The sequence below is a fragment of the Fodinicola acaciae genome, from assembly GCF_010993745.1.
GTDB classification, from domain to species: Bacteria; Actinomycetota; Actinomycetes; order Mycobacteriales; family HKI-0501; genus Fodinicola; species Fodinicola acaciae.
In genome coordinates, this window is record NZ_WOTN01000002.1 from 113,729 (window position 1) to 337,657 (window position 223,929).

Genomic DNA, 223,929 nt, shown 5'->3' on the forward strand with positions numbered 1-223,929 from the left:
GGTGTTCGGCTATCGACTTGATTTGATGGTCATCTGCGGAAATCTCGATGCGTTCTGACATGATCTGATCGAAAAGAGCAGGAGTTCCGAACGTGCGAACGCCAAGATGACGGGCGAGCATGCGTAGTCCGACATCGTCGGACCAGAGAGGGACGTCGCGGTCTTTGGCGAGCTGGATCGGAGCGAGCCATGCGCCGTCCAGCTGAATGTCGAAGTCGGGAAAGTCGGGAAGTTGATCCACGGCCACGATTGTTGTTGCGCCTGCGGCCGTATCGATTCGGGGTCGAACGATCGAAGACCTCGGCTGACACGCGCGGTGGCGTCGGTACATACTGCCACGCTTGATTGTCGGCATCTCATTCGAGCCGGCCCGCAGAGCCAGTCAGCGAACGCGCATCGATAGTGGCTCTCCAGACATCGTTTCGCGACACAAGCGGGAAAAGCAACGATTCGAATTGCCCCTTCAGGTCCTCAAGAGCAATGATTTCCTCTGAGAGATACAGGGCTACTTGCCTCCATTACAACGGGGCCACCGATAGCGAGAGAAGCCGCATCCTGTTCAATCGAGTGAAGTTCATCGCCATTTGTCGCGGCCACCAGTCCACCACCCTGGCGTTGAGCCACAAGAAGTGCGTACGATCTGCTGCGCCCCAGAATTCCTAATGGCAGGTCACCTCTGGAGATCTGCCGTACGACTGCGCGCTGCTCGGCAGATGGATCGCCGGACTGCTCGACGCCTGCCTGGTCGTCGGCGATCGCGCGGTCGATCACCGCCGCGTGCAGCGCGTCTTTGCTTGGGAAATGCGTATAAAGGGAGCCCACGGCGATATCGCAGTGGTCCGCGACCTCGCTCATCGTGGTCTTCGCGTAGCCGCGCTCAGCGAACAACCGTTCAGCGGCATCAAGGATGGCCGCCGCCGTCTGACGCCTGCGCCGAGTGCGTCGATCTTCTTGAATGATCATGTCAAGTTTGAGTGCTAATTCGGATTTGCTGGCGTTGTAAAGGCTCCGACGAATGTGACGAAACGGCCAGGGAATGTCCGATTTCGGAGCTGTTTCGTGACATTCGACGCCGCGACATCGCGACCTGCGTGACAACGGAGTCTTCGCCGGCCTACCGGGCGTGATCAGCGAGAATGGTGATCATGTCAGCTCGCGGGACGGACCCGGCCCGGTCCGACTTCGGTCGGCCAAGGACCCAGGTGTGCGATTGGCCGGGGATGCGGTCGGAATACAACTGGTTGCCGCCGGCCGGCTCCGTGACGCGTACGAAGCCACACCAGGTCGGCGTGTCGTTCACCGCGCACCGTGGCGCCGTCTTCGGGTTGCCGGGCCGGTCGTCGACGGCCGACATCCGCGCCGGAGCCGTGTTCGTGACCGGCTCGGAGGAGATCATCTGGACGGAGATAGGCGAGACCGCCGAGGCGTTGGAGATCTATCCGAGCGATGTGCTGCTTCGGTCGATGGGCGGAAGCGGCGACGCGATCGCGCCGGCGATGGCGGCCGACGACGCCACGGTGCTGGCCGCCGCGTCGATCCTGCGTCGTGCGCATCTGACCGGTACGCCGATGAGCGACATGGCGGCGAGCACCGTCGCGCACCGGTTGGCCGGCCACCTGCTCGAGCGGTACGCCGGCATACGGCAGGACCGGCAGCGGGTGGGGCGGCTGGACGCCAAGACCGTCGACCGGGTCGCGGAGTACGTCGACGCGCGACTCGGTGGCCAGTTGACGTTGGACGCACTCGCGGCGGTGGCCGCGCTCAGTCCGTACCACTTCGCCCGCGGGTTCAAGGCCACGACGGGGATGGCGCCGCACCAGTTCGTCACCGCGCGGCGGGTCGATCGGGCCAGGGCGCTGCTGCTGGGCTCGTCGATGAGTGTCGCGGAGATCGCGCACGAGGTCGGCCTGTCCAACGTCCGGCATTTCCGCCAGCTGTTTCGCCGGCAGTTGGGTGTGCTGCCGGGAGAACTCCGCAAGATTCGACCCTCCCCGGTTGGGCCGGCCGTGTGATCGTGGCCGGGTGAGTATCAATCCCTTTCTGATCGTCGACGGCGGCGTCTCGCTGTCCGGACGCGTATATCGCGAGTCCGACGACCTGTTCGTCCGGCAGCCGGCCGTGATCGTCACCGGGTCCTGGTTGACCGTCAAGGAGCAGATGGCCGACCGGTATGCCAGGGCGCTCGCCGCGCGTGGTTTCACCGCCTTCACGTTCGACTTCGCCGGGTTCGGCGAGAGCGCAGGCGAGCCGCGGCAGGCCGAGATGCCGACGCGCAAGATCGCGGACATCAAAGCCGTCGCCGCGTACGTGTCGACTCTCTCGTTCGTGCACCCGAGGAAGGTCGGACATCTGGCGGTGTGCGCGAGCGCGCAGTACGGCCTGGCCGCCATCGCCGCCGGCGCGCCGATCTCTTCGTTCGTGAGCGTCGCCGGTTGGTTCCACGATCTGGAGTCGGTCGCGCCGTTCTACGGTGGCGCCGAGGGAGTCGCGGGCCGTCTCGACCGCGGCCGGGCGGCTCTGGAGGACTATCGGCAGACCGGCGCGGTGCGGATGGTTCCCGCGTACGACGCTGGCAACGACCGAGCCGCGATGGCGCTTCCCATGGATTACTACGCGAACTCCGAGCGCGGCGCGGTGCCGGCTTGGACCAACGAGATGGCCGAGTTCAGCTGGCTGCACTGGCTGACCTTCGACGGGCTCAGCTCGGCGCCTCTGGTCGCCACGCCGAGCCTGTTCGTCCACAGCGATGACTGTGTGCTTCCCGAAAACGTCCGTGGCGTCGCCAAGAACCTCGACGGTCCGGTGCAGCTCGCCTGGACGACGGGCAGTCAGATCGACTTCTACGACCAACCGGCCCAGGTCGACTTCGCCACCGAGGCCGCCTCCATCCACTTCACAAGGACACTCACCCCATGAACGACGGAGCTGTGCTCACCCGCCTGCTGCACGCCATCGACAGCGTCGACTGGCCGACGGTCCGGGCGTGTTTCACCGACAAGGTCCACATCGACTACACCTCCCTGTTCGGCGGCGAGCCGGAAACCCTCGCCGCGGACGAGCTCGTCGAACGGTGGCGCGGACTTCTGCCGGGATTCGACGCCACACAACACCTGACCGGGCCGGTGCTCGTCGACGCGGATGGTCGGCTCGACACCCATGTCCGCTCTTTCCACGTGCTGGATGGCGACATCTGGGCCGTACACGGCCATTACTCCGGTCAGCTCCGCGACGGCCGGATCGCCTCGCTCACCTTGACCCTCTTCTACCAGGAGGGTAACCGGTCGCTGCCCGTCACGGCCGGCGAGCGAGCGAAAACCTCGCCCCGCCGGTAGCGGACTCGACAGCCACCGGATCGAGCCCGATCGCGCTCATGCCCGTCCGATCGTCTCCGCGAGGGTCAAACCCGCGCGGAGACGACCAGTGCTCCACCGGAAGATCCGCCGGACGAGCGGCTGAACGTTCGGCTCCTACAGCGGCTTGCAACCAGCCACATCCATGGACAGCCGGTGCCCAAGATCTCGTACGTCACTCCGAAACGCAACCGGTATTGATGGGCCGTCAAAGGTCCGGTAATGATCGCTTTGTCGAGCATCTGGCTGGACGCCCGCTCCGTCATTGGACAACCCGTGCCGCAGTTGCTTCGGTTGTCACTGAATCGGATCGGGCAAGCCCTCTGCCAACCGTTTGCGCAACAGGTTTCGAGTGCGTCTGGCCGACTGAGCTAAGGCGGCGAAGTACTGCTCCGTACCAACGAGTTTAACTGAGTACCAGTTTGTCCAGGTGAACCGGGGTCTACAGCCCAGGGTGGCACGCTCGGGCGTACCAATGCGTACCAATGCGTACCAATGCGTATCAGCTGGTTATAGAACCTCTGGGCACACTTCGGGCTCACCTTCGGTCCCACATATAGGGCCTGCAGGCGTCCCTGAAGCGAGCTGGTGCGTCCTATGACCACCTCGTCAGGTCAGGGCGACCGCGATTGGCCCGCCGGCGCGGAAGCAGCGGTTGATATCGGCTACCACGACTACCCATTGTGAGGCCGCAGCCTCGGACTTCCTCACTGTTCGTGACGGCAGCGGTTACTGCTGGGGCATGCCGAGCGGCCGGATCAAGACACGGTCGATGGCTGTCGGGTTCACCTGCAGGTGAACGCCGAGGGTGAGCATCGAGCCTGCGAGAACCCCGCCGAGGGCGGCGAGGTTCGGTCAAGGCTGGGCCGCAGGAGCAACTCCCGGAACCACCTGTCGGTAAGGCCGTCAGCGATCACGGTGTGCCGGCGCGGGCCTCACCTTCGGAAGGTCGACCGACCTCCAGCGTGGGAGGGACGCCGCGTCGGATTATGAGCGCAACGGGTGAAACCGCCGACCTTCCGATTTTCAGCCGAAAGGAATGCTGTTCAACCCATGTCAATCTGTACTGCTCAGTCCATGTTGTGCGACGTTCGTCGGAGTTGCCGTTTCAGCCAGTACCGCTGAGTATCATGCTGTCTCGGAGCGTCTGGGCACGTTCTGGGCACGTTTCTAGCCTGGCGTCAGGAGGGAGCGGGGCCCGGCTGGCCGCAGCGGCGGTCCGCGTCCCGAGATGCACTCCACCGTTGCAGGTCCTCATCGCGGGCGGGCTTGCTTGGCGAGGGCGCGTTGAGCCATCACACGCGCTCCGGACATTCGCATCTGGGCGAACTGCTCACTCACCCCATACGTGGCAGCCACCTGAGCGTTGTTCTTCCCGTCGAACGCTGCCCGCCTCGCCGCCGCATCAGAGATCAGCAGCTGCCCCGAGAGGAACTTGGCCTCATTCTCCCGTGCCTGGTCGAAACGCCGGCAGCCGTCCTCGGTCAGCAGCATTTCAGCGAATTCGTGCTCGAGCAGATGATGGCCCATTTCGTGTGCCAGGCTGGCGCGACGCCTGGTCACGGGATGGGCGGTGTTCTCGATGATGAGCCGGCTACTTCCCATTGGAATGAGCGCAGCGGACCACATGGTCGAGCGCACCGACGTGAAATGGTGGATAGCGGCTTGCGCGCGGGGGCCGTCCTCGAGTTCCTCGAGCGGATACACCGGGATGCCGTGCTCGTCAGCTAGACGATACGGATCCAGCGGTTCCAGTACGCACAACTCGAGCCCGGCTCGTTCCTCCTCGGCCACGATCCGCATCGCGGCCTGAGTCCACCGCGCACCCACTGCTCAGTCTGCCCTTCTCGCTCGGTCGGCCCTGAAGCGTCGCGCCGCCGAGCCGATCAACTCCTCCAAGTGCTCAACGTCCTCCGGCTCTAGATCCGGGCGCGCTCGCAGCAATGGAGCCAGCTGGGCTACCAAGTCCGGTGGTTCGGCCGTCCGTCTTTGCAGTTCCTCGTCGTCAACCATGAACTTCTCGGCCGGCACCTCAAGCCAACGCACCATCGTCGCGAACGCGTCGACATCCGGGTTCTTCCCGTTCGCCAGCCGCGACATGGTCGACGGGCTGACGTCGAGGAGCTTCGCCAGCTGACGCCACGACAACCGCTTGGCCTCCCTGGCTGCGTCCAGTGCCCCGTGGAGGGCGATCACGTCGATGCTCGCATTGGCCACCTCGGGCTCCTGTTCTTCGCGGGTCCTGTCACCTGTCGCTCATTGTTCGACATAGCGAGCATTCATGCTATCCTCCGTTTAATGCTCGACATCTCGAACATTGAGAGAAGATAGGCACACCTTACATCGGAAGATGCTGTCCAGACCCTGACACATGGAGGGACTCCACAATGCCCATCACCAGTGAGCGTGACGCCACCGACCAGCACGGACGGCCCCCGACCCGGATCACCGTCACCGTTAACGGCGACCCGGTAATTCTGACCGACAGGCGGATGACCGGAACGCAGATCAAGGCTGCGGCCGTCGAGCAAGGAGCCGACCTCCAGCAGGACTTCCAACTGTCGGTCAAGCGTGGCCACCACTACGACGTCGTCGGCAACGACGAAGTCATCACCGTTCACGAGGGCGAGGAGTTCATCGCCGTCGCCACGGACGAGAACTCATGACCGAGCCGAGCGACGCAGTCGTGACAGCCGTCGCCGCCGTCCAGGCCCACTTCGCCGGGAAACCGGTCGAGGTCCTCCCGGACGGCGCCGGCGGCGCCACGGTCATCGTTGACCACGTCGACCTCGGAGACCGCTTCATCCCCAGCACGACCTGGCTCGGCTTCCACATCAGCGCCGCCTACCCCCACGCCGACGTCTATCCGCACTACATCGGACGCGTCGTCCCGGCAGACGGTCAGCCCCTCGGTGATGCGGTACAGCCGGTGGACTGGTGCGGACGGCAGGCCCTGCAGCTGTCGCGCCGCTCCAACCGGTGGAACCCGGCGATCGACAACGCCGCCCTCAAAGCAGAGAAAGTGATCACGTGGTTCACCACGAAGTGAAGCCGCCCTCGCCAGGGTGGAGCCTCACCCTTCCGCCCCGGCTTTGGGCTGAACTCCAAGGGCACCTGTTCCGACCCGACGACGATGAACACGGTGCCGTCATCCTCGCCGACCGAGCCGAAGGGCCTCGCGGTCCCCGGCTGCTTGCTCGAGAACTCATCCTTGCCGTCGACGGCATCGACTACGTCGAGGGCACTACCGGGTACCGCGCCCTCAAGGCGGAGTTCGTACGCGACGTGGCGCTGCGCGCTCGTGACGAGAAGCTCGCCTACCTCCCGGTCCACAACCACTTCGGCACCACGACGGTCGAGTTCTCCCGCGTTGACCTCGCCAGCCATGAACGCGGTTACCCAGCCCTTCGCAAGATCACCGGGCAGGTCGTTGGCGGGTTGGTCTTCACGCCGCAGGCAGCAGCCGGGGACCTCTGGCTCCCAGACGGGACGCGCGCCCGGTTGACCGAGGTCATCATCCCCAGCGGAAACCTGATCCGCCTCACCCCTGCGACAGCCTCGGCTGCGTCCAGCGACACCCGCCACGATCGGCAGGCCCGGCTGTTTGGGGACCGTGGCCAGCAAGCATTCGGGCGGATGCGAGTCGCGGTCATCGGACTCGGCGGCGTCGGCAGCCTTATCGTCGAACTGCTCGCGAGGCTCGGCGTTGACCATCTTGTCCTGATCGACCGCGACATCGTCGACGGGACAAACCTGCCGCGGCTCGTCGCGGCGGAACTGGACGACATCGGCAAGCTCAAGACCGACCTCGCCGCCCGCAACGCCCGACGCGTCAATCCCGCGGCTGCTCTGACCGTTGTGCCCGAGCACGTCCAGCATCCCGACGCCCGGCAGGCCATCGCGGCTTGCGACTGGATCTTCCTCGCCGCTGACACCAACGCCGCCCGGCACTGGGTCGATCAGACCGTTCACCGATACCTCATCCCTGCGACGCAGGCGGGCGTCAAGATTCCGGTCGACGCATCCGGGAGGATCGGCCGGATCCACGTCGCCGTTCGCCAGCTGATCCCGGGAAACGGCTGCATGTGGTGCAACGGCCTGATCGACCCGACCGAACTGGCGCTGGACATGCTGCCAGACAACGTCCAGCAGCAAGCCCGCTACCTCAACGAAGTCCCCGCACCCAGCGTGATCGCTCTCAACAGCCTCGCCGCCGGCGAAGCCGTCAACCACTTCATGCTCGCTGTCACCAATCTTCACACTGACGACGGGGAGCACTCCCTGCTGCACTTCCCGCGCAGCGGGCAGCGGATCCATCAGCGTGCTCGACAGAATCTCGACTGCCACATCTGCTCTCGCACTAGTCGCCTGGCCTGAAGGAGCCATCGTTCGGCGTACGATCTACGGTGGAGGGAGCATGCTTGATGGGTGAGGCTAGAGATTCAACGCTCTCCGGGAAGGTTCTGGAGTTCAACCCCATTGTCAACGGGGTCGACTTTCTCGATAGCGCGATCTCCAATCTCGCCGATTCCCAAGATCCGCGAAACTTGAAGTACGCAGTCCTGCATCTGCAAGCTGCGATCGAGATTTTGGTGAAGGTGCGGTTGCAGCGCGAAGGGATCAAACACGTCTTCGATGATCCCTACAGCGTCGACCTGAACAAGTTCAGGCAGGGCGATTTCCGCAGTGTGAGCCTCAGCGCGGCGCTCAAACGCCTCGACCGGGTTGCCGGGATACAGCTGGCGGACAAAGAGCGTGGTGCCCTGAATTTTCTGAGCAAAGAGCGGAACAAACTTCAACACTTTGGTTCGACCAGCAATCATGAGGTTGTTGCCACTCGCGCTGCCGCGGCACTGGATGTGTTGTCTCAGTTCATCCAGCGACATCTCACGCCGGACGCACCGGAGCAGGAGGTCGCCCACCTAGATAGAGCTGAAGGGCTTATCCGTGGGGCTCTGACCTCGATTGCTGCCGTTAGCTGGGCGCGGTTGACTCGAATCGGTCCCGAATTGGATGCATGGTCGGGCATCGTGATTCATTGCCCGGATTGCCTTCAAATGGCGTGGACGTTCCTGCCTCATGAGGGGTCCTCACGTTGCCACTTCTGCGGTCGCGACTGGAGCCAAGAGGATCAGCTGGCGACGGCCGTCGAGTACGTCGAGAACGTTCTTGGCGAATCCAGACATGTCGCGGTCAAGGACGGCGGCGGCTTGCCGATCGCAACGTGTCCAGAGTGTGAGTTCGCGGCCCTTGTAATGGTGGCCACCCGCAACGATCCCAACACCTACCTCACCGCTGCCTGTTTCTACTGCGGGTTCTCCACTAATAAGCGCCTCGGATCATGTGGACGCTGCGGAACACCGACGCTGGATCCCGACGATGGAATCTGTCCTAACTGCCTGAATGACCTCGTCGCTCGGGATTGATCCGACAGACGGACGGCTTGCGCCATCGCACGTCAAACCTCAAAGCCCACGCAGCAAAATCCGACTACCGGTGAGACGAACTCTACGACTACTACGCCGACATGGGCTGTGTCTGGATCGTCACACCTTCGCCACCGCACACGTGATCAACGGTGAGCCGTAGATCGGGAGGGTCGATCACGTGCGCACATTTTGGCCGTCCTCCGAGCCCTCCGAGGTGCCCTAGTGCTTGGGGATGATTGGCTGGCTGGGAATGAGTTTCAAGATGCCGACCACCGCCAAAAGAAATCGTCGCGCCTCTCGTTCGTCCGGTTAGGCTGGAACGGTGAAAGGTCGGCTTGCTGAAAACACCAGGTGTGCGGTGCGGTGGTCGCGGGACCATTTACCCGACTGGCCGATCAAGCCCTAGCTCGACCAGCACGACTGGAGGGCTTCGTGAACGTCGCAAGCTTCACACTTATCGCTGGCCCGCTGGCGGTGGCGCTGGCATCGTCCGGATTTCAGAAATACCTGGCGTGGGTTGCTCGGCACAACGGGACTGCGCGATGGTCTCGCGACGACTATTTGTTCTGGCACGACTGGGTCGGCGGAGGCATTATCACTGCACTCGTGCTGTTGTGGCGAGAGGCTGGCGACGGCAGCGTGACCCAGAATCAGATCCTTGATTTAGCGTTCATGGGTTTCGGGGTAGCAGGCTTGATTCACGCGGTGAAGTCGTGGGGATATGAATCGACAGCGCCGCACAGGCTCCGTGCTTGGCGCGGCATCATTCTTCCGAACGTAGCCGCGATCGTTGTCACGTCTGTATCCGTGCTTGTTGGTCTACATGCCCTTATCTGATTGGTGGATGTAGTGACTCCTCGACTTCTCTTCGACCGGTACGGTATGGCGGCGTACATCGCAGTCGTCTGTGCCGGAGGTGTCTATCTCCTTGGCCAGGAGGTCGGATTTGCCCCCGCGTTAGCGAGCATTGGCACGGTCTGTATTGCAGCGCTGACGGCGACCCTACTAGGGCTAAGTTCCACTCGTCGAGGTCTCGCGAAGGCGATGAGCCATGCCGTCATCCGTTACGCGGAGCTGAGCCAGCCAGATCGATTCGAAGTTCCGGTGGGACTCGTTGTTGGATTAATGGAGCTCCCACTCAGAGAGCAGCTAACGGTTGTCAGATCGACAGTGAGGAGGTTCGAGAGCAGGACACCACGCCTCAACCGGCGACAGGTTGCCGCCGCGCAGCAGCTCCTCGAGGGGCATCGTGGCACTGACGAGGAGCGCGTTCGCGCCCTCGTTCGGCTCCTTGCGACTGGGATTCGACCGCCAATGGTTTGAGTAGCGGTCCGTCAGGAGGCACAGGCGCCGGAGCTGCAGAAGTCCGTCGCGAATGAAATACAGAGATGCTCAGATCGGGCCATGGCCGACTAGTCGACGTGCAAGAGGATGAATCGATGAATGCAGGTGACGAGGCACGTCCTGACGGGCGGACGCCCTCAGCGGATGTGCTCGCTCTTCGCATGGCGACGCGTTCGCTCCGGCTTCATCTAGATACATTGCCTATTGACTACCATCTCGATGTATCAGCCGATCGCTTTCTGGTGGGCCTTACGTTTATGTTCGCACGGCAGCGCTATGACTGCGCGGATTCCATGATTGGGGCTGGGTTGGGGGGACGGTCATGGGATCGATGGCACGGAGTCTATTCGTGGACGGTCTGCGTTGGCTATGGATCGGCGAACAACCTGAACGGAGTCGCGCCTTGCTTGGAAACCTCCTCCAGGAGCGAAACCGTATCTGTGTCCTCCTCGAGGAGGCTGATGCAAGCTGCCCGATCCTCAATCGTTGGCTGATGCCATTGCCTGACCTCGCGGACTTGACTGGCCAATCGATGAGTTGGCTCGACGTTGCGCCAATACCGGATGAGAATGAGCTGTTAGAAGATTTTCTCCAAGGGAGTCCATCCGATGAATCATTAGTGTGGCCAGGGCGCCCACAAGAACCGCTGCTTCGGCGAGTTCGGATGCTGCTTGATGTGCCGGGCTTACGCGGCGCCGTGATGGTTCTCGCACACGCTGGTCATGGAAATTACCTCGGTTTGCAGAGCAGCCTCACCGCCGACGGCACGCCAGGCCATGACCTGCGGCCCGACCATGAGGCACTATTCATGCATGTCTCGGCGATTGGTGTCATAGCAACCTTGCTAGGAACTGTGACTGTGGCGCCGGAGCAGTGGCCAGCGGACGTACCGAAGGAGACCTTCTTGCAAACGGCCATCGACTGTACCGAGGAAGTCGCCTCGGTCGCAACTCGGATACACCGGCTAAATCCGTCCAAGCGGACGCAAGGACAAGCTAGAAAGAGTCGAGTTCCCGTCACGCGACCTCTAGGGATCATCCGTGGTGCGGCTATCGTCGCTCAAGAAGACATATTGCCAGACGTAAATACAGCCGACGACGTAGCATCAGCTGCGGAGGCGTACTTTTCATTGGCGCGAAGCATGCCTATCAGACCGCACGACTATGGCGAGCCATCGCTTCATGCAATCCTCGCCTTCGGGGGCGCACATTCCAGTCTTCAGACGGTGATGTCGACCTATAATAGGCCCGGCTCTGCCGTGATTGCGGTCTTTGCTGCAAGAATGCTCTTGGAAGAAGCAGCTCGCCTCGTGTGGCGGATCTCAATTCCCAATGAGGCGGCATTCGAAGCCCGGGCCAAACAGTTCTTCGATGAGTATCGTGCTCGAAGAAAGAGGACAGTCAACACTCTGGTGGGGAGCGGGATTAGGAGGGCTGATGCCGAAAACATTCTGGCGCTACCTGAGAACGTCAAAATTGTGACGCCCACCGACGAGATCGCGAAGAACAGGACGCCGTTGCCGTCCATATCCAGCATGCTACGGGCGATGGGAGCCCCGTACCCTGAGCCCGGGTGGCTGCAAGTGGCGTACACACTGCTAAGTCAGACGACACACAGCACTCCGGTCGGGCTCTTGCACGCCGTGCGAGTACGTGGAGGGCTCTTGGAGGGCAACGAACTCAGCGTTGAGATGCTCGGCCTTACTCTCGACGTTGCATGCCTGGGCAGCGCCGTTCTTATCGGTCACGCCGCGGTTTTGATCACTGACGTCAGTGATCAGGCGCTTCAGTTTCGCAAGCGGTTGCTCGGTGAGGCCGCGAAGGTCCACAACGAAGCACGCTTGGTCCACGGTCTAGATTAGGGCCGCACGTCAGACCTGCATCAGTTGGACGGTGTTGCTGCGAGACATGCGACGCTGACCGGAGATCACGACGCCGTGATCGACGGACGGGCAGGTCGTGATAGATCGAAGATCCGGCAGCCGTAGTGATCATTGAATGGGTGGCTAATCCCCAACAGTCAGAGCAGATGACTGGCGCCAAGGTTCGACCTTAAGGGTCGCGGCAGGCGGTGGTGGAAAGCGCGTGTGTGTCGAATCCGCGCCGGAGCAATGCGAGGTTGCCTTGTTGGCGATCGCCGACGATAATTTACTCCGAGTCGGAGGCATAGAGGTGTTGAGGGTCTGGACTAAGTAGTCGGTCCGCTAATGTGGACCATATCGCACCGATAAGCTTCGGATTGGCGTGAGAAGCTTCGACAATTCCAAGGACTCATTGAGCGATTTCCCGCTAGAGTCATAGAGCGGGCTACCCGATAGCCTATTGCATAACGCCTTAGTCCGTTACTGTTGATGGTGGCGACCGGGATGACTTTGATGATGGCCGGCGTCCTCGGTGGGATCGGCGTCGCGCTGATCGCATCGAGCCTGTGGGGGAGCTGGCGGCGACATGGCTTGTACCGCCCGCGCCAGTCGCGGACGAGACGTGCGTCCATTTGGTGACCTGTACGGGCGGCTGGTGTCATAACGTCCAGCTATCGGCGCCTCCGGTGCGGGTGCGTCGAGCCAGTGCCCGTCAACGACGACCCAGCAGAGGCTGTTCCGGGCGCCGACGACGGCCAGCCGTCGCAAGATCGCTCCGGCCACGGCCAGGCGGTCGCCGCCGCGCTCAGGCCCGACAGTATCGGCCGGCGTCCCGCTCGGCTCAAGGCCGCGCCTAGCCCCTCACCGTCCGCCGCGTCTGTCGACGCTGACTCCCGCATCCCATCGGTCGGCGCGAACGGGGTGAAAGGCGGCCGGGTGACAGGCGGCGCATGGAAGGCATACGCACCCTTTCCCAACTCGACCGTCGCGGCCATCCATGAGGCGAGAGCCGGTGTCATAGGGTTCGCGTCAATGAGTTGCCTGACATGTGTCTTCGATCGGGGGATCGGCATGAGTCGTCGTACGGCCGTCATCGCTATCGCCGTTGCGTGCCTGCTCGGAGTGGTCGTCATTGTCTGCCTCGCTGTCCTGCCTGGATGGCTCTACCCCTCCCTAACCACGGCAGAGCTGCATGCTGTTACGGGGGCGTCTGATCGTATCCAGCTCCAGCAGACGCAGGCGCAACTGCAAAACGGCGTCCGCGCCAGTCTCCTTCAGACTTTCGCGGGTCTGTTGGTGGTGATCGGCGCCGCTGCTACCTGGTGGCAGGTACGGGTGAACAGGGAAGGGCAGATCACCGAACGTTTCACCCGGGCCATCGAACACGTTGGCAGCGACAACATGGATATCAGAATTGGCGGCATTTACGCGCTAGAGCGCATCGCCCGGAATTCGTCCAATGATCGCCGCACGGTCCAATTCATCCTGGGCGCGTTTATTCGCAATCATGCGCCATGGCACGTCGGCATGGTGAACGGCCCTGTCCATCCCACTGTCGAGGTAGATGAGCGTCCTTGGTTGCAGTTTCGAGCGGCTGACCTGCAGGCCGCGGCGATCGTGCTGGCTCGAGCGATGTTCGCGGTCAATCGCATGTCGACGGCGGAGCCGGGAGGTGCCGAACTGTACCTGTCACGCGTCGATCTACGTGGGCTCCAGGTCAGCCACGGCCACTTCACTGATGTCCATTTCCGATACGCGAATCTGGCCCGATCCTGGCTACGTGGCTGCCGGTTCGACCGAAGCGACTTTACCCGGGCCGATCTGCGCAGGACCTGGCTGGAAGGCGCTTCGTTCGCGAAAGCCGATCTGACCGGCGCCTACCTTGCGGGAGCGAACCTGCGAAACGCCGATCTTCGTGCGGCGACAGTGTGCGGCACCGACTTCAGTGGCTGCGATCTGACCGGAGCCGAGCTGATCGACGCCCACGCCGATGCGGCAACGCGCTGGCCCACCGAGTTCGACGCGGAGCGACTCGCGGCGGCAGGAGTCCATGTCCGAAGCTGACCCTGCTCCCGGGCGCTTCCTGTGAGGTTACGACGCAACAGTCAATCGACGGGGCGGCTGTACAAGCTGCGCGCCTTCCTGTCCTGGGCCCGTCGCCACGGCCACCTGCCGAAACTAACCATCACCCACCAACGCGCCGCCCGCGCGACTGCGAGCAACACCGTGTCCGACGACCAACGGTGGACGCTGGCCCGCGACCTGCTGCACGGGGACGGCCACCAGGTCGACGATCGCGTCGCTGGTCTCCTGGTGCTGCTGTTTGGTCAACGACCGCACCAGATCACCCGGTTAACCGTGGACCACCTGACCCTGGGCCAGCCGGCCACGCTCACCCTCGGCGCGAGTCCGATCGAGATCCCCGAACCGTTCGCCGGCCACCTGCGCCGGCTCGTCGACCAACGGCACAACCGCACCACCGCTGGCGGCACCGACCCCGGGCCGTGGCTGTTCCCCGGCGTCTGGCCCGGACGCCCGATCCTGCCCCTGACGATGACCACGCGTCTGCAACGTCTGGGGATCCAGCCGTCCGACTATCGCGCCTCCGCCCTGTTGCACCTGGCCGGAACACTCCCGCCAGCGGTGACCGCCGACCTGCTGGGGTTGACGCCTCTCACAGCGCACCGATGGTCGGTCCTGGCCGGCCGACCCTGGGCGACGTACGTCGCCGACCGTCTCGACCAGCAGCACAACTGAACCGGCGGGACCGGCGGTGGAGTGATGGTCAGGTCGTCGCGTTGAGGGACGCCTGCACACGGGTAGTGAGGTCGGTCTTGTCGAGGATGAAGCTGGCCTCGTACACGGTTTCCTGGGCGGCCTCGTCGGGATCGGGATCCAGCGCGTAGAAGGCGAGGATGTAGGCGCGGGCCGTGTTGCGCCACTGCCGCCGCTGCGCATCGAGCGGAGCGGTGTCTTGACCATATAGTTGCGCTTGTTGAAGGTCTTCCTCAGCGGCGAGACGTTCGCTGTCGGCTTGATCGCCTTGGGACTCCAGCCAGTGCCGCAGGGGCGAATCGCCGTACTGCGCGGCCCGCAGCGCATCCAGCGTTTCCTGAGCGCCGGCGATCGGAACGACGCTCAGCACGTGGGCTGCCAGGTCGTCGGCGACCTGGCGCTGAGCGGCGGGACCGGCGGCGGTGATCCGGTCGGCCAACGCGCGATCGCCCATCCGCAATCGACTCACCACGACGGACCCATTCCTCTCTTCTGCGCCGGGAACACCGCAGGATAGCCCGGCGGCGGTGACGCCACCGCGCTGGCCGGCCGCACGCCGGCCTGACGCATCGCCAATTGGCACTGGTAACAAATCTTGAATCCGGCGGCAATCGACTCCAGCCGGTACCCGCGGAGCGGGTGTTGCTCGTCCTCACCGGCCGGCGGCGGAAGCTTCGCCAGATCGGTGAAGGCGATCATCCGCCGCTCAGCGTCCAACGAGACGTCATCCGGCAGCGTAGCCCGGACCTCGCTGGTCAAATACTTCTTTATCTGCCGCGGAATGTAACCGTCTCCAGACATCGACACGACCTCCAACCGCGGCGGCCGATCCCCGCCAGGGCGGAACGATTCCCGGTTCGCCGCAATGTCCACCGCAATGTCCACCGCCACCCCGAACGCGACACACGGCCGCGACGGCCACCGGCCCGACCGGGTCGGGCCCGGCTGCGGCATCAAGTCCTCAAACCAGGCCGCCTTCCGCTCCAGATAGGCCGCCCACTGCCGGCCTAACTCCTCGAGCCCGTCGGACCCATCACCACCCCCGTCCACACCAGCAGCATGCCAGCAGATTGCCCGCATAGCTGCCCGTTGGACACCGCAAGAAGGGTTAGTGGGGACTCGCGCTATTTGGCGGCCGGGTATATGGCCCGGATCGTCGCGACGGCGACAGCGGTGCCGACGAGCTGCGCGAGAACGTAGGCCGGCGCGGAGGTTGGCGCGATGCCCGCGAAGGTGTCGCTGAAGATGCGGCCGACAGTGATGGCGGGGTTAGCGAAGCTCGTGGAGCTGGTGAAGAAGTACGCGGCACCGATGTAGGCGCCGACCGCAGCCGGAGCGTACTGGCCGCGGCCGGTACGGGTGAGGGAAAAGATCACCAGGAGCAGGCCGGCGGTGGCGACGACTTCGGAGATGCCGTGCGGCAAAGTGGCCCGGCTGGTGATGCTGATGCTGACCGGTCTACCGCCGAACATGACGTTGGCCAGCACCGCGCCGGTGAAACATCCCAAGACCTGGGCGGGGAAGTACGCGGCTGCGTAGCGCCAGGACAGCTGACCGAGCAGGGCGGCGGCGAGCGAGACGGCTGGGTTGAAATGCGCGCCGCTGATCGGCGCGAACATCAGGATCAGCGCGTACAGGCCGGCGCCGGTGGCGGCGGCGTTTTCGGCCAACTGCAACCCGATGTCGTTCGGGGAGAGGTGTTGGGCGGCGATGCCGGAGCCGACCACGACGGCGGTGAGCAGCAGGCTGCCGAGGAATTCGGCCGCGACCGCCCGCGCCATCGGTCGCCGGGTCGAACCGGCTGGGGGTCGGATCGCCCCGGCGGGCAGGTCGGTGACGGCCATGACTGGGTCGGTCATGACCGGACCGGGACGTCCAGGTCGGCCAGCAGACTGCGGACGCGGCGCTCGATCTCATCGCAGATCGGCCGTACATCCTCGATGCCCTGGCCGGCCGGATCATCCAGCTCCCAGTCCAGATAGCGTTTGCCCGGAAACACCGGACAGGCATCGCCACAGCCCATCGTGACCACCACGTCGGCGGCCCGGACGATTTCGTCGGTCCAGGGTTTCGGGAATTCGGCGGTGATATCGATGCCGCGTTCGCGCATCGCCTCGACGGCGACCGGATTGATCTGCTGGCCGGGTTCGGAACCACCCGACCAAGCGACGGCGCCCTCGCCGGCGTAATGAGTGAAAAAGCCGAGCGCCATTTGGCTACGGCCAGCGTTGTGGACGCACAAGAACAACACGACCGGCCGCCCGTCGGTGGTTCGCTGCTCGACGCGGGCCAGGGCATGCAGGCGTTGCCGGGCAAAACGTTCCGCCAGCAGCGGCAGAAAATTCGGGACCGTGGTACGGGTGGCGAACTGGTCGTAGCTGGTGCACAGGAACCGTTCGATGGTCTCGGCGGCGAAGGTGCCGGCAAACTCCTCGCCAAGCCGACGCGCGGCGGTACGCAGTGCGAGATTTTGGTCGATGCTCAGATCACCGCGATCGAAGGTATGACTCATCATGGGCTCCTGGGTAGTTGGACGACGGGCACCAGCCGATCGATCCGGGCGGTGAGATCACTCAGCGCCAACTCGAACGCGTCCTGAGTGCCGGCGCCGGCGGGATCTGGAACCGACCAGTGCAGCCGATCGCTGGGTACGGCCAGGAGCGAGTCAAGCTGTTCATGCGCCGCGTCGCAGACCGCGACCACCAAATCATCGGCGCGGACGACCGCGCCGACGTGCCGGGTACGTACGGTCAGGGACAGTCCATGTGCGGCAGCCACGTCCAGCGCCCGCGGATCCACCCGCTCAGCCGGGTCGATGCCCGCCGAGGCGACCGGCACCCGACTGCGGCCCTTCCACAGCGCCGCCGCCAACGGTGAGCGAGCGGAGTTGCGGGTGCATACGAACACCACCCGCGGCGCCGTCCGCCCTCCAGTCGGGCCGAACGCGCCCAGGTTGATCAGGGTGTCCAAGTTCAGCCGCAGGTAGGTACGCCGCTGGTCGCCTTCGGAGCGGCACCGGGCCACGAGACCGGCCTGCTCGAGCAACTTGAGATGGTGCGCCAGCAGGTTGCTTGGCAACTCCAGGGCGCGGCTGATCTCGGTCGGCGACGCGTCCCCGACCAGCAGCCGGTCGACGATCGCCAGCCGGGCCGGCTCGCCCAGCGCCGCGTGCGCCCGCGCCCGCTCCACCACCGTCTGAGACCACTCAATAGACATTGACTCAATAATCATTGAGGTGATGTCCCGCGTCAATGGTTCTATCTGGTCGAGTTGCTTGGCACGAGGGGTTGGTGGGTCGGTCAGCGCGTCGGGCTGAGGGTGAGCTGCTCGTGGTGGAAGTCGAAGTGCTGGACACCGAAGCGGTAGAGGTCGGCGGTGGTCATGTAGTCGCGGAAGAACGGATCCCACCGGGTGGGGTAATGCATGCCTCGGGCCAGATCCTCCGCGGTTTCGCGGTCCAGGCGGCGGTGGGACGCGCGGATCGTACGGTCGAACAGGCCGGTCATCCAGCGCCGGGGCAGGATGCTACCGGCCAGCCAGGAGCCGGCGAAGTTCACCGCGTCGAACGGAACCGTGCCGGCGTCCAGCAGCCACGCGAACCGGCGACTGACGCGGTCCGGGAACCGGCTGAAGACCTGGATAAGCATCAGCAGGGCGGGCAGGATCAGGAAGCCGAGCAGCATGTGGAACAACAGCTGCCGGTTGGTCCACCGAGTGCCGTCCGACCGGCGGCGCAGCTCATCGCGACCGGCGCCGTCCGTCAGCCGGTGGAACGTCGCGCATGCCCGATCCATCTCAGCGTGAACGCTGATCCTGTCCACCCTTTACAGTTTCGGCCGCTGACGCGATGCGCACCAGACCACGCCCTGACAGCAGCCGGTCGTGGAGCTGGTCGGGATGGTCGCGCCCACGATCGCCGCGCCGTCCGGAGTGGTGGCAGGTTTGGTCGCTCGGATGATGGCCGAATGCATCCTGTCGGCGACCTGGTGGGTCGGGGTGATCTCGATATCGGTGAAGCCGGCGTCGGCCAAGCCGCGGCGATACTCGTCGAAAGTCAGTGCGCCGGCGATACAGCCGACGTAGGAGTCGCGGGTCGCCCGTTCCTGGGCTGACAGCGTGTTCTCGGCGACCACGTCAGCGACACCGTCCGGCCGCCGGATACAAGGACCCGGAAGGTTTCGGCGAACACGGCGGGCTTGTCCACGGACAGGTTGATCACGCAGTTGGAGATCACCACGTCGATGGTGTGCGCCGGCAGCGGGATCGCCTCGATCGTGCCCTTCAGGAACTCCACGTTGCTCGCCCCGGCTCTCGCCGCGTTCGCCACCGCCAGGGCCAGCATCTCGTCGGTCATGTCCAACCCGTACGCCTTGCCGGTCGGCCCGACCCGGCGCGCCGACAAGAGCACGTCGATCCCGCCGCCAGAGCCCAGGTCCAGCACCCGCTCACCCTCGCGCAGTTCGGCCACGGCGGTCGGGTTCCCGCAGCCCAGCGACGCGGCCACCGCCTCGGCGGGCAACGCGTCCCGGTCACCGGCTCCGTACGACGAGGCGCCGAAGTTCTCCTCCACCTGCGCCGGCTACGGGCCACAACACCCACCACCTCCGGCGTTGCCATCGGCGCTGGCCTCGGTATTGGCAACGGTGTTGGCCGCGGTGACGGCGGTCGCGGCGGCGGCGGCAAGCTGGGTCGCCAGGGTGTACTTGACCCGGTAGCCGGTCATGGCGGCCTCGGTGCCGAGTGCGATCAGCAGATGGGACTTGCCGGTGCCGGAGTCCCCGATCAGACACAGCGGCTGTGCCCTCTGGACCCATTCGCACTCGGCGAGGGTGTGGATCACGGCGGGATCGACGTTGGGGTTGGCGTCGAAGTCGAAGGCCGCAGGGACTTCTCGCGAGGGAAACTTGGCGGCCTTGATCCGGCGTTCGGACCGGCGTCGGGCGCGATCGTCGCACTCGGCAAGCAATAGTTCGGCGAGGAACCCGCGGTAGACATCTGCTCACGCCCTGCCCGGTCGGCGTAGTCGGTGAAGGAGTTGCGGATGGTGGGCATTCGCGGCATCCGGCACGCTTGGTCGATCGTGGCGTCGGCTGCTTCTTCGGTCATTCCACGGCGCTTGGTGGTCACGGTGCGGTTCCTTCGTTCGGGGTGTCACGTCGGCTGGCCAACAGCTGGTCGTACTTCTCCACGCTCGGCAGCGGCCGAGTGTCGGCCGGGATGTGGGCGCGGAGTCGGCGCTCGGTCAGCGATCACACGGCAGGATCTCGCCTTCTCCGCGTGCCCGGTCGCCGCTCATCAGGGACTGGTGGTCCGCTGACGTGGTCGTGTGGAAGGTGCCGGTGCAGCATCAGGACCTCAATGAGGGCACGGGTGCCGTGGGCGTCACCGTCGCCTTGCAGGCCGCGGCCCACCAGGCGTCGTGAACGGGCGTGAACCGCTCGGACGCCCTGGCCTGCTCCAGCGCTTTCGCGCCGGGTAGCGCGCCCGGTTTGCGGAGGAGGACCTCGAGATAGTGGTCCAGGTCGACCTGGGTCGAGCCCTTGGTCATGAGCCGTTCGTGGCGGGCGATCTCGGTCCTGCCGTCGAACACGACCAGGTTGCTGGCGTTCAGGAGCACCCGGGCTTGACGGCCGACCATGCGCGCGGGCACGGAGTGCTTGTTCATCCGGACCGTGACCTGGGCGTATCGGTCCACGCGCGGGGTGAACCAGCGGCCGGTCTCGAACGGCTCGGTCGGAAGGGCGCGAGGAGTGGCTGCTCGGTGGCGAAGTGTTCCCGACCGTGCGGGCGCGGGACCCGATCCGCCGGGCATCGTCGGCTTCGTCCCAGGCGTCAACCATAGCGTTGAGCTCGTCCAGGGAGTCGACCTCGGGGATAGGGACGAGGTGGTTGCGTCGGAACCAGCCGACCTGCCCCTCGACGCTGCCCGTCTCGTGCGCACCTTGGATTCCGGGCTGGCAATAGAAGGCTTCGATGCCGTAATGGGAACGGACGGCGGTCCACCTGTCGGCCTCGACCCGCTGGCGGGAGAACCCGATCACGCTCGCGACGGCGGCCTTGAGGTTGTCGTAGCGGATCTTCCCGGTCGGCACCCCGCCGAGCACGTTGAAGGCGTGGACGTGACCCTCGAAGAAGGCTTCCTGCCCAGCCGAGGCGCTGACCCTGTGCACGGCCTTGCCCGAGTAGGAGAACCGAAGGCTGAATAGCGCGCAGGTTACGAGCTCGCCGCGCAGGTGGATGGCGACGTCGCCGAAGTCAACCTCGTCCTCGCGGCCCGGGAGGTGCTCTTGTGGGATGAACGCGTTGGCAGGTTCCCGTCCGACCTCGACGCGAATCTCACGGCGTCGGGTGGCGACGTACTCGCGGACCATCCAGTACGACACCACCCCGGCCCGTCATGTTCGTCAAGCAGTCGATCGAAGATCCGCTTCGCCGTGTGTCGCTGCTTCCGCGGCGCGTCGAGGTCCGAGCGCAGCCGGTCGTCGATCACCATTCGGTACGCGTCAAGCCGTGAGTCGCGTTTGGGCGGTTGCTTTCTCTCCCTCGGCCATGCAGATTCCAGCGCCGCTGTCACGGTTCGGAAGCCGACGCCGTGCTTGCGCTGCAGCGCGCGGTTGGACATCCCAGATCGGGCATCCCGTCGGATCGCCGCGTACAGGTCGACCCGGGAACGCGGCTGCGTCATCGGTGGCACTCCTGACATGAGCACGCCGTGGGCACGACTTTCGGCACCGGGCCACCGCCGGGGAACGGTGACCGCATGCGACCACAGCCCGGAATCACTGGCCCTACCGAGGTGCCTGATCATGTGCCGCGCAGGGGGTGACGAAGACGTTGGTGACGAGCACGCCCAGGATGAGGCCTGTGATGCCGCCGACGACATCAACCTCGACACCACCTGTCCGCCCCGTGTCCCTGGCGCGACGAAGATCTGCTTGCGCGGTGCCTAATCGGTCTTCCCGCAGCACCTCGCGGGCCCCTCAGTGTTCGCTGCTGAAGAACCGTAGCAACAACGGGCCGACGGTCTGTGGGTCGACGACGTGATCCGGCCCCTCGAGGGTCTCCCGTTGAGCGTGGGGTAGTAGGTCTGCGAGCTCGTCGGCCGCGCGGTCGAAGAAGTCCGAGGGCAGGCCTGCCATGTAGGGGACCGTGATCGGTCCTCCGGTGGTGACCAGGACCGGTTGGGTGACCGTTGCCAGTCGATCGGCCGGCAATTGGTAGCGGTTGAGGAAGACGCTGTCGTGGACCAGCGTGGGCGCGAGGGCGACCGAATCCGCCCAATGCGCCGTCTGCTTGCCTGCCGTTTTCCTGGCCGCGATGTTGTCGTCGGAGGCGCCGGTCATGCGCATGAACAGTTCGAGAACCTCCTCGTCTCGCCCGGCGTCGAAGGCGCGTCGGGTGTCTGCGATGTACTCCTCGAATCGCGGGCGTATGTCGTCCCCGACCGCGTAGGGCACCTCCCACACGGCGATCGTGTCGATGGCTGACCCTGCCGCGGCGGCTTCCAGCGCCAGCGCGCCACCTGAGGACGCCCCGAACAGGTGTGCCGAGCCGCCCGCCTCCGCGATCAACGCATCCAGGTCTTCGATCTCCCTTTCCACGGCGTAGGGCTCGGTGAAGCCGCTCGCGCCGCGTCCCCGACGGGCATAGTTGTAAACCGTGAAGTGCTCGGCGAGAGCAGGTACCAAGCGAGCGTTCTCGGCTCCGTCGTCCAGTCCGCCGCCTACCAGGACGACAGCCGGGCCGCTTCCCTTCCGGTCGTAGGCGATGGTGGTGCCATCGTTTGATGTCACGCGAAAGGCCATCTCGTTCATTTCACATCTCCGTTCGAGAGGTTTGTCTCAGTGCCTGAGCAGCGTGCCGACGACGGCCTCGGTGCGCGACCACCGCGCCCTTGCGATCACGGCCGCCACGACGAGACAGGCGAGCGGCAGCCAAGGGCTCTGCTCGAGCACGAACTGATCAGTGATGACAGCACCGGTCAGCAATGCCGCCAACCCGAGACTGGCCAGGCCCGCCAGAGCCGGGATCAGAAGTCCAACCCCTCCCGCGACCTCCAGCGCTCCGACCAGGTATCGCAGCCACTGGCCAGCCCCGATGTCGGCGAACATGTCCACCATGACCGGGTCGCCGGCGAGCTTCGAGATTCCGCCGCCGGCGATTGTCGCCGCCAGCACGACTTGCAGAATCCAGACGCCGATGCTGCTCGCCCGCACGGGCGTGTGCGCAACGGATTCCGAGTTGTTCTTGGGGATGGTGCTCATGCGTCTCTCCTTGTCGTGTCCGGGCCTGGTACCGGTGATGGCGTTGGCCGAGTGGGCCGGGTTGTCGGAGTTGATGTCGACCAAGTGCTCGCGGCAGCGGGATCTATTTCTTCTTGCGGTAGAGGACCATGGTGATGGGACCGAAGACCGCGACGAGAAGTACGGACCACACGAGCACCCAGCCGATTTCCCCGGCGGGCACCGAGCCGTTCATCAGGCCGCGTACCACGGTCGCCAGGCGGGTGATCGGGTTGACCTCGACGACCGCCTGCATCCACCCGGGCATCGTCTTCGGGTCCACGAAGATGTTGCTCACGAACGTCAGTGGGAACATCACCATCATGCTGATCCCCGCCACCGAGTTCGGCGTGCGCAGGATCAGGCTGAGCATCGTCCACAGCCACGACAGGCAGAACGAGAACACCAGCAGCAGCACCACCGAGAGCACCACGCCGACGGCGCCACCCTCCGGCCGGAACCCTAGGACCAGGCCGAGCATGATGACGATCGCCGACCCGATCGAGTAGCGCACCAGATCGCCGAGCAGGGCGCCGACCAGCGGGGACGGTCGCCACACCGGGAGCGACCTGAACCTGTCGAAAACGCCTTTCTGAATGTCGGTGTTCAGCGTAATGCCAGTGTTCATGGTGATCATGACGTTCGCCTGCACCAGGATGCCCGGCAATAGGAACTGCAGGTATTCCCGCGTCGACCCGGCGAGCGCGCCGCCGAACAGGTAGGTGAACATCAACGTGAACATGATCGGGAACATGGTCACGTCGACGAGTTGCTCGGGCACGTGCTTGATCTTCAGGAGGGCGCGCCAGCCGAACGTCAACGAGGTGCTCACCGGACCGGGTCGGGGCGGGCGCTCACCGGCCACGAGCACACCGCGCAGCGCGTCCTCGGTGACCGGCGCGGACGCCTGCTCCGCGGACGTGGCACTCATGCGGCATCCTCCTCGGGTGTCTCCTCGGCGGCGTGACCGGTCAGGGCGAGAAACACCTCGTCCAGGCTCGGCTGACCGAGTGCGAACTCGGTGACGTCGATGCCGCCGCGGGATAGCTCGGCCAGGGCGCGGGCGACCCGCTCGGGGTCGGAGATCCGCGCGGACAGCGCGACCGGGTCGGCGGACGGCTCGGCCGGCACCTCCAGCGCGGCGGCGAGGACCCGCTCTGCCTCGGCCCGCTGCTCGGGCGCACGTAGCCGTACGTGCAGCGAGCCGGCGCCAACCGATGCCTTGAGCTGGCCGCTGGAGCCCTCGGCGATGACCTTCCCGCGGTCGATCACCGCGATGCGGTCGGCCAGCTGGTCGGCCTCGTCGAGGTACTGCGTGGTCAACAACACGGTGGTGCCTTCGGCGACCAAACCCCTGACGATCTCCCACACCTGGTTCCTGCTGCGCGGGTCGAGCCCGGTGGTCGGCTCGTCGAGGAAGATCAGTTCCGGGGGGACGACCAGGCTCGCTGCGATGTCGATGCGCCGGCGCATCCCGCCGGAGTACTTCTTCACCTGCCGGTCGGCCGCCTCGGCAAGACCGAACGCGTCGAGCAGGTCGGCCGCTCGCCGCCTGCCCCGCGGGCGCGAGTAGCCGAGCAGCCTGGCGAGCAGCAACAGGTTCTCCACCCCGGTGAGATCCTCATCGACCGACGCGAACTGCCCGGTAAGGCTCACCCGGGTCCGTACCGAACGCGCATCACGCACGACGTCGTAGCCGAGCACTTGCGCCTCTCCGGCGTCGGGGCGCAGGAGCGTGGCGAGCATGCGGATCGTGGTGGTCTTGCCCGCCCCGTTCGGGCCGAGCACGCCGTACACGCCACCGGCGCTCACGGCTAGATCCACACCGGCGACCGCGTGGGTCTTGCCGAAGCTCTTCTTCAACCCTCTCGTCTCGATCGCGAACTTTCCCATAGGTTCGATTCCTTCTTTCGGTGTTGCGAACGGACTGGGTGAGCTAGTCAAGTTTGATTACTTAACCAGAATGCACGAGGAGGAACGTCTAGTCAAGTTTGATTAGAGGTGCATCTTGAGGGGATCGGGGACCGTTCGCCACGAACCCGGATCATCGGCCATGGTGTAAGCGCCCTCAGACAGTCGTTTGCTCAGGCTCTTCGCCCACTCCAGTTCGGTGCGTGCCTGTCCCGCCCAAAGTTCGGCCTGATCGCGGACGTGCTCGGGGGCGTCCCTATTGGGGTGCTCCCGCCACTTGGCCTGCTCTACGAGCTCCGCTTCCAGGCGCCCGACCCGCTCGTTAACCTGCGCGATGGCATCTGTCCTGGTCAGCATGGGCAACATGGCAATGGACGCGTTAAGCATGTCCGGGTCGTGGGTGCGCCGCAGACCGTCGCGGACCAGTTCGACCATCTCGTCACGTCCCCGAGCTGTCGCGCGGTACAGAACGCGCTCCGGCCCGGAGTTGCCCGGCTCGGCGTGCTCGGTGAGGAGGCCATCGGCCGCCGCCTTCTTCAGCGCGTGATAAACCGAGCCGGGCTTGATCTTGGCCCAACTCTCCGCACCCCAGCTCTGCAGTTCGGACCGCACCTGGTAGCCATGCGCGCCGCCGGAGAGGTGCACGATACCGAGTACCAGGAGCTTCGTCGCCGACATGCGCCCACCTCCGCTCAATCTGCTCGGACTCGCTCCGCTTGCGCGCCCGCCAGGGTGGTGTCAACTCCCACCAACACTAGTGGTGCGTGTTTGAAGTTGTTTTACGGACAGCTTTCGCCAGGACTTGTCGGCGGTTTCGTCCACACGAACGGCTCGGCTCGCGGGTTCCAGCCGTTGATGAAGGCCCGGCTCGTGGTTGTGAGTTCTTGGACGCTGTGGAACGTGTCGCGCCGGATGGCCGGGCGCTCGATGATGCCAAACCACACCTCCACCAGGTTCATCCACGAGGCCGAGGTCGGAGTGAAATGAACCTTGATCCTGGGGTTTTCGGTCAGCCAGTCACGGACCTCCTGCTTCTTGTGAGTGGCGTAGTTGTCCATGACCAGGTGCAGTTGGCGGCCTGGGTAGGCGCGGGCCACATGCTTGAGAAACGCCAGGAACTCCTGGTGACGGTGCCGCGGCTTGCGCAGGCCGGTGACCTTGCCGGTCGCGATCTCCAATGCCGCAAACAGGGTTGTCGTGCCGTGGCGCACGTAGTCGTGGGTCTGCCGCTCGGGCATCCCGATCTGCATCGGCAGCGTGGGTGCGGTCCGGTCCAACGCCTGGATCTGCGACTTCTCATCAACGCAGAGCACGATCGCCTTCCGCGGCGGCTCCAGATACAGCCCGACGATGTCGGTGACCTTGGCGACCAGCTCGGGGTCGGTGGAGAACTTGAACGGCGCCGACTGCCTGGCTCGGCATACCGGGATCGCGACCTGGAGACCATGGGTCGCGAAGCCGAGCCAGGCTTTCCTGTGGACAAAGGAGTCCTGTCTATGTCGACGATGGCCGTGATCGCGACTGGCCCGATCGGTATGGCGTTGGTCGCGGCTGCCGAGGACGCGAATGTCGACGTGACGCTTTGTGGAGTCCGGCCGGCCGAGCGGCTGATGCTGGAGCTCGATGGTCGAGCGCGCAGGATCGAGTGCCGGGTGGTTCCGGATCCGGAATACGCGACGCCTGTCGACTGGGTGCTGCAGACGCAGCCGGCGGTGGATCGTCGGTGGATGAGCCGGTTGTGCCAGGACTCCACCGCGGTCGTCGGCATCGGCACCTGGGCCGGCCGGCGACGTCCGCGTCCCACCGGAAACGGCCATCGGTACGTTCCGGCGATCGCGCACATCGATGCCGAACAGATCGCTCCTGGCTACGTCGTGCACCGGTCGGGACGCGAGCTCGCGCTTCCGGCCGGCAGCGTGGCGCGGGACCTCGCCGCCGTGTTCGCGCCGTCCTGGCTCCAGGTGTGCGAGGAGGCTGACTTTCTCACCGCCTCCTGGAAAAACCTGCTCGACCGAGTCGCCAGCGAACCGATCTCGGCGATCGCCTGCCGGCGGATGGGGATCATGCGTGATCCGCACGTGCGTACGCTCGCGACGAGGCTGCTGACCGAGGCGGTCGCGGTCGGGATCGCCGAAGGCGCGCGGCTGACGACCGAGGACGTCGACGCCGCGCTCGCCGCGTTCGAGCACTTCCAGGAGTTCGACGGCACGACGATGTTGTCCGACCGGTTCGCCGGCCGTCCGCTGGATTTCGAGGCGGCCACCGGGATGATCGTCCGGCTCGGCCGCGTACACGGCATCCCCACGCAGGTCAACCAGGGAATCTACGCGCTGTTGGGCGCGATCAGCCCACAGCAAACCGACCACAGGCAGGAGGACGATGGTGATCGCGATACGAGCGAGGAGCTTTCCTACATTCCACGCGCGTCCCGTCGACCGTGGGACGGAGCCGGCTCGACGTGACCGGAGTAGTCGAGGGGCGGACCACCTGGGGCGAGGCCGCGTCGAGCCGGCACCTGCGTATCGGAACACCACGACGCCGGACGGCTTCGCGGTGCCGGCACGGCGATGACGGCGTTCCGACGCCGTCCAACGATAGTCGGACGGGCCTGACATCGCGCTGACAGCACGGATTCCTGGAGAGGTGAGGACTTTGACGGATCGACAGGACCTGAGCGGCCGCAGCGCACTGGTGACCGAAGGCGGACGTGGGGCCAGGTGGAGTGATCGCCGCGGCGTTGGCCCGGGCCGGTGCCGCGGTCATGGCTGGCGACATCGACGAGGACGTAGCGAAGGCGACAGCCGCGGCGATCGCCAACGCAGGCGGCAAAGCCGGCTATGCCGTACTGGACGTGACCGACAAGCAGGGTTGGCACGTGGCGGTCGCCGCCACGATCGCCGAGACGGGCGGCTTCGACATTCTGGTCAACAACGCCGGCGTCGAGGTCACTGGTTTGCTGGTGGACTTGGACCCCGCGGACCTACAAGCGATGTTCGACGTCAACGTGCTCGGCGAGGCTAGGCCTCAAGCATGCATTTCGTGCGATGCGGCCGGGTGGTCTGGTGGGTAACGGCGGCGTGGTGATCAATGTCGCCTCGGTGTCGGCGACTGTGGATTTTCCCGGCGTCGCCGCCTGCTCGGCAGCCAAAGCCGCGGTCGATCGGCTCACCCGGTCCGCCGCGCTGGAGTCGGGAAAGCTCGGCTACGGCGTACGAGTGAACTGCGTCCACCCCGGATTCATCCCGACCACGGCATACCGGCGGTCCTCCGAGGATGCGATGGGGACCGGAGATTTCGCGAGCGTCTACGATGCCACGGGTAACGCCGCGGACAACGCGCCGACCGACAGCTTCGACGACACGTCCCAGATCGGCACGACCGTGGTCTACCTGGCTTCGGACGCGGCTCGCCTGGTGACCGGTGCGGTGCTGCCGGTCGACGGTGGCTTGCAGACCTGAGCTGGGGTTGGCGGCGGCCAGGTGACCGGCCCCCGCGAACCTCCGTCATCCGATGGCGTCGTCCGGTCCTACCGGATAGCCGGCGATGTCGAGCAGCGACTTGAACAGAGTGTCGCCGAGAAACGCGGCGTTGCGTGGGTCGGTGAGCGTGGTCGGTACGGTCCTGATGTCGCAGCCGGGCGCGAGCGGGACGCCGTCGAACCGGTCCTTGAGCCAGACGGCCGCACCAGGCAGGCCGGCGATCGCCGCGAGGACGTGTTCGTTGCTGGCGCTGTCGCGCCGGTAGACGATCTGGTCACCTGCGGCGCATCGGCCGGCGACCAGGTCGTCGACCGGTGCGATCGGCAGGACCTCGTCACCGACGGTGTGGAACAGGTAGGTCGGCGCGTCAGTCCTGATGTCGGACGGCATCGTGTTCAACGCGAGGTATTTCTGCGGGATCGGTTGGTGCAGCGGATCCGGCACGGTGAAATAGGTGTCGATGTTGGCGTACGGGTTTTGTATGACGTTGTTCTGCAGGCACTGGTTTTTGGTCTTGTCGAAAGCCGACTTGCCGGCGGCGGTGGTGTGTTGGTCGACGTACTGGTCCAGCTCCGGATAGGCCTGACGGAGGCCTTCGATGCCGGTGACCGCGATGCCGGCCCACACCGTCCTGTTGATCTTGTTGTAGACGGCCTGGATGTCCGGTGGCACGCCTCCTGCCGCGACGCCGACGATGTTGAGCTCGGGTGCGTAGCCGGACGACAGGGTCGAGGTCCATTCGGCGGCGTGTGCGCCGCCGGAATAGCCAAGCACGCCGACCTTCGTACGCGGACCGTTCAACCCCATGGCGCCAAAACTCTCGGTCGCGCGGATCGCGTCGAGAGTGGCCTGTCCCGACATCCGGCCGGCGAGATACTCACCGGTGGGGCCGAGATGGTCGGGGACGGTGACGGCCCATCCCTGCCGCAGTCCGGCGGCGATCATGACGAGCTCGATCTGCACCGGCACGCCGCTCCAGTTGAGGTTCTGCTGCAGTTGGTATGACGGAGCGCAGGAGGCCGGGATGCTGTCCTCGAACGAGTCGTACGCCAACAGGGGACGGCTCGGATCCGGGCCGGCCTGATAGGGAAGCATCGCCGTGGTGATCGCCACGACAGGATTTCCGGTCGCGTCGTTGGTCCGGTAGCGCAGCTGCCATGCGGTGATCTTCACCGGGATCAGCGAGCCGGCGGCGATGGTCACCGGCCGCGCGTCCAACACCGTACCAGGCGCAAGCGCGGCAATGTCGTCCGGCGAGGTCACCGGCGCGGCGGTCGTCGGCGTTGCCGCGAACAGACCGCCGAGCATGAGGGTCAACCCGGCCGCGATCGTGCCGAAACGTTGTCGTTGAGGCGGTCGCGGCGGCTCGAGCTGTGGTCGTGTCATCGCTGACTCTCCTGACTTCCTCCGAAGGACGGCGGGGACGTTGGACGGAATGAACTAGTACATACGCACCAGTTCTGAAGTGGGACCAACGTACGACTCTCGATAAGGTGTGTCAATGCCGTCAGCAGGGACCGACAACAACGCGGACACGGCCGTCCACGGCGACGCCAGCAGTGGGAGAGTGCCGACCCAGCGCCGCAGCGTGGAACGGCGGGAGGCGTTGTTGCGCGCCGCGCTGCTCCTGCTCGCCGAAGGGGGTCCGCGCGCCGTGACGCACCGCGCGGTCGCGGCGCGAGCGGGTCTGCCGCTGGCTGCGACGACGTACTATTTCGACTCCATCGCCGCGCTCACTGTCGAAGCGTTGCGGCTGCACAGCACCGAACGCGTCGCCGAGCTGCGCGCGCTGGCCGACGACGCCGCGCAACGCGCGACCAGCCGGCAGGATCTCGCCAGGCGGATCGTCGACTCGTTGCTCAGTCGGGACACGGTGGCGATCGTCGCGCAGTTCGAGGTCTACCTGGAGGCGGCCCGCAACCCGAAGCTGCGGCCGGCCGTCGCCGAGTCGTTGGAGGCATTCGAGGCACTGGCGGCGTCGTTGCTCGCCAGCGCCGGTGCGCGCGAGCCTGCCGACGCGGCGGCCGCGTTCGTGGCACTCGTCAATGGATTCGCATTGCACAGAGTGGCTCGCGATGCCACGCCGCGCGCCGACGCCGAGGCCCTCATGAACGCGATGCGCGCACTGTTGATCGCACAGCTGATGCCGGTCACTCAGCTCGACCGCTGGAACAGCGTTCTCGACAAACCGTTCTGACCGCTACGGAAACGCGTGACGCGAAAATCCGGCGGCCGGTGGCCCGGCCGCCGGACATCCTCATCTCAGGTGTGCCAGGCGCCGGACTCCGCGCAGTCGTCCGGCCAGTTGTTCACTTCGGTGCAGACCTTGACGAATATGTACGGATGCGTGTTTCGTCGAAGTTGTATGTCTCCGGCGCGCCGGCATATCCGTTGTAGTTCCAGTGCTGGGGATGCCAGTCGCCGTTGGGGTAGCGCCACTGGAAAGTCGAGGTAGTAGAGGTTGGCCATCCGTTTTCCGGGATGTGTTCCGGAGGCGAGTCCGATCGCCAGCCGGGCCGGTTTTCCGCTGGCCGGCTGCCAGATCGACAGGGCTGGCTCGTCGACCGGTGGCTGCACGGCAGCGATGAGAGCACAGTCGATGCGGTATTGGCGAACGGCATGACCTCGCTCATGGGGTTGTGGACGGAAGTGCGTGCCCATCTGGAATGGATCCGCGACTACAACGGATCCGCAGCCAGGCCAGTCAGCTTCTATGGGATCGACCTGTCGGGCTCGAACAGCTCGCTGCTGCCGAGCCTGGATGCCGTGGCCGCGTTCCTCGCCGAGGCCGACCCGGAACGTGAGCTGGATCCGCTGATTCGGGAAACCGCCGCTCGCTTCGCAGCGGCCTCACCGTTTTCCATCGCCTCGGTCGCCACCTCGTACGGCAACCTCGCACCTGAACGTCAGGACGCGTTGACCGCGGCTCTGGCCAGGCTCACCCACCGTCTGACCGGCCACCGGTTGGAATATGTGCGGCGGACTTCCGCGGAGGCGTACGAGCATGCGCTGCGCGCGATCCATCTGGCCGCGGTCCTGGACGTCAATGCGCAGGCGATGCTTGGACAAGACCTCCAGGCGGTGCTCGCCAACCGCGACGCCGCCATCGCCGACAACGTCGAGTGGATCCTGCGTCGGCAGGACCGGATCCTGTTGGCCGCGCACAACGGCCACGTCCAGCGATGGCCGACCGTCGCGGCCCCCGGCAGGCCGCCGGCGAGCTCGATGGGAATGCACCTGGCCGACCGCTTGGGAAAGGATTACGTGGTTATCGGCATGACCACCGGAGGCGGCCTGACCTTCAATCTCGGACCGGGTTTCTTCAAGGGTGAACTGCTCGCCGAACAGGGTCCGCCGGAGCCCGACAGCCTCGACGCGCTCATGGACGCCAGCTGCGACCGACCGTTCGCCGTCGACCTCAGACAACTGTCACCAGAGGACACCGCGGCGGTCGGTGCCATCAGGCGCCACCGTCACGGCATCTACTATCCGGAGGTGGATCCTCTGGACGCTTTCGATCTGATCGTCCATTTTCCGGAGACCACGGCTGCGCATCTCGACCACGGCGCGGTCGCCAGCTCACCGCCAGAGGTACGGAGGCCTTCGAACAGAGCATGTGAGTCTGGCCGGGCCGAACCTGATGGGTCGTGCGGAAATGAGGAATAGAGATGTCCGTATTCGATTACATCCACAGATTGCTGTTGGGCCTGTTAGGACTGGTCGGAGGAGTCGGGTCGATTCCGTGGTTCGCGCTCAACCTGCTCAACGGCCTTTCCATCAACGCGTACCGACCGTCGCTCACTTGGCTCGCGTACCCGCTCGGCCTGGCCGTGCCGGCGGTCTGGATCGTACTGTTCGTACTCGCGCTACGGAAGCGGAAGGGCCCTCACCGGTGGGGATGGCTAGCCGCATGTTGGGCCGCGTTTGCTGTAGTGACCCTCTTGCTGGGATCCGTTGCGCTGTCCCTGGGGTCCGACCCCGCAGGTGCGTAGCAGGACTGACCCTCGTGGAGATCAACATCGCGCCTCACCAGGCCTGTTCAGCGCCCGGTGTCCAGCCGCACAGCCGCGAAGGCCGTTGTCGCGGCGCGGCATTCACACCAGCAGCTCGCCTCGGATGGTGATCACCGCGTGGCCTCCGACACGCACGCGATCGCCGTTCACGAGTACGTCCAGTTCGCCTGGCCGTATAACCTTCGATGTTCGGCATACGTGCGTGTCTTCAGGGGATCAGAACGACACGTCCGCGTACGCCGCCTCGTTCCATTTGTGTGTGCGCTTGCGCGGCGTCGGCGAGGGGCAGGGTGTGGGCGACTCGTGGCGTGAGCGCCGCTGAGTCGACCAGGGCCGACAGTTCGGCAAGTCTGGCACCGTCGGCCACTACCTCCTGGACCACCACACGAGTGCCGCGAATCGGGGGTGGCGCGAATGGTGCCACGAGGGCAACGAAAGTGCCGCCGCCACGAAGGGCGTCGTGTGCCCGGATACCGAGTACCGCGGCGTCGATGACGGCGTCGACGCCTCCGTGTGCCAGGCGGCGGACCGCCAGGCCAAGCTGCTCGGTGGACGTGATCACGTCGCTGGCGCCAAGGGTTCGCACCAGATCTTCGTCACCAGGCCGTACGACCGCGATCGTCCGCAGGCCCTTGAGGGCGGCGAGCTCCAGTACGAAGCCACCGACACCGCCGGCGGCGCCGGTGACGAGCAGGGTTTGACCGCGCGACAATCCAGTCAGATTGACGGCGCGGTCTGCGGTTAGTCCATTCAAGGGCAGTGTCGCGGCTGCCGTGATCGAAACCGACTGTGGAGCAGCCGCGATTGCGGATTCGTCGAGCACCACGTGTTCAGCGTGCGAACCGGGTGCGAAGAGCAGATCGCGCAGTCCGACAACCGCGTCGCCTACGCAGAACCGGACAACCTCGGGCCCGGCAGCGTCGATGTGGCCGGCGACGTCCCATCCCATACCTATGCGTGGAGCCGGAGCCATCAATCCCGCCTCGGTAAGGCGGCCCGCGCGGGCGGACAAATCGATGGGATTGACCGACGATGCCGCCACCCGGATTCGGACCTGCCCCTGCGCAGGCTCCGGCACAGGAGTGTCAACAAGCTCAAGAACCTCCGGGCCACCGAACCGGTGGACAATAATTGACCGCATGGGCCGACGTTAGGAACTGCCGGCCTGCCCGACAAGAAGGCACTCGCAGGTGCCTATCGTACGCAGGAGAGCCGATGGCAACCAACACAGCAGCCGAGCGCCGCGATTCCGAACGCCGCGCATACAACGCGAACCTCGCCGATTGCCCCGGCCACGAACTGCTCGCGATCCTCAGTAACAAGTGGGTCACTCTGGCCTTGAGCGCACTTGCTGATGGGCCGCGCCGGCACAGTGAGCTGTCCCAGATCATTGCCGGAGCCAGCCAAAAGATGCTCTCCCAAACACTTCGACAGCTTGAGCGCGACGGACTCCTCACCCGGACGGTCACAGCCTCGGTACCGGCGCGCGTCGACTATGCCCTGACTCCGCTGGGGGAGAGTCTCTTGCCCATCCAACGCGCCATCAAAGCGTGGGCGGAAACGCATGTCGAAGACGTCCACAACGCGCGCATCAACTACGACGACCAGCGTTGACGGCGACTGCCACATCAGCCTCGACAGCCCCTCATACCAGTCGCGTCCCTGCTGCCCGTGGGCGACCTGAATGACTACATGACCTCAAGTCGGAACGTCTTGTTAGGTCTGGCACGTATGACGATGCCCGACTGCAGGCGCGGCATCGGACGCACCGACGAACGCGCGTGCGGTGGCTGTTGCGTGCCGTTGATAGTGATCGTTTACCCGGTGGCTTCAGTGGTTTGGCTTTCTGGCGCAGTCTCATAGTGTGTTTCGCCATGGGGTCGGTCGTGGTTGTAGTAGTCCTGCCATTCCTTGAGGCGGGCGTTGAAGATGTTGACGTCGTCGATGACGGCGCCGTCGAGCAGCCGATAGATTTCTCGCCGTCGATGCGGTGGTTGCGCTTGACTCTCCCGTTCAGCCGGGTGTGCGGGGATTGAAGTAACGGTGCTCGATGTCTTTGTCGAGCACGTGCCAGTGGAAGGCCGACTGGAATTCGGCATCGCTGTCGGTTTGGGTGGTCTGGACCGCGAAGGACAGCTGAGAGCTCACAGTCCAAGAGCTGGATCGCGGTTTTCTGATTGTTCTTGGGCAGGGTTCGACGAACTTGACGTCGATCTGGACGTGGCGGCTGGGGCGTTGCCTCTCGTAGCATCTCCATCGGCGGTCGTGGCGCTCGTAGCACTGAGAGGCAGCAGCCGTCCCATGTCCCGGCGGTGCAGGATGCGCGAGACGCCGGATTTTGCAGATCGTGAGATCGTGGTAGCGCTGCAGATACATCACGATCTTGTCGGGGCCAAGTGGTGGTGCTTGCGCAGGTGGATGATCTTCTCCACCATCCCGTCGCGGGTGGGCGTTCGGGCAGGTCCGTGGCCTGCAGATCGGTTCCGCAAGCCATCGACACCCTCAGCCTGATGGAAGCGCAGCCAGTTGTAGTACGTCGGCCGACTAATCCCCGAAGCAACGGCAGGCCATCGCCACACTCCGGTCGCTTCCTCGGCATGACGAAGTACCGCCAGGCGCTGACGCGCGGATCGAACCAACAGTCCACCCGCGGCGCCCGCCAACACGGCCCGGCGCGTCAGTCCAGCACTCATGCCCCTCCCGGTAGCACGGACCGCCTTCACGGCGCCCTCAGCTGACCGTCACCGGCTGATCCGCAACGTCGGGGCGGGCGAACCCTTCATCGGTGTGGGCTTTTGCCAATCGAAGCGCGCTCCCGGTGGGTAGTGAAGTGGTACGAACGCCGAGCCGTCGTCCGACACCGAGACGAAAGACGCCGCCGCCTTGAAGTCCGGCGGCGTGCCGTGCCCCTGGAAGCCGTCCGCTCTGAACTCCCCTGACGGTAGCCGGTCCAGCGCGAAAAACAGCTGCGTCGGAAATTGTGCGGTGAACGTTCGGCCCTGATCGGAGCTGCGCACCATCGGAGATCCGCTGATGCCGTTGGTCGAGGACAGAGCCAGCAGATCGCCGTTCGGGAGCAACTGGACCCAACCCAGGCTCTTCATCGACGGCGTACTCCACTGCTGCCAGAAGGCGCCTCCGTCAGCGGTGCGGTAGATCACCGTACGGCCGCTGCGTTGGTCAGTGAACACCGCATATCCGACGACTCCGTCGACGCTTGCCAACGATGACCAGCCGGCGCCCTTTCCGGCCGGTGCGAAGTCCTTCCACGAGCGGCCTCGATCACGGCTGACAGCCGTGGTGCCTGGCGACCATCCGGGCGACAGCCAGAGCGACCCGTCGCCGGCTTCGGTCACGTGACCGTCGCCTGGCGCGAGCGGCTGGTGCGCGAGTGGATGCAATCGTCCGGTCGCCGGATCGATCGTGACGAGCCGGTGGGCCGCTTCCTTGTACGTGTAGAAGGTCGCCGGCACCACGGCCCAGCCGGAGGGGACCGTCTCGATGGCGGTGTCCATCTGCTGGTTTACCGGCTGCCAGCTGCGACCGGCGTCTTGGGTGATGCACCCCGTTAGGACGACCGTGTCCGGGTCCAGCGCGATGTCCCCGCCGTACTCCTCCCGCACCTTTGCGAAGTCCGGCATTCGAGACGCGTCCCAGTGCCGCCCGTTGTCCCAGGTCCGCGCCAGCACCAGATCTTTGCTGTCGGTGCAGTTGCCGAGCACCAGGTAGCTGATCGCCTTGCTCACCGGCAACACCCTGCACACCTCGGTGGCGCCGAGCAGACCGACAGCCGGGGCCGTACCCAGTGGTACGACGACGATCGCGGCGAGAGCGGCTGCGACCGCGGCAGCCAGCGCGGCCAACCACCCGCGTACGCGCTTGCGGCGGCCCTGCGCGGCGATGACGGAGAAGTCAGGTTGCACCATCTGCTCATCGAGATAGTCGCGCGCGCCGGTGGCATCGAGCTGGTTCACTTGTCGTCCTCCTTCACGCTAAGGATGTCCGCCAGTGCCGTACGGCCGCGGGACAGCCGCGCTTTCACCGTGCCGACCGGGGCGCCGAGTGCCGCACTGATCTCGTCGATGGACAGATCAGCGAGATAGAACAGCCCGACGGCCTCCCGCAGGACCGGCGACAGCTGTTTCATCGCGGCCAGCAGTGCGACCCGGTCGACATTGGGCGCACCCGCGGGATCCGGTCTGCTGCGTCTCAGGAAGCGGTCGAGCCAGGCCCGCCGGCGGTGCCGGGTGCGCGCCAGATTGAGCGCGGACGTACGCAGCCACGCCTCCGGATCATCGGCGGCCAGCACCTTGCGCGGCGCGGCGACGGCCTTCGCGAAGATCTCCTGGACGACGTCCTGCGCTTCTTCCAGGTCGCCGGTCAGGGCGTACGCGCTGCGGACCAGCCGCCGATAGCAGCCCTTGTAGAGCTCCGCGATCGCCGCCTCCGACCCGACGGCCGCGCTGCCGGTGTGCACCGGGCTCACCACAGCTCCCATCCCCGTACCCGTTCTCTCGACCAGAACCATGCCGGACAGACAACTGTGCCGGGAGAAAGGTTGCGTCAGACCTGCCGGCGGCACGCGGGCGCTCGACCTGGCGACGGCTCCTGACCCGGCTGCCGCACGCGGTCTTGGTGCGGATCCCAAGTAGGCTGGCTCGTGGCAGTAGGTTGGTCGGAGGTCAGTCCCTCAACGACCTTAGCGGGGCAGCAAAAGTGGTCGACCGGAACCGCCTCACAAAGACCGGCCGCGCACTAATGAAGCACGGTGACCGGAAAGGGAATGCGTTTCCGAGGTCGACCGGAAACACCGCGCGTCGAAACGAGCAGGGGCAGGCAGTCGTTGACTCTATTCTCAATGACCCAAACGGACGAACAGAGGTTCTCGATAAGGTGATCAATATCTACGACTCGACGGGACGTGGCGTCCGCTTCACTAGGGACGGCAAGTTCGTGGGATTCTTGAAGCCACGTTAATGGACGGTTGTAGTCTCATACTGCCGAGCGACGTATCCGAACGGGACGGTCTGGGCCTCGAACCTCTTTCGCCGACGAAGTGGCACTGTCGGACACGAGAGCGCCATCCGCGCGCCTGCGACTACTATTGGTGACGACGCCCAACGGGTTGACATCGCGTACGCCACGTTTCGTGAGGTCAGCTCTTGCGCGATATCAACCGCGAAGCGCCGCACCTGGTTGCGACTTGTGTCGCCAACGCGGCCAACACAGACGGCGGCATGCCATTCGCGTGAGAGTCGTCTCGGTGCCATCGCCGGTAGCACTGCACCAACGGAGCGGTTGCCATGAAACCGCTGGGCACACTCTGGGCACACATCGCCTTGGAAATGCGAGACCAGCTCCTTATTCCACCGCCGCTGGGAATCTCTTCGACGCAATGAAACCGCAGGTCAACGGTCACATCTGCGAAATGGGAAATAGCTGCGAATACCGGCGAAGCAACGCGGAGGCGGTGCATTACGAGTGCGTCGCTCTGGCCGACTGAGCTAAGGCGGCGAAGTACTGCTCCGTGTCAACGAGTCTAACTGAGTACCAGTTTGTCCAGGTGATCCAGGAAGGGAGCGCCGCCGACTGTACGAAACGTGCCATCGAGGTGTGGCAGACCAAGCCGGTCACCAAGACGCCGACCTGGCACACCCGTCCCGACGAGATACGCAAGCTGGACCAGATCCGCGACGCGTCCTACTGCCCGGGGACCATCACCTTCGACGTGTCCGCGGCGATGGCGGCACAGGGCAGCGTGACGCTCGAGATTCGCGTGCCGGCCGATGTCGAGCGCGCCCCCGACTACGGACGCACGCTCGGTTGGAACGGCCACAGCCTCTCCGTGAGCTATGACTCGCCACCATCGATTCTGCCGCAATACCAGTACAACGCCGGCTTTCCATGCGACACGGCGGCGCCGTACCGACGAGTCGGCTACTTCTCCAGCTTGCTGCAGGCACGAGCGACCGACCCTGACGTGTACGACGCGCACATCCTCACGTATGAATTCGCCGTCTGGCCGCGCACCGATCCTGGTTCGCGCCTGACATTGACCACCGACCACGGCTCGGTCGACCTCGCGAGCAGCGTCGACATCCCTGACGGCCACCTGGCCGATGAAGGCGCCTACTCGTGGCAGGTACGCGTCAACGACGGCGCGGAGACATCCGCCTGGTCACCGACCTGCTCGTTCGTTGTCGACACGACAAATCCGAGCCCACCCATCGGCACGTACGACGCCGACAACCACTTCACCTTCGACGGCCACGGCGACCAGGACATCCGCGGCTTCGAGTACAGCTGGCGCGAGTTTGTCCGGATCCGGCTGCGAGTACAAGCAATACGCGATCCTCGTGTGCCCCGAACCGTTCAACGGCCCAAACAAAATCCTCGCGCCAACCCTGCCCCCGCCCGACACAGGCCTGCTTGTCCTCCTGGTCCGCGCCATAGACGAAGCAGGCAACACCTCATCCGACGTGCGCGTGGATCTCGACAGCCGACACTATGGTGAGCGTGAAGCGTCCACATGAGGTCGACTGGCCGCGGGTGCGCGCCTGGCGTTGGTACGCGGTCGGGTTTTCCTTTTTGTCGACCGGGATGTGGGGGCTCGCCGGCTGGCTCGCCCTGGCGTACACGCAGGGAGTCGCTGGCGCGACCGACAACGTACCCACGACCTATCCGTGGTATGTCGAGGCGGTCGGTGCGATCGCGGTCGCGGTCAGCGGCGTCGCGGCCTGGGCCTGGTTACGCGGCCGCGATCTGGTCAGGAAGCCGTCTCGGATGCTTCCGCTCGTCGGCTCGTACGCCTGGCGGATGGGCCTGGTCCTGTTGGCGTATCCCGTCGCGATCCTGCCGATGATCGGCTTGGTCGCGCTGGTCGGCGTGGCCTTTCCCGACTATGGCGGCGGGGTCGACGGCGACAGCCAGGGCGCGATCGTGCTGATGGGCTGGCTGGCAGCGCGGTTCGCGATCGCGGGCGGCGCCGGGGTTGCCGCGATGGTCGCCGGCACGGTCGTTCCCGTCAACGTCGTGGCGGTCCGGGCGGCGATCACCCGGCAGAAGGACCTCATGCCGCAGAGCCTGCTGGCGATCTCGTTCGACATCGTCGCCTTGCTGGTGGCGGTGATCGTCGTTCCTGATCTACTGCCGCGCGGCCTCCTGGACGGCCTCGTCACGCTTGCCCTGGTCCTCGTACTCGCGGCGGTGCTCGTCGGCGCGATGTGGCTGGGGCTGCGCGCCGGATCACGGCCGTGGTACGGCGACGCGAGACCAACGGGACGACCGATGGCGATGCCGCTCCGACAGGGATGGCCGATGCTCGCCGTACGCCTGGTCGCGGCCGCGTTTTTCCTTGTCTTCATGGCGTTTCAGGTGCTTCAGGCCTTCGGTCTACGTGGTTTGTAGTCCGGCACGGGCCTGACGATGTGCCGGCCACTGACCGTGTGATCGTCGTCATAATCGGAGATCGAAACGATCGATACCATCTCCGTATGCCGGTGCCGAAGGGGGCGTCTCTGGACCCCGCGCGTACGAGGGAGGCGATGCTGACGGCCGCGACCGCGTTGCTGTACGAGCGCGGCTTGGACGGCGTCGGCGTCGCCGACCTGTGTGCCGCGACCGGCGCGTCACGGGAGACGCTCTATCGGCATTTCGGGTCGAAGGATGGCCTGATCGAAGCCGTTCTGACCGCGCGAAGCGATCGGGTCATCCGGTGGTTGTGGTACGCGGCGGACGCTGCGTCCGACGACCCGGCGGCCCGGTTGGCCGCGATCTTCGACGCGCTCGGCCGCTGGTATGTCGAAGACGGCTTTCGCGGCTGCGCGATTCTCAACGCCGCCACCCAGCATCATGAGGCTCCGGTCCGCAAGGTCGCGGCCCGCCATCTCGGGCGTTACCTGGAGTTGCTAACCGACCTCGCCGCACGCGCCGGGGTGGCCGATCCCGACGGTGTGGCGCTGCAGCTCCTGATGATCGTCGAAGGCGCGACGATCGTCGCCGATCACTACGACACGACCGGCGCCACCGCGGCCACCGCGAAGCGTGCGGCACTCACGCTGCTGGCGTCGGCGGACAGGACAAGCAAATGACACAGATCCACGGTTTCGTGGCGGCTGGATTCGATGGAGTGGCCGAGGCGTTCCGGCGTAACTTCGACGAACACGGCGAGGTCGGCGCGAGCATCGCGGCGTACTGGCGTGGACAGCAGGTCGTCGACCTGTGGGGTGGTCAGGCCGATCCGGATGCCGGGCTCGCCTGGCAGCAGGACACCCTGCAGCTGATTTTCTCAGGCACCAAAGGACTGCTCGCCGCCTGCGTCCTGCTGCTGGTGGAGCGCGGCCAGGTCGACCTCGCCGCGCCGCTGGCTCGCTATTGGCCGGAGTTCGGGAAGCCGGCGGTCACCGTCGGGGACGTATTGTCACATCAGAGCCGGCTCCCCGGCGTGCCCGGCGGCGTCACGACGAGCGACCTGCTCGACGGGTCGGCGATGGCCAAGCACCTGGCGGCACAGGAGCCGGAGACGGATCCGCGGGCCGGCTTCATGTACCACGCGCTGACGTACGGGTGGCTCGTCGGCGAGCTCATCCGCCGGGTCGACGGTCGTGACGCTGGCCGCTTCTTCGCCGACGAGTTCGCGCGACCGCTGCGACTGGACATCTGGATCGGGTTGCCCGACGAACTGCACCACAGGTCATCGCGGACGATCGCCGGCCCAGGTGTGCTGGCGCCGCCGGAGCCGGACGACCCGCTGCACCGACTTGTCCGCAACCCGCTGCTGGCCGCCGACGCGCCCGACCTGTGGAACAGTGCCGCATTCCGGCGAGCCGGAATGCCGGCGGTCGGCGCGTACGCGACAGCTCGGGCGATGGCCCGGTTCTACGGCTGCCTCGCGGCCGGCGGCTCCTGCGACGGCATCCGCGTACTCGCCGAGTCCACGATCGCGCTCGGCCGCCAGGAAATCCGCCGCGGTGTCGAACCGACCTGGCGTGCACCTATGGCGTACGCGGCCGGGTTCGAGCTGTGGACTCCGGCGGCGCACCTTGGCCCACCGCGCGACGCCTTCGGCCATGCCGGTGCCGGTGGCTCAAGGCACGGCGCCTGGCCCGCGCTCGGCGTCGGCTTCTCGTACGCCATGAACCAGCTGCGCGCCGACACTCCAGATCCGCGTCCACTGGTCCTGCTGGACGCACTGCACTCGGCCATATGCTAGGCCTGTCTCCATATTCCGCGGGGCGATAGCCGAGCCGCTGTCACATCTTTCTCGGGCAGACGACGTTTGGATCTCGACTCTCATCCCCCCGGAATATGGAGACAGGCCCTAGGCCGGTCCGCCCGATCGACCGGCGATTCGCTCGGAAGCGGTGAAATCAGAACGAGTCGCCGAAGGCCCAGTGTTCGATCAGCTGTCCGTCGCGTACTCGGACCATGTCCATGGCGTTGATCCGAAACCGCCGGCCGGTCGGTGGCCGGCCGAAGAAGTCACCGGTGTGCGTGCCGCTGATCGTGTAGCGGTTGCACACCCATTCGCCGGTTTCGACGCTGTTCTCCAGGGTGATCTGCCAATCCGGGACGCCGGCGACGATGCGTTCCCATTTCGTCCGCCAGTCCTGCCGGGTGAATACCTCACCCTGGTCGATCGAGGTCTCGGCGACGTACTGGAGCGAGGTGTCCAGGTCTCCTCGCGCCCGGCCGGCGATGATCGCGTCGACCACCTCGCCGGGAGTGAGAGGACTGCTCATCTGGACTCTCCTTCGAATAAATCGGGGACTGTCCCCGCTTTGGTTCGGGTAGCATACGGGGAGCATCCCCGTTTTGGCTAGAGGGGTGGTGTGATGCCGCGTCGCGACGCGCAACGCAACTACGAACGGCTGCTGACCGAAGGGGAGGTCGCCTTTGACCGGGACGGTGTGGGTGCCTCGCTCGACGACATCGCGAAAGCGGCGTCGGTCGGTAACGCGACCCTCTACCGGCACTTTCCCAGCCGAGCGGCCATCCTGGAGGCGATCTACGGCGAGCGGGTGAGAACCTTGCCCGCGGTGGCCGCGTCGCTGGTCACGGACGGCGACCCGGGCGCTGCCCTGGTGACCTGGTTGCGGACGGTCATCTCGCTCCTCAACGGCAGCCGCGGGCTCCGCGAGGCATTCGAAGCCGCGACGATGGCTGACTCCGAGCTTCGGCACATCGAATGGCCCCAGATCGTACGCGCCGCCGCCAAACCGCTGCTGGCCAACGCGCAGGCCGCCGGCGTCATCCGACCGGACCTGACCACAGCAGAACTGATCACGTTGCTCACCGCCATCGCCAAAGCCGCCACCCCCGCCGACGCCGAGCGCTGCCTCACCCTGCTGATCGACGGCCTCGGCGCCTAGATTCTGGCGCGAGTCCCCGGCCCGCGCACTCTCGCTGTTCGGACTGCACTCGCGTGGCAGACTTTGCCCGGCTTTGAAACTAGGGAGAGGGCGGGGGCAGAGCCGCGGTCAATACCGCTGCGCGGCGCCGTGCATGACGGTGTCCGGCGGTCGCAGCGTACCGGTAGTACTTGAGAGCGATCGCTGGCTGTGTTTCTTCGATCCGTGCGGCGATACGAGCTGCTGCTCTGGTGTCGGCGGTAAACCGACCAGGCTGGTTTTCCCTTGCCAACGCCGTCAATAGTTGCCTGGAGAGTGCTTGTATTGTCGCGTTTTCTGCGAGTCGCTGGCTCACCTCCTCGGCAATGAGCTGATAGGCCCGACCTAACCGATGGACTGCGATCGCGAACAGTGCGAGGCTGAAGACGAGACCTAGCACAACGAGACCAATACGTTGCCAAGCCTCCGAAAACTCTCTTGCGGCGACAACGGTCAGGACGACGAGCGGCAGGCTGATAGCCGCCCGGACCGTCGCTTCTCCACGGAGGCGCTGGTAGGTGCGGAACGCGTCTGGAGTCTTGCAGAAGAGCAGTGGAAGCGTCATGGGGATCCCGGCTTGCACGACCGTTTCCACTATTGGTTCCAAGTTAATCAGACGAATGACGACTGTACGTCGCATTCTTATCGGCACCTCCGGTCGCACCAATGCGTCCAGATTCGCGGCCGCCGAAGGCGGATCGGCAGCTCCAGGCTGCGGCGTCTGCGGCCCGGCTGTCGGCCGATGTGGTGCAGCGCTCGCCAATGCGCTGGCCAGGTACGTGCTAATCCGCGCCCTCAGAGTCCGGTGGCCAATGGATGAGAAAGACAGCAGCTCAAACGGCAACGTGCTGACAACTTGTCGGAGGCTGCGGGCGTGACCTGGCCGCGTGGCCATCCAAGACGCAAGAAGGACGGCAGAGGCGGAGGTAATGGCCTCAGACATGATTCCGAGAAGGTAGGCACCCAGCAGGATAACGACGATAACGACCGGTTTCCCTGCCCAGTCACCCAGCCTGTACAAATCGGCGATCAAACCGCTGGCCGGTACGTAAGGCGGAAGGGCTCTGTGCCACAGTAACCACGCCGTAGTTAGCCAAATAGCCCCGGCCGGGAAGGGCGCTCGCGCACCTCGCAAGCCGGACAGCAGTTGCTCCAACATGTGGAAATTCAACCAGGTTTGCGGTCGTTAGCCGATGTCCTGGACACATAACGGTGTCGTATCAGAGTCCAAGAGATCTATAGTTCGATCCAATTTATCACTTTTGTTGACATCCGTCACCTATTTCGCCGACCTGCCACATCGACGCTGCTCATGGCAAGGTGCGACTGGCGAGCTGCATCGCGTGCGATGTGCAATCCAGTCCACGGACGCGGAGACTGGCTCCTACCACATGTGGGACGGGCGCGAGCGACGGAAATTCCCGGTGTCCGGCGCCCGATCGCCCGTCTGTGCAGCACCGGGATTGCAGCCGCTATCAGGATAACCGTCCGCTGAGTGTCGTCAAGTGATTTGGTTCTCGCCCTTTTCCGGAAATGAAGAGCAAGACATGCTCGTCTCCGGAAAACAGAAGCTACACCTCGTCACGCGCGCCGCGGGACGCTGCATCCGCGTTGGGGCGGCGGCGCCCTGGGACTTGTGAGTCAGAACGTGTTGGTGCGGCGGCGCGAAACGTCGTGCCCACCCGCGTCCGAAGCCCGCCTGCGCAAGATCTGCCGCGCTTTCTGCCGCAGGATCACCCGCCAGCCACCTCACCGCACCGGCATCGCCGGTGTTTCCCCACCTCAACTGAGTTTTCTGCCGCCGGCCGGTACGGCCAGGTTGGTGCAAGCCGGCGGTCAGCCGTTCTCGCGATCGTGATGGCGGAGCGAGTGTTCAACAGGGTCCGCGATCGCGCCGCTCCAGCGCGGAGCGGGTCGCGTCTCGTGAGGGGAGACATGAAAGGTTTCGAGTGGTGCAGGAGTACGGGCACACTGTTGGCGACCGCGGCGGTGGCGATCGGATTCGCCAGTCCGGTGGCCGCCGCCGGCTACCAGGATCAGCTGCCGCCGTCGCCAGGCGCGTCGTGCCAGCCGCAGTCGACGCTGGGCGGTACGCACCTGACGGCGAGCCAGGTCGCGCGGTATGCGCTGAGCGCCGGATTCGACAAATCGCACGCGGTGACCGCGGTCGCGGTCGCGCTGGCCGAGAGCGGCGGATGGACCAGGGCGGTGCTGCTGAACACCGACTGCACCCGCGACCGCGGGCTCTGGCAGATCAACAGCTACTGGCATCCGGAAGTCACCGACGCGATGGCGTTCGACCCGGCGAAAAACGCCGCCGCGGCATACCGGATATCCGGCCAAGGGTCGGCCTGGACGCAGTGGTCGACCTACAACAACGGAGCCTACAAGGCACATCTCGATGAGGCGCAGGCCGCAGTCTACGGCCAGACGACCAGGAAATTCGACCCGAAGGCGGTCCCGTCCGGGACGTTGTTGCGTGAACCGTCCGGTGCGATCGCGGTGTCGGTGGGTGGCGCTCCGGCGGTGTTCGCCAGCAATGCCGAAATCAAGGCACTGGGATACGGCGGCGACACCGTCTACCCGGTTTCTCGCGGGTTCTTCGGAAAAATGCCGGGTACGCCGCGCGAAACGACACTGATCCGGAACAGCGCGTACGCGACGGCGCTGGTCGTGGACGGGTGGAAGGTTCCGTTCGTCAGCAACGCCGAGATCGCCGCCTCCGGATACAAAGGCCGCCCGGTGATCGCCACGCCGGCGCGTTTCTTCAATGCGATTCACACCGGTCTTGCCAACGGCGCGCTGATCCGTAACTCGCGCAGTGTGGCGGCGGTTGTGGTCGGTACGGGCAAGGTCGTTTTCAACAGCAATGCCGAAATCGACGCGTCGGGTTACCGAGGCCGCCCGGTCGTACGGGTGCCGGACCGGGTTTTCGACTCACATCGCTCGACGATCCCGGACGGTTCGCTGGTCAGCAATTCCCAGCACGCGGTCGCATTGGTGGTCGGCGGTGCGCGGGTGGTGTTCCTCAACAACGCGGAAATCGCGCACACCGGCTACAAGGGTCGCCCGATCGTACGCGTCCCTGACCGTGCCTTTGCCGGCCTCGCCCGGCCGATGCGCAACGGGACTCTGGTCAGGACACCGCCCAGCTCGCACGTCTGGGAAATCGTGAACGGCCACAAGGTGCTCGTCACCCGGCACAGCGGCCCCGTCTCCACCATCCCCACCCGCGTCCTCAACGGCATTCCTACCGAACAAGGAAAATCATGAAGATCCAGAGTGGACTGATCGCGATAAGCGCGATGGCCGGGATCGGTTTGGCCGTTCCTGCCCAGGCCTTCAGCGCGCCGGCCATCGTACGACCGGCCAGCGCGGTCAATGGCAAGATCACCCGGTCCGAGGTGCTGACCCGCTCCAAGTCGTGGATCGACGAAAAGGTCCCGTACAGTCAGGACAACAACAGCCCGCACGTGAACAAGTACGGCTCCTACCGCCGCGACTGCTCCGGATTCGTCTCGATGTCCTGGCACCTGAGCTATTCACGGACGACCGCCGACCTGCCCGACGTGATGCATCCGATCGCGCGCAAGGATCTCAAACCCGGCGACGCGCTTCTGCTTCCGCACACTCACATCGCATTGTTCGTCGGCTGGGCCGACGGCGCGCACACCCAGCCGGTCGTACGTGAGGAATACGACTATGGTCACGTCGCCGAGCAACGGGTCTGGGCAGCCGCCAAGGCGGGCAACTACACGCCCGAGCGGTACGACAACATCGTCGACGATGCCGTCCGCACGTTTGATCCGAAGGCCGTTCCGTCCGGGACGCTGTTGCGGGAGCCCTCGGGTGCGATCGCGGTGTCGGTGGGCGGCGCTCCAGCCGTGTTCGCCAACAATGCGGAAATCACGGCGCTGGGATACGCCGGCAGTCCGATCTACCCGGTGGCTCGCGGATTTTTCGCGAAAATGCCGAGTACGCCGCGCGAAACGACGTTGATGCGCAACAGCAGATACGCGACCGCGCTGGTCGTTGACGGTTGGAAAGTCCCGTTCGCCAGCAACGCCGAGATTGCCGCGTCCGGCTACAAAGGCCAACCGGTGATCGCCACTCCAGCCCGTTTCTTCGACACCGTTCACACCGGTCTGCCGGACCGTGCGCTGATCCGCAATTCGGGTAATGTGGCGGCGGTCGTGGTCGGTACGGGCAAGGTCGTTTTCAACAGCAACGCCGAAATCGACGCGTCCGGCTATCGGAGGCACCCCGTGGTACGCGTACCGGACCGGATTTTCGACTCTCACCCCACGAGCATCCCGAGTGGGTCGCTGGTCGGCAATTCCCACCATGCCGCGGCCGTGGTCATCGGGGCCGGCAAGTACGTCTTCGCCAGCAACGCCGACCTGGCCAGCGCCGGTTATCGGGGCCATACCGTGGTAGAAATCCCGGACCGCTCGTTCACCAATCTCAGCACCGGAGTGCCGGACGGTTCGCTGGTACGCAATTCGGCGGGTGCCGTCGCGGTGGTGGTCGGTGGGGCTCGGGTGGTGTTCGAAAATCACGCCGAAATCGTGCACACGGGTTATTCGGCCAAGCCCATCATCCGTATTCCGGATCACGCTTTCGCCGCCCTGGCCCGGCCGATGCGGGACGGCACGCTGGTGAAATCACCGGCGAACTCGACGATCTGGGAAATCGTACACGGCCACCGGGTCGCGGAAGCCGGAAAGCACGGGACGGTCTACACCATCCCCACTCGCGTCCTCGACGGAATCCCACGCAAGTAACGGAAACCGACAGGCGCGCCGCGACCGCGGCGCGCCTGTGCCGTATCAGGACAGGGACCTGGTGCTCAGCCGGTTGTCGTGGCCTGGCCCGAGGTTCAACACGGTGGCCCACACATGCGCGGCGCCGTCGGCTGGTACGTCCAGCAGGGCATGGAAGCCGTGTGCGCTGCCGTACGCGGGGAACTCGCGCGCGACATCGGGCCGCTTGACGCTGGCGGTCACCCGGTAGACCTTGGCGCCGACGGTGATCCGCAGTGCGACCGGGCCGGTGGTGTCCGGGTCGATCGCCCATCCGGCGACCTCGACCTGCCGTGCGTGGTTCACCAGCACAGCAGACTCGAAGTTGCCGGTTGGGTCGAAGCCGCACGGATCGCCCGGCGCGACCGGGCGCTTCGCCGAAGGTGGAGGTGGGGCAAGGTCGCCGCCGCTCTCGATCTGCCACCCGCCCGGCTTGCCGGGCGGCTCGGAACAGGCATCGTGCGGCACGGCCGCCATTGCTGGCGTACCCGTCCCGATCGTCGCGGCAACCGCGACACAGGCCAAAAATCGTTTACCGACGCCAGAAAGTCGCATTGGCAGGCCTCTCCCCAGGAATGCGTGCATACGGTACGGCATGCTGTCAACATGACGACCGACCACGCGACGCATGACACTCGCCGGACGGTCGAGTTCGCCACCAACACCGTCGTACGCCCGCACGAAACGGGGTGAGCCGGTGGCAGACGTGCCGTTCGCGACCTGGCTGCGGACCACCCGGCAGGCGGCCGGGCTGAGCCAGGCGCAGCTCGCCGACCGTTGCGGGCTGAGCGTCCGCGCGATCCGCGATCTTGAGCGCGGCCGGGTCCGTACGCCCCAGCAGGCGACCGAGAAGCGGTTGGTCGAGGCGCTGGAGGGCGAGCTGTCGATCACCATCGCCGGGCCGCTGGAGGTGCGCAAAGGCGACACGCCGATCGCCGTCACCTCGCCCCGCCGGCGCGCTCTGCTCGGCTATCTCTGCCTGTACGCCAACCAGACGGTGCCGGTGGACAAGCTGCTGGAGACGGTCTGGCCGGATCGCGACGTCCCGGCCGTCGAGCCGCTCCACCAGGAGATCTCCCGGCTGCGGCGGTTGCTGCGGGGCCAGCGGAGCGTCCGCATCGACCACACTCCAGGTGGATATCGGCTGGTCGCCGAGCCGGAAGCGATCGACCTGCCGCGGTTGCGAGCGCGGCTGCGGGAAGCCGGTGCGCTGGCCGAGCAGCGGCACCTCACCAGGGCGTACGCGATCTGGGACGCCGTGTTCTGTCGCCCGCCCGGTCAGCTGCTCGCCGATCTGCCGCAGTTCGCCTCTGACCCGGCCGTCCAGGCGGTCGCAGCGGAGCTGGCGCGCGCGGCGATCGCGTTCGGCTCGACCGCGACCACGCTCGGGCGGGCCGACCGGGCCGTCGACCCGCTGCTCGCGGCGCTGCGTACGGATCCGTTGGACGAAAGTGTCTGCGCGGCGGCGATGCGGACGCTTGCCGCCGCTGGACGGCCGGCAGCCGCGTTGGACCTCTACCGGCAGACCCGCCGCGGCCTGTCCGCCGAACTGGGCATCGAACCCAGCGCCGACCTGCAGCGGACCTACGAGGAGCTGCTGGCGGCGACCGGCGCGGAGCCGGCTCCGGGCACCGGTGCGCCGGCGCAGTTGCCGGCCGACGTGCCCGACTTCGTCGGCCGGGCCAGCGAAGTCGACCGGATCCGACAGCATCTCGCCGCGGCCGGCGGTGCGGCCCCGGCGCTCGCGGTCGTCACGGCGGCCGGCGGTTTCGGGAAGACGGCGCTGGCCGTACACGTGGCGCACCGGATCCGCGACCGCTATCCCGACGGGCAGCTGTTCATCCAGCTGCGCGGCGCGAGCGGCCAGCCGGTCGAGCCGGCCGACGCACTCGCCTCGCTGCTCTACTCGCTGGGTGCTCGCGACATCCCCACTGGCCTGGACGACCGCGTACGCCTCTTCCGCACGCTTCTCGACGGTCGTCAGATGCTGCTGGTCCTCGATGACGCCGGCGACACCGCGCAGGTGCGCCCGCTGGTCCCCGGCTCGCCGAGCTGCGCCGTTTTGGTCACCAGCCGGCGAAACCTGGCTGGCCTGCCGGGTGCCGAGTCGATCGGGCTGCGTCCGCTGGAGCCCACCGAGGCGGTCGACCTGCTCGCCCGCATCACCGGTGTCGGCCGGGTCGCCGTCGAGCCGGACGCGGCCACCTCGCTCGCGGCGGCTTGCGGCGGCCTGCCGCTGGCCGTACGGATAGCCGGTGGCCGCCTCGCCGCCCGGCCGAGCTGGCCGCTGGCCACCTTCGCCGGCCGGCTCGCCGACTCCAGCCGGCGGCTGGACGAGCTGCGCCTCGGTGACCTCGCCGTACGCGCGTCGCTGCAGCTCGGCTACGAAGCTCTGCCGGCGGACCAGGCGATGGCCTTCCGGGCCTTCGGGTCATGGCCGGACAACGACATTCCGCTCGAGTTCGCCGCCGCGCTGCTGGCGATGCCGGTCTCGCCGGCCGAGGATCTGCTCGAGGCGCTCGTCGATGTCCATCTGCTCGACTGCCCCGAGCCGGGCCGCTACCGGATCCACGATCTCCTGCACACGTACGCCGCCGAACGGCGCGCCGAAGACGACTCCGCCAGCGTGCGGGAAGAAGCCGTCGTGCGGGTGATGGCGTTCAGCAGCAGTACGGTCGAGCACGCCCTCGCGGTCATCTATCCGAACCGGACCCCGGAACGGCCGGAGGACCACCGCGACAGCCCGCACCAGCTGAGGTTCGACGCCTACGCCGACGCTCGTGGCTGGCTGGATCGCAGCTTCGACACCCTCGTCCTGCTGGTTCGCCATCAGGCGGCCGAGCGTGGGCCGGGAGCCGACACCGCCGGGTTTCTGGCTCTGTTGCTCACCCGCTATTGCCAGCTGCGCGGCGACTGGCGCGCGTACGAGCAGATCGCCCGCCTCGGCCTGGCGCTGGCGACCTACACCGGCGACGAGCGCCTCGCCGCCCGCATCCGCATCGGGCTCGCCGGGTGCCTGGACAACCAGTACCGCAGCACGGAGGCCGCACCTCTGCACCACAGCGCGCTCGCGTACTTTCGCGGCAGCGGCGATCGGCTGAGCGAGGCTCGCGTGCTGATCAACCTCGGCAGCTCGTACGGGCGCCAGCAGCGCTACACCGAGGCGGAGGCGCACTTTTCCGCCTGCCTGCGGCTGGCGACCGAGCTGGGCGACCGGCAGCTGCGGATCCGCGTACTGATCAACTTCGCCGAGACGCTGAACCACACCGGTGACTATCCGGCCGCCCGCCGGCACGCCGAGCTGGCTGTGGATCTCTGCGAGGAGTCCGACGAGCACGTCGGCCGGGCCAACGCCATGAGCACGCTGGGCGAGACGCTCACGCGACTGGGTGACCACACCGCGGCTGCCCGTACGCTAGCGCAGGCGCTGGAGCTCGCCAGGCAAACCGGCGACCGTGGTTGCGAAGCCGAGACCAGCACCCGGATGGCCGCGCTGTCCCGACAGCTCGGCGACTACCGCACGGCGATCGGGCACGCCCAATGGTCACTGGGCATCTACGACCAGAACGAAGACCTCTTCGGGCGGGCCGAAACGCTCAACGAACTCGGCCGGATTTTCCAGCAGGACGGCCAAACCGACAACGCCGTACGGAACTGGCGGGCCGCCGCGGCGATTTTCGCCGACCTCGGCGCACCAGAGGCCGCCGCCGTCGCCGGACTCCTGGAGCCGCTGACCGCCCGATAGCGGCACCGCGACCGGCAGATCCGCGGAAAACTGCCGGATGCTCCAGGCATGGTCCTCATCCGTGCTGGTCAACGCCGGGGTGTCAAAGGCGGACGGACGGCAATGCCGAGGCAAGTCGTCGTACGCCGCGTCGCCCCAAGGTGGACACCTAGGCCCTAGCCGGTCAGCTTGCTGTGGGAGATCGAGATGAGCCTTCAACGCACTGAGCAACGCCGCCTCGGCTGCTGGACGCGCGGAAGCGTCAAAAGCGGCCTGTATTCCGTTCAGAAGACCGACACGTACCAGACTTACGCGATCACGCTGAGCCGGCCGGCGGAGGGCTCCGCGGTCGTCCAGGTCTCGTGCCCGAAGTGCCGCCGTCAGGTCGACGTTTCCGTTGCGTGCCAGCGGGAGACGCGCGGTGGGCAACTCGGCAGGATGGCGGTCGGCGTCGCCGGGCTGATCATCTTCGGTCTGGCTCTCGCCACGAACATCTCCATCGGCTGGGACACTCCCAGCTGGACCCTCCCCGGCGTACCGCTCGGATTTCTGCTTGCGCTATGCGGATTCGGCTTCGGGGCGGCGTACGACGGCATATCTGTCGACAGGAAGAGTTTCCACAAGATCTTTCCGGCGAAGACCAGTCAGCCCAGGCAGAAGCAGCGCCCCGAGGTCCGCCGACTGACCGGTGCGCGTCGGGGGATCGGGCTCGTGATGGCCTGCGTCGGGATCCTCGCACTGGTGGCGGTGATCCCGCTCCTGGTCCTCACGTTCATCGGTGTCGGCAATCCGACGCTGCTGAAACTGGCGCTGGGAGAAACGTTTTTGGCCTCGGTGCTGCTGATCGGCGGCGCTGGCGTCGACGGTCAAACGGCGTTTGCCGCGGTCGTCTGCGCGCTAGCCGTCCTCGTCGTCACCATCCCGCTTTTCCTTGTCGGCCTGACCGCCGTCGGCTGGGGCGGGATCCTGCTCGTACTGCTCCTGTTCGTCGTCGCGCAGACGTTGTCGGCGATTTCCCGGCGTCGACAGCAAGACTAAAGCTTGAGTTTTAACCTCTGGGTTGGTGAGTGGTTCCGCGCCACTGGACGCCCGACGGCTGGCAACCTGAGGATCCCCGGCCGGCCTACCCTGCTCCGAGAGCCGCCATCCGGGTCATTGTCCGGCAGTGCAGCGACTGGGTGATGTCTTTCCAGCCATCGGCGGCGCGGACCGGCGCGGAAGGTGGCGAAGGGGTCCACTATATAGGACCCCCACAGGCGCGTGTAACGTTAAATGTCTGTCTTGTGAGCCAAACAGGTGAAACTCAAGTAAAGCGTACGCATGAATCTGATCTTCATCGCGGAGCGAAAACCCGCGACCAGATGAACCAGCAGGTAAAGGAGTTTGAGCACCAGATGCCGCACCGCACCATTCGACTCGCCGCAGCTGTCGTCGCCACAATCAGCTTGTTCGCCGTCTCCGCCTGCGGCGGTAGGGCCGGCGGGGCCGGAGGGACTGCTCAGCCACCGGCCACCGCGGGCTCGAGCGCTCCGGCTGACAGCAGCGGCTCGGGACCCAGGGTTCCGTCCCCACTGCCGACCAAGGACTTGATCGCCAACCCGTGCAGCGTGCTCAACGCCTCGGAGGCAGAACAGGTCGGCCTCAAGTATCCCGGCGAGAAGAGCACCGGCGTGCTGAACGGCTGCCGCTGGACGTCCTCCGGAAGCAACCTGAACTTCGTCAACAACACGCCGATCGAGCAGAACAAGCACGGGATCAGCGACATCTACGACCAGAAGGCCCAGCAGGCCTACTTCGAACCCACCACGATCAACGGCTACCCGGCCGTCTTCGCCGCCACCCGGGACAGCCGCTCGAACGGCATCTGCACCCTCTGGGTCGGCGTCACCGACCAGCTCGCCGTCTCGGTCCTCCCGAACATCAGCATTGGTTCGAACAAGAAGGACCCCTGCGGCATCGCGAAGAAGTTCGCCACCGCGATGATCGGACATCTCCAGGGAGCGTCGTGATCGTCACTCGACCTGAGCCCGCGTGGACAGCGTGACGCTGGTTTCCAGCACGATAGCCGCTGAAAGCAACAGATAAGCAGCACGCCGCCGATGGTCGAGGCGGTGAGGTCTGTCCGCCGGCCGGTACGCGGTCAGACCTCGGTCCGGTTTGTGCCAGCTGCGGGCGGCTGAGCCAAGACAGCGTGGGGTCAACGGCTCCGGGTCGGTCGGGTCGGCGATGCTGTGAGCGTGGAGTATGTGTCCAGAGTGCCGCGGCCGCCGCTGGACGGGCTGATCGACGACCTCTACTACCTGGAGGGTGCGCCGCCGTACGACCGGCTGACGCTGCCCGCGATGCCGGCGGCGCTGCTCATCGTCAACCTCGGGGCGCCGCTTCGGATCCGTGCCGGCACCGACATCGAGACGGCCGCCTACGCCGATGGTTGCGTGATCTCCATGCCGACTCGGGCGTACGAATTTGGCTATCCGTCTCGGACCCGGTCCGTCGGCGTGCACTTCAAGCCGTGGGGGCTGGCGCCGTTCGTGGCGATGCCGGTGGCCGAGCTGTGTGACCGGCCGGTGACGGTGGAGCAGGTCTGGGGCCGGCCCACCGTCGCCGAGCTGCGTGACCGGCTGGCTGCGGCGGACGGGCCGTACGAGATGCTGACGCTGCTCGAGGCGGAGCTGATGCGACGGCTGAGCGAGACCACCGGCCTGGGGCTGGTCCGCCATACGAGCTGCGTCATCGCGGCGGCCGGCGGCGCGGTGCCGATCGGCGATCTGAGCGTGGCGGCCGGTGTCAGCAGCACTCATCTGGCGCGGCGGTTCAAGGAACTCATCGGCGTCACGCCCAAGCGGCTGGCCCGTACGCATCGTTTCACCGCCACCGTGTTCGCGATCGACCCGGCCGGACCGGTCGACTGGGCCGAGCTCGCCAGTCGCGCGGGCTATTTCGACCAGGCCCACTTCGGTCACGAGTTCCGTGCGTTCACCGGTCTCACGCCGACCCGGTATCTGGAAGTCCGGCGGCGGTTCCTGCGCGAACATCCCGGCCACGTGCTCGACAGCTGGCCACTGCCGGCCGATTGATTTCTTACAAGAGCGGTAGCTCGCGACTGGCTAGTTTGGGGACATCCCAGAGCAGAGGAGAGTCGGCGTGGGCAAGGTCGTCATGTACAGCTCGGTGTCGGTGGACGGCTTCGTCGCGGACGACAAGGACCAGCCCGGGCCGCTGTTCGACTGGTTGACCAGCGGAGACGTGCCGCTGGATGAGGGTGGCGCGCTGAAGGTGTCGCAGACGTCGTTTGACTACGTCCGGCCGTACTGGGACCAGATCGGTGTGACGGTCGCCGGCCGCCACGTCTTCGACCTGACGGACGGCTGGGACGGGAAGCCGCCAAGCGGCATCGACCACGTGGTCGTCGTGACGCACCGGCCGCCGCCCGAGGGCTGGGACTCCGGGGCGCCGTTTCACTTCCTCGATGGCGTCGAGGCGGCCATGGCCAAGGCGCAGGAGCTGGCGGGCGATCGTGTGGTCGAGGTCGCCGCGGGCGACGTCGGCGGCCAGGTGCTTGCCGCGGGCCTGATCGACGAGGTGCGCATGGACGTCGTACCCGTCGTGTTCGGGTCCGGAAAGCGCTATTTCGGCTCGGTCGACGCGCAGCACCTTTTGGAGGATCCTGACGTGGTGGTTCACGGAAACCGGGTGCTTCACCTGCGCTATCGGGTACGCCGTTGACCGGCGCCCGCGTGCGTGAGGTAGGTCGATGGTGACCATCCCCGTCGACAACCCGGTCGCGGCCGCGGCGACCGCGGCGATCCACGATGGACGCGTCATCGATCTGCGGCGAATGCTGGCGGAGCATCCGTGGCTGGCCGGCGCTCGCGTCGGCTCGGACGCGCCTGGAGCGATGTCCCGGACGCTTTTGCACGTGGCCACCGACTGGCCTGGCCACTATCCCCGGGTCGGAGCCACGATCGCCGCACTGGTCCAGGCGGGCGCCGACGTCAACGCGCGCTTCCGCGGCCAACACGAGGAGACGCCGCTGCACTGGGCCGCCAGCTCCGACGATCTTGAGGCGCTGGACGCGCTGTTGGACGCCGGCGCCGACATCGATGCCTCTGGCGCGGTCCTCGGCGGTGGGACTCCACTGGCGGACGCGTGCGGATTTCGGCAGTGGACGGTGGCCCGGCGGCTTGTGGAGCGAGGAGCCAGGACGACCCTCCGTGATGCCGCGACCCTCGGCCTCGACGACCGGGTCGTCGCTTTCCTCGCCGCGAGACCTGGTCCGTCGGCCGAGGAGATCGACGTCGCGTTCTGGAGCGCCTGTCACGGCGGCCGCCGAGACGCCGCGGAGCTCCTCCTCGAAGCAGGCGCCGACGTGAACGTCGTCCCGGCCTGGTCAGATCAGACGCCACGAGACGCGGCCGCCGACGGTGGAGCGTACGAACTGGTCGCGTGGCTGACCGACCGAGGCGGTCGATCAGCCACCAAGCCCGGCGAATAACCGGCTCGGGCCTACGCCGCCGTGTTCGGCGCGGGGGAGGCAGTCGTACGCGGCTCGACGGCCCAGCGCCCGAAACGCGCGACCGCCACCAGAGCGGCGAGGACGCCGAGAACGACGGTCACCACCGCGCTGGACGGCACGCCGACGACGAAGTTGGTGATCGTCGCGCCGACCATGGTCACGACCAGGCCGACCGCCGCCACCGGCGTCAGCACCGGCAGGATCCGCGTCGCCGCCGGCAATATCAGGCCGATCGCCCCCAACACCTCGGCGGCGCCGGCGAGTTTCAGCAGAGCGATCGGCACTCCCTGAGCCGACTGCTGGAGCTCGGCGGCGGGGGCGAGGAGTTTGCCTCCACCGACGGCGAGGAATGCTAAGGCCAGCAGAGCCGACACGACCCATACGACGATTTTCATGGTGTTCTCCCGTCAGTAGCCATCACGCACACAGGTTCCCGGACGTCGGTGACGACCGTCGTCATCACGACTGGTGATTTCCAGGCCCGGCGTTGTGCCTAGCGCCGGAGCTCGAGTGCGTACACCGAGAGTTCCACCGGAGTGCCGTCCTCGTTGTATTCACCCGACGGCGCGCAGACCCCGATCTGGTCGAACCCGCTGCGCATGGCGACTCGTGCCGATGCGATATTTCGCGCGTCCGCGAGGATAATCGCACGCCGACCGATGCGCTCGGCGGTGATGTAGGCGCAGATGGCCGCGACCGCGGCCGTCGCGACGCCACGACCGCGAGCCCACGGGTGCACGGCGTACGCGATGTTCACGTCGCCGGGCGCTGGAGTGTGTTCGGAATCCGGGTCGCAGTCCACGTAGCCGGCGAGCCTGCCTTCCCACCAAATGCCGAAGCCTCGTTTGCCGGCTCCCCGGGCGGCGTTCTGAGCGAGGTGGGCGAAATGGTGCCGCGTCGACTCGACCGTCGCGGGTTCGCCGGAGAGCCAGCGGACCACGGCCTCGTCTTCGCCGGCATTGTGGCTGTCGATATCGGCCTCGCCCAGCGGACGCAGTTCAACGTCGGGCACGCGGAAACTATAACGGCGGGGCTTTTGCGCATCACCTCCGTTTTTGTCGAGGAATCATCTGGAAAACCTCGGCAGCGCTGGAAAGCGGCTGCGGCGGGAAGTGGGGAATCCGGAGTCAGTCTTCGGGGCGGACGGCGATGACGTCGATTTCGACCAGGATGTCGCCGAGCTCGGAGCCGGCCGTTGTCCGTACGGGATATGGCTGGTCGAAGAACTCCGGGAAAACCTCGTCGAATCCGGCCCAGTCGCGGTCGGCGTTGGCGAGATGCGCGGTCACTTTGACGACGTCGCGCATATCGCAGTTCGCGGCGGCCAGGGCGGCCGCGACGTTGCGCAGGGTCTGCCGCGTCTGTTCGCCGATCTCGTCGCCGACGATCGCGCGCGTCCGCGGATCCACCGGCCCGAAGCCGGCCGTCACGACCAGGTTGCCGGCCGAGACCACCTGTGAGTAGTTGCCGCGAGGATCCGGTGCCTCCGTGGTGGTGTACGCGCGTCGGGTCATGTGTGGTTACTCCGCTCTTGTCGTCGCGACCGCGGGTCGCCTAGCCTGATCTTCCAAATAAGAATGCTATCTTCGATATACAGGAGAATAGCCTCATCGGGACGTGATGCCGCATGGAGATCCGTGGCGCTGACTGTCGTGCGCGTTTCGTCCCGGCGGACGGCGCGCGGCTGGCCGAGCTGTCGCTCGGCGGTCACCAGCTGATGGTGTCCGACTGGGGTGGTGGCGAGCTGTTCCACGGTGCCTTCGTGATGGCCCCGTGGACGAGTACGTTGCCGGACGCGACGTTCACCTTCGCCGGTGACCAGGTCCGGATGCCGGCGGACTATCCACCGAACGCCGAGCACGGCGTCGTACGCAAGAGCGGCTGGCGCCCGTCGGCCGGTGGCCTCGCGACCGACATCGCCGGTGGTTGGCCGTACGGCGGCACCGTGACGATGACGCCGACACCGCTGGCCGGCGGCCTCGACCTGAGCCTGACCGTCCGGGCCGGCACGCGGCCGATGCCGGCCGCGGTTGGCTGGCATCCGTGGTTTGTCCGGCACCTGCGCGGCCGTGAGGCGCAGGTGCGGATCCCGGCCGGCGCTCTGGAGCAGGAGCGCGACGACTCCGGACGTCCGACCGGCCGATGGCTCACCGCGTCGCCTCCACCGTGGAACGCCTGCCTGAGGACGGCCGGTCCGGTGGAGGTCGAGTGGCCCGGCGTCGGCACCTTGACCATCGCCTACAGCAGCGCGTACGTCACGTTGTTCACCTCGCACGAGCGTGGCGTCTGCGTCGAGCCGGTGACCTCGCCGGCCGAGACGATGGACCGGGTGCTGCTGCCCGGCGAGGATCTGCGGTTGGACATCTCGTTGCGGTGGACCGCGGCCTGACCGCTGGTCAGGCGTGGGCGCGGAGCAGCTCGCTCGACCGAGTCGGGTGGCACGTCGCCGTCCGTCTTTCCCCGCAGACCGAGGATCGGCAGCGTCAGGCGCGCGGCGGTGGTCGGTGCGTCCGGCAGGCCGCGACCGCCACCCCAGCGCGCGAGCGGACCCGACGGTGCCAGCAGCGCGTCGATGAATGCCGGCGCCGACAGCGGTGGCGAGCATGGCGGTCCATTCTTTGGCCCGCGTGCCACCGGCGGCCAGCCGGTCGCGCCGCAGGACGGCCGGAGTGATGACATCGCCTCGATCGAAATGCCGAAGGTAGGGAACGGCCACTCGGGTCACCTGGTCGAGAAGTCCGGCGCGCCACGGAACGTTGACCGCGCCCTGCAGGATGAGGCCGGCGAGCTCGGGATGCCGGGCCGCCACGTCCGCGGCGAGATTCGTGACCGGATGGTGCCGTCCTCGCCGGCGACGCTTTCGTCCAAATCGGTCGGACCGGTGCCGTGCACGAGTACGACCACCGAAGCGTGGCGATCCGGCGCTGCGGTATCACATCGCAGGTATCACGCGGCCTGGCGGCGCGGCGACTTCGGTGCCAGCTGGCGGCAGTCGGCGCAGCGGAAACGCGTCGGTACGTCGTGCCACTCCACCTGCGGTGTCGCGACCAGCGTCGGGTGGCCGCAGAGGCCGAGCGGCAGGCTGGCCACGACGAGATGTGCGGTGGCAAGGCCGGTGTGGTTGGTCGCGCCGCGGCCTGGCAGGCGAAGGCCGTCCCAGGCAACCTGGTAGCAGAGGTCCTCGTCATCCATTCCTTGACGATGAGGCAGCAGCGGCGACTCGACCAGCAACCGTTCGGCCGAATCTGGTAACCGTTCGTAGCAGATATAGAACTGACCCGATAGCGGACGCCCCCTGACCTACTTGGCTGTCAAGCTGTCGTCATGCCAACCGACACGTACACCACCGAACACGCCGAGATCCTCGCCGAGCTGGCCGCCACGCGAGCCGTGCTGATCAAGACCACTCGCGGGCTCACCGACGAGCAGGCCGCCGCAAGGCCGACGGCCAGCGCGTTGTGCCTCGGCGGCCTGATCAAGCACGTGGCGTCGACCGAGGACAGCTGGCTGCGCTTCGTGGTCGAAGGTCCGTCCGCGATGCGCAGCGACCTGCCGGACGATGTGACCTGGGCCGACATCGCCGCTGGTACGGCTCGCGAGTATCCGCGGTGGATGATCGACCACCAGAACGAGTTCCAGATGCGGACTGGCGAGACGCTGGCCGGCATTCTCGGCGACTACGAGCAGGTCGCCGCGCGTACGGCCGAGATCGTCGCCGGCGTCGCCGACCTGTCCGCGACGCACCCGCTGCCGGAGGCGCCGTGGTACGAGCCGGGTGCCAGCCGCAGCATCCGGCGCGTGCTGCTCCACGTCATCGCCGAGACCGCGCAGCACGCCGGCCACGCCGACATCCTGCGCGAGTCGATCGACGGTCAGACCTCGACCTGACCGATCAGCTCCTCGGTGACCCAGTGCGCGACTTTTTCCGGGTACGGGCTGGAAAGTCCGAGGACGATGTGCTGGATGCCGGTGTCGGTCGCGGCGCGGATGGCGGTCCGCGTCGCGGCTGGATCCTCGTACGACACCGGCAGGTGGATCGAGCGGACGATCGACGCCGGATCGCGGCCGATCTCGGCGCAATAGCGATCGAGCAGCGCGCCACGGCTCTTCACGTCCTCGATGTCACCACCGGGGATGTTCCAGATGTCTGCATGCTCGGCGACCACGCGCAGCGTCGCCGCCGCGCGGCCGCCGATCATGATCGGCGGATGTGGGCGCTGCACCGGTTTGGGGTTGCCGAAGGCGCCGCGCAGTCGCACGTACGTCCCGTCGAAGTCGAAGGGCTCGGTCTCGGTCCACAACCGCTTGATGGCGGTGCATGCCTCGGCGAGGCTGGCGACGGCGCGGTCGGTGTCGTGATACGGCAGGCCGTGCGCCTCGTACTCCCGCCGCGCGATCGGATGGCTCGGCCGCGAGCCGACGCCGATGCCGAAGTCGAGCCGGCCCCCGGAGACGATGTCGACGGTGGTGGCGATCTTGGCCAGCATCGCCGGCGGCCGGAAGCGGTTGCTGGTCACCAGCAGGCCGAGCCGCAGCCGCCGCGTCTGCGCGGCGAGCGCGGACAGCAGCGTCCAGCCTTCCAGGATTGGTCCGTCCAGGCTGCCGGCGATCGGCAGCAGGTGGTCGAACAGCCAGGCGTGCACGATCTCCGGGATCGCGTCGGCCTCGCGCCAAACCCGCAGGACGTCGGCATAGTCGACCTGCATCGGCGCGGTCATGATGCCGAAGCGCGTGGATGTCATCGTGGTCCTTTCCTTAATCGGAACCTCGTTCCATTAACGATACGGAACCTGGTTCCGATTAGCTAGCCGTACGCTGGCGGAGTGGTGCAGAAGCGTGCCGACGCGCGGCGCAACGAGAAGGCGCTGCTCGACGCGGCGGCAGCCGTCTTCGTGACGGCCGGCGTGGAGGCGCCGGTACGCGACATCGCGGCACGTGCCGGCGTCGGCCTCGGCACCGTCTATCGCCACTTTCCAACGCGCGCGGATCTGGTCGTCGCCGTCTATCGGCACCAGATCGAGGCGTGCGTCGAGGCCGGTCCGGCCTATCTCGCGAGCGAGCCGACGCCGTACGCTGCGCTGGCCCGGTGGATCGACAGGTTCGTCGACCTGCTGGTCACCAAGCACGGCCTGGCCGCCGCGCTGCGGCCGGAGAGCGCCCAGTTCGAGGCTCTGCACGCGTACTTCCTGGAGCAGCTCCTGCCGGTGGCGACGCGGCTGCTGGAGGCCGCCGCCGGCGAGATCCGCGCCGGCGTGGACGCGTACGAGCTGATGCGCGGTGTCGGCAACCTCTGCATCGGCGCCGACAGCGACCGGCGCTATGACGCGCGCAGGCTCGTCGGTTTTCTCATCGCCGGCATCAGGCGGGCCACACCAGCGTGACCAGGTCGTCGCCGGACGAGCCGAGATCGGGCGGCGCGGACGGGTCGACACCGGTGCGGCGAAGGACCGCGTCGATCTCCGGCAGCGCGCCGACCGGCAGGCACAGCCGGCGTCGCGTGACCTCCAGCAGGTCCTGATAGCTCGCGTGCTCGGCCGTCGGCGGCCGCTTCCACCGCCTTACGCGCGGAGCGATGCCAAGCTCGGCGAGCGCGGCGACGGCGTCGTCGGCGGTCGGTCCGGCCGGCCGCTCGATGCCGTGGAAATGCCGCCACAGCTCGTTCAACGCGGTCAGTGGATGCCGCTCGGCGGTCTCGACGATGACCACGCGGCGCGCGGCAGCCGTCAGCGCGGTGACGAAAGGCGCCAGGTCGGAGACGTTGTAGATCACGTTTCCGGCGATCACGACGTCCGCGGGCTCGGTCGATGTGTCCGGCCACGCGCCGCGTACGCAGGTGGCGCGCACGCCCAGGCGCGCCGCTCGGGCCGCGAACTCGTCCAGCAGCTCGGGGTCCGTGTCGACAGCGGTGATCTCGGTGACCGGCGCGCGTCCGGCCAGCGACAGGCTGCTGGCACCGGCGGCGGCGCCGATGTCCAGGACGTTCCCAGGCCCGGCCAGCGCGCTGACCGCCTCGGCGTGGGTGGCGCCGATCGGGTCGGCGATCTGCCGGTCGGCACGCCGTACGAACACCGGCCGCGGCAGCACCCACGGCGACTCGGTCGTCGTCGCCAGGATCGGCGGCGGGATCCGCCAGCCGGCCAACTGGTCGGCCCACCTCGTCAAGGCGCTCATCACCAGCAGCGTATTCCGTTACGCTGCGGCGACCTCGACGGAAGGACGCCATGAGAACCCTGCACTTCGGACTTCGCGTCAGCGACCTCGAGCGGTCGCTCGCCTTCTACACCGCGGTCGGCTATCGGGTGATCGGCACCGTGCCGGAGACCGCCTTCGGCAGCCTGACCATGATCCAGCTTCCCGGCGACGACTTCGTCACCATCGAGCTCGTACACGACCCGGCGAAAGGCGCGGTCGACCGCGGCGAGGTGCTCAACCACTTCGTCATCCAGGTCGACTCGCTGGTGCGTACGATCGCCGACCTGGCCGGCAAAGGAATCGAGGCCGAGCCGCCGACCTCGCCGAACGACTCCGACGACTTCCTCACCTCGTGGCTCACCGACCCCGACGGCAACCGCATCGAGCTGGTCCAATGGCCGGCCGGACATGCCGACGGCATCACCGCCGACGACTGGAAAAGCTGATCGCGCGTCACAGATCGATGAGCTCGACGGTGACGCTCACCGTGTCGCCGGCCTCCAGATCCTCCGCCTTGCGGATGGCTCGTTTCACCGGCAGCACGTACGCGCCGCGCTTGCTGTCCGGAAAGATCGACGTGCGCCACTGCGAGCCACCGATGGTGACGCGTACGCGCACCGACCCGAAGCCGCGCCGCGTGCCGCCGGCCATCTCCCGGATGTCGTCGGACGCGTCGGCCGGCAGGCTGACGAACGTCCAGCTGTCCGACCGCGCGTCCCACAGCCACAGCTCAGCGTCGAAGTCGATGATCACGTCCTGAGTATCGTCCCGGACTGTCCCGGACGGTGTTTTGCCTTGTCGGACAGCAGGCGGCCGGATTGTGTTGGCGGCGGAGGCAGTCCCGCCTCTCCTGGAAGGAGACGACATGATCCACCGCAAACTGGTCGGTCTGCTGCTCGCGGCCGGCGTGCTTGGCGCCATGGCCGCGGCGACCGCGGCACCCGCCCAGGCCGCCGCACCGACGGCGACCCGGGTGACCGCCGTCGCCGCCGCGGCGAAGGAGACGCCGGCGCAGAAGGCCAACCGGCTCGCCAAGCACTGCCTCAAGAAAGGCGTCAGCGGCGCCGAGATCGTCTGCATCGCCAAGAGCCAGGTCGGCATGAAGGAGTGGGGAAGCAACTGCAACCCCTACACCTCGCGGTGCGAGGAATGGTGCGGCGACTTCGCGGCCTGGGTGATGAAGAAGGCCGGCGGCAAGGCCCCCAGCGGCTATCCGGCCGCCGCGGCGTGGCGCAAGTGGAAGAAGGTCGGCACGCCGAAGCCGGGTGACGTGGCCGTACGCTCCGACGGCAACCACGTCGAGGTCGTCGTCGGCGTCTCCCGGTCAGGCGGCAAGCTGGTCGTGGCCAGCATCGGCGGCAACTCCGGCAACAAGGTGACCTACCACTCCAACAACAGCTACGCCCGTTGGACCTACCACAACAACCCGTCCTTCTGAGTCCTCACGACGAAACCCCCGGCAGCGGCGCCGGGGGTTTCGCTAGATGATCTATTCCAAGGGTTGCACCCGCCGGGTCGTCAGGAGGGCGTGCGTTGTTTCGCGTACGTCAAGTGCGTGACAGTCCCATGATCAACTCGGACAGGCCGTGGCATCCTGGCAGGTGGCGAGACGAACCAGTATGTGGGACCGATAAGGGTCTGTAACGCTAAATGCCCGTCTTGCGGTGTTCATGGTTGGCGCGAAGGCCGATTTACTAGCGCTGGACGCAAGAAAAACGGCCTTCACTCCCACCTGACCGCCGCTCGCTGTGACTGGTGCGACTGTTGAGGCGGGCAATGCTGTTGTGACTTATGTGGGTTGGTTTGTTCGTTGCCCCTGGCTCGAGCTTTCCTCGACCGCGACGATAGCCGAGCCGCTGTCACATCTGTCTCGGGCCGCCTGACGGCATGGTGAAACCACCCACGTAGGGCTGCCACACCGGGCGGTCCCGCCGCACCGCCAGACGACGTTTGGATCTCGACTCTCATCCACGTGGGACTTCGAAACAGACCCTAGCTGTGGTCGTCGTACGGCAGGAGCGTGAAGTGCTTCGCGCCCCAGAGCGGTCGCATGGCGCGGAAATGACGCTGGTCCAAGCTGGCCAGTGTCGTCGTCCGATAGTGGTCGGCGAGTACGACGTTGGCTGCGTCCGTGATGCCGGCATAGTCGTTGCCTTCGCCATAGGCACTGGCGATGTTCAAGGCCGAAGCGTGATCGTCGGCGGTCCATTCGGCCAGGTCGTACGCGCCGGTGACGATGTCGAAGGAGAAGCGGCGAGCAGCCTCGGAACCGAGCCTGGTATGCAGCATGTAGTCCGCCTCGGCCACGACGAACGACGAACGACCAGTGGTTTCGTGCTTTCTTCGAAGATGCGCGCGAGTGCCGCATGCTCGTCGTGGTCCTCATCGAGGAGCGCGAGAATCGCGCTCGTGTCGACAATGACTGCGCTCACGCGCCAAATCCGTTGGCGAGCTGTTCATCGATTTCTTCGGCACTCAGCGGTCGACCACTGCGAAATCCGCCGATACTTGGTCGCGGTCGTGGCGCACGATCGGCAATGAGCTTCTCAATCTCCTGAGCGAGCGTGACCCCGTCGGCGGCGGCGAGGCGGTGAAGCCGGTCGCGCGTCGCCTTGGGCACCTTGATGGTGGTCATGGTCATACCGACCAGTGAACCGACTTTCGCGAGCAGCCCTAGCCGAGGAGTTTTTCGGTGCCGACGAGGCGTACGCAGACGGCCAGGCCGGTGATGGCGGCCTCGATCTCCGGCAGCTCCGGGAAGGTCGGCGCGATCCGGATGACCCGGTCGTCGGGGTCGTCGCCGTATGGGAAGGTGGCGCCGGCCGGGGTCAGCGCGATGCCGGCCTCCTTGGCCTTGGCGACGACCGCGCGGGCGCAGCCCTCCGGCACCTGCAGGCTGATGAAATAGCCGCCGGTCGGGTTGGTCCAGCTGGCCAGGCCGGTGCCGCCGAGCTCGGCGGACAGGATCTTGTCGACCGCCTCGAACTTGGGCCGGATCAGCGCGGCGAGCTGGCGCATGTGCTCGCGCAGGCCACCGGCGTCGCGCAGGAACCGCGCGTGCCGCAGCTGGTTGATCTTGTCCGGTCCGATGCTGCGCTTGACGGTGTGGCTCAGCCACCACTCGACGTTGGCAGCCGACGAGCCGAAGAAGGCGACACCGGCGCCGGCGAAGGTGATCTTGGACGACGACCCGAAGACGAAGGCGCGGTCGGGGTTGCCGGCCTCGGCGCACAGCGCCAGCATGTCGGCGATCTCGGCCGGCTCGTCGGTGAGGTCGTGCACCGCGTACGCGTTGTCCCAGAAGATCCGGAAGTCCGGCGCCGCGGTCGGCATCGCGGCCAGCCGGCGCGCGGTCTCGTCCGAGTACGTGACGCCGTCCGGGTTGCTGTGTTTGGGCACGCACCAGATGCCCTTGACCCGCGGGTCGTCGGCCACCAGCCGCTCCACGGCGTCCATGTCCGGACCGGTCGGCGTCATCGCGACCGTCACCATCTTGATGCCATAGCGCTCGCAGATGCCGTAGTGCCGGTCATAGCCGGGCACCGGACAGATGAAGGTGACCTCGTCCTCGACCCAGCGGCGCTCGGCACCCGGCACCTTGCCGAGCAGCGCGAAGACGATCGCGTCGTGCATCAGCTCCAGGCTGGAGTTGCCGGCGGCCAGCAGCTGCTCGACCGGCACCTGCAGCGCCTCGCTGAAGATCGCGCGCAGTTCCGGCAGGCCGTGGAGACCGCCGTAGTTGCGCAGGTCGGTGCCTTTCGCGTCGACCGCGGCACCGTCGAAGTCGAGCATCGGGTTGGACAGGTCGAGCTGGCGGGCGGACGGCTTGCCACGGGTGAGATCCAGCTTCAGGCCGCGGGCCACCAGGTCCGCGTAGTCCTTGCGAGCCTTCTCGTGCTCGGCGGTCAGCTCTTGTGTGGTCCAGGTTGGAGCGGACACCGGATTCCCTTTCTCCGTGGAACTAGCCGCCTCCCAGCCTAATGGTCGGCAAACCAGGCGAGTGCCTGGCCGTGCGGCAGCGTCCACGCCAGCGGCCGGCCGTCCAGCGCGAGCACGCTGTGCAACGCACCGCTCGGCGGCTCCGGAAGGCCTTCGTACGGCAGCACGTGCGGATCCTCGTTGGCGATCCAGTGTCCCGGCAGCGCGCGTACGACCTCGGCGAACGCTCGCCGCCGTGGCTCCGGCACCTGATAGAGCACCGACGTGTGAAAGACGACCAGCGTCGCGTTCGGCGGAGTTTTCGCTGCCAGCGCTGGCAAATCGTCCACCAGGTCACCGCGTACGAGCCGCGGCGGATCGGCCGCCGCGATCGCCGCCGCGGCGTGCAACCGAGCGCGCCGGTGGTCGTTTTCCGGCCAGATCAACGCATCGAGCCAACCGAGGTCGGCCGGGTCGGTCACGTCGAGCGGATTGAGGTCGAGGCCGCCGCGCCACACGACGTCCGGCAGCCGCACCGGCGGCAGGCCGGACGCCGCGCATTCCAGGACCGGCGGACCGCCGCCGATGCGCTGGTCGCCGTATCGATAGCCATATCGGTCCGGATAAAGACACAGTCCGGCCGACGCGCCGACCTCCAACAACGCGAGCGGCTGCGGCAGCATGGAGAGCACCGGCAGCAGCACGGCACATCGTCCGCATTCGTTGGTCTGGGTCGCCCGTCTCCTGGCCTGCCGGTCGATCTCCGGCCAGTTTTCCGTGACGAAATCGCGAAAATCCGCCGGATCGTGGACCGGGCCGCGGAGAAACCGTACGACGCCGAAGAGCAGGTTGGGCTGCCGCTTGTCCACCGGCAGCGTCTCGATCAGCGCGAGCAGCTCGCGATCCCGCGACACCGCCTCGGACAACCGCTCGTACGTCGGTGACACACCACGCGCCTCACGGGCGGCGAATGCGGCGTACGTCTCCGCGACCGTCATGGCCTGATCTCACCGCAGCGATGCGCCTTTGTCAGTGTCGGTCACCACAGCGCGTCCAGTTCGGCGACCGCGTCGGCCGGCAGGTGCAGGTCGGCGGCGGCGATGTTCTCGCGCAGATGCGTACGCGACGACGTACCAGGAATCAGCGCGATCGCCGGCGACCGCTGCAGAAGCCAGGCCAGCGCGACCTGTTGCGGGGACGCGTCCAGGTGCTTGGCGACCGCGTCCAGCCCGTCGGCCTGGAGCGGGTTGAAGCCGCCGAGCGGGAAGAACGGGACGTACACGATGCCCTCGCGCGCACACCGCTCGATGAGCGCGTCGTCCTGCCGGTTGGCGATGTTGTAGAAGTTCTGCACGGTGACGACCGGCGCGATCGCCTGCGCCTCGGTCAGCTGCGCCGCCGACGCCCCGCTCAGGCCGAGGTGCCGGATCAGGCCCTGTTGCCGCAGCTCGGCCAGCGTGCCGAACTCCTCGCCGATCGGCAGCTCGTTGGCGGTCAGGTGGTCCTCGTTCGGTACGCGCAGGTTGACCACGTCGAGCGTGTCGAGGCCGAGGTGGTCGAGGTTGTCGTGCACCGCGTCGATCAGCTCCTGGCGGCCGAGGGCCGGCAGCCAGGACGCGTCCTCGCCGCGCCGGGCGCCGACCTTGGTGACGATCCGCAGTGACTCCGGATAGGGATGCAGGGCCTCGCGGACCAGCTCGTTGACCACGGTCGGTCCGTAGAAGTCGCTGGTGTCGATGTGCGTGATGCCGAGCTCGACGGCCGTACGCAGCACCGCGATGGCCTCGTCGCGGTCGCGCGGCGGACCGAAGACCCCCGGTCCGGCCAGTTGCATCGCGCCGTAGCCCATCCGGCTGATCGTCAGGTCGTCGGCGAGCGTGAGTGTCCCGCCGGAAATCGTCGTTGTCATGGCGTCAGTCTTCTGCGGTTCGTACGCGGCTGCGTAAGCCCTGCTCATCCTGGTAGTCGCGGGACCAGGAAAAGCGCCGGTGGCGGTCCTACGCTGGATGGGTGACCAACGCTCTGGGTGACTATCTCCGCGCGCGTCGCGATCTGGTCCAGCCGGAGGACGTCGGGATCGTCGCGGGCGCGCGGCGGCGCGTGCCGGGCCTGCGCCGGGAGGAGCTGGCCATGCTCGCCGGCATCAGCTCCGACTACTACCTGCGGCTGGAGCAGGGCCGCGACCAGCATCCGTCCGACCAGGTGCTCGACGCGCTCGCCGACGCGCTGCGGCTGGACGCGACCGCGACCGCTCATCTGCACTCACTGGCGCGGCCGCGTATGCGCCGGCGAGCCCGCAAGACCGAGCGCGTGCCGGCGGGCATCCTCGCGCTGCTCGAGCAGCTGCCGATGCCGGCGTACGTGACCGGTCGCGTGCTGGACGTACTCGCCGCCAACGGCACCGCGGTCGCGCTGTCGCCGATGTTGACGCCGGGTCGCAACGTGCTGCGCGAGCTGCTGCTCGATCCGGCCGCGCGCGCGATGCACGTGGACTGGGACACGGCGACCAGGAGCCTGGTCGGTCACCTGCCTGAGCGCGCCGACCCCGACGATCCGCAGCTGGCCGCGCTGGTCGGCGAGCTTTCGCTGCGCTCCGACCAATTCCGCAAGCTGTGGGCTCGCGCGGATGTCGGCCACCCCAGGTCGATCGTCCGCCACCTGCGTCATCCGCAGGTCGGCGATCTCCATCTGCGGATGGAGAAGCTCAACGTCGACCACACCGACGGACAGCAGCTGGTGATCCAGCACGCCGAGCCTGGCTCCGAGTCGGCGCAGGCGCTGGCGCTGCTCGGATCCGTGTCGGTCACGCCTTAGCGGCCGCGCGCTCGCGTTGCGCGATCGCGTGCTCGTCCGTACGCGCGTCGTACGACCAGAAGTCGCGCAACCAGACGGCCGTCGCGGCGACTCCGAGCACGCACAGCACGCCTCCGCTGACGATCGACGCGCGTACGCCGGCGCGGTCGGCGATGAAACCGGCGCGTGCCTCGCCACCGAGCGGACCGACCGAATACGACAGCACCTCGATGCCGGCGAGCCGGCCGCGTTTCTCGTCCGGGATGGTCTGGTGCCAGATGATCGCGCGGAACATGCCGCTGACCATGTCGGCGCCGCCGGCCACCACGAACGCGGCCAGCGCGATCCAGATGTTGCCGGTCAGGCCGGCGACCGCGGTCGCGCCACCCCAGGTCGCCGCCGCGATCACCACCGCGCGGCCGTGGTGGTGCACGTGGGCCGACCAGCCGCTCGTCGCCGTCGCGACCAGGCCGCCGACCGTACCGGCCGAGTAGAGCAACCCGAGCATCGCCGGCTGGTGCAGCACTTCCGTTGCGAAGGCTGGGAAAAGCACCACCGGCGAGGCCATCAGCATGGCGATTGTGTCCACCGCGTACGTGCCGAGCAGGTCCTTGCGGCCGGCCGCGTATTTGATGCCGTCCACAATGGACGCAAGCGATGGTGGCTGGCCGCCGTCGGTCACCGGATATGGCCGCAGCAAAGCGAAAAGTCCGGTCGCCACGACCAGTCCGGCGACATCGATCGCGTACGCCACCGGCACACCGGCCTGGGCGATCACGACACCGCCGAACGACGGTCCGACCAGCATCGACAGCTGGATGCCGATCGACCACAGCGCGACCGCCGCCGGAAGCTCGGCATGACCGACCACCCGCGGCAACAGCGCGTCGCGACTCGGCCGCTGCAGCGACGCCACCGCCGCGAGCAGCCCGCCGAGCGCGTAGATGACCCACACCTGCGGCTGCGGCAGCAGCGCGTTGACCAGCAGCGCGGCCGTGAGCACGATCTGGCCGGCGCCGGTCGCCACCAGCATGGTGCGCCGGTCGAGATGGTCGGCCAGCGCGCCGCCGTACAGTCCGCAGACGATCAGCGGCAGCAACTCGACCAGGCCGAGCGCGCCGACCGCGAAGTTGGAGCCGGTCAGGTGATAGAGCTGGTACGGCAGTGCCACGTACGACACCATGTAACCGAAATAGAAGACCGTGCCGGCGATCAGCAGCAGCCGATAGTCGCGGTGTCCGCGCATCGGCGTCAGGTCGACATGCAGCGCGGCCAGCCAGCCGGCCTTCTTGGGTTGATCGGGTTCGGTCACAAACCGCCATAATCACCGACCCGCCTCCCCACGCCAACTGATTTTCGGCTCGGGCCTCGTCGGGCGACCTCCCGTTGGGTTGCCGGGCGACCCCAATTTCTCGCTGCTTGACAGAAAGTGTCAAGTAGTGGATAGGGTGGCGACATGACTGATTTCATGGTGGACAGTGGCGAGATTCCCATCGCCGTACGGGACTACGGCGGCGACGGACCGGCGATGCTGTTGTTGCATGGCGGTGGCGGCACGATGGCCGGTTGGGATGTGGCGGGGCCGCTGCTGGCCGCCGACTTTCGGCCGGTGGCGGTGGATTTGCGCGGACATGGAAAATCCGGCGACGGACCGTGGTCGTGGGACGCGGTCGTCACCGATCTGGAAGCGGTCGTTTCCGAGCTGGGGCTGCGAAATCCGGCGGTCGTCGGCCACTCGCTCGGTGGCGGCATCGGTGCCTGGTGGGCCGTCAAGCATCCGGAGTGCCCGGCGCTGGTGAACCTCGACGGCCATCGCGCGCCGGTCACCGCGGAGGAGCATTACGACGCCGGAGCCGCCGGCATCAGCGATGCGGAGCTACGCGCCAAAATAGCGCAACTCAACGCGCAGTTCGACCAGATGGAAGCGGAGCTGGCCACGGCGCAGTCGCGGCCAGGTCCGGAGATCGCGAAGGCCATCAGGGCCGACATGAAAACCGACAGCCTGCCGATGTTCGCGCAGGTGACCGTGCCGTTTTTGCTGGTGTTGGCAACGCGAAGCCTGCCTCAGCTGGCGCCGGAGCTGGAGCCGCTGATGGTCGCGTTCCGCGCCGGCCTGCGCCGCGACCTGGCCGCGCTGCCGAACGTGGAGATACGTGAGGTCGACGCCAGCCACGGCGTGCTTTTCGAGAAACCAGCGGAAGTCGCCGCGATCGCCACCGAGTTCGTCCGGAAAGCAAGCTGATCGTGTAATCAGGCTTGCGAGCTTGAGGAACAACGACTGGTGCGGGCCGCGTTGCTCAGCAGCCTGCCGATCGCGGTGCTTTTCCTCGGTCTGGCGCGGTGGTCCGAGTGGCGCAGCGCCGGTGCCGTCCTCGGCCGCGTCGTCATCGTGCTGGTCGCGGCGGTGCCGGCGACGATGTTCGTGATCGGGGTCGGCACCATGGTCGGTCCGCCGCTGATGCAGGCCGCCGGTTACGCGTACGGTGCCGACGGCATCCCGGTCGTGACCGGCGGTGTCGGGGACCGAAACGGCATGAGCGGGAGGAAAACCATGCGGATCACCACGTCGGTCGCGGCCGTCCTCGCGGCGTTTCCGCGCGACCAGGAAGAAGGGCATTACGGCCTGGAACTGATGCGAGCCACCGGCCTGCCCAGCGGCACGCTCTATCCGATCCTGGTACGCCTGCAGGACGCCGGCTGGGTCGAAACGCACTGGGAGGACGTCGACCCGGCCACCGCCGGCCGTCCGGCGCGCCGCTACTACCGGCTCACCCCCGGACGGCACCGCGTCGGCTCGCCAGGAAATCGCGGCGCCGCAACGAAAGCTCGGCGCGCTCGGTCAGTTGGTCGAAGGCAGCGCGTAGACACAATACAAATACAGCCCTGTGCTGTATTGTAGAGGCCGTGGCGAGCGACGTATCGCGGCGACCGGGTCGTCCGCGCAGCCAGCAGGCCGACGCGGCGATCCTGGCCGCCGCGCTCGACCTGCTCGTCGAGTCGGGGGCCGGCCAGACCAGCATCGAGCAGGTGGCGCGGCGGGCCGGCGTCACCAGGGCCACCGTCTATCGGCGCTTCGCCGGCAAGACCGAGCTGCTCATCGAGGCGATCGAGGCCGGCAACGACCCCGACCGGCCGGCGCCGGACTGGCCGGATCTGCCGGCGATGATCGCCGACTGGTCCGGCTATCTGAGCCAGCCGCGCAACCGCCGGATGCTGCGCCGGCTGTACGGCGCGGTGGACGACTTTCCCGAGCTGCTTGAGACCTATCGAAACCTGTTCGGCGGCGCCCGCTCCGAGGCGGTTTTCGCCGTGTTACGCAAGGAAATCGCGGCCGGCCGGCTGCCGGCCGACAGCGATGTCGGGGTCATCCTGGCGCTGCTCAACGGCGCGATCCTGCACCACCTCGGCGGCTATGGCGACGACTGCGATGCCAGGGACCTGGAGAAATATCTGTTGGCGGCCGTGCGTCAGCTCGGCCTCCGATCCTGAGAAGAGACACCAGTGGAACGCGAGAAAATCACCCTCACCGGCGCGCCGGAGACCATGCTGGCCACGCTTTACGCGCGCGCGTTGGACAGCGAGTCGGACCGGTCGATCCTGCACGACGACGCGGCACGGAGTGCCGTTTCGCGGATCGACTACGACTTCGGCAAAACCGGGATCAGGAGCACGAGTGCCGCCGGGGTGGCCGTACGCGCCAAATATCTCGACGACTGGACGACGGAGTTTCTGGCCGCTCATCCCGAGGCGACGGTGTTGCACCTGGCCTGCGGGCTCGACACGCGCGTACAACGGCTGAAACCGGCCGCGTCGGTGCGTTGGCTGGATGTCGACTATCCGGACATCATCTCGCTGCGCGAGCGGCTTTTGCCCGCTCCACAAGGCGACTATCGAATGGTCGCCGCGTCGGTGACCGACGACGGCTGGCTGGAGGAGGTGCCGGCCGACCGGCCGACCGTGGCCGTTTTCGAAGGCCTCACGATGTATCTCACCGAAGCCGACGGAAAGCGGCTGATCCAGCGGATCACCGACCGGTTTTCCAGCGGGCAGCTGCTTTTCGACTGCTATGGCACGGTCGGCATCAAGCTGCAGAAAATGGTGCCGGCGGTGCGCCGGTCGGGCGCCACACTGCATTGGGGGATCGACGATCCGTACGCGCTGGAGTCGTTGCATCCCGGCATGACATGCCTCGACGCCATTCCGAGCATGAAAGCTGGCATCGATCGGATGCCGGCGCTGGCGCGGATGCAGCTGGGCCTGCTCGGTGCCATTCCGGCGCTGCGCAAGACCGGCCAGATCATGCGTTTTCGTTACTGACCTGTGAATAGTAGGTGTGTTGGCCGGCCATCCAGGTCTCGAAGTCGGCGGCCGTCATGGATCCCCACGGCGGCTGGTCGAGGATCTGCGCCTGTCCGATCCGCTGGCCGAGCGCGACGATCGAGTTGTTGACCGGCAGCCTTTCCTTTTCGTACGCGGCAAGCGCCTCGTCCCACGAGGCCGCGGCCTGGCCGGCCTGTTGCAGCGCCATCGCGTCCTGCAGCGCCTTCACCGCACCGCCACCGGTGTGCGGACGTACGACCGTGCCGGCGTCGCCGACGAGCACATAGCGGTCGCGGCTGTAGGCCGACAGCGTCGCGTCGTAGATCGGCTGCAGGAAAAGCTCACGCCGCTCGGTCCGCCGGACGAGATCGGCCCAGTACGGCGGAAGTTCGCCGGCGAGGCCATCGAGAAAGCACATCGCCTCGTCGGTGACAGCCGTGTCGCCGATGCTCCACGGCACGGCGTGGTAGATGGCCCAGTTGACCAACTTGCCGCCGTCGAAGCCGGGGATGACATAGGCGATCAGGTGCCCGCCGGGAAAACTCACCGTGATGGCGCCGCTTTCCAGCATGTCGGGCAGTTCGTCGAGGCGGTCGACCGGATAGCAGCCGCGCAACAACGTGTATCCGGCATAGCTCAGGCTCGCCGCCGGGTCCACCAGCCGGCGGACCGCTGAGCGATAGCCGTCCGCGCCGACCACCAGGTCACACTCCGCCGACCAGCCGTCGTCGGTGCGTACGACACCGTCGTCGACGGACACGACGGCTGTTTCGCCGCGATAGGCCGAGTCCGGCACCTTCGCCCGCAACGTCCGCCAGAGTATTCCCCAGTTGTTGGTGACCGCGACGAACGACTGCCGCCACACCTCGCGTCCCAGCGGCTGGTCGCCGTCGGGGACCAGCCAGATGCGTGTGGTGCCACCGCACACCGGCATGTCCGCGGTGAGAAAACCGGCCTCGATCAGGTGTTGCCGCAGCGGCACCGGAATGCCAATGCCGAAGCCACGATTGCGCAGGTCAGCGCTGCGTTCGAAGACCGTGGTGCGACAACCGAGCCGGCGTAAGGCGATTTCCGTTGCGCAGCCGGCGATCCCGCCACCGATGATCGCGACCCGACTCCCCGTGATGGCCATAAACCCGAGTCTAGGTCGGATCAGCGGAGTACGACTTCCAAACGCTGACCTGCGGCCACCGTGATGGCCGATCCGAGTGTGATGTCGACCCTGGCGCCGCTGGTCGTGGTCTGGCCGACCGCGACCGGTTGGCCGGCGAGTGTGACCGTCACCGAGGTCGGTGGCGTCGTGGTCTCGAAGGAAAGCCGGGAAAGTCGCACTTGTCCATAGCGTACGTCGATCCGGCAGGTCTGCGACGAAGCGTCCCGAAGCTGCTGGTAGGAACCCCAACCCGTCGCCGCGGTGAACGCGCTCTGGAACGACTCCGGGCTGATCTTCGGCGCGAAGCCGAGCTTTCCGGCCGGTCCGTGGTAGGAATAGCCGGAGGCGGCGAGGAAAACCGCGTGGCTGGACATGGCCCGCGCGTAATGGTCGGAGCACTCGATCTCGTTGTACGGGTTGCGTTTCGCGGCGTCGTAACGGTTGTTGACCGCGTTCACGACGGCCAGCGACTGGTCGACCAGGCCTTCGGCCATCATGTGCGCGGCCGCCTGGTATTCCATCCCGGTCCAGACTTCGTTGAAGTAGTAGCCGATCCAGCCGCTGCCGGCGTCCGAGCTGACACCGAACGGCCACACCGACATCACCATGCCCGGCTCGTTGCGGTCCGCGTACGTCCGCGCGCCGGTGCCGGCCGGGCTGGTGCTGCGATAGCCGACCGGGTCGGCGACCAGGTTGTAGCGATAGAGGTTGGCCAGCGCGATCTTGGCTCTGTCGGCCGGAAAGACCCGCGGCAGGTCGAGCTGACCGGCGTACATCTGGCCGAACATCTGGTCGATGTAGCTGCCGGAGTTGCTGTTGTGTGAGGGATGGTTGGGGTCGGGTTTGTTGATGTAGTAGCCATACTGCGCGTTCCACATGTTGTTGTTCAGGTAGTTGGTGCCGGCGGTGGCCAGCGTCGCGCACTGGTTGGCGAAAGCGGTGTCACCCATCTCGCCGGCCATCGCCGACGCCGCGCGCAGAGCGGCGACGTACAGGCCGCTGATCCACGGCACGACACCCCACCATTCGTCGTCCAGCGTCGTCCATTGCCGGCCCTCGAAAATGCCGTTGTTGTTGCCGTCCTGGCCGATCAGGTAGTTGACCGCCGTCTTGATCTTCGGCCAGTTTCGTTGCAGGAAGCTGGAGTCCGGCGACATCTGGTGCTCGCGATAGATCCGCAGCACGGTCCCGCAGTCGCCGTCGGCCGCCGGGTTCATGTCGTATTCGGCGCGGAAACCCATCGCGCCGGTGTCGGAATGAAAACCGACGCCGAGGTCGACTCGCTCACGCGTGTCGCGCTCCAGCGCGGGGAAAAGCCGGGCGATGGACTGCGCGTACGTCCAGACGTGCTCGCAGGTGCCGTCACAGCAGTAAAGGCCTTCGAACCCGTAGAACCGGCCACTGCCAAACCAATAGCACGTGGTGGTCGCGGCGGTCGCCGCCGGCGCCATCACTCTTTGCAGGAACCAGTAAGGCAAAGTCGAGCTCTCGTAGACCGCGTCGACCCACGACCGCGTCGCGTTTTCCAGCCGGGACAGGTCCGTGCCGAGATAGCCGGCGACCGCCTGAGCCGACGCGAAGCGGCCGGCGTAGTGATGCGTGAGCGTGTCGGCGTCGGCAAACCTGGAGAATCTTTCTCGGCGCGGCACCGGAAACCGCCAGGAGACCGCGAAGCGTACGGTCGCGGACGCGCCGGGGTCCAGCGTCACCGGCACGCGTACGGCGCCGGCCAGCGTTTTCTGTACGCCACCGTCCACATCGGACGGAGCGTCCGGCGCGTCGAAGATGTCGTTGACCGTCGACCAGCGGCTGAGCGACGGATGCGCGTCGGCGTTGGCCGCCAGCGCGGCGATCGCGAAGGTTCCCTGGTCCGCCACGCGATCCAGCTGACGGGTCGGCGGCCGGTCGGTGAGCACGATGTTGTCGACGCTGATGTGCGACCAGGCGCCGGCCGCGTTGTCGACGATCTGGATCGTCGCGGTTTGGCCCTGATACGCGGAAAGGTTGAGCGCGCGCTGCTTCAGCGGCTCGGTGTCGTCACCGGTGAACGTGCCGATCACCGTGCCGTTGACCAGGACGTTGACACAGGCGGTCCCGGGTTTGTTGCCGCCGCCGACACGCAGCGACAGATAGCGGCGCGACACGGCGAACGTGCGGCTCATCGTGCCGGTGTAGGAGTCGGGGTCGCCGCCGAGCCGGAAGTTGTGTGAGGTCACGAAATTCGCGCCGTGCACGTAGAGATCGCCGAAGCGTTTCAGGTAGTCCGGCACGGACGAGACGGCGATCGGTCCGGAACCGAAAGCGTTTCCGGTGACCGTCCAGCCGGCATAGCTGGCCGCTTCGAAATCGTCGACGACGATGTCCGCTCGCGTGTCGGTGAAAACGATGTAGTCGACGTTGATGTGCGCCCATTCGCCCTGCCGGGAGTCGACGATCTGGATGGTCGCCGTCTGGCCTTTGTACGCGCTGACGTCGACGTACTGCTCGGTCAGCGGCTCGGTGCGGTCGCCGGTCAGGCTGCCGACGACCGTGCCGTTCACCACGACGTTGACACAGGTCTCGCCGGTCCAGTTGCCGCCGCCGACCCTGGCGCGGACGTAGTTTCGGCTCACCGTGAACGACTTCGTCATCGTGCCGGTGTAGGAGTCGGGGTCGCCGCCGAGCCGGAAGTTGTGCGAGGTCACGAAATTCGCGCCGGAGACGTGCAGATCGCCGAAGCGTTTCATGTAGTCCGGCACCGACGCCGCGGCGATCGGTCCGGAGCCGAACGCGTTTCCGGTGACCGTCCAGCCGTTGTATGTCGCTGCCTCGAAGTCGTCGAAGACGATGTCCGGAGCCGAGTCGGTGAACTCGATGTGGCCGACGTTGACGTGAGCCCACTCGCCCTGCCGGGCGTCGACGATCTGGATCATCGCCGATTTTCCCCTGTACGCACTGACATTGACGTATTTCTCGGTGAGCGGCTCGGTCCCGTTGCCGGTGACACCGCCGACGACCGAACCGTCGACGACGACGTTGACGCATTCCTCGCCCGGCCAGTTGCCGCCGCCGACGCGTACGCGCACGTAATCGCGTGAGATGGTGAACGGCCGGCTGGTGAGAGTGCCGGTGTAGGAGTCGGCGACGCCGATGTCGCCGTTGGCCGCACGGAAGTTGTGCGAGGTCACCAGATGCGGACCGCCGGTCTCCAGGTCACCGTAGCGCTGCATGTAGACCGGGATCGAGCTGGTCGGCACCGGTCCGGCGCCGAAGGCGTTTCCGGTCGCGGTCCAGCCGACCCAACCGTAGGTGTCGAAATCCTCGAAAAGAATGTCGTTGGTCGCGGCTGTGGCGCTGAATTCCACGCCGGCGCCGCCGGTGACGTTGAATGGCCGGCTGTGCAGTTGCAGCGGCTGTTCCAGCCGGCCGGTCAGCGCCACCGGCGCCTCGCTCCAGCCGGCGAGCGTGGCCGTCACCTGCTGGGTCGAGGTGTTTTTCACCGTGTACGCCAAAACCGTGGCCGGCAACGAGGAGTCGTCGGCGTTGGTGGGGATGAACGGGCTGAAAGCCTCCAACGACACCGAAACCGGCAGGCCGGCGGCCGGATAGTCGACGCGGCCGATCGGATAGCGGCCGGTGAAGGTGATGCCGGCCGGGTCGAATCCGGTGGAGTCCAACGCTTTCGTGATCGTCTGGCCGGCCGAGACGGTCCGGATCGCGAAACCCTGGCGGAAACGCGCCGCGTACGTGCTCGGCACGAGATAGGAAATCGGTGCCACGTAATGCGGTCCGCCGCCGTCGCCGACGCCCGGTGCCGGCATCGTGGCCTGGTTGTCGATGTCCCACCACCACAGCCGGCCGTCGCCGCCGAGGTAGAGCTGGCCGGTGGTGATGCCGCCGACCGGCATGCCGATGTGCGCGAGCGCGGCGCCGGACCAGTGCACCGGCTGACCGCGGTCGGCCAGCGCCGTGATCGTCGCCTGGTCGTACGGCGCGGCACCGCCGATCCGCCGCACCTGCGCCGGGTCGACGCCGAAGGCGGCCGCCACCTCGGCGCGGCTGGACAGCAGTGTCAGCGCCGAAAACGCGCCGGTGAGGAACACGCGCCGGGACACGGCACCGCCGGGAGGACAGCAGGTCGCCGGGTCGTCGCAGCAGGGCTCGTCCGGTTGCATGGCGTTCATCCCTTTCCGTACGGAACCGGGAAATCGTTTGCCGAGGCACCGTAGTCGCGCGGCTTCGTCGCGGTCAATGGGAAACTGGCGAAACGCCTAGTACAGACCCAGAAACCCCGGGTCCGGCTGGCCGAGCCGACGGCTCACGTCGGCGCCGAGGCTGATCAGCTCGTGCAGCGACACCGGCCGGCGGCTGGTCTCTGCGAGTCGCTCCTGTGCCTCGGCGGTCCAGATGAACGGGACGATCGACAGGCCCTGGTCGAGCCCGACCGCGGCCATTTCCGCCTCCCAGCCCGGCCAGCGCAGGTTGCGGTAGAAATTGGCCGTACGGCCGGAAAGGGCCCAGGACAGCCAGGATCCATAGCCGATGTCCAGGCTTTGCCAGCGCAGCGTGTGCGGTCCGAAATAGATGACGTCGCCGGGTGTTCCGGGCCGGCCGGCCGCGGTGCAGTCGAAGGTGTTGATCGCGAAGACGCCACCGAGAATGTCGTGACCGACCACCAGGCCGGGCGGATGCTGCCAGCGCTGGTCCGGCTCGGCCGGAAAACCGTTGACGGTCGCCAGGTTGGGCAGGCCGTCGGCGCCGCTGGAACCACCGTAGATCCGCAGCCAGCCGTGGTCGACCAGGATGCCGCCGGAATGAAACGTCATCGCGCCGAGCGCGGAGCGTACGGTCACCTGCAACTGCATCAGGCAGGCACCGCCGCGGCCGCGGTCGCCGAGCAACAGCCGAACCGAGCCGGGACTGGCCGCCGCGTCCTCCATGATTTCCGGCCAGGCCGACTGCAACACCTGGGTCAGCTCGGCGACGTCCCGCACTCGGTTATGTTTGCACGCGGCCGCGCCGATGGTGACCTCCTTGCCGGAATTTCCCCCGTCCGGCGGCCAAAAATGTCGTACGCGTGCCGGAAAGTCGGCTATCTCCGCCGGGAAATCTGTTGTACGGCCCATTTGTTGCCGTCCGGGTCCTGGAACGAGATGAACCCGACATTGTCCAGGTTTTCGTCGTCTTTACGGGGCCGCGGCCCTTCTGCGCCGAATACGAAGATTTCCCCGGCATCCACACCGCGGTCGAGCAGCTCCTGCCGTGCGGCCGGCAGATCGGCGACGACCAACTGGACGCCGCTCAGCGATCCCGGCGCCATTTCGGTCTGGTTGTTGAGGACTATCGAACACCCCGAGCCGGGCGGCGTGATCTGGACGAATCCGGTGTCCGGACCGGTCCGCACGTCGTGGTCGACCGGAAAAGCCAGCTTTTCCGCGTAGAAAGCTTTCGCGCGATCCAGGTCGGCGACCGGAACGACGATGACTTCCAGGGTCCAGTTCATGGAATTTCTCCTCTGATAGCGATGGCCGCGGCCAGCCGGTCATAGCTCTCGCCCAGCCCGCGTCGCATCGGCGACGCGAGGACGTGGTCGCGGATCCGCCGCGATTCATAACGGAAGGTCTGGGTCAGGACGGTCGCACCGGACAGCTGCGCGGTGACCAGACATTCACCGGCAAACCACTGGTCGTCGTAGGATTCGAGGTAAACCAACCGGTCCGGCGGGTCGATTTCCCGGTATGTCCCACCCATTCCCATGGTCGCGCCGCCGGGTCCCCGCGAGACGAACCGCCAGGCGCCGCCGGGACGAAGATCGACGGCACATTCGATCAGCTGCCAGCCGCGCGCGCCGTGCCATTGTTTCAGCAGCTCCGGCTGTGTCAGCGCGGCGAAGACGAGCTCGCGTGGCGCGTCGAACGCGCGGGTCGTGAGGATCTCGCGGTCGGAGGGCGTACGCACCGAAAGGCTCATGGCCGCTCCTCGCGTTTGCGCAGATCGGCGAGCAAACTGTCCAGCCGTTGGTAGCTTTCCTCCCAGTAGTCCCGATAGTTCTCCAGCCACTCGGTGGCATCGCGGAGCGGCCGGGCGACCAGCCGGCACGGCCGCCGCTGAGCGTCCCGGCCGCGCGCGACCAGTCCGGCGCGTTCCAACACCTTGAGGTGTTTGGACACCGCCGGCTGGCTCATCTGGAACGGCTCGGCCAGCTCGGTCACGGTCGCCTCGCCGGCCGCCAGCCGGGCCAGGATCGCGCGCCGGGTCGGGTCGGCGAGCGCCGCGAAGGTCGCGTCGAGTAGCTCGGTCGTCATCCATAACCTTTCGGTTTAATAACCGATTGGTTTTCTACCTGATCGTGGCCGCCACGTCAAGCGGCCCGAGAGTCGTGGACTCCCGGGCCGCCTGTTCGCGTGGCTGTTACGAGTCGGCGAGGTCGCCGGCCTGCGTGATGCGGTCGCTGATCGTCTCGCTGCGGTGGACAACCGCGTCGGCGACGCGGTCGGTCGTGTCCTGGGCCGTACGCGCCACCCGTGCCGCGGTGTCGCCGGCGGTGTCGGCCAGGCAGGCGATCCGGACGCCGAGCTCGCTGGTCACCGCGGCGGACCGGCCGGCGAGCCGGGCGACCCGCTCGACGGCCTCGGACTCCCAGTTGTCGAGCAGGCCCTTCGCGTTGTCGAACCACTGGTCAACGGTCGCGCGGAGGTACATGGCTTCGCGGTCCTCTCGTGCGTTATATGTGACAACACGTAGCATGCTACCGCAGCGCCCCGCCCCGTCGCCGCCTCCCGACGCGCGACGACGCAATCGGATTCGGATTGCGTCGGCCGACCGGTGCTGACCTGCGGCGATGCCGGGCTGGGTGCCAATCGGACAGTCGATCTGGCGCCCGGATGTGACCTTGTTGACCAGTTCGCGGCCGAGACTGGTCAACAAGGTTCCAATCGGACGCCGCCGCGCCGCGCTACTTCGGGATGATCGCGTTGATGTCGCGTACGGTCGCCGCCAGCGTCGGCCCGATCGGGCGCTGGCCGCTCAACATCTGGTCCCACGAGCCCTTGAGAACGTTGTTCGCATAGATCGCCCACGGCTCGACGAACCGGATGGCGGTCTTGTCCGGGCAGTCGACCTCGTACGCGACCGCGCGTGACACCGAGCCGTCGCCGATCTTCGCGATCGCGGCGAAGTAGCCGACCGAGGTCGGCGCGTACGCGGACGGCGCCACCGGTGCCGAGCTGAGCAGCTTGCGCAGGCCGGTGGTGACCAGGTAGGTCATCACCGCCCAGACCTGGTCGGGGTTTCTCAGCGTCTTCGGCGCGCAGATGCCGACCGCGTCGAGCGGCTGCACCGACCGGCCGTTTTCCGGCATCGGCGCGAAACCCCAGCCGAAGGCCGGTTTTCCCTGCGCGATCACCGGTGCCAGCCACTGCCCGCCAAACAGCATCGCGGTCCGGCCGCCGGCGAAGGCAGCGGTGGTGTCACCGCTGCCGGCGCCCGGCAAGGTCATCTGGCCGGCGGTGATGGCGGCGGTCAGTTTCGTTGTCATGCTGGTGAAACCGGTGTCGACCTGCACGGCCGTGGCGCCGACCGCACGGTTTTCGAACGGTTTACCACCGGCCGACATGGAGGCCTGCGCGACCCCGAACGGACCGTAGAACGGCGAACCCCAGCCGCCGTCCTTGGCGTCCACGACGAGACCAGGCCCGTTGGCCTTGGTCAACGCCGCCGCGGCGGCGAACAGTTGGTCGTACGTCCATCCCGGCCGCGGAGCCGGCACTCCGGCCGCAGCCAGCAGCTTTTCGTTGTAGTAGAAGCCGTACGCGTTGACCAGCGTCGGCAGGCCGTAGAGCCGGTGGTCCGGGCCGCGCCAGTAGTCGAGCGCGCCAGGCACGAACTTGGCCGGGTCCATGCCGTTAGTGCGCCGCGCCAGATAGTCGGTCCAGTCGTAGAGCAGGCCTTTCTGACCGAGGCTCTGCTCGGTGTCGTTGCCACACCAGAAAAAGTCCGGCGCCTTGCCGGAGAGGAACAGGGCGGCGACCTTCTGGTCGTAGTTGTATCCGGGAGAAGGCAGCCGGTTGAGCCGGACCGGCTGGCCGGCCATCGCCGCGTCGAGTGTTTTGTTGGTGTCCGGGGTTTCCCAGGTCAGGTACGTGACGACCGGACGCGAGTCGGCGGTGCCGGCACAGCCGGTCGCGACCAGGGCGAGTGCGAGGAGCAGTCCAAGAAGTCGAGTCATCGCCGGCCTACTTCGACGCGGTGGTGCCCAGAGCGCTGAGCCCGTCCATGAAATAGCGCTGCGCCAGGAAAAACAGCAGCAGTGGCGGCAACATGTAGAGCAGGTTGGTCGCCATGTAGTAGTTGTACTGAGTGGTCGCGACGCCGGCGAACTGGCCGGAGAAGGACGCCATGCCCAGCGACAGCACAAACCGGGACTCGGTGGTGAGGAAGATCAGCGGGTTGAGGTAGTCGTTCCAGGTGGCCTGAAAGGCCAGGATCGCCATCGTCATCCACAGCGGACGGGTCAGCGGCAGCATCACGGTGAAAAACGTGCGCAGATAGCCGGCGCCGTCGATTTTCGCCGCCTCGTCCAGCGAGTACGGGATGGCGCTGAAATACTGCCTGGCCAGGAAGATGAACACAGGGTTGGCCAGCCAGGCCGGCGCGATCAGCGGCACCCAGGTGTCGGCAACGCCAAGGGTCACGTAGAGCCGCAATAGCGGGATGATGCCGACGATCGGTGGCAGGAACATGCTCGCGGTGAACAGGTAGAACCAGACTTTGCGGCCGGGAAACGGAATCCGCGCGAGGCCATAGCCGACCAGCATCGAGCTGAGCACCGAGCCGACGGTCGCCAGCACGGTGACGATCAGCGTGTTTCCCAGCATCTGGTAGAAGTTGATCTGCGCCGGCCCCACCACGAAGTTTTCCAGGTGGATCTCCTTGGGCAGGAAGCTCGGCGGAAACTGCAGGATGTCGCCGTTTCCCTTGAGCGCGATGGTGATCATCCAGAACAGCGGCAACAGCATGAAGACGGACAGCACCGCGCAGAGCAGATACCAGGCCGTACGCGAGACGGCCAGCGGTACGCCGAGGTCGGTGCGGCGCGGAGAAGTCATCGTCGCTCCTAATCCCGTGTGTTGTCGGCATAAACCCACAACGACGACGTACGGACGGTCAGCGCGGTCACCACCAGGATCAGCATGAACAGGATCCACACCTCGGCGGTGGCATATCCCAGCTGTGGAAACTTGCTGAAGTTCTGGAAGCCGTCGGCATAGATCTTGTACATCAGCATGTTGGTGGTGTTGTCCGGGCCGCCGTTGGTGAGCAGCTGCACCTGGGTGAACGCCTGGAAGGCCTGGTTGATCTGCAACACCACCTGCAGCAACAGAATCGGTGTGAGCATCGGCATGGTGACGTGGCAGAACGACCGGATCGGCCCGGCGCCGTCGATCCGCGCCGCCTCGTGCAGCTCGGCCGGCACGGTTTGCAGGCCGGCCAGGAAAATCATCATGGTGGCGCCGCAGCCCCACAGGCCGATGATGACGATCGAGGGCAACGCCATCCGGGTGCTGCCGAGCCACAGGCTGGTCGGCAGGTGCAGCGCGGTGAGCAGCTGGTTGGCCAGGCCGTACTGCGGATCGTAGAGATATTTCCACAAAGTCAGCACGGCGACCGCTGGCAGCACGACCGGCAGGAAGAAAATCGTACGAAACCACCGTGCGCCCGCCAGTGCGCGGTTCAGCAGCACCGCGAGGCCCAGGCCGACGAGCAGGGTCGACGGCACCGCGAGCAGCGTGTAGATCGCGGTTGCCTTGATGGACGGCCAGAAAGTCGGGTCCTGGGTGAACAGATACTGGAAGTTGTGCCAGCCGCTCCACACCGCCGGCGTGAGGCCGTTCCAGTCGGTGAAGGCGTGATACGCGCTGAACACGATCGGATACGCGACCAGCACGGTGAAGCCGATGATGGCCGGCGCGATGAAGGCATAGCCGGCGCCGATGTCCCTGCGTCGCCGTCGCCACCATTTTCGGCGCGAGAGAGGGACAATCGCGTGCTGTTGCCGGACGGACGCGACGGTGGCCGATTCTGTTGCCATGCACATCACCACCCTGGATGTGTGACGTGGACCTCTGCAAACGTTCCCAGAACCTAGCGACGCGACCGGCCGGCGGTCAAGCCGGCATCCGTGCCATGTCCGGACATGGCAGGCCGGCGGCCGGATCGCATTGGCCGTACGCACGCGCCGGTCCGCCGCGGTCGGTTAAAATCACCGCTGTTTGTTTTTTGGATCGAAGAGAGAAGCCGCCGTGGCGCAACGGGAGGACGGCGAGCGGCTCAGGTTCGAGATTCTCGGGCCTGTGCGCGCTTTCGCCGGGCATCGCGAGCTGGATCTGGGACCGCACAAGCAACGCGCCATTCTGGCGGTTTTGCTGGTCAATGCCAACAAAACCGTGTCGATCAACGACCTCGTCGACGCGGTGTGGGTGGACAATCCGCCGCACAACGGCGCGAATGTCGTGCAGAAGTACGTCGCCGGCCTGCGCCGCGCGTTGGAGCCCGAGCGTGTCGCGCGTGCGCCGGGGCAGCGGCTGCAGCGCACCGACGGCGGCTATCGGCTGCGGGTCGAGGCCGGCTGCCTGGACGCCGAGCAGCTGGTCGAGCTGCAGGCCGAGGCCGGCGAGCTGGCCAGTTGCGGCGCGGCCGAGGCGACCGTCGCCACGCTGCGCGACGCACTGTCACTGTGGCACGGCGAGCCGCTGGCCGGGATGGCCGGTCCGGAGTTCGACCGGGCCCGCGACCGGCTGGCCGAGACCCGCGCCGGCATCTGCGAGACGCTGGCAGAGCTGGAGATCGCCGCCGGCCGGCACCGCCAGATGGTCGCCGAGCTGGTCCGGCTGGTCGCCGACTTCCCGCTCCGCGACGAGCCGCGCTATCTGCTCATGTTGGCGCTGCACCGCTCCGGCCGCCAGGTCGAGGCGCTGGAGGTCTATCAGGACGGCCGCGAGTTCCTCGCCGACGAGTTTGGCATCGAGCCCAGTGACCGGCTGCGTGACCTGCACGTACGCATCCTCCGCAGCGACCCGGCGCTCGATCCGCCGGCCGAGGCGGAGCCGGCTCCACCTCTCGCGCCGACTCCGGTCGCGCAGACCTGGCGTCCGGTCGCCGTGTCCGCGGTGGCGAGCGTGCCGGCCTGGCTGCTGTGGCTGGGGAAGGCCGCGATGGCGCTGGTGCCGCTGCTGTCGCTCGGCTTCGGCGGCGGCGTACTCGTCACCGTGGTGGCCATCGCGCGGCGGCGCGTCGTGTCGGCGATCGTCGGTGGTGCCTACGTCGTCGCGATCGTCACCGGTGTGGTGGTGGCCGCCGCCGGTCCGGAGGCGTCGGTGCTGACCGCGCTGGGCTTCCTGATCTGGTACGGCGTCATCGGCGCCTCGACGATCCACGGCGTGCTGCTGGTGCCAGGCCCGGAGCGGCCGCGGTACGGTCCGGCCAACGCGCTGCTGCGGTTTGCCGCGGCGCTCGTGCCGCTGCTGACCTTCGGTTTCGGAGTGTGGGTCCCTTTCGCGTACCACGCGATCCGCCGCCGCAGCCGCCTGCTCAGCGCCGTCGCGATCGGCTACGCGATCCTGCCGGCGTACGTTCTTTCGTTGCTGGCGCTGGAGATCGACCGGCCGGCGCCGAGCGACGGCTGGTTCGCGGCGATCGACCTGATGTGGCTGTCGGTGCTGGTCGCGGTGCCGCACGCGGCCTTCCTCAGCCCGGACAAATACCGCCGGCCGCGCCGCGCCTCAGCTCGAGTGGCGGATTTCGTCCCACTGACGGTGGAACACAATCCGGCGCTGGGCAGGTGAGCCGTGAGAGCCCGTTTACCAACAGGCTCTCACGGTCCGATGCCGACGAACGGGATCGAGCTGTGCTGCGGCGCCTTCACGGCCGGCGCGGTGGCCGGCAGCGCGGTGTAGTCGGACCGGTCCGAGATCCACAGCCGCAGGTCGTCGGTCAGCCCGAGGTTCGTGCCGTACTCCCGGCCGCCGATCACGCCGGGAGAGCGCGCCATCCGGCCGATGAGGACGGCGATCCACAGCTCCTTGTTCACCGGCTGCGCCGGGACCATCGAGGTCAGCGGCAGCCGCAGCGCGGCGGATGTCTGCAGTGAAGCCGAAACGTCGCCGGTCGCGGACAGCAGCCGGCGGCTCTGCGGGTCATACACGCCCAGATATGCCTGCGAAATCCCCACGCCCGGGTTGACGACCGCGATGAAGGCGTCGTTGCAGGCCTGCTGCTGGTCGACGTAGACGCGGTTGAGATAGATGACCCCGGCGCTGAACCCCGGCGTGCTCGGCATCACCGCCGGATCGCCGGTCGCCGCGACCAGGCCGAGCCGTGCCGGCGTCCACGCACTCCGGTGTACGCCGTCGCCGCTGGCCGGAGCCGGCGGCGGCGATTGCGTGCAGGAACTGAGAAAAACCACGCCGACGACCAGGATGGCGAACAGTCTCGAGGTCACCTGGCGAGCGTCCCACTCAGGAGACCGGGACGAGGCGGTTTCCGCGCAGTTCGCACTCCTCGACGATCTTCGGCTTGGCGTACGGTGCGCGGCGGGCAGCCGGACGAGGCCGGAATGTCCAGCGCGGTCTTGAAAACGTCGTGGTTGCCGAGGTTGAAGAGCGGACCGCCGGTGTGCGCGACCGCCGGACTGCTCGATGGCCGCATCGACGGCGACGCGCTGGGCGACACGGTCGGCGACACGGTCGGAGGCGGCTGGGTCTGTTCGACCGGCGTCGGCGTCGCCTTGACTTCGTGGCGTTCGGCGAGCGTACGTCCGACCTGCGTGCCGCCGGCGATCGTGCCGGCCAGCGCGACGGCCCCGACAGCGGTGGCGATCACCGCTCCACGGGTGATTTCATGGCTCCTCCGGGTTCTCAGCCATCACACGCGCGTGCGGGTCGGAAGGTTGCAGCACCGCGAGCTCGAGATTGGCGAGCCCGGCCGGGTCGGTGACGAGCCGATAGCCGCTGATCAGCTCGCCGCTGATCGTGACGGCGATCGCCAGCCGCGGGCGTCCGCCAGGTGCGACGACGATGCCCACGTGGCCATCGAGCAGGACCAGGTCGGCGAAGCGCGCGGCCCGGCCGAAGGTCGCGATCTCCTCGGTGACCCGGCGAGCGCCGCGCAGCTCGGCGGGACGGCCGGGCAGGTCCGCGCGGCGTACGACCTCCGGATCCAGCACGGCGAGGATCGCGTCGAGGTCGCCAGCGCGTACGGCCGCGAGGAAGGTCGCGACGATGTGCCGCTGGCGCGCCAGCTCCGCGCCGCTGACGACCGGCGTGCCACGCACCTTCTGGCGCGCTCGGCTGGCCAGCTTCTTGGCGGCGACGGTCGTACGGTCGACGATCGGCGCGATCTGGTCGAACGGCACGGCGAACATGTCGTGCAGGACAAACGCGATCCGCTCGGCCGCGGTCAGCCGGTCGAGCACGACGAGCACCGCGCGGCCGACCTCGTCGGCCCGCACGGCGTCCTCGGCCGGATCGGGTTGTGGCTGGTCAGGCAGGTCGTCGCCGGCCAGCTCCTCGCGCCGCGCCGCGCGCGACCGGAGCATGTCCAGGCAGATCCGCGACACCACGGTGGTCAGCCAGCCACCGAGGTTGGCGATGTCGTCCGTACGCGCGAGCCGCAGCCAGGTCTCCTGTACGGCGTCGTCGGCCTCGGCCGACGAGCCGAGCATCCGGAAGGCGATCGCGCGCAGCCGGTCGCGGTGCTCCTCGAAGCGCTCGGGGTCCACCGGTCACCTCCGTGTGTCGCCGGCCGTCACTCCAGTGTGGATGTCTATCAGGCAGTGCGGAGCAGACGAGCGGTGCGGCGGTTCAGCGGCGAGCCGGTCGACCGCGAGGTGCTGGAGCGCGTACTCGCGACCGCGGCACGCGCGCCGTCCGGTGCCAACCTGCAGCCGTGGAAACTGTACGTCGTCACCGGTGCTCCGTTGGCAGAGCTCAAAAGACGCGCGTCCGCGCGTGCCGCCGCCGGCGATCCCGGCGACGAGCGAGAATACGAGATGTATCCGCCGGTGCTGAAGTCGCCATATCGCGAACGGCGTTCCGCCGCGGCCGCGCAGCGATACAGCGCACTTGGAATCGCGCGGTCGGACATCGACGGCCGGCAGCGCGCCGTGGCGGCCAACTGGGACTGTTTCGGCGCGCCAGCCGCGCTTTTCTGTTACGTCGACCGCGACATGGGGCCGGCGCAGTGGGCCGACATCGGCATGTATCTGCAGACCGTGGCGTTGCTGTTACGCGCGGAAGGCCTGCACAGCTGCACGCAGATGGCATGGTCGGTCTATCGCCGTACGGTCGCCGATGTCGTGGCGCCGCCGGACAATCTCGTGCTGTTCTGCGGAATGTCGGTCGGTTTCGCGGACCGGGCCGCATCAGCCGTACGCACCGGCCGCGCGCCACTGACCGAGACCGTGACGTTTCTCGATGATTAGCGGGGAGTGCCGAAAACCTGCGTCCAGTACGTGCCATAGCTGCCGCCGGTCGCCAGACCGACACCGATCTCGAACAGCTCACCATCGAGGATGTTCTTGCGGTGGCCAGGCGAGTTCATCCAGCCTTCCACCACTTCGGCCGGTGATCGCTGGCCGGCGGCGATGTTCTCGGCGACTTTCCGATAGCCGTAGCCACATTTCACCGCGCGGTCCCACGCCTGCTCGCCGTCCGGGTTCTTGTGGTCGAAGAACTCCCGCGTCGCCATGTCCTGGCTGTGCATCTGAGCGGCTTGCGCCAGCTGTGCCTGCGCACGCAACGCGTGCAGCCCGTGCTTGCCGCGCTCGACGTTGGTCAGGCGTACGACCTCGTCGAGCGGCGCGCTGCCGAGCGTGGCCGGCGGTGGCTCCGGAGGCAGTGGCTGCGCGGTCCACCGTACGGTCTGCGGCACGACCGGCTCGTCGATGACGTCGACGCCGAAGTCGCGTGCCAGGCCGGCCAACCCGTCGGAGTAACCCTGGCCGATCGCGCGCAGCTTCCACTGGCCGTTTCGCTGGTAGATCTCGGCGAGCTGCGCGGCGGTCTCGGTGCGCAGGGCGGTCAGCACGATCCGCGCGAGTTGCCGGCCGCCGCGGTCGGCCGCGGTCACGCCGGGCGGCCGGAGCTGGCCGAAGCAGGTGCCGGCCTGCTCCGGACTCGCGACCAGTACGACCCGGTCGGCGCCGCGCCGCAGCCGTGGCGGGTCGACGGTCAGCGTGGCCGAGCGCAGCGTGACGCCGCTGGTCGCCGGCTGGTTGTAGAAGACGAAGTCGGCGTCGCCGGTGACCCGGCCGTCGCGGCCGAGGACCAGGCCGGACAGGTCGTACGGCCCGGTCACCGTGATCGACACCGGGCCCTGCGGGAGGACCAGGTTCGCGCCGGCGACCAGGTCCGTGACGGTCGTGCTCACGTCACGTACAACTGTCCGCTGCCGGTCAACCGTTCCTGGCCAACCTGTGAAACCGATAAGAACAGCGCCACGCCGTCGGGGGCCGGCGTGGCGCTGTCCGTTCGGTGGTCAGCCGCGAGCGGCGCCGGCGAACGGCATGATGTCGATGTTGCTGATCTTGACGCTCTCACCCGGCTGCGGCGCGTGGATCACCTGCTTGTTGCTGATGGCGATGCCGACGTGCTCGAAGTCGTAGAAGAAGACCAGGTCACCGGCCTGCACCTGGGACCGCGAGACGTGCTTGAGCGCGGCGTACTGCATGTGCGCCGAGTGGTCCAGGCTGATGCCTTCCTGCTGGTAGGCCATCATGGTCAGGCCGGAGCAGTCCCAGCTGTCCGGACCGGCCGCGCCGAACACGTACGGCTCACCCAGCTGCGCGAAGGCGAACCGCACCTCCGGCGACGAGCCGGGCGGCGCGACCGCGTGCGTGGTGCCCTCGTCGTAGTTGGGCGACAGCTTCGCCTGCAGCGCCATCAGCGGCTGGAGCTGCGCGTTGAAGCTCTGCTTGCTGGCCGCCAGGGTGGTGACCAGGTTGGTCGCCGAGGTGGACAGCGCCTGCAGCTTGGCGTTCTGCGCGTCCAGCGCCTTCTTCGCCGCCCGCAGCTGCAGCAGCGGTGCCGCGGCCTTGGCGGTCAGCGCGTCCAGCGTGGTCATCTGCTGCAGGAACTGGTCGGCGGAGCCGCTGGTCATCATCGAGGTCATCATGCTCATGTCGCCGCCCTTGTACGCGCTGACCGCGTACGAGCCGGCCTGCTGCTGCAGGATGGCGATCTGGGCCTGGGTGGCGGCCAGCTGCTTGCCGAGCGTGGCCTGCTGCGCCTTGACCTTGGTGAGCTGGACGTTGGCGGTGTTGTACTGCTCGTTGGCGGTGTTCAGCTTCTGGGTGAGCGCCTGGATCTGCGCGTTCACCTGGCCGATGTCCGGCTGGGTCGGTGCCGCCGACGCCGGGGTGGTGGACACCAGGCTGGCCAGCAGTGAAGCCGTGACGATGGGGATGAAAAGGGCATGCTTGCGCCTACTCAGCGCGCGAGCGCGAGTCACTCTCGCGTAACTCCTTCTTCCACGCTCACCGCCTACCGAGTTAGCTGACGGATTCGGGCGGGGAAGAAAGTTGTCGCCCTACCGCGGCAAGCCGCGGATTCACCCCAGAAAACACGGGTCCCCGGTTCGGTACGCATACCGATTCGGCGGCGTTTGCCGATGGTGTCGGGTGACACCTGCGAATCGACAAACCGATGCGACCCTACTCGGTGTCGCCTCACCTGTCGTATCGCGGGATCGGATCGACGTGTTACGCACCACGCATGGTTGACCTTTTTTGGCTGGTGGGAAGGGGAGTACGTCCGGAATGACCGGACCAGAGGTCAATTTCTCCTTAACGAAACCTTATCTGTGTGCCGGCATAATGTCGGAGAATTCACAGTGGCTGGTGCGTAAGGAAAAACCCGCGACCGAAGGCGGTCATGCGACCCACGTATCACCAATTCTCTGCTATTGAGTGACCGGCGTCTCCCAGTCCAATTGCAGCTCGCTCAGCCAGTCGCCGCCGGTCGGCCGGCTCGCCGGCCGGCCGCTCATGGTGGCCGCGACCTCGACGACCAACTCCACGCGCGGACGGCGTAGTCGCTCGTACGTGCTGAACGCGCGCTCGGCGTCGGGAATGTCACGCAGGCATTTCGCCAGTACGATCGCGTCCTCGGCGGCCATCGACGCGCCTTGCGCGGCGGACGGTGACGCGGCGTGCGCGGCGTCGCCGGCGATCGTCATCCGGCCGTTGTGCCACTTCGGCACCGACGGGATGTCGTAGTTGTTGCGGCCGGCGATCTCGTCGGTCGCCGCGACGATGTCGGCCGCCGGCGTACGGTCCGGCCGGAGCAGCTCGACGAGCTGGTCGCGCCAGTCGGCCGCGGTCCTCCCGGCGGCCTGCTCGCGGCTCATCGGCTCGCCGAAAACCCGCGCGAACCACCACAGAGTGTCGGCCGGACCGCCGACCACGCCGAACATCGCCCGCGAGCCGCGGATCATCCGGTACGTGTCCGTGGGCACCCGCGTCGGCGGCCGGTCGCAGAAGCCGTAGACGACGTGCTGGCCGGCGTAACGCGGCTCCGGCGCGGCCGGGTCGATCAGCCGGCGGGTGACCGAGTTGATGCCATCGGCGCCGATGAGTAGGTCGCCGGTGACTGCGCCGCAATCGGCGAACTCGGCGCGTACGCCGGTGCCGGTCGTCGCGCCGCCGGTCAGCCGGCGTCCGCGTACCACCTCGATGCCGCGGTTTTCCGCCGCTTCGGTGAGAACGCGGTGCAACGCCGCGCGTTTGAACGTCTGCGGCACGAATTCCGAGGTGTCCGCGCGGTTGAGCCCGCCGGCGCTGATCGTGCTGCCGTCGGCGTCGTACACCTCGACGCGGCGCGCCGGCTCACCGGCGGCATACACGGTCTCGACCAGGCCGACGGCGTTGAGCGCTTCCAGGCCGTTGACGCCGAGGGTCAGGAAGGCGCCGGCGTCCGGATCGGCGGTCGTGGACGCTTCGTACACGGTCGCCTCGATGCCGGCCTTCTGGAGCGCGATCGCGGTCACCGGACCGGCGATGCCACCGCCGATGATCAAGACCTTCGTCATGGGGACGAACTTACTGTGGTTACGCTGTGGAAATGTCGAATTGGGCCAGGCGGGTGGTCGCGTTGCTGGCCGTCGGCCTGGTGCTGATCGGCCTTGCCGGCGCGAATATCGCGCAGCCGGTCGTTTCGCTGCCGATTCCCGGCGTGCCGGTCGCCGCCGTACGCCCGGCCGGCGCCGCGGTGCCGTCACCGCGTTTGATGCCGGCGAACACCGTTTACGAATACACCGGCACCGCGGGCATCGCGCTCACTTTCGACGACGGCCCGAGTCCGATCTGGACCCCGAAAGTGTTGCAGGTCCTGGCGAAATACCACGTGCACGCGGTCTTCTGCATGGTCGGCTTCCGGGTCCGCGAGCATCCCGAGCTGGTACGCGCCGTCGCGCAGGCCGGTCACACGCTGTGCAACCACACGGTCAACCACGATCCGTCGATCTCCCGCTGGTCGCCCCGCGACATCCACCGTGACCTGGCCGAGAACAACCAGCTGATCACCGCCGCCAGCGGAGGCGTACGGCCGCGTTATTTCCGTTCTCCACAAGGACTTTTCACGCCGCGGGTCGTCGAGGAGGCGCGCAGGCTCGGTCTCGCGTCACTTGGCTGGCGGGTCACCGCATTCGACTGGCAAAGCCCGCCGCTGCCGCCCAAAGCGTTGGCCAGAAACGTCGACATCCGGGTGCGGCCGGGCTCGATCGTGCTGATGCACGACGCCGGATCGCCTGGCACGCACCGCCACACCTTGGCCGCGCTGTCGATTATCATCGCGTACATCCAAGAACACGGCTGGCAGACGACCGCGCTTTAGTACGAGTCCAGCCAGGTGATCAGCAGGTCGACGAGTGCGTCGGTGGAGCCGGCGGTGTCACGGAGCTGGCGATAGGTCTCGGCGCCGAGCGGGGCGAGGATCAGCTCGGCGCGTACGTCCGGCCGGTCCACCTCGAGCTCTCGCAGCAGCGCGACCAGGTGCAGCCGCCAGAACTGGTACGACCCGCCGCGAAACCGCGCGCCGACACTGTTGGACTCCGACATCAGCACCAGATCGCCGTGCTGGTCCAGAAACTCCGCGTACGCGCGGACGAACGCGGCGATGCGTACGGCCGCCGGCGCGCCGGGACCGAGCGGCGGCGGACCCTGCAGCAGGTCCTCCTGCAGCCGGCGCTCCTGCTCGTCCAGCAGCGCGATGGCCAGCCCGCCCTTGTCGCCGAAGCGCCGATAGAGCGTGCCTTTGCCGACGCCGGCCGCGGCCGCCACGTCGTCCATCGACACCGCCGCGACGCCGCGCTCGGCGAACAGCAGCTCGGCCGCGGCCAGCACCTTCAGCCTGTTGCGCCGCGCGTCGGCGCGTTCCGGAACGGCCGCGGACGTCAGCAGCGGCAGCTCCGTTGACGAAGCGGACTGTGGTCCGTTACTGTCTCGAGGCATGAAACGGACTCTAGTCCAATTCGATCGAAGGAGAGGTCAATGACCACCATCATCAGCCGTGTCGAGCTGCGCCAGCTGATCGACGACCACGCCGTCACCGTCGTCGACGCGCTGCCGGCGAGCTACTACGAGCAGGCGCACCTGCCGACCGCGATCAACCTGGTCGAGGACGAGGTCGCCACGCGCGCGGCCGAGCTGCTGCCAGACAAGGCCGCGGCCATCGTCACGTACTGCTCCAACACCGCCTGCCACAACAGCGGGAAAGTGGCTCTGTCGCTGGAAAAACTCGGCTACACCAACGTGCGCAAGTACGCTGGGGGCATCCAGGACTGGACCGAGGCCGGCCTGCCGGTCGAGGGGACGAACGCCGCCACGGTGTGATCTGCTTGACAATCCCTGACCTGGTCCGATAAGCAACCTGGGTCGCGAATCGGGGGTTGTCATGAGCTTTCGTCCGGAGGACCCGAGTTGACGGCCGAGGTCGTCACCGAGGCGCCCCCGACCCGCCCGCGCGGACCGCGCCGGACGACCCGTGAACCGCGCCGCGACCTGTGGCTGCTGGTGCTGCCGGCGCTGATTCCGGTGGTGGTGCTGAGCGTCGTGCCGCTGGTGCAGGGGATGGCGCTCGGCTTCACCGACTCGCGGCTCGGCCTCGGCGCGCCGACCAGCTTCACCGGCGTGGACAACTTCGTCCGGCTGGCCGGCAACGAGCTGTTCTGGAGCTCGTTTCGGATCGGCGTCGTCTGGGCCGTCTCGGTGACCCTGCTCCAGTTTCTGCTGGCCATGGGTTTGGCCTTGCTGCTCAACGAAAACCTCCGATTTCGCTGGCTGGCGCGTACGCTCGCGCTCACCCCGTGGGCGATGCCGCCGGTGATCATCGCCATCACCTGGAAGTTCCTGCTCGACCCGACCGTCGGTCCGGTCAGCTCGGCGCTGGCCGCCACCGGCGTGGTCGACGGATCGGTCAACCTGCTCGGCGACTTCCAGTACGCGCTGCCGGCGGTCATCGCGGTCGGCGTCTGGGTCGGCATGCCGCAGACCACGATCACGTTGCTGGCCGGCCTGCAGTCGATCCCGGCCAGCCTGCACGAGGCGGCCGCGGTCGACGGCGCCGGCGCGGTCCGCCGGTTTTTCCGTGTCACGTTCCCGCAACTGCGGCCGGTCGTGGTCGCGATCACCGCGCTGGACGTGATCTGGAACTTCAACTCCTTCGCCCTGGTGTACGTGCTGACCGCCGGTGGTCCCGGCGGACAGACGATGTTGCCGATGCTTTTCGCGTACAACGAGGCATTCCGCTATGGCCAGTTCGGCTATGCGGCGGCGATGGGTGACGTGATGGTCGTGCTCGTGGTGATCGTGATGATCGCGTACATCCGATCGGCGTTGCGGGAGACGAAATGAACCGTACGCCGGTGGCCGGCCGGATCGGTCAGTACGTGGCGTTGGCCGCGTACGTCGTGTTTCTGGTGTTTCCGTTGCTGTGGCTGCTGTCGGTGTCGCTGAAGAGTCCGGCGGATCTCGCGACACTGCCGGCGCAGCTGCTGCCGCGCGGCCTGTTTTTCGGCAACTACCAGGAAATCGCGAGCAAGCAAGGCCTGCTGGAATCCGCCTGGAACAGCACGCTGGTCGCCGTCGGCACCATGTTGCTGACCATCGCTGTCTCGCTGCCGGCCGCGTACGCACTGGGACGCTTCCGCACTTTTCTCGGCCCGGCAGCGACGATCTGGATCCTGGTGAGCCAGGTGTTTCCGGTGATCCTGATCGCCATTCCGCTGTTCATGATCGTACGCGGTCTCGGTCTGCTGAACACGTTGCCTGGCCTGATCCTGGTGTATTTGGTGTGGACACTGCCTTTCGCGCTGTGGATGCTGCGCGGCTACGTGAGCGCGCTGCCGGTGGATCTGGAGGAGGCCGCGGCCTGCGACGGCGCGTCACGGCCACGGATCCTGGTCAGTGTCGTGCTTCCGCTGCTGCGGCCGGGCATCATCGCCACCGCCATGTTCGCCTTCATTTCCAGCTGGAACGAGTTTTTCTTCGCGCTGGTGCTGCTGAAGGGCGACACCACGACGTTGCCGATCGCGCTCGCGCAGTTTGTCGGATCGGAAGGAAAAGTCGCCTTCGGGCCGCTCGCGGCGGCGTCCGTGTTGGCGACCCTGCCGAGCCTGGTGATTTTCGCGATCGTGCAACGGCGGCTCACGTCCGGCCTGCTCGCCGGTGCGGTCAAGGGATAGGGGATGGGTTGATGAGGCGACGTGGTTTCCTGGCCGCGGCGGTGTCCGCACCGCTGGTGGCGCTGGCCGGCTGTGGTGGCGGCGATCCGGAGGTGAAAAACGGTGTCGTGACGCTGCGGTTCCAGAGCCTGGCATACCAGAAGACGACCGTCGCGGCGGTCAAGAAGATCGTCGCCGACTGGAACAAAGCCAACCCGAAGATCCAGATCGCCTACCAGCAGGGAAACTGGGACGGCGTACACGACCAGCTGGTCACGCAGTTCTCCGGCGGCACCGCGCCGACCATCATCCACGACGAGGCGGCCGACATCGCCGGCTTCGCCGAGCAGGGTTTCCTCGCCGACCTCGGACCGCATCTTTCCGCGGACGTCACGGGAAACGTACCCAAAGGCATCATGGACACGGTGTCGTCCGGCGGTCACACGTACGCGGCGCCGACGCTGCTGCAGTCGTACGTCGTCTTCGCCAACGTCGACCTGCTGCGTAAGCAGGGCGTCGCGGTGCCGTCCGGCGCGTCGCTGACCTGGGACGCGCTCGCGGCGGCTGCCAAGCAGGCGACCAAAAACGGTGTCTTCGGCCTCGGCTGGGGGTTGAAGCAGCCGACCGCGACGGTGATGAGCCTGGCGCTCAACTTCGGCGGGAAGTTCTTCGGCGGCACCGGCCATGAGGCTACGATCTCGGTCGGCGACGCGGAAAAGCAGGTGCCGAGGCGGATCCACGACATGGCGTACCTGGACAAGTCGATCTCGCCGGTCACGCTCACCCAGTCCGGCACCGACATCCTGCCCGGTTTCTACGCCGGAAAGTACGCGATGATCGTGGCCGGCAGCTATGTGGCGCAGCAGATCACCGAGGAGGCGCCGAAAACCTTCAACTGGAAGGTGCTGCCGGCGCTGTCCGGCACCTCGACGGCGCAGGCCGCCAACCCGCAGACGCTGTCGGTTTCGGCCACCAGCAAGCACGTCACCGAGGCAACACAGTTCATCGACTTCTTCATGCAGGCGCACAATCTGGCCGCCGTCGGCCAGGGTGACTGGCTGATCCCGACCACCGCACCGGCTCGCGCGGCGATCCAGCAGGCCACCGGCGGAAAATCCGGCTGGACCGAGACGCTGGCCGGCGCCGGCGGCCTCACCAAGGCGCCGTTCCAGTCGGTGACCAACTATCCGCGCTGGAAGGACGAGGTCGCCACGCCGGCGTTCCAGAAATACCTCGCCGACAAGCTCAGCCTCGACCAGCTGGCCACCCAGCTGGCCGACGGCTGGAAAACCGCCAACCAGTAGCCGTCAGCCGAAGGCGGCTCGCAGCGCGGCGGCGGACTTGGCGATCGCGTCGCGAGCCGCGCCAAGCAGTCCGGGCATCTGGTAGAACGCGTGGATCATCCCGTCGTAGTTCACGTGTTCGACCGGCACGCCGGCGTCGGCGAGCTGTTTCGCGTACGCGACTCCCTGGTCGCGCAGCGGGTCGTACTCGGCGGTGATGACCAGAGCCGGCGGCAGGCCGGACAGGTCGGCCGTCAGGGCCGGCGACACCAGCGGATTGCGCGCGTCGTCGGGGTTTGTCACGTAGTGCGCGAAAAACCAGTCCATGAGTGCGCGAGTGAGGAAATAGCCGTCGGCGTTTTCGGTCATCGACGGACTGTCGTCTGTCGCGTTGACTGCGGGGTAGATGAGCAGCTGGAAGGCCAGTGCCGGACCGCCGCGATCACGTGCCAGCTGGCTGACGACCGCGGTCAGGTTGCCGCCGGCGCTGTCGCCGCCGACCGCGAGCCGCGTGCCGTCGCCGCCATGCGCGGACGCGTTTCGCGCGATCCAGGCGGTTGCCGCGTACGCGTCCTCCACCGCCGCCGGAAAGGGATTTTCCGGCGCCAGCCGGTAATCCACCGCGGCGACGACGCAGCCGGCGCGGTTGGCCAGCTGCCGGCAGACCGCGTCGTGAGTGTCCAGGTTACCGATCACCCAGCCGCCGCCGTGGAAGAACACCAGCACGGGCAGCGGCTTTTCGCCTGCTGGAGCGTAAATCCGCACCGGCACGCCGTCGGCGGAGATGTCGACGACGGTTTCCACCTCCTCGGCCGGACCAGCGAGCTCGCGCATGTCCATGATGGCCTCGCGGTTTTGCTCCACCGTCAGCTGTTCCGGCGGTGGCAGCTCCTGCGAGGCCATCTCGTCCAGCAGCGCGCGGACATGGGGGTCGAGCGGCATGTGTCAGCTCCTCACCAGACGCGGACCGTCGAACCATGTAACGCTTCCGTTCTTCGCGCGTCAACCGATCGGTTGATGCCTCCCACTGGCCGGTGGATGCCACCGGTCGTCGGCTCGGCGGGCTGATCCTCGCGGCTTGGCCGATTCGCGCCGGCCGTCGCTCGACCAGGCTGGAGATATCAGCCGACAATGCCGAGGAGCTTCGATGAAGTCCAAGTGGGAAGCCAAAACCTGGATCAGAGCGCTGCTGCCGACCGTCTTCGACCTGGCCATACCGTCGGTCATCTTCTACGGCCTGCGGGCGGTCGGTGTCGGCGCGTGGTGGGCCCTGGTCCTCGGCGGCCTGGCGGTCGCGGTGCGAGTGGTGTGGGGGATCGTCAAGGAACGCAGGGTCAATGGGATCGCCTTGTTCGCGTTGAGCATGCTGGTCCTCGGCAACGTCGTCTCGCTGCTCACCGGCGATCCGCGACTGTTGCTGGCCAGGGAAAGCTGGATCACCTCGATCGTCGGCCTGTGGATGCTGGGGTCGCTGTTCGCCAAGCGGCCGGTGCTGTTCACCGGCGCCAAGCTGATGATGCCGACGCAGGAAGCGCGTGAGGAGTGGGAAAACTCCTGGCAGCAGCACCCGGAGTTCCGGCACGTCATGCGGGTCAGCACGGTCATCTGGGCCGGTCTGCTGCTGGCCGACACGGTCGTCCGGATCGTGATGGCGTACACGCTGCCGATCGACGTGGTGCCGGCGTTGACCATCGCGCAGACGGTCGTGCTGATCCTGATCATGCATTACTCGACCCGCGCGTATGGCCGGATGTATGCGGCGCGGCGGAAATTCCGGATGGAAGGACGCAGGTTCGTCCGCGTCGAGGACGAGGTGTCGGCGTGAGCGCGCACATCGCGGTCCTCAATCTGCCGGCCGCCGGTCACATTCTGCCAACGCTCGGTGTGGTGTCGGAGCTGGTCGAGCGCGGTCACCGAGTGAGTTATGTGGCGGTCGAAGGCTATGCCGACGCCGTCAAGGCAGCTGGCGCCGAGCACGTTCCGTATGTCTCGGCGATGGAAGGAAAACGGCCGCCGATGGAGCTGACACCGGACATCGTGGCGCAGGCTCCGTTGGCTTTCCTCAACGAGAGCAAGTCGGTGGCCGGCGCGCTGGAAGAGCGTTTTCCGCGCGGTGGACCGGATCTGTTGATGTATGACGCGAGTGTCGCGGCCGCTGGTCGGCAGCTCGGCAGCGGATGGGGATGCCGGGGCGTACGTACGTTTCCGACGCTGACCTTCAACGAGCATTACCGCTTCGACGAGAAGCTGACCGCTGACCTGGCGATCGATCCGACCCATCCGGCACTGGTCGAGTTTGGTCGTGCGCTCGCGGACATGACCGGCGTTATCCCGGAGCACGATCTGGTCTTCGTACCACGCGAGTTTCAGCCGGCCGGTGAGACTTTTGGTGCGGAGACGACGTTTGTCGGACCGTGCATCGCGGACCGGGCGCACCAAGGCCGTTGGTCGGCGGACGCCACCGGCAAGCTTCTCTATGTTTCATTGGGGACCGCCTTCACGCTTCGGCCGGAGTTTTTCCGCGAGTGCGTACGAGCGGCAGCGCTGATGCCTGACTGGCGCGTCGTGATGGCGATCGGCGATCGAGTGACCCGCGACGAACTCGGCACGCTGCCGCCAAATGTCGAGGTGCGCGCTCATGTGCCACAGCTGGAGGTGCTCCGGCATGCGACGGTTTTCCTTTCTCATGCTGGGATGGGAAGCACGATGGAGGCGATGTATTTCGGCGTGCCGCTGGTGACGGTGCCGCAGATGGTCGAGCAGGAGATCAACGCCGGGCGCGTCGTCGAGCTGGCTCTTGGTCTCCGGCTTGACCGGCGTACGGTCGACGCCGCGCAGATCGTCGATGCTGTGCTCGCGGTGGCCGCCAGCGACGAGATCCGTGCCAACGTGACGAAAATGGCGAGGTACGCGCGTCGAGCCGGTGGTGCCGTCGCGGCCGCGGACGCGATCGAGAGGCATCTGGCCGGCGGGTGATCGGATATGGTCGGTCCGGAGGAGAGGTGGACCCGATGACGGCCGAGAATTCCCGGCGGATGGACGGGTGGGAACGCTGGATGGAGCTGATGACCACGGTCAGCCCCATCGGTCTGTTGGTCATCTCGACGGTGCTGGCGCTGGTGATCCAGCCGCCGCCGGCCTCGACCGTCGTCTCGATCCTGGTTTTCGCGGTGTTGTCGGCCATCTGGATCTATGGCGACCGCTGGTTGCGGCTGAGCCGTACGATGGTTGGAAAGGTGGTGTTCTTCGGCGGGCTGCTGGTGTTGTCGGCGTTGTTGGTGTGGCAGTCCACCTGGTTCACCATTTTCGTCATCATCATCTATGGTTTGGCGTTCGAGGTTTTCCCTCTGCGATGGGCCCTGTTTGCCAGCTTGGTCGTGGCGGCGGTTCAGACGCGCGGCTTTTTCCACGATCGGCTGACGACGCTGTCCGAGGCTCTGCAATATGTGTTGCTGACGCTGGTGATCGCGACGATGGCGTCTGCTTTCACGTTGCTCGGCGCGGCGAGTGCGCGGCTGGCTCGCGAGCGTAAGACGATGATCGCCGCGCTGGTCGAGGCCAACGAGAAAAACGCGGCCTTGCAGGCTGAGCTGGTGGCGCAGGCAGAGCGAGCCGGGGTGACCGCCGAGCGGCAGCGGATGGCGCGGGAGATCCACGACACGCTGGCGCAGGGGCTGACCGGGATCATCACGCAGTTGGAGGCCGCCGAAAGCGGTGACTGGCGCCGGCACGTGTCCACCGCGACCTGGCTGGCCCGGCAGAGCCTCGCCGAAGCACGCCGGTCGGTGCATGCCGTACGGCCAGAGGCGTTGGAAAAGGCGCGGCTGCCGGAGGCGTTGCGTAATGTGGCGCGGCAGTGGTCGGAGGTCAACGGTGTCGCCGCGGAGGTGCACATCACCGGCGAGGCAACGAAACTCTCTGCCGACGTGGAGGTCGCGCTGTTGCGGATCGCGCAGGAAGGCCTTGCGAACGCCGCAAAACACGCGCGCGCCTCGCGAGTCGGCCTGACACTGTCGTACATGAGCGATGTGGTCACTTTGGACGTACGCGACGATGGCGAAGGATTCGATCTGGCCGCCGATCGCGGTGACGGTTTCGGGCTGACCGGCATGCGGCAGCGCGCCGAGAACGCCGGCGGTAGTCTGGTCGTCGAAACTGAGCCTGGGGGTGGCACGGCCATTTCCGCGAGCGTTCCGATCGAGGCGGAGGATTTCGTTGGAGAATAGGCGGATCCGGCTGTTGATCGCCGACGACCATCCGGTCGTACGGGACGGCTTGCGGGGCATTTTCAGTGCGGAAGCCGACTTCGAGGTGGCCGGCGAGGCCGCCAACGGCGACGAGGCGGTGACGCTGGCCGAAGCGCTCGACCCGGACGTCGTACTGATGGATCTGCGGATGCCGACCGTCGACGGTGTCACCGCGATTCGCCGGATGGCGGAGAAAAAGCTGCGCGCTCGCGTGCTGGTCTTGACGACGTACGACACCGACAGCGATGTGCTGCCGGCGATCGAGGCCGGTGCGACCGGTTATCTGCTCAAGGACGCGGCGCGAGAGGAGCTTTTCCGGGCCGTACGCGCGGCGGCGCGCGGTGAGGCGGCGTTAGCGCCTTCGGTGGCCTCGAAGCTCATGCACCAGATGCGCGTGCCGGCGCCGGCACCGCTCAGCCAGCGGGAGCTGGAGGTGCTGACGCTCATCGCGCGCGGCGGCACCAACCGCGACGTGGCCAAACAGCTGTTCGTCAGCGAGGCGACGGTGAAGACGCATTTGATCCATATTTACGGAAAACTCGGCGTGAGCGACCGCGCGGCCGCCGTCGCGACCGCCTTCGACCGTGGTCTGCTCACCCCCGGCGGCCGCTGACGACGTCACGTGGCCCCGGCATCGTTGACCGGTGTGAGACGAAGCCCGCCCTTCAGACGCCGAGCCTCGGTCAGCTGGCCTTCTTGGTTTCTGGGGCGACGACGTACGTGCGCCCGAGCGGTGAGGTCCAGATGTAGACGTCTGGCATCACCTGTGCGACGTCCCAGCCGTGATGAGTTTTGCATTCGTGGTGGTATTTGCAAAGGGGCTTCAGATTGTCGGCTGACGTCGGACCGTCCGGAAATGGCACGGTGTGGTCCAGCTCGCAGCTCATCGCTGGCCGGTTGCAGCTTGGAAAAATACACGTCGGCGTGTTGGCGCGGACGTAGTCGGCGAGCGTTGTGTTTGGCTTGTATTTGAGCCGGCCGTAATCCAGGACCGTATCGGTGGGGCCGTCGGTCCAGAGCCGGAACCACTCGCTGCCTGGCTGCATGCCCAGCTCCCGCGCGTGCTCGGCGGTGATCGGCCCGTGGCCAACAATCTGACCGGGCGCGTTGTCGAGCCCCATCATAGTTGTCGCGTTCACTTTGACGTCGATCCGAATCCTGACATTGCTGGGGTCGCCGAGGATCCGGTCAGCCAGCACGTCGGCGCGGATCTCATCCATCGAACGCTGGTCGTCGCGAGTTTTCTGGTTGTGCGCGATCTTGTCGATGAGCTGGTAGATCGCCTCGGTCTTCTCAGCCGGCAGCAACGCACTCAGCCATGCCATGCCGTCGTCGGCGTCTTCTTTCTCCACCCGCCGCTGCTTCTTCTTCTCCTGGCGGCGCTGCTCGCAACCTTCCGGATCGAGTGTGCCGATCGTACGCTTGACCGCATCGCGAAACCATCGATAGTTACGGTTCTCCGCCTGCGAAATGACGGCGTCCTCGACCTGACCGGCGATGTCGGGGTCGATGATCTCGGTCTGCTCAATCATCGTCCGCGCCTTGGCGATATCAATAACACCGGCGCACAACGCCGCCAACGTGCGCGGCAACGTCGTGGTCAGATGCTCACCCCACTCCAACCGGCTGGCCGCCGCCCTGGTCGTCCACTTCAACGCCGACGCAACCTCAGCCGCCGCATACCGACGCGCCAGTGGATCATACTGAGTGATGAACCGGCCCATCGCCGCAAGCTGCAACCCATGCATTGCCGCGATCAACCGATTGGTCACCTCCATCACCGCAAGGCACTCATACCGATCCGCGGCGCCAAGATCGAGCTCCTGCAGAATCCGAACCGTGTTCGCGTCCGGTGTGCGTCCACGAAATTCAAGGCAAACAGCGGATCGCCGATCTGGCCAATGTCAACGCATTCCCCCATGTTTTCCATGCGCCAATTCTACACCCGTCCACCGACAACCACGAGCACCATCTTCCCTGCCAACGTTGAAAAATTGTATTCTCGGCGGCCGTACGGAAATCTGGAGAGCCAGACCTGTTGATTGATCGGGTCGCATTGTTCGACTAGGGCGTGTCTCCAAAAGATTGGCGCCTGGTCCGATGATCATTGAGTGGTGACGCGGATGGTGCGATTTCGGACGAGTTCTGGGGGATCGTGGCTGGCGTGATCTCTTCGGGAGGGGTTACGGGGTCGGCCGTGTAAGGATTCTCGGTTGATGCTGGAGGGGATCGCCTGGCGGTATCGGGTGGGCTGTCCGTGGCGGGATTTTGATGGGACCTATGATGCGATGTTCGCCGCGGTGATAGCCGCGACCGGCCTGGATCCGGCGACGATCGAGGAGATGGAAACTGCTGTCGGTGGACTCGACGTCCGTGCGAGCTCATCAGCATGCGGCCGGTGCCCGCTCGGACACCACTGTCAACCCGCAGCTGAACCCGCTGCTGGACGATCACACCGCCACCCGGCCGCGCCGTCGGGCTTCCCAGCGGCGATTTCCGTTTGCTCGCAGACAAGGCGTACTCACATCCCACTCACATCCCAGCACCAGAACCGCACTACGCGCCCGGCGGATCAAACACACCATTCCCGAGCGCAGCGACCAAATCAAGCATCGCAAGGCCAAAGGCTCAGCCGGCGGCAGACCGCCGGCCTTCGACCCCGAACGCTACGCTCAGCGCAACACCGTTGAACGCCGCTTCAACCGACTCAAGCAATGGCGTGCCATCACCAACCGCTTCGACAAATACGCCATGACCAACCTCGGCGGCGTACTCCTGGCATGCGCGGTCATCCACGTCCGCCGCAAAGTCACGAGAATTTAGAGACACGCCCTAGCAGATTGTCGCCGAGGTGCGCCGGATGAGCTCAAGCGGCGGATTCCTGGCGGCCACGTTCGGCTACGGTTCGCTGGCCGATCATCGGGACGGCGGCCATCGTCGGAGTCGCTTTCCGTTGGAACCGGCGTCGTCGGTTACGTCCACCGCGCGTCGCAAGTAATGCCGTCGGCCGGGACGGGCCGTTCTCGCCGCTGAACCAAATCAATGGACCTTTCCAGGCGCGGGTGCGATTGTCGTACGCGTGACCATCCAGATCGTCCACCTGCGCGGACCCGACTTCGCCGCACTCGCCGCCGGTCGGCTGCCGACAGACCCGCCGGTGCCACTCACCCCGCATTTCCTCACACCTGACTGGTCCAGCACCTGGCGCCGGCGAGCCAGACAGGTCGCCGCACACCCCGCTGACGCCGCCTGGGTCACCGGCATTATCTGGGACGACGATCGCGAAATCGCCACCGGTCGCGCCGGATTCCACGCGTCGCCGGACGAGCGCGGCATGGTCGAGATAGGGTACGCCGTCGACCCTGCCTATCGCCGCCAGGGCTACGCGCGCGCCGCGCTGGAAATCCTGTTGGCGCGCGCCAAAAGTGAGCCGACCGTGCGGGTCGTCCGCGTGACCGTACGACCAGACAACACCGCTTCACTCAACCTGATCAAGCAATATCCGTTCGTCGAGGTCGGCGAACAGTGGGACGACGAGGACGGCCTGGAGATCGTCCTCGACATGCCGGCTAAGGCCTGATCCCCGGCGGCGTGTCGACGCGCACGCGAATGCGGATCTTGATGAGCGGCCCTCCGTCGACGTCCACGCAGATGAACACAAAACCCTTACGGCAGGTCGGCTTCGGCGGCGGCGGACTGCTGGGCGGCGGAGACGAAGGAGGAGGTGCGGGCGTCGGCGACGGTGGTTTCGGCTTGGGCGAAGGCAAAGGGCGAGGTGTGGCCGGCGGCTGAGCTTTCGGCGGCTTGGCCGGCGGCGGAGCAGGTTGCGCGGGCGCCGGTCGTGCGGGCGCTGGTTGCGCGGGTGCCGGTTGCGCGGGTGCCGGTTGCGCAGGCGCTGGCGGAGCGGCAACGGGCCTAGGCGGCGGCGGCTTCTGATCGCCGCTGGTCGCCACGAAAGCGGCGGCCGCGACGGCCATCATGACGATGATGAAGCCAGCAGCGGTCGCCCGGCCGGCCGGCGTACGGGAGAAGTCCCTGACCCGCTGCGCACCGACCGGCACCCAGTGGAACAGGCCGGTCAGGCCGGCTCCGGCGCCGGTCATGATGGCCGCCGGCTTGATGAAATAGCCGGCCACGGCGGCGCCGAGGATGAGCGGCGCGAGGACGCCGCGCAGGCTGGAGTTGAGCTCGCCGAGCTCGGCGAAGAGTACGGTGCACTGCGCGCAGTCGGCCAGGTGCGCGTCGACCTTCGAGGCCTCGCGTTTGCTGAGACCACCGCGCACCTTCGCGCCGAGGCGCTCGACCGTCCAACCACAGGTCGTGCCGGCGACGACCGTGCTCGTCGGCACATCCGACACGTGTACGGACAGATACGCCTGCTTGAGCCGTTCGCGCGCGCGATAGGCGAGCGCGGCGACACCGTTGGCGGTCAGCCCCAGCAGCGGCGCCACCTCGGCCGGCGAGTCACCCTCCACCTCGGTGTGCCACAGCACCATCTGCCAGCGCTCCGGCAGAGTGGCGAAAGCGCGCGCGGCGAGCGACCGCTCCTCGCCTTCCACCACGGTGTCGGTGAAGGCGACGCCCTGGTCGTGCCGCTCCATGTCGTCAGTGACGTCGACACGGCCCTCTTTGCGCGTACGGTCATAGAAGGTGTTCCGTACGACGGACAGCAGATAGGACCGGAACGCGATGTCCGGACCGCCGCCGGCCTTCAGCGTGGACAGCACCTTGGCGAACGCCTCGGACACCAGGTCGTCCCGGTCGGCCGGGTTCTTGGCCAGGCTGGCCGCATAGCGCAGCGCCGCCTCGGAGTGCCGTCGATAGAGCTGCTCGTACGCGTCGGCGTCGCCGGCGCGCGCGGCGGTGATCAGCTCGCCGTCATGAGGCCCGGCCGGGGGCTCCTCCGTGACCGTGCCGGCGGCCTGCTCGTCACCTGCCATCTGCTCGGACCGACCTCCAAACGACCTTCGTCCGTCGCACAGCGTAGGGCCTCGCGACCACCTCATGGGGAAGGTTTGCCAAAGATCGACCACGATGCGCGTCTTGGCAAATGCCGTACGTGACCAGGATAAGTGAACGCGGAGCGTGGCCGAGCCGGGGTTGTCCAGCGCTAAGTGAATGTGCGATAGTCTGGCGCATCCACACTGGCGGCGGAGGCGGCCATGCAGATCACCCAGTCGTTGCACCGGGCCTGTCAGCAGGACCCGGACCGTCCGGCGAGCATCCACGCCGGCCGCGTGCGGACCATGGTGGAGGTGCTGGACCGCGTCTCGCGGTTCGCCGGAGCGCTGCGTGAGCTGGGCGTACGCACCGACGACCGGGTCGGGATGCTCAGCCTCAACTCGGATCGCTATCACGAGTTCCTGCTCGCCACGCCGTGGGCCGACGCGGTGTTCACACCCGTGAACGTACGCTGGACAGCGGCCGAGATCGGCTATGCGCTGCGCGAATCAGACACGCGCGTGCTGCTCGTCGACCAGACCTTCGCGCCGATGGTGACGGCGCTCAGGGCCGAGTTTCCCGGCCTGGAAAAGGTTGTCTACACCGGCGACGATGACGTGCCGGACGGCATGCTCGGTTACGAGGAGTTGGTGGCCGGCGCCGATCCGGTCGAGGACGCCGGCCGCGGCGGCGAGCAGATGGCCGGCCTGTTCTACACCGGTGGCACGACCGGCGCGCCGAAAGGCGTGATGCTGAGCCACGACAACATGGTCGTGTCGGCGCTGGGATCGTTGGCCACCAACGACTTTTTCACCACTCGCGGGCGGTTGCTGCACGCGGCGCCGATGTTCCACATGGCCGACGTGGCCGCCTGGGTCGCCGGCATGCTGGTCGGTTCCACCCACGTGATCGTGCCGAGCTTCACGCCGGCCGGTGTGCTGTCGGCGATCTCCGGCGACCGGGTCACCGACACGCTGCTGGTGCCGACGATGATCCAGCTGCTGGTCGACCATCCGGACGTGGCCGACCACGATTTGTCCAGCATGCAACACATCGTGTACGGCGCTTCGGTGATTTCCGATGCGGTGCTGGAAAGAGCACGCAAGGTCTTCTCCACCGCGAGGTTCACGCAGGCGTACGGCATGACCGAGCTGTCGCCGGTCACGACGCTGCTTCTGCCGGACGAGCACGACGATCCGGTGTTACGCCGCGGTGCCGGCCGGGCGGTGCCACACGCCGAGGTGCGGATCGTCGACCCCGACGACAACGAGGTGCCGCGCGGCACGGTCGGCGAGATCGTCGCGCGCGGCGACCACGTCATGCTCGGTTACTGGCAGCGTCCGCAGGAGACCGCCGAGGCGTTGCGCGGTGGCTGGATGCACACCGGCGATGGCGGATACATGGACGAGAAAGGTTACGTGTTCGTCGTCGACCGGATCAAGGACATGATCATCACCGGTGGTGAAAACGTCTATTCCGCCGAGGTGGAAAACGCGCTGGCCAGGCATCCGGCGGTGGCGACCTGTGCGGTGATCGGCGTGCCGGACGAGCAGTGGGGTGAGCGCGTACACGCGGTTGTCGTGCTGCAGCAAGGAAACACCGCGACGGCGCGGGAGCTGACCGACTTCTGCCGGCAGTCCATCGCCAATTACAAGATCCCGCGTACGGTGGCGTTCGTGGACGCGCTGCCGATGTCCGGCGCCGGCAAGATCCTCAAGCGCGAGCTGCGCAAGCTGCACTGGTCCGCGGACGGCCGCCAGGTCCAGTGACGACTGTCGCTCCAGCGAAAGGAAAACGGCCGCGCAACCGGCGAGCGTTGATCCTCGCCGCGGCCGCCGACCTGTTCTATCGAGACGGGTACGCGCGCGTCACGATGGCCGACGTGGCGGCCGCGGTCAGCGTCGGCCCGTCGGCGCTCTACCGCCATTTCCGGGGAAAAGCCGAGCTGCTGGTCGACGTGGTGGTCGCCGGGGTGGAGCCCTTCGAGCAGGTCGAAGCCGGCGAGGACATGCTGGCGAAGCTGGCCGTCGTCGCGGTCCAGCAACGACAGCTTGGCGTGCTCTGGCAACGAGAAACGCGTCACCTGCCGGCCGCGGATCGCCGGATGTTGCGGCACCGCCTCAGAAACGGCATGGCGGCGTACGCGCGACATCTGCGCGCCAACCGCGACCTCTCGCCCACCCAGGCGACGTTCCTCGCGCTGGCCACGTTTGGCATGCTGACCAGCATTTCCTACCACCGCCTCGAGCTGCCGCACGACGAGTACGCGCGGCTGCTGACCGAGCTCGGCGACGCGATCGCGCGTACGGACCTGCCGGACATCGGCTCCGCACCGCGAGAGTCGACCCGGCTGGCGGCGCGGTCGCGGCGCGAGGCGTTGCTGGCCACCGCGGCGGTGCTGTTCGCCGACAACGGCTATGCCACCGCGAGCCTGCGGGACATCGGCGCCGGCGTCGACATCGCCGGCCCGAGCATCTACCACCATTTCGACTCCAAGCTGGAGTTGCTGGTCGCGGTGATGAACCGGGGCGCCGAATGGCTGCGGATGGACCTGGCCCGCGCGCTCGCCGCGGCTTCCGGCGCCGCCGACGCGCTGAGCCAGCTGATCCGGTCGTACGCCGGATTCGCCCTGGAACACCGCGAGCTGGTCGACGTGCTCGTCACCGAGGTCGCACACCTGCCCGAGCCCGAGCGGCACCGCGCACGGCAGACGCAGCACGACTACGTCAGCGAGTGGGTTCACCTGGTACGGTCCCAAAATCCGGCCCTGGACGACACCTGCGCGAGGATTCGGGTGCAGGCGGTGCTGGCGATCGTCAACGACATCGCGCGTACGCCTCGGCTTCGCCACGCCGACGGCATAGCCGACGCGTTGCACGCGGTCGGCACCGCCGTGCTCCGGTGACCGAGAGACTGTTGGGGAACTGAGGCACGCGATAGCCGAGCCCAAACGCCGCCTGCCCGCACCGGACGAAACCCCACCATAGCGCTGCTATTTGGGCTTCCGTCCGGCACCGGCAGGACGAGGTTTGGATCTCGACTCTCGCGCACCTCAGTTCCCTAACAGTCTCTGAGACGGATTTCATATCTGATCCCGAGCCGTTTCATTAGCATGGCCAACGTGACGACAGTCGACGTGGCGGCGGCCCGCGCCGGAGGAATGTGCAATTTGCGAGACATCGGCCAGATGTCCGCGTCGATCCGGCCCGGTGTGGTCTATCGCGGCGACGCGCCGCAGGACAACGATCCGCCGCCGCGGCTGACGCCGTGGCCGCCGCGTACGGTCGTCGACCTGCGGTCGGTCGACGAGCGGCAGCCGGTGCATCCGTTGACGGACGCCAAAATCCACCACGTCCAGCTGCTCGCCGCGGCCAATCCGCTGCTGGTCGCGCGGCACGTCGAGGAGGAAGGGCCGCAGACCCTCGCCAACCTGTACGTGTCGATGGCGCTGCACCGCGCCGAGCAGCTCGTACGCATCGCGGAAATCGTCGCGAACGAGCCTAAACCGGTGCTCATCCACTGCTCGGCCGGCAAGGACCGCACCGGCGTGGCGGTCGCGTTGCTGCTCTCCGCGGTCGGTGTGCCGCGCGCCGAGATCGTCGACGATTTCCTGCTGACAAACGACAACATCGACCAGATCACCGCGCGGATCGCGCTCTATCTCGGCGCCGACCCCAACGAGACCGCCTTCGAGGCCAACCGGCCGGCGCATGCCGTCGGAGCGGACGCGATCGGGGCCGTTCTCGACGTCTTCGAAGGACATCCCGGTGGTACGCCGAAATGGCTCACCGACAACGGTTTTTCCGATCTCGACGCGCTTCGCTCCGCATTGCTGCGTCAGCCAAGCGCATGACGGTGGGCCAATGCGGCCGCCTCCGTACGCGTGCTGACGCTGAGCTTGGTGAGGATCCGCTGCACGTGGCTCGCGACGGTGTTGGTGGAGATGAACAACTCCACCGCGATTTCGGCGTTTGACCGGCCGTTGGCGAGTACGCGCAGGACCTGCGCCTCGCGACGGGTCAGGCCGAAGCCGGGATCGGCCGGCTCGTCCTGTTCGTCCAGTCGCGCGCGTACGGCCAGGCAGTCGATCCGCGACAGCAGTGGCGCCGCCCGCAGGTCGGCGGCGATCGACCGCGCCTCGCGCAGCCGGCGCCGCGCGCCGGATCTGTTGCTCTGCGCCAAAGCCGCCTCGGCGCCGGCGGTCAGCGCGTGCGCCAGGTCGCGGACGTGACCGAGCTCGCGCCAGGCGTCGGCCACCGCGTCCCACTCACGCAGTGTCCCTTTTCCGGCCAACGCCTCGAAAGTCGCCCGCAAAGCGACCAAAACCCGATTGTCCAAAGGAATCCGCGCGGCGAGCGCGCGCAGGGCCGCCAGCCGTTCGTCGGCCTCCCGTGCCACGTGACGGCCGCCAGCGGCGGACCGAGCGCGTTGCGTGCGAGCGCCGGCGACGACGATCAGCATCGTCTCGTACGCCGGCAGGCCGCGGTGCGGCGGATCCGCCAGCACCTCGCCGAGCAGCCGGTCGGCGAGGTCCAGGTCGCCGAGCTCGACCGCGCCGGCGATCCGGACGCACGCCGTCAGCAGCGTGATCTCCAGCCGCGGCCGGCTGTTGTCGGCGAAGGCGGCCAGCCGGTCGTCGATCTCGGCGTACGCGTCACGGTCGCCGCGCCACGCCGTCACCAGCGCCTGCGAGCAGTGCAGCGCGGTCGCGTAGAGCCACGGCGGATCGTCGGCCAGCGCGTCCTCGATGACCTCCAGCGCCTCGTCCCAGCCGCCGAGGTCGATCAGCGCCGAGGCCCGGCAGTTGGCCAGCATGCTGCCGCGTGACCGGCCCTGGCCGAGGCGTTCGGCGGCCAGCTGTCCGGCCCTGGACAGCCCCGCCGCCTCGGCGCTGCGGCCGGCCCGGATCAGCGCGCTCGCCTCCCACTGCATGCTGGTGAGATACGTGTGGTGGTCGCCCTGCTTCTCGGCGATGCGCCGGCTTTCGCCGTAGTGGCGCAGCGCGGCGTCGACGTCCCCGTCCGAGCCCGCCACGAAGCCGAGCGCCAGCAACGCACGCGCGCGTACGTGCTCAAACGCCACCGCCTCCTCGGCGGCCTGCCTGGTCGCGGCGACATCGCCGGCGGTCACCGCGAGGAACGCGAGGCCGGCCAGCATCTCGGCGCGTACTTCGTCGGCGACACCCGGAGGCACCAGCGCGATCGCCCGCTCCAGATCGTCGCGGCCGCCGCCGTCGATGCGGTTGCGCATCCGGCCGCGCAGCTCCAGCAGCCGCGCGACGCGGACCGGCTCGGCCGCCGCGTCGAGCGCGTCGAGCGCCACGGTCGTGTGCTTGACGCCTTTGTCGGAACTGCCGGATGCGTAGCAGGCGACGGCGGCCCGCTCGAGGACGGACACCTGAGCGGTCGGGTGTGTGGTGACTCGTGGCCACAGGTCCAACGCGCGCTCGAGCAGGTTGAGCTGCTCGTCGTAGGCGTACTGCTGGCGCGCCAGCTCGGCCGCCCGCAGCGCCGCCGGCAGGGCCAGCTCCGGTTTGCCGGCGGCGGTCCAGTGCTCGGCGAGCGCCGCCGGCTCGGTCACCACGCGCGCGTATCGCTCGTGCAGCCGCCGCCGGTCGTGCGGCAGAAGTGCCTGGTAGACGGCCTCGCGGATGAGGTCGTGCCGGATCGCGTAGCCGTCCGCCCGTACGGCCAGTTGCTCCTGGTCGACCAGCGCGCGCAGCGCGCGGTGCAGGTCGTCCTCGGACAGATCGCTCACCGTCAGCAGCAGCTCGTCACCGACCGTCGTGCCGGCGACCGCGATGACCGGCAGCAGTGCCCGTGCCTGCTCCGGAAGAGCGCTGACGCGGTCGAGCAGCAGGGTACGGAGATCGCGAAGGCGACGGGTTCGTGAGCATCGATCGGAGTCAGCGTGCGCAGCAGCTGGCTCCGGCTGAGGCGCGGAGCGGTTCCGGAGTCGAGCCATGTCGTAGCCTTGGAAGTCCTCAGTGGCGTTGAGGGCCTCAATGAACAGCGGATTGCCGCCGCTGCGCCGGTGGATGCGGCTGCTGCGCACCGGGTCGGGCGTACGGCCGCCGATCGCCGCCAGCAGCTCGGCGACGTGCGGCCGGCCGAGTGGTCCGAGCTCGACGCGTACGACGTCGCCGCGGCGGCCGAGCTCGGCGAGCAGCTGACGGCCGGGATGCTCGCCGGTGCGTACGGTGGCGAGCAGTAGCACCGACCGGTCGACCAGGTTGCGGGACAGATAGACGAAGACCTCGCGGCTGGACGCGTCGGCCCAGTGCAGGTCCTCCACCGCCAGCACCACCGGCCGGCTGTCGGCGACCCGGCCGACCAGCGTCAACAGCTCCTCAAGCAGGCGCGTACGGTCGGCCGCCGGCGCCGCCAGGCCAGGCAGCCACGCGGCCAGCGCGGAGCCGGCCAGCGGCAGCAGCGCGTCGACACGGTCGCGGCCGAGCTGGCGGAGGAGGTCACGCAGGATCGCCACGAACGGGACATACGGCGCGGCGTCCGCGCCAACCTCCAGGCAGCCGCCGGTCAGCACCAGCGGCTCGCCGGGCAGCTCGGCGGTGGCCGCCGCCAGCAGCCGTGACTTGCCGATGCCAGCCTCGCCGGAGACCAGCACGGTGACCGCCTGTCCCTGCCGCGCGCGTTCGTACGCCGCGCGGATGGCGGCACGTTCGGTCGTACGGCCGACCAGCACCGGGCTGACCGCGGTCGGCGGCATGCGTCGGTCTCCCTTTCACCAGATCTGATGACGACGGTGGTCGCCGCCGTGCTGCAAGCTGGGTCCAGCGTATTCGCCAACCGATTGGATCGTTGCAATGGAGCGCCAGAAAGTCCTCGACGAGCTCGCCAAGCCGATTTCCCGGGAGCTGCTGGATTCCCACATTCCGGCGCGATTCGCGTTTACCGGCACAGACGGCTTTCCCCGGGTGGTGCCGGTGGCGTTTCTGTGGACCGGATCGGAGATCGTCACCTGCACGACGACCAACGCGAAGAAAAACCCGGCGCTGCGGCAGCATCCGAAGGTCGCGCTCACCATCGACACCGAGGGCTATCCGCCGCGCGTACTGCTCATCCGCGGCACGGCCCGCACCGAGGTGGTCGACGGTGTGCCGGAGGAATACGTCGAGGCGTCCCGGAAAATCGTGCCGGTGGCGGAAATGGAGCAGTGGGAAGGTGGCGTACGGATGCTCTATCCGCAGATGGTGAAGATCACCATCACGCCGGAATGGGCTCGGCTGCAGGATTTCCAGACCACGCTGCCGCAGAACGTCGAGGAAATCCTCCGGAGTCTGCCGGCCCCGGCGAAGTAGCCGTTCGCATCCGTGAAGGCCCGGCGTTCTCATCCATGACGGAAATGGCCGTAACTCTTTCGTTCTGAATGCATTCTCCATGGCCGCTTACGGCCATTTTGTTGATCACACATCGGAGGTCTGGAGCCGCCGGATTTCGGCAGCTCCAGGCCTTCTTTTCTGTCTCATCGCCGCGCTGGCAGCCAAAAGAAGGGCGCCGTCAAACTCCGCCGGCCGCGTTGACAGCGCAACCGGCGCTGTTACATTCCGGGCACAGATCCTATCTCTCCCTTTCCACTCTCGGTTTCTGCCGTCGCTGACTGAGGAGGAACATGAACCGGATCTACTCCTGGATCGCCGCGGTGTTGCTGACCGCGTCGGCGTTGCTGAGCGTGCCGGCTTCGCTTTCCGCGCGCGAAAAACCAGCTCCGGCGGACTGGTCGGTGGCGATGGTCGAGTCGACCATGGCGCGCTACACGCCGAGCACGATCGGCGGCTGGTCGTATCCGGTCGGCCTCTATCTCTACGGCCAGTATCTGGTCTACCAGCGTACGCACGACCCGCGTTACCTGAGCTTCGTCAAACGTTGGGTCGACCGGTTCGTCGACTCCTCGGGAAACATCGGGCAGAGCTTCAACAACCTGGACAGCATGCTCGCCGGCCGGCTGCTGGTCATCATGTACGACGAGACGCACCAGGCGAAATACCGCACGGCGGCAACGAAAATCCGGAACCGGCTCAAGACCTATCCGCGTACGTCCGACGGCGGCTTCTGGCACGCGACCTCGACCAGCCGGCAGCACCAGCTGTGGGCCGACGGCGCGTTCATGGTGAATCCGTTCCTCGCCGAATACGGCCGGGAGTTCGGTGACACGGCCTACGCCTACGACGAGGTCACCAAGCAGCTGGCCGTCTACGGTGGTCATCTGCAGGTGGCTAACGGGCTGCTGAGACACGCGTACGACGAGTCCAAGACGCAGAGCTGGGCCGATCCGAAGACCGGACTCGCTCCGGAGCACTGGTGTCGCGCCATCGGCTGGTATGCGATGGCGACGGTCAACATCCTCGACATCGTTCCGGCCAACCAGCCGCGGCGTGCGGAGTTGTTGAGCATTCTGGCCAAACTCGCGGCCGGCCTGGAGCATTACCAGGATCCGGCGACCGGACGATGGTTCCAGGTCGTCGACAAAGGCAACCGCTCCGACAACTGGACCGAGACCTCGTGTTCCAGCATGTTCGCCTTCGCATTGTCGCGAGCGGTCCAGCAGCACTACATCGACCCGCATTATGACGCCGTCGCCAAGCGCGCTTATCAAGGCGTACTCGCCAAAATCTCGCTCGGCAGCGACGGCCGTACGAACCTGACCGACATCAGCGTCGGCACCAATGTCGGTGATTACGCCTACTACCTCGCGCGTGACCGGGCCACCAACGACTTCCACGGCCTCGGGGCCTTCCTGATCATGTCCGAGCAACTCAGGGGACGGTGACGATGGTATTCTCTCGGCGGACGGTTCTCGGCGGCATCGTCGGCGCCGCCGCGACAGCCGCGATTCCAACTGCCGCGCCGACGTGGACGCTGCGGTGGTCGCCGGAGGCCAGCAGGGACGGGCTGAAGGCCTTCGAGACGGTCGAGGACGACCGGGCCAACTCGCATCCGGCCGGCCATCCGCACATTTTCGTGGAAGGCAACAACTTCCGCTTCAACATGCACACCGTCGACCGGGACACCAGCACCGACCGGCAGCGCCAGGAGGTCACCGGCAACCGGACCGGCGGCTCGTACCTGCAGTGGAAACCCGGCCAGACCTGGCGTGTCACGTACTCGATGTTCATCCCCACCTCGCTGAAGGCGACGACCACCTTCACGCACATCATGCAGATGAAACAGCCGGGCACCGGCTCGGCGCCGATCATCGTCCAGTCATTGCGCCGAAACGGCAGCACGCCGACGATCGAGCTGAAGCTTTCGAGAAGAACATCCTGGTCGGCCACACCGATCTGGCCCCGCTGCAAAACAAGTGGATCGACGTCGACTTCCAGCTGAAGATCGGCAACGGCACCGCCGGGTCCGTACGGTGGATCGTCAAGGACGGCGGCAAAACCGTGGTCGACGCGAGCAAGACCGGTGTGGACACGTTCCTGGAGGACCGGGTCCGGCCGAAATGGGGGATCTACCGGTCGCTCGGCGACACTTCCGGTTCCCTGCAGAACTGCTATCTGCTTCTCACCAACATGCGCGGCTACCAACTCACCGGAGCCTGACGTGAAAAGAGTGTGTGTCCTCGTCCTGTTCGCGCTGTCGCTGGTTGTCGGCCTGGCGATGCCGACCGTCTCGTACGCGGCGGTGAACCTCAACGTCCGCGACTACGGTGCCACCGGCAACGGATCCACCAATGACACGACCGCGATCAACAACGCGATCACCGCGGCCAACGCGGCGACCGGCGGCGGGATCGTACGTTTTCCGGCCGGCACCTACAAATCGGCCAACTCGATCCACATGAAGAGCAACGTGACGCTGCAGCTCGACTCCGGCGCCACCATCGTCGGATCCAGCGCCGACAACTACGACGCGGCCGAATCCAACCCCAACGACAACTACCAGGACTACGGCCACAGCCATTTCCATGACGCGATGATCTGGGGCAACAACCTCACCAACATCGGTTTCGTCGGCTCCGGCACCATCGACGGCGGCGGCAACCTGATCACCGGCAACCCGAAGTCCGGCGAGGCCGACAAGATCATCTCGCTGACCCGCTGCGACGGCCTGACCGTCAGCGGCATCAAGCTGCGCCGCGGCGGCCATTTCGCGATGCTCATCAACGACTGCAAAAACGTCACGTCGGACCACCTGACGATCGACACGGCCAGCGACCGCGACGGCTGGAACGTGATCAGCACGACCAATGTCACGATCACCAACGCCAACATCGCCGCCAACGACGACGCGTTGGTGTTCAAGAGCGACTACGCGCTCGGTGCCAAGCTGCCAAACGGAAACGTCACGGTGACCGACTCGCACCTGTCGGCGAAGTGCTGCAACGCCCTGATGTTCGGCTCGGAGACCTGCGGTGATTTCACCGGCTATCACTTCCAGCACATCGACATCACCGGAGCGCAGAAGTCCGGTCTCGGCATGGTTTCCATGGATGGCGCCAACATCTCCGACGTGCATTACCGCGACATCACGATGACCGGCGTACGGTCGCCGATCATGCAGAAGATCGGCACCCGAAAACGATGTGGCAACAACCCCGGCGTCGGCCACATCAGCAACATCACGTACGACAACATCACCGCGACCGGGGTGAGCCCGTCGTTCAGCCCGACACTGTGGGGTGAGTCCGGCGGCAACCGGATCAGCGGCGTGACCTTCACCAACGTCAACATCACCGTGCCCGGCGGCAACGGCACGATGGGGACCGGTGTGCCGAGCAACGACCCCAAGGACTACAACCCCAAGAGCATCGGCACCCGGCCGGCTTTCGGTTGGTACGTGCACAACGCCAACAACATCAGATTTGTCAACAGTTCCGTACGTTTCGCGTCCAACGACGGTCGTCCGGCGGTCATCGCCAACGGCGCGAGCGCGCTGACTTTCGACCATTTCGTCGCGCAGCGCGGAAGCAACAGCCCCAACGACCTCAACTTCCAGTCGGTGACCGGATATTGCGTACGCGCCAGCACCAACACCGGTGGCGGTGCGCTGAGGATCAGTGCGACCGGTTCGTCGCAGTCGTGCGTCGACAACGTGGATGGTCGGCAATGATAAGGAAAACTCTCGTCGTTCTCGTCGCACTGGTCCTGGTCCTGGTGCCTGGACCGGCAAAGGCCGACCTGCAGAACCCACGGCAGGCCTTCCTGCGCGGCTCGGTGTCCGGACTTTTCCTGCACTGGGGTGAGCGTACGGCGCCGGCGCACACCAACTGCGCGGCGTGGGAGAAGGACGTCAACAGCGGTGGCTGGACGCCGGACTACTGGGTCAAGGAGGCACAGAAGCTGCACGCGCAGTATCTGGTGCTGGCCACCTTCCACAGCCGGCTCGGTTACGCGCGGCCGTGGCCGTCGAAGATTCCCGGCAGCTGCAGCACAAAACGCGACTTTCTCGGCGAGCTCATCGCCGCGGCGAAAAGCCGAGGACTGCGGGTCATCCTCTACATGACCGACGATCCGCAGTGGCACAACGAAGGCGGCCACGAGTGGCTCAACTCCGCCGCGTACTCGTCGTACAAAGGCCACAACGTCGACCTGACCACCCGCGACGGGTTCGGCGAGTTTTCCTACGACAACTTCTTCGAGGTCATGGACCGCTATCCGGACCTCGGTGGCTTCTGGATCGACAACGACAACGCGTACTGGGAAAGCCACAACCTCTACGCGCAGATCTACCAGAAACGGCCGAACTACACGCTCAGCAACAACAACGAAGACACCCCGATCATGGACATGATCAGCAACGAGCAGAAAACCGGCATGACGCCGTCGTACGACTATCCGCAGGCCATCTACACGGCCGCGCCGCGGCTGATCGAGGCGGACTTCAAGCTGCCATCGACCGGTGCCTGGTGGTATGACGGCTCGAACCCGTCGGTCGACCGCACGCTCACGCTCGGCCGGCTGGTCACCAACGCCGGCTCGTCGGTGAAGGCGCTGATGGCCGAAACCGCCCAGGTCAACGGAAAGTTCCCGAGCAACCAGGAAGCGTTCAACAACTTCGTGAACGGCTGGATCGCGCCGATCTGGGATTCGTTGCACGGCACCGAAGGCGGCGGCTACCTGTACGGCGGCCTGCAGCCCGGCGCCTGGAACGACGGCGCGTACGGCGTCACCACGATCAGCAAGACCGATCCGGACCTGCACTACATCCACGTCATCACCAAGCCGTCGGGCAGCACGTTGCGGGTGCGGGACAACGGATATCGCGTGACCGGTGTGACGAATCCGCGTACCGGCGCGGCGATCGCGTACAGCCAGGCCGGTGGTTCGTTGACACTGACAGGTTTGAGTGGCTGGGACCCCTACGACACGGTCTTCAAGGTCACCACCAACGGCCGCGTCGGCATCTATCCGCCGTCCACGTACACGATGAGCGCGAGTGCGTCGGCCGGCGGTCATCCGGCCTCGGCCGCCGCCGACGGCGACTATCTGTCCTACTGGGACAGCAACAAAACCACGCCGGTGTCGCTGCGCTTCGACCTCGGCTCGGCGAAGCGGATCCAGTATCTCGGCATCAACCAGCGCGAGGATTCGGTGAGCTACAGCCGATCCAGCACCGAGCAGTCCGCGCGCATCAAGGACTATCGGGTATATGTGAGCGCCGACGGCACGAACTGGGGAAATCCGGTGAGGTCCGGGACGCTGCCGAGTCGTCGTGGCGTACAGTTCATCGACCTGCCGGCGACGACCGCGCGACACATACGGCTTGAGGTCGTCGACACGTACGCGGCCTCCAGCGACACGACGCGTTACAAGAGACTGCGCGTCGACGAGGCGTGGATCGGCTCGGACTATGCCACCAGCGGGGGAGGCGGAGGTCCGCAGCCGGTCCGCCAGGAGGTGAGCGCGCCGTGAACCGCCTGATCACCGCGGTCGTTCTGCTGGCCGCATTGCTTGTCGCGCCGGCAAAAGTGGCCGCCTCCGACAACGGACAGTCGATCCGGCCGGCGATGGGCTGGAGCAGCTGGAGCTTCGTCCGTCGCTGGCCGACCGAGACGAAAATCAAACAGCAGGCGCTCGCGCTGAAAAACAGCGGGCTGCCCGCGCACGGTTTCGTCTACGTCAACCTGGACGACTTCTACCAGAAATGCGACGCCAACGGTTTCCAGGTCGACGGCAACGGCCGCTGGCTGGTCGATCCGGCGAAGTTTCCCAACGGCATCAAGGCGTTGGCCGACTACGTCCATGGACTCGGCCTGAAGTTCGGTTTCTACGTGACGCCGGGGATCGCCGAGAACGCGGTCACCAGGAACACGCCGGTCGCCGGCACGCCGTATCACGCCAAGGACATCGCGGACACCAGCCGTACGCAGAAAAACTACAACTGCAAGCACATGTATCGGCTCAACTACAGCAGTCCCGGCGCGCAGGCGTTCGTCGACTCGTGGGCCGCGCAGTATGCGTCGTGGGGGGTCGACTACCTGAAGATCGACGGGGTCGACGCCACGACGATCGACGACGTCAAAGCATGGGACAAGGCGCTGCGCAGGACCGGCCGGCCGATCAATTTCGCGTTGTCCAACAACCTGCCGATCGCCAACGCCTCGACCTGGCGGCAATACGCGAACAGCTGGCGTACGCAGGGAGATGTCGAGTGCTATTGCGGTCCTGGCCCGAATGGCAGCGGCTATCCGCTGACCGACTGGAAGCACGTCTCCGGCCGGTTCAACTCCGCGGCGAGCTGGCAGCAGTGGGCCGGCCCCGGCGGCTGGAACGACCTGGACTCGTTGCAGCTCGGCAACGGCGACAAAGTCGGCCTGACCGCCGACCAACGCCGTACGCATTTCACATTGTGGGCCATGGCCGCCTCGCCCCTGTTGCTCGGCACCGACCTGACCGCGTTGAACAACACCGACATGGCGATGCTGACCAACGACCGGATCATCGCCGTCGACCAGGACGGCGTGGCCGCGGCGCGGATCGTCAACAGTGGCGTCAAACAGGTCTGGCGCAAGAAAGAAGCCAACGGCGACTACGTCGTGGCGCTGTTCAACACCGGCACGTCCGGAAACTCGACGGTCAGCGTCGACTGGTCGCAGGTCGGTTTCAGCGGCAGCGCGGACGTGACCGACCTGTGGTCGGGAAAGCACGTCGGCACCGTGACCAACTCCTACAGCGCGACCCTGCGACCCGGTGAGACGCGGCTGATCCGGGCCAGGCCCGGCAGCGCAACGAATCTGGCCCTTTCCTGACCCTGAAGGGATTCACCTCATGCGCAGCTTTCTGCGGACCGTCATGGCCGGCGCACTCGCGGCCCTGGTCCTGGCGCCAACGCCGTCGTACGCGGCACCGGCCGGCATCCAGGCCGCACCGTACGAGTATTTCGGCTGGGGCAATCCGCAAAGTCCGGCCTCGGTGATGTCGGCGACCGGCGTGAAGTGGTTCACGCTGGCCTTCATCCTGTCCAAGGGCACCTGCAGTCCGGCCTGGGACGGCAGCCGCCCGCTGACTGGCGGCTCGGATCAGTCGAATATCAACGCGATCCGCGCCAAAGGCGGCGATGTCGTCGTTTCCTTCGGTGGCTGGAGTGGCAACAAGCTCGGCCAGTCGTGCTCGAGCGCCGGCGCTTTGGCCGGTGCGTACCAAAAAGTGATCAACGCCTACGGGCTGAAAGCGATCGACATCGACATCGAGGCCGGCGAGTTCACCAGCTCGACCGTCCGGCAACGGGTCGTGGACGCGCTGAAAACCGTACGCGCCAACAATCCCGGCCTGATCACCTACCTGACCTTCGGGACGACGCCGAGCGGTCCGGACGGCAATGGCGCGGATCTGATCAAGCGTGGCGCCAAGTCCGGCCTGGCCAACGACGGCTGGATCATCATGCCGTTCGACTTCGGCGGCCACAGCGGCTCGATGGGGGCGGCGACCGTCAGTGCCCTGGAAGGCCTGAAGAAGACGGTGAAAAGTGCTTACGGCTACAGTGACGGCGACGCGTACCGGCACATCGGCCTGTCGTCGATGAACGGCAAGACCGACGAGTCGGACGAGACGGTCAGCACCGGCGACTTCAACACCATGCTCGCGTACGCGCAACAGCACCACATCGCGCGTTTCGCGTTCTGGTCGATCAACCGTGACCGGCAGTGCGGCTCCGGCAGCGACGGCGACTCGTGCAGCGGGATTTCGCAGTCGGCCTACGCGTTCACCAAGATCGTCGTGAAATACCAGGGATAGCGCCATGAAAATCATCGGAGCACTCGCGCTCAGCCTGGTCCTGCTGCCGGCCGGCGCGACGCACGCGGCCCCGGCCGAGGTCACGGTGCCGTTTGGCAGTCACCAACGGCCATACGTCTCCGGGACGCTCAAGCCGACCGGCGACCAGGCGGCCATCGACCAGACCGTGATCACTCGCTACAACCAGTGGAAGTCCGCGTTTCTCAAGCACAACTGTGGAAACGGCTGGGTCGAGACGTACTCGCCGGACGCCGACCATCCATACGTCGCCGAGGGCCAGGGTTACGGCATGGTGATCACCGCGCTGATGGCCGGCGCGGATCCGGACGCCAAAGCCAACTTCGACGGCATGGTCAAGTTCGTGCTGGCGCATCCGTCGGTGAACAACCACAATCTGCTGGCCGCCGAACAGAACAGCTCGTGCCGCAGTGTCGACGGCTCCGACTCGGCGACCGACGGCGACCTCGACGTGGCCTATGGCCTGCTGCTGGCCGATGTGCAGTGGGGAAGCGGAGGGACTTACAACTACAAGGATCTGGCCGTCAAACACATCAACGCGATCAAGGCGAGCGAGGTCAACTCGTCCACGCATCTCATGTTGCTCGGCGACTGGTCCGACTCCGGCGAGTCGCATCACAACATCACGCGATCGTCGGATTTCCTGATCGACCACTTCCGCGCCTTCCGGAAGGCGACCGGCGACAGCGCCTGGGACACGATCCGCGCGGCACACCAGAAACTGATCACCTCGCAGCAGGCGAAGTACGCGCCGAACACCGGACTGCTGGCCGATTTCATCGTCAACACCAACACAACTCCGAAGCCGGCCTCCGGCCAGGTGCTGGAGGGACCGCACGACGGCGACTACTCGTGGAACGCCTGCCGTGATCCGTGGCGGATCGGCTCCGACGCGGTCACCAGTGGTGACAGCGCTTCCGCCGCGTCCGCGCGAAAACTCAACAGCTGGATCAAAAGCAAGACCAGTGGCAACGCCAACTCGATCCAGACCGGCTACAAGCTCAGCGGCTCGGTTTCCGAGAGTGGCTCGGACATGGCCTACACCGCACCGTTCGCGGTGGCCGCGCTGACCGACGCCGGCTCGCAGGCCTGGCTGGACGCGCTGTGGCACAAGCTGGCGACCACGTCGATCGACTCTTCGCTCTATTACGGCGGAAGCGTGCAGCTCCAGTCGATGATCGTCGTCTCAGGCAACTACTGGGTCCCCTGACCGTGAGGACAAAGATGAGAAGACTCGCCAGAATCGCGGCCGTGTCGGTCGCCGCGCTGACCGCCGCGGGGTTGTCGGCGCCGGCGACGGCGGCGCCGACCCGGTATGAGGCGGAGGCCGGCAGTTTCGCTCAGGCGGTGGTGGAATCCAACCACCAGGGCTTCTCCGGCGCCGGTTTTGTCAACACCGACAACGTCGCCGGCGCGTACGTCCAGTTCGCGGTCAACGCCGCCTCCGCCGGCACGGCGACCGTCACCATCGGATATTCCAACGGCACCACGGTCAACCGGCCCGGTGACGTCGCGGTCAACGGCGTCGTCGTCTCGGCCAACCGGGCGTTCGCCGGCACCGGGAGCTGGGACACCTGGGCCACCTCCACGCTCTCGGTGCCGGTGAAGGCCGGCGCCAACACCGTACGACTGACCTCGACCACCGCCGAAGGCCTGCCAAACCTGGACTATCTCGATGTCGAGGCGGCCGCGCAGAGCGCCGACTACCAGGCCGAAGACGCGACGATCTCGCAGGGCACGGTGGCCAACAACCACGCCGGCTTCACCGGATCCGGCTTCGTCGACTACACCAACATCGCCGGATCGTACGTACAGTTCACTGTGAACGCGGCGGCGGCCGGCAGCTCGTCGCTGACTTTCCGTTACGCCAACGGCACGACGGTCGACCGACCGATGGACATCAGCGTCAACGGCACCGTCGTCTCGTCCGGCCTTTCCTTCCCTGGCACGACAAACTGGGACACCTGGGCCACCAAGGCGGTCAACGCGCGGCTGAACGCCGGCAACAACACGATCAGGGCGACCGCGACGACCGCCAACGGGGGCCCCAACCTCGACAGGCTGACCGTCAGCGGCGCCGCCGACAGCCAGCCGCCGACCACGCCCGGCACGACTTCCTGTTCGGACATCGGCGAAAACCAGCTGACGCTGCACTGGGGTGCCGCCACCGACAACGTCGGTGTGGTCGCGTACGACATCTACGAGCACGGCAACAAACTGGCCGAGGCGGCCGGAAACGCGACCTCGCAGGTGCTCAACGGCCTGACACCGAACACGACTTACACGCTCGCGGTGACCGCACGCGACGCGGCCGGCAACGCCTCGCCGGCCACCACTCCGTTGCAGTGCAAGACACTTCCGAGCAGCGACACCACACCGCCGAGCGCGCCGGAAAACCTGGCGCATTCCAACGTCACCGCCAACAGTGTCAAGCTGACCTGGTCGGCGTCGACGGACAACCGCGGTGTCACGTCTTACGACGTACGCAGCGGGACCACGGTTTACCAGACGGTGACCGGAAATCCGCCGGCGACCTCCACCACGCTGACCGGTTTGGCGTGCAACAGTCCATATTCGCTCAACGTCGTCGCGCACGACGCGGCCGGCAACGTGTCGGCGCAGAGCAACGCGGACTCGTTCACCACACAGTCGTGCAGCACCGACGGCGGCGTGCCGTCGTCGATCACCACGATCTCCACCGGCTGGTCGATCCCGTGGGGGACCTACTGGATGCCGGACGGCCAGACCGCGCTGGTCACCGAGCGGGACAGCTTCAAGGTGTTCAAAGTGACGCCGTCCGGCGCGAAAACGCAGGTGGGATCGGTCCCCAACGCGGTCACCACCAACGGGGAAGGCGGCCTGCTCGGGGTCGCGGTCGACCCGGCCTGGTCGACCAACCATTACGTCTATTTCATGCACACCGCGTCCGAAGGCAACCGGATCGTACGCATGACCTACGACGGTGCGTCGTTGTCGGGCTACAAGATTTTGTTGCAGGGGATCAAGAAGAACCAGTATCACAATGGCGGCCGGCTGCTTTTCGGGCCGGACGGCTATCTTTACGCCAGCACCGGCGAGGCCCAGACGCCGGATCTGGCGCAGGACAAGAACTCGCTGAACGGCAAGATCCTGCGGCTGACCACTGACGGCAAGCCGGCTCCCGGCAACCCGTTCGGCAATTACGTCTACAGCTATGGTCACCGCAATCCGCAGGGTCTGGCCTTCGACCGCAACGGCCGGCTGTGGGAGGCCGAGTTCGGCAACTCGAAATACGACGAGCTCAACCTGATCAAGCCGGGCGCCAACTACGGATGGCCGACCTGCGAAGGAAACTGCGGCACCACCGGCATGACGAACCCGAAGGCGACCTGGCCGGTGTCGCAGGCCTCGCCGAGCGGAATCGCGATCGTCCGCAACGTCGTCTACATGGCGGCTCTGCGCGGCGAGCGGATGTGGCGGATCCCGATCAACGGTGACTCGGAAAGTGTCGGCACGCCAACGGCGTACTACGTCGGCACGTACGGGCGGCTGCGTACGGTCACCAAGGTCCCCGGTGCCGACCAGTTGTGGCTGTCGACGACGAACGCCGACAACAATGGCAACCAACCCGACGGCTCCGACAAGATTTTCCGGGTGACCATCGCATAAAGGTCACGGCGAGGGTGGCGTTCCTGGTGGGTCGGGACGTCACCCTCTACGGCCAGAGCATGCGGTTGGAGGTGGCGATGACCGTGCCGTCCGAGGTTTCGACCGTGACCCAGACGTCATTGCCGGTGCCGTAATACTCGAACGCGTCGAAGTCCACGTAACCGCTGGAGTCGGTGGTCTGCCCGGAGCCTTCGTTGCTGTAGTCGGCATCCGTGGAATGTGGTTTGATCTCGTAGTGGGTGTCCGGCGCGAACCCGCGCATCACGACGTGCATCCGATAACAATGTTCCTGCGGATACTGGGAATCGCAGTTGTGTGGACCGCGGCTCACCGAGACCGTCTGCGCCGGAATGCTGACACTGCGGCTCGCCGCCGCGCCGGTGAGCGCGCGACCGTCCGGCGACCGGGTGATCGCGCGCACCGTGAAGGTCACCCGGCTTCCTTTGGGAAGTCCGGAAAAACTCGCGCCGCGGCCGGTGGTCGACTGTGTCGGCCGTCCGGTCGCGGCGACCTGGTAGCGCACCAGCGTGCCGCCGCGCAGGTCCGGGGCCGACCAACTGAGTTGCACGCTGTTGCCGGAAAGTGTGGCGGTGAGCCCGCCAGGCGCGGCGGCCGCGGTCATCGGAGTGACCGGGTCGGCGGAGGCCGCCGGCCCGGTGCCGACGCGATTGCGCGCCGCCACGCTGAAGGTGTAGGTCACACCGTTGCCGAGGCCCGAGACCGTCGTTTTTCGCGTGTCGCCAGAGACAACGCGTGATCCGGTCGCGCCTGATGACGCATGCCAGGTGACAACGTATCCGTCGATGGCGGCACGGTTTTCACGCGCGGCATTCCACCGTACGGTGGCGCTGCCGGATCCGGCGGTCGCTGTGACACCGGCCGGTGCGCCTGGCGCGCTGGCCGGCGCGGCCGGCGGTTCCCGCATCGGCGATGGCGAGGAAGACGGCGACGGGGATGGAGATGGAGATGGAGATGGGGTCTGGGAAGGCGTCGGTTCCGGACCGGAGGTGACCGGCGCGTCCATGACACCACCGTCCTCGCCGACGACCAGCAGATGCGTGCCGGCGCCGTTTTGCACGTAGATCCTGCCATCCGCGCCGCGGCTGATCGCTGGCGTGCCGTCGCTCGGCGGGATTTTCCTGGCGTCCTTGCGATTTCCGTGGCTGTCGTAGGTGACGACCGTGCCGGTCGTCTTGTTGACCAGCGCCACCAACGGACCGCTGGACAGCGGACCGTCATAGTCGCCGGGCTCCAACGCGACCCGTACCGGCTGCCGGGACGACCGGGTTTCCACCAGATAAAGGGAATGGTGCGCGGCGTCCAGGATCGGCAGCCGGCCGTCGGCGTCGGCCGGCGCCAGCTCCACGGTCGGTGAGACCGGTACGCCGACCGGTTTTCCGGTGCCCAGCCCGCTGTTTCCGACCGGTCGCAGCAGTCCGTCGGCGGTGTCCAGGACGTACGGTTGTGCCGCGACGGTCGTCAGCGCACCGGTGTGACCGGACGGCAGCCGTGCCGGGCAGGCCGACGGCCGCGCGGCCGTACGCGCCAGCGCGCACAACAGCCCGGTGTCCTTGCGCAGCAACCACATCGTGCCGTCGGCCAGCACCACCGGCGTGGCAATCGGTCCTCCCGCGGCGACAACCTGGCTGGCCGCACCGAGACGTACGATTTTTCCGGACTGTCGATAGACAAGATACGGTCCACCGGTCGCCTCGATCGGCAGCGGCGTCTCGTCGGAAGGCGGCGTGACCGAGCCTTCGACCTTGAGATTCGACTTGCCAAACCTGGTGATCCGGTCGCGGCCGGCGACATAGCCGTGCGTGTCGTCCTGCACGACCTGCGTGCCGCGCTCGCTGGCGATCGGCATGCTCGCGTCGACGTTGCCAGTCGCGCCGTCGACGTGGAAGGCGACCTGCTGGGCGGCGTTGTAGACCCAATGTCCGGTCGGCTTGAAACGCATCTGCGACACCGACTGCGACGTGCCGCTCACCGCCGCCGCGACCATGCCGAGGCTCGCCACCGCGGCGACCAGCGGCGCCGCGAGCCGTCGCCAACCGCGCGCCGGCGACCGCTCGCTGGTCGCGACGAGCTTGCGTGCTGGAGTCTCCACGCCGCGCACCCTAAGACAGGCCGGCCGGGAGGGGTCCTGGATCTTAGCCTCGATCCGTGGATCGAGGCTTAGCATCGACTGGTGGACGAGACGACGCAGCTCGCCGCCGCGCTGGTCGGCCTGTCGCACCAGGTGCTGCGGCTGTTCGCCGAGGTCGGCCGGCGCAACCGGCTGAGCCAGCAGCAGGTCGAGATGATCTGTGCCGTCATCGTCCGGGAAAAGGTCGGCATGTCCGAGCTGGCCAAGATCCTGCACCTGGAGAAGTCCGGCCTCAGCAACCTGGTCGACCGGGCCGAGCAGCGCGGTCTGGTCATACGGACGAGGGATCCGGACGACCGGCGGGTCACCTGGGTCGAGCTGACCGACGAGGGCCGCGCGCTGGCGGCCGACACGCACGCCGAGGTCACCGCGCGGATGGCCGAGCTGGTGGCGAAAGTCGCGCCGCGGGACCAGAAACGGCTGACCGCCGTCATCCAGGAGATGCTCAGGCCGGCAGCCAGTGGCCGAGCCGGCGCAGCGCCTCGGTGATGTCGGCCTGCGCGCCGGCGAAGGAAATGCGGACGTACGCACTGCCGCGGGCCACGTCGAAGTCGATGCCGGGAGCCACCGCGACACCGGTCTCGGCAAGGAGTTTTTGGCTCCACAGCATCGAATCGTCGGTCAGGTGGCTGACATCGGCGTACGCGTAGAACGCGCCGTCGGCCGGTGCGAGCCGGTCGATGCCGAGCTTTGCCAGGCCATCCAACAAAATCCCGCGGTTGCGCGCGTACGACCGGACAAAGCCGTCGGCCTCCGCGTAACTGTCCGGCTCGAAGGCGGCAACGGCCGCCAGCTGTGGCAGTGTTGGCGGGCAGATCGCGAAGTTTCCGGCCAGCCGGTCGACCGGCCGGCGCAGCCGCTCCGGCATCAGCAGCCAGCCGAGCCGCCAGCCGGTCATCGAGAAATACTTGGAAAACGAGTTGACCACGACCGCCTCGCGCGAGCTCTGCCAGGCGCAGCTGGTGTCCGGGCCGGCGTAGCTGAGACCGTGGTAGATCTCGTCGCTGATCAGCTGTACGCCGTTTTCCGCGCACCAGAAGGAAAGCGCGGCCAGCTCGGCCGGGTCCAGCACGGTGCCGGTCGGATTGGCCGGCGACGCCACGATCAGGCCGGCGAGGTCCAGGCCGGCCAGCATCTCGACGGTCGGCGCAAACCTGGTCTCCGGACCGCACGGCAGGTCGACGACCTCGCAGCCGAGCGCGGTCAGGATGTTGCGATAGCAGGGATATCCGGGGCTGGCCAGCGCGACCCGGTCTCCGACATCGAAACATGCCAGGAATGCCAGCAGAAATCCGCCAGACGAGCCGGTCGTGACGACCACGTCGGCGGGGTCGACGGCGATGCCGTACGTGCGGTCGTAATGGCCTGCGATCGCCTCGCGTAGCTGCGGGATGCCGAGCGTCACGGTGTAGCCGAGGACGTGGTCGTCCAGTGCTCGGTGTGCCGCGGCGCGTACCGGCGCGACCGCCGGCGTCGACGGCTGGCCGGCGGAGAGGTTGACCAGGTCGCCGTGCGTACGCTGCCGGTCGGCGGCGGCCAGCCACACGTCCATCACGTAGAACGGCGGAATCCCGGCCCGCCGCGCCGCCTCTCGATGCATCCCCCCACCGTACGAGCTCCCCCCGCCATCGACGACGCGATCGGAATCCGATTGCGTCGTCGGATGATCGGGGTCAGGCGGGGATGGAGACTCCGATGCCGCCGCGCGTCTGGGCGCCGTAGCGTTCGATCTCGGCGTCCAGGTCGAGTGGCAGCGTGGCGCTCGCCTCGGTCAGCTCCGGCGTCAGCAGCGCCGCCGGCACCAGCCACGACACCTCGAACTCGATGCCGTTGGGGTCCTTGGCATAGAGCGCCTTGGTGGTCAGGTGGTCGCTCTGCCCGACCAGCGCACCGGCCTCGACCAGTCGCTCGCGGATCCGGCGCAGCTCGGCGAGCGTGTCGACCTCCCAGGCGAGGTGATAGAGGCCGACCGAGCCGGGAGCCGGCGACGGAGCGTCCGCGCCGACCGCGAACAGGCCGAGGTCGTGGTCGTTGGTCGAACCGGCGGCCTGCAGGAAGGCGGCCCGGCCGGGCATCGTGTGCACCGCGCGGAATCCGAGTACGTCCTGGTAGAAGGCGACGCTGCCGGCGAAGTCGCGGACGTAGAGGACGGCGTGGTTGAGTCGCTGGATCGGCATGGCGGGCATCTCCTGATAGTTGAATCTTCAACTAAGAGGATACGTCGTGACGACCCTCGACGACACCCACCGATGAGTTCGGCCGACCTGATACGTAGGAGAGGCATGGCCAACCACGTGGAGCTGCCAGGCGTACGCGCCTGGTACGACGACTTCGGCACCGGCGACCCGCTGGTCATGTTGCACGGCGGCATGACCGACAGCGGGTGCTTCGCGCACTGCACCAAACGACTCGCCGAGCACTTCCACCTCTACACACCGGACCGCCGCGCACACGGGCGTACGCCGGACGTCGACGGTCCGCTGACCGCGGACGTACTGGTCCAGGACACCGTCGACTTCATCGAGCGGCTCACCGGCCCGACCGACCTGCTCGGCTATTCGGCCGGCGGCCTGATCGCGCTGATGACCGCGCTCGCCCGGCCTGACCTGGTGCGCAGGCTGGTGCTGGTCAGCGGCTTCTACAACAGCGAGGCGATGCCGGCCGGGATGGGGCCGGACGAAAACGCCGAGCCGCCGGAGATGATCGCGCGGCTGTACGCGGAGGTGTCGCCGGATGGCGCTGACCACTTTCCGGTGGTGTGGCGCAAGGTGCAGCGGGCGATGCGCTCCGGGCCGGAGGCGACGATCGACGACCTGAAGACGATCGCCAGCCGTACGCTCCTTGTCGCCGCCGACGACGACATCGTGCGACTCGACCACACGCGCGAGATGTACGCGAACATTCCACGGGCCGAGCTGGCGATCGTCCCCGGCACCTCACACGTGCTGCTGGAGGAAAAGCCGGATCTGTGCACGACGCTGATCCTCGACTTTCTGCTGCACGATCCGGTTCAGACGTACATGCCGATCCAACGCGCTCGCTAGATTGGCCAGGTGGTCAATGACGACGACTCGGGGAAGTGGCGTGCGTACGCCGAGACGGGGCTGATCCTGGTCGGGCTGGTCGGGCTCGGCTTCCTGATGCCGCACAACGTGCTCGGCGACGCGCTCGCGCGCTACAAGGCACTCGACCAGTTCATCCACACCGGCGTGCTGAATGACGACCCGCATCCGATCATCGGTCACCTGTTCTCACTGCCTGCGTATCTGCTCAACAACCCCAAACCGGTGGTGGAGCAATACAACCTGGTGCTCTTCGCGGTCGCGCTCGGCTGGACGTACTGGCTGCTGCGCGACCGCGTCGACCCGGCGCTGACCAGGCGGTTCTTCCTGGTGTTGATCGTCGGCTCGATGTTTCCGGCACACCTGAGCCAGTACAACAGCGAGCCGCTGACCGCGCTTGCCGTCGGCGTCGGCCTGATGGCCGTCGCGATGCGAGCGCACGGCGGCTGGACGGCGATCGCGATCGGCGTCGCCAACACGCCCGCGGCGCTCGGCGGCTTGGCGCTGGTCGTGCTGCGCAAGATCTGGCAGGACCGGCGGCTGCGGTACGTGCTCGTCGGCGTCGCGGCGGTCGCGCTGATCGCGTTGGAAAACTGGGTCCGGCGCGGCAGTCCGCTCGACTCCGGCTACAACGGCCTGGCCGGCTTCAAAACCGTGATGCCGTACTCCGGCCTGCCCGGCTTCAGCTATCCGTTCCTGTTCGGACTGCTGTCGATCATGCTGTCCTTCGGCAAGGGACTGGTGTTCTTCGCGCCGGGGATCCTGCTGCCGGTGCGGTCGCTGCTGCGCAGGGCCGGCCTGTGGGACGCGTACGCGCTGTGGCTGCTGTTCCTCGCCGGCCTGGTGATCGCGTACGCGAAATGGTGGTCGTGGAACGGCGGCTTCACCTGGGGCCCGCGGTTCTTCCTGTTCGCCGCGATCCCGGCCTCCCTCGCCGTCGCCGCGCTGCTGTGGCGGCCGTCGGAGCGGCTGTGGCTCAACCTGTTCGCGCTGGTGGTGTGGGGCCTGTCGACGTGGGTCGGCATCTGCGCCGCCGTCTACTTCGACGCGCGCGACCTGACCGTGTGCAAGTCCCACAACTTCCAGCTCGAGGTGCTGTGCAACTACACGCCGGACTTCAGCGTGCTGTGGTATCCGCTGGTCCGGCACCTGCCGGCGCACTGGTACGGGGCGCTCTGGATCCTGTTCTCGGCGATCGTCTTCGCCTACCTGGCGATGCCCCTGATCGCGCGTACGTTGTCGCAGCTCAACGCCGCGCTCGCTCGCCTCATCCACTCCGCCCGCTCCACCCGCTGGCGCTTCTAGGACAGGCCCGAGGTTCGCATGGCCACCATGCGCGCGTCTGATGCACGCATGGTGGCCATGCGGCCATGTCAGCGGTGCGCGACGACGAAGACGCGGCGAAACGGCAGCAGCGTACGACCGTCGACCACCGGATACGCCTCGGCCAGCCGCGGCTCCAGCGCGGCCACGAAGGCGGCGTAGTCCGACGGCGACAGCGCTTGCCGCGCCGGACGCAGAGCCGTGCCGCTCATCCACCTCAACACCGGATGCTCGCCCTCGACGGCCGGCAGTACGTGCAGATACGTCGTCTCCCAGGCGTCGACCACGCACCCCAGGTCCATCAGCCGCGTGGCGTACGCGGAAGGAGTGTCGACGGCGCCACTGCCGCGCAGCCCGGTCAGCTGTCCAGACCATGGACCGGAAGCGGCCACCTCGTGCATGAGTACGTGCGACGGCGAGTCGAAGTTGCCCGGCACCTGGAAGGCCAGCCACGCGTCGGCGTTGAGCAGCGGGATCCACTCCGACAGCAGCTCGCGATGTGTAGGGACCCACTGCAAAGTGGCGTTGGAGATGACGACGTCGACGTCAGAAGAAGGCTTCCACTCCTCGACCGCGCCCACCGAGAACGACACGTCGCCCGGCGACTCGAGCGCGCGCGAGATCATCTCCGGTGACGAGTCGATGCCGACGATCCGCGCCGACGGCCAGCGAGCGGCAAGGGTGACGGTCTGGTCGCCGGGTCCGCACCCGAGGTCGACGACCGTACGCGGCGCGGCGGCTCCGATCCGTGCGACCAGGTCATGGAACGGTCGCGACCGCTCGTCGGCGAACTTCAGATACGTGCCTGGATCCCACATCCCGCTCTCCCAAGACGTACGTACGGTTTGCAACAACCATAGCAAGTGAGACCAGACACCAAAAGGACCACCTTTGACCGGCGACTTTGTTCCTACGTTCACAAGCGGTTACCGTTGACACGTCCACCGGCGGATCACCTGCTCCGGTGGGGTTACCGCACGTGAGAAACGGTGGAGAAGACGTTGTCCGACCTGCAGCCGACGGTACGACCCGACGGTCGGCTACCCGACGCCACGGTCGCCAGGCTCCCGGTCTACCTCCGCGCGCTGCACACGCTCGCCGAGAGCGGCTCGGAGACGGTCAGCTCCGAGGAGCTGGCCCAGCTGACCGGCGTCGGCTCGGCGAAGCTGCGCAAGGACCTCTCGCATCTGGGCTCGTTCGGCACCCGCGGCGTCGGCTACGAGGTCCGGATGCTTATCGAGCTCATCTCGACGACCCTCGGACTCAACCGTTCCTGGCCGGTGGCACTGGTCGGCATCGGTAACCTTGGCCACGCACTCGCCGGGTACGCGGGATTCGCGTCACGGGGCTTCCGGATCGCAGCGCTGCTGGACGCCGATCCGGCGACCGTCGGCGAGGTGGTGGAGGGCTTGACCGTGCGGCACGTGGACGAGCTGCCAGAGGTGGTCACCGAGCACCAGGTGTCGATCGGCGTGATCACCGTGCCGCCGACCGCCGCCCAGCAGGTCGCCGACCGGCTGGTGGCGGCCGGTGTACGCAGCATCCTCAACTTCGCACCGTGCGTGCTGCAGGTGCCCGACGGGGTCGAGGTGCGCAAGGTGGATCTGGCCATCGAGCTGCAGATCCTGTCCTTCCACGAGCACCGGCGGCTGGAAGCGGCCAAGCAGCCGGCGGACAATCAGAGCAAGAACGGCGTGTTGCCGTCGAGCCTGAAGCCGAGCAATCTCAAGCGGCGCGCCCTGCGCCGGTTTCCCGGCAAGGGCGTCAACGAAGAGGTGATCGGCGGATGAGCATCCTGGTGGTCGGCCTGTCCCACCACACCGCGAGCGTCGCTCTGCTGGAGAAAGCGGTGGCCGGCACGGCCGACCGTCCGGCGTTGACCAGGGACCTGCTGGCCGGCCCGAACGTCGGCGAGGTCGTCGTCCTTTCCACCTGCAACCGCGTCGAGCTCTACGCCACGGTCGCGACCTTCCACGGCGGCCTGCACGACGTCAGTACGGTGCTGGCCGGCCGACTCGGCGTCGACATCGGCGACCTGGCGCAGTCGTTGTACGTGCACTACGCCGACGACGCCGTGCAGCACCTGTTCGAGGTCGCCGGCGGCCTGGACTCGATGGTGGTCGGCGAGAGCCAGATCCTCGGCCAGCTGCGCGGCGCGTACAACGCGGCCGCCGAGCTCGGCGCGCCGGGCCGGCTGCTGCACGAGCTGATGCAACAGGCACTGCGGGTCGGCAAGCGCGTACACACCGAGACCGGCATCGACCGCGCCGGCCAGTCGGTGGTCAGCCTCGCGCTGCAGGTCGGCTCGGCCGCGACCAGGCCGGTCGCCGGTGCGTCCGCGCTGGTCATCGGCGCTGGCTCGATGGGCGCGCTGGTCGCCGCCACGCTGCTGCGCTCCGGGGTCGAGTCGCTGACGCTGGCCAACCGGTCCGGCATCCGGGCCGCGCGGCTCGCGCGCACGCTGGAAACCCCGGTCGACGTCGTACGGTTCGACGACCTGCCGCGGGCACTGCGTAGGGCCGACATCGTGGTCACCGCGACCGCGTCGACCGCGACCGTGCTCACCGTCGAGACGCTCGGCGACGCGCGTCCGCAGCTGGTCATCGACCTGGCGGTGCCGCGTGACGTCGACCCCGCGGTCGGCGAGCTCGACGGCGTACACCTGGTCGACATCGCCTCGCTCGGCGATCAGGCGCACAGCGACGCGGTCGCCGTGCAGGCGGAGGTGACGGCGGCAAACGCGATCGTCGCCGAGGAGGTCGCGGCTTTCCTGGCCTGGCAACGGTCGGTCGACGTGACACCGACGGTCGCCGCGCTGCGGGCGCGTGCCGACGAGGTCGTGGCCTCCGAGCTCGGCCGGCTGTCGTCGCGGCTGCCGGACCTCGATGACCACAGTCGGTCAGAGGTCGAGCGGACGGTACGCCGCGTGGTCGCCACGCTGCTGCACGTGCCGACCGTACGGGTGAAGGAACTGGCCAGCTCGCCGAACGGCCAGGCGTACGCCTCCGCACTGCGCGAGCTCTTCGGCCTGGACACGGCGGCGGCCGCGGCTCCGGCGGTGTTCTCCGCCAACGAGGCGGTCGCGCCGGTGGTCACGACAACGGATGGTGAGGCATGACCCCTGGAGACACGTCTCTAGGTCAGCAGACGATGATCGGCACGGTGAGACTGGGGACGCGCGCCAGCAAACTGGCGCTGGCGCAGTCCGGCACCGTCGCCGACGCACTCGACCGGTGTCCAGGCTGCACGGTCGAGATCGTGCACGTCACGACGCACGGCGACACCTCACACGCACCGATCGCCGAGCTCGGCAGCACCGGTGTCTTCACGTCCGCTCTGCGCGAAGCGTTGCTGTCCGGCGACATCGACATCGCCGTGCACTCGTACAAGGACCTGCCGACCGCGCCGGCGCCGGGGATTTCCCTTGCCGCGGTGCCAAAACGCGAGAACCCGGCGGACGTGCTGGTGGCCCGCGACGGCCTCACGCTGGCGACGCTGCCGCCCGGTGCGCGGGTCGGCACCGGCGCGCCGCGGCGCGTGTCGCAACTGCGAGCCTTCCGCGCGGATTTGGAAATCGTGCCAATTCGCGGAAACATTGACACCCGGATGGGAAAGGTCACGGGTGGAGAGCTGGATGCGGTGGTCATCGCGTACGCGGGGGTGTCCCGGCTGGGACGGCTCGCCGACGTCACGGAGGTCATCGCCGACGACATCGTGCTGCCGGCCCCGGCGCAGGGTGCGCTCGCGGTGGAATGCCGCACCGAGGGTCCGCTCGCGGACATGCTCACGATCCTCGACGATCCGAACTCCCGCGCGGCGGTGGCCGCCGAGCGCGCGGTGCTGGCCGAGGTCGACCTCGCGACCTCGGTCTGGTGCGACTCGACCGTGGCCGCGCACGCGGTCCCGGCGGTTGGCGAAGACGGCGAGGTGACGCTGGCGCTCACCGCCAGCGTGACCGCGACCGACGGGTCGGACGCCATCCGGATGTCCGCCACTGGAAACGTACGTGACGCCGACGGCCTCGGCCGGCGCCTTGCCGCCGCGCTGCTGGACGCCGGTGCTGCCGAACTGATGGAGAAGAGAACCTAAAGATGTCCCGGAAAACCACCGGCCAGATCACCTTCGTCGGGGCTGGGCCCGGCGACCCCGGCCTGCTCACGCAGCGCGCGTACGCGGCGCTGGAAAAGGCCGAGCACCTGGTGCACGACAACGGCATACCGAAGGTGATCCTGCAGCTGCTGACCGCGAAGGCTCCCGAGGGCCTGGAGATCAGCGTCGCCGAGGGTGCCTCCGGTGACGTGGCCAAGGTGCTGCTCTCCGGTGCGCGGTCCGGCCGCTCGGTCGTACGCCTCGTCTCCGGCGACCCGTTCTCCTCCGACTCGGTCGTGAAGGAGGCGCAGGCGGTCGCGCGCACCAACGTGCCTTTCGAGGTCGTGCCGGGCATCAGCCACGCCGGCGGGGTGTCCACGTACGCCGGCACGCCGGTCGGCGGCCTGCACGCCGAGGTCGACGCGCGCGACATCCTGAGCGTGGACTTCGGCCAGGTCGCCGGGCTTCCCGGCACCGTGGTGATCACCGCCAACGCCGCCGACCTGCCGGCGCTGCGCGACGGCCTGCTGGCCGCCGGCGTCGCGCCGGACGCGCCGCTTTGCGTGACCGGTGACGGCACCGGCGACACCCAGTCGTCCTCGGTGTCCACATTGGACGGTCTGGTGGACGCGGCGGTCGGTCTCTACGACACCGTCGTGGTCACCATCGGCGCGAACGTACCGCTGCGCGAAAAGCTGTCGTGGTGGGAGTCGCGGCCGTTGTACGGCTGGAAAGTCCTCGTGCCGCGGACCAAGGAGCAGGCCGGCGCGATGAGCGCGCGGCTGCACGCGTACGGCGCGATCACCACCGAGGTGCCGACCATCGCGGTCGAGCCGCCGCGTACGCCGGCGCAGATGGAACGCGCCATCAAGGGCCTGGTGACCGGCCGCTACGAGTGGGTCGTCTTCACCTCCACCAACGCGGTCAAGGCGATCCGGGAGAAGTTCACCGAGTTTGGCCTGGACGCGCGTGCCTTCGCCGGTGTGAAGATCGCCTGCGTCGGGGACGCGACGGCCGACGCCGTGCGTGCCTTCGGCATCGAGCCGGAGATGACGCCGAGCGGCGAGCAGTCGTCGGAGGGCCTGCTGGCCGACTTTCCGCCGTACGACTCGGTTCTCGACCCGATCGACCGGATTTTGCTGCCACGCGCCGACATCGCGACCGAGACGCTGGCCGCCGGGCTGATCGAGCGCGGCTGGGAGGTCGACGACGTGACCGCCTACCGGACCGTGCGGGCGGCGCCGCCGCCGGCCGAGATCCGCGACGCGATCAAGTCCGGCGGGTTCGACGCGGTGCTGTTCACCTCGTCCTCCACCGTGCGGAACCTGGTCGGTATCGCCGGCAAACCGCATGCGCGTACTGTCGTGTCGTGCATCGGTCCGAAGACGGCCGAGACCGCTGGCGAGCTGGGGCTGCGCGTGGACGTGCAGCCGGAGGTCGCCAACGTGCCGGAGCTGGTCGCGGCGCTGGCCACGTATGCCGTGGAACTGCGGGAAAAGATGGCCAACAACCCGGTCAAGCCGCGGCGCGGAGCGAAGGTCCAGGGGCCCAGCGCGGGCCGGGCGGCCCGTTAGCTGTCTCAAAGGAGAGCGGTGGAAATGGCACGACGACATGCATCGAGTGGTTTCGACGTAGCTGATCTGCCGCTCCCGCTGGGTGGTTTTCCAGCGGTGCGGCCGCGCAGGCTGCGCACGTCCGCGCCGCTGCGGCGGATCGTCGCGGAGACGCACGTACGGCCGGAAAACCTGATCCTGCCGATGTTCGTGAAGGACGGCGTGCCGGAGCCGGTGCCGATCGCCTCGATGCCCGGCGTCGTCCAGCACACGCTGGAGTCGCTGCGCAAAGCCGCCACCGAAGCGGTCGAGGCCGGCGTCGGCGCCATCATGCTTTATGGCATTCCCACGCCGGAGTCGAAGGACGCGACCGGCTCGGTCGGCATCGATCCGGACGGCATTCTCAACGCCGCTCTGCTGGAGCTGCGCGCCGAGGTCGGCGACTCGACCGTACTGATGAGCGACCTGTGCCTGGACGAGTTCACCGACCACGGTCACTGCGGTGTGCTGGCCGAGGACGGCACGGTCGACAACGACGCGACGCTGGCCCGTTACGCCGAGATGGCGGTCGCGCAGGCTGAGGCCGGTGCGCAGTTCGTCGGCCCGAGCGGGATGATGGACGGCCAGGTCGGCGCCGTACGCGTGGCGTTGGACCGGGCCGGTCACCAGGACGTCGGGATTCTGGCTTACTCGGCCAAATACGCGTCCGCGTTCTTCGGGCCGTTCCGTGAGGCCATCGAGTCGTCCTTGGAAGGCGACCGGAAGACCTACCAGCAGGATCCGGCCAACGCGATCGAGGCGCTGCGCGAGGTGGAGCTCGACATCGCCGAGGGCGCCGACATCGTGATGATCAAGCCCGGCCTGCCGTATCTGGACATCATCCGGCGGGTCGCCGACCACGTGAACGTGCCGGTGGCGGCCTATCACGTCTCCGGTGAGTACGCGATGGCCGAGGCGGCGATCGCCAACGGCTGGCTCGACCGCGACCGGGTGATCACCGAGACGCTCACGTCGATCCGCCGCGCCGGCGCCGGCATCATCCTCACCTACTGGGCCACCGAAGCCGCGCGCCTTTTCGCCTAGGGCCTGTCTCCATATTCCGCGGGGCGATAGCTTGGCCGCATGGCCACCATGCTTGCGTCCGACGCAAGCATGGTGGCCATGCGGCCAAAGCTGTGAGTGGCCTGTGCTGGCCAGCCGCGACCGGCGAGTTTCCTGTTGCCGGCAAGTAAAATCCTGCGCACCGACATCGCCCGACAAGGGGATACGTATGCGCAGGTTGGCGACCATATCAGCGCTCGTCCTGGTCTTCGCGCTGACGCCGGCCACGGCGTACGCCGACGAGCCGGTGCAGCTGGCGAAGACTCCGCCGATGGGGTGGAACAGCTGGAACAAGTTTGGCTGCGAGGTCAGCGACAAGCTGGTCAGCGAGACCGCGGACGCGATGGTGGCCAGCGGCATGGCCAAGGCCGGCTATCGGTATGTCAACATCGACGACTGCTGGATGACCCACGAGCGCAACGCGGCCGGTGAGCTCGTACCGGATCCGGTGAAGTTTCCGCGCGGCATCAAGGGTCTGGCCGACTACGTGCACAGCAAGGGCCTCAAGCTCGGCATCTACTCGTCCGCCGGCACGCTGACCTGCGCCGGCTATCCGGCGAGCCTCGACCACGAGCAGACCGACGCGAACAGCTGGGCCGCGTGGGGTGTCGACTATCTGAAATACGACAACTGCAACAACCAAGGCCGTCCGGCGATCGAGCGCTACACGGCGATGGCGAAGGCGCTGCGCAACACCGGCCGGCCGATCGTGTTGAGCCTGTGCGAGTGGGGACAGAACAAGCCGTGGCTGTGGGGCGAGAGCGCCGGCGGCCAGCTGTGGCGTACGACCGGCGACATCACCGACTCGTTTTCCAGCGTGCTCGGCATTCTCGACCAGCAGGTCGGTCTGGAGGCGTACTCGCATCCGAACGCCTGGAACGACCCCGACATGCTGGAGGTCGGCAACGGCGGCATGACCGAAGCGGAATATCGCGCGCATTTCAGCCTGTGGGCCCTGCTCAACGCTCCGCTGCTGGCCGGCAACGATCTTCGTACGATGTCGGAGGCGACCAGGAAGATCCTGCTCAACCGGGACGTGATCGCGGTCGACCAGGACTGGGGTGGCCGGCAGGGCGCGCTGGTCAGCGGCAACGGCCAGACGCAGATCTGGGCCAAGCCGATGTCCGACGGCTCGGCCGCGGTCGTGCTGCTCAATCGGAGTCCGATTGCGGCGATGGCCGCCACCACGACCGCCGCGATCGGCCTGCCGGACGCCGGCTCCTATCGCGTACGCGATCTGTGGACCGGCAGGGAATATCAGGCCGACGCGATGATCCGGGCGTCGTTGCCGGTGCACGGCGCCGCGATGTTCCGGATCTGGCCGGGCTCCGGCCGTACGCTGTCGCCGCTGTCCACACTGTCGGTCGGCCTGGACGAGGTGGTGGAGAAGGACCGGCCGTTCCAGGCGCTGGCGACCCTCTACAACGACGGCTCCACGCCGCTGCTCGTGCCGTCGATGACCGCCACCGCGCCGGCCGGCTGGAAGGTCGACGGTGCGGCGACGGTGCGTACGCGCAAGGTCGAGCCGCACCAGTCGTGGACCGCGACCTGGAAGCTGGCGCCGACCGGCGGTGGTGGCGACAAGGTCGAGGTCGGGGTTTCCGCGCGTTATGTGACGATCCGCGGCCAGCAGCAGGCCTCGCAGACGGTCTCCGCGGTGGTAGCGCAGCCGCCGCCGGCCGGTCAGGTGCAGGCCTCCAGCCTGCCGTTCATCTCCACCGGTAACGGCTGGGGACCGGTCGAGCGCAACACCAGCAACGGTGAGAACCAGCCCGGCGACGGCAATCCGATGAGCATCGACGGCGTCAAGTTCGCCACCGGCATCGGCGCACACGCGCCGTCGACCGTACGCATCTATCTCGGCGGCCACTGCACGTCCTTCAGCGCGACGGTCGGCGTGGACGACGAGACGCACGGCAACGGCTCGGTCGGCTTCTCCGTCGTCGGTGACGACAGGACGCTGGCCCAGAGCCCGGTGTTCCGCGGCAACCAGGCCGGCGGTCAGCTGACCGCCGACGTGACCGGCGTACGCATCGTCGACCTGCGGGTCAACGACGGCGGCGACGGCAACACCTGGGACCACGCCGACTGGGGCGCCGCCACCCTCACCTGCAACTGACCGCCACACGTCTTCGCGGCGGGCGCTGGTCCACGTCGAAACTGTCGGTCGCCGCCGGAAGAATTGATTCGGGGGGTTCCACGGGCCCCCGGGGGGACGAAGGTCCCCTGAAATCAGTCTTCCAGGGGGCACCGACAGTTTTGGCGTGTCAGCTGGCCAGGCTCTGTCGCGCGTACGTGTCGGCGTACTTGTAGACGTTGGCGACGTAGGTGTTGACCCGGTTGTACGCGTAAACGGCCGCACCCCAGTCGGTGCCGTTGCGCAGGTTGCGGCCGTTGGCGCAGAGCAGCTTGGCGGAGGCCAGCGCCGCGTCGTTGATGTTGAACGGGTCGGCCTTCCCGTCGCCGTTGGCGTCGCTGGCGTAAATCTTCCACGTGCTCGGGATGAACTGCATCGGCCCGACCGCGCGGTCATACTGCGTGTCGCCGTCCAGTTGGCCGTTGTCGGTGTCGCGGATCGAGGTGAGCCGGATGCCGAGGATCGGCGGTGTGCTGGTGCCGTCGGCGTTGAGCACCGAGCCTTTCTCCTGGCCGTGGTCGGACTCGGCCCGGCCGATGCCGGCCAGCAGCGTCCAGGAGATGTTGCAGTTGGGGGTCGCGGCGTTCTGCGCGACCTGTGCGTACGCGTAGGCCTGCAGCGCGACGACCGGGATGTTCAGCTTTGGCGACAGTCTCTGGGCCCACACGGCATACATGGCGGGGCCGGCCTGGACGTTCGGCTGCACCGGCGCACCGGACGCGGTCGCGGACGGCGCCGGGGTCGGACTGACGAACGGATCCGGTGCCGACGGTGCCGCCGGCGTGCTCTGGCTCGGCGCCGGCACGACCTGCAGCGCCGCGTTGCGCGCGCGCACCTGCGGCACGAGCAGGAAGGAGACACCGGCGATGATCAGCGCGATGCCGAGATAGCCGAGTGCGCGGAACGCCAGCGCGCGGTGCGCGCGCCGCTTGCCGTCGCGTACCTCCGACAGCCGCGGCTTGCGCGGCAGCGCCGGCATCACCCACGACTCCTCCGGCACCACCGGCACCGACTTCCTGCTCTTCGGTGCGGTCACCTTCGGCCGCTTCCTGGTGACGACGGCCGGCTCGACCTTGGTCGGCGCATCCGAATCCGGCCGCTTGACCAGGTCGACCGTGGGAGTGTCGTCCCCCTGCGTCGGCGCAGGCGTCTTGCGGCGTGAGCTGAACAGCTGGAGCGGCGGCGTCATTACGTCCCAGTATGCCTGCCGGAGCGGTCTGTGCGACCCCCGGTCACAGGATCAGAGTCCTTATGGTCAGGATGTCGTGGTCCCAACGGCTACTCAGCGGACTATCGGTTTCACACTAGGTGGTGTGTACGCGGCAAACCTCGCCAAAAGCGCGTCGAGGTCGTTTTCGATGAAAAGCATGTCGCGGTGCCGCTGCCGGAGAAACCGCTCGGTCACCATGTTGTCCAGGAACACGCGCAGCGGCTGGTAGTAGCCGGCGACGTCGAGCAGCGCGACCGGCTTGCCGTGCAGGCCGATCTGCGCCCAGGTCCACACCTCGAAGGTCTCCTCGAGCGTGCCGGCGCCGCCGGGCAGCGCGATGAAACCGTCGGCCAGCTCGGCCATCCTGGCCTTGCGCTGATGCATGTCGGCCACCACGATCTGCCGCGTCAGGCCCTGGTGGGGCACCTCCTGGCTGAAGATCGCCTCCGGGATGACGCCGATGACCGTGCCACCGGCGGCCAGCGCCGCGTCGGCCAGCTGACCCATCGTGCCGACCGCGGCGCCGCCGTACACCAGCTCGATGCCGCGCTCGGCGAGGCCTCGTCCCAGCTCACGCGCGGCCGACGCGTACACGTCGTCGCGGCCGAGCTGCGACCCGCAGAACACACACAACCGCATGCTTCCCCTAACTCAGCTCGAGGCCCGGAGCCGCGATGAACTGGCCGTCGTCGGTGACGATGATCGCGGCGTCGCCGGCAGCCTTCGGATAGTCGGCGGCGAACTCGTCCAGCAGTTCGTCGAGGTCCTCGGCGAGCGCGTCGAGAGCCGCGGCCGGCAGCTTGGCGGCCGTCCACGCCGTCCACGCGCGCATCGCCTCCGGCACGGCGGCCCGATAGCGCTCGGGCAGCGCGTAGACGCGAGGCAGGTGGTCGAGCAGGTACGCGGCGAACTTGGCTGGGCTCGGCCGGGTCGGCCGCTGCGCGTCGCTCATCCATCCGTACTCGGCCAACAGCTGGACGATGAGCCGCGCCGCCGCCGGATCGGTCAGCTCCGGCTCGGACTCCATGAAGGTGTCGACGATGTCGCCGATCGTCACCTCGTTGAGTGGCTCCGGCTCGACCGGCCGTGCGTCGGCCATGCCGATGGCGCGGCAGCGCGCGTACAGCAGCGGTGCGTACGCCGCCGCGGGTCGTTCGTCGTCCTCTTCTTCTTCGTCCTGCTCGATCATCGCCATCGGCATCGCGCTTCGTACGATCTCCAGTCCGCTGGCCAGCGGCACCTCGGCCATCGCGCTGAGCGGGTCGGCGTCGACCTCGTGCTGGAACTCGGTGGCCAGCTCGTCCACATAGTCGACGATGCCGATGCCCTCCAGCGCGCCGTTGAGGAGCGTGGTGTCGACCAGCGCGTGGATGGCGTGGCGCTGCCCGTCGCGCGCGAACTCGGCGATGACCGTCACGGTGTCGCCGTACGCGTCGCTGATCGTCCAGCACCGGCCGCCCTCGACCCGGTCGATCCGGTCGAGCCAGGCCGGCTCCGGCACGCCGGCCGCCGCCACCTTCTCGGCCGCCTCCATCGCCGCCTGCCGCACGTCCGGCGTCATGCCGATGGTCTGCAACGCACGCAGCATCGTCAGCGCCCCGCGACTCGTACGTCGGCCGGCGAAGTCGACCACTTTCAGGAACGCGGTGTCGTCCGGCCGCATCTCCTCGTCCACCTGCGCGCCAGCGCTCAGGTGGTCGGACGCGAGCATCTCCGCCAACAACGGATCATCGGCCGCCACCCCCTCGAACTCACGAATGACCGCCGAATACGCCTGAGCCGCACTCGGCCGCTTGTCGCGGCGCTTGGACTTCTTCTTACGGCCCTTGCTCATTGGCATACCCCGATCGTCCCAGCGCCCCCCGACAGTCCAACGCCGGCCCTACGCACCCCAACTACCCGCTACACCCCGAAACTGTCGTACCCCCTTGCCAATCTGGGCCCCCACCCAGATCGGGTGGGGGGTGGGTTCGCGTTGGAAACTTAGATGAGTTGGAAGTTGATCTTGCTCGCCCACCTCATGCGCCTCCTCGGTCGCTATGGTCCCTCTGGTCATCTCGGTCACACGAGGCCATGCACGCAAGGGGTCCCTGCGTGCGCTGGACGCACGCAAGGGGTCCATGCGGGCATCAGCGAACCCGACGAAAGCCGCATTTAGCGCTCCACAGCGCCAGACCAAGATCAACTTCTATGTTTGCAACCTCTCAACCCACCCCCCACCCGGAATGGGTGGGGGAAACATAACGGCACAGGTACGACAGTTTCGCGGTGTAGCGGGTAGGTCAGAGGTCGAACAGCGGCGTGTCGTCGGGGATCGCCGGTTCGGCTGTACGGGCCTGCGACCCCGGTGCGTGACCCGAACGGGAGCCGCGTGAGTTCTTGTAGCGTGCCGGAAACTGCTCCAGCGTCTCCTCGAGACCGGTCGCGAGTACGCCGCGGGCCGCGGCTGAGAGCCGCATCTGGCCGGCGACCCAGGCGCACCAAGCACGCATGGCGTCCGGCAGCGCGGCGACCGCCTCGGGTGTCAGCTTGACCTCGTTCGGCACGTACTCCAGCAGAAACCGCTCGAACAGCGACGGGCTCACGCGGCACATCCGCTGCGCGTCGTAGGTCCAGCCAAAGGACACCAGCTCGCCGGCCAGGGCCCTCGCGACCGGCTGTTTGCCCGGCAGCGTGCCGAGAAACTCCGCGACGATCCGGTCGGCCTCCTCCGGCAGCGCCGGCTCGTCGTCGCTGACCTGGGTGAAGGCCAGGCCGAGCGAGCGGCATCTGGCATAGACCAGCGCGAAATACGTCGCCGCTGGGTCGTCGTCATCGCCAGGGCCGCCGCCATAGAGATCGACGGCGTTGGGGATGCCGTCGCGCAGCAGCCGCATCGCGGTCGACATCGAGATCGTCTCGAAGCGGTAGAGCTCGTCCTCCTCCGCCTCGGCCTTCATCGTGGCCAGCGCGGCCTCAAGGTCGTCGGTCACGCCGACCTGTTGGCTGATGCCGTACGGAAAACCCGGCTCGACGAACCCGGAGACGGCATGCGTCTCATCGCCGCGGCTGAACTGCGCGAGCACCAGCATGCCGTCGCCGAACACGTCGGACAGCTGCCAGCACCGGCCCGGCTCCGGGTCGGTGGCGACCCAGGCCGGCTCGCGTACGCCGTCGGCGGCGATCGTCTCGGCGACCTTGCCGGCGGTCGTACGCACCTGGTCGCTGATCGCCACGGCGGCGATGGCGCGCAGGAAGCACAGCCCCCACCGGTCGGCCTTGCTCGCCGCGTACTCGATCATCGGCAGCAGTCCGGAGTCGTCGACGCCGTACGGCTCGACCGGTGTCAGCTCGGTGCTGATCAGGCTGGACGCCATGGTCTCGGCGGCCAGCGCGTCCGGGTTGTCGATGAGTTCGCCGAAGGTCTCCAGGATGCTGGCGAAATAGTCGGTCTTCTTCTTGCGACCGCGGCTGGCTGCGCTCATGCTCAACGATGGTGCCAGCGCGCCTGGGACGGCCGGAGCCGGGCCCTAGCCGGGCCTTCAGCCGAGCGAAACGCCGTCAACCATCGAAATCCCCGCTTTCTGGATGAGCCAGACTCGCCGATTCTGCCAACGATCGCTCCAGATTCTCTAAAACCGCAGCTCACTGCTGAGCAATTTGCTTGGGTCCGGACCGAATGAGCCCGGATTTGTCTAGGATGGAGTCGCTGCGAGGGGGCGGGGCGGTGCTGGACGCGACGACGACTGGGCAGGATGCGGAGCGGCGGACAGGCAAGGCGGTCCGGCTCTGTGTGCTCGGTCCGGTGCGCGCGTGGCACCTCGCCGACGGCATCGAGGTCGAGGTCGCGCTCGGCGGTCCCAAGCAGCGCGCCGTGCTGGCGGTGCTGGCGCTGGCCGGCGGCCGGTCGGTGTCCCGCGACGCGATCATCGACTTCGTCTGGGGCGACGCGCCGCCGCCGCGGGTGTCCGCGACCGTGCAGACCTACGTCGCCAACCTCCGCCAGGCACTGGAGCCGGGCCGTACGACCAGCAAGAAGACCCGCACGCAGAGCCGCCTGCTGCTGTCCAGGGGCGGCGGCTATCAGCTGAGCGCCGACCAGGTCGCGATCGACCTGCTGCGGTTTCGCGAGCTGGTGACCGCCGCGTACGGTGCGCGGCAGGCCGGCGACCTGCGCCAGGCCGCCGCGATGCTGACCGAGGCGATCGGCCTGCGGACCGGGCCGTTCCTGGACGACCTCGGCGGCGCCCTCCGGCTGCATCCGAGCGTGGCCGCGATCGAGCAGGAATATCTCGGCACCGCGGTCGACTGCGCCGACGTGCAGCTGCAGGCCGGCGCCGCCGACGACGTGCTCGGCTGGCTGCCGGCGCTGGCCGCCGCCGAGCCGCTGAGCGAGTCGCTGCAGATGCGGCTGATGACCACGTACGCGGTGACCGGTCAGCCGGGTCGCGCGATGGAGATCTTCGAGCGGACCCGCCGGCAGCTGGCCGAGGAGTTCGGCATCGGCCCCAGCCGCGAGCTGCGGGAGGCGCACCTGGCGCTGCTGCAGGCCGACGAGGAGCTGGCCAACCAGCGCGAGACCGTCGACCTCACCGAGCTGATGCCGATCCGCCGCTGGCTCGGCCGGCCGCCCGACCAGCGCGCGCTGGTCGGCCGCGACGGCGCGCTTCCCGAGCTCGTCCAGCTCGTGCGAAACAACCGGGTCGTCACGCTGGTCGGTCCAGGCGGCGCCGGAAAAACCGCGCTGGGTCTGGCCACCGCGCAACAGATGCTCGACAGCGACCTCGGCGTGGTGGCCGACGGCGTCGTCGTGGTCGAGTGCGGCCGGCTGCCGGCCGAGCCGGACCGCGCCGACGAGGGTTCCGGACTGGTCGCCGAGGCGCTGCGATCGACCATCCAGGCACGGCCAAATGGCCGCGAGTCGGCCATCGGCGCCGTCGTACGTACGCTGCAGGGCCAGCGCCGGCTCATCGTGCTCGACAACGCCGAGCACGTACGCGCCAGTTGCAACCGGCTGGCCGATCAGCTCGTACGCGCGTGTCCGTCACTGCGGATCGTGGTCACCTCGCGGCGCCAGCTGGGCTGGCCGCTGGAGACGGTTTACGAGGTGCCGCCGCTGGAGTTGCCGCCGGAGGGGGAGACGCGCGGCGCGGTTTTGCTTGCCAGCCCTGCCGTACAGCTGTTCGTCGACCTCGCTCACCGGGTACGCCGTGGCATCGACACCGACAGCCAACTGCCGGTCATCGCGCGGATTTGCCGGCACGTCGAAGGCCTGCCGCTGGCGATCGAGCTGGCCACCGCCCGGCTGCGGGCGATGTCGATCGCGGATTTGGCTGAGCGGCTGGAAAACAGTGCGTCGGTGATCGCCGCGGCCTCGGATCATCGGCTGCCGCACCAACGCGCGTTGAAGGCGACCTACGAATGGAGCGCACAGCTTCTGCCGCCGGCCGAACGCCGGCTTTTGGCGCGGCTGGCGGTTTTCCCGACCGCTTTCGACCTGCCGGCGGCCGAGCAGGTGTGCGGTCACGACGGCATCGATCCGCTGGATATCCCTACGCTGCTGGCGAATCTCGTCGACAACTCGATGATCCAGGCCGTCGACGAGGGCGGACATGTACGCTATCGCCTGCTCATCCCGATCCGCGAGTTCGCCGCCGACGGCACCGACGAGTCCGATCTCGACGCCACACGCCGCCGTCACCTCGACTGGTGTTTCGGTCAGATGACCAATATCGGCGAGGTGAACGACCCGCATCGCGCGGCGCAGATCGCCGTTGTACGTGCGCACATCGACGATCTTTATTCGGCCCTGGAATGGGCACTGGAGTCGACCGACGAACACATGACGACCAACGCCGCCGAGCTGTTGGCCGCCGCACGGCCGGTTTTCGATTTCGACTTCGGTAATCTGCAGACGGCGCGTGACTTCACCCAGCGGACACTGCAGCGATGGGACGTGCTGTCGGCGGCCAGCCACGGGCGGCTGCGGCACTGGGCCGGCCGGCTGGCTTATCTGCAGGGACGGCCGCTGGAGGCACGGTCCCACCTGGAAACCGCTCTCCGACTGTTGACAGGAAAATCCGAGGACGACTTCCGGCGACGCTCGGACATCTGTGTCGGCATAGCGTCCTGCCGTTTCCTGACCGCCGACCGGCAGTGTCTCGGGATCATCGAGGAAAGTCTGAAACACGCCGAGGCGACCGGCGACAAGGTGCTTTTCGCGCGTCGGCTGACCAACGCCGGCAGCATGTTCACCCATTGGGGCCGGCTCGACCGCGCACTCGCGCTGTTGGAACGAGCTGCCGCGATGGCGGACTCGCATCCCAACGTCGGCTATCTGAACAGCTACCGGTTGGCCAATTTCCACCTGATGAACGGCGATCCACGGCGATCGCTGCTGGAGTCCGCACCACTGGTCTCGGATCCGGGCGCGTTGCCACCGAGCGTCGTCATCGAGGCGTACGCCTATCGCGGCTGGGCTCAGGCTCGGCTCGGCGACTACGACTCGGCGCGCGCGGATCTGCGCCGGAGCCTGGAACTCGGACACGACCGGCCGATCGACCGCACATACATCCACCTCGCGACGGCCGATCTGGAGCGGTTGGCCGGCAATGTCCCGCACGCGGTCAAACACCTGCGCAAAAGCATGCTGACCTCGCTGGCGTTCGGTGACCTGCGGACGGCGATCCTCGCGGTGTTCGTCGGCGCCGAGCTCAGTCTCACCATCGATCCGCGACGTGCCGACACGCTCGCCGGATTCGCGTTGGCCTGCCGAGAGGTGACCGGCCTGCCGGCGTGGCCGCTCACCGAGGAACACTTCGCCGTTTTCGAGAAGTCGGCCGGCGCCACGGCGGCTTCGGCGCCAGCGGCCGGTGAACGGGCTGAGATCGTGAGTCAGATCGCCGAGTCGTGCCAGGCCGTGTTAGCCGAGTGGAGTCGATGGTGGCCCACCTCAGGGAGCCACTGACCGATCCTCAGTCTCGCGGAGCCGGCGGCCGGATGTCCCACTGGTTGCTCTGTGGTTCGACCTTGCCGGGCCGGGCCTTCTCCTCGGCCGGCTCCTCGTCCTCGCGAGGTTTGTCGTCAGGGCTCGCCGGCGCCGGGGTGAAGTCGTCGAACTGGTCGGCAGACCCTTCCCTGGCCATCCGGGTGAGCGCGTAGACGGCGAAACCGATCCCCGCCACCAGTCCGACAACTGCCAACCCACGGACGATCCGCCGCATTTTCGGTTCTCCTGTCATCGACGCGTACGCAGCCATTATCAACTACCGATAGTTACGCCAGGAGGCAACACCCCGGTCCCCCCGAAAGCCCGGTCGGGGTGTTGCCTCGATGGTGGATATACGCTGGCCCACCTGAGAGGTCGGCGAAAACCTCAGTTCGTGGATGGCGGCGCAGCGCCGGAGTTCACGTCCGGACCCACGATCCCCCGATTGTCGTGGGCCCGGCCGTCCCACCCCGTCTGCCGTGTGGCGCCTTGGAGAAGCGCCGGCGAACGCCGACCTTCTCTTCCCCCGAGCATTGCGAGGCTGCTCGCCCCCGTCCCCCGGACAGACCCGAACCCCACACACCGGACAGGAAACCACCGCAGAGTTGAGGTTTTCTAAAAACGCTGGACGGAAGCCGATCGGCCGCCGATTACGCACAGTGAGTGTGCGCGGGACCACCTTCCGTGCCGGGAAAACCCGTCAGATGACCATTCTCGAGAAGGCTCGCGCGGCTCTTACACAATTCTTAAACGGCCGACCAGCGAAGGAATCGCGTCCACGAACCAGCCGAGAACACCAGTGTGCCACCGTCGCGATCCTTCGTGTCGCGTACGCCAACCGCGTATGCCACACCGGCAACTTCCACGCAGTTGCCCGAACTGCCACTGCGGCTGCTGATGCGCCACGGTGTTCTAGCGAAGTCTGTGCTGGTCATGTCTTCCCTCCGCAGATCGAACCAGGTCAGCCGCGGCTCTGGCGATAAGCTCCACCGACCGCTTCGCAGGAAGCGCTCTTGCCGCGATGCGCTCCCATGCCAGCCTATAGCTTTCGATATGCGGGACCTCCTCCAGGAACGTGCTTTGTACGCGGTTTTCCAGGTAGATGAGGGGTGGATCGGCCGGAAATTTCATGATCATGAATGGGCCTTCCAGGCCAGGATGCGGACCTGCCGCCAGTGGAACGATCTGCAGGGTCACGCGTGGGCGCAACGTCATCTCCACGAGGTGGCGCAGCTGCGCGGCGAGTATCCGTGGACTGCCAACGGGTACGCGTAAGGCCGGCTCGTAGAGCAGGACGTGCACCTCCGGCGGCAGTGGTCGCGACAGCAGGCTTTGCCGGCCGAGCCGCGCCGCCACTCGTACGTCCAGTTCGGTTTCCGACAATGAGACCTCGGAAACGCCGGCGATAACGGCGCGCGCGTAGTCGGCTGTCTGCAACATTCCCGGAATCCACAGTGGTTCGTAGCTCCACAGCGCGCAGCTGTTCGTCTCCAGCTCGATCAGGGTGGCCCACTGATCCGGCAGGCGTTGTCCGTGCAGCCAAACCCAGCCTGGGCGGTCGGCTTCGCGGACCATGTTGAGAATTTCGACTCTTCTTAACGCGTGTACTTTGTAAAGACCAAGCAGCGCGGCGACTTCGTCGACCTTCAGGCCGCGTTTTCCGGTCTCCATCCGGCTGATCTTGCTCTGCGACATCCCCAACAAGGCGCCGACCTCGGTGGCGGTCAGGCGGGCCGCTCGTCGTAATCGGCGCAGTTCTGCCGACACCTGTCGCGATCTGACCGTGCCGCCGTCAGCCACCTGTTCTGTCATGTCCGCCTCCGACCCGGAATTTTCGGGGGTGGCATATAGGTGCTCCCCGTCGCTGCCAATGTCAAGGTAGCGGTCGGACGAGAAAACGCAAAACGACCGCATGGCAACGAAAACCGCCCGCACGTCGGGCCGTTTCAGCGTGTTCGGAGAACGGAAACCAGTGGTCTCAGACCAGCAGGCGGCAGCGTGCGTACGCGAGTGCGCGCAGGCTCGCGTATTGTTTGTCGACCTCCGGATCGGCCAGCGAATCGGTGTGCCGCAAGGCGGCCTCGATGGCCGCGCCGGCGACCGGTGGCTCCAGCGGCAGGAGTTCGTGACCGCCGCCGGCCATCGCCTTCTTTCGCAGCTCTCGCAGCAAAATGCCGGCATGGCCGGTGACCGACAGCTCGACGGCCTGTTCGCCGGACAGAAACACCACCAGGGCCTGTGGCTTGTCCTGCTGGCAAAACTCGACCAACAGCACCTCCGCGCCGCCGGCGTCGCGATATTTCCAGCCGCGTTCGGCGGTAATGTCGCCAACCGAGTCGAGCCAGGCCGGTTCGAGCATGCCGGAGCCGGACAGCTCGTCGGCCGCGTCGGCGGCCGATCCGCGCAGGTTTTCGTTGACAGCCAGCATTTCCAGCGATCGCAGCGCGGCGAGTGCCGACCGGCTGGGACGTTGTCGCGCGTATGTGACCAGGTGTCCGCCGATCAGCTCGTCGGCGTCCGCGGTCGGCAGCGGATTGTCCCACCACATGCCGAGCAACCCGGAGGTGGCCAGCTCGACCAACAGGACGTTGTGCTCGTCGGCGAGCTGCTCGTACGTCCTGACCATTTCCGCGTAGACGCCGGCCGTCTTCCGGCGACCCCGGCTGACTGAACTCATCGGTCCCGATGATGCCATCCGCGTGACGGTACGTGTTCGCCGGCCGCGAAAAGTCGTCAATCTAGGTTGACGCGTACGACTCGTCAACCTAGATTGACAAGCATGACGGCAGCATCTGACCTGGCTACAGCGGCCGGCGACCGCGATCCGCGCTCCGGCCTGCGTGCGGTCTCGGCGCTGCGCCGGCTGCTTGAGCACCTGGAGGCGATGCAGGTCGCCAACGCGCGTGCTCAGGGCTGGTCGTGGCAGGAGATCGCCAACGAGCTTCACGTGAGCCGGCAGGCCGTCCACAAGAAACACGCGAAGAGGTGACCGTGATGTTCGAACGTTTCGACAAGGCCGCCAGGCAGGCGGTGCAGACAGCGGTGCGCAAAGCCGACGCGCAGCTGGTGGACACGCGGCACCTCCTGCAGGCGCTGGCGGTCGATCCTGGCTCGCGCGCTGGAAAAGCCCTCGCCGACCTGGGCGTGGACGAGGCCGCTTTGCGCGACGTGCTCGCCGCCATGGACCGCGCCGACCGCCGTGCGGGGTTGAGTCCCGCCGACGTCGACGCGCTCGCCAGCATCGGCATCGACGTGGACGAGGTCGTCGGCGCGATCGAGCGCAACTGGGGTGGCCGGCTGCCGGCCTCCCGGCGCGGTCAGGCAGGCCTGATCCGCGGTCGTTTTGGCGCGGAGGCGAAGAAAGTGTTGGAGCTCGCGCTGCGCGAGGCGGTCGAGCGTGGCGACCGGCGGATCGACGACGGCCACGTGCTGCTGGGGCTGCTCAAGTTTCACGACCCGGTGGCCCAGGAGCTCGCCGACCGTGGCGTGACGTATCTGCGCGTACGCACCGCGCTGGCGCGCCAATAAACCTGGACTCAGTCCAATTATATTGTAGTCCGTACGCCCCAACATGTAGTATCTCTGCTATCGATGATCAGAGGAGTTGGATAGATGGCAGTCATAGAGGAGGCCGCGACGCCGGTCGCGCGCACCGGGCCATCGGATGGTGACCTGGTGCTGGACGTACGCGACCTGCGGATGCGTTATGGCAGCAACGACGTGCTCACCGGGGTCGACTTCACCGCGCGGCGCGGCGAGGTCATCGCGCTGCTCGGCCCCAACGGCGCCGGCAAGACGACGACGATCGAGATCCTGGAAGGCTTCCGGATGCGGTCGGCGGGCGACGTGCGGGTGCTCGGCACCGACCCGGCCAAAGGCGGCGAGGCCTGGCGCGCCCGGCTGGGGATCGTCCTGCAGTCGTGGCGTGACCACGGAAAGTGGCGGGTACGCGAGCTGCTGGCGCACCTCGGTGGCTATTACGCGCCGTACTCGACCGACCAGATCCGGCGTCCGTGGGACGTGGACGAGCTGGTCGCCACGGTCGGCCTCGCCGAGCACGCCAAGAAGCGCGTCATGCAGCTGTCCGGCGGCCAGCGGCGCCGGCTCGACGTCGCGATCGGCATCGTCGGCCGGCCGGAGCTGTTGTTCCTGGACGAGCCGACGGTCGGTTTCGACCCGGAGGCGCGGCGCGAGTTCCACGACCTCGTGCACAAGCTCGCCGACGACAACGACACGACGATTTTGTTGACGACACACGATTTGGACGAGGCGGAGAAGCTCGCCGACCGCATCCTCATCCTGGCCGGCGGCCAGGTCATCGCCAACGGCTCCGCCGACGAACTGTCCCGGCGGATGTCCACCGAGGCGGAGATCAGGTGGACCCGCGACGGTCAGCGGTTCGTCCACTCCACCACCGAGGCGACCAAATACGTGCGCGAGCTCTTCCAGCAGTACGGCGACGCCATCGACGAGCTGGAGGTGCGGCGCGGCAGCCTGGAGGACACGTACGTGGCGATGGTGCAGCAGTTCGAGGCCGGCCAGCGCGGCACGGCGGTGGCGAACTTCCAGGAGGTGGCGCGATGAACGCGACCGTACTCAGTGCGCGGTCCGGACTTTCGCGCGGCGTCATCGAAGTGCGTAACTCGCTGTCCAACTGGCAGGACATTTTCGGCGCGGTGTTCCCCAACGTGATTTTGTTGGTCGTCATGCTTTTCATGCGCGGCGCCAACGTGCCAGGCCTGAAGTTCTCGCTCGGTGCGACGGTTTTGCCGAGCGTGATCGGCATGGGGATCGCTTTCGGTGGCATTCTCACGCTCGCCTCACAGCTGATGGTCGACCGTGAGGACGGCACGCTGCTGCGTGCCAAGGCGACGCCGAACGGCATGATGGGTTATCTGGTCGGCAAAATCGTCTACGCGGCGTGCTTCACGCTGGTCGGCGTACTGCTGCAGCTCGTTCCCGGCCTGCTGCTTTTCGACGGCGTCGGGTTCAACGGGGTCGGCGGCGTCCTCACGCTGATCGTCGTCATCGCGCTCGGCCTGGTCGCCACGCTGCCGCTGGGTGCGATCCTCGGATCGCTGTTCTCCAACCCGCGCAACATGGGGATGGTGATGTTTCCGATCATGGGTCTGGTCGGCATCTCCGGCATTTTCTATCCGCTGACGCAGCTCCCGGTGTGGCTGCAGTGGATCGGCCAGATGTTCCCGATCTACTGGCTCGGCCTCGGTACGCGGTCGGCGATGCTGCCGGAGCAGCTGATGGCGGTCGAGGTCGGGCACTCCTGGCGCGGCTGGGAAACTATCGTCGTACTGCTGGTGTGGGCCGTCGCCAGCCTGGTGGTGGCGCCGGCCGTCCTGCGGCGGATGGCGCGCCGCGAGTCGGGGTCGAGCGTGGCCGAGCGCCGCGAGAAGGCGATGCAACGGGTTGGGTAAGTCCGGATGAGCGAGACGATCTACAACCGGATCGCCATGCTGCGCGCCGAGCGCGGGATGTCGCGGCGGCAGCTGGCCGACGCGCTCGGCGTGCACTATCAGACGATCGGCTATCTGGAGCGCGGCGAATACAGCCCCAGCCTCTATCTGGCGCTGAAGATCGCCGAGCACTTCGACGTGGCCGTCGAGGTCGTCTTCTCCACCGCACCGTTCCCACGTATCGGCGGCGCCTCCCGCCCCGCCTAGCTTCTCGAGGGATCGAATGTGCTGAATGGGCCCACTTTTCGCGGCAAGGTGGGGCCCAGTCAGCACATTCGACTGCGTGGAGGCTCAGCGCTCGAAGAACGTACGCGCGAGGCCGTCCAGCACGAAGCCGAGGTGGCGGCGGAAGGCCGCGTCGGGGTCGGCCGGCGGGCCGGCGCTGAGCAGTGCCTTGGTGGCCAGCGGATAGCGGCCCGAGGCGAGCATCGTCCGCAGGAATGACGGCTCGGCGTCGCTGGCCGGCGGCCGGCGTACCTCGGCGGCGACGTAGCCGGAGACGAAGGCCATGACGGTACGCCATGCCTCCTGCATCTCGTCGATGTCCAGGCCATGGCCGTCCAGCAGCGTCAGCACGGCCTCGGTCATCGCCAGCGCGTTGGGACCCAAGGCGTCGGCGCCGAGCGTGAGCCGGGTCAGCCACGGGTGGCGCAGGTTCATCCGGCGGACGGCCTGCGCGGCGCCGGTGAGATCGACACGCCAGTCACCCGTACGCGCCGGCACGGCGGCCTCCGCGCTGGCGCGGTCGACCATCAGCGCGATCAGGTCGTCGCGGCTGTCCACGTAGCGATAGAGCGACATCGCGCCGGCGCCCAGCTGCTCGGCGATCCTGCGCATCGTCACCGCGTCAAGGCCCTGCGTGTCCGCGACCTCGACGCCGGCCGCGGCGACCGCGTCGTACGACAGCGCTGCTCGTGCCGTCCTGGCCGGCTCGCCGACCTTTTCCCAGTTGACCATTGCTTACACCGTACTCGATGCGTACGATGTACTCTTGCGTACTTAGTACGCACGGCGCTCACCTGGGGAAAGAGGCGTTTTGACGGAAGCACCAAAGAACATCCGCTGGATTCTGCTCGGCGTGCTCCTGGCCGCCGTGCTGTCCGTGCTCGACAACGCGATCGTCGGCACGTCGATGCCGACGATCGTCCGCGAGCTCGGTGGTCTGGACCTGATCTCGTGGGTCGTGACCGTCTATCTGCTCGCCACCGCGGTCTCCACGCCGCTGTGGGGGAAGGCGGGTGACCTGTACGGCCGCAAGCAGGTCTTCCTGACCGCCGTCGCGGTCTTCCTGGTCGGCTCGATGCTGACCGGCCTGTCGCAGTCGATGCCGCAGCTGATCGGCTTCCGGATCCTGCAGGGGATCGGTGCCGGCGGCATGGCGGCCAGTGCGTACGCCCTGATCGGCGCGCTCGTGCCGCCGCGCGAGCGCGGCCGCTATCAGGGGATGGTGGCGATCTTCATGGTCGTCGGCAACGTCGGCGGACCGCTGGTCGGCGGCCTGGTGACGCAGTATCTCGGCTGGCGGTGGGCCTTCTATCTGAACCTGCCGGTCGGCCTGGTGGCGCTGGTCTGGTGCCAGGTCATGCTGCGGCTGCCGCACACGCGGTCGAAGGCGCGCGTCGACTGGATCGGCACCGCGCTGCTCAGCGTGACCATCACCGCGGTCGTGCTGGCCGCCACCTGGGCCGGCTCGACGTACGCGTGGATGTCGTGGCAGATCCTGTCGCTGGCCGCCGTCGGTGTGCTGGGGCTGGCGCTGTTCCTGTTTTCTCAGACCAAAGCCGAGGAGCCGGTGATCCCGCTGCGGGTCTTCACCGGTTCGCGCAACTTTCCGCTCGCCATGGTGATGATCGTGACCGGTGGTGCCGGCATGTTCGGCGTGTCGTTGTACGTGCCGCTGTTCCAGCAGGCCGTGCAGGGCGCCAACGCGGCGTACTCGGGGCTGCTGCTCGTGCCGCTGGTCATTCCGGTCGCGGTGGTCGCGCAGGTCACCGGCAAGATCATGAGCAGGACCGGTCGCTACAAGATCTTTCCGGTGGTGGGTGCGGTCAGCATGGCCGTCGGCCTCGGCCTGCTGTCGACGATGACGCCGGCGACCTCCACCTGGACGACCGCCGGGTTTCTCGTACTGGTCGGCATCGGCTCCGGCGCGCTCGGCACGATGACCATGGTGATCGCGCAGAACAGCGTGGATCTGCGCGACATCGGCGTCGCGTCATCGACCATGGCGCTGGTGCAGATCGTCGGTGGCGCGCTCGGCGTGGCCGTCTTCGGCTCGATTTTCACGCGTGCCGTGCAAGGCCAGGTGGCATACCAGCAGGCCGTGAGCGATGGTGTCACGCGGATCGCCCTGGTCGCCGCGCTCTCCTGCGTGGTCGCCTTCGTGGCGTCCCTTTTCGTTCGCGAGGTCGCCCTGCGCGGCGCACCTGCCGCGCCGGCTCCTGAGAAGCCCGTCCCCGCCGCTCGCTGACTTCTGGTCGCATGGCCACCATGCGTGCGTTGGGTGCACGCATGGTGGCCATGCGACCTAGGGTCGAAACGGGCCTCAGCGGAAGCGGCGCAGGCGCAGGCTGTTGGTCACCACGAACAGGCTGGACAGCGCCATCGCGGCGCCGGCGACCAGCGGGTTGAGCAGGCCGAACGCGGCGACCGGCAGGGCGGCCACGTTGTAGGCGAAGGCCCAGAACAGGTTGCCCTTGATGATGCCGAGCGTACGGCGGGAGAGCCGGATCGCGTCGGCGGCGACCAGCAGGTCACCGCGTACGAGCGTGAGATCCGCCGACTCGATGGCGGCGTCCGTGCCCGTCCCCATCGCCAACCCGAGGTCGGCCGTCGCGAGCGCCGCCGCGTCGTTGACGCCGTCGCCGACCATCGCGACGACCCGGCCCGCCTCCTGCAGTTTCCGGATGGCGTCGACCTTTCCGGCCGGCAGCACGCCGGCGATCACCTCGTCGATGCCGACCTCGGCCGCCACCGCCTTCGCGACCAGCTCGTTGTCACCGGTCAACAGGATCGGCCGCAGACCGAGTTTTCGCAGCCGTGCAACGGCTTGCGCCGACGACGGTTTGACCGTGTCGGCGACCGAGATGGTGCCGGCCGGCTCGCCGTCGACGGTCACCGCGACGACTGTGCACGCGACATCCGATGCGGCTCGGCCGATGGTGACCTCGTGACCTTCGACCGTGCCGCGTACGCCGATGCCTGGCAGCGCAACGAAATCCGTCACTTCCGGCAATGGTCCGGCTTCGCGTGCCTTGGCCGCGATCGCCGCCGCGATCGGATGCTCGGAGGCCGCCTCGACCGCACCGGCCAGCCGCAGCACATCGCCGGAGACCTCGACGACCGACATCCTGCCGGTGGTCACGGTGCCGGTCTTGTCGAGCACGATAGTGTCGACTTTACGGGTGGATTCCAGCACTTCCGGGCCTTTGATCAGGATGCCGAGCTGCGCACCCCGACCCGTACCGACCAGCAGCGCCGTCGGCGTCGCCAGACCCAGCGCACACGGACACGCGATGATCAGCACCGCGACCGCGGCGGTGATGCCGGGCACCACACCGTTTCCGGTGACCCACCACTCCAACATTGTGAATGCCGCGAGGCCGATCACGATCGGCACGAATATCCCGGAAATCCGGTCGGCGAGCCGCTGGATCGCGGCTTTTCCGTTCTGTGCCTCGGTGACCAGCTTCGCCATCTGCGCCAGCTGTGTGTCGGCACCGATCCGGGTCGCGCGTACGACCAAACGTCCGCCGGCATTGACCGTCGCGCCGACGACGTTGTCGCCGACCTCGACCTCGACCGGCACGCTCTCGCCGGTCAGCATGCTCGCGTCGACCGCCGAACGGCCGTCGACCACGACACCGTCGGTGGCGACCTTTTCCCCTGGCCGCACGACAAACTCGTCGCCGACGGTCAGCGACGCGATCGGCACGCGCACCTCGTCGCCATCACGGCGTACGGTCACCTCTTTCGCGCCGAGATCGAGCAATGCGCGCAATGCCGAGCCGGCGCGCCGCTTGGCGCGTGCCTCGAAGAAGCGGCCGGCCAGGATGAACGTCGTCACTCCCGCGGCGACTTCGAGATAGATTTCCTCGCCGCCGGCGCGGAAAAGCGAAAACTCCATCCGCATGCCGGGCTCGCCGGCCGCGGTGAAGCACAGCGCATAGAGCGACCAGGCGTACGCGACGATGACCCCCATCGAGATGAGCGTGTCCATCGTCGCGGCGCCATGGCGCAGATTCACCGCGGCGGCACGGTGAAACGGCCAGGCACCCCACAGCACGACCGGCGTCGCGAGCGCGAGGACGAGCCATTGCCAATAGGCGAACTGGACTGCCGGCACCATCGACAACGCGACGACCGGCACCGAGAATGCCAGCGATGTCAACAAACGCCGGCGCAGCGGAGCCGTCTCGTCCTCGGACAGCTCCGGCGGCCGTGCGTCGTATCCGGCCGCCTGCACCTGGCCGACGAGGTCGCCGACGGTGACGGTCGGCGGAAACTCGACGTGCGCGGTTTCGGTCGCGTAGTTGACGGTCGCGGTCACGCCGTCGAGCTTGTTGAGCTTGCGTTCGACCCGGTTGGCGCAGGACGCGCAGGTCATCCCGACGATGGCCAGGTCGACCGCGTCCGGCTGCGTGGTGGTCATGGCTCCACCAGCTGATAACCGGCCTCGTCGACGGCGGCGCGGACCGCGGCGGCCTCCAGCGGCTGCTCCGAGTCGACCGTGACGGCACCGGAGGGCAGGTCGACGCGTACGTCCCGCACGCCGTCGAGCTCGCTGATCTCCTCGGTCACCGACCGTACGCAGTGTTCGCAGGTCATGCCGGACACGGTGAAGGTGCTGGTGGTCATCTATGTTTCTCCAGTCAGGACTTGACGAGACGGGCGATGGCGTCGGTGGCTTCCTTGACCTTGGCGGCCGCGTCCTCGCCACCGGAGGCGATCGCGTCGTGCACGCAGTGGCCGAGGTGGTCGTCGAGCAGCTCCAGCGCGACGGCCTGCAGCGCGCGGGTCGTCGCGGACACCTGGGTCAGCACGTCGATGCAGTAGGTGTCCTCGTCGACCATCCGCTGCAGGCCGCGGACCTGTCCCTCGATGCGCTTGAGGCGCGCCAGGATCTTCGCCTTGTCGTCTGTGTAACCCGGTGTCATGTCCCTGACTGTACCCCTAGGGGGTAACGGAATGTCAAACGCGGATGAAGTCCGTCACGGTCCTGCTGACATCCTTCTTGTCGCTGTGCGTGATCGCGACCCAGTTGTCGCCGGCGCCGGCCAGCCAGCCGTCGCGACGGAGCAGCTCGCGGCCGGTCTTCGCGTCGTAGACGACGACCGCCGCGGCCTTGTAGCCGCTCTTCTGCTGGCTCGCGCTCACCGCGACCAGGCCGCCGGTCACCCGCGTCTGCCAGCTGGCCGACGTGCCCTCCAGGCCGGGATCCGGCGCGGTCCACCGCTGCCGTCCGGTCGCCGTGTCGAGCAGCGCGAGGTTGCCGGTGTCAAACTGTGCGCGTACGAGCATCGAATGCGCGTCCATGTCGATAGGCACACCTGGCCGCGCACCGGACCACACGGTTTTTCCAGTCGCAAGGTCGAAAAGCTGTGGCCTGCCGGAGTCGGTCAGCGCGGCGATACGGGTCCCGTCGCTGATGATCAGCCAACCGCTGTGGTATCCACCGTTGAGCGCTTTCTCGCAGGTGTCATCCGCTTTGGTGCCGCTGAAGACGTTGCCGGACCATTTCGTCGCGCCGGTGGTGCCGTCCAATGCCTTGAGCGCGACGGTGCAACGGCGGTCGGACGACTCCGGGTCGTTGTCGGTGTAAACCACGGTGTTTGCGACCGGGATCTGATACCAGGCCGCCTCGTTTGGCGGAAGGCTCCTGGCCAACCGCCGGCCGGTCCGGCCGTCGACCAGGAAGTATTCCGTACCGCTGACCATCAGCAGATACGGTCCAACCGTCGGCGCGTACGGCTCGCGGGTGCCGATCCGGTCCTCCTGGATCTTCGCGCCCTGGATCGTCCACAGTGGACGGCCGTCGTTGACGTCCCTGGCGGTCGTCGTGCAGGTGTCGCCACATTTGTACTCGTAAACCGCCGTCTGCGACACGGCGACCCAGTCGGCCGTGGGCGCGTCGATCCGCCAGCGCGTACGGCCGGTGGCCGCTTCGATCACCTCGACGACGTCGGATTTGGATCGTTGCGTCACGACCAGAGCGCCGACGATCCAGATGCGACCGTCGGTCGTCTTCGGCCGGCTCCACAACGTGCGGCCGGATGGGGAAATGCCGCTCAGCTGATCACCTGAATGCACGAAAGTCGTGCCCGCGGCGTACAGATCGCCAGCTGTCGGCAGCGTCCACGACGCCGCCGGGCCTTCCTGAGTTGGCTCTCCCAGGCCAAAACTGGTGCATCCGGCAGCGGTCAGGCCGACCGCGATCGCGGCAGCGGCGAGTCTCGTACGCATTGGCGCAACCTTCCGTCGTCGGCGGCCAGCGTATGGCGCGCCGGCGACGGTGACATCGCGGATTCGTGCCAGCTATTGCAGGCCGGCGTAGGAGTGCAGGCCGGAGATGACCAGGTTGACGCCGAACAGGTTCATCATCATCGTGCCCCAGCCGATGACCGCGATCCACGCGGACTTCGGGCCTTTCCAGCCGGTGGTCGACCGGGCGTGCAGGTATGCGGCGTAGACGACCCACGAGATGAAGGCCCAGGTCTCCTTCGGGTCCCAGCCCCAGTAGCGCGACCAGGCCGCCTCGGCCCAGATCGCGCCGCAGATGATGGCGAAGGTCCAGATCGGGAAGGCAAACGCGATGACGCGGAAGGTCGTCCGCTCCAGGGCCTCAGCGGATGGCAGGCGTGGCCCCAAAGTCAGCGGAAACGAGAGCGACTTTCCAGCAAGCGTACGCTTTTCAAAGTAGTAGCGGATCAGATAGAGAGCGCTGGCGGCGAAACCGGTCATGAAGATGCCGCTGGCGATGGTCGCCGCGCTGACGTGGATCCACAGCCAGTAGGAGTTGAGCGCCGGCACCAGCGGCACGACCGGTGTGTAGAGCACCGTGCCGGCCAGGCCGAGGAGCAAAACCACCGGCAGCATCACGAAAACGCCGAGATGGCGCACCGACCGCTGCCGGGTCAGCACCACCAGCCACGCGACGACCGCGACGAAGCACACGGTCAGCGCGTACTCGTACATGTTTCCCCACGGCACCCGGTCGGCCGCGATCGCGCGGGTCACCAGCGTCGCCACGTGCAGCGCGCCGCCGAGAATCGTGACAACGACAGCGATCCTGCCGGCGTTGGACGGGATCGGCGACGACGGCTGTGCCGTAACGTCGGCGCCGACCGGCGGTGAGACCGGCGCTTCCTCGACCGAGCCGCCGCCGACACCGGCGAGCACTTTTGCCGGCGCAGCCTTGCGACTGGCGCGTGCGCCGAACGCGTATTCGACGCCGTACGCGAGCATCGCCGCCACGTACGTCAGGATCGTCGCGACCAGCAGGTTGTCCGACAGGCTGGCCACGGCGGTCTCAGCTGGCATCGGCTTTGTCCTTCCCGCGCTGGGATATCTGCTCGACCAGACGGTCGAACTCGGTGGCGAACTCGGCCGCGTCGGTGCGCGAGAGTCCGCCGGCTTGTAGGTCGGTGCGTCCGCCGCCGGCCGGCGAGAGCCGCAGCCACACCCGGCGCCGCCGGATCGCCAGCGAGCAGAGCAGGCCGGCGACGATGAGAATGGCCGCGACCAGTACGAGTGTCTGGCCGGGGTTGCTGTCGACCCGGATGCCGGCCCATTTCTTGACCGTCTTGAACGTGAGCGTGCTGCCGTCGCCGAGGTCCCAGCGTTGGCCTGGCCGCAGGAACTTCGAGCCGACCAGCGTGAGTTTGCCGCGGTCGATCTGGCTTTGGTCGAGTGTGTAGACCGATTTCGGGATGCCGGAAGACAGTCCGGTGTCGCCGCGATAGGCGGCCAGCGTGATGCCCGGCGACTTCAGCGCCGGCCCCTGCGAGGCGACCTTGGGTCCCTGCGCCGGCGTGGTCGGCGTGAAGATGCCCTGGAAGGCGACCTCGACGTTGGGCGTACGCGCGCTGCCTGGTTTTTGGTTGGCGTCGGCGAAAACCGCCACACCAGAGGAGGAGAAGTTGGGGTCCTGCGGGATGAACGCGGTCGAGGAGGTGAAGGTCTGGCCGTACTTGTCCTTGTATTCCAGCACCGGCGTGTAGCCGTGGTCGATCAGGTAGACGCGCGCGCCGTCGAACCGCAGTGGCTCGTTGACCTCGATCCTCGCGTGTTTGCCGGGACCGCCGGCGCCGTTGTCATACGTGATGTCGGCGGCGAAGCTGATCGCCTGGCCGTTGGGCAGGTATGCGTCGCTGTATTTGTCCAGCTTCACGCAGAAAGGCGGCAGGTCGGTGTCGGTGATGTCGCGACCGAGGTTGTAGGAGTCGTACTGCTGCAGCGTGTCGCAGAATCCGTCGCCCTCGTTGACCAGCACATTGCCGTTCCAGCCCCAAAGCGCGCCGGAGGCGACGCCGATCAGCATGAGCAGCAACGAGATGTGGAAGACCAGGTTGCCGGTTTCGCGCAGGTAACCCTTTTCCGCGGAGATCTCGACCTTGTCGCCGTTTTCGCGTACGACGGTGCGCCAGCGGTTGCGCCGCAGCTGCCGGGCCAGCTCGTCGGATGTCACGTCCAGATCGGCGATCTCCGCGTGATGACGCATCCGGTCGAGATATTTCGGCGCCGGCGGCGGAGCCTGCCGCAGCGCTTTGAGGTGCAGCCGGATGCGCGGGATCAGGCAGCCGACCAGCGACACGAAAAGCAGCAGGTAGATCGCCGCGAACCAGGGCGAGCCGAAGACGTCGTACGCGCCGATCTTGTCCAGCACCGGACCGAGCTGCGGATGGTCGGTGAGATATTGCCGGACCTTGTCGGGGTTGAGATTGTATTGCGGCAGCAGCGATCCCGGCACAGCGGCGAGCGCCAGCAGGAAAAGCAAAACGAGCGCCGTACGCATGCTGGTGAGCTGGCGCCACCACCGCAGCAGCAACGTCTTTCCGCGCGGGTTTTTCGGCGCTGGCTCGACCGGAGCCGGCGCGGTGGAGAGAGTGTCAAGACTCATAACGGAATCTCCCCAGGCGGCAGCCAGCTGCGCAGCCAGATCACCACCGGATCCCAGCCACCGAGCAGAAGAAGCAGGCCGACCACGACCAGCATCGCGCCGCCGATCCTGGTGACCCACACGCTGTGCCGGCGGACGAACGCGAGCGCGCCGATCAGCCGGCGGAAACCCAGGCCGAACAAGACGAAAGGAATGCCGAGGCCGAGACCGTACGCGGCGGCCAGCATCGCGCCGCGGCCGACCGATCCGCTGGTCGTGGCCAGTCCGAGCACCGCGGCCAGCGTCGGTCCGGTGCATGGCAGCCAGCCGAGCGCGAAAACCGCTCCGAGCACCGGCGCGCCGACCAGTCCTGAGGCCGGCAGCCAGCGCAACCGCACGGTCTTGTCCAGGCCGGGGATCAGGCCGAGGAACGCCAGCCCCATCACGACGATCAGCGCACCGACCACGCGCTGCAGAATCGGTGCGTAGTCAAGCAAAACGATGCCGATGGTGCTGGCCGCGGCCGACAGGACCGTGAAAACCGCGGTGAAACCGACGACGAACAACGCGCTGCCGAGCAGCACGCGGCCGCGTACTTTTGTCGCGTTTCCGGTGCGCGTCACCGTGTTGCCGCTGGGGTCGACACCGGTCGCCGCGTCGAGGTCGGCGCCGGCCAGGCCGGTCACGTACGACACGTATCCCGGCACCAGCGGCAGGACGCACGGCGAGAGAAAGGACAGCAGGCCGGCGGTCGCGGCGAGCGCGAGCGCGACGATCAGCGGTCCACTGGCGACGGTGGCGGCCGCGTTCACGGCTTTTCACCGGCGACCGCGAGCACGACCGGCCGCAGCTCCGACTCCAGCACGGCGTCGCGGAACAGCGCCGCGACGCGGCCGGCGCGGTCGATGACGATGGTCGCCGGGATCGTCGTCGGCGGCGTCTGCCGAAACCGCACCGCCACTCGGCCGTACGGGTCGTAGAGGCTCGGATAGGTGACGCCGTTCGTACGCTGGAAGGCGGCCGCCTTGTCTTTGGTGTCACGGATGTTGACCCCGACGAACTGTACGCCTTTGGCCGCGGTCGCCTGGTAGACCCGCTCCAGGTCGCCGGCCTCGGCGCGACACGGCGCGCACCACTGACCCCAGAAGTTGAGTACGACGACCTTGCCGCGCATCGACGACAGGTCGAGCGAGCCACCGGTCAGGGTCTCACCGCTGATCGCCGGGGCCCCGACCCGCTTGCCGATCGGCCACTGTTGCCGCGACGACTGGCCGGGCACGAAACCTTTCTCGCCGCCAGCGCTCTGGTTGACCGCGTCGGTGCCGGTCGCGCAGCCGCCCAGCAGTCCGGCCGCTGCGATCGCGAATAGCATCCTTCGGCGCATCAGGCCCCCTTGTTGGCGGGGTCGGACCTGGTCGACAGCGACTTGGCCGGCTCGCGATAGTCGATGCCGGCCAGCGTGGCGCCGTCGAACCGGAAGGAAGTGAGGCTGGCGAGCGTACATTCGCGGCGGCGCGGGTCGTGCCAGAGCTTGCGGCCCTCGGCGAAGCGGCGCGCCATCCAGATCGGCAGCTGGTGGCTGACCAGCACGGCCTCGTGGCCTTCGGCGACGCGACGGGCCTCCTGCATCGCCGCCAGCATCCGCGCGGCGACATCGCGATAGGGCTCACCCCAGGACGGCGTGAACGGGTTGCGCAGGCGATACCAGTAACGCGGGTTGGCCAGCGCGCCATCGCCCGGCGACACCGACCGGCCCTCGAAGTAGTTGAGCGACTCGATCAGCCGGTCGTCCGTGTGCACCTCGAGGCCGAGAAGCGCGGCCAGCGGCATCGCGGTCTGCTGCGCGCGCTCCAGCGGGCTGGCCGCGATGTAGGTGATGTCGTGGTCGGCCAGCGTACGCGCGACCACCTCGGCCATCTGCTCGCCGAGGCCGGACAGCCGATAGCCAGGCAGCCGGCCATAGAGGATCTTGGCCGGGTTGTAGACCTCACCGTGGCGCAACAGGTGGACGACCGTCTTGGTCACACGGCGGCTCCGGCGGCCTCGGCCGCTGCCGGCAACGCCTTCTCGATGATCTCCAGCTCGGTCGCGCCGAGCGCGGTGGAGACGAACCAGCACTCGTACGCGCTGGGCGGCAGATAGACGCCGGACGCCAGCATCGAGTGGAAGAAGGCCCTGTATGCGGCGGTGTCGGTGAGCTTGGCCGACTCGTAGTCGCGTACGTCGGCGGTCGTGAAGAAGACGCCGAACATGTTGCCGGCGTTGGAAACCCGGTGCGGCACGCCGGCCGCGGTCAGCGCTTTGGTGACCAGGCCGCGCAACGTCTCGGACGTGCGGTCGAGATAGGCGTACGTCTGGTCCGTGCACTCGCGCAGGGTCGCGATGCCAGCGGCGGTCGCCAGCGGGTTTCCGGACAGCGTGCCGGCCTGGTAGACCGGGCCGGCCGGCGCGAGCTTGGCCATGATGTCGGCGCGGCCACCGAACGCCGCCGCTGGCAGGCCGCCACCCATCACCTTCGCGTAGGTGACCAGGTCGGGAGTGACCGGGTCGAGGCCGTACCAACCGGACCTGGAGACCCGGAAGCCGGTCATCACCTCGTCCATCACCAGCAGCGCGCCGTGCTTGGTGGTGATCTCGCGGAGCTTGCCGTTGAAGCCGTCGCGCGGCGCGATCACCCCCATGTTGCCGGCCGCCGCCTCGGTGATGACCGCGGCGATCTGGTCGCCCGCCTCGGCGAACGTCTGCTCCACCGCGGCGATGTCGTTGTATGGCAGCACGATCGTCTCGCTGGCCTGCGCGCCGGTGACGCCTGGCGTGTCCGGCAGCGCGAGGGTCGCCACGCCGGAGCCGGCGGCGGCCAGCAGCGCGTCGACGTGGCCGTGATAGCAGCCAGCGAACTTGACGATCAGCCGCCGTCCGGTCGCGCCGCGGGCGAGCCGCAGCGCGCTCATGGTCGCCTCGGTGCCGGAGTTGACCAGGCGGACCTGTTCGGCCGGCGTACGCGCGACGATTTCCTCGGCCAGCTCGACCTCGGCCTCGGTCGGCGCGCCGAAGGACGTGCCTTTCGCCGCCGCCTTGGTGACCGCCTCCACGACCGCCGGATGCGCGTGGCCGAGCACCATCGGGCCCCACGAGCAGACCAGGTCGACGTATCGCCGGCCGTCGGCGTCGGTGAGATAGGCACCGTTGGCCTCGGCGATGAAACGCGGCGTGCCGCCGACCGCGCGGAACGCTCTGACCGGCGAGTTCACCCCGCCGGGGATGACCGCCTCGGCACGCTCGAACAGCCGGCGCGAGGCCGGCGCCTCGTAGTCGTACGGAGTCGTCTGCTGGGCCGATACGTCTGCCACGGCCTCCATTGTCGCAAGCCCTCCGACAGCCTGCGGCCGGGGGTTCGACAGCTTGTCGAACTTCACTCGGAGTGATCGCCGCTACTTACCTAGGAAGGCCTCTCGGACCCACCCCCCACCCGTTCTTGGGTGGGGCCAGATTGACAGGCGGGTACGACAGTTTCGCGCCGTAGCAGGTATCTCACAGGTGACACACAGGCGTGTTGTGCCGATTTAAGCCTGTTTGGTCGCTTAGCGTGGAGCGGCCGATGTCGACCGAGGGGAGTACGGATGGGGTGCGGCAGGCACGAATGGTCCGGTGAGGCGTCCTGGTTCTGCTGCGGCGCGGCCTGGGGGCCGTGCAAAGCCGTGGGCACCGGTGCGTGCCAGACGTGCCGGTCCGGTGCGCTGCAGTGCGCGTGGCCGAACGCGTCGAAGAAGTGTTTCGCGATCACCAGGCCGGACCTGTGCAAGGAGACCATCCAGCCGCACGAGTGCGGTGACGTGCTGCGGGTCGCGCACTGGTGCAGCGGGGTCTGCGTCCCGGTCGCGATCTCCGACTGCGGTCCGCGTACGAAGGCGTTCTGCGGCGGCAAGGCCTGCTGCGACGGTCGGTGCCGCACCAACCGGGTCATCGATCTGACGGTCGCCGCGTACAGCCGGCTGGCCAACCTCAACAGCGGCCTCATCCCCGTCTCGATCGGCGTCTGACGTGCCGGACCGACGCGCCATCCTGACCGGTGCCGTGCTCGGCAGCGCCGCGATGGTCGGGGCGACCGCGTTCGGCGGCACCGACGCGCAGGCCGCCTTTCACCGCGCCGACCCCAATCTGGTCGGCGGCCAGCTCGACCCGGGTTTCGCCGAGGGGCTGGTCACCTCCATCTCCGGCGGCGTGCTCGGCGTACGCGGCTCGGACCGGGTCCTGCACCGCATCCAGGTCACCAGCGCCACGAGCCTGTGGAAGATGGATCCGATCTCGCTGCGCGAGGTGGCGGTCGGCGATGGTCTGTACGCGCGTGGCGCGCGGCTGCCGGACGGCACGCTCGCGGCCGACGCGGTGTGGGTCAACCTGGTCAACCTGGACGCCGACATCGCCGCGATCAGCGCCAGCCGGGTCGACCTCGACCATCACGACCAACGGATCGTCGCGCACGTGGTCAAGGGAAAGTCGGCGGTCACCTACAAGAGCGACGAGGCGACCGGCGACCTGTCGCGGCTGAAGGTCGGCCACCACGTACGCGTGCTCGGCGTGTGGCTGCCCAACACCAGCGAGATGACCATTTCCACGATCCACAGCATGGCGACCGAATGATCGCCGCTGTCCAGTCGGTGGTCCTGGTCGTCGTGCTGGCGTGGAGCGGTGCGCACAAATTCGTCAACAGCGATGTGCGGCGCACCGCTTTGCCGAAGCTTTTCGGTGCGTACGCGCTGATCGCGTATCGCCTCACCGGCGTCGCGGAAATCGCGATCGGTGCGGTGATTGTCGTCGGTGGGCCGGCTTTCCCGGCGGCGCTGCTCGGCGTCGGCTTTCTCGGTTACCTTGCGTACGCCCGGATCGCCGCTCCCGGCAGCTCGTGCGGTTGCACCGGCGCGGGCGTGGCGCCGGTCGACTGGCGTGCGTTCGTACGCGCCGGCCTCGTGGTTGTCGCTGGCGCGGTCGGCGCGCCTTGGGTTGCCGTTAACGAAAACCTGGCGTTGGCCTTGCCGATCATCGCGGTGGAGATCCTGACTTTCGTCATCCTGGCGCCGGATTTCGGCCTGCGCGTACGCGCGCTGCGGCTGAGGTTGGGGCCACATCCATTGCGTGGCCTCAATGACGCGCTGCCGGTGGCGGCGATCGCGTACAACCTGGAGCGCAGCGAGCTTTTCGGATCGGTGGCGCACCTGATCCGTTCCGGCGTCCGGGAAACCTGGGAGAGCGACGGCTGGCGGATTCTCACCTATGCCGCAGACGGCGGCCTGACCATGGTGTTCGCCGTACGCGACCGGCAGGTGCGGCTCAGCGTGGTCGACGAGAGCGCTTCGGAAATAGCCGAAACACGCTGACGTTTCCTCCCTCACTGCCGGATTGGTCCAGGTTATTTTGTCGCCCCTTAGCGGCTTTCGCGGGTTATTTGTTGACAGAATCGATGCCGGCGTTGACGATGACCGCGTCGAATCACAAGTAGGTGATGCCACATCAGCACACTCGGCCTGACGCGCGGTTGACCCGCTTCTTTCGCTGTGCCGGACGAGGTTTTCCGTCCGGGTCACCATCCATTGTGGACATTCACGTACGCCGCGGCGTGCGGTCGTGTCGCAATTTTCCGGCGTCTTGAGGGAGACGTACGAGGGAAGGGAGACCGGTAATGGGATGTGGGGCCAATCAATGGTCCGGAGAGGCGTCATGGTTCTGCTGTGGCGCCGGCTGGGGGCCCTGTGGCGGGGCCGGCGGCGGTGCCTGCGGCAACTGCAACTCCGGCTGGCTGCAGTGTGCCTGGCCGAACGCGTCGCAGGCCTGCTTCAACATCACCAGGCCTGACCTGTGCGGCGAGAGCCTGCCGCGCAAGGTCTGTGGCGACACGATCTTCGTGACGCACTGGTGCTCCGGCGCGTGCACCACGGTGACCGTGGCCGACTGCGGTCCGAACACCAAACAGTTCTGCGGCGAAGCCGTGTGCTGCAACGGAAGTTGCCGGACGAACCGGGACGTCGACCTGACCCCGGCGGCGTACAGCCAGATCGCCAGCCTGAGCTCCGGCCTCACGCCGGTCATGTTCGGATACTGAGGAGGCAGCCATGACCACAGTGGACAGACGGCGTTTCCTCACCGGCACGGTGCTCGGCGGCGCGGCCGCGGTCGTCGGCGCGACCGCCTTCGGCGGCACTGACGCGGCGGCCGCTTTCGAGCGCACCGGCCAGGCCGCGGTGCCCGGCGGACCCGACCCGAACTTCGTCGAGGGACGGATCACGTCCGTGGAGGGGAAAACTCTCGGCGTACGCGGCTCCGACAACGTGCTGCACCGGATCATGGTCACCAGCGGCACCAGCCTCTGGAAGATGGAGAACGTCGGCATCGACCAGGTGAAGGTCGGCGACGGCATGTACGCGCGTGGCGCCCGGCTGCCTGACGGCACGCTCGCCGCCGACGCGATCTGGGTCAACATCGTCAACCTGGACGGCCACATCAGCTCGATCAGCGCGTCGCGGATGGAGCTCAACCACAACGGAAAACGGATCGTCGCGCACGTCGTGAAAGGCAAGACGGCGGCGGCGTACCGCGGCGAGGCGGCCACCGGCGACCTGTCCCGGCTGCGGGTCGGCCACGCGGTGAAGGTGATCGGCGTCTGGATCCCGGACACCAACGAGATCAACATCTCCACCGTGCACAGCAACGCCGCGGCCTGACGCGCGGGAAGGGGTCGACAGGTGAGCGTTATCGCATCCGTACAGCCGTTGGTCATCGCCGCGATGCTCGGCTGGGCCGGCGCGTACAAGCTGGCCGGCCGGACCGTCGGCGTGGCCGCGAGCCGTTCCGCACTGCCGAAACTGCTCGGCACCGACCAGCGCGCGCTGGTGGCGTACCGGGTCACCGGCGGTGTGGAGCTGCTGGTGGCCGTCGCGCTGCTGGTGGCCGGCGACACGCCGGTGCCAGCGGCGGCCGCGTCCGTTGTCGGCGCCGGTTTCCTGGCATATCTGGGATATGCGCGGCTGGCGGCGCCGAAGAGCTCGTGCGGTTGCACGAGTGCGCGGTCCGAACCGATCGGCTGGCGCAGCTTTGCCCGCGCCGGCATCGTGGCGGCCGGCAGCCTGCTGGCGCTGTTCGCCGCGACCACACCGTGGTGGGCGGCCGGTCCGTCGGCGGTCGTTGTCGTCGTCCTTGAGGCGGCGCTGGTGCTGGCACTGTCGCCGGACTTCGACCGTACGTGGTTGATGCCGGTGCGGGCGTGGTGGTCGCGGCATCGGCCGCATCCGCTCGGCGACATTCCGGACACTGTGCCGGTGACCGCGACGGCGCTCAACCTGGAGCGCAGCGAGGAGTTCGGCAGGCTGTCGCACGTCGTACGGTCCGGGCTGATCGAGAGCTGGGACACCGAGGGGTGGCGGATCATGACGTACGGCGGCCGGATCGGCGCTCGCGCGGTGACGGTGGTCTTCGCGGTCGGGCTCGACTCGACGACGGTTGGCGTCCGGTCCAGCATCGTCGACGAGCGGACCGGTGAGACGGTCGCAGCGCCGCCACCGCCGAACCCGACGCCGGTCACGCTGCCGCTGGTGGCCCCGGCCTGATGTGTCCGATTGGCACCTCGCCGGGAAAGCCGCAGCTCAGCGCCCCGGCGAGGTTCCAATCGGAATCCGATTGCGTCGTCGGCCTGGCGGGTTGGTGGGGTGATCCGGGTCATATTGGCCGATACGATCGGGGCTCCTGCCGCCGTATGAGGAGCCATGCATGAGTCAGGAAGTACGCGGAGTCGTCGCACCGGGCAAGGGCCAGCCGGTCCGGGTGGAGACCGTCGTCGTCCCCGATCCCGGACCCGGCGAGGCCGTGGTCAGGATCCAGACCTGCGGCGTCTGCCACACCGACCTGCATTATCGCGAAGGCGGCATCAACGACGAGTTTCCGTTCCTGCTCGGCCACGAGGCCGCCGGCATCGTCGAGGCGGTCGGCGACGGTGTGACCGATCTGGCGGCCGGTGACTTCGTGGTGCTCAACTGGCGCGCGGTCTGCGGCACCTGCCGCGCCTGCCTGCGCGGCCGGCCCTGGTATTGCTTCAGCACCTTCAACGCCACGCGGAAAATGACCCTCAAAGACGGCACCGAGCTGTCGCCGGCGCTCGGGATCGGCGCCTTCATCGAGAAAACGCTCGTCCACTCCGGGCAGTGCACCAAGGTCGACCCGACCGCCGACCCGAAAGCCGTTGGCCTGCTGGGATGTGGCGTGATGGCCGGTCTCGGCGCCGCGATCAACACCGGTGGCGTCACCCGCGGCGACACGGTCGCGGTCTTCGGCTGTGGCGGTGTCGGCGACGCTGCGATCGCCGGTGCGCGGCTGGCCGGCGCGCGTACCATCATCGGGATCGACGTGGACGATCGGAAACTCGAATGGGCCAGCAGGCTCGGCGCCACGCACACGGTCAATGCCAAGAAAACCGACCCGGTCGAGGCCGTACGCGAGGCGACCGGCGGTTTCGGCGCTGACGTGGTGATCGAGGCGATCGGCCGGCCGGAGACGTACGAGCAGGCCTTCTACGCGCGCGATCTGGCCGGCACGTTGGTGCTGGTCGGCGTACCGACGCCGGACATGCGCCTGGACCTGCCGCTGCTCGACTTTTTCGGTCGTGGCGGCGCTTTGAAGTCGTCGTGGTATGGCGACTGCCTGCCCTCGCGCGACTTTCCGATGCTGGTCGACCTCTACCAGCAGGGCCGGCTCGACCTCGACGCCTTCGTGTCCGAGACGATCTCGCTGGATGACATCGAGGCGGCCTTCGAGAAAATGCACGCCGGCGAGGTGCTGAGGTCTGTGGTGGTCCTGTGATCGAGCGGGTCGTCACGTCCGGCACTTTCCAGCTGGACGGCGGAAGTTGGGACGTCGACAACAACGTCTGGCTGGTCGGCGACGAAAACGAGGTGCTGGTGATCGACCCGGCGCACGACGCGGAGCCGATCCTTGCCGCGGTCGGCAACCGGAAGCTCACCGCGATCGTGTGTACGCACGGCCACAACGACCACATCGGCGCGGCGGAGGCGGTGAAAAACGCGACCGGCGCGCCGGTCTGGATTCATCCGGACGACCGGATGCTGTGGGACGTGGTCTATCCGGAGCTCGCGCCGGACGCCGACCTGGCGCACGGCCAGGAGTTGCGGGTCGCCGGCCGTACGCTGTCGGTGCTGCACGTGCCAGGCCACTCACCTGGCTCGGTTTCGTTGTACGCCCCCGAACTCGGCGTCGTCTTCACCGGCGACACGCTGTTCAACGGCGGTCCCGGCGCGACCGGCCGGTCGTACTCGGACTTCGGCACGATCATCGACTCGATCTCGACACGACTGCTGACCCTGCCGGCCGGCACGACCGTCCACACTGGACACGGCGACGACACCAGCATCGAGGTCGAGGCGCCGCACGTCAGCGAATGGCTGGCGCGCGGCCACTGATCAGAACGGCGGATTCGTGGGGTTTTCCGGGATGTCGGCGACCGCGTCCCAGTGCTCCACGATCCGGCCGTCGCGTACGCGGAAGATGTCCATCGCCACCGCACCGCGGTCGGCATGGCGCAGCTTGATCAGCGAATGCGTGACGACGAAGTCACCGTCGACCAGCACGCGCTTGAGGTCGATCGACAGCTCCGGAAAGCCATTGACGAACGACTCCAGGTATCGCGCCGAGGCGGCACCGCCGGCCGGCGCGTGCGTGTTGTGCTGCACGTACGGTTCGCCGCAGTAGAGCTCGAAAGCCTTGATCGCCTGTTTCTGGTGGAAAGCGGTGTCGAGGAATCCGCGCACCGGCTCGCTGTTGTCCATGTCTCCATTGCAGCGCCGGTGGCGGCGAAAGCGTAGGACCGATCCGATCTGGCGTCATACCCTGGAGGTATGGATCTCGAGGTGCGTGAGCTGCGGTATTTCCAGGCGGTCGCCGAGGAGCTCAACTTTTCCCGTGCCGCGGACAGACTCGGCATGGCGCAGCCACCGCTGTCGCGCGCGATCCGGCAGCTGGAACGGCGGATCGGCGCGCAGCTGTTCCAGCGGGACACGCGGAGCGTCACGCTGACAGCCGCCGGCGCGGTGCTGCACGACGAGGCCGGGCGCGTCTTCGACGCGCTCTCGGCGGCGACCATGCGTACGCGCCGAGCCGTCGGCACACGGAGTGTCGTCGTCACGGCGAAACCGTTGGTGGCCACCGATTTGCTCCGCCGGTTGGCCGAGCGGTTCGGCAACCTGCGAGTGCGGATCAGCGGTTTCGGTGAGCAGGGCCGGTGGGTACGCGACGGCCGCGCCGACCTGGCGATCGTGGGGCTTCCGGGCGATCGGCGCGGACTGGACATCGAGGAGTTGGTGACGGTGCCCAGGGTGGCCGCTCTCCCGGCCACACATCCGTTGGCAGCCAGCGAAAAACTCAGCCGCGCCGAGTTGGACGGGCTGCCGGCGCCGCGCTGTCTCGACGTCGATCCGGAGGAACGCGCGTACTGGGAGATCAGCGACCAGGGGCCGATCGTCAGCGATGGCACGCAAGTCCTGGAAGCGGTCGCGCTCGGACAGGCGGTCGCGCTGCTGCCGGCATCGGTCGCCGATCGCAACCAGCGCGCCGACATCGCCTACCGGCCGGTCGTCGACGCGTGCCCGTACACGGTCGCCATCGGTTGGCCGGCCGGCAGCCGCGATGCCGACCTCGCGCGGATCGTACGCGCAGCGGTCGAGCTAGCCGACGAAATGGGCGTCGGGGTGTGACGGTGAGTCGTGCCAGAACAGGCCGCGATCGCGGCATTTCAGCCACAGGTCGAAAAAACCGGCGAGGTAGTCGTGCTGCGCGGCCAGCGACCGGGCCGGGTCGATCTGACCGATGAACGCGGTTTTACGTGCTGGCGCTATCAATGAGCCGAGCTGCGGGATGATGACCTGGAAATCCATGAAGCTGTAATGCGCGGCCCTGTCCAGGTGCAGGTCGCGCTTCCAGGCTCGCTGGTGCGACCAGAACCGCGACCACGACGGGTCGAAGGCCGGATTCCGATGACTGTGCTCGACCCGGCCGCCAGTGTCGTAGGAATCGGCGCCGAACAACAGAAAAGGCCTGTCGAGACCGTGTTTCGCGGCGTTTTCCGGCAAACCGGCGGACGGTGGGAAGCCGCGGGTCATCGCACCGTCGAGGTTGGCGCCGGCGTCGATCCGGCGGTCGACGGCCATCGCCTCACCGGCGGCGTACCCACCGAACGAGTGGCCGGCCACGCCGATCCTGCCCAGGTCCACCGGCAGGCCGAGTTTGGGCAGCTGGTCCAACACGAACCTGGTGTCGGCGATCCGCGCGTCGATCGCCTTTTTCGTCGCCTCCGCACCGCCGTCGTTGGGCGCCGCGTATTCCAGCCGCCCGTCCGGAAACTCCACCACCGCCGACTCGTGCGTGTGAGACAGGGAAACCACGACGTAGCCGTGGCTGGCGAGGTCGTCGGTCAACGTGGCGTTGAGCTCGCGAATCGAGGCACTGCCCGGCGAGAAGAGCACGACCGGCCATTTTTTGTTGATCGGCAGCGCGTTCGTACGCGCCTGCCGCCTGGTGGCGGACCAGTTCACCGAGCCGTTCGGGATGCCGAGATAGTCCGCGCCGGAGGTGACCGTGTCGATCACACCGGCCACACCGGGCATCATCCATGGCGCCCGCTCGCCGCCGTTACGCGCCGGATAGGTGACGGTGACCATCAGCTCGCGCTGCTGTCGCGGGTTCCACGGGTCCTGACGGCTCGGATCGACGAGCTGGATGTCTTTGGTGCCAACCGGATAACGGCCGCTCAAGGCTGGAAGGCTGATCGTCGTCGCGGCGACCGCCGGCGTGGCCAGCGTCCCACCGAACGCCGCCGCCACCGCGCCGACCACCAGAACACGCCTGAGCACGTCGCCGGATTCCTTTCTTCGCCGGAGGAATCCAGCTCACCAAACCGCCACACCACACACATCCACCGCAGGTCTGCCGCCGCTCATCCCCCAGCCGTACCCGTCCTGCCTCATCAGGCAGCCACCGACAGCGGGACAGAGGTGAGGCCATGGATGACGAACTCGTCGCGGTGGACGGGTGGTGCGGCGAGGGTCAGCGGCAGTGTGAGCAGGGCGGCGAAAGCTTCCTGCAGCTCGACGCGTGCCAATGGCGCGCCGAGGCAGAAATGCGTGCCGGCGCCGAAACCGAGGTGCGGGTTGTCGGCACGTCGTACGTCCAAGGTGTCCGCCGCGTCGAACACCGACGGGTCGCGGTTGGCCGAGCCGAGCAGCGCGGCGACTTTCTGGCCTTTTTCCACGACACCGGTCGGCAGCCGCACGCGATCGGTGGCCGTACGCTCGAAAAGCTGCAGCGGCGAGTCATAGCGGATCAGCTCCTCGACCGCGACCGGCACCAGGGCCGGGTCGGCGGCGAGTGCCTTCCATTGCTCAGGATGGCGCAACAGAGCCAAAGTGCCGTTGCCGATGACGTTGACGCTCGCCTCGTGGCCGGCGTTGAGCAGCAGGATGCAGGTGGTGACCAGCTCGTCCTCGGTCAACCGGTCGCCGTCGCTGTCGCGTACGCGCACCAGCGCGCTGACCAGGTCGTCACCGGGAGACGTACGCCGGTGCGCGACGATTTCGCGAAGATAGCTGACAAACTCGGCCGCGGCGCGCTCCGCTCCCTGCTGCTGCTCGATGGACGCGGCCGGCTCGTACATTTTCACGATCGCGTTGGACCACGGCCGCAGCAGCGCGCGGTCCGCGAGTGGAATGCCGAGCAACTCGGCGATCACCCGCACCGGCAGCTCCTGGGCGAAATCCGGCATCAGGTCGGCGCTGCCGGCGGCCCGCATGTCCGCCACCAGCGCGCCGGCCAGCTCGGCGATGCGCGGCCGCAGCTGCTCCGTACGCCGTCGCGTGAACGCGACCGAGACCAGCCGGCGTAACCGCGTGTGGTCCGGCGGCTCCATCTCCAGCAACGCGTTGCGGTGAATGAGGTTGAACTGGCCGAAGTCCACCGCCGGCTCACGGTCTCGCCAGATCCGGCCGAGATCGCGGTCGCGCAGCACGAGGTTGCTGGTCCGGTGGTCGAATGCCAGCCACATCCCCAAATCCTCGTCCCAGGCGAGCGAACGGCGGGCGCGCAACTCGGCGAACACCGGATAGGGATCGCGGCGAAACTCCGGGTCGTCCAGCGGCAGCAGAGACATGCCTCCAACGTACGCCTGTAAAGCGCACTTGACAGGCCTGGCTGTAAAGCCTACTTTACAGGTGTGCGGAACGACGTACGTGCGTTGCGAGAGCAACGCCAGCTGTCGCAGGGCCATCTGGCCGACGCGATCGGGGTGTCACGGCAGACGGTCAACGCGATCGAGACCGGCCGCTACAGCCCGTCGCTGACGGTGGCCGTCCGGATCGCGCGGTTCTTCCAGACGACCGTCGAGGAGGTTTTTCATGTCGACGACTAGAAAACGACCGATAAACGTGTTCGTGCCGGTCATCCTGGTGATCGCCGGCATCGCGTACGCGGCGCTGATGATCTCCAAAGGCCATCTCTGGCTCGGCCTCGGCACGCTCGCGGTCTTCGTGCTGCTGGCCGCCGGCGCGGTGTTTTTCGGCCGCCGAAGCGAAATCGTCGCGATGCTGGTCGACGACGTGCACGAGGAACGCAACGTCCACCTGCACGCCCGAGCCTCGCTCTACACCGTCAACATCCTCGCCGCGGTGCTGGTCATCGGCGGCATTGTCGACTTCCTGCGCGGCGGAGACGGCTGGCCGTGGGCTCCGCTGGCCGCCCTCATGGCCGTTGTCTACCTGGCCTCTCTGTTCATCCTCAACAGACGCTCCTGACCTCAAAATCTGGAGAGACAAATGAAAAAGTCATTGCTGGTGAGAGTTTTCTCAATCGCGGCAGGGATCGCGCTGCTCGCCGGACCGGCCGTGCCGGCACACGCGAGCAAGCCGGTCGCAACCGACATCCTCCAACCGGTCCTGGCCGCCGGCGCGCCAGGAGCGCTGCTGGAACGCCGCGACGGTCCGCGCGTACGCACCGCCGCCGCCGGCGTCGCCGACCTCGCGACCGGCCGGCCGGCGCGTCCCGCCGACCGATATCGCATTGGCAGCAACACGAAAACGATGACCGCGGTGGTCGTCCTGCAGCTCGCGGCGCAGCGGAAGCTGGCGCTGGACGCGCCGGTCGACCGCTGGCTGCCCGGCCTGCTGCCGGATCACCGGATCACCGTCCGCCACCTGTTGCAACACACGAGCGGTCTGCACCAGGACCAACGTCTCTGGAAAACCGTGGACGACGTCGTCGACGGCCGGTTTCGCCAGTACGCACCGGAAGAGCTCGTACGCGCGGCGCTGACCAACCCGGCACCGATGCCGCCGCCCGGCACGACCTTCGAGTATTCCAACACCAACTACGTCGTGCTCGGCATGCTGGTCGAGAAGATCACCGGAAACAGCATCGGCGCCGAGCTGCGCGACCGGATCTTCCGCCCGCTCGGCCTCGCCGACACCTACTTCGCCGACGGCACCGCGTATCTCGCCGGCCGGCATCTGAACGGCTACGTGCCGCTGGAGCCGGGCAAGCCGCTGGTCGACTTCACCGTCTACAACCCCAGCTGGGCCTGGTCGGCCGGCGCCGTCGTGTCCACCGTGGACGATCAGGCCAGGTTCCTGCGCGGCCTGATCACCGGCCGGCTGCTGCCGCGCCGCTGGGTGGCGCAGATGATGGACGTACGCGGTCATGGCTATGGACTCGGCCTGATGCCGGTCTCGGTGCCATGTGTGCCTGGTGGCCTTGTCTGGGGGCACAACGGCATGGTCCTCGGCTATGGCAGCGTCGTGTTCAGCACGCCGGACGGCCGGACGCAGGTGGCTGGCGCGGAAACCCTCAGCCACGACCCCAACCTCCACGCGGTCGGCGTGCTCACCGACGTGGCGAAGTCAGCTTTCTGCGGGTGAGCCCCGGCCGCCGAACAACGCCAGCAGGATGAGGACCCAGGCGGCCGCCGGCAACAGGTTGACCGCGCAGTTGCCGCCGCTGGAGGCCAGACTGGTGACCAGCTCGCTGGCACCGGCCCCGGTCTGCAGCCAGACCGTCGCGAACAGCAGGACGAGGCTGGCGACGACGCCGGCGAGCGCCAGCGCGAACGCGATCAGCCCGTAACCGGCCTTCCTGCGGTCCTTGCCGAGGTTGACCAGCGCGACCACGACGCCGGCGATCAGCGCCAGGACCTCCGGGATCTGCGTGCTGAGATACGGCAGGAAGTTGACGGCGGTGTTCACTGGCTGTCTCCGTAGGCAGGTGCTGGCGGCGCCGGCTTGCGCACCATGAACAGCGCGAGGATCGCCATCACCCAGCCGACGGCGGCGAGCAGGCTGCCGATGACGTTGACCACCGCGATGAAGATGCTGTAGCTGGCGGTCGACAGGTCCAGGTTTCTGATGATCGTCGGGATGAACGGCGCCACCATGATGATCGAGGTGCTGATCAGCAGGGACACCAGCGCGGCGATCAGTCCGACCAGGACGAGCGTGGCGGCCCGCGGATTGCGGCGCCGCCGCATCGTCGTGACGACCAGGCCGCCGATCAGCACGATCCAGAGCGGAAGCTGACCGGCCAGGCCGGCCAGAGAGCTGACGAAACCCAATGCGGCTCCTTCGGTTTGGATCTTGCGTAGGCAACCTTAGAGGGGCGTGTCACGTGGAAAGGCCCGGCACCAGAACCGGTGCCGGGCCTTTCACGCGTACGCGGGTCGATCAGCCGGCCGGACGTGCCGCGCCGACGAAGCCCATCGAGTCGATGCTGGAGATCTTGACGTTTTCGCCTTCGGTCGGCGCGTGGATCACCTGGCTGTTGCTGATGGCCAGGCCGACGTGCCCGAACCCGTTGAAGAACACCAGGTCGCCGGCCTCCACCGCGCCGCGGGAGATGTGCGGGTTGCCCTGGTATTGCTCGTGTGCGGAGTGCGGCAGGCTGATGCCGACCTGCCGGTAGGCGGCCATCGTGAGGCCTGAGCAGTCGTACGAGTCGGGGCCGTCGGCGGCGAACACGTACGGCTTGCCGAGCTGCGCGTACGCGAACTTGACCGTGGTCGGTGCGCCGACCGGCGCCTCCGGCGCGTCCGCGTCCGAGCCGAACTCGCTCGGGTCCAGCTTGGCGCGCAGCTTCTTCAGCGGCTTGAGCTGTGCGTCGTAGGTCTTCTTGCTGGTGGTGAGCGTGTTGACCAGGGTCTGCGCGTCGGAGGTCAGCTTGTTGACCTTCGCCTGCTGCGCGGCCTGCGCGGCCTTGGCGTCCTTGAGCTGCTTGAGCGCGCCAGCGGTCTTGCCGGTGAGCGCGTCCAGCGTGGTCAGCTGGTCCAGGAAGGTGTCCGCCGAGCCGCTGGTGATCATCGAGCTCATCATGCTCACGTCGCCGCCCTTGTACGCGCTGATGGCGTACGAGGCGGTCTGGTCGGACAACGCGCTCAGCTTGGCCTGTGTGGCGGCGAGCTGCTTGTTGACCGTCGCCTGCTGCGCCTTGACGCGCGTCAGGTTGACGTTGGCGGTGTTGTATTGGTCGTTGAGCGTGTCCAGCTTGTTCTCGATCGTCCTGATCTGCTGCTGGACCTGGCTGAGGCTGGGGTCAGCGGCGGCCGGGCTGGCGAAAGCCATCGAGCCGGCGACGAGGCCAGTGGTGAGGAGAGTAGGCACGACAAGGACACGAAGGCGCTGCCATAGCGTCACTTCTCGAAGACTCCTTCTTCCGCGATGACCGCCTACCGAGTTAGCTGACGGATTCGGGCGGGGAAGAAAAAATCGCCCTACCGCGACGGATCGCGGATTCACCCCAGGAACTCGGGTCCCCGGCTCGCGTCCGACCCCTGCCGGACGTCGATTCGGCGGCGTCAGCCGACGGCACCCGGTTGAGCGCCTGACTCTCGACCGACAGAGGCGAAGCTTACGACATCGCCTCTGCCCTTCCATCGTTACGGGGTCGAGGCGCGTTACGGCGCGCCGGGAATATTTCGTTGAGTCCGCGCCAACCAGGTGTTATGCGCGCGACGCTTGGCCGCAAATGCGTACCCTGCCGGACAAAGTGTCACCTGACGACGCGGGAGAAGATCGCGCTCAGCACCGAAATCAGCTCCTTGGCCGGCTTGGGCACCGCGCCGTCCTCGAAACGCACTTTTCGGCCATTGACCGTGATGTCGTACGTGAAGCCGTCGGCGATCTGGTATGGCGGCCGCGGTGGCCGGTCGGTGACGGAGAAGTTGCGCAGCTTCGCGAGCAGCTCGGCGCGTTCGGCGGCGGTCAGCGTGTCGTGCCGTACGTCCCGCTGCCGGCTGCTCGCGGTGAGCTGGCCGGCGGCGGTGATCCGCAGGTCGTCCTGGACGCCGGCGATGCCGCCGGTGCGGTGAAACGCCAGCGCCGGAAGCTCGTTGCCCGGCGCGCTGGTCGCCGGCGGATCGTGCGGCGTACCCGTCGTCGGGGTCGCGCATCCGGTCACCGCCAACAACGCCACGATGGCCAGGGCTCTACCGCGCATCATGCGACCTCCGCCGGAAGAATGTCCGTCGGTGGCTTGGACGCCGGCCGGTGCGATCCGGTTCCCGCTCAGCCGCGATGCCGAGGGAGTGAACACGGGGCCGTCAGCGTCGAAGCCGCCATCGGCACCGGCCGGATGCCGTCAGTCGTCCGTCGCCTCGTCGTCGTCGACGAGTCCACCTTCGCCGGCCAACAAGGCACGGACCTCCGCCTCGCGGAAGCGGCGGTGCCCGCCGGGCGTACGAATGCTGCTGATGCGGCCCGCGGCTGCCCATCTGGTCACCGTTTTCGGGTCCACCCGGAACATGGCGGCCACCTCACCGGGGGTGAGCAGTTTCCCCTCAACCTCCACCGACCCAGCACCTCCCTCGTTGATGCCGTACCTGCCGCTCTGATGCGGAAAAATCTCGCTCCGGCGGTCATTAGAGCATCGTTGAGGCGGTTTCACTGGCGGTTTGACAAGGTCCTTGACCGTGACGACGAGTGCCACGGCGCTAATTATGGGAGAAGTCAGGGCCAATAAGGCAAATAGCCGCTACCTTATCGATCGAGGGAGACGCACCCCGTACTGCCGCATTTGGGGTTGCTACCAGCCAATACGCTGCGGCGAAAGGCCCGAACAGGCAGATTCGAGGGGCGCATAAGTGGATGACACCGATCGCCGGATCCTGGCCGTGCTGCGCGTCCGTGGCCGTGAGACGTACGCGGAGATCGGTCGCCAGGTCGGTTTGTCCGCGCCCGCCGTACACGACCGGGTGGCCAAACTCGAGGGATCAGGTGTGATCGCCGGCTATCGCGCCGCCGTCGCGCCGGACGCGCTCGGTCTCGGTGTCACCGCGCTGATCGGCGTCCTGCAGTCGGACGGCAGCGAACAGGACGAGATCGCCGAGGCGCTGCAACACCTGCCGGAGATCGAGGCCTGCTGGTTTCTGGCCGGCGAGGAGTCGTTCATGCTCAAGGTGCGGGTGCCGGACGTGGCCGCGCTGGAATACACGATCGGCCGGGTCAACCGGATCCGCGGCGTCGCGCGGACCCGGACGACCGTCGTCCTGTCGACCAAGTGGGAGGACCGCTTCGACCCGCGTTCTTAGCGCAGGCCGAGCAGTCCACCAACGGTTTTTACGGTGTTACGAAGAACTTTTGGGGCTCGCAGAAGGGCTTTCCGTCGAGTCACTCGGAGTGGCCGGCGGGCCGGACGTCGGCGGAGCGGTCGGCGACGGGCTGGTGCTGCCCGGCGGCGGGAAGCTCACCGAGGGCGCCGACGGGTTGGGCGAGGTCGACGGGCTGGACGGCGGCTTTGTCGGTGGCTTTGTGGGAGGTTTGGCCGGCGGCTTGCTGCCGCCGCCACTGCCACCGCCGGTGTTGCCACCGCCGCCTCCGCCACCGGTGTTGCCACCGCCGCCACCGGGGAAGGACGGCACCGAGCCGGACTGGCCAGGAGGCACCGCGCCGACGACCCGCGTCGCACCGAAGAACTCCGACCACCAGATCGTGTCGACGCGCACCGGTACGCCGTCGTGCGGCGCGTTGATCATCTTGCCGTTGCCGATGTACATGCCGACGTGGTGGATCGTGTCCCAGTTGTTCTTGTCGGTGGCGAAAAAGATCAGGTCGCCGGGCAGCAGCGCGTTGATCTGCACCGGCCGGGTCGCGCGCCACTGCGGCCGCGCGGTCCGGGGCAGGTGGATGCCGGCGTAGTCGTACGCCGCCATCACCAGGCCGGAGCAGTCGAACCGGTCCGGACCCTCGGCACCCCACTCGTACATCTTGTGCAGCCGGGCCTGCTCGAAGGCGTACGACAGCGCCTTCAGCGCGATCGGCGACGCGGCGCCGCCGGGGCCGAGGCCGTACTGGCTGGCCAGCTGGCTGTTGAACGCGTCGATGGTGGTGCCGGCGGCGGCCAGCTGCTGCGCGTACTGCGACTGCAGCTGCTTGAGCGCCGCGCTCTGCGTGTCGAACTGCGCCTGCATCGCGGCCTGCTGCGCCTGCATGGTGCTGGCCTGCTGGAAGGCCTGCGCGTACGCCTGCGCGGTCTGCACGACGGCGGCGGCCGCGGCGCTCAGGCTGCTCGCGGTGTCGCTCTGCGGCTTGTTGTCGCCGCTGGCCGGCGTACCCATGACGCTCAGGTAGGAGCTCTGCGGCTGGTTCTGATTGCCCTGCAGGATCTGCCGGTAGGCGTTGGAGGCGGCGCTCCAGGCCTGGTCGGCGGTGGTGACCTTGGACATCTGGTCGGCCAGGTCCTGCTTGAGCTGGGTGAGCCGCTCGGACAGGCCCTCGACCGCGGCCTGCTGGGTCTGCACGGTGTTGACCACCGGGCTGACCGGCGGCGACGGCGGCGGCGCGGGGAGGCCGGTCGGCGGGGTGAGCGCCGTACCGTTGGGCAGGATCGGCGTCGGCGGCACCGCCGTGCCGGGGTCCGGTATGCCTGGCTGCGGCTTGGCCGGCACGCCGCTGTAGGCGGCGAGCGTCGCGCTGCTCAGCGCGCTGGCCGGCAGCTGCGTGGCCGACGCGCCGGACGCGGTGACCAGCACGGCGCAGCCGGCCAGCAGACCGATCGACATGCCTTCGGTGATGCGCCTGGTCCAACCCCGGTCGACCGGCGACGTTCGCTCGCTTGCCACTTGGTAACTCGTCCCATCCCCGAGAGTGCCCGTGACCACTCGTCCAACTGCCGAGTAGCACGGTAGTACGTTGGTGATGATCCGCATACCACAACGCGTGATGTCGAAATTTGCCTCTTAGGGATGCGGGCGGGGCATGAAGGGGCCGACCAAGGGGAGGAGTGGCGGGGTGCTCGCGGTCCTGCGCTACACCTTCTGGCGGCTGCTGGTCTTCGCTGGCTGCCTCGGTGTGCTCTACGTCGCCGGCCTGCGGCGATGGGCGTTGGTGCTGGTCGCGCTCTTGATCTCGATGCCGGTCGCGTACGTGCTGCTGCGCCGCCAGACCAGTGATTTTGCCACCAGCCTCGGTGGCGTGCTGGCTCGCCGGCGTGCCGAGCGGGACCGGCTGCGCGCGGCACTGAAAGGCGAGGACGAGCCGGCTGCACCGATCGAGAAGCGCTCGGAAAACACAGGAACTTCTTAGCCGGCCGGTCCGGAACCGGACAAAGAGTTAATCTCGGCTTCATCTCGACCGGCCGGTATTGCTCACCCGGCTTAGTGTGCTCTCGTGCTGCATGCAGGTGTACGGGCCGTGATCGTGCTGGCCCTGACGGTCGCCGGTGTCGTCGCCGGCGCGCTCGCTCTGGTCCTGTCCCCGTGGTGGTCGTTGCTGGCCGTACCGCTGCTCGCGGTCGGTCTGCTGGGGTGTTATGACCTGCTACAAACGGATAAATCGGTGTTGCGGAACTATCCGGTGCTCGGTCACATCCGTTATCTGATGGAGGAGATCCGGCCGGAGATCCAGCAGTACTTCATCGAGCGCAACTACGATGGCCGGCCGTACGACCGGGATGTCCGCAGCATCGTCTACCAGCGGTCGAAGGACATCGAGGGTGAGTCGCCGTTTGGCACCGAGCGCGACGTCTACCAGGACGGCTACGAGTACTTCGCGCATTCGATGTCGCCGCACCGGCCGGCCAGCGAGCGCGGCCACAGCCAGGCCGGCGAAGGCACCGGTGACGCGCCGCCGCGGATCCATGTCGGTGGACCGGACTGCACGCGGCCGTACGACATGTCGTTGCTGAACGTGTCGGCGATGAGCTTCGGCTCGCTGTCGGCCAACGCCATCCGCGCGCTGAGCATGGGGGCAGCGCGAGGCGGTTTCGCGCACGACACCGGCGAAGGCGGCATTTCCGACTATCACCTGGAAGGCGGCGCCGACCTGGTCTGGGAGATCGGCACCGGCTATTTCGGCTGCCGTACGCACGATGGGGACTTCGACCCCAGGCTGTTCGCCGACAGGGCCGCGCATCCCCACGTCAAGCTGGTGTCGCTGAAGCTCTCGCAGGGCGCCAAGCCGGGACTCGGCGGTGTGCTGCCTGGCGAGAAGGTGAATGCGGAGATCGCGCGCGTACGCGATGTGCCGCTCGGCAAGACGGTCGTGTCGCCGCCCTACCACCGGGTTTTCCGTACGCCCCGGGAGCTGGTGTTGTTCATCGCTCGGATGCGTGAGCTCGCGGGAGGAAAGCCGGCTGGATTCAAGCTGTGTGTGGGCACGCGGCGCGATGTTTTGGCGGTGTGCAAGGCGATGGTGGACGAGCAGATCACGCCGGACTTCATTGTCGTGGACGGCGCGGAAGGCGGCACCGGCGCCGCGCCGCTGGAGTTCACCGACCATGTCGGCATGCCGCTTTCGGAGGGTTTGTATGAGGTGCACAACGCGCTGGTCGGCTGCGGCCTGCGGCACCGGGTGAAGCTCGGCGCGAGCGGCAAGATCGCCACCGGCTCGGACATGGTGCGCCGGATGATCCAGGGCGCCGACTACACCAACGCCGCGCGCGCGATGATGTTCGCGGTCGGCTGCATCCAGGCGCAGAAATGCCACACGAACCGCTGCCCGGTCGGTGTCGCCACCCAGGACCCCCGCCGCTCGCGCGCGCTGCACGTACCGGACAAGGCCGACCGGGTTTTCCACTATCAGAAGGCAACCGTGCACAGCGCCATGCAGATCATGTATTCGCTCGGCGTCGACCATCCGGACGGTCTGCGCGGCCACATGCTCTATCGCCGGGTCAGCCCGCAGGCCGTCCGCTCCTACGCCGACCTGTGCCCACCGCTGAAACCCGGCCAGCTCCTCGACGAACCCCCGGCAGCCTGGGCCGAGGACTGGAAACTCGCGACACCGGACTCCTTCGCCGTCTGATCCCGTTCGCAACACTCACCATCTCAGGCCCCGGCCCGAAACTGTCGTACCCACATGGCAGTTTTGGCCCCCACCCAGATCGGGTGGGGGGTGGGTTCGCGTTGGAAACTTAGATAAGTTAGAAGTTGATCTTGGAGTCCGCCCCATGCGGCCCCTTGGTCACTGTGGCCTCTCTAGTCACACCGACCCCAGGGTGCGATGCACGCATGGGGGCCTTGCGTGCGCTGGACGCACGCATGGGGGCCTTGCTACCAGACGCCAAGCGCGCAAAACGGGCATGTAGCGCTCCATCGACGCGCTGGTCGGCGCCCGTGCCGCCGATCTACCTGCTACGGCGCGAAACTGTCGTACCCAGGTGGCAGTTTTGGCCCCCACCCAGATCGGGTGGGGGGTGGGTGAGAGGCCTTTCGCCTTGACGAAAATTTGCGTCATGGTGAGCCTCTCGACCCACCCCCCACCCGACCACTGGGTGGGGGCAACTTTGGTCGAGGGGTACGACAGTTTCGCGCCGGTCTCGGCGTGTCGGCGTCGAGTGTGGGAAATTCCCGCATCGAAGCGCCGGTCTTACCGGGATTTCCCCACACTCGATGCGATCGCTAGCAGCGCGCATGTCGGAGGTGTCATGCCGCCGCGAGCATGGTCTCAAGCAGGTCGGCTGGCGCGTCGCGCATGATGTTGTGCTTGCTGTCCAGCGCGTGCACCGTCCATGACGGGTCGGCACGCAGTCGTTCGTACGTTGGCGCGAAAGGTGACGTCGTCGGCCAGTCCTTCGCATAGACGTACGTCCGGCGAAAAGGGCCCTCGCCGCGCAGCCGGATCGGCTGCATCAGAGTGGCCAGTGGATGGGCGGTCGCGCGCGAGTCGTAGAACGGCAGCGGTGGCACACCGAAGCCGGTCTCGTCCACGCTGGCATACCAGGCACGCTGCTCGTCGTTGGTCAGCCGCCAGCACGAATCACCGTCCGTGGGCACGAAAGCGTCCACGTAGACCAGCGAGCGTACGCGCTCAGGCAGGCGGTCGGCCGCGCCGCTGATCACCATGCCGCCATAGCTGTGCCCGACCAGCACGGCGTCCTCGATCCGCTCGGCGACCAGCATCGCCGCCACGTCCTCGATGTGTGTCTGGAGGTTGACGGCCGAGGTCAGCAGGTGGCGGCGCTCGCTGAGACCGGTCAGCGTCAGTGTGTACGCGCGATGTCCGCGCTCGCGCAGCTGGTCGTCCAGCGGCCGGAAGCACCAACCGCCGTGGCACGCGCCGGGGATCAGAACAAAAGTCGCCATCAGCCGTCCGCTCCAGTGTCCCGCCGGTATTTGCTGGTGATTTTCTCGAGTCTGGCCGCCGAATACTCGTTGCCGCTGCGCTGCATCTCCCGGTTGGCCGCGACCACGGCCGCGGTCGCCGCGCGACGCGTCTTTTCGTACGCCGCAAGGCCATCCGGAAGCGAGTCGGCCAGCGCGCGTGCGTCGAGGATCGCCTGCGAGCCGCCGTTGGCGCCGACCGGATACATCGGATGCGCGGCGTCGCCGAGCAACGTGACCCGGCCACAACCCCAGTGCGGCAGCGGATCCCGGTCGACCATCGGATATTCCAGGATCTGCTCGCTGTTTTCCACCAGCCACGGCACATCCAGCCAGCCGAGCCGCCAGTCTCCCACGTGTTTCAGCACATCCTCCAACCGGCCGGTCCGGTTCCAGCTGGCGTCACCGGGCAGCGGACCCGGATCGCCGGTCCGCGCGAGGACGACCCAGTTGACCGTCGACGGCCCGATCGGATACGCGACCAGCTCGGCGGCTTCCCGGTCGCGTACGATCACCATCGTCCGGCCGTCCAGGAACGGCGGAGTTTCCGTTGTGCCGCGCCACATCTGGACACCGGACCACAGGAACGGCCCCTCCTCCGGATGAAGTTTCGCGCGTACGACCGAATGGATGCCGTCCGCGCCGACCAGCACATCGCCGTCGATCGCCTCGCCAGGCAGCTGCACGCGTACTTTCCCGCGATCCTGCTCGAAACCGACCACTGGCGAGCCGGTGCGTACGGCGTTCGCGCCGAGCCGGTCGCGTGCGGCGTCCAGCAACATCAGCTGCAACCGGCCACGGTGCACCGAATAGCCCGGCCACCGATAGCCGCCGGCCAGGCCGCGCGGCTCGGTGAACAGCCGCCGGCCGGTCTCGTCGCAGTAAGCCAGCTCGGCGGTGGCGATGCCGATGGCGGCCAGCTCGTCACCGAGGCCGAGCTCGATCAGCTCGGCCACCGCGCGCGGCTGCAGATTGATGCCGACGCCGAGCGGACGTAACTCGCGAGCACTTTCCAGTACGGTCGCGCCGATGCCTCTGGCGTGCAGCGTGAGTGCTGCGGTCAGGCCACCGATCCCGGCGCCGGCGATCACGACGTTCATCGCGCACTCCGGATCTCCGGCCGGTCGATGATCCGCCGCCAGCTGCCGTCCGGCTGCCGGCGGACGACCTGCACCCGACCGCCGGTGTTGTCCGACGGCACGGTCGAGGTGATCGCCAGGTCGCCGTTGCGTACGGTCGGCAGCGTCGGCTCCTGCTTGAACTCCGGCAGGTTTTTCACCATCTCGGCGAAAAGGTCGCGCAGAGCGGCGTGGCCGACCGTCTCCGAACCCGGCGGGAAGGCCAGCACCGCGTCCGGCTCGTACAGCTCGACCATGCCGTCCACGTCGCCGGCGTTCGCGCGCTCGACGAACAGCCGGGTCAGGTCCTCGGGGCGCATGGCTTTGTCACTCATTTTGGCTCCTTCTCTCGGCTACGACTCCAGCCTGCCGCCGGACGAGTCAGAAGTCCAAGAGCTGGTTATGCTCGGCGCTATAATCGATGCTTATGGAGTTGCATCAGCTCGAATACTTCGTCGCGGTCGCCGAGGAAGCCAACTTCACCCGCGCCGCCGAGCGTCTGCACGTGGCGCAGCCAGGGGTCAGCGCGCAGGTCCGCCGGTTGGAGCGGGAGCTCGGCCAGGAGTTGCTGGACCGCTCTGGACGCAAGGTGACGCTGACGGCGGTCGGCGCGGCGGTGCTGCCGTACGCGCGTGCCGCTCTCGGTGCGGTGTCCGGCGCGCGGCACGCGGTGGACGAGCTCACCGGGCTGGTACGCGGCCGGATCGCTGTCGGCACCGTGACCTCGCACAACGTCCCGTTCCCCGAGCTGCTGGCGGACTTCCACGACGAGCACCCGGCGGTCGACATCACGCTCGGCGAGGACAGCAGCGACCGGCTGATCGAGGCCGTCCGCACCGGCCGGCTCGACGCGGCGATCGTGGCCATCGGGCCGACGACGCCATCCGGCCTGGACATCCACGTGCTCACCGACCAGGCCGTCTGTGCGGCCGTCTGCCTGAGCCACCAGCTGGCCAGGCGCGCGTCGATGCCACTCGCGGCGCTTCGCGACCGGCCGCTGATCGCGTTGCCGCGGGGCACCGGCATCCGGACCGTGCTCGACGATGCCTGCGCCGGCCTCGGTTTCACGCCGTACGTGGCCTTCGAAGCCGGTACGCCGATGGTGCTCGCGCAGCTCGCGGCACGCGGTCTCGGCGTGGCGATCCTGCCCGAGTCGGTCGCGTACAACCGCGAGGACCTGCATCCGATCGACCTCACCCGGCCGGCGATCCGCGGCCGGCTCGCCTTCGCGTGGCGCGCCGGCGGCCCCACCAGTCCGGCCGCGCGCGCTTTCATCGCCCGCGCGCGCCGCACGCTCTCGTGACTGTTGGTCGCATGGCCACCATGCGTGCATCTGACGCAAGCATGGTGGCCATGCGACCAATCAGCCGAGCGGGTCGGGCAGCGGCGCGGCGTGCAGCACGGTGAGGCGCGAGACGGCGCGGGTGAGTACGACGTACAAGCGGTGCAGACCGCGCGCCTCGGCGGCCACGATGTCGGCCGGCTCGCCGACGATGACGTGGTCAAACTCCAGGCCTTTGGCCAGCGCCGCCGGCACCACGACCAGCTGCTGCTCCTCGTCGTCGGACCCGCTCACGCTGTACGCGACGCCAGCGGCGGTGAACGCGTCGGCGACCGCGGCGACCGAGTCGTTGGCCACGATCACACCGACCGAGCCGGGCTGCTCCAGAGCCGCGGTGCCGGCCTCGACGAGCGCCGGCAGGACAGCCGGCACCGACCGTACGACCAACGACCCGGGCGCGTGCCGCACCGACTCGGCCGGCAGCACGCCGGAGTGCAGGGCCGGCAGCAGCTTGTTGGCCAGCTCGATGACCTCGGCCGGTACGCGATAACCGGTGGTCAGCGGCAGGATGCGCGCGGCCGGCTTGCCGAGCGCGTCCAGTAGTTCCGGCCAGTCGGTCGGCGCGTTCACCGTCGTGCCTTGAGCGAGATCACCGAGCACGGTCACCGAGCCGTGCCGCGCGCGCCGGCCGACCGCGCGCGCCTGCATCGCGGTCAGGTCCTGTGCCTCGTCGATCACCACGTGACCCGCTGAGCCGGTGCGTTCGAGCAGGTCGGCGGCCTCGTCGATGAGGACGGTGTCGGCGCTGGTCCAGCGGATCTGGCGCTTGGTCCTGGGCACCTTGTCCCAGCTGATCGCCGCCTGCTCGGCCGCGGTCAGGATGCCGTCGGCGGCGCTGGCCAGCAGCGTACGGTCGGACAGCAGCTCGGCGATCAGGCCCGGCGCGTCGACGGCCGGCCAGAGCTTGTCGGTCAGCTCCTTCACCGGCTTGGAGCGACCGATCTTCGCGACCCAGCTCTCCGTCGGAGAGTCGCCGCGTGCCTCGGCCTGCGCGCGGGCGAGATAGGCCAGCCGCGTACGCAGCCGCTCGCGCGCCGCCGCATAGCGCAGATCGTCGGCGCGCAGCTCGTCGATGATGCCGCCGATCCGCGCCGGTCCGATCCGGAACCGCAGCGACCCGTCCGGGATGACCAGCGGCTCGGTCGGCTTGCGGACCCGTCCATACAACGCTCGCCGGATCACCTCGGCCATCCGCGCGTCGGTCTTCACCCGCGCGGCTTCCGGCGAGTCGGTCGCGCGGATGTCGACCGGCGCCAGCAGCTCGGTCACCGTCTTCTGCTCGACGCCGCCTTCGCCGAGGGCCGGCAGCACCTGCGCGATGTAGGACAGGAAGGCGCGGTTGGGGCCGACCACCAGCACGCCCGAGCGACGGAGCCGGTCGGGATAGCTGAACAGCAGGTACGCGGCGCGGTGCAGGCCGACCGCGGTCTTGCCGGTGCCGGGCGCGCCCTGGATGCACAGCGAGTCGTCCAGGTCGGCGCGTACCAGCGCGTCCTGGTCCGGCTGGATGGTCGCCACGATGTCGCGCATGGGGCCGACGCGCGGCCGCTCGATCTCCTGGGTCAGCAGCTCGGAGGCGAGGCCGAGGGTCTCGCCCTGGTCCAGCCGCTCCTGCTCGTACGAGGTGAGCTCGCCGTCGTGGAAGCCGAAGCGGCGGCGGCGTACCACTCCGCGCGGGTCGCTCGCGGTCGCGCGGTAGAACGCCTCCGAAACCGGTGCTCGCCAGTCGACGACCAGCGGCTCGTTGCTCTCGTCGGCGATGTGCCGGCGGCCGATGTGGTAGGTCTCGCCGGCGTACGGCCCGTCGTCGCCGTGGTCGATGCGGCCGAAGAAGAGCGGGGTCTTGCCATCGTCGTAGAGCACCTTGACGCGCCGCTGCAGCTCGCCGGCCAGCGCCTCGTCGGAGACGAAGGTGGTGGCATGCGCCGACTGCGCGCGGATGGCGCCGATCCTGGTGGCGAAGTCGTCGCTGTGGGTGTCGAGGCTTTCGGCCTGCTCACGCATCCTTCGCAGCGCCTCGCGCGCGGTGGTCAGGTGGTCGCGTTCGGCCTGGATGATCTCGTCGGTCTCGGTCTCGAGCATGCAAACTCCGGCAGCGTCGCGGTGGTCCCACTGCCTTGGACCCTCCGCGGCGATGCGGCGTCCGGCTTTCGACGGGTGGCGCCTGGACTAGGCGCACGGCCGCAAGACTGTACCTGGCCGTTCTTCCACCGGCCACCTGTTTTTCGCGGCCGTACGATCAAGATCAACTTTCTTACTTATGTGAGTTGCCACGCGAACCCACCCCCCACCCGATCTGGGTGGGGGCTCAGATTGGCAGGGGGGTGTGACAGTTTCGCGCCGTAGCGGGTAGTCAGGCGGTGGCGGAGAGGGCCAGGCCGGCGGCGAGGCCGATGGCATAGCAGAGCTCGGCCAGGCCGGTGTCGCGCAGCGTGGGGATGAGCGCGAGGCCGGTCTTGCGAGCCAGCAGCGGGCCGGCGGCGCGCACGGCCATCGGGATGCCGAGCAGTGACAGCCAGGCCCAGCCGTGCCAGATGGCGACCACGATGCCCAGCACCTGAGCCAGGATCACCAGCGCGGCCCACAGGATGCGGCTGGCCCGGTCGCCCATCAGGACCGCGAGCGTACGTTTGCCGGTCTGCGAGTCGGTGGGGATGTCGCGCACGTTGTTGGCGACCAGGATCGCGCAGGCGTACGCGCCAATGCCGGCGGCCGCCGCGAGCGCCGGCCAGGAGATCGTCAGGGCCTGCACGTACGTCGTGCCGAGCACCGCGACCGGACCGAAGAAGACGAAGACGAAGACCTCACCGAGCGCGTTGTAGCCGTACGGCCGCTTGCCGCCGGTGTAGTACCAGGCGGCCAGGATGCAGGCGACGCCGACGACCAGCAGCCACCACGCCTGGGTGGCGACCACCAGTGCCAGGCCGGCCAGCGCGGCCACCGCGAAGGCGGCGAACGCGGCGTACTTCACCGATGTCGCGGACGTGGACCCCGACCCGACCAGCCGGAACGGCCCGACCCGGTTCTCGTCGGTGCCGCGGATGCCGTCGGAGTAGTCGTTGGCGTAGTTCACGCCGATCTGCAGCGCCAGCGCCACGATCAGCGCGAGCAACGCACGCCACAGCGAGAAGCCGCCAAGTGCCGCCGCCGCGCCGGTGCCGGCGATGACCCCGGAGGTGGAGGCCGGCAGCGTACGCGGCCGCGCACCTTCCAACCACTGCGCCGTCGTCGCCACCGGTCCTCCTCAATGCCTCGATTGACTCCATTCTGTCCGGTCAAGCGGGCGAAGCGCTGGCGGGTTGGGCTGTGATTCGTGCCGGCGCGTCCAGTCGCTGCGGAACTCAGGCTCTGGCCGGAGCAAAACCGAGGAGGCGTACCAAAAGGCCAGCGTCGCCAGCGGGATCTCCAGCAACACGGCCATAACGACGGCCTGCACGTAGTCGCCACCGATGGATGTCGTGACGTCGAACCAGGCGTCGGCGAGCAGCAGCGCGCCCCCGACGGTCGAGGTCAGCGCCGACCGCGGATCGCGCCGCAGGATCAGCAGCGCGGTCAGCCCGGCGGCCAGCGCCTCGCCGCAGTCCAGGCCGACCCAGGCCAGCGACCAGTTCGGCACGGTGGCCGTCGCCGGCAGCGTGTGCGCCAGTACGACACACCATGGCGCCAACACCGACATCACCGCGACGGCAACGAAGAACGCGCGCCGGTTCATTTGCCGGCCAGCCGGGTCAGGTATGCGCAGATGACCGCGGCCGATCCCCACACCATCGCGACGGCGACCGGATTTTCCTGGATCAGCAAGGAAATCCCGACGACCGCGAGCAGCAGGACGCAGATCACCGGCAGCAGTGGGTGCAGCACCGGCTTGGCGCGCTCGGCTCGGTCGGCGAGGACCTCGTCGACGATCTCGCCGATCCGGTCGTCCAACGCGTCTGTGAGAAGGTCGTTGGCCATGCCATCAACCCTGGTCCGTACGGCGAGAAAAATCGGTCGAGCCGGCCCACGGACCGTACGGGGGTTTTCCCTACCGCCGGGCGGTGGGGCCGCCGGATGCCGCTCCGGCTTGACCGCTCCATAGGCTTGACTCCATGCAGGTAGCGGAGGTGTCGGGCCCGGACCGCATCTCCGCATTCGGCCCGCGAGCGTTCTTCTCCGCGCGGCTCTGGCGGGGCTGCGCGCACCTGGCCACCGACGCGGTCATGGGACTGCTCGGCATCGGCGTGTTGCTGGTGGTGTTGGCGGCCGTCGTGCTGGTGCCGTTCGGCGTCGGCCTGTTCCTGCTCGCGCCGGCCGCCCGGCTGCTGTTCCGGGTCGCCGACGCGGAGCGTACGCGCTATGCCGCGACCTGCGGCCTGTTCCTGCCCTCCCCACGGCTGCCACGGCTCGACCAGGGCACGCCGCGCGCGGTCACCACGTTGGTCGGCAGCGGCGCCTTCTGGCGCCAGGCGGCGTACTTCCTGCTGCTCATCCCGGTCGCCACCGCCACCTCGGTGGTGGTCGTCATCGCGTGGTCGGTGCCGCTGACCGTCGCGGCGCTGCCGCTGTATTACAAGACCCTGCCGAGCGGGCGCGCCAACGTGCTCGGTGTGACGGTCGCCAGCAAGGGACACGCGATCTTGGTCTGTGTGGTCGCGGTGATCGTCCTGCTCGTCGTGTCGCCGTGGCTCGTACGACTGCTGCGCGGCCTGGACATCGCGCTGGCCCGGACACTGCTCGGTCCGCCGCGCCGGCAGCCGATGTCCGAGCGGGTCGAGGAGCTGACCGAGAGCCGCGCGCGTGTCGTCGACGCGGCCGAGGCGGAGCGCCGGCGGATCGAGCGCGACCTGCACGACGGCGCACAACAGCGGCTGGTGGCGATGTCGATGACGCTCGGCCGGCTGAGTGCACGGCTGCGCGCCAGCGGCGACGCCGACAATCTGGCGCTGGTCGAGGAGGCGCGGCAGGACGCGCGGCAGGCGATCAGCGAGATCCGTGACCTGACCCGTGGCCTGCATCCGCCGGTGCTGACCGACCGCGGCCTGGACGCGGCGCTGTCCGCGATCGCCGCGCGGCTGCCGATCCCGGTGTCGGTGGACGTACGCGCCGAGCCGCGGCCGCCGATCACCGTCGAGGCGATCGCCTATTTCGTGGTCACCGAGGCGCTCACCAACGTCACTAAACACGCGCAGGCCACCCGCGCCGAGGTGGTCATCCGCCGGCAGGGCGACCGGTTGTGCGTACGCGTGACCGACGACGGCCGTGGCGGCGCCGACCCGGCCGGCGGCAGCGGACTGACCGGCCTCGCCGACCGGGTGTCCGGCGTCGATGGTGTCCTGCGACTGTCCAGCCCGCCGGGCGGGCCAACCGTGATCGAAGTGGAGCTGGCATGCGGGTCGTGATCGCCGAGGATTCCGCGTTGTTGCGCGAAGGCCTGCGCCGGCTGCTGGTCGAGCAGGACATCGAGGTCGCCGACGCGGTCGGCGACGGCGAAGGGCTGCTGCGTGCGGTCGCCGAGCACCGGCCGGACGTGTGCGTCGTGGACGTACGCATGCCGCCGACCTTCGTCGACGAGGGCCTGCGCGCCGCGCTGGTGATCCGCAACCGGTGGCCGCAGACTGGTGTGCTGGTGTTGTCGCAGTACGTCGAGGAGCGCTATGCCACCGATCTGATCGGCGACAACCCGGACGGCGTCGGCTATCTGCTGAAAGACCGGGTGGCCGAGGTCGAGGACTTCGTCGACGCGGTGCGCCGGGTCGCCGACGGTGACACCGCGCTGGACCCCGAGGTGGTCAAGCAGCTGCTCGTACGCAGCCGCCGGAAGGACCCGCTGGCCACGCTGACACCACGTGAGCGGGACGTGCTCGCCGCGATGGCCGAAGGCAAGTCCAACGCCGGCATCGGTGCGGCGCTGGTGATCGGGCCGGCGGCCGTGGAGAAGCACATCAGCAGCATCTTCCTCAAGCTCGGCCTACGCGCCGAGGACGGCGAGCACCGGCGCGTCCTCGCCGTGCTGCGCTATCTGGGGGCCTGAGGTGACCCCGACCGAGGCACCGCCGAAAGCGCCGTACCGCGGACCGATCGTCGCCGGCGGCCTGATCCTGTTGCTGGTGGCGTCCTCGATCATGTCGTGCTCGCTGATCTCCAGAGCGCTGCCGGGCACGATCGCCTTCCGGATGTTCAAGCAGGTGAACGCGGCGCGTACGTTGCAGGTCGACACGCAGGACGCCGACATCACCATCCAACCCGGCGTCGACGGACAGATCAGCGTCGGCGCGGACGGCTACTACACCACTCGCGAGCCGACCTTCGCGGCCACCGCCGGCGATGGCACGACCCACGTGAGCGGCGGCTGCCTGCGCGGCGAGCGGCGGTGCTCGCTGGAGCTGACCATCAGCGTGCCGCGGTCGACCGAGTTGCGGCTCAACACCCAGACCGGCTCGCTGCGGGTGGACGACATCGCCGGAGCCATCGACGCGCACTCCACCGACGGCCGGGTGGAGGTGAACGCGCCGGTCGGGGCGGTACGCGTACGGACGGAAAACGGCGAGATCAGGGTCGGTGGCGCGCAGTCGCAGCGGCTGGACGCGTCGTCGGTCAACGGTCAGCTCCGGCTGGACTTCGTCGTCGCGCCGGCCGCCGTCACCGCGACGAGCGTGAACGGCGCGATCGGCATCCAGGTGCCGCCAGGGGTGGCCTACCGGGTCGACGCGGAGAGCCTGAACACACCGGCGAAGGTGAAGGTCGACCAGAATCCGAGCTCGCCGTACGTCATCTCCGCGACCAGCAACAACGGCTCTGTGGAAGTCTTTAGCTAGGTGACATTTCGCTTACTGGTTTCCTATTGGCAACTCAGTGCATTCCTACGGCGTTCTCAGGCAGTTCTGAGGTAGCCGCAGGACGGTTGACGTTATGAGCGAGCACACCGATCCCCAGCAGCCGTGGCAGCCGGCGGGCGAGCCGGAAGCCGGTGGTGACGCGCCGACGCGCCCCGACGAGTCCGCGGCCGTGGACGACACGTACGCCTTCGCGACACCGGCCTATGCGCCGGCCGTTGGCGCCGCCTCCATCGGCGGCCCTCCACCCGTACCCCCGGCCGGCGCCTTCGGTCCGACGCCGCCGCCTCCGGACGGCAGCCGCCGCCACCGGTTTCCGCTGATCGCGGTCGCCGTCGTGGCCGCGCTGGTCACCGGGGGCGTGGCCGGCGCCGGTGGAGCCGCCGCGGTGTTGTACGCGACGGGGTCCACCGGCTCGCCGGTGGTGTCGGCCGCGGCGCCGGTCAGCGGCTCGACCACTCCGCAGCAGCTGATCTCCAAGATCGCCGCCGCGGTCAGCCCCAGCGTGGTCTCGATCAAGGTCACCACCAGCCAGGGCGGCGACGAGGGCTCGGGCATGGTCGTGACGGCCGACGGCAACATCGTCACCAACAACCACGTGGTCGCCGACGCGGCCAACGGCGGCGGCACGATCACCGTCACGTTCGCCAACGGCAAGTCCGCGAAGGCCACGATCGTCGGCCGCGACCCGACAACCGACATCGCCGTGATCAAGGTCAGCGGCGTCTCCGGGCTGCAGCCGGTCACCTTCGTCAGCAGCTCGTCGCTGCACGTCGGCGACACGGTGGTCGCGATCGGCAACCCGCTCGGCCTGGAGGGCTCGGTCACCTCCGGCATCGTCAGCGCGCTGCACCGCAGCGTCACGCTCGGCAGCGCCCAGCAAGGTGGCGGCGGCCGCTACCAGCAGCAACAGCCGAGCGAGACGGCCTCGGTAGCCAACGCCATCCAGACCGACGCGGCGATCAACCCCGGCAACTCCGGCGGCCCGCTGGTCGACGCCAACGGCCGCGTCGTCGGCATCACCACGGCCATCGCGTCGGTCGGCGGCAACAGCGGGTCGCAGGGCGGCAACATCGGCGTCGGCTTCGCCATCCCGGCCGAGACCGTACAGTCGGTGGCCAACCAGCTGATGGCCGGCAAGCAGCCGTCGCACGCCAACCTCGGCGTCTCGGTCACGGACACGTCGAGTGGCGGCGCCCAGGTGACCCAGATAACGTCGGGGAGCCCGGCGGCCAACGCCGGGCTGAAGGCCGGGGATGTGATCACCAAGGTGGGAGACACGGCGATCAGCGGCGCCGACGACCTCGGCGCGGCCGTGCGCTCGCACAACCCCGGTGACAAGGTCACGCTCACCGTCGTACGCGGCGGCCAGACCATCTCGGTCCCGGTCACCCTCGGCAGCGCGACCGGCTGAGCGCACCAAAGCACGCACAGAATCGCCGCCGCCGACAAAGAGGTCGGTGGCGGCGACGTGCGCATCAGAAGACGCAATCGGATTCCGATTGCGTCTTCTGATGCCGCCTGACCTGCTGCGACTCCCCGCCAGGTGACAATCGGACCGCCGGTTCGGCGTCCGAATGCGACCTTCCTGACCGCCTGGATCGCTTCAGTAGGTCAACAAAGTCGCATTCGGTCAATGCCCGGTCAGTCCGTGGCGGGGACCGGGTCGACGGCTTCGACCAGGGGTCGCGCGGCGGTCTCGATGCCGGTGCGCCAGATGGCGAATGCCGCCAGCGCGACCGGCACCAGGCCGGCCAGCGCCAGCGTCGTCAGGCTCGGCGAGGCCGCGACGATGAGCGGACCGGCCAGGCCACCGGCCTTGCTGGCGGCGGCGACCAAGCCGCTGCCGGTGCCGCGCAGCGCGGTCGGATAGATTTCCGCCGCATACGGCGAAAGCATCGCGATCATGCCACCGGCGCCGATCAGCAGGACGGTCAGCATGGCGGTCAGCGGGCCGGCGGTCGGCCACTGTTCTGGCCGCAACACGACGAAAAGCGCGAGCACGACGACAGTCGCCATCGCGTAGACGATGATCGACCACCGGCTGCTCCACCGCGCGTAGAGGAAAGCCGCGAGTCCGGTCGCCGGCACGGTGAGCAGTGACGCGGTGAAGATCATCGACGGCGCCGACGCGGCCATGCCGGATCCAGCGAGGAAAGTCGGCAGGAACGTCACGAATCCCCAGTTGACCAAGCCCCAGCCGAGGCCATAGAGCAGGACGGCGACGGTACGCCACCGATATCGCGGCACGAGCAGCCCGCCGATTTTCCCGGCGAAACTGCGCCGCACCAGCGGAGTGACCGGAGCCGGCGCCGTTTTCATGCCTGGGACACCGGAAACCAGCTGGATGCCGTACGTGCGCATCACCCGCTCGGCCTCCGCGTTGCGCCCGATCGACAGGAGGAACCGCGGCGACTCGGGGATCCAGACGCACAGCACCAGCAGCAAAAGTCCGGTCGGGAAGTTGAGGACCCAGAGGAATCGCCAGCTGAGCAACGGAACCAGCGCGGCGGCCGCGCCACTGGCGACCAGATAGCCAAGTGTGGCACCGAGACCGCTCTGCAGCACCAGCAGCCAACCGCGATAACGCGACGGGACTGACTCGGACATCAGCGCGTAGACGGTGGGCAGCATGCCGCCGGCCGAGGCGCCCATGATGAAGCACATCACCAGATTCCACTCGAAGGCCGGCATGAAACCGCAGATCGAGGTGCCGACATAGAGCAGCGAGGAAAACACGATCGTCGAGCGTCGGCCGATCACATCCGCGACATATCCCCAAATCAGCGAGCCGACGACCGTGCCGAACAACGCGGTCAACGGAAAGGTCGCGACGATCGCGGTGCTCAGGCCGTATTCCTCGCGCATGCCGGGCAGCACGAAACCGAGTGAGGCCGGCTTCATGGTGTCGACCACCAGGCCGACGGTCAGCAGCACCGCCAGGACGACGTGCGCACGCGAGAGCTTCGCGCCGTCGATCGCGGCGAAGCGGTCGGCAGCACTCACCGCGCCCTCGATTTTTTGCGCCCGGCCGTACGAGATCAGGCTCCAGCCGGCCACCGCGAGGCCGCCGATGATGAGCGACATGCCGATGCTCATCGGTGTCCCCATCGCCATGCCGGCCATCATGAAATGGTCGGGCGCGGCCATCACGTAGTCCGGCACGTGCAGGCCGACGCCGGCGATGATCGCGGCGGCACCGAGCCAGACCCCGTAGTTCTTCACTCGTGTCCTCCGACGGATTGAGCCGTCTCGTGGTCGGCGAAATACCGTCCGGTGAGGCGCTGGCGCCGCGCGTCCCACACCATGTACGTGCCGAGGAAGAGCTGGCTGACGCTGCGCGTGACGTCCTCCGCGCGGTCGCGCAGCTGCTGAGCCGCCAGCCGCGCGACCGGCTTTGCCCTGTCTTCCACCGGCACCAGTACGCACGGGCCGCGGTTGGGGATCGACCGGACGTGCGTCGCCGACGAGTGGAACCGCACGGCCGCCAGCATTTCGCGTACGACCACCCGCATCGTCAGCGGCGCGATGCCTTTCGCCGGACAGGGCCGGTTCTGCGTGACGCCAAACGGGATGTGGTTGGCCGTACGCGCGGACAGGTGATTCCACCGGTCCGGATCGAACGTGTGCGGGTTTTCGAAGCCGCTGGCGTGAAAATCGGCGTAGCTGAAACACAGCACCGTGCCGGCCGGCAGCGTCAGCTCCGGCGTCACAGCGATGTCGTCGGTGGTGATCCGGTGTGCGATGCCAAACAGCGGATAGCTGCGAAACGTCTCGTCCATGACGTGGTCGAGATAGCGGTCGTCGTCCGGATTGTCGCGGAGCCGCTCCTGGATCTCCGGATTTCGTGCCAGCACCAGGAAAAGATGCGTCATCGCCTCGGACATCTGCACGATCGCGGTGTTGAAGAACGTGCCCTGCAGAAACCAGGCCTGTTCCTCCGGCGTCAGCGCGGCCGGCAGCGGATGCGGAATGTCGTCGTTGTCGATGGCCTCGCGCAGAAACCGCGTCAGGCGGTCGCGTACGTCCATGTGCCGCAGTCCGGTGCATTTCAACGCGGTGATGACATCGTTGGCGTTGTCGACGATCAACTTTCGCGTGTGTGCGGTCGCCGGCTTCTCGAAGACCAGTTGGTGGTAGAAATCGGCCCAGATCGGCATCATCAGCTCGCGCAGCCGGACCGTACGAGCTCCGGTGACGGCCAGTTCGCCGAGATAGTCGCGTACGACCCTGGCCAGGACGCGCTCCACCTCGCCTTTCGGCCGCGCCAGGATTTTCCTTGTCGTACGCGCGACATCGTCGTATCGCGCGCCGGGCTCGAGGTGTTCCTGGTGCACCTGCGGACCAGGTGCCAGCCAATACCAGAACAGGTCGGACAGCGCGGCGCCGCGGCTGCGGCCGTTGGCGGCCGGATGCGCGTACAGCTGGCGGAAATGCTCGATCCCGATCTCCGGACCCGGCACGAGCACGCCGTCGGGTCCGTTGATCCGCGCGAAAATCCGTACGCGCAGGCTGATCACGATCTTCGGCAGCCACCACGGCAGGCTCACTACCAGGAGCAGCACCGCGATGGCGACGAGCAACGCCGGCATCATCACTATTCTCCGGACGGCAGGCGCAGGAGGTCGGCGCCGAGGTCGGTCAGTGCGTCATAGCCACACAAAACCATCGCGTGCTCCAGCTCAGCACACAGGATGTCCAGCACCTCGGCGACGCCTTTTTCGCCGTCCACGGTCAGTCCCCAGATCACCGGCCGGCCGATCGCCACCGCGGATGCGCCGAGCGCGAGCGCCTTCAACGCGTCGGTGCCGCGCCGGATGCCGCCGTCCAGCAACACCGGAATGCGGCCGTCGACGGCACGTACGACCGCGGGCAGCGCCTGGATGGTGGCCGGTGCCGTGTCCAGCTGCCGGCCGCCGTGGTTGGATACGACGACCGCGGCCGCGCCGGCCTCGACCGCCAGCCGGCCGTCGTCCGGATGCAAGACGCCCTTGAGCACGACCGGAAGATCGGTGATCGACCTCAGCCATTCCAGGTGCCGCCAGGAAAACTCCGGCGACATCCGGATCGGCCGTACCACCCCGTCGGCGTCGCGCAGGTTTTCGCAGGCCAGACCGTCGGGAAGTTGATGGAAGTCGTTGCGGTCGTCGCGTTCGTGCCGGCCGAACACCGCGGAGTCGACGGTCAACACCAGCGCGTTGCAGCCGGCCGCCTCGGCGCGTCGTACGACCGACTCGGTGAAGCCGAGATCCGGCTGCAGATAGAGCTGGAACCACAGCCGCGGTGTGCCGGTTTCGGCGGCACGCAAGGCGACTTCCTCGATGGCGATGGTGGACGCCATCGACGCGATCATGATCGCGCCGGCCGCGGTCGCGGCACGCGCGGTCGCGATCTCGCCGTCAGGATGGGCGATCCGGTGGAACGCGGTCGGCGCGATCATGATCGGCGTGGCAGCCCGGCAGCCGAGCAACTCGACCGCCAGGTCCGGCTGCGCCGCGCCGCGCAGGATTCTTGGCAGCAAAGCGATCCGCCGGAAGGCCGCCTCGTTTTCGGCCAGCGTGATCTCGTCGCATGCGCCGCCGGCGAAATAGTCGTAATGCGCCGGCGCCAGCGCTTCTCTTGCTGGTGCCTCGAAATCTCGTACGGTCAGCAGCCGGCGGCTGCTCATCGCCGGTCGCCGGCCGTGGCCGGCTCTCCGAGCTGTGCGTCCAGGAAGGCGGCGAGTGGTCGCCGGTGCGTGACCTCGCGAGCCCAGTCGTTCTCCAGGTTCTCGTCCATCCGGTGCATCGCCACGAGCTCACCACCGCGCCAGTGCCGGATCACCGGATGCAGATAGCGCTGGTCGTGGCCGGCGTCGCCTTCGCGTGCCTTGCCGGCGTCGATGTCGAACGGGTCGATCTCGTCGTGACCTTCGCCGTATTCCAGCGTGACAACGAAATACTCGCGTGCGTCCTGGACCAGCGGCGAGTCCGGCACCAGGTCGACCGGCAGCTCCTCGTAATAGGACGCGGCGCCGTCGTTGCCAATGGTCAGCAGGTCACCGATGAAGGCGAACTGCTGCCACATCGCCGAGCTGCGGTTGACGCGCGCGATGATGGCGTCGGCCAGCGAGAGACCGGAGACAGGCTCGACCGTACGAGCCGGCCACGCGGTGTTTTCGTAGCGCTCGTCCAGAATCCGGCTCAGCGAGCGCGCGCCGTAGCGGAAGCCGTGGATGAACGCGCTGGTCGACTTCTTGAAGTCGCGCATCTGCGTGATGGTGCCGACGAAGTAGAGATCCGGCACGTTGACCGACTCCCAGGCCGGTGTCTGGTCCGGAAACCGGCCCGAGATGGCCAGCGCCGGCCGGCAGTCGTCGGCGAAAATCGAGGCGTCGAAACGAAAACCGGTGCAGAAAATGACCCGGTCGTAGGCGCCCTGCATGTGCACGTCACGTCGTGCGTAATGGATGTGGACGCGGAGTCCGTCGCCGTCGCGCTCGATTTTCTCGACCGCACCGTCCAGCACGGCGTTTTGCAGCTTGAGCTGGTAGGTGTCCAGGAAGTTGGCGTTGATCGCCCGCAGGTGACCGACGAAATGCGTACGCCACGCGAGCTTCTGCGAGTGCGGTCCGGCGACGTGGATGACCGCGGCCTTCTCGATAAGGTTTTCCGCCGTCTCGTACGCCGAGTTGCCCTTGCCGACGATCAACACGCGCTGGTCGGTGAAATCGTCCGGGTCGACCGAGACGTCCTCGTACTGCTCGGCCAGCTCCACCCCCGGGATGTCCGGCGTGTTCGGCTTGCTGACACCGGTCGCCATGACCAGCCGGCGCGACCGGATGCGGTCACCGTTGGCCGTGCTGACAACGAAATCTCCGTCGCGCTCGATCCGGACGACCTCGCTGTCGTAGCGGACCCGCAGCCCGAACTCGGCGACGAAGTCGGCGAGATAGCGGACGAAATCGTCCGGATGCGGCCAGAACTTCTCCGAGTAGTTCCTGAACAGCATCTTCTCGGTGTCGCTGAGCAGCGAGTTCCAGTCCATCCGCATGTTCAGCTCGGGGTCGGTCCAGCCGGTGTGCACCTTGTTGACGGAAATCATCTTGCGGTGGCGCGGAAAAGTCGTGAAGAACGTGCCGGGACCGGCGCCGGCTTCCAGGACCAGGTAGTCGCGGCCGGCGCGTTCCAGGTAGTAGGCGAGCTGCAGGCCGGCCGGGCCGGCACCGATCACCAGGTAGTCCACGGACTGTTCTGACACTCTCGGCTCCTCCTCGCACACACGGCATCTGGCCGGGAATCTAGGGCGGAATTCTCAGAACTCTCTGAGGATGTGCGGAGTCGGTACGAAAGTGGATACGGCATGACATAGTCGCTGCGTGGTCGAGATGTCCCGGCAACCGGACGCCACCGGCTGTCCTGACCAGCCAGGTCGGGTGCTGGTGGTCGACGACGATGCCGATTTGCGGGTGATGCTGGCCGAGTTGTTGGCCGGAGCGGGTTATCGGGTCGACCAGGCCGCGGACGGCCAGAGCGGCCTGCATTTGGCGCTGACGCGCGCATACCAGGTGATGGTGCTCGACCGTGGACTGCCGGCGCTGGACGGACTCGACCTGCTCGCGAGGCTGCGCAGGCAGGGTTTCGACGTGCCCGTGCTGATCCTGACCGCCCGCGGCTCGGTGGCCGACCGGGTCGCCGGCCTGGACGCCGGTGCCGAGGACTATCTGGTCAAGCCGTTCGACATCGACGAGTTTTTGGCTCGCGTACGCGCGTTGTGGCGCCGGCATCTGCGCGGCGCGACCGAGTTGCCGATCGGCCGTGGCCTGCTCGATGTCGCGCAGCGGGTGGTGCGTACGCGCACCGGCGACGTGGCGCTGTCCGGTCGCGAGTTCGACCTGCTGCACCTGTTGGCGCGCCATCCCAATGTCGTCTATCAGCGCGCCGATCTGCGCGAGCAGGTTTTCGCCGACACGGCGTCGGAGTCGATCGTGGACACCTACGTCTACTACCTGCGGCGAAAACTCGGCCGGAAGGTGGTGCGTACGGTCCGCGGCACCGGTTATCGCCTCGGTGAGCTTTGAACGCGGAATTCCGTTGCGCCGTGTTTGTTGTCGTAGGCCGATGGTGGAGGGACAGATGAACCGCGGTGACCAACGCGTGCTGCGCCGCGCGAGATGGGTGTTGACGGCTCAGCTGGCCGGTGCGGTCACGATCGTGGTGCTGTTGATGGGGGCGCTGTCCTTCGGCATGATGCTGGCCGGCCAGCATTCCGACGCGGAGCGCGACCTGCGCGCGTACGTGGTGCGCGGTGACATCGAACATCCGCCGCCGTGCGTGTGGCTGTTTTCCGAGCAGGGCGTTGTGGCGCGGCGTACGCCGAGCGCGCCGGTCGCGCTGCCGGTGCGCTCGGCGATGGACGAGGTCGCGCGTACCGGTGTGCTGCAGGTCCGTGAGACCACGGTCGGCGGGATCGACTATCTGATCCGCACCGAGCGGCGCGGCACCACGGTCGTGCAGGCCGTTCTCGACCTGCGTTATCAGGTGCAGGAGCGGCAGCGGCTGACGACCGCTCTCGGCATCGCCGAGCTGGTCGGCCTGTTCGGCGCGGCCCTGGCCGGCCTGGTGCTGGCGCGGCGCGCGATGGCGCCGCTGGAGGAGGCGCTGGACCGGCAGAGCCGGTTCGTCGCCGACGCGAGCCACGAGCTGCGTACGCCGCTGACGCGGTTGCGCGTACGCGCGCAGTTGCTGGCGCGAAAGCTCTCGAGCGATGCCGAGGCGCGAAAACTCGTCGCCGACACCGACGACATGGCCTCGGTGATCGACGACCTGTTGCTGTCGACGCAGGTCGGCGGCTCTGCCGGCGGATTTCCGGTCGACCTGGAGCTGGTCGCGTCGTCGGTGTTGTCCGCCGAGGCCGAGCGCGCGCAGTGTTCCGGTGTCTCGCTGGAACTGGTCGCCGATCCGTCGGCTCGCTATGTCGTACGCGGCATCCAGCCGGCGCTGCTGCGTGTCGTGTCCGCGCTGGTGGACAACGCTTTGGGCCACACGACCGCCGGCGGCCGGATCGTCGTGGCGCTGGAGCGGACGGACCGGCACGTGCGACTGTCCGTACGCGACACCGGCATCGGCCTCGATCCGCGCGACGCGAGCCGCATCTTCCGCCGATTCGCGCGCGGGCCGCACCGCGCCCGCAACTTCGGCCTCGGCTTGGCGCTGGTGCGTGAGGTCGTACAAGGCCACGGCGGCTCCGTCACCGCCACCGGCGAGCCCGGCCACGGTGCGGTCTTCACGGTGTCGCTGCCCGCGCCGTCGCGGACCGACGGCCCGGCGCCGCTGCCATCACCACGCCGCGGCCTGCGCGCCGTACGTCCCTGAGCGCTTGCCCGGTTCTGCTGAGCCTGCGATGCGGGATTTCCCGCACTCGACGCACAAGAAGCCCGCGCACACCAAGATCAACTTTGAACTTAGCTGAGTTTCCACGCGGACCCGCCCCCCACCCGATCTGGGTGGGGGCTCAGATTGACAGGGGGGTACGACAGTTTCGCGCTGTAGCGGGTAACGCGGGTCAGGAGTCGACGGTTTGGCCGAGCTCGGTGGCGATCGAGGTGATGGCCTGGCGGTCGATCTTGCCGAGTGGCAGGCGTGGCAGTTCTGGTACGACGGCGATGGCGCGTGGTGCGGCGTGCGGGCCGAGCAGGCTGCTGACGTGTGCGCGTACGACGGCGAGGGTCGGGGCCGGTTCGTCGGCGTGCGGGGTGATGACGGCGATCACGACCTGGCCCCACTCGGGGTGGCCGACACCGGTGACCGCTGACTCCGACACGCCCGGACACGAGGCGAGCGCGGCTTCGACGGCGGCCGGTGCGACGTTGACGCCGCCGGTGATGATCACGTCGTCGGCGCGACCGATGACCTCCAGGCCGCCGGTCGCCGACCACTGTCCGACGTCGGAGGTGCGGAACCGGCCGCCGGCCAGCACCTCGGCGGTCAGGTCGGGCCGCAGCCGATAGCCGCTGAACAGCACCGGACCGCCGATGCTGATCCGGCCGGAGGGCGCCAGGTCGATGTCCACGTCGGCGAGTGGCTGTCCGTCGTAGACGCAGCCGCCGCAGGTCTCGGTCATGCCGTACGTGGTGACGATCGGGATCCCCGCGTCGGTGGCCTGCTCGCGCAGCGCGATCGGAGCCGGAGCGCCGCCGAGCAGCACCGCGTCGACGCTGGCCAGCGTGGTGACGGCGAGGCCGCCGGCGTCGAGTACGCGGCGCAGCTGTGTCGGGACCAGGGACACGTATCGCCGGCCGCCGTTCATCGCGTCCAGCGCGGCGGCCAGGTCCAGTGGCCGGAAGCCGGCGCGCAGGTCCATCAGCGCCGGATCGGTGCCGGCGAGCGTGGCGCGTACGAGCACCTGCAGGCCGGCGATGTGCGTCGCCGGCAGTGCCAGCAGCCATTTCCCCGGACCGCCGAGAAAGGCGTGTGTCGCGTTGGCGGACGCGCGCAGCGCGCGAGCCGACAACAGGGCCGCCTTGGGCTCGCCGGTCGATCCGGAGGTCGGTACGACCAGCGCGATCTCCTCGTCGGAGTGTTCCAGCCGTTGGTCCGGCCGGATCGCCGACAGCGCGCGGTCCTGCTCGACCCGGTCGGACGGCAGTGCCGCGAGCGCCGGGCCGCCGGCCAGCGCGGCGGCCAACGCTGGCAGCAGCGAACGCCGTATCTCGTCCGGACCCGCCGCCGTCAACGTGATCAGCCGCCTCTGCACCCCCTCAGGCTAACCGCAAGCAGCCTTCCCGCGGATGCGGTGAGTCAGGTCCACCCGGCCGGGCCACCCCTTCTCTTGCAGATGTCACTTCAATGTGACACCATCAGGTCATGGCGAGGGATCATGGAGATGACACGCAGCCACGTGTCGACATCGTCTATCCAGCGTTTTCGATCGGCATCCGAGATCTCCGGCACGACACCGCCGGCCTGCTGAAACGGGTCGAGGAAGGTGAGGAAATCGTGATCACCAACCGTGGCAGAGCGGTCGCCGTGCTGCGGCCGCTGACCGCCGAGGAACGTCGCCAGGAGGAGCTCGTGGAGAAAGGCATCGTGACCATGCCGGAGAGCGGCGGCAGCGGCACGGGAGCGGAAATCCTGGCCGTGATGGAGAAATATCCGCCGGTCGGCCGAGAGCGCGGGCAGCACGAGATCGACGACGCTCTCGACTACGTGCGCGCTGACCGGGATCCGGCCGGATGATCTATTTCGACACGTCCGCGATCGTGCGGCTGGTGATTCCGCACGACTGGACGCGGTCCCTGCGGTCCTACCTCGGCCGGCTGGCGAACCTGCGATGGGTGACGAGCGTGATCGCGGTGGTCGAGACCAATCGCGCGCTGATGCGTGAAGGTGCGACCGAGCGCGAGTTGGCGATCGGTGGTCGCTATCTGGCCGAGTTCCGCAAGGTCGGCGTCACCGACGAGGTCGTCCAGTCAGCGATCGCGATTCCGAGCCGCACGCTGAAATCGCTCGACGCGATCCACGTGGCGAGCGCGCTCGAGGTCGGCGCGGAGGTCCTCGTCACGTACGACAAAACCATGATCAAGGCGGCCCGCGACGCCGGCCTGCGCACCGCCTCGCCCGGCCTCGACGAGAGCCGATCCTAGAAATACCAGGGAAATTTCGACCAGTCGGGCGTGCGCTTCTCCAGGAAGGCGTCCCGGCCCTCGACGGCTTCCTCGGTCATGTACGCCAACCGGGTCGCCTCGCCGGCGAACACCTGCTGACCCATCAGGCCGTCGTCGACCAGATTGAAGGCGTATTTCGCCATTCGCTGCGCGGTCGGCGACTTGCTGTTGATCTCCGCCGACCATTCCAGCGCGACCTTCTCCAGGTCGGCATGCGGCACGACCGCGTTGGCTGTCCCCATCCGATACGCGTCCTGCGCGGAATATTCGCGCCCCAGAAAGAAAATCTCCCGGGCGACCTTCTGACCGACCTGCCGCGCCAGATAGGCCGAGCCGTAACCGCCGTCGAAAGAACCGACCGCGGTGTCGGTCTGCTTGAAACGCGCGTGCTCGGCGCTGGCGATGGTCAGGTCGCAGACCACGTGCAGGCTGTGTCCACCGCCGGCGGCCCAGCCGTTCACCAGGGCGATCACCACCTTCGGCATCATCCGGATCAGCCGCTGGCATTCCAGGATGTGCAACCGGCCGGCGCGCGCCGGGTCGACCGTCTCGCCGCTGACATAGCGATAGCCGTCGCGGCCTCGAATCCGCTGGTCACCGCCGGAGCAGAAGGCCCAGCCGCCGTCCTTGCGCGACGGCCCGTTGCCGGTCAGCAGCACGCAGCCGACGTCGGAGGTCATCCGCGCGTGGTCCAGCGCACGATAAAGCTCGTCGACCGTCTCTGGCCGGAAGGCGTTGCGCACCTCTGGCCGGTCAAACGCGATGCGTACGGTCGGACCGTCCTGACCGTCGATCACCTGGCGGTGGTAGGTGATGTCGGAAAAGTCGAATCCCCGCACCTCGCGCCACGCGTTTGTATCGAAGATCTCAGACACTGATGAGGCAGCCACCCCAGCGAGCCTAAAGGTGGGTACGTACGCTGAGGTTGTGGGGTTCGGACGGACAACGTACGCGATCGGAATGCGTCAGCGGTTCCGGCGTATCACCGTCCGCGAGGGAATGTTGTTCCAAGGCCCGGCCGGTTGGGCCGAATTTTCCCCGTTTCTGGACTATGACGCGGCCGAATGCGTGCCGTGGCTCGCGGCCGCCAGGGAGGCCGCCGAGACCGGTTGGCCGGAGCCGGTGCGCGCGCGCGTCCCGGTCAACGTGACCGTGCCGGCGGTCGGACCGGAGGCGGCCGCGGCGATCGTCCGCGGCTCCGGGGGCTGCCGCACCGCCAAGGTCAAGGTCGCCGAGCCCGGCCAGCGGCTGGCCGACGACATCGCGCGGGTCGAGGCCGTACGGGACGCCATCGGGTCCGACGGCCGGATCCGGGTGGACGCCAACGGCGGCTGGTCGGTCGACCGCGCGTACCAGGCGCTCGCCGAGCTCAAGCGATTCGACCTGGAATACGCCGAGCAGCCGTGCCCGAGCGTCGAGGACCTCGCCGCGCTGAGACGGCGTACGGACGTGCCGGTCGCCGCCGACGAGTCGATCCGCCGCGCCGACGACCCCTACCGCGTGGTCGCGCTGGACGCCGCCGACATCGCGGTGCTCAAGGTGCAGCCGCTCGGCGGCGTGGCCGCCTGCCTGCGGATCGCCGAGCGGATCGGCCTGCCGGTCGTCGTGTCCTCGGCGTTGGAGACCTCGGTCGGCATCGCCGCCGGCGTCGCGTTGGCCGCCGCGCTGCCGGAGCTGCCGTACGCGTGCGGCCTCGCGACCGTGCACCTGCTGACCGCCGACGTGGTCACCGACCCGCTGCTTCCGGTCGACGGCCAGATCGACGTACGCCAGCCGGTGCCGGATCCGGCGCTGCTGGCCGCCGCGGCCGCGGACCCATCCACCAGCCGACGTTGGAGCGAACGCCTGGCGACCGTAGAAAACGTTGGTGCCCGATGAACCCCTCGACCGCGATGGCGACCGTGCTGGTCGACGAGCTGGTGCTCGCCGGCGTGACCGACGCGGTGCTCTCGCCCGGCTCGCGCAACGCTCCGCTGTCCTTCGCGTTCGCCCGCGCGGCGGCGGCCGGCCGATTGCGGCTGCACGTACGCATCGACGAGCGATCGGCCGGCTTCCTGGCCCTCGGCCTGGCCAAGCGGTCCGGCCGGCCGGTGCCGGTGTCCTGCACGTCCGGCACGGCGGCGGCCAACCTGCATCCGGCCGTGCTGGAGGCCAACCACGCCGGCGTACCGCTGATGGTGCTGACCGCCGACCGGCCGCCGGAGCTGCGCGACACCGGCGCGTCGCAGACCATCGACCAGATCCACCTGTACGGCACGGCCGTCCGCTATTTCCACGAGTTCGGCGTCGCCGAGCGGCGCGCCAACCAGAACGGCTATTGGCGCGAGCAGATCTGCCGCGCGATCCACATGGCGACCGCGGCGACCACCTCGCCCGGCCCCGTACACCTCAACCTGCCGCTGCGCGACCCGCTGGTGCCGGACGCGGACGGCAACGACGACTGGCCGGAGCCGCTGGCCGGCCGCGCCGACGGCCAGCCGTGGGCCCGGCCGCCGCGGCTGTCGCACCGCGAGGTCGGCGACCCGGTCGTGCTGCCTGGCCGCACACTCGTGGTCGCCGGCGAGGCACCGGACCGGTACGGCCAGGCCGCCGCGCGGTTCGCCGCCGGCTATGGCCTGCCGCTGATCAGCGAGCCGAGCGGCGGCGCGTGGGGTTCGTCGCTGGCCGCCGGCGCCTGGCTGCTCGGCGACCGCGGCTTCCTTGACCGGGTCGCGCCGGAGCACGTGCTGGTCATCGGCCGGCCGACGCTCGGCCGGTCGCTGTCCCGGCTGGTGCAGCGCGAGGAGGTCGGCGTCACCGCGGTCGAGCCGGACCCGCGCTGGCCGGACCCGTTCCACACCGCGTCGCGGATCGTCCTGGACCTGGTCGAGGTCGAGGTGGACGACCCCGACCCGGAATGGCTGCCGGCCTGGACGCTGGCCGACAAGGCGGCCGCCGACGTGGTCGCCGAGCGGCTGCGCGGCAGCTGGCCGTCCGGAGGACTCGCGGCGGCGGCATTGGTGTCGGCGATGCCGAGTGACTCACTGTTGTGCTGTGGCTCGTCCAACCCGGTGCGCGACGTCGACTACTTCGCCGCACGGCGTACGGACATCGACGTCCTCACCAACCGCGGCGTGGCCGGCATCGACGGCAACGTGTCGACCGCGATCGGCGCCGCGCTCGCCTCCGACCGGCCGAGCTTCGCGCTGGTCGGCGACCTGACCTTCCTGCACGACCACAACGGCCTGGTGATCGGCCCCGGTGAGCCGCGTCCGGACCTGACGATCGTGGTGTTCAACGACAACGGCGGCGCGATCTTCTCGCTGCTGGAGCAGGGCGAGCCGGCGTACGCGGACGTGTTCGAGCGGGTCTTCGGCACGCCGCACGACACCGACCTGAGCCGCCTGTGCGCGGCCAACGACATCCCGCACCAACTGGCCGGCTCGGCGCAGGAGCTGGCCGACGCCGTACGCGCGCCGGCCACCGGGATCCGGGTGCTTGAGGTGGCGGCCGACCGCGTTGGTTTGCGCGAACTTCACAATGACATCCGCACCGCCGTCGCCGATGCCCTTTCCGGCCATCCGGCCGGCTAGCGTTTTCGGCCGCTTTGCGGCATTACGTCCCTCGCCTTTTCGGGCAGGAAACGGAAAAGTCAGCCGCGCGTTGCAACCTTAGAGATAGCTTAAGGGCTCCTATGTGCAGTGGGCCGGAACACCGGCTCGCCTCACCTGGACCTCAATGACGAGTCTCTGACAGAACACGGGGGAGTGCGGTGCGCGCACCTACTTCGTTTCTCCGGCCGTTGGCCGCAGCCGGCCTGGTCGCCGGCCTGACGTTGATGCCGCTGACGCCGGTCGCGGCGGCCGACACGCTGCCGGCGCCGGCCGACCCGTCGGCAACGCCGTCACCGCCCGCCTCCAAGGCCCCGCCGAAGACGCTGCCGAAGGCCGCCGCCACGCCGGCCGACCTGAGCGTCGCGGTGACCGGCCTGAAGGTCGCGCAGGGCAGCAACGGCAAGCCGTTCATCGTGACGGTGAAGAACAACAGCAACAAGCCGTCCGTCGCCAAGTCGGTTGTCGTCGACGTACAGGCGACCGCGCTGGACAACCCTTCGCAGTTGAACGGCCCCGACCCGGCCAGCAAGACGTGCGTCGCCGACGAGGTCAAGACCGGTCACTTCACCTGCACGATCGGCGATCTCGGCCCGCAGCAGAAGCGCAACCTGCAGTTCATCTACGCGCCGAAAGGCGGCGCGCTGCCACACACCGCCGGCACGATCACCGCGTCGGCGAAGTCCGGCACGCCTGACCCGAACCAGAAGAACAACGAGGCGACCGGCCAGGTCGACATCGTCCCGGGCGGCATCGACCTCGGCACGGTCATCCCGGACACCAACGTGACCGACGTCGGCGGCACCGCGACGACCGTCGCGGAGATCCGAAACACTGGCACGGCGGACGCGAAGAACGTGACTTTCTCCGTACGCGCACCGGCCAAGAGCACGATCAAGGCGGTCAACCTGAAGGGGACCGACGGCCAGTTCAGCGTGCCGTGCAAGAAGACCAGCAGCATCGGCGCGACCTGCACGGTCGGCGACCTGCAGGCCAACTTCCTGGCAACCGCGCAGGTCCAGCTGACCGTGTCCGGCAGCGTCAACCCCGGCGACGTGCTGACCGGCGGCCAGGGTGGCGTCAAGGGTGAGCTGAAAGCCGCGGAGGCGCAGACGTTCGCCAAGAAGCAGGATGACACGCCGGCCAAGAGCCGCGTCCTGACGAAGCGGATCAGCTCGAGCGCGGCGGCCGCGACCAGCGACGACCCGTCCGACAACGGCGACACGTACTCGATCCCGATCAGCGCCAAGGCCAAGGCCGACCTGGAGGTCAAGCTGACCAAGGTGACCGGCGCGCCGAAGTCCGACGTGGTGGTCAAGGGTACGGTCTCCAATCACGGTCCGAGCGCGGCCAGCGGCCTGTACGTCGACGTGACGATCCCGAGCGACACCGGCTACGCGGCGATCCCGTCGTCCTGCAAGCACCGCGGCGACAACCCGCGCACGCTGCGCTGCGCCTTCAACGGCGGCACGCTCGCCGCGTACAAGAGCTTCGGCTTCCAGGTGAAGGTGCAGCTGCACGACACCAAGCCCGGCCAGGACGGCAGCGCGGTCGTGAACGCCAATGTCGCCGACCCGGTGGACAAGAACAACAGCGTCGCCATGGTCATCGGCCAGACGACCGCCAGCAACGCGAGCAACACCAACAACGGCGGCACGCTGCCGAAGACGGGTGAGCGTACCGGCCTGATCGCCTTCGGCGGTGCGGCGCTGCTGCTGCTCGGCGGCGCGCTCACGCTGACCGCGCGGCGCCGCCGTACGGCCTGATCCGAGGCGTCCTGACTGCCGCTCCGCCACCTCGGCGGAGCGGCGGTTTGGTTTTACGGCCGCCGGACTGTCACAGGCGCGTGCGAGGCTGACGAGATGGCGACCGTACGGGCCGGACCGATGCGCAACAGGGTCACACCGATGGGTGACATCGTGGCGATCGAGCTGCGCGGCAGCTGGCTGGGCAACCGCGGCATCCTGCATGAGGACACCGACATCGTCCGGTTTCACCGCAGCAACCTGTGGATCACTTGCGCGTTGAGCTTCCGCGACTGGCGGTTGCCCCAGTGGCAGCCGGGCCGCTTCACCGTGCTCTTCTTCCACGATGAGGCGGTCGCCTTCGCCGCCGGCCACCGGCCGTGTGCGCTCTGCCGCCGCGAGGCGTACAACGCCTATCGGGCCACCTGGCGAGGTCGCCCGCTGGCCAAGGAGATGGACCGCCAGCTGCACGGCGAGCGGCTCTATCGCGGCACGCATCGGCGCCGGCTGCATCCGGCGCGCTGGCCTGACCTGCCGACCGGGGCGTTCGTCCGGCTCGATGGCAGGCCGGTGCTGGTACGCGACGACGCCGTGGTGCCGTGGGGCTTCGACGGCTATGGCGATCCGCTGCCGCGGCCGCCAAGCGGGACGGTCGAGCTGATCACACCGCCGTCGACGGTCAACGCGATCCGTGCCGGCTATCGGCCGCAGATCGACGATCAGGCGTTTTCCAGCGCGTCGCGCAGCGCGGCGAGCTTGGCGTAGGTCTCCTCCAGCTCGTTCTCCGGCACCGAGTCGGCGACGATGCCGCCACCGGCATAAAGCCGTGCCGTCGAGCCGGTGACGCGCGCGCAGCGCAGTGCGATCCCCAGCTCGCCGTTGCCGGCGGCGTCCATCCAGCCGATCGGGCCGGCATAGCGGTCGCGGTCGAGGCCTCCGCGCGCACGGATGTAGTCGCCGGCCGCCTCAGTCGGCGTGCCGCACACCGCGGCGGTCGGATGCAGAGCGCCGGCGAGCTCGACCACCGACACCGGTCGCGACAGCCGGCCGGTGATGTCGGTGGCCAGGTGGACGACGTTGGCCAGCCGGAGCGCGGACGGCCGCTCCGGCACGTCGAGGTCGGCACAGTACGGCTCCAAAGCGCGCGCCGCGGAGGCCGCCGCGTACTCGTGCTCCTCGGTGTTTTTCTCGGAACCACGAAGAAAATCGGCCACCGCGTCGTCCGGATTCTCGGTGCCGGCGCGCTCGGCGCCACCGCGCCAGCCGGTGCCGGCGAGGACCCGCGAGAAGATCTGGTCGTCCTGCCGGCGGACCAGCATCTCCGGGGTCGCGCCGATCATGCCGTCGACCGCGTACGTCCAGCACTGCGGATAGCGGTCGGCGAGCCGTGCCAGCAGCGGACGCACGTCCAGCGGCGCCTCCGCGGTCGCGACCACGTCGCGGGCGAGCACGACCTTCTGGAACGCGCCACCGCGGATCGCCGCCACCGCGTCGGCGACCGCCGCCTTGTAGCCGTCGCCGCTGACCTGGCCGTCCGACCAGCCCAGTGGCCCCGGCGACCGCATCGGAGCCTGGCTCGGCCGCGGCGCCGGACCTCCGATCGTCGTGACGAAGCCGCGGCCATCGCGTACGCCGAACACCACACGCGGCACCACGACCACAGAAGTTTCGGCGTCTTCGAAGGAAAAACTCGCGAAGGCGACCGGGCCGCCGCCAGGCACGCCGAGCTGGTCGTCGACCTCGAACGACGCGGCCACCCGCTCCCACCACTGTGCGGCGCGGACGAAGCGGTCCCGGCCGGTCACCTCGAACCGCGTCACCTCACCCCAGCCGATCAGGCCGTCGCCGCCGCGTATCCAGCAGAGGATGTCCTCGGCACGCGCGTCCGGCAGATTGGCCAGCGCGAGCGTGCCGGTGGCGGGTTCGGTGCGGGCGGTGGTCGGCAGCGAGACCGAGGTCATGACCCTGAGATTACGGGCCGATACGCGCGCGTACCCTGTGACGATGACCGCACAGGGTGGGTTTTGACGGAGGATCGCATGATTCGTTGGCGTATTCCGGTTTTGCTGGCCTCTCTGTGCGTCCTGGCCGCGGCGGCGCCGGTGCAGGCGATGGTGCGCCAGCCGGTCGACGAGCGGCTGTCGGCAGACCTGTCGGTCGTGGTGCACGGCACGAGCGTGCCGGTCGGCAGCAAAGGCAAGCCGTTCATCGTCGTCGCCACCAACCAGTCGCGGTCGGCCACCGCGCACACGGTGACCGTCACCGTGTCGGCCAGCGCCAGCAGGCCGGGAGAGCTGCTCGGTCCGACGCCGTACGACAAGGCCTGCCGGTCCGTCTCGGCCGGCCGGTTCGCCTGCGCGGCCGGTGACCTGCTGCCCGGCACCAGCGCGAGGTTCAGCTTCTCGTACGCGGCGGCCAGCGGTGTGCGGCCGCATGCCGGCGCCGGCACGGTGACCGCGTCGGTCGCCGCGCTCACGCCTGACCCGAGTGAGTCCAACAACACCGACCAGGCACGGATCGACATCGTGTCGGCCGGCTCCGACCTGTCCGTGCGGATCCCGGACGTGCCGCCGGCCGCGCCGGGAAAGTCCGGCCGGACATACGCGACGATCGGAAACTACGGCTCGACCGACGCCGGCGGCGTACGCTTCACCGTCAGCGCGCCAAACGGCTCGGCCCTGGCCGGCGTGGCGCTGCGCGCGAACAACGGCGGCTACAGCATCAGCTGTCCGGTCAACGCGGCCGGCACGACCGCGACCTGCACGGTCGGCACGCTCCGCGCCGGCAACTACGCGACCGCGCAGGTCACCGTCGCCGTGCCGGCCGGAGCCGAGCACTCGACCACTTTGACCGGCGGCTCCGGGACGGTCGACCAGGCCACCACCACGCCGTACGCGTCGCGCTCGGCCACCGTCTGGCAGCGTCCGCTGGCCACCGTCGCGACCGACGACCCCAGCGACGACACCGACACGTACGCCTGTCCCGTCTCCTGACGACCGGCCGCATGGCCACCATGCTTGCGTCCAGCGCACGCATGGGGGCCATGCGAACTTCGGCGTGGACGTACGCATAGGCTCGTCCGCATGACACGCGCGACCTTGGACAAGCAGCCGCACGAGGTGGCGGCGATGTTCGACGGTGTGGCGCAGCATTACGACCGCACCAACACTGTCCTCGCCTTCGCCATGGACAGGGCCTGGCGCCGCGCCACTCGCCGCGCGCTCGCCCTGACCAGCGCCGACCGCTGCCTGGACGTGGCCGCCGGCACCGCGGTGTCGACCGAGGAGCTGGCGCTGTCCGGCGCGGACGTGGTGGCCTGCGACTTCTCGCTCGGCATGCTGCGCGCCGGCCGGAGCCGCGGCCTGCCGATGATCGCCGGCGACGCGCTGCACCTGCCCTTCGTCGACGGCGCCTTCGACGCGGTGACCATCTCCTTCGGACTGCGCAACGTGGTCGACGTGCCGGCGGCGCTGCGCGAGTTCGCCCGGGTGACCAGGCCGGGCGGCCGGCTGGTGGTCTGTGAGTTCAGCCACCCGACCTGGGCGCCGTTCCGGACCGTCTACAGCGAATACCTGATGCGGGCGATCCCGCCGGTCGCGCGCGCGGTCAGCAGCAACCCGGACGCGTACGTCTATCTGGCCGAGTCGATCCCCGCCTGGCCCAACCAGGAGGCGCTGGCCGGCCGGATCGCCGCGGCCGGCTGGTCGCAGGTGGCCTGGCGGTCGCTGACCGGTGGCATCGTCGCGTTGCACCGCGCGGTGAAGCCCGCCGAGTAGCGATGGCCGGTCAGGTCCGGTAGGCAGGAGGGGAGACACCCGAAGCCTGCCGGAGGGAGTCCTGCCCGATGACCGCGCCACCCGTGGAGCCGACGCCTGTGTCACCGGCGCCGATGCCGTCGGAGCCGCTGCCGCTGCCGGACGAGCCGCTGCCACCAGCGCCGGTCTCACCCGCCGTACCGGTCACTCCGGAGCCGCTGCGGCCGATCCCCGATCAGCCTGGGGAGCCGGAGCACGACCCGGACGGTCCGCTCAACCCCGACCCACCGAAGCCGCCGACCCGCTGACGCTCATGAGATCGCGCAGATGTCGGTGATCCGCGCGCGCAACTCGTCGAAGGAGCGCGGCGTGACCGCGGAGCGTACGACTTCTCCGAGCAGAAACGAGAAAAGCTCGTCGGCACGCCGCGCCGGATCGTCCACGCCGATGTCGGTCAACAGCTCGGCGAAGATGCCGGCGACCGAGTCGTGCATCGTCTCGATCGCGGTGAGCCGGTTTTTGGTGGTGGCCGAGATCCAGTACGCGAACCACAGCCGCAAAACGCCTGGCTGCTGGCGAAAAGTCTCGACGTAGTCGCGTACGGCGGCCCAGAACCGGTCCGCCGCAGCGTCCTGCCGCGCAGCCGCCGCGCGCAGGTTGGCGACGAACGCGTCGATGTGTCCGGCCATCGCCTGGTCGATCAGGTCGTCCATGTCGGCGAAGTAGTAGTGGATCGCGCTCTTGGTCAGTGGACTGGCATCGGCGACCGCGCGCGCGGTGCAGCCGGCCAGGCCGTCGCGCGCCAGCACCAGCCGCGCGGCGTCGACGATTTGCTGCCGCTTGGCGAGCTGGTTAGGCGTGAGGTCCGGCACGGCATCCAAGGGTAGGACAGTTGACTGCGACAGGGACGCAAGCTGAGGTGAGGATCAGTCACCGGCCGCGTCCTGCACCGCGGTCAGAAGATCGCCGGCGAGGAAGAGGTGGGTGAGGTGGAAGCTTTGGGTGAGGTAGCCGAGGCTCACGACGGTCTCGACCGGCTCCAGGCGTACGTCGATCTCGACGGCATCTAGCGGATCGCGTCGTCCACCCTCTTCCGTAGTGCCGGCGTAGATGTAGTGCACGCGATTGGTGTGGTTTCCCCAGGTGGCCCAAGCGCTCCCGAGCTCGATGACGTCTTGGGCTCGATAGCCGGTCTCTTCCTCGAGTTCACGCACCGCCGCATCGGCCGGGCTCTCTCCGTTTTCGACAGCACCTCCGGGCAGGCCGGGAGCAACAACACCCGCGCCATGGTGATACTCGTCGACGACGATCACCTGGCCTTTATGAAGCGCCAGGATTGATACCCACGGCGCGGCTTCGACGATGTAGTACGGCGCGGCGGCACTTCCGTCCGTGCGTACGCAATCGTCGGCCCGCAGGTGGAGCCACCTGTCGTGGACCACGTGCCGGCTGCGTTCGACTTTCCAGGCTTGCGGTCGCATTCCCTGCCCTCTCACCGCGCTTACGACGTGCATGACTACACGGTGGTGGACCGGCTGTTTTCGTCAGTGGTTGGTGCGATGGGGTGGATCGGTTTAGCAGCGCATCGAATAGCGTGCGTGGCGTATAGGTGTGCGGGTTGGGTCTGACGTAGACGGGTGGCAGGAAGTAGGGGATGCCGCCGAGCATGTCGATCGACCATTGGCTATGGTACAGGATTTGGTGGTGGGCAAGGCACAGCAGCGTCATGTTGTGCAGTGTGGTTTGCCCGCCGAACTCCCACGGTGTGACGTGGTGCGCGTCGCACCAGGCAAGTGCCACTTTAGTTACAAGTACGTTTCCGCAGGTAGATGCTCTGGCTCTGTGCCTCGATTGTGTCAACGGCACGCGAAATTTGACCCACTTTCGGCACTTGGGTTCTAGGTCTCGTCGCAACACTTCATGATCAAATAGGGAGTGTTGATGGGCAGGCGCGGACGCAAGCGCAGACTGGTGATCGAGGCGGAGTACTGGCGGCTGCTGGCCTCCGGTATGGGCACGGCTGAGGCGTGCGGGCAGCTGGGGATCGGCCGCAAGACCGGGTACCGATGGCGGGCGGAGAATGGCGGCCTGGCCCCGCTGACGCTGCCGGAGCGTGCGCACTCGGGCAGGTACTTGTCGTTGCTGGAGCGGCGGAGAATTGCCACCCTGCGCCGGGACGGACTCACCGTCCGGGCCATCGCGACCGCGCTTGGACGTTCACCGTCGACCATCAGCCGCGAGCTGAAACGCAACACCACAGCTGACGACCGGTCCTACGACGGCGACCTGGCACACGCCCGGGCACGCGAGCGAGCCCGTCGACCACGCCGCGGCCGCCTCCTTGCCGACACCGAGCTTCGGGCGCACGTGCAGTCCAAGCTCGAACTCGAGTGGAGCCCGGAGCAAATCGCGGCATGGCTGCGCACCGAATTTCCCGACAAACGCACCTGGAACCTGTGCCACGAAACCATCTACAGGGCCCTCTATCTGGGCGGGCCCGGCGGGCTCGATCGACAACTGACCAAGCGGCTACGCACCAGCCGACCGTTGCGCAAACGCCGCCGACGCCCCGACCAGCGCCGCCCACGATTCACCGTCCCGGGCACCCCGATCAACCAACGCCCGCCATCGTCACCGAACGAACCCGGATCGGCGACTGGGAAGGCGACCTCATCGTCGGCCGAAGCAGCCGCTCGGCGATCGCCACCGCGGTCTGCCGCACCAGCCGCTATGTGAAACTCATTCACCTCCCGCACGGCCACTGCGCCGCCGCGGTCGACCACGCCTTAACCGCGTCATTCGCCCCGTTGCCAACCACTGTTCGCCTGACGCTGACCTGGGATCAAGGTTCGGAGATGGCCCACCACGACCGAATCGCGCAGCACTTCAGCGAGGGTGTGTACTTCGCCTTTCCCGGCTCGCCCTGGCTACGCGGCACAAACGAGAACACCAACGGACTGTTGCGCCAGTACTTCCCCAAGGGCACCGATCTATCCATCCACAGCGCGGAAGAACTGCAACGCATCGAGCAACGGCTCAACGACCGCCCCCGCAAAACCCTCGGCTGGCGCACCCCAGCCGACATCTTCACCGCCGCTTTGACACCATGACCTAACAGCAACGTTGCGACGATCACTGGAATTCACCTGGCAGGCCCTTGGCGCCCGGCATCGCGGCCGACCGGTACGCGCATCTGGAGCACGAGATCATTCCGGCAATGGATGCCGGCCAGTGGGTGCTCTCGGACCGCTATGTGCAGTCCTCGCTGGTTCTGCAATGCCTTGACGGCCTGTCAGCGGCCGAGATCTGGAGTTACAACCGGTACGTCCGGCGGCCAGACCTTTCCGTGTATCTCAGCGAGACCGCAGATCGCATCGCCTCCCGGTTGGCCGAGCGGCAGCAGCTGTCGCGGCTGGAACTGGCCGGTTCGCCCGAGCGTGAGCTGCGGCTTTATCGGGAGGCGTACGAGTTTCTGCAAGCCCGCGGCTGGACCCAGGTCGTCGTCAGATGCCGGGGTCAGGTGCCGGCGCAGATCGCGAGCCGTATCGTCACACACCTCGACCGACTGTCGAAGTCGTAGTTCAGGAAGGCGACAATGCTGTCGATCTTGACCGTCAATATCGGAGCCGCCGCCCGCCAGCGAGCCGAGGTTCTGCTGGCGTGGCTGGCGGCGAGGCCCGAGGACGTGTTCGTCCTGACCGAGACCAGTAACGGACCAGGCACCGCCTACCTGCTCGAGCAGTTCCGGACCGCTGGTTCGCCGTCGCGTACACCCCGGACGCCAGCGGCGATCGCGGGACCGCCGTGGTCAGCCGCGTCAAGGTCGAACGCACCCTTCACGATTTGACCGGCAACATGAGTTTTCCTAGTCGGGTGGCGGGCATCGAGCTGGCCACGAGACCGGGTACGGCGGTGCTCGGGATTTACGTGCCGAGTCGCGACCGCAGTGTGAACAAGATCGAGAAGAAGGAACGGTTCATCAGCTCGATGCTGGCGGGGCTGGACAAGCTGCCCGACGATGTACGCGGCCGGCTGGTCATCGGCGGTGATTACAACGTCATCGCCCGAGACCACCAGCCGCTGCACGCCGGCTTCCTGCCGTTCGAGTTCGGACTGCTCGAAAACACTGCAGCACCACGGGTTCATCGACGCGTACGCCCGGTGCTCACCCGGCGAGCAGGCGTACAGCTGGATCGGACGCACCAACGACGGCTACCGCTACGACTACTTCCACGTCGGCGCCGCACTCAGCGACCGCATCGCCAGCTGCGCCTATCTGCACGAAACCCGAGAGCAGCGACTCACCGACCACGCCGCGGTGACCCTCACTTTGGATGTAGCGGCAGTCGAGCGCATCGACACGGGTGACCCGGTCGCCGACGGGTTGTTCTAAGCCGATACCAACGCGGCGCGTACGAGCGAGTCGTACGTGTCGGTCATGCGCTCAACGTCCAAACCTAGCGAGCGTACGAGACGATCGAGGTCGTCCTGCACCTCGACGCCTGGCCGGCCAGGAGGTACGACCGTTTCGACCTCCAGGAAGGTGCCGGCATGCTCGACATCGTCCAGGCACAGCGATAGGTCGCCGCGAGCCGCGGTCCGTCGGGACTTCACGATGCGTACGGTCGGCCGAAAACCCATCACCAGCAGCGCGGCGTGCATCTGGTCGCGATCAGCGATCTCGGTCTCGTGCTCAAGACAAGCCATCTCGTTGTCCTGCGGTTGCTTGAGCGTGAATAGGTGGCGGCCGTGCTGCGTACGAAGACGAGCGAAAGCCACACCGATCTTGGACTGGCCGTAGTCCCAGCCGGCCTCCGCGTATGCCTGGTCGTCCTGATGAACCGGCGACGAGAGACGAAACCCGTGGTCAGCCAGCTGGTCGACGGCGACCACGGCATCGCGGAGGCGGTACTTGACCTCGATCTCCCGCCGCTGATCAGCCACGTACGCGCTACCCGAACGCCGACGACACCGACCACAGCAGGCTAGCCAAGGTCGTGTCCGCGATGAGGGAAGGGGGCCACCGACACGCCGCCCGGACCGGATGTCCGGCTGGGACGGCCGACCCGGCGGACCGACCCTGTGGATGCCAGAACACGCCGCTGACGTTGCGAACATTGACCCCATACTCCGGACGCCCCGGATGTTTCTTGCTCTCAGCGAAATTCACGCCTTTGTGGCATGTCTCGAGAGGCTGGCGCAAACTTGGTGTAGACGGATCGGGACGAGTGTCCTAAACTTCAGGACGTATGTCCTAAGAAAGGGATCTTCATGCCTGGACCGTTTGTGTTCTTCGACCTGCGCTCCTCGGACACACCGAAGGCGCGTGACTTCTACACCGGCCTGTTCGGCTGGACGGTGAACGAGCATTCCTTGCTGACCGACGAAAACGGCGTCTGGGGTGGCTTCACACCGCTGCCGCCAGGCGATCAGCGGCGTCCACAGTGGACACCGTACGCACCGGTCGACGACCTCGACGCCGCGACCACGAAGGTGCGCGAGCTCGGCGGCAGCGTGCTCCGCGAGCGGATCAAGCTGCCAGGTGGTTCTGCGGCGGTCATCGAGGACCCGACCGGCGCGTCGTTGGTGCTGTGGGAAGCGGAGTGACCGCGACCGCAGTGCATGGCAGCCGGCAGGGTGTGGCGCTGCTGGTCATTACGGCGGCGACCCTGCTGGTCGTGTTGGACTCGACGATCGTCAACGTCGCGCTTCCCAGCATCAGGACAGGCCTCGGTTTCACGACCACCGGCCTGGAGTGGGTCGTGACGGCATACTCGGTCGCGTTCGGAGGACTGCTGTTGCTTGGCGGACGCCTCGGAGATCTGTACGGCCGCAGGCGAATGTTTCTGGTCGGCATAGCGCTTTTCACCGCTGCCTCGTTGCTCGGCGGTCTGGCGTTGACGCAGCTGTGGTTGATCGCCGCGCGTACGGTCCAAGGGATCGGCGCGGCCATCGCAGCGCCGGCCGCGCTTTCGCTGGTCGCGACGACGTTTCCGGAAGGCGAGCCGCGTAACCGCGCGATGGGTTGGTATGCGACGGTGGCCGGCTCGGCCGGTGCGATCGGTCTCGTGCTCGGTGGACTGCTCACGCACGTCGGGTCGTGGCGATGGGTTTTCTTCGTAGCCGTGCCAATCGGCGCGCTCGTGTTGGTCGCCGCGCCACGCGCACTGGCCGAGCCGCCTCGACAGGACGCCGGTCGCCTCGACCTAGCTGGCGCGATCACCGGTACGGCCGGCGTCGCGCTGCTGGTTTACGGCCTGATCCAACCAAGTTGGCCGGTGGCCGCGGCCGGAATTGTCGTGCTGCTGGTCTTTCTGGTGATCGAGTCGCGAGTTTCCACGCCATTGTTGCCATTGCGGTTGTTCGCCGACGGCAGGAGAGCGGCCGCGTACGCCGTGACCCTGACCGTCGGCGTCGGACTTTACGGCGTCACCTTCTTTCTCATGCTCTACGTGCAGGAGACGCTCGCTTTTGGTGCGGTGCTGGCCGGCTTGGCGTTCCTTCCGCTCGCGGCCGGCATCGGCGTGCTGGCGGCGGCGATGGGTCGGCTGGCCGGCCGGATCGGCACGCGCGTCGGCGTCGTCGGTGGTCCGCTGGTCGCTGCGGCCGGCGCGGTTTGGCTCTATGCCGGCGTTTCCGCGCACACCGGCTATGCCGGCCTGGTCGGTCCGCTCGTCCTGCTCGGCGTCGGTCTCGGCGCGGCCGTCGTGCCGCTGACGCTGACCGTCCTCGCCGCCGTCCGGCGCGAGGACGCCGGCATCGCCTCGGCGTTGGTCAGCGCCGGCCAGCAGCTCGGCGGCGCGATCGGCCTGGCCGCGCTCGGCGCCGCCGGCGCACCGGCCGCCTATCTCGTCGCCGCCGCCGT

225 protein-coding genes, 5 pseudogenes and 2 riboswitches (2 of these 232 only partly in view) are annotated in these 223,929 nt (G+C 67.6%); of the genes and pseudogenes, 118 read left to right on the plus strand and 112 right to left on the minus strand.

Translation table 11 applies throughout. The annotated features are described in order from the left end of the window. Together GNX95_RS15740 and GNX95_RS15745 are read right to left on the minus strand one after the other, a co-directional pair. Positions 1-241 carry the 5' portion of a hypothetical protein gene (locus GNX95_RS15740; RefSeq protein WP_163508175.1) on the minus strand. Its footprint begins 116 nt before the window's first position, so the window shows 241 of its 357 coding nt (coding positions 1-241); its start codon is at positions 239-241; its stop codon lies off the left edge, out of view. A 230-nt stretch (positions 242-471) separates the two neighbouring features. After that, on the minus strand, positions 472-963 hold the full coding sequence (locus GNX95_RS15745) for a TetR/AcrR family transcriptional regulator (RefSeq protein ID WP_163508176.1): 492 nt from the start codon (positions 961-963) through the stop codon (positions 472-474). 239 nt (positions 964-1,202) lie between these two features. Between GNX95_RS15745 and GNX95_RS15750 the strand changes: the two genes are divergently transcribed. From GNX95_RS15750 to GNX95_RS15760, 3 genes are read left to right on the plus strand one after another with little or no spacing between them, the layout of a single operon-like run. Continuing rightward, positions 1,203-2,012, plus strand: coding sequence for a helix-turn-helix transcriptional regulator (locus GNX95_RS15750; RefSeq protein ID WP_163508177.1), 810 nt, complete (start codon positions 1,203-1,205; stop codon positions 2,010-2,012). 10 nt (positions 2,013-2,022) lie between these two features. Next, on the plus strand, positions 2,023-2,916 hold the full coding sequence (locus GNX95_RS15755) for an alpha/beta hydrolase (protein ID WP_163508178.1): 894 nt from the start codon (positions 2,023-2,025) through the stop codon (positions 2,914-2,916). Next, on the plus strand, positions 2,913-3,332 hold the full coding sequence (locus GNX95_RS15760; RefSeq protein ID WP_163508179.1) for a nuclear transport factor 2 family protein: 420 nt from the start codon (positions 2,913-2,915) through the stop codon (positions 3,330-3,332). The genes GNX95_RS15755 and GNX95_RS15760 overlap by 4 nt, the downstream gene beginning before the upstream one ends. Positions 3,333-4,604: 1,272 nt before the next feature. Here GNX95_RS15760 and GNX95_RS15765 read toward each other — a convergent pair. Further along, positions 4,605-5,153 (minus strand): ImmA/IrrE family metallo-endopeptidase, encoded by a 549-nt coding sequence (locus tag GNX95_RS15765; protein WP_222853692.1) that lies wholly within the window; start codon positions 5,151-5,153, stop codon positions 4,605-4,607. A 30-nt stretch (positions 5,154-5,183) separates the two neighbouring features. Beyond that, the gene (locus GNX95_RS15770) at positions 5,184-5,567 is read right to left on the minus strand and encodes a helix-turn-helix domain-containing protein (RefSeq protein ID WP_163508181.1); all 384 of its coding nucleotides are present in this window, start codon (positions 5,565-5,567) and stop codon (positions 5,184-5,186) included. A gap of 170 nt (positions 5,568-5,737) precedes the next feature. On the opposite strand from GNX95_RS15770, the gene GNX95_RS15775 reads away from it, so the two are divergent. From GNX95_RS15775 to GNX95_RS15810, 8 genes are all read left to right on the plus strand, one after another. Beyond that, entirely contained in the window at positions 5,738-6,016 is a 279-nt protein-coding gene (locus GNX95_RS15775) for a multiubiquitin domain-containing protein (protein ID WP_163508182.1), read from the plus strand. Next, positions 6,013-6,399: a hypothetical protein gene (locus tag GNX95_RS15780; protein ID WP_163508183.1), complete on the plus strand. Its 387-nt coding sequence runs from the start codon at positions 6,013-6,015 to the stop codon at positions 6,397-6,399. The genes GNX95_RS15775 and GNX95_RS15780 overlap by 4 nt, the downstream gene beginning before the upstream one ends. Further along, on the plus strand, positions 6,381-7,727 hold the full coding sequence (locus GNX95_RS15785) for a ThiF family adenylyltransferase (protein WP_222853693.1): 1,347 nt from the start codon (positions 6,381-6,383) through the stop codon (positions 7,725-7,727). Before GNX95_RS15780 ends, GNX95_RS15785 begins: the two co-directional genes overlap by 19 nt. A 47-nt stretch (positions 7,728-7,774) precedes the next feature. Beyond that, positions 7,775-8,776 (plus strand): hypothetical protein, encoded by a 1,002-nt coding sequence (locus GNX95_RS15790; protein WP_163508184.1) that lies wholly within the window; start codon positions 7,775-7,777, stop codon positions 8,774-8,776. Between the two features lie 435 nt (positions 8,777-9,211). After that, a complete protein-coding gene (locus GNX95_RS15795) occupies positions 9,212-9,616 on the plus strand; it encodes a hypothetical protein (RefSeq protein ID WP_163508185.1) in 405 nt (134 codons plus the stop codon). Between the two features lie 856 nt (positions 9,617-10,472). After that, positions 10,473-11,984, plus strand: a complete 1,512-nt coding sequence (locus tag GNX95_RS15800; RefSeq protein WP_163508186.1) for a hypothetical protein — start codon at positions 10,473-10,475, stop codon at positions 11,982-11,984. 705 nt (positions 11,985-12,689) lie between these two features. Beyond that, complete coding sequence (locus tag GNX95_RS15805) at positions 12,690-14,048, plus strand: pentapeptide repeat-containing protein (protein ID WP_163508187.1); 1,359 nt, start codon at positions 12,690-12,692, stop codon at positions 14,046-14,048. A gap of 162 nt (positions 14,049-14,210) precedes the next feature. Then, complete coding sequence (locus GNX95_RS15810; protein WP_163508188.1) at positions 14,211-14,741, plus strand: hypothetical protein; 531 nt, start codon at positions 14,211-14,213, stop codon at positions 14,739-14,741. Between the two features lie 28 nt (positions 14,742-14,769). On the opposite strand, the gene GNX95_RS15815 is transcribed toward GNX95_RS15810, so the two are convergent. The 16 genes and pseudogenes from GNX95_RS15815 to GNX95_RS15890 form a co-directional block, all read right to left on the minus strand. Further along, on the minus strand, positions 14,770-15,213 hold the full coding sequence (locus GNX95_RS15815; protein WP_163508189.1) for a hypothetical protein: 444 nt from the start codon (positions 15,211-15,213) through the stop codon (positions 14,770-14,772). 11 nt (positions 15,214-15,224) lie between these two features. Then, on the minus strand, positions 15,225-15,809 hold the full coding sequence (locus GNX95_RS15820) for a hypothetical protein (protein ID WP_163508190.1): 585 nt from the start codon (positions 15,807-15,809) through the stop codon (positions 15,225-15,227). A gap of 74 nt (positions 15,810-15,883) precedes the next feature. After that, on the minus strand, positions 15,884-16,603 hold the full coding sequence (locus GNX95_RS15825; protein ID WP_163508191.1) for an MIP/aquaporin family protein: 720 nt from the start codon (positions 16,601-16,603) through the stop codon (positions 15,884-15,886). 11 nt (positions 16,604-16,614) lie between these two features. Continuing rightward, entirely contained in the window at positions 16,615-17,271 is a 657-nt protein-coding gene (locus tag GNX95_RS15830) for an arsenate reductase ArsC (protein WP_163508192.1), read from the minus strand. Then, positions 17,271-17,975: an arsenate reductase/protein-tyrosine-phosphatase family protein gene (locus GNX95_RS15835; RefSeq protein ID WP_163508193.1), complete on the minus strand. Its 705-nt coding sequence runs from the start codon at positions 17,973-17,975 to the stop codon at positions 17,271-17,273. Before GNX95_RS15835 ends, GNX95_RS15830 begins: the two co-directional genes overlap by 1 nt. A gap of 83 nt (positions 17,976-18,058) precedes the next feature. Further along, a complete protein-coding gene (locus tag GNX95_RS15840) occupies positions 18,059-18,553 on the minus strand; it encodes a DinB family protein (RefSeq protein WP_163508194.1) in 495 nt (164 codons plus the stop codon). Between the two features lie 30 nt (positions 18,554-18,583). After that, positions 18,584-18,892 carry a class I SAM-dependent methyltransferase gene (locus GNX95_RS43205; protein WP_163508075.1) on the minus strand — a complete coding sequence of 103 codons (309 nt, stop codon included), beginning with the start codon at positions 18,890-18,892 and terminating at the stop codon, positions 18,584-18,586. After that, positions 18,814-19,329: a methyltransferase domain-containing protein gene (locus tag GNX95_RS43210; RefSeq protein WP_163508076.1), complete on the minus strand. Its 516-nt coding sequence runs from the start codon at positions 19,327-19,329 to the stop codon at positions 18,814-18,816. Before GNX95_RS43210 ends, GNX95_RS43205 begins: the two co-directional genes overlap by 79 nt. A gap of 111 nt (positions 19,330-19,440) precedes the next feature. Beyond that, positions 19,441-19,865, minus strand: a pseudogene (locus GNX95_RS43215) (ATP-binding protein); the annotation flags it as partial. A gap of 17 nt (positions 19,866-19,882) precedes the next feature. Beyond that, a pseudogene (gene istA / locus GNX95_RS15860) lies at positions 19,883-21,444 on the minus strand (IS21 family transposase). 295 nt (positions 21,445-21,739) lie between these two features. Then, a complete protein-coding gene (locus GNX95_RS15865; protein ID WP_163508195.1) occupies positions 21,740-22,573 on the minus strand; it encodes an alpha/beta fold hydrolase in 834 nt (277 codons plus the stop codon). A gap of 27 nt (positions 22,574-22,600) precedes the next feature. Beyond that, positions 22,601-23,023, minus strand: a complete 423-nt coding sequence (locus GNX95_RS15870) for a DoxX family protein (protein WP_163508196.1) — start codon at positions 23,021-23,023, stop codon at positions 22,601-22,603. A gap of 103 nt (positions 23,024-23,126) precedes the next feature. Beyond that, complete coding sequence (locus GNX95_RS15875) at positions 23,127-23,972, minus strand: ABC transporter permease (protein WP_163508197.1); 846 nt, start codon at positions 23,970-23,972, stop codon at positions 23,127-23,129. Then, complete coding sequence (locus GNX95_RS15880; protein ID WP_163508198.1) at positions 23,969-24,934, minus strand: ATP-binding cassette domain-containing protein; 966 nt, start codon at positions 24,932-24,934, stop codon at positions 23,969-23,971. Before GNX95_RS15880 ends, GNX95_RS15875 begins: the two co-directional genes overlap by 4 nt. Positions 24,935-25,036: 102 nt before the next feature. Beyond that, the gene (locus GNX95_RS15885) at positions 25,037-25,630 is read right to left on the minus strand and encodes a PadR family transcriptional regulator (RefSeq protein WP_163508199.1); all 594 of its coding nucleotides are present in this window, start codon (positions 25,628-25,630) and stop codon (positions 25,037-25,039) included. Between the two features lie 76 nt (positions 25,631-25,706). Further along, a pseudogene (locus GNX95_RS15890) lies at positions 25,707-26,349 on the minus strand (IS630 family transposase); the annotation flags it as partial. A 99-nt stretch (positions 26,350-26,448) separates the two neighbouring features. Between GNX95_RS15890 and GNX95_RS43220 the strand changes: the two are divergent. The 3 genes from GNX95_RS43220 to GNX95_RS44040 all read left to right on the plus strand — a co-directional run bounded on the left by GNX95_RS43220 (position 26,449) and on the right by GNX95_RS44040 (position 28,410). Further along, complete coding sequence (locus tag GNX95_RS43220) at positions 26,449-27,414, plus strand: ketopantoate reductase family protein (protein WP_246281655.1); 966 nt, start codon at positions 26,449-26,451, stop codon at positions 27,412-27,414. Positions 27,415-27,659: 245 nt separating this feature from the next. Then, the gene (locus tag GNX95_RS44035) at positions 27,660-28,022 is read left to right on the plus strand and encodes an SDR family NAD(P)-dependent oxidoreductase (protein ID WP_343034874.1); all 363 of its coding nucleotides are present in this window, start codon (positions 27,660-27,662) and stop codon (positions 28,020-28,022) included. Continuing rightward, positions 28,015-28,410, plus strand: a complete 396-nt coding sequence (locus GNX95_RS44040) for an SDR family oxidoreductase (RefSeq protein WP_343034875.1) — start codon at positions 28,015-28,017, stop codon at positions 28,408-28,410. The genes GNX95_RS44035 and GNX95_RS44040 overlap by 8 nt, the downstream gene beginning before the upstream one ends. A 45-nt stretch (positions 28,411-28,455) precedes the next feature. On the opposite strand, the gene GNX95_RS15905 is transcribed toward GNX95_RS44040, so the two are convergent. Beyond that, a complete protein-coding gene (locus tag GNX95_RS15905; RefSeq protein ID WP_163508201.1) occupies positions 28,456-29,817 on the minus strand; it encodes a lipase family protein in 1,362 nt (453 codons plus the stop codon). 115 nt (positions 29,818-29,932) lie between these two features. Between GNX95_RS15905 and GNX95_RS15910 the strand changes: the two genes are divergently transcribed. Then, positions 29,933-30,628: a TetR/AcrR family transcriptional regulator gene (locus GNX95_RS15910; RefSeq protein ID WP_163508202.1), complete on the plus strand. Its 696-nt coding sequence runs from the start codon at positions 29,933-29,935 to the stop codon at positions 30,626-30,628. A 65-nt stretch (positions 30,629-30,693) separates the two neighbouring features. Here GNX95_RS15910 and GNX95_RS15915 read toward each other — a convergent pair whose 3' ends face one another. Then, positions 30,694-31,008, minus strand: coding sequence for a hypothetical protein (locus tag GNX95_RS15915; RefSeq protein ID WP_163508077.1), 315 nt, complete (start codon positions 31,006-31,008; stop codon positions 30,694-30,696). Here GNX95_RS15915 and GNX95_RS15920 point away from each other — a divergent pair. Continuing rightward, a complete protein-coding gene (locus GNX95_RS15920; protein ID WP_163508203.1) occupies positions 30,913-32,097 on the plus strand; it encodes an erythromycin esterase family protein in 1,185 nt (394 codons plus the stop codon). The two genes, GNX95_RS15915 and GNX95_RS15920, sit on opposite strands and share 96 nt — an antisense overlap. 555 nt (positions 32,098-32,652) lie before the next feature. Here the strand turns inward: GNX95_RS15920 and GNX95_RS15925 are convergent. Further along, positions 32,653-33,585 carry an NADP-dependent oxidoreductase gene (locus GNX95_RS15925; RefSeq protein WP_163508204.1) on the minus strand — a complete coding sequence of 311 codons (933 nt, stop codon included), beginning with the start codon at positions 33,583-33,585 and terminating at the stop codon, positions 32,653-32,655. A gap of 74 nt (positions 33,586-33,659) precedes the next feature. Between GNX95_RS15925 and GNX95_RS15930 the strand changes: the two genes are divergently transcribed. Continuing rightward, the gene (locus tag GNX95_RS15930) at positions 33,660-34,058 is read left to right on the plus strand and encodes a winged helix-turn-helix transcriptional regulator (protein WP_163508205.1); all 399 of its coding nucleotides are present in this window, start codon (positions 33,660-33,662) and stop codon (positions 34,056-34,058) included. A 399-nt stretch (positions 34,059-34,457) separates the two neighbouring features. Here GNX95_RS15930 and GNX95_RS43825 read toward each other — a convergent pair whose 3' ends face one another. The 3 genes from GNX95_RS43825 to GNX95_RS15945 form a co-directional block, all read right to left on the minus strand. Beyond that, positions 34,458-34,592 carry a hypothetical protein gene (locus tag GNX95_RS43825; protein ID WP_281356928.1) on the minus strand — a complete coding sequence of 45 codons (135 nt, stop codon included), beginning with the start codon at positions 34,590-34,592 and terminating at the stop codon, positions 34,458-34,460. A 593-nt stretch (positions 34,593-35,185) separates the two neighbouring features. Next, the gene (locus tag GNX95_RS15940; protein ID WP_163508206.1) at positions 35,186-36,418 is read right to left on the minus strand and encodes a WD40/YVTN/BNR-like repeat-containing protein; all 1,233 of its coding nucleotides are present in this window, start codon (positions 36,416-36,418) and stop codon (positions 35,186-35,188) included. Then, positions 36,415-36,930, minus strand: coding sequence for an RNA polymerase sigma factor (locus GNX95_RS15945; protein WP_222853696.1), 516 nt, complete (start codon positions 36,928-36,930; stop codon positions 36,415-36,417). The genes GNX95_RS15940 and GNX95_RS15945 overlap by 4 nt, the downstream gene beginning before the upstream one ends. A gap of 1,077 nt (positions 36,931-38,007) precedes the next feature. Here GNX95_RS15945 and GNX95_RS15950 point away from each other — a divergent pair. The 4 genes from GNX95_RS15950 (at position 38,008) to GNX95_RS15965 (ending at position 41,655) form a co-directional block, all read left to right on the plus strand. Continuing rightward, entirely contained in the window at positions 38,008-38,958 is a 951-nt protein-coding gene (locus GNX95_RS15950; RefSeq protein WP_163508208.1) for a hypothetical protein, read from the plus strand. A gap of 2 nt (positions 38,959-38,960) precedes the next feature. Beyond that, the gene (locus GNX95_RS15955; RefSeq protein WP_163508209.1) at positions 38,961-39,851 is read left to right on the plus strand and encodes a hypothetical protein; all 891 of its coding nucleotides are present in this window, start codon (positions 38,961-38,963) and stop codon (positions 39,849-39,851) included. Positions 39,852-39,937: 86 nt separating this feature from the next. Then, entirely contained in the window at positions 39,938-40,534 is a 597-nt protein-coding gene (locus tag GNX95_RS15960) for a TetR/AcrR family transcriptional regulator (protein ID WP_163508210.1), read from the plus strand. Next, positions 40,531-41,655, plus strand: coding sequence for a serine hydrolase domain-containing protein (locus GNX95_RS15965; protein WP_163508211.1), 1,125 nt, complete (start codon positions 40,531-40,533; stop codon positions 41,653-41,655). The genes GNX95_RS15960 and GNX95_RS15965 overlap by 4 nt, the downstream gene beginning before the upstream one ends. 157 nt (positions 41,656-41,812) lie before the next feature. Here GNX95_RS15965 and GNX95_RS15970 read toward each other — a convergent pair whose 3' ends face one another. Then, complete coding sequence (locus tag GNX95_RS15970) at positions 41,813-42,184, minus strand: ester cyclase (protein ID WP_163507231.1); 372 nt, start codon at positions 42,182-42,184, stop codon at positions 41,813-41,815. 93 nt (positions 42,185-42,277) lie between these two features. On the opposite strand from GNX95_RS15970, the gene GNX95_RS15975 reads away from it, so the two are divergent. Further along, entirely contained in the window at positions 42,278-42,814 is a 537-nt protein-coding gene (locus GNX95_RS15975; protein ID WP_163508212.1) for a TetR/AcrR family transcriptional regulator, read from the plus strand. A gap of 79 nt (positions 42,815-42,893) precedes the next feature. Here GNX95_RS15975 and GNX95_RS15980 read toward each other — a convergent pair whose 3' ends face one another. Continuing rightward, positions 42,894-43,472 (minus strand): hypothetical protein, encoded by a 579-nt coding sequence (locus GNX95_RS15980; protein WP_163508213.1) that lies wholly within the window; start codon positions 43,470-43,472, stop codon positions 42,894-42,896. A 1,295-nt stretch (positions 43,473-44,767) separates the two neighbouring features. Here GNX95_RS15980 and GNX95_RS15985 point away from each other — a divergent pair. Further along, a complete protein-coding gene (locus tag GNX95_RS15985; protein ID WP_163508214.1) occupies positions 44,768-46,105 on the plus strand; it encodes a transglycosylase SLT domain-containing protein in 1,338 nt (445 codons plus the stop codon). Then, positions 46,102-47,616 (plus strand): NlpC/P60 family protein, encoded by a 1,515-nt coding sequence (locus GNX95_RS15990; protein ID WP_163508215.1) that lies wholly within the window; start codon positions 46,102-46,104, stop codon positions 47,614-47,616. Before GNX95_RS15985 ends, GNX95_RS15990 begins: the two co-directional genes overlap by 4 nt. Before the next feature lie 45 nt (positions 47,617-47,661). Here the strand turns inward: GNX95_RS15990 and GNX95_RS15995 are convergent, their stop codons facing one another. Then, positions 47,662-48,111: a hypothetical protein gene (locus GNX95_RS15995; protein WP_163508216.1), complete on the minus strand. Its 450-nt coding sequence runs from the start codon at positions 48,109-48,111 to the stop codon at positions 47,662-47,664. Between the two features lie 220 nt (positions 48,112-48,331). Between GNX95_RS15995 and GNX95_RS16000 the strand changes: the two genes are divergently transcribed. The 6 genes from GNX95_RS16000 to GNX95_RS16025 all read left to right on the plus strand — a co-directional run bounded on the left by GNX95_RS16000 (position 48,332) and on the right by GNX95_RS16025 (position 55,853). Then, entirely contained in the window at positions 48,332-51,379 is a 3,048-nt protein-coding gene (locus GNX95_RS16000) for a tetratricopeptide repeat protein (RefSeq protein ID WP_163508217.1), read from the plus strand. Positions 51,380-51,565: 186 nt separating this feature from the next. Continuing rightward, positions 51,566-52,396 (plus strand): hypothetical protein, encoded by an 831-nt coding sequence (locus GNX95_RS16005; protein WP_163508218.1) that lies wholly within the window; start codon positions 51,566-51,568, stop codon positions 52,394-52,396. A gap of 323 nt (positions 52,397-52,719) precedes the next feature. Then, positions 52,720-53,367 (plus strand): DUF3558 domain-containing protein, encoded by a 648-nt coding sequence (locus GNX95_RS16010; RefSeq protein ID WP_163508219.1) that lies wholly within the window; start codon positions 52,720-52,722, stop codon positions 53,365-53,367. Positions 53,368-53,595: 228 nt separating this feature from the next. Beyond that, positions 53,596-54,435, plus strand: a complete 840-nt coding sequence (locus GNX95_RS16015; protein WP_222853697.1) for an AraC family transcriptional regulator — start codon at positions 53,596-53,598, stop codon at positions 54,433-54,435. A 67-nt stretch (positions 54,436-54,502) separates the two neighbouring features. Next, a complete protein-coding gene (locus GNX95_RS16020; protein ID WP_163508220.1) occupies positions 54,503-55,084 on the plus strand; it encodes a dihydrofolate reductase family protein in 582 nt (193 codons plus the stop codon). Positions 55,085-55,112: 28 nt separating this feature from the next. Next, on the plus strand, positions 55,113-55,853 hold the full coding sequence (locus GNX95_RS16025; protein WP_163508221.1) for an ankyrin repeat domain-containing protein: 741 nt from the start codon (positions 55,113-55,115) through the stop codon (positions 55,851-55,853). A gap of 11 nt (positions 55,854-55,864) precedes the next feature. On the opposite strand, the gene GNX95_RS16030 is transcribed toward GNX95_RS16025, so the two are convergent. From GNX95_RS16030 to GNX95_RS16040, 3 genes are all read right to left on the minus strand, one after another. Continuing rightward, positions 55,865-56,269, minus strand: a complete 405-nt coding sequence (locus GNX95_RS16030; RefSeq protein WP_163508222.1) for a DoxX family protein — start codon at positions 56,267-56,269, stop codon at positions 55,865-55,867. Positions 56,270-56,367: 98 nt separating this feature from the next. Next, a complete protein-coding gene (locus tag GNX95_RS16035) occupies positions 56,368-56,886 on the minus strand; it encodes a GNAT family N-acetyltransferase (RefSeq protein ID WP_163508223.1) in 519 nt (172 codons plus the stop codon). 115 nt (positions 56,887-57,001) lie between these two features. Beyond that, positions 57,002-57,388: a RidA family protein gene (locus GNX95_RS16040; protein ID WP_163508224.1), complete on the minus strand. Its 387-nt coding sequence runs from the start codon at positions 57,386-57,388 to the stop codon at positions 57,002-57,004. 113 nt (positions 57,389-57,501) lie between these two features. Between GNX95_RS16040 and GNX95_RS16045 the strand changes: the two genes are divergently transcribed. Next, a complete protein-coding gene (locus GNX95_RS16045) occupies positions 57,502-58,263 on the plus strand; it encodes an aldose epimerase family protein (RefSeq protein ID WP_163508225.1) in 762 nt (253 codons plus the stop codon). A gap of 557 nt (positions 58,264-58,820) precedes the next feature. Here the strand turns inward: GNX95_RS16045 and GNX95_RS16050 are convergent. Then, a complete protein-coding gene (locus GNX95_RS16050; protein ID WP_163508226.1) occupies positions 58,821-59,066 on the minus strand; it encodes a hypothetical protein in 246 nt (81 codons plus the stop codon). A 132-nt stretch (positions 59,067-59,198) separates the two neighbouring features. Here GNX95_RS16050 and GNX95_RS16055 point away from each other — a divergent pair, with 132 nt between their 5' ends. After that, the gene (locus GNX95_RS16055) at positions 59,199-59,762 is read left to right on the plus strand and encodes a DinB family protein (protein ID WP_163508227.1); all 564 of its coding nucleotides are present in this window, start codon (positions 59,199-59,201) and stop codon (positions 59,760-59,762) included. Here the strand turns inward: GNX95_RS16055 and GNX95_RS16060 are convergent. Beyond that, a complete protein-coding gene (locus tag GNX95_RS16060; protein WP_163508228.1) occupies positions 59,747-60,616 on the minus strand; it encodes an LLM class flavin-dependent oxidoreductase in 870 nt (289 codons plus the stop codon). The two genes, GNX95_RS16055 and GNX95_RS16060, sit on opposite strands and share 16 nt — an antisense overlap. Positions 60,617-60,697: 81 nt before the next feature. On the opposite strand from GNX95_RS16060, the gene GNX95_RS16065 reads away from it, so the two are divergent. Beyond that, positions 60,698-61,255 (plus strand): TetR/AcrR family transcriptional regulator, encoded by a 558-nt coding sequence (locus GNX95_RS16065; RefSeq protein ID WP_163508229.1) that lies wholly within the window; start codon positions 60,698-60,700, stop codon positions 61,253-61,255. Here GNX95_RS16065 and GNX95_RS16070 read toward each other — a convergent pair. Then, positions 61,233-62,045: a class I SAM-dependent methyltransferase gene (locus GNX95_RS16070; protein ID WP_163508230.1), complete on the minus strand. Its 813-nt coding sequence runs from the start codon at positions 62,043-62,045 to the stop codon at positions 61,233-61,235. The two genes, GNX95_RS16065 and GNX95_RS16070, sit on opposite strands and share 23 nt — an antisense overlap. A 50-nt stretch (positions 62,046-62,095) precedes the next feature. Here GNX95_RS16070 and GNX95_RS16075 point away from each other — a divergent pair, with 50 nt between their 5' ends. Continuing rightward, a complete protein-coding gene (locus GNX95_RS16075) occupies positions 62,096-62,512 on the plus strand; it encodes a VOC family protein (RefSeq protein WP_163508231.1) in 417 nt (138 codons plus the stop codon). A 7-nt stretch (positions 62,513-62,519) separates the two neighbouring features. Here GNX95_RS16075 and GNX95_RS16080 read toward each other — a convergent pair whose 3' ends face one another. Then, positions 62,520-62,819: a DUF1905 domain-containing protein gene (locus GNX95_RS16080; protein WP_163508232.1), complete on the minus strand. Its 300-nt coding sequence runs from the start codon at positions 62,817-62,819 to the stop codon at positions 62,520-62,522. A gap of 112 nt (positions 62,820-62,931) precedes the next feature. Between GNX95_RS16080 and GNX95_RS16085 the strand changes: the two genes are divergently transcribed. After that, entirely contained in the window at positions 62,932-63,504 is a 573-nt protein-coding gene (locus tag GNX95_RS16085) for a CHAP domain-containing protein (protein WP_163508233.1), read from the plus strand. A gap of 554 nt (positions 63,505-64,058) precedes the next feature. On the opposite strand, the gene GNX95_RS16090 is transcribed toward GNX95_RS16085, so the two are convergent. From GNX95_RS16090 to GNX95_RS16110, 5 genes are all read right to left on the minus strand, one after another. Continuing rightward, positions 64,059-64,355 carry a PIN domain-containing protein gene (locus tag GNX95_RS16090; RefSeq protein ID WP_163508234.1) on the minus strand — a complete coding sequence of 99 codons (297 nt, stop codon included), beginning with the start codon at positions 64,353-64,355 and terminating at the stop codon, positions 64,059-64,061. Between the two features lie 139 nt (positions 64,356-64,494). After that, entirely contained in the window at positions 64,495-64,707 is a 213-nt protein-coding gene (locus GNX95_RS16095; protein ID WP_163508235.1) for a hypothetical protein, read from the minus strand. 32 nt (positions 64,708-64,739) lie between these two features. Next, entirely contained in the window at positions 64,740-66,005 is a 1,266-nt protein-coding gene (locus GNX95_RS16100) for an aspartate aminotransferase type Ic (protein WP_163508236.1), read from the minus strand. A 38-nt stretch (positions 66,006-66,043) separates the two neighbouring features. Next, complete coding sequence (locus GNX95_RS16105; RefSeq protein ID WP_163508237.1) at positions 66,044-66,982, minus strand: DUF2332 domain-containing protein; 939 nt, start codon at positions 66,980-66,982, stop codon at positions 66,044-66,046. A gap of 41 nt (positions 66,983-67,023) precedes the next feature. Further along, complete coding sequence (locus tag GNX95_RS16110; RefSeq protein ID WP_163508238.1) at positions 67,024-67,893, minus strand: oxidoreductase; 870 nt, start codon at positions 67,891-67,893, stop codon at positions 67,024-67,026. A 101-nt stretch (positions 67,894-67,994) separates the two neighbouring features. Between GNX95_RS16110 and GNX95_RS16115 the strand changes: the two genes are divergently transcribed. Continuing rightward, entirely contained in the window at positions 67,995-68,798 is an 804-nt protein-coding gene (locus tag GNX95_RS16115; RefSeq protein ID WP_163508239.1) for a helix-turn-helix transcriptional regulator, read from the plus strand. Here the strand turns inward: GNX95_RS16115 and GNX95_RS16120 are convergent. Further along, positions 68,788-70,089 carry an MFS transporter gene (locus GNX95_RS16120; protein ID WP_222853699.1) on the minus strand — a complete coding sequence of 434 codons (1,302 nt, stop codon included), beginning with the start codon at positions 70,087-70,089 and terminating at the stop codon, positions 68,788-68,790. The two genes, GNX95_RS16115 and GNX95_RS16120, sit on opposite strands and share 11 nt — an antisense overlap. A gap of 144 nt (positions 70,090-70,233) precedes the next feature. On the opposite strand from GNX95_RS16120, the gene GNX95_RS16125 reads away from it, so the two are divergent. The 4 genes from GNX95_RS16125 to GNX95_RS16140 are packed head-to-tail and all read left to right on the plus strand — an operon-like array spanning position 70,234 to position 73,094. Beyond that, on the plus strand, positions 70,234-71,019 hold the full coding sequence (locus GNX95_RS16125; protein ID WP_163508240.1) for an alpha/beta fold hydrolase: 786 nt from the start codon (positions 70,234-70,236) through the stop codon (positions 71,017-71,019). A 39-nt stretch (positions 71,020-71,058) separates the two neighbouring features. Then, positions 71,059-71,676, plus strand: a complete 618-nt coding sequence (locus tag GNX95_RS42525; RefSeq protein WP_222853700.1) for a PadR family transcriptional regulator — start codon at positions 71,059-71,061, stop codon at positions 71,674-71,676. Between the two features lie 5 nt (positions 71,677-71,681). Further along, positions 71,682-72,266: a TetR/AcrR family transcriptional regulator gene (locus GNX95_RS16135; protein ID WP_163508241.1), complete on the plus strand. Its 585-nt coding sequence runs from the start codon at positions 71,682-71,684 to the stop codon at positions 72,264-72,266. Between the two features lie 54 nt (positions 72,267-72,320). Next, positions 72,321-73,094 (plus strand): class I SAM-dependent methyltransferase, encoded by a 774-nt coding sequence (locus tag GNX95_RS16140; protein ID WP_163510059.1) that lies wholly within the window; start codon positions 72,321-72,323, stop codon positions 73,092-73,094. Here GNX95_RS16140 and GNX95_RS16145 read toward each other — a convergent pair. The 10 genes from GNX95_RS16145 to GNX95_RS16190 form a co-directional block, all read right to left on the minus strand. Next, complete coding sequence (locus tag GNX95_RS16145; protein ID WP_163508242.1) at positions 73,075-74,229, minus strand: FAD-dependent monooxygenase; 1,155 nt, start codon at positions 74,227-74,229, stop codon at positions 73,075-73,077. The two genes, GNX95_RS16140 and GNX95_RS16145, sit on opposite strands and share 20 nt — an antisense overlap. 20 nt (positions 74,230-74,249) lie before the next feature. After that, entirely contained in the window at positions 74,250-78,404 is a 4,155-nt protein-coding gene (locus GNX95_RS16150) for a GH116 family glycosyl hydrolase (RefSeq protein ID WP_163508243.1), read from the minus strand. A 96-nt stretch (positions 78,405-78,500) separates the two neighbouring features. Beyond that, positions 78,501-79,223 carry a DUF2625 family protein gene (locus GNX95_RS16155; RefSeq protein WP_163508244.1) on the minus strand — a complete coding sequence of 241 codons (723 nt, stop codon included), beginning with the start codon at positions 79,221-79,223 and terminating at the stop codon, positions 78,501-78,503. A gap of 98 nt (positions 79,224-79,321) precedes the next feature. Further along, complete coding sequence (locus GNX95_RS16160) at positions 79,322-79,732, minus strand: VOC family protein (RefSeq protein ID WP_163508245.1); 411 nt, start codon at positions 79,730-79,732, stop codon at positions 79,322-79,324. Further along, the gene (locus tag GNX95_RS16165; protein ID WP_163508246.1) at positions 79,729-80,199 is read right to left on the minus strand and encodes an SRPBCC domain-containing protein; all 471 of its coding nucleotides are present in this window, start codon (positions 80,197-80,199) and stop codon (positions 79,729-79,731) included. The genes GNX95_RS16160 and GNX95_RS16165 overlap by 4 nt, the downstream gene beginning before the upstream one ends. Further along, positions 80,196-80,534, minus strand: a complete 339-nt coding sequence (locus GNX95_RS16170; RefSeq protein WP_163508247.1) for an ArsR/SmtB family transcription factor — start codon at positions 80,532-80,534, stop codon at positions 80,196-80,198. Before GNX95_RS16170 ends, GNX95_RS16165 begins: the two co-directional genes overlap by 4 nt. A gap of 106 nt (positions 80,535-80,640) precedes the next feature. After that, positions 80,641-80,931, minus strand: a complete 291-nt coding sequence (locus GNX95_RS16175; protein WP_163508248.1) for a hypothetical protein — start codon at positions 80,929-80,931, stop codon at positions 80,641-80,643. A gap of 253 nt (positions 80,932-81,184) precedes the next feature. Further along, positions 81,185-82,456 carry an ABC transporter substrate-binding protein gene (locus tag GNX95_RS16180; protein ID WP_163508249.1) on the minus strand — a complete coding sequence of 424 codons (1,272 nt, stop codon included), beginning with the start codon at positions 82,454-82,456 and terminating at the stop codon, positions 81,185-81,187. Between the two features lie 7 nt (positions 82,457-82,463). Beyond that, entirely contained in the window at positions 82,464-83,336 is an 873-nt protein-coding gene (locus tag GNX95_RS16185; RefSeq protein WP_163508250.1) for a carbohydrate ABC transporter permease, read from the minus strand. Between the two features lie 8 nt (positions 83,337-83,344). Further along, positions 83,345-84,319 carry a carbohydrate ABC transporter permease gene (locus tag GNX95_RS16190; protein ID WP_163508251.1) on the minus strand — a complete coding sequence of 325 codons (975 nt, stop codon included), beginning with the start codon at positions 84,317-84,319 and terminating at the stop codon, positions 83,345-83,347. A gap of 211 nt (positions 84,320-84,530) precedes the next feature. On the opposite strand from GNX95_RS16190, the gene GNX95_RS16195 reads away from it, so the two are divergent. Next, a complete protein-coding gene (locus GNX95_RS16195) occupies positions 84,531-86,072 on the plus strand; it encodes an AfsR/SARP family transcriptional regulator (protein ID WP_163508252.1) in 1,542 nt (513 codons plus the stop codon). A gap of 29 nt (positions 86,073-86,101) precedes the next feature. On the opposite strand, the gene GNX95_RS16200 is transcribed toward GNX95_RS16195, so the two are convergent. Genes GNX95_RS16200 through GNX95_RS16210 form a run of 3 tightly spaced genes read right to left on the minus strand, consistent with a single transcriptional unit; the run spans position 86,102 to position 88,006 of the window. Next, positions 86,102-86,728 carry a hypothetical protein gene (locus GNX95_RS16200; RefSeq protein ID WP_163508253.1) on the minus strand — a complete coding sequence of 209 codons (627 nt, stop codon included), beginning with the start codon at positions 86,726-86,728 and terminating at the stop codon, positions 86,102-86,104. Next, the gene (locus tag GNX95_RS16205; protein WP_163508254.1) at positions 86,725-87,108 is read right to left on the minus strand and encodes a hypothetical protein; all 384 of its coding nucleotides are present in this window, start codon (positions 87,106-87,108) and stop codon (positions 86,725-86,727) included. Before GNX95_RS16205 ends, GNX95_RS16200 begins: the two co-directional genes overlap by 4 nt. A 16-nt stretch (positions 87,109-87,124) precedes the next feature. Then, positions 87,125-88,006 (minus strand): sigma-70 family RNA polymerase sigma factor, encoded by an 882-nt coding sequence (locus GNX95_RS16210; RefSeq protein ID WP_163508255.1) that lies wholly within the window; start codon positions 88,004-88,006, stop codon positions 87,125-87,127. 36 nt (positions 88,007-88,042) lie between these two features. On the opposite strand from GNX95_RS16210, the gene GNX95_RS16215 reads away from it, so the two are divergent. Further along, a complete protein-coding gene (locus tag GNX95_RS16215; protein ID WP_163508256.1) occupies positions 88,043-88,708 on the plus strand; it encodes a nitroreductase in 666 nt (221 codons plus the stop codon). On the opposite strand, the gene GNX95_RS16220 is transcribed toward GNX95_RS16215, so the two are convergent. The 3 genes from GNX95_RS16220 to GNX95_RS16230 all read right to left on the minus strand — a co-directional run bounded on the left by GNX95_RS16220 (position 88,705) and on the right by GNX95_RS16230 (position 92,313). Continuing rightward, complete coding sequence (locus tag GNX95_RS16220; RefSeq protein ID WP_163508257.1) at positions 88,705-89,655, minus strand: CAP domain-containing protein; 951 nt, start codon at positions 89,653-89,655, stop codon at positions 88,705-88,707. The two genes, GNX95_RS16215 and GNX95_RS16220, sit on opposite strands and share 4 nt — an antisense overlap. A 108-nt stretch (positions 89,656-89,763) precedes the next feature. After that, the gene (locus tag GNX95_RS16225) at positions 89,764-90,735 is read right to left on the minus strand and encodes a C40 family peptidase (protein WP_163508258.1); all 972 of its coding nucleotides are present in this window, start codon (positions 90,733-90,735) and stop codon (positions 89,764-89,766) included. 15 nt (positions 90,736-90,750) lie between these two features. Further along, positions 90,751-90,894: riboswitch (cyclic di-AMP (ydaO/yuaA leader) on the minus strand. A gap of 291 nt (positions 90,895-91,185) precedes the next feature. Further along, the gene (locus tag GNX95_RS16230) at positions 91,186-92,313 is read right to left on the minus strand and encodes an FAD-dependent monooxygenase (protein ID WP_163508259.1); all 1,128 of its coding nucleotides are present in this window, start codon (positions 92,311-92,313) and stop codon (positions 91,186-91,188) included. 32 nt (positions 92,314-92,345) lie between these two features. Here GNX95_RS16230 and GNX95_RS16235 point away from each other — a divergent pair, with 32 nt between their 5' ends. Further along, positions 92,346-93,116 (plus strand): polysaccharide deacetylase family protein, encoded by a 771-nt coding sequence (locus GNX95_RS16235; RefSeq protein ID WP_163508260.1) that lies wholly within the window; start codon positions 92,346-92,348, stop codon positions 93,114-93,116. On the opposite strand, the gene GNX95_RS16240 is transcribed toward GNX95_RS16235, so the two are convergent. Next, positions 93,113-93,733: a TetR/AcrR family transcriptional regulator gene (locus GNX95_RS16240; RefSeq protein WP_163508261.1), complete on the minus strand. Its 621-nt coding sequence runs from the start codon at positions 93,731-93,733 to the stop codon at positions 93,113-93,115. The two genes, GNX95_RS16235 and GNX95_RS16240, sit on opposite strands and share 4 nt — an antisense overlap. A gap of 39 nt (positions 93,734-93,772) precedes the next feature. Here GNX95_RS16240 and GNX95_RS16245 point away from each other — a divergent pair, with 39 nt between their 5' ends. The 4 genes from GNX95_RS16245 to GNX95_RS16260 all read left to right on the plus strand — a co-directional run bounded on the left by GNX95_RS16245 (position 93,773) and on the right by GNX95_RS16260 (position 97,247). Further along, on the plus strand, positions 93,773-94,114 hold the full coding sequence (locus GNX95_RS16245) for a rhodanese-like domain-containing protein (RefSeq protein ID WP_163508262.1): 342 nt from the start codon (positions 93,773-93,775) through the stop codon (positions 94,112-94,114). An 87-nt stretch (positions 94,115-94,201) separates the two neighbouring features. Further along, positions 94,202-95,134, plus strand: coding sequence for a carbohydrate ABC transporter permease (locus GNX95_RS16250; RefSeq protein ID WP_222853701.1), 933 nt, complete (start codon positions 94,202-94,204; stop codon positions 95,132-95,134). Continuing rightward, complete coding sequence (locus tag GNX95_RS16255) at positions 95,131-95,964, plus strand: carbohydrate ABC transporter permease (protein ID WP_163508263.1); 834 nt, start codon at positions 95,131-95,133, stop codon at positions 95,962-95,964. The genes GNX95_RS16250 and GNX95_RS16255 overlap by 4 nt, the downstream gene beginning before the upstream one ends. Positions 95,965-95,975: 11 nt before the next feature. Next, the gene (locus GNX95_RS16260; RefSeq protein WP_163508264.1) at positions 95,976-97,247 is read left to right on the plus strand and encodes an ABC transporter substrate-binding protein; all 1,272 of its coding nucleotides are present in this window, start codon (positions 95,976-95,978) and stop codon (positions 97,245-97,247) included. Positions 97,248-97,250: 3 nt separating this feature from the next. Here the strand turns inward: GNX95_RS16260 and GNX95_RS16265 are convergent, their stop codons facing one another. Next, positions 97,251-98,168, minus strand: coding sequence for an alpha/beta hydrolase (locus GNX95_RS16265; RefSeq protein ID WP_163508265.1), 918 nt, complete (start codon positions 98,166-98,168; stop codon positions 97,251-97,253). A gap of 205 nt (positions 98,169-98,373) precedes the next feature. Here GNX95_RS16265 and GNX95_RS16270 point away from each other — a divergent pair, with 205 nt between their 5' ends. The 4 genes from GNX95_RS16270 to GNX95_RS16285 are packed head-to-tail and all read left to right on the plus strand — an operon-like array spanning position 98,374 to position 102,086. Next, positions 98,374-99,051 carry a VC0807 family protein gene (locus tag GNX95_RS16270; RefSeq protein ID WP_163508266.1) on the plus strand — a complete coding sequence of 226 codons (678 nt, stop codon included), beginning with the start codon at positions 98,374-98,376 and terminating at the stop codon, positions 99,049-99,051. Continuing rightward, positions 99,048-100,202: a macrolide family glycosyltransferase gene (locus GNX95_RS16275; RefSeq protein WP_163508267.1), complete on the plus strand. Its 1,155-nt coding sequence runs from the start codon at positions 99,048-99,050 to the stop codon at positions 100,200-100,202. The genes GNX95_RS16270 and GNX95_RS16275 overlap by 4 nt, the downstream gene beginning before the upstream one ends. 35 nt (positions 100,203-100,237) lie before the next feature. Further along, positions 100,238-101,452: a sensor histidine kinase gene (locus tag GNX95_RS16280; protein ID WP_163508268.1), complete on the plus strand. Its 1,215-nt coding sequence runs from the start codon at positions 100,238-100,240 to the stop codon at positions 101,450-101,452. Continuing rightward, positions 101,436-102,086: a response regulator gene (locus GNX95_RS16285; protein ID WP_222853897.1), complete on the plus strand. Its 651-nt coding sequence runs from the start codon at positions 101,436-101,438 to the stop codon at positions 102,084-102,086. Before GNX95_RS16280 ends, GNX95_RS16285 begins: the two co-directional genes overlap by 17 nt. 70 nt (positions 102,087-102,156) lie before the next feature. On the opposite strand, the gene GNX95_RS16290 is transcribed toward GNX95_RS16285, so the two are convergent. Further along, a complete protein-coding gene (locus GNX95_RS16290) occupies positions 102,157-103,245 on the minus strand; it encodes an HNH endonuclease signature motif containing protein (RefSeq protein WP_163508269.1) in 1,089 nt (362 codons plus the stop codon). Between the two features lie 335 nt (positions 103,246-103,580). Between GNX95_RS16290 and GNX95_RS16295 the strand changes: the two are divergent. Together GNX95_RS16295 and GNX95_RS16300 are read left to right on the plus strand one after the other, a co-directional pair. After that, positions 103,581-104,296: pseudogene (locus tag GNX95_RS16295) on the plus strand (transposase). A gap of 256 nt (positions 104,297-104,552) precedes the next feature. Further along, positions 104,553-105,053, plus strand: a complete 501-nt coding sequence (locus GNX95_RS16300) for a GNAT family N-acetyltransferase (RefSeq protein ID WP_246281657.1) — start codon at positions 104,553-104,555, stop codon at positions 105,051-105,053. Here GNX95_RS16300 and GNX95_RS16305 read toward each other — a convergent pair. Continuing rightward, entirely contained in the window at positions 105,043-106,413 is a 1,371-nt protein-coding gene (locus GNX95_RS16305; RefSeq protein ID WP_163508270.1) for a sigma-70 family RNA polymerase sigma factor, read from the minus strand. The genes GNX95_RS16300 and GNX95_RS16305 overlap by 11 nt on opposite strands. Before the next feature lie 222 nt (positions 106,414-106,635). On the opposite strand from GNX95_RS16305, the gene GNX95_RS16310 reads away from it, so the two are divergent. The 3 genes from GNX95_RS16310 (at position 106,636) to GNX95_RS16320 (ending at position 110,267) form a co-directional block, all read left to right on the plus strand. After that, positions 106,636-108,183, plus strand: coding sequence for a long-chain-fatty-acid--CoA ligase (locus GNX95_RS16310; protein WP_163508271.1), 1,548 nt, complete (start codon positions 106,636-106,638; stop codon positions 108,181-108,183). Beyond that, positions 108,180-109,319, plus strand: a complete 1,140-nt coding sequence (locus tag GNX95_RS16315) for a TetR/AcrR family transcriptional regulator (protein ID WP_222853702.1) — start codon at positions 108,180-108,182, stop codon at positions 109,317-109,319. Before GNX95_RS16310 ends, GNX95_RS16315 begins: the two co-directional genes overlap by 4 nt. Positions 109,320-109,535: 216 nt before the next feature. Next, positions 109,536-110,267 (plus strand): tyrosine-protein phosphatase, encoded by a 732-nt coding sequence (locus GNX95_RS16320; protein ID WP_163508272.1) that lies wholly within the window; start codon positions 109,536-109,538, stop codon positions 110,265-110,267. On the opposite strand, the gene GNX95_RS43830 is transcribed toward GNX95_RS16320, so the two are convergent. Further along, on the minus strand, positions 110,252-113,140 hold the full coding sequence (locus GNX95_RS43830) for an ATP-binding protein (protein ID WP_163508273.1): 2,889 nt from the start codon (positions 113,138-113,140) through the stop codon (positions 110,252-110,254). The two genes, GNX95_RS16320 and GNX95_RS43830, sit on opposite strands and share 16 nt — an antisense overlap. Positions 113,141-113,237: 97 nt before the next feature. On the opposite strand from GNX95_RS43830, the gene GNX95_RS16330 reads away from it, so the two are divergent. From GNX95_RS16330 to GNX95_RS16370, 10 genes are all read left to right on the plus strand, one after another. After that, positions 113,238-113,732 carry a pyridoxamine 5'-phosphate oxidase family protein gene (locus GNX95_RS16330; protein ID WP_163508274.1) on the plus strand — a complete coding sequence of 165 codons (495 nt, stop codon included), beginning with the start codon at positions 113,238-113,240 and terminating at the stop codon, positions 113,730-113,732. Positions 113,733-114,043: 311 nt separating this feature from the next. Then, on the plus strand, positions 114,044-115,201 hold the full coding sequence (locus GNX95_RS16335; protein ID WP_163508275.1) for a glycoside hydrolase family 88/105 protein: 1,158 nt from the start codon (positions 114,044-114,046) through the stop codon (positions 115,199-115,201). A 2-nt stretch (positions 115,202-115,203) separates the two neighbouring features. Beyond that, positions 115,204-115,758, plus strand: coding sequence for a hypothetical protein (locus GNX95_RS16340; RefSeq protein ID WP_222853703.1), 555 nt, complete (start codon positions 115,204-115,206; stop codon positions 115,756-115,758). 59 nt (positions 115,759-115,817) lie between these two features. Then, positions 115,818-115,976 (plus strand): hypothetical protein, encoded by a 159-nt coding sequence (locus tag GNX95_RS42530; protein ID WP_222853704.1) that lies wholly within the window; start codon positions 115,818-115,820, stop codon positions 115,974-115,976. A gap of 1 nt (position 115,977) precedes the next feature. Continuing rightward, positions 115,978-117,486, plus strand: coding sequence for a glycoside hydrolase family 28 protein (locus GNX95_RS16345; protein ID WP_222853705.1), 1,509 nt, complete (start codon positions 115,978-115,980; stop codon positions 117,484-117,486). Next, entirely contained in the window at positions 117,483-119,288 is a 1,806-nt protein-coding gene (locus GNX95_RS16350) for a discoidin domain-containing protein (protein ID WP_163508276.1), read from the plus strand. The genes GNX95_RS16345 and GNX95_RS16350 overlap by 4 nt, the downstream gene beginning before the upstream one ends. Further along, positions 119,285-120,625 carry a glycoside hydrolase family 27 protein gene (locus GNX95_RS16355; RefSeq protein WP_163508277.1) on the plus strand — a complete coding sequence of 447 codons (1,341 nt, stop codon included), beginning with the start codon at positions 119,285-119,287 and terminating at the stop codon, positions 120,623-120,625. Before GNX95_RS16350 ends, GNX95_RS16355 begins: the two co-directional genes overlap by 4 nt. Positions 120,626-120,644: 19 nt before the next feature. Next, entirely contained in the window at positions 120,645-121,610 is a 966-nt protein-coding gene (locus GNX95_RS16360; RefSeq protein ID WP_163508278.1) for a chitinase, read from the plus strand. A 4-nt stretch (positions 121,611-121,614) separates the two neighbouring features. Beyond that, a complete protein-coding gene (locus GNX95_RS16365) occupies positions 121,615-122,838 on the plus strand; it encodes a family 8 glycosyl hydrolase (protein ID WP_163508279.1) in 1,224 nt (407 codons plus the stop codon). Between the two features lie 14 nt (positions 122,839-122,852). Further along, on the plus strand, positions 122,853-125,276 hold the full coding sequence (locus tag GNX95_RS16370; protein WP_163508280.1) for a PQQ-dependent sugar dehydrogenase: 2,424 nt from the start codon (positions 122,853-122,855) through the stop codon (positions 125,274-125,276). Between the two features lie 46 nt (positions 125,277-125,322). Here GNX95_RS16370 and GNX95_RS16375 read toward each other — a convergent pair whose 3' ends face one another. Next, entirely contained in the window at positions 125,323-127,386 is a 2,064-nt protein-coding gene (locus tag GNX95_RS16375; protein WP_163508281.1) for a fibronectin type III domain-containing protein, read from the minus strand. 81 nt (positions 127,387-127,467) lie between these two features. On the opposite strand from GNX95_RS16375, the gene GNX95_RS16380 reads away from it, so the two are divergent. Further along, on the plus strand, positions 127,468-127,914 hold the full coding sequence (locus GNX95_RS16380; RefSeq protein ID WP_163508282.1) for a MarR family winged helix-turn-helix transcriptional regulator: 447 nt from the start codon (positions 127,468-127,470) through the stop codon (positions 127,912-127,914). Here GNX95_RS16380 and GNX95_RS16385 read toward each other — a convergent pair. Further along, positions 127,871-129,025 (minus strand): pyridoxal phosphate-dependent aminotransferase, encoded by a 1,155-nt coding sequence (locus GNX95_RS16385; RefSeq protein ID WP_163508283.1) that lies wholly within the window; start codon positions 129,023-129,025, stop codon positions 127,871-127,873. The genes GNX95_RS16380 and GNX95_RS16385 overlap by 44 nt on opposite strands. 73 nt (positions 129,026-129,098) lie before the next feature. Then, complete coding sequence (locus GNX95_RS16390; RefSeq protein ID WP_163508284.1) at positions 129,099-129,602, minus strand: VOC family protein; 504 nt, start codon at positions 129,600-129,602, stop codon at positions 129,099-129,101. A 105-nt stretch (positions 129,603-129,707) separates the two neighbouring features. On the opposite strand from GNX95_RS16390, the gene GNX95_RS16395 reads away from it, so the two are divergent. Next, positions 129,708-130,469, plus strand: coding sequence for an alpha/beta fold hydrolase (locus GNX95_RS16395; protein WP_163508285.1), 762 nt, complete (start codon positions 129,708-129,710; stop codon positions 130,467-130,469). A gap of 9 nt (positions 130,470-130,478) precedes the next feature. Beyond that, positions 130,479-131,792 (plus strand): hypothetical protein, encoded by a 1,314-nt coding sequence (locus GNX95_RS16400; RefSeq protein ID WP_163508286.1) that lies wholly within the window; start codon positions 130,479-130,481, stop codon positions 131,790-131,792. 68 nt (positions 131,793-131,860) lie between these two features. On the opposite strand, the gene GNX95_RS16405 is transcribed toward GNX95_RS16400, so the two are convergent. After that, entirely contained in the window at positions 131,861-132,628 is a 768-nt protein-coding gene (locus GNX95_RS16405; RefSeq protein WP_163508287.1) for a trans-aconitate 2-methyltransferase, read from the minus strand. Positions 132,629-132,799: 171 nt separating this feature from the next. On the opposite strand from GNX95_RS16405, the gene GNX95_RS16410 reads away from it, so the two are divergent. From GNX95_RS16410 to GNX95_RS16435, 6 genes are all read left to right on the plus strand, one after another. Then, the gene (locus GNX95_RS16410) at positions 132,800-133,600 is read left to right on the plus strand and encodes a redox-sensing transcriptional repressor Rex (RefSeq protein ID WP_163508288.1); all 801 of its coding nucleotides are present in this window, start codon (positions 132,800-132,802) and stop codon (positions 133,598-133,600) included. Beyond that, positions 133,597-134,928 carry a glutamyl-tRNA reductase gene (locus GNX95_RS16415; RefSeq protein WP_163508289.1) on the plus strand — a complete coding sequence of 444 codons (1,332 nt, stop codon included), beginning with the start codon at positions 133,597-133,599 and terminating at the stop codon, positions 134,926-134,928. The genes GNX95_RS16410 and GNX95_RS16415 overlap by 4 nt, the downstream gene beginning before the upstream one ends. Then, positions 134,925-135,899 carry a hydroxymethylbilane synthase gene (gene hemC / locus GNX95_RS16420; RefSeq protein WP_222853706.1) on the plus strand — a complete coding sequence of 325 codons (975 nt, stop codon included), beginning with the start codon at positions 134,925-134,927 and terminating at the stop codon, positions 135,897-135,899. Before GNX95_RS16415 ends, hemC begins: the two co-directional genes overlap by 4 nt. A gap of 2 nt (positions 135,900-135,901) precedes the next feature. Further along, on the plus strand, positions 135,902-137,473 hold the full coding sequence (locus tag GNX95_RS16425; RefSeq protein ID WP_163508290.1) for a bifunctional uroporphyrinogen-III C-methyltransferase/uroporphyrinogen-III synthase: 1,572 nt from the start codon (positions 135,902-135,904) through the stop codon (positions 137,471-137,473). Positions 137,474-137,569: 96 nt separating this feature from the next. Further along, entirely contained in the window at positions 137,570-138,535 is a 966-nt protein-coding gene (gene hemB / locus GNX95_RS16430) for a porphobilinogen synthase (RefSeq protein WP_425483900.1), read from the plus strand. A gap of 187 nt (positions 138,536-138,722) precedes the next feature. Beyond that, on the plus strand, positions 138,723-140,672 hold the full coding sequence (locus GNX95_RS16435; RefSeq protein WP_163508292.1) for an NPCBM/NEW2 domain-containing protein: 1,950 nt from the start codon (positions 138,723-138,725) through the stop codon (positions 140,670-140,672). A gap of 148 nt (positions 140,673-140,820) precedes the next feature. On the opposite strand, the gene GNX95_RS16440 is transcribed toward GNX95_RS16435, so the two are convergent. From GNX95_RS16440 to GNX95_RS16455, 4 genes are all read right to left on the minus strand, one after another. After that, positions 140,821-141,879, minus strand: a complete 1,059-nt coding sequence (locus GNX95_RS16440) for a lytic transglycosylase domain-containing protein (protein WP_163508293.1) — start codon at positions 141,877-141,879, stop codon at positions 140,821-140,823. Between the two features lie 93 nt (positions 141,880-141,972). Beyond that, a complete protein-coding gene (locus tag GNX95_RS16445) occupies positions 141,973-142,539 on the minus strand; it encodes an LOG family protein (protein WP_163508294.1) in 567 nt (188 codons plus the stop codon). A gap of 7 nt (positions 142,540-142,546) precedes the next feature. Further along, positions 142,547-143,740 (minus strand): hypothetical protein, encoded by a 1,194-nt coding sequence (locus GNX95_RS16450; protein WP_163508295.1) that lies wholly within the window; start codon positions 143,738-143,740, stop codon positions 142,547-142,549. A 442-nt stretch (positions 143,741-144,182) separates the two neighbouring features. Next, complete coding sequence (locus GNX95_RS16455; RefSeq protein WP_163508296.1) at positions 144,183-145,364, minus strand: hypothetical protein; 1,182 nt, start codon at positions 145,362-145,364, stop codon at positions 144,183-144,185. A gap of 242 nt (positions 145,365-145,606) precedes the next feature. Here GNX95_RS16455 and GNX95_RS16460 point away from each other — a divergent pair, with 242 nt between their 5' ends. After that, positions 145,607-148,846: an AfsR/SARP family transcriptional regulator gene (locus GNX95_RS16460; protein ID WP_163508297.1), complete on the plus strand. Its 3,240-nt coding sequence runs from the start codon at positions 145,607-145,609 to the stop codon at positions 148,844-148,846. A 7-nt stretch (positions 148,847-148,853) separates the two neighbouring features. Here GNX95_RS16460 and GNX95_RS16465 read toward each other — a convergent pair whose 3' ends face one another. The 4 genes from GNX95_RS16465 to GNX95_RS16480 all read right to left on the minus strand — a co-directional run bounded on the left by GNX95_RS16465 (position 148,854) and on the right by GNX95_RS16480 (position 151,544). Further along, positions 148,854-149,102 carry a hypothetical protein gene (locus GNX95_RS16465; RefSeq protein ID WP_163508298.1) on the minus strand — a complete coding sequence of 83 codons (249 nt, stop codon included), beginning with the start codon at positions 149,100-149,102 and terminating at the stop codon, positions 148,854-148,856. A gap of 511 nt (positions 149,103-149,613) precedes the next feature. After that, positions 149,614-149,802, minus strand: a complete 189-nt coding sequence (locus GNX95_RS16470) for a DUF397 domain-containing protein (protein WP_163508299.1) — start codon at positions 149,800-149,802, stop codon at positions 149,614-149,616. Then, entirely contained in the window at positions 149,780-150,802 is a 1,023-nt protein-coding gene (locus GNX95_RS16475; RefSeq protein WP_163508300.1) for a helix-turn-helix domain-containing protein, read from the minus strand. The genes GNX95_RS16470 and GNX95_RS16475 overlap by 23 nt, the downstream gene beginning before the upstream one ends. 43 nt (positions 150,803-150,845) lie before the next feature. Further along, positions 150,846-151,544 carry a hypothetical protein gene (locus GNX95_RS16480; RefSeq protein ID WP_163508301.1) on the minus strand — a complete coding sequence of 233 codons (699 nt, stop codon included), beginning with the start codon at positions 151,542-151,544 and terminating at the stop codon, positions 150,846-150,848. Positions 151,545-151,646: 102 nt separating this feature from the next. On the opposite strand from GNX95_RS16480, the gene GNX95_RS16485 reads away from it, so the two are divergent. The 5 genes from GNX95_RS16485 (at position 151,647) to GNX95_RS16505 (ending at position 154,545) form a co-directional block, all read left to right on the plus strand. Beyond that, complete coding sequence (locus GNX95_RS16485) at positions 151,647-151,856, plus strand: HTH domain-containing protein (protein ID WP_163508302.1); 210 nt, start codon at positions 151,647-151,649, stop codon at positions 151,854-151,856. 5 nt (positions 151,857-151,861) lie between these two features. Continuing rightward, positions 151,862-152,395 carry a Clp protease N-terminal domain-containing protein gene (locus GNX95_RS16490; RefSeq protein ID WP_163508303.1) on the plus strand — a complete coding sequence of 178 codons (534 nt, stop codon included), beginning with the start codon at positions 151,862-151,864 and terminating at the stop codon, positions 152,393-152,395. 84 nt (positions 152,396-152,479) lie between these two features. Then, entirely contained in the window at positions 152,480-153,451 is a 972-nt protein-coding gene (locus GNX95_RS16495; protein ID WP_163508304.1) for an ABC transporter ATP-binding protein, read from the plus strand. Continuing rightward, the gene (locus GNX95_RS16500; RefSeq protein ID WP_163508305.1) at positions 153,448-154,299 is read left to right on the plus strand and encodes an ABC transporter permease; all 852 of its coding nucleotides are present in this window, start codon (positions 153,448-153,450) and stop codon (positions 154,297-154,299) included. The genes GNX95_RS16495 and GNX95_RS16500 overlap by 4 nt, the downstream gene beginning before the upstream one ends. 6 nt (positions 154,300-154,305) lie before the next feature. Further along, positions 154,306-154,545, plus strand: a complete 240-nt coding sequence (locus GNX95_RS16505; RefSeq protein WP_163508306.1) for a helix-turn-helix transcriptional regulator — start codon at positions 154,306-154,308, stop codon at positions 154,543-154,545. An 84-nt stretch (positions 154,546-154,629) separates the two neighbouring features. Here GNX95_RS16505 and GNX95_RS16510 read toward each other — a convergent pair whose 3' ends face one another. Beyond that, complete coding sequence (locus GNX95_RS16510) at positions 154,630-155,295, minus strand: TetR/AcrR family transcriptional regulator (RefSeq protein ID WP_163508307.1); 666 nt, start codon at positions 155,293-155,295, stop codon at positions 154,630-154,632. A 79-nt stretch (positions 155,296-155,374) separates the two neighbouring features. On the opposite strand from GNX95_RS16510, the gene GNX95_RS16515 reads away from it, so the two are divergent. Further along, on the plus strand, positions 155,375-156,808 hold the full coding sequence (locus GNX95_RS16515) for an MDR family MFS transporter (RefSeq protein ID WP_222853707.1): 1,434 nt from the start codon (positions 155,375-155,377) through the stop codon (positions 156,806-156,808). Between the two features lie 75 nt (positions 156,809-156,883). Here GNX95_RS16515 and GNX95_RS16520 read toward each other — a convergent pair whose 3' ends face one another. The 10 genes from GNX95_RS16520 to hemL all read right to left on the minus strand — a co-directional run bounded on the left by GNX95_RS16520 (position 156,884) and on the right by hemL (position 166,794). Continuing rightward, positions 156,884-158,989 carry a heavy metal translocating P-type ATPase gene (locus GNX95_RS16520; RefSeq protein WP_163508308.1) on the minus strand — a complete coding sequence of 702 codons (2,106 nt, stop codon included), beginning with the start codon at positions 158,987-158,989 and terminating at the stop codon, positions 156,884-156,886. After that, entirely contained in the window at positions 158,986-159,195 is a 210-nt protein-coding gene (locus GNX95_RS16525; protein WP_163508309.1) for a heavy-metal-associated domain-containing protein, read from the minus strand. Before GNX95_RS16525 ends, GNX95_RS16520 begins: the two co-directional genes overlap by 4 nt. A 14-nt stretch (positions 159,196-159,209) precedes the next feature. Next, positions 159,210-159,494 carry a metal-sensitive transcriptional regulator gene (locus GNX95_RS16530; RefSeq protein WP_163508310.1) on the minus strand — a complete coding sequence of 95 codons (285 nt, stop codon included), beginning with the start codon at positions 159,492-159,494 and terminating at the stop codon, positions 159,210-159,212. Positions 159,495-159,528: 34 nt separating this feature from the next. Beyond that, a complete protein-coding gene (locus GNX95_RS16535) occupies positions 159,529-160,800 on the minus strand; it encodes an outer membrane protein assembly factor BamB family protein (protein WP_163508311.1) in 1,272 nt (423 codons plus the stop codon). A gap of 72 nt (positions 160,801-160,872) precedes the next feature. Next, a complete protein-coding gene (ccsB, locus tag GNX95_RS16540; RefSeq protein WP_222853708.1) occupies positions 160,873-161,877 on the minus strand; it encodes a c-type cytochrome biogenesis protein CcsB in 1,005 nt (334 codons plus the stop codon). Then, positions 161,867-163,456: a cytochrome c biogenesis protein ResB gene (resB, locus tag GNX95_RS16545; protein ID WP_163508312.1), complete on the minus strand. Its 1,590-nt coding sequence runs from the start codon at positions 163,454-163,456 to the stop codon at positions 161,867-161,869. The genes ccsB and resB overlap by 11 nt, the downstream gene beginning before the upstream one ends. Next, positions 163,453-164,247: a cytochrome c biogenesis CcdA family protein gene (locus GNX95_RS16550; protein ID WP_163508313.1), complete on the minus strand. Its 795-nt coding sequence runs from the start codon at positions 164,245-164,247 to the stop codon at positions 163,453-163,455. The genes resB and GNX95_RS16550 overlap by 4 nt, the downstream gene beginning before the upstream one ends. Further along, on the minus strand, positions 164,244-164,819 hold the full coding sequence (locus tag GNX95_RS16555) for a TlpA family protein disulfide reductase (RefSeq protein WP_163508314.1): 576 nt from the start codon (positions 164,817-164,819) through the stop codon (positions 164,244-164,246). The genes GNX95_RS16550 and GNX95_RS16555 overlap by 4 nt, the downstream gene beginning before the upstream one ends. Beyond that, positions 164,819-165,460 carry a histidine phosphatase family protein gene (locus GNX95_RS16560; RefSeq protein ID WP_163508315.1) on the minus strand — a complete coding sequence of 214 codons (642 nt, stop codon included), beginning with the start codon at positions 165,458-165,460 and terminating at the stop codon, positions 164,819-164,821. Before GNX95_RS16560 ends, GNX95_RS16555 begins: the two co-directional genes overlap by 1 nt. After that, a complete protein-coding gene (hemL, locus tag GNX95_RS16565; RefSeq protein WP_163508316.1) occupies positions 165,457-166,794 on the minus strand; it encodes a glutamate-1-semialdehyde 2,1-aminomutase in 1,338 nt (445 codons plus the stop codon). Before hemL ends, GNX95_RS16560 begins: the two co-directional genes overlap by 4 nt. 261 nt (positions 166,795-167,055) lie before the next feature. Between hemL and GNX95_RS16570 the strand changes: the two genes are divergently transcribed. The 8 genes from GNX95_RS16570 to GNX95_RS16605 all read left to right on the plus strand — a co-directional run bounded on the left by GNX95_RS16570 (position 167,056) and on the right by GNX95_RS16605 (position 172,896). Further along, positions 167,056-167,475 carry an RlpA-like double-psi beta-barrel domain-containing protein gene (locus GNX95_RS16570; protein ID WP_163508317.1) on the plus strand — a complete coding sequence of 140 codons (420 nt, stop codon included), beginning with the start codon at positions 167,056-167,058 and terminating at the stop codon, positions 167,473-167,475. 1 nt (position 167,476) lies between these two features. Continuing rightward, positions 167,477-168,076, plus strand: coding sequence for a cell wall protein (locus tag GNX95_RS16575; protein ID WP_163508318.1), 600 nt, complete (start codon positions 167,477-167,479; stop codon positions 168,074-168,076). Then, positions 168,073-168,810, plus strand: a complete 738-nt coding sequence (locus GNX95_RS16580; RefSeq protein WP_163508319.1) for a MauE/DoxX family redox-associated membrane protein — start codon at positions 168,073-168,075, stop codon at positions 168,808-168,810. The genes GNX95_RS16575 and GNX95_RS16580 overlap by 4 nt, the downstream gene beginning before the upstream one ends. Positions 168,811-169,112: 302 nt before the next feature. Next, entirely contained in the window at positions 169,113-169,532 is a 420-nt protein-coding gene (locus tag GNX95_RS16585; RefSeq protein ID WP_163508320.1) for an RlpA-like double-psi beta-barrel domain-containing protein, read from the plus strand. A gap of 10 nt (positions 169,533-169,542) precedes the next feature. Next, complete coding sequence (locus tag GNX95_RS16590) at positions 169,543-170,151, plus strand: cell wall protein (RefSeq protein ID WP_163508321.1); 609 nt, start codon at positions 169,543-169,545, stop codon at positions 170,149-170,151. A gap of 21 nt (positions 170,152-170,172) precedes the next feature. Next, a complete protein-coding gene (locus tag GNX95_RS16595; protein ID WP_222853709.1) occupies positions 170,173-171,033 on the plus strand; it encodes a MauE/DoxX family redox-associated membrane protein in 861 nt (286 codons plus the stop codon). Positions 171,034-171,193: 160 nt separating this feature from the next. Next, positions 171,194-172,279 carry an S-(hydroxymethyl)mycothiol dehydrogenase gene (locus tag GNX95_RS16600; RefSeq protein WP_163508322.1) on the plus strand — a complete coding sequence of 362 codons (1,086 nt, stop codon included), beginning with the start codon at positions 171,194-171,196 and terminating at the stop codon, positions 172,277-172,279. Continuing rightward, entirely contained in the window at positions 172,276-172,896 is a 621-nt protein-coding gene (locus GNX95_RS16605) for an MBL fold metallo-hydrolase (protein WP_222853710.1), read from the plus strand. The genes GNX95_RS16600 and GNX95_RS16605 overlap by 4 nt, the downstream gene beginning before the upstream one ends. On the opposite strand, the gene GNX95_RS16610 is transcribed toward GNX95_RS16605, so the two are convergent. Then, entirely contained in the window at positions 172,897-173,262 is a 366-nt protein-coding gene (locus GNX95_RS16610) for a nuclear transport factor 2 family protein (protein ID WP_163508323.1), read from the minus strand. 69 nt (positions 173,263-173,331) lie between these two features. Between GNX95_RS16610 and GNX95_RS16615 the strand changes: the two genes are divergently transcribed. Then, positions 173,332-174,186 carry a LysR family transcriptional regulator gene (locus GNX95_RS16615; RefSeq protein ID WP_163508324.1) on the plus strand — a complete coding sequence of 285 codons (855 nt, stop codon included), beginning with the start codon at positions 173,332-173,334 and terminating at the stop codon, positions 174,184-174,186. Here GNX95_RS16615 and GNX95_RS16620 read toward each other — a convergent pair. Together GNX95_RS16620 and GNX95_RS16625 are read right to left on the minus strand one after the other, a co-directional pair. Then, positions 174,157-175,341 carry an alpha/beta hydrolase family protein gene (locus GNX95_RS16620; protein WP_163508325.1) on the minus strand — a complete coding sequence of 395 codons (1,185 nt, stop codon included), beginning with the start codon at positions 175,339-175,341 and terminating at the stop codon, positions 174,157-174,159. The two genes, GNX95_RS16615 and GNX95_RS16620, sit on opposite strands and share 30 nt — an antisense overlap. A 113-nt stretch (positions 175,342-175,454) precedes the next feature. Next, positions 175,455-176,633 (minus strand): cytochrome P450, encoded by a 1,179-nt coding sequence (locus GNX95_RS16625; RefSeq protein WP_163508326.1) that lies wholly within the window; start codon positions 176,631-176,633, stop codon positions 175,455-175,457. A 63-nt stretch (positions 176,634-176,696) separates the two neighbouring features. Between GNX95_RS16625 and GNX95_RS16630 the strand changes: the two genes are divergently transcribed. Genes GNX95_RS16630 through GNX95_RS16640 form a run of 3 tightly spaced genes read left to right on the plus strand, consistent with a single transcriptional unit; the run spans position 176,697 to position 178,392 of the window. Beyond that, positions 176,697-176,891 (plus strand): helix-turn-helix transcriptional regulator, encoded by a 195-nt coding sequence (locus tag GNX95_RS16630; protein WP_163508327.1) that lies wholly within the window; start codon positions 176,697-176,699, stop codon positions 176,889-176,891. Continuing rightward, positions 176,878-177,273: a hypothetical protein gene (locus tag GNX95_RS16635; protein WP_163508328.1), complete on the plus strand. Its 396-nt coding sequence runs from the start codon at positions 176,878-176,880 to the stop codon at positions 177,271-177,273. Before GNX95_RS16630 ends, GNX95_RS16635 begins: the two co-directional genes overlap by 14 nt. 39 nt (positions 177,274-177,312) lie before the next feature. Then, a complete protein-coding gene (locus GNX95_RS16640; protein WP_163508329.1) occupies positions 177,313-178,392 on the plus strand; it encodes a serine hydrolase domain-containing protein in 1,080 nt (359 codons plus the stop codon). Here GNX95_RS16640 and GNX95_RS16645 read toward each other — a convergent pair. From GNX95_RS16645 to GNX95_RS16665, 5 genes are all read right to left on the minus strand, one after another. Then, complete coding sequence (locus GNX95_RS16645) at positions 178,375-178,716, minus strand: hypothetical protein (RefSeq protein WP_163508330.1); 342 nt, start codon at positions 178,714-178,716, stop codon at positions 178,375-178,377. The genes GNX95_RS16640 and GNX95_RS16645 overlap by 18 nt on opposite strands. Continuing rightward, entirely contained in the window at positions 178,713-179,081 is a 369-nt protein-coding gene (locus GNX95_RS16650; protein WP_163508331.1) for a hypothetical protein, read from the minus strand. Before GNX95_RS16650 ends, GNX95_RS16645 begins: the two co-directional genes overlap by 4 nt. A 109-nt stretch (positions 179,082-179,190) precedes the next feature. Beyond that, the gene (locus GNX95_RS16655) at positions 179,191-180,123 is read right to left on the minus strand and encodes a C40 family peptidase (protein WP_163508332.1); all 933 of its coding nucleotides are present in this window, start codon (positions 180,121-180,123) and stop codon (positions 179,191-179,193) included. A gap of 47 nt (positions 180,124-180,170) precedes the next feature. After that, positions 180,171-180,324, minus strand: a riboswitch (cyclic di-AMP (ydaO/yuaA leader). A gap of 187 nt (positions 180,325-180,511) precedes the next feature. After that, on the minus strand, positions 180,512-180,961 hold the full coding sequence (locus tag GNX95_RS16660; RefSeq protein ID WP_163508333.1) for a protealysin inhibitor emfourin: 450 nt from the start codon (positions 180,959-180,961) through the stop codon (positions 180,512-180,514). Between the two features lie 138 nt (positions 180,962-181,099). Continuing rightward, positions 181,100-181,309: a BldC family transcriptional regulator gene (locus GNX95_RS16665; RefSeq protein WP_163508334.1), complete on the minus strand. Its 210-nt coding sequence runs from the start codon at positions 181,307-181,309 to the stop codon at positions 181,100-181,102. Between the two features lie 292 nt (positions 181,310-181,601). On the opposite strand from GNX95_RS16665, the gene GNX95_RS16670 reads away from it, so the two are divergent. Further along, on the plus strand, positions 181,602-182,048 hold the full coding sequence (locus tag GNX95_RS16670) for an Lrp/AsnC family transcriptional regulator (protein WP_163508335.1): 447 nt from the start codon (positions 181,602-181,604) through the stop codon (positions 182,046-182,048). 36 nt (positions 182,049-182,084) lie between these two features. Here GNX95_RS16670 and GNX95_RS16675 read toward each other — a convergent pair whose 3' ends face one another. Beyond that, the gene (locus GNX95_RS16675) at positions 182,085-183,578 is read right to left on the minus strand and encodes a C40 family peptidase (RefSeq protein ID WP_163508336.1); all 1,494 of its coding nucleotides are present in this window, start codon (positions 183,576-183,578) and stop codon (positions 182,085-182,087) included. A gap of 169 nt (positions 183,579-183,747) precedes the next feature. Here GNX95_RS16675 and GNX95_RS16680 point away from each other — a divergent pair, with 169 nt between their 5' ends. Both GNX95_RS16680 and GNX95_RS16685 read left to right on the plus strand, forming a co-directional pair. Next, positions 183,748-184,041, plus strand: coding sequence for a DUF4229 domain-containing protein (locus GNX95_RS16680; RefSeq protein ID WP_163508337.1), 294 nt, complete (start codon positions 183,748-183,750; stop codon positions 184,039-184,041). An 84-nt stretch (positions 184,042-184,125) separates the two neighbouring features. Then, positions 184,126-185,760 carry an FMN-binding glutamate synthase family protein gene (locus GNX95_RS16685; protein ID WP_246281658.1) on the plus strand — a complete coding sequence of 545 codons (1,635 nt, stop codon included), beginning with the start codon at positions 184,126-184,128 and terminating at the stop codon, positions 185,758-185,760. 620 nt (positions 185,761-186,380) lie between these two features. Here GNX95_RS16685 and GNX95_RS16690 read toward each other — a convergent pair. Genes GNX95_RS16690 through GNX95_RS16700 form a run of 3 tightly spaced genes read right to left on the minus strand, consistent with a single transcriptional unit; the run spans position 186,381 to position 188,511 of the window. After that, the gene (locus GNX95_RS16690) at positions 186,381-187,040 is read right to left on the minus strand and encodes an alpha/beta fold hydrolase (protein ID WP_163508338.1); all 660 of its coding nucleotides are present in this window, start codon (positions 187,038-187,040) and stop codon (positions 186,381-186,383) included. Beyond that, positions 187,040-188,158, minus strand: a complete 1,119-nt coding sequence (locus GNX95_RS16695) for an FAD-dependent monooxygenase (RefSeq protein WP_163508339.1) — start codon at positions 188,156-188,158, stop codon at positions 187,040-187,042. The genes GNX95_RS16690 and GNX95_RS16695 overlap by 1 nt, the downstream gene beginning before the upstream one ends. Further along, positions 188,155-188,511, minus strand: a complete 357-nt coding sequence (locus GNX95_RS16700; protein ID WP_163508340.1) for a YybH family protein — start codon at positions 188,509-188,511, stop codon at positions 188,155-188,157. Before GNX95_RS16700 ends, GNX95_RS16695 begins: the two co-directional genes overlap by 4 nt. Before the next feature lie 92 nt (positions 188,512-188,603). Here GNX95_RS16700 and GNX95_RS16705 point away from each other — a divergent pair, with 92 nt between their 5' ends. Continuing rightward, entirely contained in the window at positions 188,604-189,479 is an 876-nt protein-coding gene (locus tag GNX95_RS16705) for a LysR family transcriptional regulator (protein WP_163508341.1), read from the plus strand. A gap of 60 nt (positions 189,480-189,539) precedes the next feature. Here the strand turns inward: GNX95_RS16705 and GNX95_RS16710 are convergent, their stop codons facing one another. From GNX95_RS16710 to GNX95_RS16725, 4 genes are all read right to left on the minus strand, one after another. Further along, entirely contained in the window at positions 189,540-191,600 is a 2,061-nt protein-coding gene (locus GNX95_RS16710; RefSeq protein ID WP_163508342.1) for a HelD family protein, read from the minus strand. Between the two features lie 271 nt (positions 191,601-191,871). Further along, a complete protein-coding gene (locus GNX95_RS16715; protein ID WP_163508343.1) occupies positions 191,872-192,753 on the minus strand; it encodes a 1,4-dihydroxy-2-naphthoate polyprenyltransferase in 882 nt (293 codons plus the stop codon). A 9-nt stretch (positions 192,754-192,762) separates the two neighbouring features. After that, a complete protein-coding gene (locus GNX95_RS16720) occupies positions 192,763-193,230 on the minus strand; it encodes a hypothetical protein (protein ID WP_163508344.1) in 468 nt (155 codons plus the stop codon). Continuing rightward, positions 193,227-193,472, minus strand: coding sequence for a hypothetical protein (locus tag GNX95_RS16725; RefSeq protein ID WP_163508345.1), 246 nt, complete (start codon positions 193,470-193,472; stop codon positions 193,227-193,229). The genes GNX95_RS16720 and GNX95_RS16725 overlap by 4 nt, the downstream gene beginning before the upstream one ends. Before the next feature lie 134 nt (positions 193,473-193,606). Here GNX95_RS16725 and GNX95_RS16730 point away from each other — a divergent pair, with 134 nt between their 5' ends. From GNX95_RS16730 to GNX95_RS16745, 4 genes are all read left to right on the plus strand, one after another. After that, positions 193,607-194,896, plus strand: a complete 1,290-nt coding sequence (locus GNX95_RS16730; protein WP_163508346.1) for a sensor histidine kinase — start codon at positions 193,607-193,609, stop codon at positions 194,894-194,896. Continuing rightward, a complete protein-coding gene (locus GNX95_RS16735) occupies positions 194,884-195,528 on the plus strand; it encodes a response regulator transcription factor (protein ID WP_163508347.1) in 645 nt (214 codons plus the stop codon). Before GNX95_RS16730 ends, GNX95_RS16735 begins: the two co-directional genes overlap by 13 nt. Position 195,529: 1 nt before the next feature. Next, positions 195,530-196,312: a DUF4097 family beta strand repeat-containing protein gene (locus tag GNX95_RS16740; protein WP_163508348.1), complete on the plus strand. Its 783-nt coding sequence runs from the start codon at positions 195,530-195,532 to the stop codon at positions 196,310-196,312. 94 nt (positions 196,313-196,406) lie between these two features. Continuing rightward, positions 196,407-197,744 carry a S1C family serine protease gene (locus tag GNX95_RS16745; RefSeq protein ID WP_163508349.1) on the plus strand — a complete coding sequence of 446 codons (1,338 nt, stop codon included), beginning with the start codon at positions 196,407-196,409 and terminating at the stop codon, positions 197,742-197,744. Between the two features lie 230 nt (positions 197,745-197,974). Here GNX95_RS16745 and GNX95_RS16750 read toward each other — a convergent pair whose 3' ends face one another. Genes GNX95_RS16750 through GNX95_RS16765 form a run of 4 tightly spaced genes read right to left on the minus strand, consistent with a single transcriptional unit; the run spans position 197,975 to position 203,569 of the window. Then, positions 197,975-199,555 (minus strand): MFS transporter, encoded by a 1,581-nt coding sequence (locus GNX95_RS16750; RefSeq protein WP_163508350.1) that lies wholly within the window; start codon positions 199,553-199,555, stop codon positions 197,975-197,977. Next, a complete protein-coding gene (locus tag GNX95_RS16755; RefSeq protein ID WP_163508351.1) occupies positions 199,552-200,922 on the minus strand; it encodes a cytochrome P450 in 1,371 nt (456 codons plus the stop codon). The genes GNX95_RS16750 and GNX95_RS16755 overlap by 4 nt, the downstream gene beginning before the upstream one ends. 5 nt (positions 200,923-200,927) lie before the next feature. Beyond that, positions 200,928-201,998 (minus strand): alpha-hydroxy acid oxidase, encoded by a 1,071-nt coding sequence (locus tag GNX95_RS16760; protein ID WP_222853712.1) that lies wholly within the window; start codon positions 201,996-201,998, stop codon positions 200,928-200,930. After that, positions 201,995-203,569: an NAD(P)-binding domain-containing protein gene (locus GNX95_RS16765; RefSeq protein ID WP_163508352.1), complete on the minus strand. Its 1,575-nt coding sequence runs from the start codon at positions 203,567-203,569 to the stop codon at positions 201,995-201,997. Before GNX95_RS16765 ends, GNX95_RS16760 begins: the two co-directional genes overlap by 4 nt. 127 nt (positions 203,570-203,696) lie before the next feature. Here GNX95_RS16765 and GNX95_RS16770 point away from each other — a divergent pair, with 127 nt between their 5' ends. After that, positions 203,697-204,389 carry a response regulator transcription factor gene (locus GNX95_RS16770; RefSeq protein ID WP_187369688.1) on the plus strand — a complete coding sequence of 231 codons (693 nt, stop codon included), beginning with the start codon at positions 203,697-203,699 and terminating at the stop codon, positions 204,387-204,389. A gap of 55 nt (positions 204,390-204,444) precedes the next feature. Further along, entirely contained in the window at positions 204,445-205,683 is a 1,239-nt protein-coding gene (locus GNX95_RS16775) for a sensor histidine kinase (protein WP_163508353.1), read from the plus strand. A 190-nt stretch (positions 205,684-205,873) separates the two neighbouring features. Here GNX95_RS16775 and menE read toward each other — a convergent pair whose 3' ends face one another. Beyond that, a complete protein-coding gene (menE, locus tag GNX95_RS16780; protein WP_246281659.1) occupies positions 205,874-207,064 on the minus strand; it encodes an o-succinylbenzoate--CoA ligase in 1,191 nt (396 codons plus the stop codon). Between the two features lie 110 nt (positions 207,065-207,174). Here menE and GNX95_RS16785 point away from each other — a divergent pair, with 110 nt between their 5' ends. Together GNX95_RS16785 and GNX95_RS16790 are read left to right on the plus strand one after the other, a co-directional pair. Continuing rightward, entirely contained in the window at positions 207,175-207,546 is a 372-nt protein-coding gene (locus tag GNX95_RS16785; RefSeq protein ID WP_163508354.1) for a type II toxin-antitoxin system Phd/YefM family antitoxin, read from the plus strand. Then, positions 207,543-207,953, plus strand: coding sequence for a type II toxin-antitoxin system VapC family toxin (locus GNX95_RS16790; protein WP_163508355.1), 411 nt, complete (start codon positions 207,543-207,545; stop codon positions 207,951-207,953). Before GNX95_RS16785 ends, GNX95_RS16790 begins: the two co-directional genes overlap by 4 nt. Here GNX95_RS16790 and GNX95_RS16795 read toward each other — a convergent pair. Continuing rightward, positions 207,950-208,864: a 1,4-dihydroxy-2-naphthoyl-CoA synthase gene (locus GNX95_RS16795; RefSeq protein ID WP_163508356.1), complete on the minus strand. Its 915-nt coding sequence runs from the start codon at positions 208,862-208,864 to the stop codon at positions 207,950-207,952. The genes GNX95_RS16790 and GNX95_RS16795 overlap by 4 nt on opposite strands. A gap of 37 nt (positions 208,865-208,901) precedes the next feature. On the opposite strand from GNX95_RS16795, the gene GNX95_RS16800 reads away from it, so the two are divergent. The 4 genes from GNX95_RS16800 (at position 208,902) to GNX95_RS16815 (ending at position 214,074) form a co-directional block, all read left to right on the plus strand. Continuing rightward, the gene (locus GNX95_RS16800) at positions 208,902-209,852 is read left to right on the plus strand and encodes an o-succinylbenzoate synthase (protein WP_281356930.1); all 951 of its coding nucleotides are present in this window, start codon (positions 208,902-208,904) and stop codon (positions 209,850-209,852) included. Further along, complete coding sequence (gene menD, locus GNX95_RS16805) at positions 209,849-211,546, plus strand: 2-succinyl-5-enolpyruvyl-6-hydroxy-3-cyclohexene-1-carboxylic-acid synthase (RefSeq protein WP_163508358.1); 1,698 nt, start codon at positions 209,849-209,851, stop codon at positions 211,544-211,546. Before GNX95_RS16800 ends, menD begins: the two co-directional genes overlap by 4 nt. A gap of 179 nt (positions 211,547-211,725) precedes the next feature. Next, positions 211,726-213,330, plus strand: a complete 1,605-nt coding sequence (locus GNX95_RS16810) for an LPXTG cell wall anchor domain-containing protein (protein ID WP_163508359.1) — start codon at positions 211,726-211,728, stop codon at positions 213,328-213,330. Positions 213,331-213,426: 96 nt separating this feature from the next. Next, on the plus strand, positions 213,427-214,074 hold the full coding sequence (locus GNX95_RS16815) for a hypothetical protein (protein ID WP_246281660.1): 648 nt from the start codon (positions 213,427-213,429) through the stop codon (positions 214,072-214,074). Here GNX95_RS16815 and GNX95_RS16820 read toward each other — a convergent pair. Further along, positions 214,029-215,270 (minus strand): isochorismate synthase, encoded by a 1,242-nt coding sequence (locus tag GNX95_RS16820; protein WP_163508360.1) that lies wholly within the window; start codon positions 215,268-215,270, stop codon positions 214,029-214,031. The genes GNX95_RS16815 and GNX95_RS16820 overlap by 46 nt on opposite strands. Positions 215,271-215,348: 78 nt before the next feature. Here GNX95_RS16820 and GNX95_RS16825 point away from each other — a divergent pair, with 78 nt between their 5' ends. From GNX95_RS16825 to GNX95_RS16835, 3 genes are all read left to right on the plus strand, one after another. Beyond that, positions 215,349-216,302, plus strand: coding sequence for a COG1361 family protein (locus tag GNX95_RS16825; protein WP_163508361.1), 954 nt, complete (start codon positions 215,349-215,351; stop codon positions 216,300-216,302). Positions 216,303-216,392: 90 nt separating this feature from the next. After that, positions 216,393-217,085 carry a demethylmenaquinone methyltransferase gene (locus tag GNX95_RS16830; RefSeq protein ID WP_163508362.1) on the plus strand — a complete coding sequence of 231 codons (693 nt, stop codon included), beginning with the start codon at positions 216,393-216,395 and terminating at the stop codon, positions 217,083-217,085. A 68-nt stretch (positions 217,086-217,153) separates the two neighbouring features. After that, positions 217,154-217,372 (plus strand): hypothetical protein, encoded by a 219-nt coding sequence (locus GNX95_RS16835; protein ID WP_163508363.1) that lies wholly within the window; start codon positions 217,154-217,156, stop codon positions 217,370-217,372. A gap of 3 nt (positions 217,373-217,375) precedes the next feature. Here GNX95_RS16835 and GNX95_RS16840 read toward each other — a convergent pair whose 3' ends face one another. Together GNX95_RS16840 and GNX95_RS16845 are read right to left on the minus strand one after the other, a co-directional pair. Next, positions 217,376-217,936, minus strand: coding sequence for a TetR/AcrR family transcriptional regulator (locus GNX95_RS16840; protein ID WP_222853714.1), 561 nt, complete (start codon positions 217,934-217,936; stop codon positions 217,376-217,378). A 54-nt stretch (positions 217,937-217,990) separates the two neighbouring features. Continuing rightward, positions 217,991-218,578: an NUDIX hydrolase gene (locus GNX95_RS16845; RefSeq protein WP_163508365.1), complete on the minus strand. Its 588-nt coding sequence runs from the start codon at positions 218,576-218,578 to the stop codon at positions 217,991-217,993. A 427-nt stretch (positions 218,579-219,005) separates the two neighbouring features. Here GNX95_RS16845 and GNX95_RS42535 point away from each other — a divergent pair. From GNX95_RS42535 to GNX95_RS16860, 3 genes and pseudogenes are all read left to right on the plus strand, one after another. After that, positions 219,006-220,174 (plus strand): annotated as a pseudogene (locus tag GNX95_RS42535) (IS30 family transposase). A 47-nt stretch (positions 220,175-220,221) separates the two neighbouring features. After that, complete coding sequence (locus tag GNX95_RS16855; RefSeq protein WP_163508366.1) at positions 220,222-220,644, plus strand: dTMP kinase; 423 nt, start codon at positions 220,222-220,224, stop codon at positions 220,642-220,644. 438 nt (positions 220,645-221,082) lie between these two features. Then, on the plus strand, positions 221,083-221,457 hold the full coding sequence (locus GNX95_RS16860; RefSeq protein WP_163508367.1) for a hypothetical protein: 375 nt from the start codon (positions 221,083-221,085) through the stop codon (positions 221,455-221,457). On the opposite strand, the gene cyaB is transcribed toward GNX95_RS16860, so the two are convergent. Next, positions 221,454-222,008 carry a class IV adenylate cyclase gene (gene cyaB, locus GNX95_RS16865; RefSeq protein ID WP_222853716.1) on the minus strand — a complete coding sequence of 185 codons (555 nt, stop codon included), beginning with the start codon at positions 222,006-222,008 and terminating at the stop codon, positions 221,454-221,456. The two genes, GNX95_RS16860 and cyaB, sit on opposite strands and share 4 nt — an antisense overlap. Before the next feature lie 327 nt (positions 222,009-222,335). Here cyaB and GNX95_RS16870 point away from each other — a divergent pair, with 327 nt between their 5' ends. After that, positions 222,336-222,671, plus strand: coding sequence for a VOC family protein (locus tag GNX95_RS16870; RefSeq protein ID WP_222853717.1), 336 nt, complete (start codon positions 222,336-222,338; stop codon positions 222,669-222,671). After that, on the plus strand, positions 222,668-223,929 hold the 5' portion of the coding sequence (locus tag GNX95_RS16875) for an MFS transporter (RefSeq protein ID WP_163508369.1). The gene runs 49 nt beyond the window's last position; the window shows 1,262 of its 1,311 coding nt (coding positions 1-1,262); its start codon is at positions 222,668-222,670; its stop codon lies off the right edge, out of view. The genes GNX95_RS16870 and GNX95_RS16875 overlap by 4 nt, the downstream gene beginning before the upstream one ends.

What these genes read in the sequence shown, in the direction of transcription:
- GNX95_RS16615 (WP_163508324.1), top strand. Translation starts at nt 173,332, where the DNA reads ATGGATCTCGAGGTGCGTGAGCTGCGGTATTTCCAGGCGGTCGCCGAG.
- GNX95_RS16625 (WP_163508326.1), bottom strand. Translation starts at nt 176,633, where the DNA reads ATGTCTCTGCTGCCGCTGGACGACCCGGAGTTTCGCCGCGATCCCTAT.
- GNX95_RS16600 (WP_163508322.1), top strand. Translation starts at nt 171,194, where the DNA reads ATGAGTCAGGAAGTACGCGGAGTCGTCGCACCGGGCAAGGGCCAGCCG.
- hemL (WP_163508316.1), bottom strand. Translation starts at nt 166,794, where the DNA reads ATGGAGGCCGTGGCAGACGTATCGGCCCAGCAGACGACTCCGTACGAC.
- GNX95_RS16190 (WP_163508251.1), bottom strand. Translation starts at nt 84,319, where the DNA reads ATGGCAACAGAATCGGCCACCGTCGCGTCCGTCCGGCAACAGCACGCG.
- GNX95_RS15910 (WP_163508202.1), top strand. Translation starts at nt 29,933, where the DNA reads ATGCCGTCAGCAGGGACCGACAACAACGCGGACACGGCCGTCCACGGC.
- GNX95_RS16525 (WP_163508309.1), bottom strand. Translation starts at nt 159,195, where the DNA reads ATGACCACCAGCACCTTCACCGTGTCCGGCATGACCTGCGAACACTGC.
- GNX95_RS15930 (WP_163508205.1), top strand. Translation starts at nt 33,660, where the DNA reads ATGGCAACCAACACAGCAGCCGAGCGCCGCGATTCCGAACGCCGCGCA.
- GNX95_RS16145 (WP_163508242.1), bottom strand. Translation starts at nt 74,229, where the DNA reads ATGGCCATCACGGGGAGTCGGGTCGCGATCATCGGTGGCGGGATCGCC.
- GNX95_RS16755 (WP_163508351.1), bottom strand. Translation starts at nt 200,922, where the DNA reads ATGCCGGCGTTGCTCGTCGCCATCGCGGTGCTGCTCCTGGTAGTGAGC.
- GNX95_RS16170 (WP_163508247.1), bottom strand. Translation starts at nt 80,534, where the DNA reads ATGACGACCGAGCTACTCGACGCGACCTTCGCGGCGCTCGCCGACCCG.
- GNX95_RS16390 (WP_163508284.1), bottom strand. Translation starts at nt 129,602, where the DNA reads ATGCCGATCCAGCGACTCAACCACGCCGTCCTCTACGTCCGCGACTTC.
- GNX95_RS15975 (WP_163508212.1), top strand. Translation starts at nt 42,278, where the DNA reads ATGCCGCGTCGCGACGCGCAACGCAACTACGAACGGCTGCTGACCGAA.
- GNX95_RS16330 (WP_163508274.1), top strand. Translation starts at nt 113,238, where the DNA reads ATGGAGCGCCAGAAAGTCCTCGACGAGCTCGCCAAGCCGATTTCCCGG.
- GNX95_RS16440 (WP_163508293.1), bottom strand. Translation starts at nt 141,879, where the DNA reads ATGACGCCGCCGCTCCAGCTGTTCAGCTCACGCCGCAAGACGCCTGCG.
- GNX95_RS15885 (WP_163508199.1), bottom strand. Translation starts at nt 25,630, where the DNA reads ATGTCGGCGACGAAGCTCCTGGTACTCGGTATCGTGCACCTCTCCGGC.
- GNX95_RS16580 (WP_163508319.1), top strand. Translation starts at nt 168,073, where the DNA reads ATGATCGCCGCTGTCCAGTCGGTGGTCCTGGTCGTCGTGCTGGCGTGG.
- GNX95_RS15965 (WP_163508211.1), top strand. Translation starts at nt 40,531, where the DNA reads ATGACACAGATCCACGGTTTCGTGGCGGCTGGATTCGATGGAGTGGCC.
- GNX95_RS15990 (WP_163508215.1), top strand. Translation starts at nt 46,102, where the DNA reads ATGAAGATCCAGAGTGGACTGATCGCGATAAGCGCGATGGCCGGGATC.
- GNX95_RS16500 (WP_163508305.1), top strand. Translation starts at nt 153,448, where the DNA reads ATGAACGCGACCGTACTCAGTGCGCGGTCCGGACTTTCGCGCGGCGTC.
- GNX95_RS16735 (WP_163508347.1), top strand. Translation starts at nt 194,884, where the DNA reads ATGCGGGTCGTGATCGCCGAGGATTCCGCGTTGTTGCGCGAAGGCCTG.
- GNX95_RS16075 (WP_163508231.1), top strand. Translation starts at nt 62,096, where the DNA reads ATGAGAACCCTGCACTTCGGACTTCGCGTCAGCGACCTCGAGCGGTCG.
- GNX95_RS16820 (WP_163508360.1), bottom strand. Translation starts at nt 215,270, where the DNA reads ATGACCTCGGTCTCGCTGCCGACCACCGCCCGCACCGAACCCGCCACC.
- GNX95_RS16725 (WP_163508345.1), bottom strand. Translation starts at nt 193,472, where the DNA reads ATGGCCAACGACCTTCTCACAGACGCGTTGGACGACCGGATCGGCGAG.
- GNX95_RS16585 (WP_163508320.1), top strand. Translation starts at nt 169,113, where the DNA reads ATGGGATGTGGGGCCAATCAATGGTCCGGAGAGGCGTCATGGTTCTGC.
- GNX95_RS16455 (WP_163508296.1), bottom strand. Translation starts at nt 145,364, where the DNA reads ATGAGCGCAGCCAGCCGCGGTCGCAAGAAGAAGACCGACTATTTCGCC.
- GNX95_RS16710 (WP_163508342.1), bottom strand. Translation starts at nt 191,600, where the DNA reads ATGCTCGAGACCGAGACCGACGAGATCATCCAGGCCGAACGCGACCAC.
- GNX95_RS16185 (WP_163508250.1), bottom strand. Translation starts at nt 83,336, where the DNA reads ATGACTTCTCCGCGCCGCACCGACCTCGGCGTACCGCTGGCCGTCTCG.
- GNX95_RS16535 (WP_163508311.1), bottom strand. Translation starts at nt 160,800, where the DNA reads ATGCGTACGAGACTCGCCGCTGCCGCGATCGCGGTCGGCCTGACCGCT.
- resB (WP_163508312.1), bottom strand. Translation starts at nt 163,456, where the DNA reads ATGAGTCTTGACACTCTCTCCACCGCGCCGGCTCCGGTCGAGCCAGCG.
- GNX95_RS16370 (WP_163508280.1), top strand. Translation starts at nt 122,853, where the DNA reads ATGAGAAGACTCGCCAGAATCGCGGCCGTGTCGGTCGCCGCGCTGACC.
- GNX95_RS16175 (WP_163508248.1), bottom strand. Translation starts at nt 80,931, where the DNA reads ATGTACCTCCGCGCGACCGTTGACCAGTGGTTCGACAACGCGAAGGGC.
- GNX95_RS16105 (WP_163508237.1), bottom strand. Translation starts at nt 66,982, where the DNA reads ATGACGGTCGCGGAGACGTACGCCGCATTCGCCGCCCGTGAGGCGCGT.
- GNX95_RS16425 (WP_163508290.1), top strand. Translation starts at nt 135,902, where the DNA reads ATGTCCCGGAAAACCACCGGCCAGATCACCTTCGTCGGGGCTGGGCCC.
- GNX95_RS16150 (WP_163508243.1), bottom strand. Translation starts at nt 78,404, where the DNA reads ATGCAACCGGACGAGCCCTGCTGCGACGACCCGGCGACCTGCTGTCCT.
- GNX95_RS16110 (WP_163508238.1), bottom strand. Translation starts at nt 67,893, where the DNA reads ATGACAACGACGATTTCCGGCGGGACACTCACGCTCGCCGACGACCTG.
- GNX95_RS16485 (WP_163508302.1), top strand. Translation starts at nt 151,647, where the DNA reads ATGACGGCAGCATCTGACCTGGCTACAGCGGCCGGCGACCGCGATCCG.
- GNX95_RS16180 (WP_163508249.1), bottom strand. Translation starts at nt 82,456, where the DNA reads ATGACTCGACTTCTTGGACTGCTCCTCGCACTCGCCCTGGTCGCGACC.
- GNX95_RS15920 (WP_163508203.1), top strand. Translation starts at nt 30,913, where the DNA reads ATGTGTTCCGGAGGCGAGTCCGATCGCCAGCCGGGCCGGTTTTCCGCT.
- GNX95_RS16690 (WP_163508338.1), bottom strand. Translation starts at nt 187,040, where the DNA reads ATGGCGACTTTTGTTCTGATCCCCGGCGCGTGCCACGGCGGTTGGTGC.
- GNX95_RS16435 (WP_163508292.1), top strand. Translation starts at nt 138,723, where the DNA reads ATGCGCAGGTTGGCGACCATATCAGCGCTCGTCCTGGTCTTCGCGCTG.
- hemC (WP_222853706.1), top strand. Translation starts at nt 134,925, where the DNA reads ATGACCCCTGGAGACACGTCTCTAGGTCAGCAGACGATGATCGGCACG.
- GNX95_RS16445 (WP_163508294.1), bottom strand. Translation starts at nt 142,539, where the DNA reads ATGCGGTTGTGTGTGTTCTGCGGGTCGCAGCTCGGCCGCGACGACGTG.
- GNX95_RS15865 (WP_163508195.1), bottom strand. Translation starts at nt 22,573, where the DNA reads ATGAACGAGATGGCCTTTCGCGTGACATCAAACGATGGCACCACCATC.
- ccsB (WP_222853708.1), bottom strand. Translation starts at nt 161,877, where the DNA reads ATGCCAGCTGAGACCGCCGTGGCCAGCCTGTCGGACAACCTGCTGGTC.
- GNX95_RS16335 (WP_163508275.1), top strand. Translation starts at nt 114,044, where the DNA reads ATGAACCGGATCTACTCCTGGATCGCCGCGGTGTTGCTGACCGCGTCG.
- GNX95_RS16010 (WP_163508219.1), top strand. Translation starts at nt 52,720, where the DNA reads ATGAACCAGCAGGTAAAGGAGTTTGAGCACCAGATGCCGCACCGCACC.
- GNX95_RS16240 (WP_163508261.1), bottom strand. Translation starts at nt 93,733, where the DNA reads ATGCCTCGAGACAGTAACGGACCACAGTCCGCTTCGTCAACGGAGCTG.
- GNX95_RS16510 (WP_163508307.1), bottom strand. Translation starts at nt 155,295, where the DNA reads ATGGTCAACTGGGAAAAGGTCGGCGAGCCGGCCAGGACGGCACGAGCA.
- GNX95_RS15970 (WP_163507231.1), bottom strand. Translation starts at nt 42,184, where the DNA reads ATGAGCAGTCCTCTCACTCCCGGCGAGGTGGTCGACGCGATCATCGCC.
- GNX95_RS16350 (WP_163508276.1), top strand. Translation starts at nt 117,483, where the DNA reads ATGATAAGGAAAACTCTCGTCGTTCTCGTCGCACTGGTCCTGGTCCTG.
- GNX95_RS16450 (WP_163508295.1), bottom strand. Translation starts at nt 143,740, where the DNA reads ATGCCAATGAGCAAGGGCCGTAAGAAGAAGTCCAAGCGCCGCGACAAG.
- GNX95_RS15870 (WP_163508196.1), bottom strand. Translation starts at nt 23,023, where the DNA reads ATGAGCACCATCCCCAAGAACAACTCGGAATCCGTTGCGCACACGCCC.
- GNX95_RS16230 (WP_163508259.1), bottom strand. Translation starts at nt 92,313, where the DNA reads ATGACGAAGGTCTTGATCATCGGCGGTGGCATCGCCGGTCCGGTGACC.
- GNX95_RS16160 (WP_163508245.1), bottom strand. Translation starts at nt 79,732, where the DNA reads ATGAACTGGACCCTGGAAGTCATCGTCGTTCCGGTCGCCGACCTGGAT.
- GNX95_RS16720 (WP_163508344.1), bottom strand. Translation starts at nt 193,230, where the DNA reads ATGAACCGGCGCGCGTTCTTCGTTGCCGTCGCGGTGATGTCGGTGTTG.
- GNX95_RS16060 (WP_163508228.1), bottom strand. Translation starts at nt 60,616, where the DNA reads ATGACATCCACGCGCTTCGGCATCATGACCGCGCCGATGCAGGTCGAC.
- GNX95_RS16775 (WP_163508353.1), top strand. Translation starts at nt 204,445, where the DNA reads ATGAACCGCGGTGACCAACGCGTGCTGCGCCGCGCGAGATGGGTGTTG.
- GNX95_RS16555 (WP_163508314.1), bottom strand. Translation starts at nt 164,819, where the DNA reads ATGCGCCGAAGGATGCTATTCGCGATCGCAGCGGCCGGACTGCTGGGC.
- GNX95_RS16845 (WP_163508365.1), bottom strand. Translation starts at nt 218,578, where the DNA reads ATGCACGTCGTAAGCGCGGTGAGAGGGCAGGGAATGCGACCGCAAGCC.
- GNX95_RS15775 (WP_163508182.1), top strand. Translation starts at nt 5,738, where the DNA reads ATGCCCATCACCAGTGAGCGTGACGCCACCGACCAGCACGGACGGCCC.
- GNX95_RS16860 (WP_163508367.1), top strand. Translation starts at nt 221,083, where the DNA reads ATGTACGCGGCCGGCTGGTCATCGGCGGTGATTACAACGTCATCGCCC.
- GNX95_RS16165 (WP_163508246.1), bottom strand. Translation starts at nt 80,199, where the DNA reads ATGAGCCTTTCGGTGCGTACGCCCTCCGACCGCGAGATCCTCACGACC.
- GNX95_RS15905 (WP_163508201.1), bottom strand. Translation starts at nt 29,817, where the DNA reads ATGACACGACCACAGCTCGAGCCGCCGCGACCGCCTCAACGACAACGT.
- GNX95_RS16415 (WP_163508289.1), top strand. Translation starts at nt 133,597, where the DNA reads ATGAGCATCCTGGTGGTCGGCCTGTCCCACCACACCGCGAGCGTCGCT.
- GNX95_RS16090 (WP_163508234.1), bottom strand. Translation starts at nt 64,355, where the DNA reads ATGCTGCATACCAGGCTCGGTTCCGAGGCTGCTCGCCGCTTCTCCTTC.
- GNX95_RS15830 (WP_163508192.1), bottom strand. Translation starts at nt 17,271, where the DNA reads ATGAGTCATACCTTCGATCGCGGTGATCTGAGCATCGACCAAAATCTC.
- GNX95_RS16590 (WP_163508321.1), top strand. Translation starts at nt 169,543, where the DNA reads ATGACCACAGTGGACAGACGGCGTTTCCTCACCGGCACGGTGCTCGGC.
- GNX95_RS16045 (WP_163508225.1), top strand. Translation starts at nt 57,502, where the DNA reads ATGGAGATCCGTGGCGCTGACTGTCGTGCGCGTTTCGTCCCGGCGGAC.
- GNX95_RS16235 (WP_163508260.1), top strand. Translation starts at nt 92,346, where the DNA reads ATGTCGAATTGGGCCAGGCGGGTGGTCGCGTTGCTGGCCGTCGGCCTG.
- GNX95_RS15960 (WP_163508210.1), top strand. Translation starts at nt 39,938, where the DNA reads ATGCCGGTGCCGAAGGGGGCGTCTCTGGACCCCGCGCGTACGAGGGAG.
- GNX95_RS16610 (WP_163508323.1), bottom strand. Translation starts at nt 173,262, where the DNA reads ATGGACAACAGCGAGCCGGTGCGCGGATTCCTCGACACCGCTTTCCAC.
- GNX95_RS15875 (WP_163508197.1), bottom strand. Translation starts at nt 23,972, where the DNA reads ATGAGTGCCACGTCCGCGGAGCAGGCGTCCGCGCCGGTCACCGAGGAC.
- GNX95_RS16070 (WP_163508230.1), bottom strand. Translation starts at nt 62,045, where the DNA reads ATGAGCGCCTTGACGAGGTGGGCCGACCAGTTGGCCGGCTGGCGGATC.
- GNX95_RS16270 (WP_163508266.1), top strand. Translation starts at nt 98,374, where the DNA reads ATGAAGTCCAAGTGGGAAGCCAAAACCTGGATCAGAGCGCTGCTGCCG.
- GNX95_RS16095 (WP_163508235.1), bottom strand. Translation starts at nt 64,707, where the DNA reads ATGACCATGACCACCATCAAGGTGCCCAAGGCGACGCGCGACCGGCTT.
- GNX95_RS16305 (WP_163508270.1), bottom strand. Translation starts at nt 106,413, where the DNA reads ATGGCAGGTGACGAGCAGGCCGCCGGCACGGTCACGGAGGAGCCCCCG.
- GNX95_RS43830 (WP_163508273.1), bottom strand. Translation starts at nt 113,140, where the DNA reads ATGCCGCCGACCGCGGTCAGCCCGGTGCTGGTCGGCCGTACGACCGAA.
- GNX95_RS16255 (WP_163508263.1), top strand. Translation starts at nt 95,131, where the DNA reads ATGAACCGTACGCCGGTGGCCGGCCGGATCGGTCAGTACGTGGCGTTG.
- GNX95_RS16465 (WP_163508298.1), bottom strand. Translation starts at nt 149,102, where the DNA reads ATGCGGCGGATCGTCCGTGGGTTGGCAGTTGTCGGACTGGTGGCGGGG.
- GNX95_RS16505 (WP_163508306.1), top strand. Translation starts at nt 154,306, where the DNA reads ATGAGCGAGACGATCTACAACCGGATCGCCATGCTGCGCGCCGAGCGC.
- GNX95_RS15745 (WP_163508176.1), bottom strand. Translation starts at nt 963, where the DNA reads ATGATCATTCAAGAAGATCGACGCACTCGGCGCAGGCGTCAGACGGCG.
- GNX95_RS16470 (WP_163508299.1), bottom strand. Translation starts at nt 149,802, where the DNA reads ATGACCAGCACAGACTTCGCTAGAACACCGTGGCGCATCAGCAGCCGC.
- GNX95_RS16280 (WP_163508268.1), top strand. Translation starts at nt 100,238, where the DNA reads ATGACGGCCGAGAATTCCCGGCGGATGGACGGGTGGGAACGCTGGATG.
- GNX95_RS16365 (WP_163508279.1), top strand. Translation starts at nt 121,615, where the DNA reads ATGAAAATCATCGGAGCACTCGCGCTCAGCCTGGTCCTGCTGCCGGCC.
- GNX95_RS15760 (WP_163508179.1), top strand. Translation starts at nt 2,913, where the DNA reads ATGAACGACGGAGCTGTGCTCACCCGCCTGCTGCACGCCATCGACAGC.
- GNX95_RS16770 (WP_187369688.1), top strand. Translation starts at nt 203,697, where the DNA reads ATGTCCCGGCAACCGGACGCCACCGGCTGTCCTGACCAGCCAGGTCGG.
- menD (WP_163508358.1), top strand. Translation starts at nt 209,849, where the DNA reads ATGAACCCCTCGACCGCGATGGCGACCGTGCTGGTCGACGAGCTGGTG.
- GNX95_RS16340 (WP_222853703.1), top strand. Translation starts at nt 115,204, where the DNA reads ATGGTATTCTCTCGGCGGACGGTTCTCGGCGGCATCGTCGGCGCCGCC.
- GNX95_RS15840 (WP_163508194.1), bottom strand. Translation starts at nt 18,553, where the DNA reads ATGGATCGGGCATGCGCGACGTTCCACCGGCTGACGGACGGCGCCGGT.
- GNX95_RS16870 (WP_222853717.1), top strand. Translation starts at nt 222,336, where the DNA reads ATGCCTGGACCGTTTGTGTTCTTCGACCTGCGCTCCTCGGACACACCG.
- GNX95_RS16140 (WP_163510059.1), top strand. Translation starts at nt 72,321, where the DNA reads ATGCTGGCCACGCTTTACGCGCGCGCGTTGGACAGCGAGTCGGACCGG.
- GNX95_RS15765 (WP_222853692.1), bottom strand. Translation starts at nt 5,153, where the DNA reads ATGCGGATCGTGGCCGAGGAGGAACGAGCCGGGCTCGAGTTGTGCGTA.
- GNX95_RS16495 (WP_163508304.1), top strand. Translation starts at nt 152,480, where the DNA reads ATGGCAGTCATAGAGGAGGCCGCGACGCCGGTCGCGCGCACCGGGCCA.
- GNX95_RS15825 (WP_163508191.1), bottom strand. Translation starts at nt 16,603, where the DNA reads ATGGCCGTCACCGACCTGCCCGCCGGGGCGATCCGACCCCCAGCCGGT.
- GNX95_RS16730 (WP_163508346.1), top strand. Translation starts at nt 193,607, where the DNA reads ATGCAGGTAGCGGAGGTGTCGGGCCCGGACCGCATCTCCGCATTCGGC.
- GNX95_RS16835 (WP_163508363.1), top strand. Translation starts at nt 217,154, where the DNA reads ATGACCGCGCCACCCGTGGAGCCGACGCCTGTGTCACCGGCGCCGATG.
- GNX95_RS15925 (WP_163508204.1), bottom strand. Translation starts at nt 33,585, where the DNA reads ATGCGGTCAATTATTGTCCACCGGTTCGGTGGCCCGGAGGTTCTTGAG.
- GNX95_RS16125 (WP_163508240.1), top strand. Translation starts at nt 70,234, where the DNA reads ATGACTGATTTCATGGTGGACAGTGGCGAGATTCCCATCGCCGTACGG.
- GNX95_RS16660 (WP_163508333.1), bottom strand. Translation starts at nt 180,961, where the DNA reads ATGATGCGCGGTAGAGCCCTGGCCATCGTGGCGTTGTTGGCGGTGACC.
- GNX95_RS15980 (WP_163508213.1), bottom strand. Translation starts at nt 43,472, where the DNA reads ATGCGACGTACAGTCGTCATTCGTCTGATTAACTTGGAACCAATAGTG.
- GNX95_RS16790 (WP_163508355.1), top strand. Translation starts at nt 207,543, where the DNA reads ATGATCTATTTCGACACGTCCGCGATCGTGCGGCTGGTGATTCCGCAC.
- GNX95_RS16025 (WP_163508221.1), top strand. Translation starts at nt 55,113, where the DNA reads ATGGTGACCATCCCCGTCGACAACCCGGTCGCGGCCGCGGCGACCGCG.
- GNX95_RS16040 (WP_163508224.1), bottom strand. Translation starts at nt 57,388, where the DNA reads ATGACCCGACGCGCGTACACCACCACGGAGGCACCGGATCCTCGCGGC.
- GNX95_RS16635 (WP_163508328.1), top strand. Translation starts at nt 176,878, where the DNA reads ATGTCGACGACTAGAAAACGACCGATAAACGTGTTCGTGCCGGTCATC.
- GNX95_RS16395 (WP_163508285.1), top strand. Translation starts at nt 129,708, where the DNA reads ATGGCCAACCACGTGGAGCTGCCAGGCGTACGCGCCTGGTACGACGAC.
- GNX95_RS16085 (WP_163508233.1), top strand. Translation starts at nt 62,932, where the DNA reads ATGATCCACCGCAAACTGGTCGGTCTGCTGCTCGCGGCCGGCGTGCTT.
- GNX95_RS16530 (WP_163508310.1), bottom strand. Translation starts at nt 159,494, where the DNA reads ATGACACCGGGTTACACAGACGACAAGGCGAAGATCCTGGCGCGCCTC.
- GNX95_RS16830 (WP_163508362.1), top strand. Translation starts at nt 216,393, where the DNA reads ATGACACGCGCGACCTTGGACAAGCAGCCGCACGAGGTGGCGGCGATG.
- GNX95_RS16570 (WP_163508317.1), top strand. Translation starts at nt 167,056, where the DNA reads ATGGGGTGCGGCAGGCACGAATGGTCCGGTGAGGCGTCCTGGTTCTGC.
- GNX95_RS16360 (WP_163508278.1), top strand. Translation starts at nt 120,645, where the DNA reads ATGCGCAGCTTTCTGCGGACCGTCATGGCCGGCGCACTCGCGGCCCTG.
- GNX95_RS15985 (WP_163508214.1), top strand. Translation starts at nt 44,768, where the DNA reads ATGAAAGGTTTCGAGTGGTGCAGGAGTACGGGCACACTGTTGGCGACC.
- GNX95_RS16705 (WP_163508341.1), top strand. Translation starts at nt 188,604, where the DNA reads ATGGAGTTGCATCAGCTCGAATACTTCGTCGCGGTCGCCGAGGAAGCC.
- GNX95_RS15780 (WP_163508183.1), top strand. Translation starts at nt 6,013, where the DNA reads ATGACCGAGCCGAGCGACGCAGTCGTGACAGCCGTCGCCGCCGTCCAG.
- GNX95_RS16265 (WP_163508265.1), bottom strand. Translation starts at nt 98,168, where the DNA reads ATGCCGCTCGACCCCCATGTCCGCGCGCTGCTGGACGAGATGGCCTCG.
- GNX95_RS16055 (WP_163508227.1), top strand. Translation starts at nt 59,199, where the DNA reads ATGCCAACCGACACGTACACCACCGAACACGCCGAGATCCTCGCCGAG.
- GNX95_RS16700 (WP_163508340.1), bottom strand. Translation starts at nt 188,511, where the DNA reads ATGAGTGACAAAGCCATGCGCCCCGAGGACCTGACCCGGCTGTTCGTC.
- GNX95_RS16310 (WP_163508271.1), top strand. Translation starts at nt 106,636, where the DNA reads ATGCAGATCACCCAGTCGTTGCACCGGGCCTGTCAGCAGGACCCGGAC.
- GNX95_RS16050 (WP_163508226.1), bottom strand. Translation starts at nt 59,066, where the DNA reads ATGGATGACGAGGACCTCTGCTACCAGGTTGCCTGGGACGGCCTTCGC.
- GNX95_RS16760 (WP_222853712.1), bottom strand. Translation starts at nt 201,998, where the DNA reads ATGAGCAGCCGCCGGCTGCTGACCGTACGAGATTTCGAGGCACCAGCA.
- GNX95_RS15835 (WP_163508193.1), bottom strand. Translation starts at nt 17,975, where the DNA reads ATGTCTATTGAGTGGTCTCAGACGGTGGTGGAGCGGGCGCGGGCGCAC.
- GNX95_RS16785 (WP_163508354.1), top strand. Translation starts at nt 207,175, where the DNA reads ATGGCGAGGGATCATGGAGATGACACGCAGCCACGTGTCGACATCGTC.
- GNX95_RS16385 (WP_163508283.1), bottom strand. Translation starts at nt 129,025, where the DNA reads ATGCATCGAGAGGCGGCGCGGCGGGCCGGGATTCCGCCGTTCTACGTG.
- GNX95_RS16030 (WP_163508222.1), bottom strand. Translation starts at nt 56,269, where the DNA reads ATGAAAATCGTCGTATGGGTCGTGTCGGCTCTGCTGGCCTTAGCATTC.
- GNX95_RS16825 (WP_163508361.1), top strand. Translation starts at nt 215,349, where the DNA reads ATGATTCGTTGGCGTATTCCGGTTTTGCTGGCCTCTCTGTGCGTCCTG.
- GNX95_RS15995 (WP_163508216.1), bottom strand. Translation starts at nt 48,111, where the DNA reads ATGGCGGCCGTGCCGCACGATGCCTGTTCCGAGCCGCCCGGCAAGCCG.
- GNX95_RS16520 (WP_163508308.1), bottom strand. Translation starts at nt 158,989, where the DNA reads ATGACCACCACGCAGCCGGACGCGGTCGACCTGGCCATCGTCGGGATG.
- GNX95_RS15790 (WP_163508184.1), top strand. Translation starts at nt 7,775, where the DNA reads ATGGGTGAGGCTAGAGATTCAACGCTCTCCGGGAAGGTTCTGGAGTTC.
- GNX95_RS15815 (WP_163508189.1), bottom strand. Translation starts at nt 15,213, where the DNA reads ATGGGCGATCGCGCGTTGGCCGACCGGATCACCGCCGCCGGTCCCGCC.
- GNX95_RS16005 (WP_163508218.1), top strand. Translation starts at nt 51,566, where the DNA reads ATGAGCCTTCAACGCACTGAGCAACGCCGCCTCGGCTGCTGGACGCGC.
- GNX95_RS16745 (WP_163508349.1), top strand. Translation starts at nt 196,407, where the DNA reads ATGAGCGAGCACACCGATCCCCAGCAGCCGTGGCAGCCGGCGGGCGAG.
- GNX95_RS43220 (WP_246281655.1), top strand. Translation starts at nt 26,449, where the DNA reads ATGTCGACGATGGCCGTGATCGCGACTGGCCCGATCGGTATGGCGTTG.
- GNX95_RS16260 (WP_163508264.1), top strand. Translation starts at nt 95,976, where the DNA reads ATGAGGCGACGTGGTTTCCTGGCCGCGGCGGTGTCCGCACCGCTGGTG.
- GNX95_RS16405 (WP_163508287.1), bottom strand. Translation starts at nt 132,628, where the DNA reads ATGTGGGATCCAGGCACGTATCTGAAGTTCGCCGACGAGCGGTCGCGA.
- GNX95_RS15880 (WP_163508198.1), bottom strand. Translation starts at nt 24,934, where the DNA reads ATGGGAAAGTTCGCGATCGAGACGAGAGGGTTGAAGAAGAGCTTCGGC.
- GNX95_RS16815 (WP_246281660.1), top strand. Translation starts at nt 213,427, where the DNA reads ATGGCGACCGTACGGGCCGGACCGATGCGCAACAGGGTCACACCGATG.
- GNX95_RS16695 (WP_163508339.1), bottom strand. Translation starts at nt 188,158, where the DNA reads ATGAACGTCGTGATCGCCGGCGCCGGGATCGGTGGCCTGACCGCAGCA.
- GNX95_RS16245 (WP_163508262.1), top strand. Translation starts at nt 93,773, where the DNA reads ATGACCACCATCATCAGCCGTGTCGAGCTGCGCCAGCTGATCGACGAC.
- GNX95_RS16480 (WP_163508301.1), bottom strand. Translation starts at nt 151,544, where the DNA reads ATGAGTTCAGTCAGCCGGGGTCGCCGGAAGACGGCCGGCGTCTACGCG.
- GNX95_RS16490 (WP_163508303.1), top strand. Translation starts at nt 151,862, where the DNA reads ATGTTCGAACGTTTCGACAAGGCCGCCAGGCAGGCGGTGCAGACAGCG.